Consider the following 230686-nt stretch of genomic DNA (forward strand, 5'->3'; position numbering starts at 1 on the left):
CATTGTCGTAGCCGTCAATTCGCCTTTGATACAGTAAGAAGCGAAAATATTACCCATGGTCGAATCTTCCCATCCAGGAACCACGATCGGTAAATTAGCTTCCGCAGCAGCAATCATCCAGGAATTTTCTCTCGGAATTTCGTAATACTGCTCCAGAACACCTGAAAGAATCATTTTGTACATAAATTCATGCGGAAAATATCTCTCACCTTTAGCCTCAGCATCTTTCCAGATTTCTACAATGTGCTTCTGCAGTCTTCTGAAAGCTTCTTCTTCAGGAATACAGGTATCTGTAACTCTGTTTAAGCCTCTTTCCAAAAGATCCCACTCATCCTGAGCCGTCAGATCTCTGTAGTGAGGCACTCTTTCGTAGTGAGAATGCGCCACAAGGTTCATCAGATCTTCTTCAAGATTCGCACCGGTACAGGAGATAAAATCTACTTTACCCTGACGGATCATTTCAGCTAAAATCTTACCTAATTCAGCAGTAGACATTGCTCCAGCCAAAGTAATCATCATTTTTCCACCGTCTTTAAGGTGTGCCACATATCCTTTTGATGCGTCTACCAAAGCCGCAGCATTGAAATGCAGATAATATTTTTCGATAAACTCAGTAATCGGTTTGCTCATTATTTTTAATTTCTGCAAAGATAATGAAAGATGTTGGAACCCAAAAAGCCCAAATTCCATCTTTATCCCTTTTTGCTGCTACATATTTTCCATTACGACTCACTTCCCATCACTTATTACCCATCATTTATTACCCATTACTTATCACCCATCACTTACAGCATGGGCGTATCCCTCGCCAAAGCTTTTCCCACCGCTCGGGTCGGGCTATCCGCTGCAATTCCTCAAGCCAGGCTTTACCCATCGCTTTCTGCGGGATTTCCGCTGCTATCCCTTACGCAAAAGCCGTTGTTCATTCACTTTCAGAATTTAAAACGACGGTTTTCTTTTTTGTCCGAAAGTTTCTTTTTAGTATCAAGTCTCTTCTGAACCTTTGCCTTTGACGGTTTTGTTTTGAATCGGGTCTTGGGAATAACTACAGAATCATTTACAATTTCCAGAATTTTTTCAACCGCAATTTTCCTGTTCTGAAGCTGCATTCGGCTTTCTGAAACCGTTAATTGTAAAATCCCCTCAGAATTAATCCTGTTCCTGAGCTTATTCTGAATTAAATCTTTCTGAAAATCATTGAAAAATTCAGACTCCTCGACATTCCACATTACGGTAACGGAAGTTTCTACTTTATTCACGTTTTGTCCGCCTGCACCGCTGCTGCGGGAAGTTTTAAAGCTGAGTTCTTTGCTGAAGTCTTTCATGAGATGATGGGTGTTGGATGCTGGATGATGCGAGATGGAGTTTTACATTCCGCTGATCAAATTTAATAATTCTTTCCGATTGACCTTTCCGTTGGGCGTTCTGGGTATCTCCTCCACAAATATAATATCTTTCGGCTTATGAAAAGATTTTTCAAATTTGAGATTTGAGATTTGAGATTTGAGTTTTCGACTGCGCTCAGACTGACCATCTTTTGAACAGTCCACATCTTCTATTAAGAGGATGAGCTTTTGACCCAAAACTTCATCCTTCAAACCTAAAAAAACCACTTCATTTGAGATTTCTTTTTTCACCAAAGCCTCCAGTTCTTCAGGAAATATTTTTGCACCACCAGAATTAATCACGTGATCAATCCGCCCCAAAAATCTGAATCTATTCTCATCTCTAATTTCTACCAAATCATTCGTCTGAAGAATCTGATCATTGAGTTTGGGTGCAGAAATTTTGAGACAACCGCGTTCATCAGCAGAAATTTCAATCCCTTCGAAAGCAGTAAACCATTCCTGAGAATTTGGATAAATTTCTTTCAGGGCAATATGGGAAAGTGTTTCAGACATTCCGTAGGTCTCAAAAATTTGAGATTTGAAGTCTGAAATTTGAGATTGCTGACGGAAAACTTCAAATATTTTAGATTTTAAAGATTCTGAAACGGCAGCTCCACCTATGATAAGTTTTTTAATCAAATGAATTTTATCTGAAGAATTTTCAACCTGCAGAGGCGTCATCGCACAGAAATCAATGTATTCATCTAAATCTTCCAAAGGTTTTGTGGATGGATTTTTTATCATCAGCTGTAATTTTCTTTCAATAGCTCTCACCACCATCATTTTTCCCGAAATATATTCTATTGGCAGGCAGTTCAACGCTTTATCGCCCATTTTCAAACCTAAAAAATCACACGTCATTTCTGCGGAGTTCCGCATTTTTTCCTTTTCAATTTCAAAAACTTTGGGAATACCTGTAGAACCGGAAGTCTGTACTTTCACTTTACCATCATCTGAAAACCAATCTTTCAGAAAATAAATTATATTATTTTCATATTCGTTTTCAGGTTGTAAATTATTAATATTGAGATTATTGAAATCCACCGTCATTTTTCCTTGCACTTTAATAGAACTGTAAATTTAAAAAAAAAATTAAAAATGATTTGCAGATAAAGAAAAAAGCTTTAAATTTGCATCACCAAAATAAAACAGACCCATGGTGTAATGGTAACACTCCGGTTTTTGGTACCGTCATTCGGGGTTCGAGTCCCTGTGGGTCTACAAAACCACTCTTTTTAAGGGTGGTTTTTGGTTTTTTACTTAAACTCATGAAGATTCTGTAAAAACTTTACTTTTTATAAAATCCAAATTATTTTTCATCAGTAAGATTCTTTTTCGAAGTAAACTTTTCCGGCACGTAGATATTATTTCGTTCAATATAATTCAGAAGATCCTGATATTTTTCTTCATAATCTTCAGTCCCGCATTTGTGAGAAATTCCACATATTTCTGATGGTCTGATATTTAGAATTTCGGAGATTTTAGTCAGCATTTCAATATTCATTTTCACTTTAGAATTTTCAATATCCGAATAGGCTTTCTGTGAAATACCCATCTCAAAGGCCATATATTCCTGTGTATAATCTTTTTCTCTACGAATTTTTCTGATGGCTTGTCCGCAAATTTTCATCTGTTTTGTTTTAGTAGTTTTCGGTATATTTTAGAAGAATACCGAATAGCTTTACACAAAGGTACTCAATACCTTTGTCAAAACATTATTACTCAACATGATATTTGTAGCCAAAACTTAAAAATTTATGTAAAGATTTAAGTTTTATCAGATATCAGTCTGGTCAATTTTTATAGATATGGAGACGCAAAAATTTAGTTATGACAACGGCATTGTCAAAGCATTTCTCTATGCGACAATTGCATTTGGTTTAGTAGGATTTTTACTGGGATTAACGGCAGCTTTAATGCTGTTTTACCCCGAACTGCCCGAGTTTCTTTTCGGAACAGATGACACAACGATTAAAAGTCTATCCTCCGGCAACATTCAGGGACTAATTAACTCGCAGGGTGCTTTAGGTTTTGGGAGAATCAGGATGTTGCATACAAGTGCTGTAATTTTTGCTTTCGTTTGTAACTCGTTTTTCTGCGGTGCCTACTACAGTATGCAGAGACTTCTGAAAACAAGAATGTATAGCGACACACTTTCTTGGATTCACTTCTGGACCTGGCAAATTATGATCATTAGTGTTGTAATCACATTTTTAATGGGAATCAATACTTCTAAAGAATACGCTGAACACGAATGGCCGATTGATATTCTGATTACAATCTCATGGGTTATTTTCGGTATTAACATGTTTGGAACGATTGCCAAAAGAAGAGTGAGACACCTTTATGTTGCCATCTGGTTTTACATGGGAACGTGGATTGCCGTGGCAATGCTTCACATCTTCAACAACCTTGAAGTACCGCTGTCATTCACTTCATGGAAATCCTACTCTATTTATGCCGGAGCAAAAGATGCTTTAGTACAATGGTGGTACGGGCACAATGCAGTTGCATTTGTTTTAACGACTCCTGTTCTCGGTCTGATGTACTATTTCTTACCAAAAGCCGCAGACAGACCTGTATTTTCATATAAATTATCCATCATTCACTTCTGGTCACTCATCTTCGTTTACCTCTGGGCTGGGCCGCATCACTTACAATATACCGCTCTGCCAGCATGGGCACAAGCTGTAGGAACAGGTTTTTCAATCATGCTGATAGCACCGTCTTGGGGCGGAATGTTGAACGGACTTCTGACTTTAAGAGGTGCCTGGGACAAAGTGCGTGACAATCCTATTCTGAAATTCTTCGTTGTAGCCGTAACCTGTTATGGAATGGCAACTTTTGAAGGCCCTCTTTTAGCAACAAAATCTTTAAATAAAATTGGTCATTATACCGACTGGGTCATTGGTCACGTACATTTAGGAGCTTTAGGATGGAATGGTTTTATGGCATTCGGAGTGGTTTATTACCTGATACCTGTAATGTGGAGAACCGAACTTTGGTCTAAAAAACTCGCTAACTGGCACTTCTGGCTTGGAACTTTAGGAATTATTTTTTATGCTATACCCATGTATATTGCGGGATTTACCCAAGGATTGATGTGGAAACAGTTTAATCCCGACGGAACACTTTTATGGAAAAACTGGCTGGATACCGTAACCGCAATTATTCCTTATTTCCAGTTGAGATTTTTAGGAGGTATCTTCTATCTTTTAGGAGCTGTTTTAATGGTTGTAAATGTTTTTAAAACCGTAAGAAAAGGTTCCTTCCAGAAAAACGTTCCTGCAGAGGCGCCGGGACTAGCCAGCATCACAGATGCCCGAAAGGAGGGTGAAGGCGTTCACTTATGGCTGGAGCGAACTCCAAGACTGATGGCAATTTTAGCATTTATTACTGTCGCAATCGGAGGAGCTGTAGAAATTATTCCAACATTAACGATGAAGCAAAATGTTCCGACTATTTCCGCAGTAAAACCTTACTCTCCGCTTGAACTGGAAGGAAGAGATTTATACATCAGAGAAGGCTGTAACTCGTGTCACTCACAGATGATCAGACCTTTCCGTGACGAAATTGTAAGATTTGAAGGCAAAAACGGACAATATTCTAAAGCAGGAGAATTTATTTACGACAGACCATTCCTTTGGGGATCGAAGCGTACAGGACCGGATCTTCACAGAGAAGGTGGCAGAAATCCGGATTCATGGCACTTTAAGCACATGTACAACCCAAGACTTACTTCCGCAGGATCAATTATGCCACGTTTTCCATGGTTAATTTCAAATAAACTTGACAAATCTCAAATGGTGAATAAAATGAAACTGATGAAAAACTATTTCGATGTGCCTTACTCAAAAGCAGAAATAGATTCAGCAGACCGATGGGCAGACAATCAGGCTAAAGGAATTGTGAAAAGAATTTATTCTGAAGCTAGCGACATCAAAGAGCAAATGGATAGAACCAAAAAACATAAAGGTGCAGATTATATCCCTCTCGAAGACCGCGAAATTATAGCAATGATTGCCTATCTGCAAAGATTGGGAACAGACATCAAAACAACGCAGATGAAAACTGCAAGTGTAGAATAACGCAAAACTGTATTTAAAATGAAAACAAGAACCCCTATTTTTATACATATTCTCGTGACTGTTGGTTTAGCAGTAACAGCGTTTGAAATGTTCGCACAGGATTCATCCTATTTTTCTTCACCTTTTTTCTGGGGACTGATAATCATCGTGGTTATTCTTCTGCTCATCATGAATTCGATTGGTGATTTAATTGAAGATCAGAATTTTAAAAAATTATCAGACGAAGAAAAAGAGAATTATCTGAAAGAAAAAAACACTTCATATTTCCAAAAACTCTGGAATTCGGCTTTCAAAAAACAGTCTGCAACCGAAGAAAAAGACATCATTATCGACCATGGTTTCGACGGAATTACAGAACTGGACAACTCACTTCCCAAATGGTGGATCGGGCTCTTTTATTTCGGTATGGCGTTCTGCGCAATTTATTTGATTGCTTTTGCCTTCACAGATTATGCACATCCTGAAGCTGAATTAAATTCAGAAACAAAAAGAATGCTCGCCTCCATTGAAGAGTTTGAAAAAACTGCACCTCAGATCAATTTAGAATCGGCAAAATACAATGCAGATTACATAGCAGAAGGTCAGGAACTTTTCAAAACCAACTGTGTTTCCTGCCACGCCGACAACGGTAAAGGCGGAATCGGCCCGAATCTTACAGATAAGTACTGGATCAACATTCAGGAAAAAAGCCTTTTTAAAAATGTATTCTGGATGCTCGAGAATGGCTCGCCCAATAACCCAACAATGCGACCTTTCATCAAAGATGGAACCATCAGCGGACGTGATGCTGAGAAAATTGCTGCATACGTTTACCACATCAATCAGGAAAAAGCTCCTATTACCCAAAAAGACGGCGGTGCTGCACCACAGGGAGAAGTTGCTAACTGGACGGTCTCTAACGATTAAAACTTAATATCTCCATATTATTTCTAGCCCTCTTTCAAGCTAACATTTGAATTTTTCATTTTCAGAACCTTTTCAACATCTAAAATGAAAGAAAGAGGGCTTTTTTAAAAACAAAAATGTCCTGACTTTGGTCATCGTACCCCAAACTATTCACTTGACTTCTATCTAAAACAGATACCACATCGATGACCAGGGCAGGATTTACATTTACAATGGCGTAATCATTGCAGTAGGATTTAACATAACATTTTAAGGACTGTTAACCTCCTAAAACGCCACTTTTGACACTAAAAATAAACTATCGAAAGCTCTTCAAGCGTATCGGAATATTCATTATTTCGATCATTTTACTTATCACAATTCTCCTTCTCAGTCTGCGTCTTCCTGCAGTTCAAAACTACATTAAAGACAAACTTATTGTTTATCTTGAGAAAAAAATCAAAACAAAAGTAAGTCTGGATAAAGTTTATGTTGGTTTTCCCAATAGTTTGGTCATTGAAAATCTTTATCTAAAAGGGCAAAACATCGACACCCTTTTAGCAGTAAGAAAATTTGATGTGGGATTGGATATGTGGAAACTGATAAAATCTAAGGCCGATATAACTTCAGTTGATCTCGAGGGTGTCCGCGCAAATGTAGTGAGAGATCCAAAAGGAAATTTTAATTTTGATTACATTATTGATGCTTTTGCGACTTCTGATAAAGAGCAGGAACAGAAACCTTCAAAACCTTTCATTATTTCTTTAGATAAAATCAGACTGAAAGATATTGGCGTCACTTTCAATGATCAGCAGTCTAAAAATGATATCAAAGTTTACTTCAATTCATTTGATACAAGGGTTAAAACGTTTGATCTTCAAAACAATAATTATGCAGTCAACGATATTAATCTGGATGGATTACAATTAAAACTGAAACAGGATCTGGTAGAGGAAGTAGCCAAAAATGTTGAAGAAAAAGTAGATTCCCTGAATCAGAAAAAGCCTATGAAACTGGGCTTGAACGGAATTAAACTGACCAATTTCGATATCGATTATGGCGATGATAATTCCAGGACTTTTGCTAAAGTTTTATTTAAAGAACTTAGTACAAAAGTTAACAGCATCGATCTTGAAAACAATGATTACAATGTTGGAAATGTTTATTTGAGACAGGTAAATATCAACGCCAATTTATTCCTCCCAACAGAAAATGCCAATCCTAAAAAGGATGGGCAACCTGAAGTTTCTAAAGTTTCTGCAAAGGAAAAAGCAATGAAAGTGATTTTAGGAAAACTGCTTCTGGATGATGTAAAAGTGGCGTACAACAATACGGCAGTAGCTCCTACCCGATCAGGAATGGATTTTAATCACCTGAATTTTGCCAAATTAAATCTTGATGTCCGCAATTTCAAAATGGAAAACAATGGTTTTGCCGGATCTGTAAAATCAGCAGAAATTCAGGAAGCGAGAGGTCTGAATGTTCAGAAATTCAACACTGATTTTGTGTACGGTGAAAAACAGGCTTACCTGAAAAACCTTTACTTACAGACTCCAAAAACGATTTTGAGAGATGAAGTTGTTTTAAATTATAATTCAATTGAACAACTTTCTTCCAATTTGGGAGCAGTACAGATTTCAGCCGATATCCGTGATTCTAAAATTGGATTTTCTGATATTTTAAACATCGTTCCGACTTTAAGAAATACCGCTCCATTTAATAAATACCCAAATGCAATTTTAAACGTAAACGCTTTTGTGAGAGGAACCGTTAATGATTTGGCGATTCAGAATTTAAAAGTTTCAGGTTTGGATCAGTTGAAAGTAATTGCTTCAGGAAAAATCAAAAATGCAATGAATCCAGACCAGTTGTATTACGACTTGAATGTCACCGAACTGGCGTCTTCCTCAAAAACGATTTACAATTTAGTTCCGAAAAATACAATTCCGAATAACATTACTTTGCCATCATTCTTCACGATTCGGGGGACAGCAAAGGGCACAACGCAGGTGGTTGACACCAATTTACGTCTGACTTCTACTTTAGGAAATGCTGCGATCATTGCAAAAGCCGATTTACGAAGAAAGAACAGAGAAACATTTGATGTAAAAGCCAATCTTCAAAGTTTACAGATCGGGAAACTTATTCAAAATAAAGATTTAGGTAGCATCACAGCACAAATCAATGCAAAAGGACAAGGCTTTGATCCTAAAACGATGTCTGCAAACCTTTCCGGCGACGTGAGATCGGCGACTTATAACGGTTACACCTACCAGAACATGAATCTGAAAGGAAAAATCAATCGTGGTGTTTACGATATTGATTTAAATTCAAAAGACCCAAATGCCAATTTGCATCTTGCGGCTTCGGGAGTTTTCAATGACAATCCAACGGTGAAAGTGAATGGGAACATCAATAAATTAGATTTAAACAAACTCGGATTTTACAGCTCGCCAATGATTATTGCAGGAGCGATTGACGGTGATTTTAAAACCTTAGATCCTGATAATCTGAATGGATACTTAAATTTAAAAAACTTTGCCATTTCAGATACGAAAGAAGTTTATCCGCTTCAGGAAATTAATTTAAATGCAGTTTCTACGGCAGATTCCACTTTAATTAAATTTAATTCTCAGATTGCAGATGTTGAACTGAACGGAAAATACAAATTAACTCAGATTTTTGGAGCATTAACGCAGACCATCAACCAATATTATCAGTTTCAAAAACCGTCAACCACCCAAAAAGTTGATGCCGGACAGTTTTTCACTTTTAATGCTAAAATTAAAAATGATGATCTGATCAGAAAATTTGTTCCTGAACTGAAAAGTTTTGAAACCATCAACATCAACGGAAATTATAATGCAGATTCTCAGCAAATCCTTTTGGATGCTCAGATCCCGCAGGTTTTGTATGGAACCAATACTTTAGAAAATACAAGTTTAAAAATCACCAACGAAAATCAGGCTTTACAATATGATTTGAGTGTCGCTTCGTTGGCAAGTGAGAGTTTTGCGCTCAAAAAAGTCAACATCAATGGTGATGTTTCTGAAAATGTGATCAATTATAATATTACAACAAAAGATGATGAGGATGCGACACAATTCCTGATTGCCGGAAATGCCAAGTCGATGAATGATATTACGGAAATTTCGCTAAATCCAAACGGTTTGAAACTGAATTACATGGATTGGACGGTTGCCGAAAACAACAAAATCTCGATTTTCACTCAGGGAATTGTGGCCGATAATTTCACGCTTTCCAATTCAGGCGCTGAAATTTCTTTGCAGTCTGAAAGCACTTCTCCGACCAGTCCGCTGAATGTTTCTTTGAAAAATTTTAAAATTGAAACCATCACGGAGATCATTAAAAAAGATTCTCTTTTAGCTAAAGGAACGATCAACGGTACGGCTCAGTTGAGAGATTTAACCAAAAATATGACCTTCACTTCGGATATTGATGTGACCGATCTGTTTGTTTTTGGAAGTCCGGTCGGGAATTTAGATATTAAAGTCAATAACCAGTCTGCGAACCTTCTGAATGCGGATATTGCGCTTTCGGGGAACAGCAATGATGTGAAAATTTTAGGAAATTACAACACTTCGTCGAGCACATTTGATCTGAATTTAGATATGAATCAGCTTCAGATGAAAACGCTGCAGGGCTTCACGGCAAATGCGATTACAAATACCGAAGGTTATCTTTCCGGAGATTTGAAAATTACGGGAACTACCACTGCGCCAAAGATTTTGGGCGATATTAAAATGAATAACGTCGGAATGATGATTTCCCAGACAGGAAGTGATTTCAGAGGAATTAACGATAAAATAGGATTTACCAACAGAGGAATTGAGTTTGATGATTTCAAAATCAAAGATAAGGACGGAAATGCTTTAAATATCGACGGACAGGTTCTAACGAAAACGTATCGTGATTTTGCCTTCAACCTTGATCTGGATGCGAAAGATTTCAAAGTAGTAAATTCAGAAAAATCAAACGACGCTTTGCTGTACGGGATTCTATCGATTGATGCGGCATTGAAAGTGAGAGGAAATTTAGATTTACCAAAAGTAGACGGAAGATTGGCCGTTTCAAAAACGACAGATTTCACTTTCGTACTTCCGCAATCTTCTCCTTCATTGCAGGAAAGAGACGGAATTGTAGAATTTATTGATCAGGATCAGATTGCTTTAAATAAAACCATTTCAGCAGATTCAGTTAAGGCCGAAAGTCCGATAAAAGGTTTGGATGTCAACGTAAATATTGAGCTGAGCAAAGAAGCAAAAATGTCGATTGTGATTGACAAAGCGGCAGGAGATTTTGTAAAACTTCAGGGAGAAGCTGATCTTACAGGCGGAATTGATCCATCAGGAAAAGTGACTTTGGTCGGTGTTTATTCTGTTGAACAAGGTAGCTACGAAATGTCGGTAAGTGTTTTGAAGAGAAAATTTGACATCCAGAAAGGAAGTACAATCACATGGACGGGCGAACCGACAACGGCAAACCTCGACATCACAGCAATTTATAAAACGCAGACTGCACCGATTGATTTGGTTGAACAACAGGTCAATCAGGATGAACTGAATCAGTACAAACAGAGAATTCCATTCAATACTTTGCTGATTTTGAAAGGAGAACTGCTGAAACCCGTGATTTCTTTTGATATTACGACAGACGAAAAAAACAATGCTGTTTCTTCTCAGGTAACCGAAACAATTGATGGAAAATTGGCTCAGTTAAGACAGGATGAAAATGAAATGAACAAGCAGGTTTTTGCTTTGCTTCTCTTGAACAGATTTATCGGTGAAAATCCTTTCCAGAGTAATTCGGGAGTTTCTGCGGAGACGATGGCGAGACAGAGTGTGAGTAAAATACTTTCTCAGCAGCTGAATAATTTAGCGGGAGATTTAATCAAAGGAGTCGATCTGAATTTTGATCTGGAATCAACCGAAGACTACTCTACAGGAACACAAAATACCAGAACCGACCTGAATGTTGGTTTAAGTAAAAGGTTATTGAACGACAGACTGAAAGTTTCTGTAGGAAGTAATTTCGGAGTGGAAGGTGAAGCAAGACCGGATGAAAATACAACCAATATTGCCGGAGATGTGCAGATAGATTACGCTCTTTCAAGAGACGGAAGATATACGCTGCGAGCTTACCGTAAAAACGAATATCAGGTGGCGTTGCAAGGGCAAATCGTGGAAACAGGACTTGGCTTTGTGATTACTTTAGATTATGATAAATTCAGGGATATTTTCAGAAAATCGAGAAATAACCGTAATCGTGAAGGCGTTCAGAATAAAAGAAATAAGGACAAAGAAGTCGTAGAATTCAAATAATTTTTCACTCTGTTGACTTTGGAATGTATTTAAAAGCATTTCATTCAGGACAGAATTTTTAAAATTGAACTTTGAAAAAGACAAGTATTTAAACATGAAAAACAAACTCAATATATACTGTAAATATTTTTTGGTTTCAGGGATGACTGCGACGATTATTTCCTGCAGCAACACCAAATTTCTAAAAGACGGCCAGCTTCTGTACACCGGAGCAGAAGTAAAAGTAGAAAGTGATTCTTTAACCAAGAAAGAAAAATCCGCACTGCAATCAGCTTTGGAAGAAAATCTTACGCCAAAACCGAACTCTTCATTCTTGGGTTTAAGACCAAAACTGTACGCTTACAATGCGACCAAAGAACCGAAGAAAGAAAAAGGTTTGAGATACTGGCTGAAATATAAATTTGGGGAAGAACCTGTTTTGCTCGGCGATGTTGACAGAGAATTCAATAAAGATATCATCGTCAATTATTCTGAAAACAAAGGTTATTTCAATGCTAAAGCGAAATACGATACCATTTCAAAAAATAAAAAAGCGCAGGTTATTTATACATTGAACCCTGGCGGAAGATACTTAATCAGCAATGTAAAATTTCCTGCAGATTCCAGTTTAATCAATCAGGAAATTCAGATTTTAAAGGAGAAATCATTACTGAAAGCCGGAAATCCTTTTGACCTCGACGTGATTAAAGCGGAAAGACAGAGAATTGATGACGGTTTAAAAGATAAAGGTTTCTATTACTTCAACCCCGATAACATCATCGTTCAGGCAGACAGCACCGTCAGCAAAAATCATAAAGTGGAAATGATTGTCAAATTAAAGGACAACACTCCAAAACTGGCGACAGAGCAGTTTACGATTGATAAAGTCGTGGTTTTCCCAAATTATAATCTTCGTGATGCCAAAAACGGACTGTACAATATTCCGATGACTGAAGATTCACTGAAAGGCTATGAATACAACGATATTTACGTCGTGGATCCCAGGAAGAAATTCAAACCGAGAATGTTTGACCGTGCGTTGTATTTTGACAAAGGCGATATTTACAACAGAAAAGACCACAATTTGTCACTGAACAGACTCATCAGTTTAGGCGTTTTTAAATTTGTTAAAAATGAATTTGTGGTTTCGGATTCTTTAAATCATAAATTCGATGCCTACTATATTTTAACGCCACGAGAACTTCAGTCTTTGCGTCTGGAAGCTTTAGGTAGAACCAACTCTGCCAATTACGCGGGAAGTGAATTAAATTTAAACTGGACTCAAAGAAACTTTTTCCGAGGAGCAGAACAGTTTAAAGCCTCTGTTTATGGTGCTTTTGACGTCCAGATTGGAGGCCCTGCAGATGCAGAAAATATTTTCAGAGCGGGAGCGAATGCTCAGCTTTCCATTCCAAGAATTGTGGCGCCGTTCCGTTTTAATTCTTCAAGCGCTTTCGTGCCAAGAACCAATATTAAACTGGGATATGAGTTTCAGAACAGAACGACTTTATACACATTGAATACTTTCAATGCGACATTCGGTTATCAGTGGAAAGAAAATGTAAGAAAAGAGCACGAGCTTAATGTAATTGATGTTTCATTGATCGACCCTGCGAATGTTACCCCAAAATTTGTTGAAAGAGCTAAAAACAATCCATATCTGCAGAGAATCACAGACCAACAGCTAATTTTCGGACCGACTTATTCTTATACCTACTCCACCACAATGCTTCCTCAGAAAAATACATTCTATTATAAAGGGATGCTCGATTTGGCGGGAAACATTACCGGATTAATCACCGGTGCAAACGAGAAGGAAGGAAAACAGAAAAATATTTTCGGAGTTCCTTTCAGCCAATATGCGAAGATTGAAAACGATGTCCGTTTCTATCATAAATTTACCGAGAAAACTTCATTAGCTACGAGACTAATTGCCGGAGTTGCGCTTCCTTACGGAAATTCAAAATACATTCCTTTCTCAAGACAGTTTTTCGTGGGTGGAAGTAACAGTATCAGGGCTTTCAGAGCGAGAACTTTGGGACCCGGCAGCTATGATCCAAGAACACAGGAAAATGGTTTTGTTTTTGATCAGGCAGGTGATGTGAAGCTGGAATTAAATGCAGAATACAGAGCCAATCTATACAAATTTTTAAACGTTGCAGCATTTGTTGACGCAGGAAATATCTGGTTAATCAATGATGAGTTTAATACAGCTGGAGAAAACACAAGACCTGGCGGAAAATTTTCCAAAGAATTTTTAAGTGAAGTTGCTGTTGGAGCCGGTGTTGGTTTAAGACTAGACTTTTCAATTTTAATTTTAAGACTAGATTTAGCAATGCCTTTGAGAGTGCCTTACTACGAAAAAAGTGACAGATGGGTACTGGACAGAATCAATTTTGGAGATTCCAGCTGGAGAAGAGATAATTTAATTTTAAATATTGCGATTGGATATCCATTTTAGGAAGCTTTTGGCCGATGGCAATTGGCTTTTGGCTTTTGATTGTATCATATTTCAATACATTGCAAAATAAAATATTATAGAAACGGGCTTCAGTCCGTTTTTTTTGTTTAAAAATTCCGGAGGCTCTAGCTAAGACTATTTTCTATGTCTATTCGATTTATTCTTAAACATTAATCGAGATAGTGGAATTGCAGGATATTTAATCCTGATTTGCCGGAAGAAATTAATTCAGAGATTCTGTAAAACGATATTTTGGATTTTGCCTTCTATAATTTCTCACTCCTATAAATTATCAAACGAAATTTGTGAGAATTTCCTTTAAGGAATAGTCTTTGCGGTAATTATAACAATCAATTTTTCCTTTCGAAAATAGAGATTTAAACCAAATCACACTTTTAAATATTTCAATTATGCTAAAAGAATTAAAATTTTTCTGGGAAACCGTCAAAGAAACATTTACTGAATACAACAGTTCATCTGCCTCCAATGATTCGGCGAGTCTGGCTTATTATGCTATTTTTTCCATTCCTGGATTGTTGATTATTATCATTTGGCTTGCAGGATATTTCTTTGGTGAAGAAGCAATTCGCGGACAGATAAGCACTCAGATCAGTGGAATGATGGGTGCAGATGCCGCAAAAAGCGTGGAAGAGATGATTGCCGGTGCACTCATTGATAAAGAAAATATTTTTATGAAAATTGTAGGTATCGGATCGTTGGTTTTTGGTGCAACAACATTATTTTTCCAGTTACAGCGATCATTAAATAATCTTTGGGATGTAGAAGCTGCTCCTAAAAAGGCTCTGGTAAAATTTTTACTGGATAGAGCCAACTCCTTGGGAATGATTCTTATTTTAGGGTTTTTGCTTGTGATCACTATGGTTCTGACCTTAGTAATCAGTATCTTAAATGATTTTATTGCCAGAACAATTGGTTTGGAAACGTACTATATTATTGAAATTATCAACTTTGCAGTAGGTTTTGGAGTTACGACACTGTTGTTTGCATTGATGTATAAAGTTTTACCTGACGTAGAAATCAGTTGGAAATCAGTTTGGAAAGGGGCAATGCTGACTTCCGTTTTGTTTACTTTAGGGAAGTTTCTACTGAGTTTATACTTCAGCGAATTTAAACCAACATCAGCATTTGGTACCGCAGGAACCATCATCTTAGTAATGCTTTGGATCAATTATTCCTGTCTAATGATTTTCTTCGGAGCCGAATTTACAAAGGTGTATACTTACAAAAAAGGCTACAGAATAGCGCCATCAAAACACGCCAAATGGAGCAGCGCAAAATTGTATAAAGACAGTCAGGTCAAAAATGAAACTCCGGCAGTGTAAACATAAAAAAGCCTCTTAGAAAAATCTGAGAGGCTTTTGTTTTACATTCTGTTTACCGTTCCTATACCAAGAAGTGACAAAGATTTTTTTATAGTCAGTGCCGTGAGATTGGATAAATTCAAACGGAATTGTTTTAAATTTTCATCTTCAAGCTTTAAAATAACATTGCTCTGATAAAATGAGTTGTACGTTTTTACCAAGTCGTAAAGATAGTTCGCAACCAAAGCCGGACTTAATAATTCAGCTGCTCTTTCAACTACAGATTTGTAGTTTGCCAACTGCATAATTAATTCTTTTTCATGTTGATTCAATTCCACTTCAGTAACTGGTTTGTTCATGTAGTTCGCCTTAATCAACAGCGAATGAATACGGGCGTAAGTATAAAGAATAAATGGTCCTGTATTTCCGTTAAAATCAATACTTTCTTCAGGATTGAAAAGCATTTTCTTTTTAGGGTCAACTTTCAGCATGAAATATTTTAATGCTCCCATTCCAATATTTTCGTAGTTGCTGTTCTTTTCTTCCTCTGTAAAGTTTTCAAGTTTTCCGAGCTCTTCAGATTTCAGTTTGGCAATATCAAACATGTCCTGCATTAATTCATCTGCATCAACTACAGTTCCTTCACGTGATTTCATTTTTCCGTTCGGAAGCTCTACCATTCCGTAAGATAAATGGAATAACTGATCTGCCCATTCGTATCCCAATTTCTTTAAAACCTTAAACAAAACCTGGAAATGGTAATCTTGTTCGTTTCCTACCGTGTAAATCAACTTCTGAAGATTGTTTTCTTTAAAACGTTCCACAGCTGTTCCCAAATCCTGAGTCATGTACACGGAAGTTCCGTCTGAACGAAGTAAAAGTTTTTGGTCTAAACCTTCATTTGTCAGATCACACCAAACCGAACCGTCTTCTTTCTGATAGAGAATACCTTTGTCCAAACCTTCCTGAATAAGGTCTTTTCCTAAAATATAGGTATTACTTTCATATTGAACCTGATCGAAATCAACCCCAAGTCTTTTATAAGTTTCACCAAAACCTTTATAGACCCATGAATTCATTTCATTCCAGAGATTTCTCACTTTTTCGTCTCCATTTTCCCAATCGAGAAGCATCTGTTGAGCTTCTTTTATTAAAGGAGCATCTTTTTTAGCCTGATCTTCGGAAATGCCTTGTTCAACCAATTCAGCAATCTCTTTTTTATATTCCTGATCAAATTTTACGTAGTAATTTCCTACAAACTTATCACCTTTCACATGATTAGTTTCCGGAGTTTCTCCTTTTCCAAATTTCTCCCAAGCCAACATCGATTTACAGATATGAATTCCTCTGTCGTTGATAATCTGACTTTTAATCACATCATAGCCAGCCTCCTCAAGAATCTGAGCCACAGAAAAACCTAATAAATTATTTCTGACATGCCCTAAGTGAAGCGGTTTGTTGGTATTCGGCGAAGAATATTCCACCATTACGGTTTCATTTTTCTTTTCGATAGTTGAAAACTGTTCAGAAACTGTTGTAAACTGATCAACAAAAAACTGATTTTTAACTTTCACATTTAAAAATCCTTTCACCACATTGAAACTTTCCAGTAATTCGGTTTGCTCAGTCAATGCCTGTCCCAATTCTACCCCAATGCTTTCAGGGTTTTTCTTCAACTGTTTCACCAAAGGAAAAGTAACAATGGTAAAATCGCCTTCAAACTCAGTTTTATTCTCCTGAATTTCAAGTTTTATATCTTTCAACTGATAGACGTTAAGAATAATCTCTTCCAGTTTCTCTTCTATAATATTTTTAATATTCATTATTTATCGTTTGAAATACAAATATACGGAAATAAAAAAACCGCCCGAAGGCGGTTTATAGTATAATTTAAGCTTTGCTAAAAATTAGTTCTGATTCCAGAATGGAGTAAACTGATTTTTAACGAATACCTGAGCCTGACTTACATTTGGTACATTTGATGAATTACCAGTATATTCAGAAACAGGATAAATCAATCTGTACGGCTTGTTAGGAAAAATTGCATTATCTGCATTTGGAATTGCCGGATAACCTGTTTTTAAGAAGTTGATATATGTTTCAACCTGTCTCAAATTTGCTAAAGATACAAATCTCTGGTACTGAATAGCAAGAATTTTATTTGATGCACCATTCCAACCTACTGAGGTATTGTTTAATGCATTTAGATAATTTGTTGCTCTTGCTGGTAATAATTTGTAGAAAGCAAATGAATTTTGAACAGCTGTATTATAAGCACCTTGTGCACTAAACGTAAAGATTCCAGGATACAGAGTTGCAGCTTCGGCAAGCAATAACTGATTCTCTGATGCCAAAGCTAAATAACCATCCATAGCACCGCCAACTTCTGCAATATAAGATCCCGCAGAAGTATCACCTTGGAAAACCATCGCATAAATCGCCTGATTGCTGATGTCAGGATTTACTTGTGGTGGAATTTGCGTAGGAGCAGTTTCGTCAAATGTACTTCCGATAAACTTCCATCCAATATATGAATATTGCCACTCAGTGCTACCCGCTGGTTTAACACCACCCTGACGAATACCAACAACGCTGCTTGGTGGTTGTGGAGCAGCAGAAGTTGAAGTTGTTGCTCTTCTAAATATTTGACTTCCACGATAATCACCTGTAGTAGATCCATACAATGTCCCATTAACAGAGTTAGCATAATACTGAGAAGCTTTGTATAATCTCCAGCCATTTGTATTCAAAGAAGATCCCTGAAAGTTAACAGCTCCGTAGTTACTAAACAATGGATTTGGTGTAGCTGAATTTTTATTGCTATAACCGGGGTTAATTACAACATCTCCAACGTAAAAATCTGCTGTAGAAGAAGTAGCTAATGTCTGAAGTTGTGCATCAACATAACTTCTAACCGATGGGGTGGTAACTTTTGATTGTCTTAAAAGTAATTTTAACTTTACGTTTTTAGCAAACTTCTTCCAGTTAGCCATATTACCTCCAAAAATTACATCTTCCTGTGGAGTAACTACTGTATTACCATTAACAACTGTATTATCTATATCTAAAATTGCTTTGTTAATTTCCTCTACTAAAGCTCTATAGATTGTAACGTCATCGTCATATCTCGGTGTTAGGTTATTCTGCCCTTTAAACGCTTCAGAATAAGGTGCATCACCATAAAAATCAACTACATACTGCAACTGATAAGCTTTTAGAATTCTAGCAATTGCCGAATGTAATGGCAAAGCAGATCCCTTATCTATGATACCTTGCAAATTATTAGCAGCATTATAGCTACTAGACCAAATACCTGTACCAAAAGTATTACTAATATCAAGAGAATACTCTCTAGTCAATGGATTTCCAAAGTAATAATAATTACCTGCCCAAGTATTGGTCCATACATTTGAAAGTGAATTCATTGTTCCAGCCTGCGCGGTCATTACTAAATTCTGAGCGGCAGTTAAAGTTTGTCTTGGAGAAATTTCTGAAGGATCAACATTATTTGGAGATATATTATCATCAATCTCTCTACAAGAAGATACAAAAGCAACAAGTGCCAGTGATGAATATAAAAATATTTTTTTCATTTTTTAATTAATTAAAAATTAACATTTACACTAAATCCGTAAGATTTAATAGATGGGTATTGAGATACTCCTGCGTATCCTTGAGCATTACCTGTACCTGTTGAAGTCTCAGGATCTGCAAAATTTCTGTTAGATTTTGCATATTGTACAAATGGATTTCTTGCATGTACTCCTAATGTAATACCACTTAATCCACTGTTTCTAAGCATATCTGCGGAGAATGTGTAGGATAAAGATACTTCTCGAAGTTTAAAATAAGACCCTGAAAATACATGATTTGATCCTACTGTATTAAACTGATTTTGATAGTAATACTCGACACCGTCATATTTAGGATTACCTGTGACACCAGCAATTGTATAAAATACGTCATTGTTGGCAACATACTGCCCATTTACCAAATACGATGAATTTGGCATAATAAATCCTTCTTCTCTGTTAAAGCTTCCACTTTGAGGTAAATTTCCACTAAACGCCATATTTTGCAGAATTTCGGTGGTCATCTTTCCTCCTATTCTCCAGTCAGCAGTTGCTGTAAGTTTAAAACCTTTATAAGTTAAGTTTGTATTGAAGCCCCAAAGATATCTTGGATTTGTAGTACCTAAATTCTTCAAATCTGAAGTAACCGTTGGTCTACCTGTGGAACGATCTACAATAATTCTACCTTGGTCATCACGAACAAAGTCAGAGCCCATAAGCTGCAGACCCTTCATGCCTTTTACTGCGTATACTCCCACTAATGTAGTACCTCCAATAGCCACTCTATCTGTGTCAGGAGTGACTTCAAGAACTTCCATGCTGTAAGTTGTTAAGTTGGCACCCACATCCCATTTGAAATCTTGGCTTTTTAATGGTGTTACAGTAATATCTGCATCAAGACCTCTATTTCTCAGCTTACCAATATTTGTTCTTAATGTTGAAATACCTGAAGAGATTGAAGTATTTGTATCAGTGATCATATCTGTAGTATCGTCTTGATAAACAGCACCATTTAATAAAACTCTATTATTCCAAAATCCTAATGATAAACCAATTTCTTTTTTAGAAACTTTTTCAGCTCTAATATTAGCAGATGTCTGTCCAGTAGGGTTTACGAAACTTAAACCACCGTTAGCTGTAAAAGGAAAACCACTTCCAAGACCAAAGTAATTTCTAATACTATATGCTCCTACTGATGAAGAGTTTGCGGTTCCACTTATGTTTCCGTATACTTTCATATAGCTTAAAGCGTTTCCTCCAAACTCAAACGCCTTTGTAGGAATAAAACTCACACCTACAGAAGGGAAGAAGTAACTTCTTTCATCTTTTGAAAGAACTGAATTCCACTCATTTCTCGCTGTTGCAGTTAAGTATAAGTAATCTTTGTATCCTAAATCTAAATTTCCGAAAACAGCATGGGAGTTGTAAGAACCTCTTTGATTATCAAGACCATAAGGATTTGAAGGATTTGATAAATTCCAAACCTGGTATAAACCTGGAATAATTATTCCACTACCACCTGCACTTGTGGTATTATAAGCAAAATTTTGGAAGTTATGCCCTACATTAAGTTTCATATTGATATCATCGGTAAGATCATAATTAAAATTAACTAATAAATCACCATAATATCTATTTTGACTTGAATTTGACTGAAAATATGAAGATGTGATAGCAGCAGGTGCGGTATTAATCGCACTAGACCAGCCATCATTCCACTGATTGCTAAATGCACCAACATACTGTAAATTTGATCTGTATAGTAAATCAATATTTTTATTTACCTTATATCCCACACTACCGACTAAATTCAATCTGTCAGTTGTCGTGTTAAATCTTTGATGTTTTATAGCCCAATATGGATTTTGGTAGTAGATATTCCATGCATATCCATTATCGGGATAGTCTCTAAATTTAGTGATGGGAACATCAACAGATGACATCAACAAATCTTCATAAAGACCACTATCAGTGGTATTTGTTGTTTGACGTGTATAGTTCACGATTGCATCAAAACTCCATTTTTTAAATTTAGTTCCCGCTTTCATAAAGGCAGATAATCTTTTCAGCTTGTCATCAGCCACAACGAATTCTCGTTGCAAGTGATCCACTGACATCAATAAATAGCTATTTTCATCACCTATATTAGCAGTTACACCATTTTGCATTACTGTACCTGTCTGAAAGAAATCTTTGACGTTATTTCTTCCATAAGGAGCATAGGTTGACATAATTGATGAAGATTCATCTGGTGTTGGCGTATTATCATCAATATTAACTTCAATTAAACCATCTCCATTAACATCAGCCAAAGGAATACCATAGGGTACAGTTTGTCCACCCAAAGGACCATTAAATGGTGCACCCCACGAACCGTTTTCAACATTCACTTTACCTCCATACCAACCTTGTCCGTATAGTCTCTGTCTTTCTGGAGTATTTAACACCGTCTCAAAGTCCAGAGAACCATTGTAAGTCACTCTCATTCGTCCTTTACTCCCCTTCTTCGTATTAACTAGTACAACACCATTCACACCATCAGATCCATACAATGCAGCTGCTTGAGATCCTTTAAGGATATTCATTGATTCAATTAGTTCTGGTGCCAACTGATTTAGTGCAGCAGCGGAAGAAATTACATTATCAATAACAACCAAAGCATTATTGTTACCTGTAAGAGATCTCATTCCTCTAATTTGAATCTTTGGAGTACCAGTTACACTACTGTTAGTATTTGTAATAGTCACACCAGAAACCTTACCCTGAAGAGCCAACACTGCATTCGGGTTAGATGCAGCAGTAATCTGATCACTACTAACAACCTGTACAGCAGCTGTTTGCGCGTCAGCTTTCTTTGTAATACCTAGGGCTCCAGTAATAACTACCTCACCAATCTGTGTTTCTTTTGGAATTGTATCATTGGTCCCTTGCTGAGCGTTAACTAAAGACACGGATGATGACAAAACTACCAGTAGAACACTTGCTGTTAATTTCTTCATATTTAAATTGATTATTTTTTACTAAATGCAAATATGTGAAACTTTCTTAAATTAAACAAATGTTTTGTTAAAAATATTTAACACGACTTGCATATATTATAATAATTACTAATTTTTTACAAATGTAATCGTAATTGTTAATCATTTTTATGATTTCAGTAATGAGAATTTTGCTCTTATATTTGCAAAATATTTGATAAAAATAAATGAATCAATTAATTAAAAAATATTCTGAGTATATCGAGGCCGGTTGTGATGAAGTGGGGCGAGGCTGTCTTTGTGGTCCCGTAGTGGCTGCGGCTGTGATTATTGACGAAACTTTTGAGCAGCATTTAATCGATGATTCTAAAAAACTTAATTTTAAAACAAGAATTGACCTTGACTCCTACATAAAAGATCATGTGAAATGCTACGCTATTCATGAGCTACCCCCATCTTATATTGATGAGCACAATATTCTAAATGCCAGTATTCATGCAATGCACGGAGCTTTAGACAATCTCAGCATCCGACCTGAATTTATTCTTGTGGACGGAAACAGATTTCATCCTTACAATTTTATTCCGCACCAGTGTATTATAAAAGGTGATTCAAAAATATTAGCAATTGCGGCAGCTTCTGTTTTAGCAAAAAATTACAGAGACAAATTAATGATGGAATTGCACCATGAATTTCCGGAATATGGCTGGAATACCAACTTTGGATATGCCACAAAATACCATCAGCAGGCACTTGTAAAATATGGCCCTACTTTGCATCACAGACGGTCTTTCAGGTTGAAATATGATTAAACTAAAAGTTAATTTAAGATTAACATATTATTAAGCCAAAAATTATTATTTGAAATCGATCTAAATAAAAAAGAGAAGCACTTACTATGCTTCTCTTTGTATTTTTCAATGGTTCTAAAACCTTTATTTTCTGTTTGATTTCTGCTGGCCCTGAGCTTTTTGCTGCTCCTGAGCTTTCTCCATCATTTCACGCATTCTCTTCTGGAATTTGCTTTCAGTTTTAGGCTTTTCTTTGTTGGCCTGAATCTGTGCATGAATTTTCTTTTCATCTAAAATCAAATATTTAATCACTAAAATAATTAAAATGTTAATCGCATTAGACACGAAATAATACCATGACAAACCAGAAGCAGACGTGTTTAAGAAGAACAGGAATGTGATAGGGAAAATATACATTAACACCTTCATATTTGGCATTCCTTCCTGCTGTGGCTGCTGCATATTTCCAGAAGTCATTACGGTATAAATTAAAATCACAACTGTACACGCAATTGCAAATACACTTAAATGCTCTCCTAAAAACGGTACATTAAATGGTAATTTAATTAAATCATCGTAAGCTGTCAGATCTTTTGCAAACCAAAAACCTTTACCTCTCAAATCAATAAAGTTCGGGAAGAAACGGAATAATGCGTAGAAAATCGGGATTTGCACCAGCGCCGGAAGACATCCTGCCATTTGATTCACGCCTGCTTTTCTGTAGATTTCCATAGTTGCCTGCTGCTTCTTCATCGGGTCAGCATCTTTTAATTTGGCAGTTGCTTCATCGATTTCCGGACGGATTACTCTCATCATTGCACTCAGCTTGTGCTGTTTGTACATGATTGGTGAAAGAATTAATTTTACAATAATCGTCATCAGGAAAATTACCCAACCTGCGGACAATCCCCATTCTGCGATGAAATTGTACATAGGCATGAAAAAATAACGGTTCATTGCTCCTATGAAAGACCAACCTAATGGTAAAATTTCGTCAAAATTTTTGTCATAAGATTTTAATAATGGCAAATCCAGTGGCATGAAGTACCAGGTGAAGTCCTGATTCAATTCACCACCGCTCATTCCTACGAAACCTTCAAAATTTAATTTTTTCAGGTATTCTCCTTCTTCGATAGTTTCCTGATTACCTTTACTATTGGTGAAACCTGTTTTAGCTTCAATTACAGAAGAGAAAAACTGCTGTTTTACACCAATCCAGTTCAGGGTTTCTTCATCTTCAGACATATCAGTTCTTCCGTCGTAATCATAATCTTTATAATTATTAAATGCGTACGAAAATTCGGAATGAGACTGCTCCTGTGCTCTACCTTTTTCAAGATTTCTCACATTATAATCCCAGATAAAATCTGCTTTGTTGTCGGAAGATACATTAGCTAAACCTTTAGTTCTAACCTTAAAATCAACAGTGTATTTCGGCATCAGCGTGTAAACAAACTGAATAACAGCACCGTTTAGATTAGCCGTCAACGTTGCTGCATTTCCAGCAACTGAAGGGGTAAAAACTAAATCTTTAGTATTGATAGTTTTCCCTGCTTTATCTTTAAACTGAAAACCATAGTTGGAGTTGTTTTTCGTGATTAAATAAAGCGGAAGATCTGCAACATCAGTCTTTTGGTTATAAGCCTTGAATTTAGCAAGCTCAACTTTAGAAACCTGCCCTCCTAAACTTGAGAATTCAATTTTAAGCTCATCATTTGCAAGATTTACATTTTGAATTGCTCCCGGAGTTACATTAGTGTTGATTTGAGCTGTCTGACTCTGCTTTACAGCGCTTTTTGCCTGTTCTGTTTTCTGTTGTTCAGCTTTCAGTTTTTCTTCTTCAGCACTATTTCTCTGGAAATAAAACATGAATCCGAAAAGAACCAAACATAAAACCGCAAAACTAATCATCTGACTTTTATCGAGTCCTTTGTTCTGTTGCATTTTATTTTTATTAAAATTTTTAAATTTTATGAAGTAATGATTTTATTACTTTTTTAAGTCGACAAAAATACTGTTTTTTTATCAGAACTCTATACTATAATATCTTACTATATAATAAACTCAGGCTGAGAAAGATCAGTCTGAGTTTATCTATGACGTTTGTAATTTCAGAAATACTTTATTTTGCCGAACAAGCCTTAATAAAAGCTCTGAATAAAGGATGCGGACTTGCTACTGTACTCTTGTATTCCGGGTGATACTGTACCCCAACATAGAACGGGTGATCCGGCATTTCCAAAGCTTCGACCAATCCGGTTTCAGGGTTTGTACCGGTTGCATTGAAACCGTTGTCTTCAAATTCCGCGATATAATCACTGTTGAATTCGTATCTGTGACGGTGTCTTTCAGAAATATGTTTGCTTCCGTAGATTTCAGATAATTTAGAACCATTTTTAACGGCACATTTCCAGGCTCCAAGACGCATTGTTCCACCTTTATCCACTACATTTTTCTGCTCTTCCATTAAAGAAATTACAGGATGCTCTGTGGAAGTATCAAACTCCATTGAGTTGGCTTTGGAATAACCTAAAACGTTTCTTGCAAATTCAACAGTCATGATCTGCATTCCTAAACAAATTCCCAACATCGGAACTTTATTTTCCCTTGCGTACTGCGCTGTAAGAATTTTACCTTCAATACCTCTGTCACCAAATCCCGGGGCAACCAAAATCCCGGAAACTCCGTCTAATGATTCTTTGATATTTTCTTTGGTTAAATCTCCACTGTAAACCCATCTGATTTTCACTTCGGTTTCAAGATCAGCACCTGCGTGTTTGAAAGCTTCAGCAATAGAAATATAAGAATCCTGAAGTGAAATATATTTTCCAACCAAAGCAATCTCAACGGTTTTCTTAGGATTCTGGAATTTTTTAAGGAAAGTTTTCCAGTCTTTAAGATCGGCTTCTTTGTCGCTCTTTAAATCTAATTCTTTAAGAACTACATCATCAAAGTTTTGTTTCTGAAGGTACATTGGAACTTCGTAAATCGTTTCCAGATCTTTACACTCAATCACATTATCCAAAGGAACATTACAGAACTGAGCCAGTTTTGCTCTCTGGTCTTTTGGAATTTTATGTTCGGTACGGCAAACCAAAACATCAGCCATAATTCCGCTTTCCATCAACTGACGAACGGAATGCTGAGAAGGTTTTGTTTTTAATTCTCCGCTTGAAGCCAGATAAGGCAGTAAAGTCAAGTGAATCACCATAGAATTTTTCTCACCCAGTTCCCATTTCAGCTGACGAACAGTTTCGATGTAAGGTAAAGATTCGATATCCCCTACAGTTCCACCAATTTCAGTGATGATGATATCGTAATTCTGTTTGGATAGAATTTTAATTCTTCGCTTGATTTCGTTGGTGATATGAGGAATTACCTGAACTGTTTTTCCAAGGAAGTCTCCTTTTCTTTCTTTTTCGATTACAGTCTGGTAGATTTTTCCTGTCGTAACGTTGTTGTTTTGAGAAGTTGGCGAGTCAAGATAACGCTCGTAGTGACCTAAATCCAAATCCGTCTCTGCACCATCTTCGGTAACATAGCATTCACCGTGCTCATAAGGATTCAAAGTACCCGGATCGATATTGATATAAGGATCAAGTTTTTGAATTGTTACATTGAAGCCACGTGATTTTAGCAGTAGACCAAGAGAAGCTGAAACGATTCCCTTTCCCAAAGATGAAGTTACACCTCCTGTCACAAAGATGTACTTTGTATTCTTTTTACTCATTAGATTAGGTTTGTGCAAAGTTAGGACAAAAAGAAAAGCAAAGCAATTTTGTTCAGCTTTAAAATCGTATTTGAAATAAAAAAGGTTTCCAATACTGCTATCGAAAACCTTTACCCAAACCAAATTATATAATATGAAAAACTATTATAAACATTTTAAAATTAAAACAATTATTGATTGTTTTAAAACGAAACAAAGATATGAATTTTTAAACAATTAGATATTGATCTATGTTAAGATTTTCCTTTCGAGGAAATTATTTGGTTACCAAAATAGATCAGAAAAAGTACAATCCCAGAATTAAGATACATTAAGAGACTGACCAGAGAATCGTCATCTCTTCCAAAAGGATAGAAACCGGAAATAATTAGACTTGTTAAATAGATAATCTCAAAAAGAACCGCTATTTTTCCTACTGAATCATAGTTTCTTTTAAAAAATAAAACTGTAATAAATGCAATAACGGTCGTAATGCAGCATTCCGCTAATATCAGAAAGGGAAACATTCCGAAAGTTCCTCCAGGCAAATTTAAAACTGATAATGTAACAATGCACAGTAAAAAATTTAGAATTGACATTGAGACAAAAATCTGAGCACTTCTAAGTAAAACATTTTTCATAGCCGAAAATTAAGAAAATTTAAAAAAAATTCTTCAACTTCGCAGTATGGCAAAACTCAAAACAGCATATTTCTGTCAGAACTGCGGATCACAATACCCACAATGGACCGGGCAATGTAAAAACTGTCTGGAATGGAACACTTTGGTAGAAGAAATTGTAGAAAAAACCTCATCAAAAACACCTCCTTTTTCAAAATCAAAACAGCACGTCATCAACATTATTGAAGTTGAAGCTGTGGAAGAACCGAGAATAAAAACGCCTTCCGACGAGCTCAACAGAGTTTTGGGCGGTGGAATTGTTTTAGGATCTGTCACGTTGATTGGTGGCGAGCCCGGAATTGGAAAATCTACTCTTCTTTTACAGCTTGCCTTGAAGATGAAAAAGAAAATTTTCTACGTTTCCGGTGAAGAAAGTGCGTCTCAAATCAAAATGAGAGCCGACCGTTTGGCTGAAATCAAAAATCCAAACTGTTTTCTGTACACCGAAACTTCATTGGAAAAAATACTTCATGAAGCCAAAAAACTGGAGCCCGATTTTGTGATTATTGATTCCATTCAAACCTTGCAGTCTCAGCTGATTGAAAGTTCGCCCGGCACAGTTTCGCAAATCCGTGAATGTTCGAATGAGATTATAAAATATGCCAAAGAAAACAATGTTCCTGTCTTTTTAGTCGGTCACATCACAAAAGATGGACAAATCGCCGGACCAAAAGTTCTGGAACACATGGTGGACGTTGTTTTAAACTTTGACGGCGACAGAAATCACCTTTTCAGATTGTTGAGAGCCAATAAAAACCGTTTCGGATCGACTGCTGAAATCGGGATTTATGAAATGGTTTCACAAGGTTTAAAGGAAATTAAAAATCCATCAGAAATTTTAATTACCAAAAAATCTGAAGAACTTTCAGGAAACTCTGTTGCAGTAACTCTGGAAGGAAACCGACCAATGCTTCTGGAAATACAGGCTTTGGTAAGCACAGCCGTTTACGGAACACCACAAAGAAGCTGCACTGGTTTTGACTCTAAAAGACTAAATATGCTTCTGGCAGTTTTAGAAAAAAGAGCAGGTTTTCAGTTGGGGGCAAAAGACGTTTTCTTAAATATAACGGGAGGGATAAAAACCGATGATCCCGCACTGGATTTGGCGGTTGTTGCCTCAATTTTGTCATCAAATGAAGATATTGCCATCTCGGAACATTACTGTTTTGCGGGAGAAATTGGTTTAAGTGGAGAAATTCGCCCTATCGCTCAAGCTGAGCAGAGAATTACAGAAGCTGAAAAACTGGGTTATGAAAAGATTTTCATATCAAATTTAAATAAACTTCCAAAGAAAAAATTCGGGATTAAAATTGAGGAAGTGAGCAAGGTCGAGGATTTTCATGAGAGGCTGTTTTAAAATTTTAATCGCAGTTAAGATTTTAGCTCTAATAAACAAACAAAACAAAAAGTATGAACTTCCTCGCCCACTCTTTTCTTTCATTTTCCGACGGGCAGATTGTCGGGCAGTTTCTGGAAGATTATATCCGGAATAAAGATCGTTTTTCTTTCCCGAAAGACATCCAAAACGGAATTACGATGCACCGCGCCATTGATACGTTTACAGATTCTCATCCTGCGATTCATGAGGCAAAGAAAGTTTTCAGTCCGCTTGTAAGATTATATTCCGGTGCTTTTGTGGATGTTTCGATGGATTATTTTTTAGCTAATGATCTAACAGTTAATTCATTAAAAGGCTGGAAATCGCACTCGCAGAATGTTTATAAAGTTTTAAATCAACACCTTTATCTATTTCCTGAAAATTTTAAAATAATGCTGTCACGAATGGAATCTGAAGATTGGCTTTACAACTACCGAAGTGACAAAAACATTGGTTTCAGTATGAAGAATGTTTTGAATAAAGCGAAATATTTAGAAAAAGACATTCCCGTTTTTGAGGCGTTCTCAGAAAATAAAAAATTCCTGAAAGAATGCTATGACAACTTCTTTCAGGAACTGTATTTACATGCAAAACAGACCAATGATCTGATGACGCAGTTTTAGATTTAAATGAATGTTTTTCTTTGCCCCGTCCCTAAAGGGTGGAAAAACATCTCGAAAATTCACTATAATTTAGAATCTGTAACCTATCGACAATCCGCTTCTAAAACCGGCCCACGGACCATCTACTTTTATTCTTGCACCTTCGGTATTGGTTTCTACCGTGTAATCAACAAAAGGGATATCAAGATCTTCAATTTCTTTTTTAAGCTGAGCCTGCATTTCCGGAGTAAGAAAAATATCGCTGGTTAAGGCAAAATCTCCTTTTCCTGTTCCGTAATGTGCTCCGGCAATCCAAAAATCGAGAACTAAACTCTGAGCTTTGTTAAGAAAAAACTGAGCTCCAACCATCAGACCTCCGCTGTGACCGCCTGCTTCCCCTTTTCCCATCAGAGGAATTGGGTAGACGACACCATTTACAGGCTGAAAATTGTAGTAAAAATCAAAATCATTAGATTCTACACTGGAGTAACGGTAATATGGGGCAAAATAAAATCCTTTCCCATAGCCATGACCGATGTAAAATCTTGGCTCTAAGGTAAAATTCGTTGCTCTGATTTCTAAGTTCTGAAACTGTTTTTCGTCTTCATCATTCAAAAAAGAATTGATGAAAGGTACTTTTCCTTCAGGCATGGTTCCAAATCCTATTGCCAATGAAAACCATTGATTCAGTGATCTTTCATAGGTTAAGTTAAAATTTCTGAACGCATACGCCGTTACGTTGGTTTTAACGATATTCATTTTCTCAGGAACTTCTGCAGCCGGAGGAATGGGATTTACGATTGGGTTTTCAATCTGAGCCTGCACGAATGATATCATGCTGATGGCCAAAAGCGAGGTAATTTTTCGGATCATAACTGGTGATTTTGGTGTGAAAAATTTATATCAAAAAGCAGGCAAAAAACATATTATTTCTTGATGAGCTTTTTGGTTTCAGATAAAACTCCGTCTTTTTCGGTAGTGATAAAATAAACTCCCGACGGAAGATCAGATACCTGAACAGCTTCTTTGTTCTTATTGATTTGTTTTAAAATCTTCCCTTCTGCATTGTAAATCACAATATTTGCATTGTCGGCATTTTTGAAATGTACTACATCTATCGCAGGGTTAGGATAAAACTCCAGTTTATTTTTCAGCTGAGCATCTTTTATGGCGAGATACACTTCATTTAACGCCTGAGCAACATTGCTGTTTTGCGGAGCGCCATTTCCAATTGTAATGGCTGCATTGGTAGTTGTGAACAGAGGTGCTTTGTGCGTACTATCATAGTATGCATAAGCTGTATTAACTACAGAACCTAACGGTAAAAATCCAAGACTCATATTAAAATTCTGAATAGATTTTACTCTCACCACATTGTTATAAGTTTTTGGACCAACGATTAATGTACCTGCAGCATCAGCCTTAATATTGATTGTGCCTGCAACACTACCACTTATCCCAGAATAATTGAAAACACCTGCAGCGGTATCTGAATATTCATTGTTATATGCCGTAGGGTAATTTAAAAAAGTTCCGTTGTCTGTATTCAGATTGATTGTTGCCTCAGGTGTAATCAGTGCAGTAATTTCTAATTTTGTTGCAGTCTGCTTATAGAAAACCGTAGTTCCGCTATTCACATACTTCAAAGTAGATCCCGGATAGGATGAAATTTCTGCAGAAGTTGGTGTGGAATATACTCCCGGGCTTGCAGCTCCCTGCGTAAGTGATCCATTACTAAATACAACATTATTACCTGTGGCAGAGTGATCAGGCGTGCCATTCAGGCTTACATAATTGTTTACATCACCGGTCGCCGGGTCGTGAAATGCTTTGGTAATGGTAGTTTGGGCATTAGCCAGTGAAACACAAAGTGTTAAAGACAGTAGAGTTTTTTTCATGATGTAAATTTTATCTAAAATTACACAAAAAAACAGATGCCAATTCAAATTAATTTTAAGAAATTTTTAACACACTAATCAATATAGAATATTATAAGGTTATAAAATCGATTAATCCTTTTGTGGATAAAATCACGAATTGCAAATCCGCGAAATCTGTAGCAATTATATACTGATATTTTCTCAGACGATGAGAAGTTTAATTTACAATTTTATAATTTGAATTAAAACCTGCACTGAGCAAATCTCCAATCTTTAAATCGGCTTTTGTGCCGTGGTAGAAAGGACCTAAGTCTAAAATTTTTTCGCTTTTTTTGTCTTGCATGAGAATAATTTTTGAGATGGAAGTAGCAGTAAACTTAGTAATTAGTTTTAAAATGGAAAAACCACTTTGATGTGAGCGTTGTAAAAGATTGTGGGTACGAAAGAGAAGCACAGCATGGGATATTTTTTAAGTAATTGGGTTATTTTTATATACAGGCCAGACGGAGGGATTCTTACGGTAGCGATGAAAGATTAATGATTAAAAATAAGCAGCGTAGGGGTTTCCACAACTTATTCAACTTCATTTTCCGCTTTTGGTTGGGATTTCGGTTGCTGGATATATTTTATCATTTTATCAAAATTTTTATCATAAACTAATGCGTAATCTGGAGCATTTACCTGTTTCAACAAAATTCCGTTGTATGGTGTGGTCACTTTGGTATCTGTATTCATATAAATTTCTTCAGAATAATCTTCGCCATCCGCACTGTATTTCAAATGATCCATTAAAACTTTGTCATAAAAGACTTCATTATAAACAAGATAATATTGCTGAGCTCTTGGCTGGTCTGGAAGTGCGTAGACAAGCAACATGTACCGATCTTCCAGGTTATTCCCGGTATGATTAAGGAGAATGGCCATTTCTTTTTTATTGAGGCCCGTAAGTTCACCAGACCACATCAAATCTCTGCTTGTCTGATTTCCTTTTGTTCTGTAGCGATAATTTTTCCCTTCATCAGAATTGAAAAACTCAATCAATTTTAATTTGATACCACTTGGAAGTGCGCTTATTCCATAATTATCTGATGTTTCGATAAAATAATCGGCATATTTTGTATGGAACTCTTCAGGATCAATAAGACTTTCAAATCGATTTGCTAAAGATGAAATCTTAGGATAAGTTGCTTTTCCGTTCACAGCCAGTTTTAAGTATTTGATAAGATTTTCCTGTTCCCCAGTTCCTTGAAACTTATCTAAATTTGTCGGTGAATTCTCTTGAATCAGCGAAAAAGTCATATCATTGACATCATCAGTTTTATCCATCGCAAAAATTCGGTCATTGAATTCAAGCTGGTATAAAGTGTCTGGTAATTTTTCGTAAATATCCCGGAATTTTTCATCTGTCAGCTTTCCTTTTATTAGATAAGAATCATCTCCAACAAATACGAATTCGTTTGAATTTTGAGAAATCACAGCAACATCATTGATCTGATTATTAGAAGATTCTTCATTGTTTTTAAAGATATTAGTTTTTTTGAAAAGTAGTAAACCTGCGAATGCAAAAATGAGAAATGCAAAGATTGCGAAGATTATTTTTTTTGATTTCATTTCTTAGTGTTTATATTTATTATTAAAACTAAACATTCTTAACCAAGAATGAAAGATTTATTTATTATTTATCATAGCTATTAGAAACTTTAATAGAAAAATATCCTAACGTGTAAACCAGGAATTTGTTTTGATTGGAAAAACAGCATGGGAAAAGTCACGGATTGTAAATCTGCGACGTCGGGACTTTTTCTTTAAAACCTCACGAACAACTCTTCTACGCTTGTCAGCCAGTATAGACATTCGATTTTCATTCTTAAAGACTCAAAAACGAGTATAAATGACTCAAAAATGAGCTTAACAGATTCGTTTTTCAGTGTTAAACACTCGTTTTCCAGTATCAAAGACTGGTTTTTGAGTGTTGAAGACTCTTTATTGAATCTTTATGTGTGGTTTGTGAGTGTTTTCTCTTAGAAATGTGTCAATAGGTACGGTACGAGCGAGACGCTCGCACCAGCGGGGAGAATCATTTATTCTGTATACCCTTCTCCTGTAATAATTGCTGCTTCAAATGAAGCCACAATTTCAGATACCGGTATCGAAAAGACTCCTGCCTCCCCCTTATCAAATTCTTTTTTCCAGAAATCATAACCTTCAATTTTGTTGGGAAGTCTTACTTTTGCGTTTTTTAATTCAGTAATACTTTTATGTAGAGCTTCCTCAGTAATTGGAATATGAGTTATTTCATTTGAAAGATCTTTCTCTCCTTTAGAGCTATCAACATTTAGTCCTCCAATTGAAATATGAATCACCTTTCCCTGTTCCGGGTATTCTTCTATTTTTAAAATTTTAAGAGTAGAGTTTTCCTCTTCGTTTCGGGTATGGTAATTCCACTCCTGACCGACTTTGTATTGTACAACTTCAGAATTTTTGCACTTGGTAAGGAAAATTGTTAAAAGGAGTGCCGTTAAATATTGGATTTTGTTCATAGTGGAGATTTTGTGGTATGACGCAGCTTGAGGATACTTAGTGGAGCGCGCATCGGGTTTATTTACCAGAAAGCACCTCTTCGCTAATATCCGCAACCTGAATGCTTTTAATCGCTGATTTGGTTGAGGATGCTGTACTTCCGCCCATGATGTATAATTTATTGTTATGTATTTCCGCAGCAGCGTGTCGTCTGGGAATCATATTGGATGATAACTTGTGCAGCTTGTTGGTTTCTGTATCAAAATAGGCAAGGAAATTTTGATTATTATAACCGCATGCAATAAAAATCTTAGTACCGGATACCGCTAAAGAATGACCGGATATCGCAGCAGGCATCGTATATTGCTCAGTCCACTCATTTTTGTTGAGATCAAAAACATTGACCAGGCGGGATGATGTACCGTTAAAACCACCAATAACATAGAGCTTATCATTCACAATTTTGCCTCTTGCTTCTCTGGCTGTTGGCATATTCGGTAAAGTGTGCCATGTATCTGAAGCAATGTCGTAATATTGGAATCTGTCAGAAAACACTGTGGTGGCGGCATTGTTGAGCCCACTTCCTCCGAACGTATATATTTTTCCATTATGGATGGCAGAACCTGCATTTCCTGTGTAGGCACGGTTAACAGCTCCTTTCGTTTTTTGATGCGTTTCAAGGTCTATAATTTCAAGATGGCTGTTCCCCCACCCGTTAAAAATATAAACTTTATTACCGTAAGTCTCCGAATTGGCAAATCTTTTAGGAACCAAAGTAGAATTGATAACACTCCAGCGGTTATCCTTAATACTGTATTTTTCAATAAAAACAGCATTACCATCCGAATCTTTATAACCATTGCTCACATAGATATTGTCTCCTGCAATGGTACTGCTTACCGCTCCTCTTCTCACAGACATATCCGAAAGATTTTTAAAATTTAAGGTTTGTGCACTGGCTAAACATAAACCGAAAAGTGAGAGGAGGAATGATTTTGTTTTCAAGGGTGTGGAGGTTTGGATTTATTGATTTTCTGTGTGGAGAAATATGGATTAAATATAGGGAAAAGTCATGGATTGGGAATATAGCACATCAAGCCCTCAATACCCATTAATTGTATTAAAGTTCACATAATATTTTTTGAATTTGAATGTATCTTGATCTATTACTATGGTTTTGGTATCAACTATCTGACATTCTCTTGTATATTGATATATTTTTCTATTATAAAAAGATGTTAATTTAAAAGTATTGCCATTAAGTATATAGGAGTCAGCATTTTTGTATTCTTCAATTAAATCTGATTTTTTCCAACCCAAACGGCCAAATAACACGTCAAAAACCCAACTGTCCTCGTTGCTTGAGCCAGGTATTTGATACATTTCCGCCCCAATTACCCTATTTATAGCTTTACCCTCACTGCTAAACATATAAGTTGATAATCTTGCTGGGTATAATTCAGGAATATCTACTTTTCGAGGATTTAAAGAATCTATTTCTGATATTCTTTTGTAAGAATAATAATATCCATCAAATCTTAAGAGTGACTGAGATTTTTCGTCCTGTGATAGAGGTTTGTATGACATTACAGAGCAACTGATGATAAGCATTAACGAAAAAATATAAACTAAAAATTTCATATAGTAAACTTTAAATAATGTGAAATCAGCTAGCGCAGATTTTTAATCCGTACATAAAATCACGGAAATTAAAAGGAGTAATAATTTTGCTTTCAATAGTGTTGAGGTTCGGGTTAATTGATTTTCTGGGTTGAAAAATATGTTTTAAAAATAGGGAAAAGTGGCGGATTGGAAATCTGGAACAGCTGTGTGTGACATAATTTTTTCTAAACATAACGATTTCAAATGAAAGCGTCAAAAACGACACTTTATTACTCGATATCCAATATTAAAGACTCTTCAGCGAGTATAAAAGACTAAAAAAACAGTGTAAAGAGTCAATTTTCTATATTAAAGACTCAAAGGCGAGTAAAAAAGAATCAAAAAGTAGTATTAAAGACTGGATTTGGAGTGTTGAATAATCAATTTCCAATGTTGAAGACTCGACGATTAGTATTTAAATACATTTCGCTGGCGCAAGCGTCTCGCTTGTGACCGCACTATGACAAACTAGTAGGTACGAGCGAGACGCTCGCACCAGCGGAGGGGTGGGATGCTTGTACAAGCGGAAGTGTTGGCTTTTACTTTATAGAATTTTGTTTTTCCCATTCACTCGCTACATTTTTATTGCCATTCAACCATTTAATATAATTACTAATTATTGTTCCGGACATAAACTCATTTTGTCCTCTTTTAGTTCCAATATTTCTTTCATTAAAATACTTTAGTAATCTTGACCCTCCATTTATTCCCCAATTATTTCTTATCCACATTCCTAATCCTCCCATGTGTCCGTTAAAATCGCTAAACTGCGATGGGTTTTTCAATTCTGATTTACTTTCGTGATTTAAAATTTTATCTAATTCAGACATACATTCTTGCATATTTTTGGGAATGTAAATACCTTCGATTGTTGAGAGAGTTAATCTTTTTTTAAATTCTACTTCTCTTTTAAGTTTTTGTTCTTGAGTAACTTTTTCTGCTAATTTATCATCAACATTTCGATACCCTCCAAAAAAATATTTAAAATAAAACTTGTCTACTTCTTTTGGTAGAAAGTCGGATTTGAATTTTGTCTTTCGAATATAATTTAGGATTTTTTCTTTATCTAAATTTTCATCCATTTTATAATTTTCAATTTCAAAACTACCATCTTGTTTTAAATAACCAGACAGTTCTATTCTGTAAAGATGGTATTTATGGAATTCTTGGCTGTCAACAGATACAAATTTTAAATTGTGTATTTTTTCTATTGTTTTTGATAAGATTTCGCCGTTTATAATGTTTTCGAAATTATTGATATACTTATTTGGTGTTTGAAAGCTGGTAGTAAAACTACTCGGTCTTTTTCGAGTCATTTTTAACTTATCATAAACTTTATTAAAGTCTTCATGATTTGGATTTAAGGTTAAATTATTAAGATCATAAATGCTAACTTTTTTCCTTGAATCGATTACATAGATAGAATCATTTTTATTGAATATGAAATTGTCTAATAAGTAAGCATCACTGTCACTAATGTTGGATTTTAAAGTGATAATATTATTATTACTTTTTTTATAGTCAATAAGTTCTGCTACAGGAAAAAATAGACCACATTTTTCGTTTTTAGAATTACAACTTGTAAACTCTTCAAAGCTGTATTTTCTATGCAGTTTTCCATTTTTATAAATCATCACAGATTTTTCATTATCCTTATCATCATAATATTTAGATGAGGAAAAATAAGCGACTTTTTTTCCATCATTACTTATAAACAAGTAAAAATTTCTGGAAGCATCTTCCAAATCAAAAGACCTTGGTATTGTATAAAGTAAACTATCTTTATCTAAAGAGATGTCAAATACTTCTGAAAAGCCTCTTTCAGTAGGAAACTCATTATCAAATGAATGTGATACGATTTTGTATTGTTGATTTGCGGAAAAAGTTTTAGAATTCGTAAAAGCACTTGAAGAATATTGCCCTTTCACAAAGAATGTAAATAAAAGGATAATTATAAGACCATAAATAAATTTCATCAGTATTTGTTTTTTTGTAAAAATAAAAAAAACCGCTCAGAAAAATCTGAACGGTTGTAAAAAATATTGTCTCGGCGACACGCTACTACATCATTCCTGGCATTCCACCTCCCATTGGCATAGCTGGTTCTGCGCTCTTAATTTCAGTGATAACACATTCTGTTGTCAATAACATTCCTGAAACTGAAGCTGCGTTTTCAAGGGCAACTCTTGTTACTTTCGTAGGGTCGATGATTCCTGCTTCAAGCATGTTTACATACTCGTCAGTTTTAGCGTTGTATCCGAAGTCTCCGCTGCCTTCAGCAACTTTAGCTACGATTACAGAACCTTCACCTCCTGCGTTGGCAACGATTTGTCTCAATGGCTCTTCGATTGCTCTTTTTACGATTTTAATACCTGTAGTTTCGTCAGCATTGATGCCTGTAAGGTTTGCCAAAGCTTCAATAGCTCTTACCAAAGCGACACCACCACCTGCAACGATACCTTCTTCAACAGCTGCTCTCGTAGCGTTTAATGCATCGTCAACTCTGTCTTTTTTCTCTTTCATTTCAACTTCAGAAGCTGCACCTACGTAAAGCACGGCAACACCACCAGCTAATTTAGCCAGTCTCTCCTGTAGTTTTTCTCTGTCGTAGTCAGAAGTAGTCGTTTCCATCTGAGCTTTGATCTGGTTTACTCTGCCTTTGATCTTGCTTTCTTCACCACCACCATTTACAACTGTTGTATTGTCTTTGTCGATCGTTACTTTTTCAGCAGTTCCCAACATATCAATGGTAATGTTTTCCATTGTGAAACCTTGCTCTTCAGAAATTACCTGTCCGCCAGTTAAGATAGCGATATCTTCCAACATTGCTTTTCTTCTGTCACCAAATCCTGGAGCTTTTACAGCAGCAATTTTAAGAGAACCTCTTAATTTGTTAACTACCAAAGTTGCCAAAGCTTCACCTTCCACTTCTTCAGAGATGATCAATAAAGATTTTCCACCCTGTGCGATAGGCTCAAGAACCGGAAGTAATTCTTTCATTGAAGAGATTTTTTTCTCTACTAAAAGGATGTACGGGTTTTCCAATTCAGCTAACATTTTCTCAGGATTCGTCACGAAGTAAGGCGACTGGTATCCTCTGTCAAACTGCATACCTTCTACAACGTCAACTGTTGTATCGATACCTTTAGCTTCTTCTACGGTGATTACACCTTCTTTACCAACTTTTCCGAAAGCTTCAGCGATTAATGAACCGATCGTTTCGTCATTGTTTGCAGAAACTGAAGCAACCTGCTTCACCATTTCTGTAGAATCACCTACTTCTTTAGATTGCTCTTTAAGGTTGGCAACAACGGCTGTTACCGCTTTGTCGATTCCTCTTTTTAAGTCCATTGGGTTTGCACCTGCAGCTACGTTTTTAAGACCTTCTCTTACGATAGCCTGAGCCAAAACAGTAGCGGTAGTAGTACCGTCTCCTGCGATATCATTGGTTTTGGAAGCAACTTCTTTTACCATTTGCGCTCCCATGTTTTCTACTCTGTCTTCAAGTTCGATTTCTTTTGCTACAGAAACACCATCTTTAGTAACGTGAGGTGCACCGAAAGATTTTTCGATTACCACGTTTCTACCTTTTGGTCCTAAAGTTACTTTTACTGCATTAGCCAATGCATCAACTCCTCTTTTCAGAGCGTCTCTTGACTCGATATCGAATTTTATTTCTTTTGCCATGTTATTTTGCTTTTGGCGAATTGCTTTTGGCCTTTGGCTTTAGCGATTCGCTGTATTAATTTATAATTTGATTTTAATTTCCGTTGAGCCTGTTCCAAAGGGCGACAAGCTTCTTTTTTAGTATTGTTAATTCTTCCGAAAGGTTTTGGAAATCTTCTTCTGAAAGGTACTCCAAATCTTTAGAGAGTATTAATTGGTTTTCGGCTTCGTTAGATGATCCTAATGCGATGTTAATGAAATTTGCAAATTCCTTATCTGAATTCCTGCCACTTCCTTCAGAAATGTTGTATCCTATGGAAGCAAAAGATTTTCTGATTTGAGAAGTTACACCAAAAATTTCTTCTTTAGGAAAGCTTTGGCTTGACTTATAAACTTTTAAAGTTAATTTGTGGCTCAGTTGCCAAACTTCAAATTTTTTAAAATCTCTCATTTTCTATTTTCAACGCTGGAAAGCCATCTGCCATAAGCCAATAGCAATTAGCCAATTACTCCTAATAAATCAGACTCCTTAGCGATAATGAAATCTTTTCCGTCTAATTTTAATTCTGAACCTGAATATTTTCCATAAAGAACTTTGTCTCCTACTTTTACAGTGGTAGGCTCGTCTACTTTACCAGGACCTACTGCTACTACTGTACCTTCCTGAGGTTTTTCTTTTGCAGTGTCTGGGATGATAATACCTGAAGCTGTTTTGGTTTCTGCAGCGATAGGCTCGATAAGCACTCTGTCTGCTAGGGGTTTAAAGTTTACTGACATAATATATTTGATTTTTTTAATTATTTCTGTGTTGAAATTGTCTAATTGTATGCCAAGGGAACGAAGCTGGAGATTTGGCAGACTTTTAAATTTTTATGTGAAATTTTGTCAGTCTTTTTTTATTTTAAATCAGTAAACAAAATCGGCGGAGCCCAGAGACACCGCCGAAATACTTATAATTAAATTTAAATTTCTTAAGACAGAGACTGCATATCAATCACAAAACGGTATCTCACGTCGCTTTTCAGCATTCTTTCATATGCTTCGTTGATGTCCTGCATTTTGATCATTTCAATTTCAGAAACAATGTTATGTTCGCCACAGAAATCAAGCATTTCCTGAGTTTCAGCGATTCCACCGATTACAGAACCGGCAACAGACCTTCTTCCCATAATCATTGGCGGTGTGAATAATGCCTCATCCATTTTACCGATAAATCCTACCAAAACCAAGGTTCCGTTTATATTTAAAGTATTTACATAAGGATTGACATCATGGTCGTAAGGAACGGTATCGATAATTAAATCAAATTTTCTCTGAACAGTCGCCATTTGATCTTCGTCAGTTGATATAATAACGTTGTCTGCACCTAAATTTTTAGCATCTTCAGTTTTTCCAGGAGTTCTTGAAAACAGAGTAACCTCAGCGCCCAAACCTTTAGCCAGTTTGATTGCCATATGACCCAAACCACCTAAACCAATTACAGCAACTTTAGAATCTTTACCAACATTCCAGTGTCTTAAAGGTGACCAGGTCGTGATACCAGCACAGAGAAGCGGTGCAACGGCAGCCAGATCAAGATTGGCAGGAACTTTTAATACGTGACCAGCATCTACAACCACTTTCTGAGAATATCCTCCGAAAGTATGACCTCCCAAATGAGTGTCTTTTCCGTTATATGTTCCGGTAAATCCGTTTTCGCAATATTGCTCAAGATCGTGCTTGCAGCTGTCGCAATGTCCGCAGGAATCTACGATACATCCTACTCCGGCAAGATCACCTACCTTAAATTTAGATACATCAGAACCCACTTTTGTGATTTTTCCTACGATTTCGTGACCTGGAACTGACGGATATTTTGTTCCGCCCCAGTCGTTTCTTGCAGTATGCAAATCGGAGTGACAAACCCCGCAGTAAAGAATTTCAATTTCCACATCGTTGGCGGTAATTTCTCTTCTTTCGATATTCATTTCTTTAAGGTCAGCTTCTTTGGATTCTGCTCCAAAAGCTTTTACAGAAAATGTGCTCATAATTTATTGATAATATTAATGTAATCTTTTGTCTTACAAATTTCCGACCTTTTTTCGAAAACCACTTACCATTTCTACAGATTTATTTACCTGAATTACTGTTTTATTTCTTAATTTTCGGTTTTGAACTGGAAGATGAGTACAAATCAGCAACTACACAATCATACTTATGAAACTTCATTCGGAAAAATTTTAGCTTTTAAGGAAAATGGTGTCATTAAAGCTAAAAGCATTCGCTATGCTCAATCTGAAAGGTTTAAAAAACCAATACCATTAGATTTCGCAGAAGATTTCGTTACAGATAAAACTCCGGTTTGTCCGCAGAAAATCAGTCCGCTTTTAGAAAGATTAATTGGTAAAACAGATTTGGAAAAATTTCTACCGGAAGAATCAACTCAATTCTTAACGATCACCAGACCTGAAAATTTAGTTGAAGAAAAACTTCCCGTTATCGTTTGGATTCATGGTGGTTCTTACGAAATTGGCTGTGGAGATTTGCCCACTTCCGATCCTTCAGTTTGGGTAAAAGAACAGAATATCATTGTCGTTTCAGTTTCATACCGTTTAGGATTGTTTGGATTTTTGGGAGGCAATGACGAAAGACCAGCAAACCTAGGATTATTTGACATTATCGAAGCTTTAAAATGGATTAAAAAATACATTTCCGATTTTGGAGGAAACCCTGACAACATCACACTTTTCGGTCAATCATCAGGTGGCGATGCCATTGCACATCTTTTGATTTCAGAAGGTGTGAATAATTTATTTAAAAGGGTAATTATTCAAAGTGCACCGTTAGGCTTCAGGTTGAAACGGGAAAAAATGTATACCGAACTTTTTAGTCAGACCGATTTTCTTAAAACTGAAACTGATGTTATGAAAATGGTTGATTCTTACCAGAATTTTCTTCCATCCAGTTTTAAATATGGTTTGAAAGCAGCCATGCCTTTCTGTCTTAAATACGGTCATGCTCCACTTCCAGAAGAAAAATTTAGTCTTGATATATGGAAACAAAATGCTCCAAAAATTGATGTTCTGATTGGTTTTAATGAAGATGAAACTTCCTTTTATGTAAAAACCGCTCAAGAAGGCCTCTACACTTATCTTCCGGAAAAAATTCTGGACAGAATCGTCAAAACAACTACAAAATCAATCTACGGAAAACCAGCTGAAATTTTCGCTAAAAATTATGCTTCCGGTGGAGGAAATATTCATTTATATAAAATTAAATCGACTTTAAAAAACCACTTTATCGGAGCGTCGCACTGTTTTGATCTTCCCTTAATCTTCGCTAATGAAGAGGCATGGAAAGAAGCCGGACTTTTAAAAGATGTTCCATGGGATTATATTTTTGAGCAAGGAAAAAAGCTGCGAGCCGTCTGGGCAGAATTTGCCCGAAACGGAAAAATTTCAGATCCGAAAGACAGACCTGAAATTTTAGATATTAAAAAAGTTAAAAATTAGATCGTTTTTACCAAAATTTCGTTGCTTCGCACCTTACCTTTTAGCTATGTAAATTTCTACCAACATTTCGCGACTTCGTCGCTGCTTATTGTAAAATACTATTTTTCTACAAGCCAGACACTCACATTGCCAGCCGGAACAGGGAAATTTCCCCAACCGTTTTCGTCAATCACAATTTTATCTTCAGATCTTCCCAAAACATCATAAAATGTTTTTCCGATGTATCTTTCGCCCATTTCCATAGGTTTCTCGTAAGCATCTTTGTTGCTTAAAACTACAGCGCAACCGTCGTGCTCATCATTTCCTTCACGCACCCAGCCGAGGCAGTTGGCATCTTCAAAATAATCTCTCTGCTCACCGTGAGCGTGATTTTTTCTCGCTTTTAAAAGCTCTTCAATACCGTCGACTTTATTGAGGAAAATTTCATACTCGTTGCCGTCATTGCCATTGTCTTTATAGCTTGCTCCAAATAAATCGGGATAAAAAACGCAAGGATAACCATCAACACGCAATAAAATGAGTGCATAGGCCAAAGGTTTAAACCACTCTTCCACCGGTGCCTCCAAATCCTGAAGCGGCTGCGTATCGTGATTATCAACCAGACTCACAGAATGTAAAGGATCGGCCTGTGTAAGCGTCTGCTCAAAAATCTGTCTTAAATCGTAGGAATCTCCCTCCTGCGAAGCTGTGTGAAAATTGTTGTGAAGCGAACTGTCAAAAAGACTCATGCAGCCTTCCGTAGCATCAATATATTTCTGTAAAAGATTGAGTTGTCCCGGAGCCCAGTATTCTCCAACGGCAAAAATGTTTTTTCCTGAATTGGAACGTAACATCGTCAGCCACTCTTTATAAAAATCAAAGGAAATATGCTTTAAAGCATCCAGCCTTACGCCATCAAAATCAGTCTGTTCGAAGTACCAGTTTGCCCATTTATTAAGCTCTTCACGTACATGAGGATTTCTATGCTCCACGTCATTGTACATCAGGTAATCGTAGTTCCCCTTTTCATCGTCGATCATTTCTTCCCAGTCGTCGCCGTATTCAGATTTGATTTTGTAGATGTGAGATTCTTTTCCTTCCGCATAGTCTACACCACTGAAGCAGGTGAAATTCCATTCGAAATCGGAGTATATTTTTCCGCGGCCTGGAAAGGTGAATTTGGTGTAAGATTCTATTTCAATTTCGCGGGAAATTACTTTATCACGGTTATTTTCATCGACTTTTACTACTTTAAATTTTTCCAGTTCATCACCGCCGGCTTTATGGCCTAAAACGATGTCAACAATCACCTGAATATTTTTTTCTTTTAAAGCTTTAATGGCTTTAATGTAGTCTTCTTTGGTTCCGTATTTTGTGGGAATGGAATTTTTCTGGTCAAATTCTCCCAGATCGAAAAGATCGTAGGCATCGTAACCAACGGAATTTCCACCGTTTGTGCTTTTGTAAGCCGGAGGAAACCACACGGCACTGATTCCTAATTCTGAAAGATATTCTGCGTTTTTATTGGCTTCGTTCCACAGTTTTCCGTTGCCTTCGGAATACCAATGGAAGTATTGTATCATTGTTGGGTTTGTCATCTAAAGTTGATTTTGATCAATAAATAGTTTGTTAATTATGGTTTTAAAAATCTTTGTTCTTTGGCCTTGAAGCAAAAGAACCAAAAATTGCCTCCATAAAGCCGGCGAATTTTATTTCAAGACTGGATCTCTCAGCTAAAATCATTAAAAACTTCCTAAAATTTCCAAAACTCGGGCGGAAAGACAAGTTTTATCTTTTAGAGAAAATATTTGCCGCCACTCAAACAGTGGAAATTTTTAACGGAATTTTTTATTGGTTTCTTAACGCTTCGATCTCCTGAGTCAATAAGATTTTCCAACACTTCGAAAAAGAACTAATTTATTCCATCTTGAAATTCCTCAAATGGGATTTTAAGCTGTACAGAAACCTGCTTTTTTTCTTCGGTGTTGAGTTGTGACACAGACAATCCCAATAATCGTACCGCTTTATCATAAGGACGCAGTTCCCAAAGCTTTTTTCCGGTGTTGAAATATTCTTCAACTGATGAATAATATTCTTCTTTTGTGAAACTTCTTGTAAATAATGAGAAATCTTTATACTTGATTTTTAAAGTAAGCGATCTTCCCATGATGTTGTTTTTCTGAAGTCTGCTGTGTAATTCTTCACTCAGACTCTGCAGTTTTTCGTCGATTTGCTGCTGATCAAAAAGGTCTTCAAAAAATGTACGCTCTACCGCCACACTTTTCTGAATCCGGTGAGGCTTCACTTCAGAATTGTGAATTCCCCGCACGACATCGTAATAGTATTTTCCAGACTTACCGAAAAGTCTCGTTAAATCTTCTACCGTTCTTTTCTTTAAATCTATTCCTTTATAGATCGCCAGACTGTACATTTTGTTGGCGGTCACTTTTCCGACGCCGTAGAATTTTTCAACAGGCAGATCTTCCAGAAATTTTTCAACTTTATCGGGATGAATGGTCTTTTGTCCGTTGGGTTTATTGATATCTGAAGCGACTTTGGCTAAAAATTTATTGATAGAAATTCCTGCAGAAGCCGTAAGACCTGTCTGCTCAAAAATTTTCTGACGGATTTCCTTTGCAATCTGATTGGCAGATTCTATTTCTTTTTTGTTTTCAGTAACGTCGAGGTAGGCTTCATCCAGAGAAAGTGGCTCTACCAAATCGGTATATTCATAAAATATCTCACGGATTTTTTTTGAAATTTCCTTGTAACGTGCAAATCTTGGGGGAACAAATATCAAATGTGGACATTTTTCTTTCGCAGTTTTACTGGGCATTGCTGAACGCACGCCATATTTTCTGGCCTCATAACTCGCCGCGGAAACAACACCACGATGACCGCCTCCCACAGCAACCGGCTGACCTCTGAGTGCAGGATTATCATGTTGCTCCACGGAAGCATAGAATGCATCCATATCGACATGAATAATTTTGCGGTTGGAAAAGCTCATCAGTACAAAATTACTGACAATTTTTTGAATTCTGATTTCATTTTCTGACAGCGAATTGCACGCGCCCCGACCTGAGTGGAGCTCTTTTTGTAAGCGAAGGGCTAAGCAAGGCACAAAAAAGCGGGAACGGAGGGCGGAAATTGGCGCCCAAAAAAAATATCCCGATTGTTATAACCGAGATATTTTGTTTAAGATAGTAAACGGATTTTATTTTGAAAGCCTATCAATCGTTTTCTGAATTTCCGGATCTTCGGGAGAAATCGCATAATATTTTGCAATGGCTGACTTCTGATCAATCACTATATATCTCGGAATCCAGTTTAGTTCGATGTAATTATTGAAATCATTTTTCCAGCCTGTAGAAAACCAGTAGTTTTCTTTATCTTTCATCGCATGTTTTTCAAGACTTTTATCAAATCCTTCTTTTGATCTTTCGAGTGAGAAGAAAACAAAATCAATATCGGGATTGCTTTCTTCAAGCTCTTTTGCCTTTGGCATTGCTTTCAGACAGTCTCTGCACCAGCCAGCCCAGAAATCAATCACCAAAATTTTGCCTTTATGCTGATTTAAAATTTCCTGAACGGTAATTGTTTTACCATTTTCATCCTCCAGTTTCTGTTGTAAAGCTTCCCTGGAAAATTTTGTTTTAGAAACGTCCGGCGCTTTTTGTGAGCAACCCAACGTGAAAATACTCAACATCATAAAAGTCAGTAACTGCTTCATATTTATTTTTTTTACAAATCTAAACATTGAAAAGTAATTTATATAATGATACAGTGTGATTTAACATAATTTGAAAGATTGAGAAACTCTATTTTGAACAAAACAAAATCCGCAACAGCTGCTGCGGATTACGGTTTATTTTTTATTCACGAAATTCATAATCTCCTGATTGAATTCTTCCTTTTTATCGATAACCACATTGATTGGCCAGTAATAAACCAAATCTCTCAGATAATCGAAAGTTTTAAGGCGGACGAAATCTTTTTCTGTTGTTAAAATTAATTTGTACTCGCCCAGTTTTTTATATTCTGCGACAATGTTTTTGATGTCAGCATCCGTAAAATTATGATGGTCTCTGAATTTCAAATGCTTTACACGCTGTGAAAATTTAGCCAAATGATTCAGCAATGGTTTCGGATTGGCAATTCCTGTAATCAGAAGAATATCGTAATAATTCAGATTGTTATCAGGTAGCATTTTTTCTCTTCCGTACACGTTTTCATCATAACCGATGGAGGAGAAAAACACTTTTTGTCCACGCTCAGGCCGTATTCTGGAAATGTAATACTGCTTGGTTTCATCCGTCAGTTCATCCGGACATTTGCTTACCATAATGATGTCTGCACGTTTCACTCCGGCGCGTGATTCTCTCAAATCTCCGGCAGGAAGCAGATAATCTTTAAAATAAGGATCATTAAAATCGGTCATCAGAATATTTAATCCCGCTTTTATCGCTCTGTGCTGAAACGCATCATCGAGAATTAAAACATCCAGATCCATATCTTCAATCACTTTTTTTGCTCCGGGAACACGTTCTTCAGAAACTGCAATGACGAATCTGTTTTTAAATCTTTCAAAAAGCTGCATCGCCTCATCGCCAACCGTTTTGTAGTTGCTTTCGTAGTTTGTAATGCCATAACCTTTGGTCAGTCTTCCGTAACCTCTGGACAAAACGCCGGTTCGGTATTGCTTGGAAAGTCTTTTCGCCAGATACATGACCATCGGCGATTTTCCGCTTCCGCCCACAGAAAGATTACCGACGTTGATCACCGGTGTGCGGAATTTCGTAGATTTAAAAATCCCCAGATCATAGAGTGTATTACGCAAACCCGTTACAGCCTTATAACCCAGAGAAAAAGGATAGAGATACCATCTTTTCATACGTTGGCAAAAATAAGAATTTTAAAACCTATAAAAGGATGTTTTTAATCAGTTTTCAAAATAATCTATAAATTTTTATCATCAAATTAAAGTATTTTTGCAGGATGTTTTAGGAGGAAGGTAAATGCAGATTATTTAGAATAAATGATTCTTAATTTGAATTTATTTCAAAATTAAATTTAAAAATTGCTTTGAGATATTTTATTGAATTTTCATACAACGGAAAAAATTATTTTGGTTACCAGATTCAGCCAAAAGATATTTCTGTGCAGGAAGAACTGGAAAAAGCACTCTCCACGATTTTGAGGGAAGAAATTAAAACTACGGGAGCCGGCCGCACCGATACCGGAGTTCACGCAAAAAAAATGTTTGCCCATTTTGAAACCGGGCAGATTTTAAGTGACCAGCTTTCTCACAAACTCAACAGTTTTCTTCCAGCAGATATTTCAATTAAAAGAATTTTTAAAGTTAAAGATGATTTCCATGCCCGTTTTGATGCGACTTTCAGAACTTATGAATATTATATTTCTTTGGAAAAAAATCCTTTCACACAAAATTCTGCGTGGCAACTTTGGAGAAGAAATATTGATGTCGATAAAATGAATGAAGCCTGCAAAATCCTTTTTGAATACGAAGATTTTACCAGTTTTGCCAAACTCCACACCGACAACAAAACCAATCTCTGCAAAATCTACAAAGCGGAATGGGAACAGAACGGAACGGAACTGAAATTTACTGTTTCCGCCAACCGTTTTCTCAGAAATATGGTGAGAGCCATTGTAGGAACGATGATTGAAGTGGGTGCCGGAAAAATACAGCCTGAAGATGTACGGAAAGTCATCGAAAACAAAAACCGAAATTCTGCCGGAACTTCTGCACCTGCGCACGGACTGTATCTGGTGGATGTGGGGTATGAGTTTGAGTGATGGAGTGGTTTAGTGGTTTAGTGGTTTAGTGGTTTAGAAATTTACTGGATTTCTAAATATTATGGTGAGGTTTTTTTTAAAATTTGCCGCTTTTTTGTGGAGTTAAAGATTTGAACTGTTTTTTAATTTACAGTACAATTAGAAATATTCTATTGAATAATAATGATTGAATAAAGACTGTAAAATTTTAAAGCCGTAAATTTGCAGAGAATTTTTCAAAACAATTCTTTACGTCAATTCTATAAATGAAAAAACAAGATACCTGGGCAATTGTAAAAAGGCTTTTCTTCATCGGTATGAAGTTTCGCACCTGGTTTATTTTTACCCTGATTATTTCTATCATACTGTCTATCGTTTCTACTTACAGGCCTTATCTCACAATGCAGATTGTAGATAATGATATCACGAAACTGAAAGACAAAGCGCTGATGATGAAGCATATTTATGGCCTGGTCGGATTGGTTTTTGCGGAAACGATTTTAAATTTCTTTTTGGTTTATTTTTCCAATTATATTTCGCAGAATGTCATCAGAGACATTCGTGAAAGGCTTTATAACAAACTGATTTATTTCAGAACCGCTTTTTTTGATAAGACACCGATCGGTCAGCTCGTAACGCGTGCTGTGGGCGATGTTGAAACGATTGCTACGGTCTACACAGATGGTTTTTTAATGGTTTTCGGGGATGTTTTAAGAATTATTTTCGTCCTGTTTATGATGTTTCAGGTGGATGTGCATTTGAGCTACATTTCTCTGGCGATTTTACCTTTGATGGTCGTTATCACGCGATTTTTCCAGAAAAAACTTAAAAAAGCTTTTGGGGATGAAAGATCATGGACTTCAAATCAAAACTCATTTGTTCAGGAAAGACTTGCAGGAATGCCAATCATTCAGGTTTTCAACAGACAGCAGGCTGAATTTAAAAAGTTTGACGACATCAATATTACCTTGAAAAGTGCATTACTGAGAACGGTATTCATTTTCTCCCTGTTTTTTCCTGTAGTTGAATTGATTTCTTCACTATTCATCGGATTTGTGCTTTTTTATGGAGGTTACATTACAATTAGTGCCGGTGTAGTAATAGCATTTATACAGTTTATTTCAATGTTGATCCGTCCGTTGAGACAGATTGCGGATCGATTTAATAATATCCAAAGAGGAATTGTAGGTGCCGAGAGAGTTTTGGGAATTATGGACGAAGATTATGCGATGCCCAACGACGGTAAAGTTTCCAAAGATCATTTTGAAGGAAAAATTGAATTTAAAGATGTCCGTTTTGCCTATGACGACAAGCAGGAAGTTTTAAAGGGGATTGATTTTAAGGTAAATCCAGGAGAAACCGTAGCGATTGTAGGAGCAACAGGTGCAGGGAAATCTACGATTATCAGTTTAATTACAAGATTGTATGATATTAATTCAGGTGAAATTTTCATTGATGATGTGGAACTGAAAGATTACGAACTGTACAATCTTAGAAGTCACATAGGTGTTGTTTTGCAGGATGTTTTCCTGTTCCACGGAAGTATTTTTGAGAATCTTTCGTTTGGTGACGAAAACGTGACTTTAGAGAAAATAAAAGCCGGCGCAAAGGAAATTGAGGTTGACGACTTTATCGAAAGTCTTCCTGGAGGATATGAATATGTGGTGAGCGAAAGAGGCTCCTCTATTTCACTTGGACAAAGACAGTTGCTTTCGTTTCTGAGAGCTTATTTATCAGATCCAAAAATTTTAATTTTGGATGAAGCAACCTCATCAATCGATCATGAAAGTGAAAAACTGATTCAGAGAGCGACCGAAAAAATTACCAAAAACCGAACATCGATCATTATTGCCCATCGACTTTCCACGATTGAAAAAGCCGATAAAATCATTGTGATGGAGCACGGAAAAATTGTTGAAGAAGGTAAACATCTTGAGCTACTTGATAAAAATGGCTACTACTCTACTTTGTACAAAGCACAACTCAGACATGAATTAGAAATTGATGAAAAACTGTAATACTTGAAAAATATCTGCATCATTTTTTCATATTTTTTTATTTTTTGCATCCTTCCGCGTATTAATTAGCTTAAATAACGTCAAGATCTTAGGAAAGATCTCCGTTTTACCATAGTTTAAAGGATTTTTAATACCACAAAACTCATAAAGTTTAAATCTTTTAAAATTTTTTTTCTGCTTGATTTTGACAATGCCCAGCTCGCCTTACTTAAATGATTCATTCAGAATCATTTGTGCAAAGTCTCATCAATTCAACACTTGTTAACATTCAGTTAATATTAAATTCACTTTTGATTAATAACTATTCACTTAGGTATAGTTTTTGTAATTGAGTTAAAATTTAAATTTTAGACCCAACCCTATGGTTAATTGAAAACAAATTGCTATATTTATTAAAAATTTAGCAAATCGTTGAATTTACAAGGGGCTAAAACTAAAATTACTGACAAATTTTTAACTTAATACAAAATATAAAGATGAATAATATTCAAGACGAATTTCTAGTCTTAAAAGAAGAATTGAAAAAACTGAACATTGATGTAGAGAAAATTGTAAAAGTAGGGAACGGCAGCATGGATTTTCATGAAGTTTTCTACAAATCTCCAAGATACGAGGAGGTAAAAACCGTGTACGTACAGCGTCACAATCTTGACCATCTGATAGAGAAATTCAAGGAGGTTTATCCTTAAACATAAAAAGCGTCGCATTTCAATTGAACTGCGACGCTTTTGTTTATGTATTCACTATCAGAAATTCCCGAACAGATATCGGTTAGGATAATTTAATTTTTCACTCTTCCGGTTTCCGTTGATAATTAAATGAACGATATTAATTTGGTCATCAAAATAGTTGTACAGAAAACTGACAGCGGCTTCCACTTTTTTTGGTTTTTCAACAGGTTCAGTTTCCAGATAGACATTTACCGACTCATGATCTTCTTCATAGCCAACGTAATTTATCTTTAAAAATTTTCCGTCGGATTTCAGTTTTAAATATTCTGCACTGTAATTTTTTAAAGCTTCATCCAATTGAACTTTAAATTTGGGATCATTAAAATGAAAAGGCTTCCCATATTTTTTTCCTAAAGCATTCTCCAGATCATCCATAAAAAACCTTCCGGTAATCTCAAAGGTCTTTGATGTTTTATTGTGATTGATTTCTACAGAACCTACGTGATAAGGGTGCCTAAAAGAGGTAAGAACCAAGGCAAAAGAGCCAAGAAGCAAGTAAAATGCAACAGACAGCAGCGATTTGAAGAGTTTTTTTTTCATTGAAGAAGTTCTAAAATTTTTTGTGGGTCTTGTCGCATATCAAAAAAGAGAAGGATCGTGATTAGATTATCGTTTTCTTTGCGAAAAAACATTCTAACGTGCTTCTTACCAATCAAAGCACTTTTTGTTTTATAAACAGAATTCTGAAAACGATTGTAATTACCATTTTCAAGATTATTGATAACTCCCCTAACGTCTTTTAAAAAATCAGATACTTCTCGATTTGTCCAAACCCGTTTGAGAAATATAATATTCTCGGAAAGTGTCTGCATGGCTATTTTTGAGAATCTAACTTCCATACTTCTTCATCAAGAAATTGATCAAATTCTTTTTTAGAAATCATATCTTCTTCATTTAAAGTTTCACCATACTTTTCTATAGCTTCAAAAACATGAATCGGCAATCCTTCTATTGTTTCGTATTCATTTTCAACAGACACAGATTTCACGCCTTTTATTTTCTCTAAAAGCTGTTTTATAAATGCAAAATCTTCCTTATTTTCTAATTCTATATTGACAATCATGACGCTGAAATTTAGACAAAGTTAAAATAATTTCCGTATAATCGCTTTTTTAAAAACGAAACTGAAATGCAGGATTTTTTATTCTATCTCAATCTCGGCTGGGAACACATTATTTCATTGGATGCACTTGACCATCAATTATTTGTCTTAGCTTTAATCGCAATCTATTCGTATTCCGACTGGAAAAAAATACTGGTTCTGATAACCGCATTCACCATCGGACATTCGGTTACTTTGGCACTCAGTATTTTAGACATTGTGAGATTGCCATCAGACTGGGTGGAATTTCTGATCCCTTTAACCATTGTTTTGACGGCTTTGGGAAATATTTTAATGAAAAATAAAAAACAGTCAGGAAATAAAACCAACTATTATTTAGCCTTATTTTTTGGTCTGATTCACGGTTTGGGGTTTGCCAACACAGCCCGTGTGATGATTGCCAAAAGCCAGAGCATTGCTGTACCTCTTTTCGGCTTTAATGTTGGACTGGAGTTGGGTCAGATCGTGATTGTCGCAGGAATTTTAGTTCTTCTTTTTATACTTTTAAACCTATTTAAAGTCAACAAAAAAGACTGGATTCTCTTTGTTTCATCAGGTGTTTTTGCACTTTCCCTTAAAATGACTCTGGAAAGACTTCCTTTCTGATCGATTTTATTTAATTTACAATTACTTATCATTATATTTACAATTCTTAAACTGTTGATAATGAAATTCAAAATAACCGCATTTGTCCTATTGGTTTTTTCAGCTGCTCAAGCGCAGAATATCCTCAATAATCCGGGAAGCAACCATGGAAATAAATTTGAGCAACTGGGAGGAATTTTACCTACTCCCAATATTTACAGAGCTGCATCAGGCGCACCGGGACATGAATATTGGCAAAACAGGGCAGATTACGACATTACTGCTTATCTGGATGAAGATAAAAAAAATCTGAAAGGTTCAGAAACGGTAACATATTATAATAATTCACCTGACGATCTTGATTACATCTGGCTTCAGCTCGATGAAAACCAGCAGTCGACCGTTAAAAAGGCAGACTATCAGTCGTCTTCAACTTTACCTAAAGCAACTACCGACCAGCAACTGAAAGCTACAGAACTTCCTGCAAAGGATAACGGTTACGGAGTAAATTTAGAGAAAGTAACAGACGCATCAGGAAATCCTTTGAAATACACGGTCAACAAAACAATGATGCGGATTGATCTTCCAAAAATTTTAAAGAAAGGTGAAAAATTTGTCTTTAAAATTGACTGGAATTACAACATCCCCAACCGTATGCAGATGGGCGGACGTGGCGGTTACGAAAACTTCGCTGAAGATGGAAACGACCTTTATACCATCACACAATGGTACCCTAGAATGTGCGTGTACAGCGATTTTCAGGGATGGCAAAACCATCAGTTTACCGGACGGGGAGAATTTGCTCTGGTTTTTGGAGATTTTAAAGTAAAAATGAATGTTCCGGCTGACCATTTGGTGGGTGGAACCGGAGAATGCAAAAACTATAGCGAAGTACTTACTGCCGCACAGTATTCAAGATATCAAAAAGCTGAAAGCGCTTCCGAACCTGTTGAAATTGCCACTTTGGATGAAGCTAAAAAAGCAGAAAAAAATCATTCAAAGCAAAGAAAAACATGGGTTTTTGAAGCAAAAGATGTAAGAGATTTTGCGTGGACTTCCTCAAGAAAATTTGTCTGGGACGGAATGAGAGTTACGATTCCTGAAAACAACAACAAGGTAATGGCCATGAGCTTTTATCCTAAAGAAGCTTACGGTCTATATAGAAAATTTTCCACCAAAGCCGTTGCGCACACCATTAAAACCTATTCAGAATTCACGATTCCCTATCCTTATCCGGTAGCACAATCTATCGAAGCTTCCAATGGGATGGAATATCCGATGATCTGTTTCAATTACGGACGTACTGAAAAAGACGGAACGTATTCTGAAGCCATAAAAAATGGAATGATTGGCGTAATCATTCATGAAGTAGGACACAATTTTTTCCCGATGATCATCAATTCAGACGAAAGACAGTGGAGCTGGATGGATGAGGGTTTAAATACATTCACAGAATACCTTACAGAAGAAAAATGGGACAACAAATTCCCGTCAAGAAGAGGACCGGCATGGACGATTGTGGATTACATGAAACTTCCGAAAGATCAGCTGGAACCGATTATGAGTAATTCTGAAAACATCATTCAGTTTGGTCCGAATGCTTATGCAAAACCGGCTACAGGACTGAATATTCTTCGTGAAACCATTATGGGCAGAGAACTTTTTGATAAAGCTTTTAAAACCTATGCCAAAAGATGGGCTTTCAAACACCCTGAGCCTGCAGATTTCTTCAGAACAATGGAGGATGCATCCGGAGAAGACCTCGACTGGTTCTGGAGAGGATGGTTTTACGGAACTGATCCTGTAGACATTTCTATTGAAAAAGTAACAGTTGCAACTCCCGATTTCGACACTCCGCCGAAGGAATCATCGGAAACCAACTATAAAGTGGATGCGCCCATTCAGAATAAATATGATGATATCTCCAAAATCCGGAACCGTGAAGATAAAACCATTAATTTTGAAGTGGAAAAAGACAAAGATCTTCAGGATTTTTATTACAGATACGACCGCGGACAGGAAAAAGTGAATACCGACAAGGAATATTCATTTAAATCTGACGCCACTTCACCACTCGAAAAATCTGATAAGGAAAGACTGAAAAACATCACTGCCTACCAGATTGACTTTGCCAATAAAGGAGGTTTGGTAATGCCACTGATTTTGGAATTTACATTTGTAGACGGTTCGAAATTAAAAGATAAAGCTTCGGCTCAGATCTGGAGACAAAACGAACAGAAAGTTTCAAAAACCTATTATTTCAGTAAAAAATTAAAATCTATTCAGCTGGATCCTTTGAGAGAAACAGCAGATATTGATACAGATAATAATTTCTGGAGCGCCGACAACACTACAGCGGAAACTTCAAAATTCCAGTTGTTCAAGCAAAATCAGCAGGGACCAACAAGAGGCGCAAGCAACGGAAAGGTAAATCCGATGCAGGCTGCGGGACAGAAAAATTAAGATTGTTTCAATATATAAAATAATTCCGGCGAGCTCTCAGAGTTCGCCGGAATTGTTTCCAACAAATTTAATTTACCAGATAGATTTGCATCTTAGACTTTTAATGTTGTTCCGTTGTGATTTTTTATTTCTTTTCATATTATCCTTCCATTTCTTTAAATGCCCATTCTGCCATTGAGTGAATGACAGGAACTAAACCTTTTCCAGATTCGCTCAAATGATAAGTTACATGTGGAGGAACAACAGGTTTTGCAGTTCTTATAACTAAACCATCGCTTTCCAGCTGTTTTAAATGTTGAATAAGCATCTTTTCTGTTATTGCAGGAATTGCCCGTTTCAGTTCACTATATCTCTTCTCACTCGTTGAAAGATGATATAAAATAATAGGTTTCCAGTAGCCCCCGATTTTTTCCATCACATAAGTGACCGGACAGAGATCTAATGCATAATTTTTATTCTGCTGAATGGTAGAGCTTTCTTTAATCGCTGTCATGATACATACTTTAGGGTAAGTACTTGTATAAAAGTATGTACAAATATACCTTTGTCTCAGGAAATAAAAAAATATTTTATGAAAATTGTAATCACAGGTTCATTAGGAAATGTAGCAAAGCCACTTGCTCAGCATTTAATTGCAGAAGGAAACACCGTTACTATAATCAGTAGTAATGAAAACAGGAAAAACGAAATAGAAACTTTAGGAGCAAAAGCAGCCATTGGATCTATTACAGATTTAGATTTTTTAATTGAAACTTTTGACAAAGCAGATGCAGCATTTTTGATGACACCCCCAAATATGGGCGGAATTAATATTGTTGAAAACACAATTAATGCAGGAAAAAATTATGCAGAAGCCATTAAAAAAACTGGAATAAAGAGTGTTGTAATGTTAAGCAGTATCGGGGTAGAGTCTCCTGTTGAAAACGGACCCATTAAAGGCTTGCATTTCATTGAGCAATTCTACAGTAAGCTGGAAAATACTTCTGTTACCTTTTTGCGAGCTGGGTATTTTTATTTAAACTTTTTTAATGATATTCCTTTAATTAAAAATGCTGGAATTATTGGAGCAAATTTCTCTGAAGATGCTACAGTTCCATTAGTTCATCCTATCGATATTGCTAAAGCGGCAGCCGAAGAACTGCTTAAAAATTCAGAAGGTAAAAATGTAAGATACATTGTAAGTGATGTGCGTAAAGCGTCTGATTTGGCAAAAATCTTTGGAAATGCTATTGGAAAACCTGAGCTTCCATGGGTTACATTTAAAGATGAAGATTCTTTAAATGGTATGCTTCAGGCTGGAGTTCCACAAGAAATGGCAGAATTATATACAGAAATGGGAAGAGGAATCAGAAATGGTGTTGTGCAAAAAGATTTTATTGAACATGGCTCTCCCGTAAATGGAAATGTGACATTGGAAGAATTTGCAAAAGAGTTTGCAGAAAAATTTAATTCTTAAGGAAATTTTAAATTTAATTTAAACTTAAAATTTTAATAAAGCTTTTGGAATTTTAAAATACAATCGGCGAGTGATGCTCTCGCCGATTTTTTTATTTTAATATTACAATTTAAATAACATTGTAATTGATAGGATTGCATCCTATCCTTTGTTATGTCGTCCCGTTGGGACTTTTATCTCATTTCTTTAAAATCGGCTTTAATACTTTTAATTCTCCATCGATTTTTTCTTCGATTTTTAAACCTAAAATTTCAGCAACCAAAGGGTAGACATTTACATTTTCGAATTCATCTATTTTTAGAGCGTTTTTAAATGCAGAACCCCACGCAAAGAATGTTGCTTTCATTTCAGGAACCTGTTTTGGGTCGTAGCCGTGTTTTCCGAGCGAAGTTTTCTGGTTTTTCTCTAAAAAAACTTTCGGAGCTTTCGGTATGAGAAGAATCTGACCGATTCTGTCATACCGATCATCTCTTGTCGCAAAATGCATATATTTTGGAAGTTTTTTATCTAAATACACTTCGTAGTCATCGGTTTTACTGGACTTTAATTCTTTATAAACTTTTTTTACCTCATCAGAATTTTTCACATAAACCCTTAACAGTGTTTGAGAATTATAAAAGTCAAATCTATTCTTATCCAAAAGCATAGACGGAATTTCCAAAGGGTTTCCACCATCCACCTGAATCATTCCATGGTCTGAAACAAAGATAAAATTGACATTTTTTAAACCTAAATCTTTCACTTTCTGAACTAAATCACCAATCGCTGCGTCTACCAACTTAACTGCAACTTCCGTCTCTCCCGCTTCAGGACCAAAATGATGCCCTGCCCCATCCACTTCAGGGAAATACATTGAGATAAAATGCGGCCTTTTATCTTCAGGCAGTTTCAGCCAATTGATGACTTTGCTTACTTTCTCAGAAGGTGTAAATTTTTCGTGATAAGGATAATAATATGTCGGTCTTTTTCCGCCGGCATTACTTGCAGAACCTACCCACTGTATAGAGGCGCTGATAATTCCCTGTTTTTCCGCCAGTGCCCACAAAGGTGTTCCACCGTACCAGCTTCCGTCTTCCACGATGTCTTTTTTGTTCATAGCGTAGTTTTTCTTCAGCTTATAATCATAGAAAAAATTATCTACCAAGCCATGATGTGAAGGATACATTCCGGTAATAAGACTCCAGTGATTTGGGAACGTAATACTTGGATAACTCGGGATCATCGCTTTTGCCTGAACGCCCTCATTTGAAAATTTCAAAAGATTCTGAGCATTGTATTTTTTAGCATAATCATATCTGAAACCGTCTGCGGAAATCATAATCACGTAAGGTTTTGATTTCCCTTCTTCGCTGTTAATTCTGTTAGGAATAACAACCTGCGCCGTATCAATTTTATTCTGCGAAAATGAAATAGTAAATATCAACAGAGATAAAATTGTAAAATATATTCTCATAGGAACAAAAAATTTCTGCAAAAATAACTGTTTCATTTGAAGTGTGCATGAAGAGCGTATCAAGTTTTCTGCAAATACATTTGAGGTATTTTAAATCAATGGTCTGTAAAAATTTCAATTTAAAATGTAGCAGAATGAACTTTCATTCACACATTTTGATATTAAAAAACTGACGATTCGCCAATTGCTGTGATCTGTGATTTTGTTGAATATGGCTTTGATGGATTAAAATTTCTAAAAGCTAAAAATCTCTTTAAGCACTACTTCATCTTATGTTTTGTTAAAAATTAAAATAAACCACTTAGAATACGGCATCACGTAAAGAACTTTCAAAACTAATTCTTAGTTTAGCGAAAAAACTGGAAATACTTTTTTACCTGGACGTGGTTTGTCTGGGTTGAGGAGTAGATTTGTAAAGTAATTTAAACAACAATCTTTATGACAGACTTTAAAAATAAGTATTATTACGTTGACGATAGTCCCAAATTGGATAAACTGGAGCAAACGATGTATGGCAACATCTCCTTATTTGATGAGAAATCTTTTCTTGATGAAATCATAAACAAAAATACTAATTCAGTTACACAAAACATCATTGAGGAAGCATACAAAATACCTGCATTTATAGATTTTTTAGACAAATTAAAAGTCAACAACCCGAAATTGGTTGCTGATATTTCTGAAAATACTCAAAAATTAATAAATGAAGGAAAGCTCACTTTAAAGATCACCAGTAATGGAAATTACTCCGCGATATTAAGAGATGGTAATAAATTTGCTGAACAAATCACTTTGAAAAAGGAGTACTTTTCTCCCTCAATTGCGGTTTCTCTCAATAATATATCAATGCAAAATCAATTGGGCGAAATAATTAAAAATCTTGAGGATATAAAGCAACAAGTAGATCGAGTTTTAGAAGGTCAACAAGACGATAGAATAGCGTTATGCGAAAGTGCAATCCAACAAATGTTATATTCTACACAGATTGATGATCTCAATTTTAAGCAATTATGTATTTCCAATGCATTGAAAACAGCATCAGATGGAAAAATGCAAATATTATTATCAGTAATAAAAAATATTCAATACATAAAAAGTGCTCAAGTAGGATTTATGGGAGAAAGCCAAAAAGATATAGATCTACGAATGGTAGACCTGTCAAAAAACTTGTCTGTTTATATTAAAGCTTCTTGCATTGAATCAATGTTATTTCTAAGTATTTCAGAGCAGAAATCTGCACTACTTCCCCTTAAAAATTGTTTGTATAGTTTAGAAAAATATCTTGATGAGGAGATATGTTTAAAACTAAACAGCAACATTGGAAATGACATTATCAAAAATCATAATTTTAAACAAAATTATTGGGTTGATATGTTTCCAAAAAATGTTGAAAAAATCGCAGAAAAGTTAGAATATCTAAATACTAAAAGATTAGAATTTAACAAAAAAATAATTGATAATGAATAATAGTTGTAAAAAGTGCGGAAAAAAAATCGCAAATAATTCGCAAAAATGCGACGCGTGCAATCGGGAGTTTTGGAATAGAGCGCAAAAAATTATAGGAACTGCTGGAGGTTTAGTAATTGTTGCAGCTCCAATTTTACTTAAAGCAATTTTCAAAAAAAAATAAAAGTTTTTTCTTAATTGAAATAAAGCTCAATAATAGTTTGTATTCTAAACCTAACGGGTTTAAAAACTCGTTAAGTTTTGCTTTTTAACAAATTCTGAATCATGTCCCACCTCGCCTTCTCCCCCTGGATTGGAATTGACTATACCCAATCATCTTACGGTAAACTTCTAATCATCGGAGATTCCCATTACTTTAATAATGGACTTCCTAGCAATTTGCTGGATTTTACAAAGGCACAGATTGCTGAATTTGATGATATTGCGAGCAGTTTTCACAAAACTATCCTTAAGATTTTTGTCATGACAAACACAAAGACTTTTGGGAGAATGTTGCTTTTGCTAATGCAGTTCAGAGTGCTTTTACATTTTCAGACCAAATTCCAACTAAAGCTGAAAAAGATAAAGCTGAACTGGCTTTTAGAGAATATTTGGATATTTTAAAACCTAAAAAAGTGATTGTTTTTTCGAGCCGCTTGTGGGAGCATTTTTTTAATAAAGCTGGCTGGGGAAATCACGTAGGCAGAATTAATAGCAGATGGAATGTTAGAAATCTAGATTATTTGGGAGGAAACTGTAAAGCTATAGGTCTGCATCATCCTTCGACAAGAGGTTTCAATATTCCGGAATTTCAAAATGTTGTTTCTGAATTTCTCAGAAATTATTAATCAGAAATTCAATTTATAAAGGTGTCGCTCCTACGGTGCTTGCCACTCTGATTTTATCATAATCTACATAGGTTTTGCTCTTACAGAGCAAATGATCGAAATGGGTTGTATGTTTTGGAGCGTTTTATTTAAAGCCTATACACAATAGAAACATTCTGCAATCAGCGAATGGGATTTGTTTGCTAACGCCAATAATATACGTTGATTCGTAGTTATAAACCCAAAAAAGCCACTTTTCAGTGGCTTTTCTCTATTGTTTAATCAATTTCTCGTAAGTCAGGCTTCCGTCTTTTAACGTAATTTCAAAATAGTAGCTGCCGGATTTCAGGTCAGAAACATCTAAGGTTTCACCTTCTAAAGTAACTGTTTTTACTTTTCGGCCTGTAGATTCGAAAATTTCGATAGATTTGATCTGATCTGCATTTTTAAAATTTACGGTTTCCTTCGCAGGATTTGGGTAGAGAGTGACTTTTTTACTTTCAGCTAACAAATCTTTTGTGCTTAAGGTAGCTCCCATCGTTAAAGATGCGTAGCCACGGCTTCCGCCATGATAAGCGATTCCTGTTCCGCCACCCGTTCTTGCGTAGAAAATATTGATTGTTCCCGCAGCATTGGGGATGGCAAAATCGCCCGCTCCGCCTGTCAGTGATCTTGTTGCTACAACGGTTCTTGTGCTTCCAGAAACTGTATTTGAAGTTTGAGTCCAGTCTTGCACCGGGTCTGCCGACGGAGTATTAAATCCTCCAAAAGTAAAGTCGCGATTCGTCGATGAGTTGTAAATGAAACCATCTGATCCGCTTGCCATACCAGAAGATCCAAAGCCAATTCCCATCATAGAATTGCTGTCGCCAATTAGAGTGATCGTGGCTGTAGTTGCATTTGTATCTAATTTGACTGTCATAGCCGCTGCAGTTAAATTAACTGTCCCTGACGAAAACTGAGCCTGTGCAAAACCTGCAAAAGCCAAACTTGAAATGAGTAGAAGTTTTTTCATATATTTTAATTTTTCAGTAGTTTAATAATTTCTTTATTGTCTGCTTTTAAAGCATATTCAAAAGGAGTCATTCCCATTGAATCTTTCTTTGTTCTGTCGGCTTTATATTGAAGTAGAAGCCCGACCAATTCTTTGTTTCCGGATTTTACTGCCCAAAATAAAGGTGTCGTTCCTGTGCTGTCTGCGATATTTGGGTTTGCATTTTTCTTCAGTAAATGCTCGACCAAATTTTTGTTGTAACGTACTGAAAGTCCAGCCAATGCCGTACCATCTTGACTTTTGTAATCGAGATCTTTTACGTTGTCTATTAAAAAATCTGCGACCTCAGTGTTTCCGCGGTAGCACGCTAAGATTAAGGGTGAAAATCCGTTTTCATTGGTTTGATTGATGATATCCGGATTTGTTTTCATTAAATCTTTCAATTCTGCAACGGTTCCACTTCTGGCAATATCAAATACTGATTTTGCTTTTTCCTGAGCTGTGATCAATGATAAACTCAGAAAAAAAACTGCGAAGATCATTAATTTTCTCATTGCTTAACAAGGGTATATTTATATTCCACGTTCACATTTTCAGCAACTTTTTTCATCACCATTTTCGGGATGGTTACTTTGAAATCTGCTGATTTTGCAACAAAATTTCCTTTCAGATAAATCTTTCCGTCTTTTGCTGAAATGGTCGCAGAGGAAGAAACATTTCTGTCAACACCGTGAAAGTTTAATACGCCCTGAACAGTAACTTTCTGAGGGTTTGCAGTCAGTTTTGTTTTATCAAAACCTACCACTTTTCCTTTGAATGTTGCCTTTGGATATTTTGCAGTTTCAGCATAGCTTTCATTAAAATGTTCTTCCATCAGTTTCACTTTAAATTTAAAGTTTTTCACTACTGAAACCGACGCCATTTCTCCGTTATCGGCGTTGAGAACCACGACATTACTGTCATCCTGCGCAAAAACATCTTCAAACATCGGAACGGATGCTTCAATGGTTACTTTTCCCGTCTTTGTAATGTATTTTTGGGCTAAAGCAAGATTGCTCAGCAGTAAAGAAGTCAATATTAAAAGTAGATTTTTCATTTTAAATAATTTTTAGTTTTCAATAAGACCGTCAGCTTTCCATTTGATGAAAAGATTGATCTGAGTGGTTGACAAAGATCCACCCTGAGGCATTTTTAAAGGATCTCCGCTCGGTCTTTGAATCCGGTTAATAATAATATCGATGTTTGCTTTTACCAGATTGTAATTATTCAGAGGTTTAAAACCTGACGCAGAATGACAACTGGTACAATTGCTTTCCATAATAGGCTTTAAATCTGATTCATATTTTACCACACTGGTAATCGGCGTGTTGTCTGAAATTTCTTCATAAGTTCTGCTTTCACAGGATGTAATGAAAAGAATCAGCGCTGCTGTGTACAATATTTTTTTCATTTTAAAATACTCTGTAAAGGTTAAACCCAAAGAAAATCTGTCCTTTTTCCCACTTTCCGGTAGCATTTGTCAGGTAACCGATATCCGAATTCAGTTGTGAATTGCTGAACAAAAGCTGAAAAACGTGACCTCCGGTTTCAATATCCATTCCTAAAGACAATGGATTTTTGTAGAAACTGTTTTTATCAAAATTCACAAAATATTCTGCGTTGATGGAGATTCTTTTGGAAATTTTGTAGCGTCCGCCCAATCCTGTCAGGAATTGATTGTCGTTTTCAATCGTTGGTTCGTAGAGATTTTTGTGAACGTAAGACGGCGATAACTGCAGCGAAAAGTTTTCATTAAATCTTCTGGAAATCAAAGCCTGCGTGAGATAAGAAAGTCTGTCGCCGAACTTCAGATGCGGATAGGTGTCTTTATCCAGATCGGTGTTGAGCGCCATCACATTGTAACCGACAAGATCTACCGGCATGTTTTCGCTTTGTTTTAGAAGCCTGTACTTTGCTCCGAACTCAAAGGTTTTCATGTTGGTTTCTCTGGATAGGCTTAAAGAAATTCCGTCGGTCAAACCATAAATCGCTCCAAGTTTGGTGGAAGCGTCGTCTAATCCGAAAAAGTTTTTGAAACCATCGCTCACATCTCCAAAACGGTGTGCGACTACAAAATACCACTCATTTTTTGCAGTGAGCTTGGTAGATTGTCCGGTAACGATTTGAAGAGCTTTAAAAGCGGGTGGCGAGGTTGTCCTGTTGGTTGAAATGGTGTCGATATCTTTGAGCAGATCTTCCTGCGAAAAAGCAAGAACTGAAGAAAACATCGACAAAAATAAGAGAGTTTTTGTCATATAAATTTAGTTAGAAATTCGTACGACAAACTTAGAGACTTCTCTTTCTAAAAGTTGGTGATAAAAGTCACCGATGATATTGTTTTTATCAATCGCATTTATAAAAGTATTAAAACAAATTTATTAGACTACGCTAACATTTTCAGATTCAGGAATTCTGATACCTTCTCTGCTCTGGGAAATCTCGCCTTCATTTTCAATTTTTTTCATTACCCTGCTCACCACTTCTCTGGATGTACCGAGGTTGATGGCAATTTCACGATGGGTCAGTTTGATGGGATGATTTCCTGTGATGGCAATCTGCTGTTTGATGTAACTGAGAATTCTCTTGTCAAGTTTATGAAACACGGCTTCGTTGACCATATTCATAACGTCTGTAAAGCGTTTGTCATATTCCTGAAAAAAGAGTTTGCTGATGGCAGGAAAACGGAGTAGCCAATCATGCATCACAGAAACGGGAATGAGCAAAACTTCTGAATCTTCTTCTGCTACAGCATAAATCCGGCTGATGTAATCTGAAAAAATAGAGGAAAACGTCATCATACAGCTGTCGTTTTCTCTTACGTAATAATAGATAAGTTCGCGGCCGTCATTCAGTGTGAAAACTCTGACGGAACCTTTGATAAGAAAAGGTACGAATTTATTTTTCTGACCTTCCCTTACGATTTCAGTTTTGGCTTTTACGGTAGAGCTGACAGCATGTTTACTGATTTCTTTTAAAAATTCTGAGCCTAAAAACCCAAATTTCTCAACAATAAACTGATTATCTAACATATTTTTCAAATAATTACGAAATCAAAGGTATAAAATTGAAAATTATGGATGTTAATTATTTTTAATGTGGTGTAATTTTGAGTTATTCTAAATAGTTGATAGTGGGAAGATGGGAGAAGGGAGATGGGTGATGGAAGATGGAAGATGGAAGATGGAAGATTGTTGAACCCTTCGGGTTCTTTTGTAGTGCGTATTATTTTATTACCATAGGTTTCACCTACGGCTATTAAAATTTAACCCTGCGGTTTTTTTGTGATGTGAATAATTTTGCGTCCACAGGTTCACGTACAGCTATTCGAATTTAATCCTGCGGTTTTTTTGTGATGTGAATAATTTTGCGTCCACAGGTTCACGTAAAGCTATTCGAATTTGACTCTGCGGGCTTTTTGTGATGTATATAATTTTGCGTCCACAGATTCGCGTAAAGTTATTCAAATTAATCCTGCGGGTTTTTTGTGATGTGAATAATTTTGCGTCCACAGGTTCACGTAAAGCTATTCGAATTAATCCTGCGGGTTTTTTGTGATGTGAATGATTCTACGAACACAGGTTCACGTACAGCTATTCGAATTTGACTCTGCGGGCTTTTTGTGATGTATATAATTTTGCGTCCACAGATTCGCGTAAAGTTATTCAAATTAATCCTACGGTTTTTTATGAGATGTTGAGAAAAGCGGAATTTTGCGCCCCGACCTGAACGGAGCTCTTTTTGTAAGCGAGGGGAAATGCGGTGGCACAAAAAAGCGGGAGTGGAGGGCGGATAAAGGCGCCCAAATAAAAAATACTAAAGTTGTAAGCATAAAAAAATACCCCAACTTTCGCCGGGGTATTCTTTTATATCTGATAAGAAGAATCTTATGCCTGTACGTTGTTTCCTCCCAATACGAAAGGCTCAACTTCCTTGATTTCTCCGAACTGCTGCTCGTAGTTGGTGATGTTTTGCTGAAGTGCAGCTAAAACTCTCTTCGCGTGAAGAGGAGCCAGGATTACTCTTGATCTTACGTTTGCCTGCTGTACACCTGGCATCATTTGGATGAAGTCTACTACAAACTCAGATGGAGAGTGGTTTACTAAAGCAAGGTTACAGTAAACTCCTGAAGCTACCATTTCGTTTAACTGGATGTTGATGTTTCCGTCCTGTGGATTTTGATTGTTGTCCATTTTTTTATTTAAAATTTAAGGTTTAATGTTCAAGGCTCAAAAATATAAAAAAGTTTCAACCTTGAATATTATATTTCAATTTATTTTTGAGATGCGTGATCCGGGATACGAAACACGCATCCCGAAACACGAAACTCATTTATTAGTTAAGATCTTCGAATTCTTTTCTTGAACCTACGATCACGTTCTGATACTCTTTAAGACCCGTACCTGCAGGAATTCTGTGTCCTACAATTACATTTTCTTTAAGACCATTCAGGCTGTCTACTTTACCTGCAACCGCGGCTTCGTTAAGAACCTTGGTTGTTTCCTGGAACGATGCTGCAGACATGAACGATTTGGTTTGAAGAGCTGCTCTTGTAATCCCCTGCAATACAGGCGTTGCTGTAGCCGGAAGAGCTTCTCTTACTTCTACCAAAGCCTGATCTTCACGCTTCAGTTTAGAGTTTTCGTCTCTCAGTTCTCTTGCAGTAATCATCTGTCCTGGCTGGAAAGTTTTTGAATCACCAGCTTCGGTTACTACCTTAAGACCAAATACTCTGTTGTTCTCCTCAAGGAAGTCGTATTTGTGCTCAAGTGCACCTTCAAGGAACTGAGTGTCACCTCCGTCAACGATAGATACTTTTGTCATCATCTGTCTTACGATGATTTCGAAGTGCTTGTCGTCGATTTTTACCCCCTGAAGACGGTAAACTTCCTGAATTTCGTTTACTAAATATTCCTGAACCGCAGTTGGTCCCTTGATTTTCAGGATGTCGTCCGGAGTAACTGAACCGTCAGAAAGTGGCGAACCAGCTCTCACGAAGTCATTCTCCTGTACCAAAATCTGGTTGGATAATTTAACCAAATAAATTTTTCTTTCACCAGTTTTAGCTTCAACGATCAATTCTCGGTTACCTCTTTTGATTTTTCCGTAAGAAACAACACCGTCAATTTCTGTAACTACAGCCGGGTTAGATGGGTTTCTCGCTTCGAATAATTCGGTAACTCTCGGAAGACCCCCGGTAATATCCCCGGTCTTAGCAGCTTTTCTCGGGATTTTGATTAAGACTTTACCAGCCTTAATTTTTTCACCGTCGTTTACCATTAAGTGGGCTCCTACAGGTAAGTTGTAGCCTTTCTGCTCAACACCTTTGGAATCTACTACCTTCAATGTAGGTACAGCTTTCTTATTTCTTGATTCAGAGATTACTTTCTCTTCGAATCCTGTCTGTTCATCAATCTCCAACTGGAATGAGATACCCTGGATAATATCCTCATACTCTACCTTACCAGCGTTTTCTGCAATGATTACCGCGTTGTAAGGATCCCATTTTGCAATGATATCGCCTTTCTTCACTTTATCACCGGATTTAACGAGTAACTGAGAACCGTAAGGTACGTTGGCAATCATTAACGGTGTTCTGGTTTCGTTATCAGCCACCAATCTGAATTCAGTTGTACGGGATACCACTACTTCTGCAGTGTTTCCGTTTTCGTCTTCGGAAGTAATTGTTCTTACCTCATCCAACTCAACGATACCGTCTCTTCTTGCAGAGATTGAAGGGTTTTCTGATACGTTTGTAGATACACCACCCTGGTGGAAGGTTCTCAACGTAAGCTGAGTTCCAGGTTCCCCGATGGATTGTGCAGCAATTACCCCTACAGCTTCACCCATGTGGATGGTTTTCCCTGTAGCAAGGTTTCTACCGTAACATTTAGCACAGATACCTTTTTTAGCTTCACAAGTTAATGGAGAGCGTACTTCAACAGCTTCCAGACCAATCTCCTCGATTTGCTTGGCTAATGCTTCGTTGATTACTTCGTCTGCATTCACGATGATTTCGTCTGTTTCAGGATCATATACATTGTGTAATGATACTCTACCTAAAATTCTTTCAGAGATTTTTTCAACGATCTCGTCATTTTTCTTGAGTGCAGTAACTTCTGTACCTCTTAATGTTCCGCAATCTGTTTCTGTAACGATAACATCCTGTGCAACGTCTACCAGTCTTCTCGTTAAGTAACCTGCATCGGCAGTCTTAAGAGCGGTATCCGCAAGACCTTTACGGGCACCGTGGGTAGAGATAAAGTACTCAAGGATGGAAAGACCTTCCTTAAAGTTTGCAAGAATCGGGTTTTCGATAATTTCCGCACCGGTAGAACCAGCTTTCTGCGGTTTTGCCATCAAACCTCTCATCCCTGATAACTGACGGATCTGTTCCTTAGAACCCCTCGCACCAGAATCAAGCATCATGTATACAGAGTTGAATCCTCCCTGGTCGGTTTTCATTCTGCTCATGATCATTTCAGTTAATCCGGCGTTGGTGTTTGTCCAAACGTCAATTACCTGGTTATATCTTTCTGTATCTGTAATAAGACCCATGTTGTAATTGGCTCTGATTTCGTCTACAGTTTCAATAGATGTTGCGATCATTTTCTTTTTCTCAACAGGAACTACGATGTCACCCAATGAGAAAGAAAGACCTCCTTTGAATGCGTTTGAATAACCTAAGTCTTTCATTGCATCAAGGAATTTTACGGTAGTAGGGAAATCTGTATCGGCAAGTACTTTACCAATTACATTTCTTAATGATTTCTTCGTTAAAAGTTCATTAATATATCCTGATTCTTTAGGAACGATCTGGTTGAATAAGATTCTACCAACAGAAGTTTCGGTTAGTTTCACAGTGATTTCACCGTTTTCCTTGATAGGAAGTCTACATCTTACTTTAGCGTTCAATGAAACTCTGCCTTCAGCATAAGCGATTTCCGCTTCTTCCGGAGAGTAGAATGCAAGACCTTCACCCAAAACTTTCATATCTTCAGTAGAGCTTAATTCTTTGGTCATGAAATAAAGACCAAGAACCATGTCCTGAGAAGGTACCGTGATTGGAGAACCGTTTGCAGGGTTCAGGATATTTTGAGAACCTAACATCAACAACTGAGCTTCCAAAATCGCCTCAGGGCCTAACGGTAAGTGTACCGCCATCTGGTCACCATCGAAATCGGCGTTGAATGCTGTCGTCACCAACGGGTGAAGCTGAATCGCTTTACCTTCGATCATTTTAGGCTGGAATGCCTGAATACCCAATCTGTGAAGCGTAGGTGCTCTGTTTAATAAAACAGGGTGACCTTTCATCACGTTTTCAAGGATATCATATACTACAGGTTCTTTTCTGTCGATGATTCTCTTTGCAGATTTTACAGTTTTTACAATTCCTCTCTCAATCAGTTTTCTGATGATGAACGGTTTGTAAAGTTCAGCTGCCATATCTTTAGGAATACCACATTCGTGAAGCTGCAAGTTTGGACCTACAACAATTACCGAACGTGCAGAGTAATCTACCCTTTTCCCTAATAAGTTCTGACGGAAACGACCTTGCTTACCTTTCAATGAATCTGAAAGTGATTTCAATGGTCTGTTTGATTCAGATTTTACAGCAGAAGATTTTCTTGTGTTATCGAATAATGAATCTACAGATTCCTGAAGCATACGCTTCTCGTTTCTCAAGATTACTTCAGGAGCTTTGATCTCCAATAATCTCTTCAAACGGTTGTTTCTGATGATCACTCTTCTGTAAAGGTCATTTAAGTCAGAAGTTGCGAAACGTCCTCCATCCAATGGAACCAATGGTCTCAATTCTGGTGGTATTACAGGAAGCACACGCATAATCATCCACTCCGGTCTGTTGATCATTCTTGTATTGGCACCTCTCAACGCTTCTACAACGTTCAATCTTTTCAGAGCTTCAGTTCTTCTTTGTTTTGAACCTTCGTTGTGAGCTTTGTGTCTCAAGTCGAAAGACAATGCATCAAGATCGATTCTTTTTAATAATTCCTCAACAGCTTCAGCACCCATTTTGGCGATGAATTTGTTTGGATCTGAATCGTCAAGATACTGGTTTTCTACAGGAAGAGTTTCCATGATATCAAGGTATTCTTCTTCTGTAAGGAATTCTTTATTATCAAAATCAGAACCATCTAATTTCTTAGCGATACCCTGCTGAATAACAACATATCTCTCGTAATAGATGATCATATCCAATTTCTTGGAAGGAATACCCAAAAGGTAACCGATTTTGTTTGGTAAAGAACGGAAATACCAAATGTGCGCGATAGGAACAACCAAACCGATGTGCCCGATTCTTTCTCTACGTACTTTTTTCTCCGTAACCTCTACACCACAACGGTCACAAACGATCCCTTTGTAACGAATTCTCTTGTATTTACCACAAGCACATTCGTAATCTTTGATAGGACCGAAGATTTTTTCACAGAACAAACCGTCTCTTTCAGGCTTGTGCGTTCTGTAGTTAATGGTTTCCGGCTTTAAAACCTCCCCTCTGGAATCCTGTAAAATGGATTCCGGAGAAGCTAAACCGATGGTTATTTTATTAAATCTACTTGATTTATTTTTATTTGACATTTTTTTTGAATTTGAGATTTGAGATTTGAGATTTGAGATTAATGAATCTCTACAATTTATTTTGAATCTTATTTGAAACCTGCGGACAGAATTTCAAATTTCAAACAAATTAATTTCAAATCGAATTTATTCCTCAAGTCTTACGTCTAATCCAAGACCCTGTAACTCGTGAAGTAATACATTGAAAGATTCAGGAATACCTGGTTCAGGCATTGCTTCTCCTTTCGCAATCGCTTCATAAGTTTTTGCTCTACCAATCACGTCATCCGACTTCACAGTAAGGATTTCTCTCAGGATATTTGATGCACCGAATGCTTCAAGTGCCCAAACCTCCATCTCTCCGAAACGCTGTCCACCGAACTGAGCTTTACCTCCTAAAGGCTGCTGAGTAATCAATGAATAAGGTCCGATAGAACGTGCGTGCATTTTGTCGTCTACCATGTGTCCTAATTTCAACATGTAGATGATACCAACCGTTGCTGCCTGAGTAAATCTCTCTCCGGTACCACCATCGTAAAGGTGAGTGTGACCGAATTTAGGAACTCCTGCTTTCTCTGTGTACTCAGTGATCTGATCAAGAGTAGCACCGTCGAAGATTGGTGTAGCGAACTTCATTCCCAGTTTCTGACCAGCCCATCCAAGAACTGTCTCATAAATCTGTCCGATGTTCATACGTGAAGGCACCCCAAGTGGATTCAATACGATATCAACCGGTGTTCCGTCTTCAAGGAATGGCATATCTTCCTGACGGACGATTCTCGAAACGATACCTTTGTTACCGTGACGACCTGCCATTTTATCTCCAACGTTCAGTTTACGTTTTTTAGCGATATAAACCTTAGCCAACTTCATGATACCTGCCGGAAGCTCATCACCGATAGAAATTGCGAATTTCTCACGGTTTTTAACTCCCTGAATATCGTTGAATTTGATTTTGTAGTTGTGAATCAACTGTTTGATCAATTCATTCTTATCGTTATCAACCGTCCAGTCTGAACCGCTAACGTTTACATAATCTTCAACAGACTGAAGAAGTTTTAAGGTAAATTTGGTTCCTTTACCGATGATTTCTTCGTCTAAATCGTTGGTTACTCCCTGAGAAGTTTTACCTCCAACAAGTGTATTTAATTTTTCAATTAAAGTATTTCTCAACTCGTCAAACTTCGCTTTGTAAGTATTTTCAATCTCTTCAAGCTTCAGTTTTTCTTCAGTTCTCTTCTTTTTGTCTTTGATGTTTCTTGAGAACAGTTTTTTGTTGATTACAACACCTCTCAATGATGAATCTGCTTTCAATGAAGCATCTTTCACATCACCGGCTTTGTCACCAAAGATTGCTCTAAGAAGTTTCTCTTCCGGAGTAGGATCTGATTCTCCTTTTGGAGTAATCTTACCAATCATGATATCACCAGGCTTCACTTCAGCACCGATTCTGATCATACCGTTCTCATCAAGATCTTTTGTAGCTTCTTCAGATACGTTTGGAATATCTGCTGTCAATTCTTCCATACCTAATTTGGTATCACGAACTTCAAGAGAATACTCATCCACGTGGATTGAAGTAAACCAGTCTTCACGCACAACTTTTTCGTTGATTACGATTGCATCCTCGAAGTTGTACCCTTTCCAAGGCATGAAGGCTACCACCAGGTTTCTACCTAAAGCCAATTCTCCGTCTTCAGTTGCATAACCGTCGCAAAGAACCTGGCCTTTTTGTACCACATCACCTACTCTTACGTTTGGTCTCAATGTAATGGTAGTACTTTGGTTGGTTTTTCTAAATTTAGTAAGGTTATATGTTTTAGTAGCAGACTCGAATTGTACCAAATCTTCGTCTTCGCTTCTGTCATATTTAATTACGATTCTGTCAGCATCCACATACTCTACAGTACCTGTACCTTCAGCATTGATCAAAATTCTTGAATCTCTTGCAACCTGCTGCTCAAGCCCTGTACCAACGATTGGAGCCTGTGGCTTCAACAATGGAACTGCCTGACGCATCATGTTTGATCCCATCAATGCACGGTTTGCATCATCATGCTCCAGGAACGGAATCAATGAAGCTGAAATACCGGAAATCTGGTTTGGCGCAACGTCGATCAAATTAACTTCAGAAGGCTCTACTACAGGATAATCACCATCTAATCTGGCAATAATTCTGTCTGTTAAGAACGCTCCGTTATCATCTAACTCAACGTTTGCCTGAGCAATTACTTTGTCTTCTTCGTCCTCTGCATTCAAGTAAACCGGCGCATCGTTTAGTGCAACTTTACCTGATTCTACTTTTCTGTATGGAGTTTCGATGAAACCAAGTCTGTTGATCTTAGCATAGATACCTAGTGAAGATATCAAACCAATGTTTGGTCCTTCAGGAGTTTCGATAGGACAAATTCTACCATAGTGCGTATGGTGAACGTCACGTACCTCGAAACCTGCTCTTTCTCTTGATAAACCACCAGGTCCCAGGGCAGAAAGTCTACGCTTGTGCGTGATTTCTGATAGTGGGTTTGTTTGGTCCATGAACTGAGAAAGCTGGTTGGTACCAAAGAATGAGTTGATTACTGATGTTAAAGTTTTCGCATTAACAAGGTCAAGCGGAGTAAAGATTTCGTTATCTCTAACGTTCATTCTCTCCTTAATTGTTCTTGCAATTCTCGAAAGACCTACACCAAACTGTCCTGCCAACTGCTCACCCACAGTTTTAATTCTTCTGTTTGATAAGTGGTCAATATCATCAACCTCAGCTTTGGAGTTTACCAATTCGATTAAGTGTCTTACAATCGCGATGATATCTTCTTTTGTAAGAACTTCAGTAGTGGTAGGAATATTAAGACCTAACTTTTTGTTTAGTCTGTAACGTCCAACTTCACCTAATGAATATCTCTGCTCAGAGAAGAATAATTTTTCGATAATTCCTCTTGCAGTTTCCTCATCTGGTGGATCTGCATTTCTAAGCTGACGGTAAATATATTCTACTGCTTCTTTTTCAGAGTTGGTAGGGTCTTTCTGTAAAGTATTCTGAATGATAGAGAATTCGTTTGAATTTTCTTTGTGAATCAAAATAGATTTCACACCTGCATCCAAAATAAGATCTAAATGTTCTTTTTCAAGAATCGTTTCTCTGTCTAAGATGATTTCGTTTCTTTCGATAGAAACCACTTCACCGGTGTCTTCGTCTACGAAATCTTCGAACCATGTGTTCAATACTCTGGCAGCCAAAGTTCTGCCTTCCACTTTCTTAAGGGCAGCTTTAGAAACTTTCACTTCTTCTGCAAGGTCAAAAATCTGAAGAATATCTTTATCAGATTCATAGCCGATAGCTCTTAATAACGTAGTTAAAGGTAATTTTTTCTTACGGTCGATATATGCGTACATTACGCTGTTGATATCGGTCGTAAATTCCATCCAGGATCCTTTGAAAGGGATAATTCTTGAATAGTATAATTTTGTTCCGTTTGCGTGGTAAGTCTGCCCGAAGAATACACCAGGTGAACGGTGAAGCTGCGTAACGATAACCCTTTCAGCACCATTGATGATGAAAGAACCACTCGGAGTCATGTAAGGAACCGGACCTAAATAAACATCCTGCACAACAGTCTGGAAATCTTCGTGTTCCGGGTCTGTACAGTACAATTTAAGTCTTGCTTTTAAAGGCACTGAATACGTCAGCCCTCTTTCCACACACTCATCGATTGAGTAACGTGGTGAATCTACCAGATAATCAATAAATTCTAAAACGAACTGATTTCTGGAATCGGTGATAGGAAAATTTTCCTGGAAAGTCTTATACAAACCTTCGTCTGTTCTGTCTTCAGGAAGTGTGTCTAGCTGGAAAAACTCTGTAAACGACTCAATCTGGATATCCAGAAAGTCCGGCGTTACGATTTTTCCTTTCGCTGACGAGAAATTAATTCTTTTCTCCTGAGTTGTAGCTGTTGTTTTACTCATAAAACTTTTAAGAAAGGTTAAAAAATATTTTGATTAAAAAAAATATCAGAAAAAGAAGAAACAAGATAAAAGTAAAAAGGTAAAAGTGTTTTTGGCGCACAGAGAACCTTAATATTAACATATTGATTTCTAATTATTTCTAACTGCAACGCTGGTATATCTTTTCACAGCGTAATGCAAAATACTTTTAAGGTCTTTTGAGGCAGAACTGCCAAATATTTTTAAAATAAACACAGCAAAATCTCTTTCAAAAAATATGAAAGAGCTGATATTGAGTATTTTAGAAATTTTTATACAAATTTTTGCGCCAAAAGAGACTGCAAAAATACAATTTTATTTCCTAATACACAAAAATTCATTAAAAATCAACCACTTAAAAAGTTTCGCTAAACTAAAAAGGACATTACAACCTGATAACTGAAAAAAACCATTAAAAATAATAGTACTCATTATAATATCCAAAAATTAAATACATACCAAACAAATTTTGATATTAAAATTTAAATTATTAAAATATTATTAAAAAACATTATTAATTAATTTTAATAAAAATATTAATATTATTTGGTTTTGTATTACGAAAAGTGTTTATATTTGCATCAAGTTAAAAAAATACACTAATAGTATTTTAAAACTTAAAAACATCATACCAATGAAAAATTTAAAAGAAAAATTAGCTGCTATTAACATCGAGCAGTTAGAAGAGAGAAAAGAGTTCACATTCTACACAATTAAGAATTGCAACCCACAGCCACCTTGCAATCCACAACCACCAGTAACTCCTCCTGTTAATCCAGGAAACGGTGGTGGAACTGGCGGTGGAGGTTGGTAAGAAACTTTCATAAGCTAAAGAAAAAGCGAGCTTTCCAGCTCGTTTTTTCTATTTCTAACCAAATATCTCTGCAATACGATGAAAAAAGAAAACAGTATAGGTTTTTACCTGTTTCAAAATCTCCTCCTCATCATATCTACAGGCTATAAGATAAATGATAAAAATATATTTTCTGCATTCCAGCATGGCGTGAAAGAATACAGAGACTTCGTTTTTCTGCAGGATGGAGTAATTGACAACGATATTGACTGGGTTTCTCAAGTGGAAAACAGCGCAAATATTTTAGCCCAAACCAACCAACATTACAAAAATGCAATCTTTTCTTTACTGAAAGTTTTCCCTGCTGATCATCAGTTTTGGGAATACCTCGCTGTGGAAGAAAAACTCTACTATTCTTACATCACCAAAGAAAAATACAACAACATCAAAAAACCGGTTCTGGAAATTTCTGATTTTGAGGAGATGTCTTACAACAAGCACAATCTTGCGCTGGTTCCCATCAAAGGAATGGACTGGCTTTTCGAAGCTAAAGCCGGCTATGATGACATTCGAAATATTTTCACCTGTGTTTTTAACGGAATGCAGATGATGGATGATATTGATGACTTTGCAAAAGACTTAGCTTCCGGACAGTGGAATCTGCTCCACAGCGACGTAAGAAAAATAATTACGGGCGAAAATTTAATAAATGATGAAAATCTTGATCGTTTTGAAGAACGCATTTTTTATGCTTCGGGATTATGTGAGAAATACAGCCTTTACACTTTGGAGCAATACAACAATGCCTTGATTAATTCTGAAAAATTTGATTTTCCTGAACTTAAAATCTGGCTTACCCAAATTATTGAAGAAGTAAAAGAGAGCATCACACTCGTGCATAAAATTACTCAGTAACGCAACCACAGAAAATTCAAAACTTATTTGATGATGAATCTGCTTGGCGCCCAACCCGTTTTTACCCAAAAGAAAAATGGTAATTATGTAATGGAAATCAACAACAACTTTTTCGATATCGACGAAGAAGTAAAGACAGTAATGCTCGCTCTCTCAAAGGCCGAAAATTATTCTCAGGCCTCTAATCTATACAATGAATACACTCAGGAGATTCATTCTGAGGAAGATTTCACCTTTTACAGTACCGAACTTTTAAAGAAATTTGATTTAGATAATAAAAAGAAGAGCTTTCTTCTATTTGAGCAAATCCTCATTCCTGAAAAAAATGCAGGAAAAATATCCCAACTTATTGGTTTTTTATTTTATCCTCCTTTATTCTGGATTGCATTTACTTCATTGATATTATTTTCGGTTTACACTATTTTTTTTGATGTGAACACACACCGCAACGGAAATTTTTCAGTTTCAATTATTTACACATCTGCACTGTATTTTGTAACCATTATTTTTCACGAGTTTGGTCACGTAGCTGCCTGCAGAAGGTTTACTGGCAAGAACGGAGGTATCGGTTTTGGAATTTACATCCTCTATCCGGTTTTCTACTCAAATATCAGCGCAGTGTGGCACTCTACAAAACAGCAGAAAATAATCGCAAATCTTGCAGGAATCTACATGCAGCTTTGGTTTGTATTGGCATTTTACCTACTTGGCAGTTATACTGGCAATGGTTTCTTTGTAGCTTTTAGCAAAGTAATGGTTTTCATGTGCTTCATCCAGATAATCCCTTTTATAAGATCTGATGGCTACTGGCTTCTGAGCGACTTGACCGGAGTAGCTAACTTACTTGAAAAATCAGGCAAGAAAGTAAATGACTTTATGAAGAATCCAATTGCGTTTTTCACCACTAAAGACTACGTTCATTATTACCTTTTCGCTTATGGTATTTTTAATCTGTTCTTTGTTTTTTCATTTACTTATTATGAAGTCAGATACAACTATGCTGCAATTTTGGATTACCCATTCTACTTTTGGGGATTAATCAGACAATTTATTAATGGTGATTGGCATAAAATACAATTTGATTTAAAATATTTTTCTGTAACGTTATTTTACTATATAATTTACAGTTACGGAAAACAGCTTTTTGAGAAAATTTTTAGGAAATCAGGGGGATAAAAAGCTAAAATTTAGCACAGACGACCGAAAATTTTACAATTTCTACAAATGTTTAGCGCAAAATTACAAATAATTTAAAATATTACTATTATTTAACTATTATATTAATAAAATAAGTTTATTGTTGATTTTTATTAAAAAATATAGTTATATTTGTGTCGCACTATTGAAAAAATTTAAAAAACTAATAACCTTGGCTAATTCCCTTTGCCTTCCGATGGTTTTTACCTCAAAGCGTTTCCCATTCTGGGTAGTGCTGTTTTTCATTTTTTCTCTTTTCAGCAAGCTTAACGCGCAGGTAGGTTTCGGAACAGCAGCACCAGAACATGTAGGAATATTTTTAAAAGGAAGTGCTACTGTTCATTCATCAGACGAATTATTCAATGCCCAGGTTGCATCTCGGAAGATAAAGATTCGCAATGATCCACAGAGTTTACTGAGTATAAAGAAGGTAGGTTCAAAAATTGTCATTAAAAACCAAGCAAGAACGATAACTTTTGTTGAAGAGGCAAAAATTGCTCAGAAAAAGAAGACTGAAGAGGTAAAGAAATCTGTTGACAAAAATATAAACGCAACACTTTCAAAGGTAAGGTATAGTCTGAAAGACAATATAAAAACTCATTCTTCGGAGCAGTTTGCTTATTTGGGAGGGTCTCTGAAGCCGAATTTTATTACTCCTTATCCTACACAAGATTTCCAAAAAGGAATTTCAGAAAAACAATATGCAATCCTGATCAGACCATTCAATTATTTTCAGGAGAAAAAAATACTCGATTACAATAGCCAAAGCAAGAAATTTGGATTTACAAAAGTCTTATCCGTAAGACCCCCACCAGTTTTATGTTAAACATCAATTTTATTTTTTTTAAATAAAAATTTTAACGTAAAAACTTAACTAAAATGAATTTTAAATTTATACTTAAGTGTAGCAAAAAGCTTCACAAAGGACTTTTATTGCCTTTATTGCTTATTCCTACCTTATATTATTCCCAGACATATCCCGATTTGGAAATGGGGAATGTAACACCTAGTATCAATACAGCTACCAGTGTTACAGTAGCATTACAAAAAGACAATACCAATAATACCACCACCACATTAGTCAATTACAGCACTCCTAGTGCATTTACCACCAATTTCACTGTAAACGCTACAGAGTATACTAATGCCGTAAGATTTGGCGCATCCGGCGCCGCACCATACTACACCTTAATGAATATTTTAGGTAATGCCGGAAGCGACAATGGAGAATACACAAGTAATACGGTACCTACAAATGGCACAGGCCTAGATATAGCTGTAAATCACGCAATGCGTGTTGAAGCCTCATTTGCAGGTGCTGGAAGCCAACCCGGAAACGGAAGAATAAAACTAGGTGAGATCACTATCACACTTGGAAGAGGAACCAATAATCCTCATCTTCATTTCAAAGGTTTAGGTGGAACTGCAGTTGACGGTAATGTGTCGACAGGCATAACAGCAGAATTTACAGTAAAGTCTGTTCTTAATTCAGCAGGAGCAGAGATTGCTCCCGGAACGATTTTAAATCTGTTATCAGGAACTAATCTTTCTATAAACCCCACACTAAGACAAATAAACAACGACTACACCAGTGCTGCAAACGCTGCAACGTCCAGCTCTGGGAGAGGCACGGTTCGTTTTGAGAATCGTGACATAAAAACCATTATTCTGGAAGTATTTGGAAATAGAAATGGAGGTTCCGCTACAGCAGTAACATGGAGCGGTTTAGATGCGTTTTATATTGGTCTATCAGCTGCAGAATCTGATTTAGAAGTAACCAAATTTGTAAGTCCAAGCGCTGTAAGTGCAGGTGATCAGGTTGTTTTCACAGTAAATGCAAAAAACAACGGTGCCTCACACAATACCAATGTGATTGTTGACGACATACTTCCGTCAGGATATACTTATATTTCACACAGTGCAAGTCCGGGCACCTATCTTCCTTCTTCGGGAGTCTGGAATATAGGAACTTTAAATGATCAGGTAACTGCAACGCTTACGGTAACTGCGAGAGCAAAATCGTTAGGTATGTATAACAATGAAGCCGCCATTACAACATCAAGTGCTCTTAGCGATCCGGATCTTACAAATAACTCATTCTCAGTAGCCGCATTAGTAGACAGCGACAGAGACGGTGTTGCAGATTCTGAGGATCTTGATGATGATAACGACGGAATACCAGATACTCTTGAAGGTTTCTGTGCATCTACTCCTACCCTTCTGAAAACGGGAACATTTTCTGCCATCGGAGCAGGAGCTGCGGGAAGACCTACAATAAATTTTGAAGTTCCAACAACAGGTTCAGGAAGACGAACAGTTCTTCTATTAGTTACCGTAGAGCGTGATCACACCCCATCTCTGGGAGGCAATTGGGAATCAACTGTTTACACAGCAGCCAACAACACATCTCTGATGCCTGATGTTACTTTTGGTACTTCAGCCATGGAAAAACGAAACTATAACTTTGCATTTGACGCCGCCGCTAACCAACTACCAAACCAAGCGCGTTTAAGCAGAACACAATATGTTTACGCATTATCCGACAGCAATGCCGGTGGAATTCCTAATGGTACGCAAAATATCAACTTAACCAATTTTGTTTCCGGATTAAATGCAGGTGATGAGTTTACTGTACAGATTTTAGTTTATGACCAGGTAAGAAGTATTGAACTTGGCGGTTCTAACGTAGCATTTGCCAATACCAGTGGATTCCCTTCTTCAATAACGGTAAGCAACAATACCAACGCTTCCCAATCCTCTCCGCTTTCAGCAAATGATGTATTGCTGGCATTCGGAGGTAATTCGAACGGAAACGGAATGACATTAAGCTCAGCATGGACACCAATATTCAATTCTAAGATAACAAACGGAGCAGGAACTTATACAACTTTTTCAGGTATCCCTACCGGAAGTTCAGAAAATGATGGTTTATCTACTGCAATAGCAACGATTACCGGTGTTACAGGTACCCAATCTGTTACTTTTAACTTTAATACGAATAATGCATTATTAGGAAATGCAACGATGTACAGATTAAATGGATATGGTTCAAGCTGTACAGTACGAGATACCGACGGAGACGGAATTTCTGATTTTCTGGATTTAGATTCTGATAATGATGGTTGTGTAGATGCTTTAGAAGGTGCAGCCACTATTACAAGTTCGCAACTTGCCGCTGCTCTTGGATCTTTAAGCGTGGGAACAGGTTCTGCAGCAGCAAATCAAAATTTACCTGCGCCAGTAGGAAACACACCGACAACCAAAGGTATTCCGCAGGTGGCAGGAACAGGACAGGCTATAGGAACTGCAATAATAGCAAACCTCAGCCCTTGCTACATCGATGCAAAAAATGACATCAACCAAACGCCATTGAATACCGCTGTTGCAGGTTTCTTACTTACAAATGATGTGAGCGGAGAAGGTGCCGTGACATTATCATCAGCACAGGTTTATAATGCATCGGGAGTTCTAGTAGCGTTACCAGTAATTGCTACAGCACCGGGAACAGGCACTGCAACGTCGGTTTACACAGCCACAGGCACATTGGCAGGTACTATCCGTCTGTACTCTACGGGAGAATACCGTTTCGTTCCAGCTACAGGATTTGTTGGTACAGTGCCTGTAAATTATACGGCTGCCAATGCGGTTGGAGGCAGCGATACTGCTCAGCTTGAAATTCAGGTTATTCCGGTTACAAATCCGGCAGCGAATGACGCTCCTGTAGCCCTTAACGACACAGGAGTTACCAAAACCGGAATTACATTAAACTCTAATGTTTTAGGAAATGACAGTGACCCGGATACTGGAAATACCCTTACTGTAACAGGGGCTACTCAAGGGGCTACTGTTATTGGTAACGGAGGAACTGCTGTAAATGTAACAGGAGTGAATGCAGCAGGCGCAACAGTTACTGCCGGTACTTTTGCCTTAACATCAACAGGAAACTACGCCTTTACACCAGAAACAGGATTTGTAGGAACTGTAAACCCTATTACGTATACAATAAGTGACGGAAACGGAGGAACAGATACTGCAACCGTAAATATCGAAGTAAAACCAGCAAATGCTCCACCAGTAGTTTTTGCTAATGATGATGCAAAAGCAACAGTGAAAGGAGTTTCAGCAAGTGGAAATATGCTTACAAACGACTCATCAACAGCTACCGGAACATTATCGGTGACCAGTGTTACCATTAGCGGAACCGCTGCCGCACCTTCAGGTGCCGGGATACTGATTTCGGGCGTTGGTACGGTGACTATCAGTTCTACAGGAGCTTACACATTCTTACCGCTTCCTACATTTGTCGGAACATACGTGATTCCTTATACTACATGTAATAATGCGACTCCTACACCATTCTGCTCTACAGCATCGTTATACCTTACCTCACTTGATCTTCCAGGATATTGTTACAAAGAACCAATCACTACAGCTACCAGAAATCAGCCAGTGAAACACGGTATCACAGCACTCAACAGAGCGGGATCAGGAAGCACGGAATGGCCTACAGTTAGACAGGGAGCATGGACGGTGCTTGAAGCTAAAACTAAAGGTTTCGTTATCAACAGAACAACTTTTGTTGACGAAGATAGCAACCCTGCTACACCACCTACTCCACCTACATCTGCTATTCCTGCAGCCAACTATGTAGAAGGAATGATCATGTATGACAACGGTGTCCATTGTCTGAAAGTGTATACTGGAGCAGCAAACGGATGGCAGTGCTACAACACACAGGCTTGTCCGGACTTTTAATAATTTAAGTTTAATACTAATTTAAATTCAACAACATGAAAAAATCAATCAGTATATTAATGATCTGTGCAACGCAATTTGCCTTTGCACAGATCGCCATCGGAAAAGCGTCTGTAACGACTCTGCCGGCATCTACAACTCCAAACCCATCTATTTCGTTAGAGTTTGGTGATTATGCCGGCGCGCAACTGGGAAAAGGCATTATACTTCCTTATGTAAACTCTGCGTCTGCCGTAGTGAATGCTGTAGAAGGAACTTTCTTCTATGACGTAAGCGATAAGATTGTGAAGTTGAAAAACGGCACCAACTCTTATTTCAATTTATCAAAAAACGAAACTACAACGGTAGGTCTTAATCCTAATTTTGATACTACAGGTGTTGTTTCTACAGCTTTACAGGACGCTCCAAACATCAATGAATTTCCAGATGCGAAAGTAAACATTGGCCTTTCAACCTCATCTACTCCCCCGGGAATTTTGGTTTTGGAGAATGCCAATCAGGCAATGATTCTTCCGAAAGTTGCCAGCCCGCATCTTAACATTATTAACCCGGAACCCGGAACTATGGCTTACGATACCGTGACCAAACAGCTTGCTGTTTATAATGGTAAAGTGTGGTCTTTCTGGAAACCTTAGGTTTATTTTTTTCACACCAAAGCGAGGGTTGCCGGATTTATTTTCGGCAACCCTTTTTTATAAAGATCATCTGGCTTCATGTGACCAAGATTATTATACTAAACTTCTGTTTAGAGAATAATAAAAATCTCTATTTTAGCATCTAAACTAAACATGGTAATCTACCAGTAATAATTTTAAAATGAAACAAAATATTTTTCTGCTCTTATTTTTAATTTCCATCGGTCTTTCTGCACAGAACGCAACCGTCTGCAATCTTCAGAAATCTGATGCATCCAATGCCTTGAAAGTCGATCAGAATGATTTGATCTGTATCGCAAAAAATTCTGATAGACCTTACACTGTATTTTATACCTTAGCTTCGTGGTGTGCCCCATGCAGAATGCATTTTCCCGACGCTGTAGAACTGGAAAAAACGGGAAAAGTAAATCTCTTTGTTGTACTGGTAGAATCTGAACAGGATAAAAGATTGGGCAATGCCATTAACTTCATTAAATCTACATTTGAAAATGTGAAATTTGGAGTCTTAAAAGATGAAATATATGGTACGAAAACCGGGAAAAGAAATAAAAAGATTGCCAAGGAAATCACACCAACACATAATGAAATGATTGCCGATTACGGAAAATTCATTCTGGTTGACCAAGGAGGAACAGTTCTTTACGTCACCAATTGGAAAGATTACAACAAAGACTGGCAGAATTCTAAGAAAATGCTTGAGAATAAGATTTTGCCTTTAATCAAGTAAATTCATTCAAGTTAAATTACGTATTTATACTGAATGGAATTTTAATTAAACCCTGTACATTTGTAGAGAAGAAAAAAAGAAAAAAAAGTTAGTTCGCTTAATTTTTATGTCCTGCCATTGGCGGGACTTTTTTTTGTCTCTCTTGAATTAATATTTGATTACAATTACAATCTTAGATAAAGTGCATATCTATCGAAGAATTGAAATTTTGGACATCAGTTTTCAACACCCTAAAATTTTTACCTGTAGCGCTTTACTCCAAATTTGGGAGACTTTGCAGAGCGATGTTCTCATAGCCAGTACCTATCAAACTGCATTAAACATTCAAATTTTAACTAAAAAAAACCAATAATTACATTTTCACTAAAATGATATTATTGAATTTCGTCAATATCAGCAAAATCTCTGCTGATACGACTTCAAAACGGAGAATAATTTATATTTAACAAAGTGAAAATTAGAAAACACATAAAAATTCTTAAAAAGATATCTGAAAATTCATTTTGAAATAATACTTTTATCGCACAAAAAACTATGATTATTCTCTATGAAAAGACAATTACTTACACTCGCCTGCATTACCGTAATGTCCGGCATTTCCCATGCACAACATTTCGAGTGCGGAACGGAGCACGTGAGCTACGAGCAGTTCCTTACGCAGCGTGAACTTGCCAATAAGATTTTAGCTAAAAATGGCTACTCAAAAAACACTGCAGCCATCACTTATGTTGCTGTTCAGGCGCATTTGATTGGGATGGATAATGGTACAGGTTACGTTTCTGCCAATAATTTAAATAACGCCTTATCTGAACTCAACAGAAAATTTGCCGAATTTAATGTGCAGTTTTACTTTAAGGGAACAGACTTCCTATATTATCCCAATTCTCTTTATCACAGCGGAAATCAATCAGATTCTGAAACTTTAACTTTCAGCCAGCAAAACAGCTCAAATAATTCTATGAATCTTTTTCTTGCAAACAGCGTAAAGAGAAGCGGCTCAGGAGTTGGAGGATGGTCTTATGTAGCGCCACCCCATCAAATGTACAACATTACATGGGTGGTAAACGGACAGCTGGATGACGATAAAACGACACCACACGAATTCGGGCATTACTTTGGGCTTTCCCATACTTTTAATAATTCTACCAATGCAACTGTAAGCAACCGTGAACTCGTAACAAGAAATTTTAACGAAACTCTGCCAAGACTTTCTGCGAACTGCGAAACAAGAGGCGATTTTATCTGCGACACCCCTTCAGATCCACGTGGTGCTGCAAATGCAACAACCAGCAACTGTGCTTATACAGGAACAGCGGTTGATGCAAACAGTGATCTCTTTGCTCCGCTGATGAATAATATGATGGATTACAATTTCTGTCCACCCTATTTCTTCACTCCCGGACAATACGGCAGAATGCAGAATGTGGGACTTCCGATTGTGACCAATTCCAGCACATTTACCTTAAACGCACCAGAAACACCTCAGCCTGTTCCTACCAACATTACATCTTCTGCGGCAGCTTATACCAATCAGTTTGCTTTGAACTGGGCAGACAATTCTACTGTAGAAACGGGATATCTTATTGAGGCAAAAGCAGAGGGAAGCTCTGTTTATATTCCTGTAAAAGGGGTGATGAGAGATGCAGTAACAGCAAATAATTTTTCAAAACTAACTGCAGGACTTAAATACAATTTCAGAATAAAAGCTTCAAATACCAAAACAAATTATTCTGTAGAATCGCCCCTCATCCAATTTCCGGCACTTTGTGGAAACAACAATATTACTTCCTGCTCGCCCCACAACGGTGTAGATGCGAGTTGGAATATAGAAAATGTGAAGCTTACACAAAACAACGTTACACTCATTCAAAACCTGAACAGTAATTGTTCGGGAAGTTCTATCGGCAATTATTTTGCTACCCACATCGCTAATGTAGCAGCCGGCACCAATGTAACACTGGAAGCTAATGCAAAAGCAGACTCCAATTCAGGAAGCGCCTATTCACCCTACGTAAAAGTGTATGTAGACTGGAATCAAGACAGCATTTTCGATGAGGTTACAGAAAAAGTAATTGAAAACACAGGCTTCAACGGGATTACACAAAATTTCCTAATTCCATCAACTACCCCATCAGGATCTTACCGTATGAGAATAGCCTTCACTGTTTCCACTGCTGGATATTCTGCCGCAACCCCTTGTAGAGTTTCATTTGGGGAAATTGAAGATTATCAATTGGCAGTAACCAACGGAAATTTAAGTATCAAAGAAAACGAACTTGAAAAAACAGGGATTTATCCTAATCCAGTGGATGATATTCTTCACATTAAATCTAATCAGAAATACAGAAAATTCAACCTTTATTCTGCTGAGGGGAGATTGGTACTGAAAGGTGAAGTAGAAAACAGTCAGATCAATGTTTCAAGTCTTGAAAAAGGATATTATATTGTTGAAATTTTTGATAATAAAGCAAATTCAGTAAAACATAAAATTCTGAAAAAGTAATATTTTAAGTTTTAAACTGAAGAATATTCAAATAAAATTCCGCCCCTTTTCAGAGGCGGAATTGTTATTAAAAGCATGTCTTGTTAAGTTACGGTTTGGTCCAAAACGCCCATTCTCTTCCGTTATATACAGCAAGTTGATTGGTAGAAGTTACATAAACCATCATTCCTGCACTTGGAGAAGGAATATCTGCATGTGAGTTTACTCTGGGTAAAACCATTGCTTTCGTAGTATCGCTCAACACGAGAATTCCAGGCGTTGTATCTGTAGGAGGTGTACTTGCTAAGGTTCCGATAACCGCTTTAGCAGCAGTACTTTCCTGATTGGTATCCGGAATGTTTGGAGTCACTGGCGCATAAGCTCCTGCTGAAAGATCTTCCCAGATTGTAGCTACGGCCGGCGTAGTAACCGTTCTGCGGTATTTTACTTTCTGATCTGCAGAATCAAAGACAAATGTTCCCAAAGCTATAGTTGTAGGGTTGGCTGAAACAACAGCCGCGGCAGAAGTTACCCAAGGTAAAACAATGCCTTTATTTCCACCAGTAGCATTACCAAACTCAACCGAAACGGAAGCATTAGCGGGATTTGAGTTTGGTGTATTTTTCCCAATGGTCACCTGAGCAAAACTCAATATGGCAACCAAAGTCAGTGATAGTGTGATATATTTTTTCATTGATTTAATTAATTTTAAATTATTGATCGCAAGTTTGCTTAGTATAACAAGACCAGCCTGCACCATCATAAATCCTCAAGCAATTAAGATCCGTATCATAAGCAGCCATTCCTACTACCGGAACCAACTGACCAATCTGCGCTGAGGTGAGTCTGTTGATTACAAAACCCAAAGTTTTAGCATCTAATACTGTATAGGCACTTTTAATCTTCATTGGCCAGTTTCCATTATTTGCACCTGCTCTGTTCAACGAGGTAAATCCATGAGCTACATCAATCCCCGCAGCAGTATTTGCCGGCTTAAAACATCTCAAACAATCCGGATCTTGAACGCCTGTATTTTGAGAACTTCCAATACCTTGCCCAACATCCGCTGTCCCATCTGTATTGTCCGAAATACCAGCTGTATTGGCAGGTGATGTATTAGGATTGTTGACTGCATTATTGACCAATTGAGGAACACCGTTTGCTGCAGCACCAGTACTTACTATTTGAGCAGGCGTTCCGGGAGTTACCCCATCATGCGTAACTCTGATTTGGCCTCTTAAAGGAACAGTGGTAAAATTAAGCGGATATACTTGAGTGATCCTAACATTTTCGCTACCTTCAAGCGCATCCGGACAGCCGTCGTTGTCTGAATCTACATCAAGGTAATTTGGAGTTCCGTCTCCATCTGTATCTGTGGAGAAACAATATGAGATTGAGTCCAGATGTCCAAAATCACTTACAAACATCCTTATTCTGTAAGTTCCAACAGGTAAAGCTATATTCGAAACAGCACTGCGATACCATCCCTCATCACCCACAGCTAAAGTAAATGATAATTGATTTCCCTGAGCAACCGCTGTATTTGTAGCAGTATTTATTATTTCAATTCTTGTAGTATATGGTACATAGCCTGCAACACCAGTAGCTCTGTTTGCAAACCAAGCAGACGCGGAAACTACAGTGGGTGTAGTAAAAGTAAAATCCTGATATACATAAGCATTCGCACCGTTGATGTCTACATATTGCGAACCTGATTGCGCAAAATCCGGTCCTAAAGCATATCCGGTTCCGTCTACCCTAATAATATTAAATGCTGTAGCCGGGAGTAAAGCTCCTGTAGTAGGATTTGCAGCAGACCATCCATTAAATGGATTTGTTGTCTGGATATTATTTCCATTTATTGTTACAGGGTTATTTGTTAGCGTTGTATCGAAACCATCTCTTGTAACTAAAGAAGTTGTGGCGCATAGCCCTTCTGCACTATCTAAAATACCATCATTATCATCATCAAGATCTAAAAGGTCAGAAATTCCGTCACCATCGGTATCTACGTTATTGGCTATAACTGTTATAGAAATGTTAGCAGAATTCGAAGTGGATGGGTTGCTGATACCATCTAAAGAATAATTATCTTTAATCGTATATGGAATGGTAGCAACTCCTGTAAATGTTGGCACAGGCGTGAAAGTTACAACACCACCTGCAACAGACCACAATCCCTGACTGGTAGTTACTGAAGTATCAATGCCAGGAGTTGAAGGATCTAAATCTATTGAATTTGGATTAACGAGTCCATCAGGATCAGAATCGTTTGCAGCTACGTTAAAAGATACCGGAACTCCCTGCAGTGTCTGCGTATTATCTGCAACAGCTATTGGAACAGTATTAATTGCATTTAACGACAGCGACAAATTCACACTTTCAAAAGCTCCAGTACCTCCCCCATTCTCGCCTGGAAAGAAACGAATTGTACGGCTTGCATTAGTAGCAACAAACCTCAATCTACTTGTCGCCCATGAATTTTGAGTGATTGTAGGTATTGTAACACGTGCCGTTTGCCCCTCCAGTAAATATTGAAATCGATCATTGAAAACCGGACTATAATTACCGCTGGTTCTAAAAGTTGAAGTATAAATCAATAATTCATACTCCCTTCCAACAACCAAATTCGTCATAGTTGTCTCTATAATTTCTTCAGCGCCAGCACCCCCTAGATCACGCATCGTTATCCAACGCTCATGGTTATTTGGTGGCAAAGGTAAGGGACCACCTATCCAAGACTGGCCAGTACCTTGGCTACTTGTAGCTGCTGCAATAGTTGCACTTGAAACATCCGGAGTACCCAGTGGCTTTATCCAACCACTGTTAGGCACACAATCCCAACAATTTGTATTGGGAGTTCGAAGTGAAGAAGGAACATTCTGTGCAAAAGTAAGAGAACTTGCACAGAATAACAAAGCAAGAAAACACCTGCTAAAATATTTAAGATTAAAATTCATAAAAAACGTTTTAGTTATTCTCATTACGACTAATGAAAACTGTATTAATAAAAACTGATCTATTTTATTAACTTAATAATGGTGGCGGGCGTAATGAATAGGTTTTAGAATATCCAAACGTTTTTGAACGTGTGTTGAAATAGAATTTATTATGCTCAAAAAATAAATTCAAAACATCAGCAACTTCTGCCGATTGTGTTAAAAAGCTATTATGGGCAAAATTATGAAAGTCAGGAACAATAAAATTGATGTATGAAGCGCTTCCGCTTCTAAAAAATTCATCAGATGAGTAGCTGTTAATAAAGATTCTGTTTAAAGCCGCTTTTTCTTCAATCTTTTCCAGCGTATCTGAAACAGATTTATCGAGATGTAACTGAGATTTGCCCGTTGCAATCTTTGCCTCTTCAGATAAAGATCTGGGTTTCCCTACCGATCTAATTACAATGGAATTATCTTCAGGATTGTGTTCAACAACCGCAGCGACGTGTACTTTTCGGCTGGCAACAGTCCTGTTGAATGACTGATCTGAAGAATAAATCTGCGCTTTCCCAATTACGGTGATCTGCGTTTCCGATGAAATTTTAGCCAAAAGACTATCCTGTGCAGGAAAGAATGAAAACAGTAAGAAAAACACTAAAATAAAAAGTCCCCGAAGCATCGGCCGATTTTTGAAATCTGCCAAAAATTGATATTTGAAACCCTCGAAAATCCCTTTCAATACTACATTTATTGCTTTTGCAAAAGTAGCAATAAGGAATAACACAACAATAAATCGTTATTTTTTACAACAATTGCTTTTTTTTATATTATTATTTTAAAATCAGAAATCAATTCAATTTAAAATTTAAATTAAATCACACACTTAATAGAAAAATAATTATCTGAAAACACGATGAATAAAGAGTTTTCAATCCTTTTTTACTTTAAATCTTGTTAATATTCGCACTATTTCACAGTAAAAAACATGGTCTTTGCTTAAAAATGAATAAATAATCATTCATCATATATTTCAGACCGAAAATTTGATTTCATGTAACCAAAAAAAGCGACAGTCTCAGACCATCGCTTTGTTTCTAAAATAACATGTTTACAGATTCCAAAGGAAGCAGATTCCATCACCGTAAGATGCAGGCTGATGATTAGTTTATTACAAAAAAATCACTCCTCGCCTGAGGTCTCACAGCAGTCGTTTACAGCCAGATTTTGAAAATCCTTGCAACCGTGCGCAACTGAGCGACAACTCTTCTTTTTTTTCTATTTCCGGATTATTTTTTAATAACCTTCAAAACTCTATTGACAAAAAAGGATAATTGAAAATTTCCACAAAAAAAGCGGTAAACTTTCGTCTACCGCTTTTTTATATTTTAAAACTGAAAATTATTTCAATTCTACTTCAGCACCAGCTTCTTCTAATTGCTTCTTAAGAGCTTCAGCTTCGTCTTTAGAGATACCTTCTTTGATAGCTGAAGGAGCTCCGTCTACGATGTCTTTAGCTTCTTTAAGACCAGCACCAGTTAAATCTTTTACCAATTTAACGATAGCTAATTTAGAAGCACCTGCAGACTTAAGAATTACGTCGAATTCTGTCTTTTCTTCAGCAGCCTCACCAGCACCAGGACCAGCCATTACTACTGCAGCAGCAGCAGGCTCGATTCCGTACTCGTCTTTAAGGATAGTTGCTAATTCGTTTACGTCTTTTACTGTTAAGTTTACTAGCGTTTCAGCTAAATTTTTTAAATCTGACATTGTTGTAATGTTTTTGTTGATTATTGATTGATTTTTTTGAGAGTCTAATTATTCTGCAGCTGGAGCTTCTCCTTCTGCAGCAGCTTCTGGAGTTTCAGTAGCCGGAGTTTCTTCCACTGCCGGAGCAGCAACTTCTTCAGTTGCAGTTTCAGCAGTTTCAGCTTTGTTTTGAAGAGCAGAAACAACTCTTTGGATTGGAGACTGAAGTAATCCGATGATTTCACCGATCATTTCTTCTCTAGACTTGATGTTTACTAAAGCATCAAGGTTGTTGTCACCAACATAGAATGTTTCCTGTACGAAAGCCGATTTCAAAGCTGGCTTTTCGTCTTTCTTTCTGAAATCTTTGATTAATTTTGCCGGAGCGTTAGCCGTTTCAGCAACCATTAATGCAGAGTTTCCTTTGAAAGTTGAGAACATTTCAGAGTAATCTACTCCTTCAATCTGTTCCATTGCTTTTTGTAAAAGGGTATTTTTCACCACTTTTACTTTGATATTCTGCTTGAAAGCCTGTCTTCTGAAGTCAGAAGATTTACCAGCGTTCAAACCGTCAAGATCAGCTACATAAACTACTTTAGCATCCTGAAGCAAATCTTTGATCTCTTGTATTGCTACAACTTTTTGGTCTTTTGTCATTGTCTTAAGGATTATAATTAGTTAACAGCTTTTGTATCAATTGCAATACCCGGGCTCATTGTAGAAGACAAATAAATGCTCTTCACATAAGTACCTTTAGCAGCAGTTGGTTTCATTTTGATCAAAGTAGAGATCAATTCCTGAGCATTCTCCTTGATTTTAGCAGCATCGAAAGATACTTTACCAATACCAGCGTGGATAATACCGTATTTGTCTACTTTAAAGTCAATTTTACCTGCTTTTACTTCAGTTACTGCTTTACCAATTTCCATAGTTACAGTACCTGATTTTGGGTTAGGCATCAAACCTCTTGGTCCTAATACTCTACCCAAAGGTCCTAATTTACCCATAACAGCCGGCATAGTAACGATAACGTCAACATCTGTCCAACCTTCTTTTATTTTCTGTAAATATTCGTCAAGACCTACATAGTCAGCACCAGCTTCTTTAGCTTCAGCTTCTTTATCCGGAGTTACCAAAGCCAAAACTTTAACATCTTTACCGGTACCGTGAGGAAGAGATACTACACCTCTTACCATTTGGTTTGCTTTTCTTGGATCTACACCCAATCTTACAGCGATATCTACAGAAGCATCAAACTTCGTAGTGTTTACTTCTTTCACAAGAGCAGAACCTTCTTCAAGGTTATAGATTCTTCCTTTTTCTACTTTGCTTAAAGCTTCTTTTTGCTTTTTAGTCAATTTTGCCATTTCTCTTAGTTTTAAGCGTTAGTTGGTTTAGTTCCTGTTACTCTTAATCCCATAGATCTGGCAGTACCTGCAACCATAGAAAGAGCAGAATCCAAAGTGAAACAGTTAAGATCTGTCATTTTATCTTCTGCAATCTTTTGAACCTGAGCCCAAGATACAGCACCTACTTTGTTTCTGTTTGGTTCTCCGGAACCACCTTTGATTTTAGCCGCCTCCATTAACTGGATTGCTGCAGGAGGAGTTTTGATTACGAATTCAAAAGATTTGTCTTCGTACACTGTAATTACTACAGGTAAAACTTGTCCTGGCTTATCTTGGGTTCTTCCGTTAAATTGCTTACAAAACTCCATGATGTTCACACCTGCAGAACCTAATGCCGGACCTACTGGTGGAGATGGGTTTGCTGCTCCTCCTTTTACCTGGAGCTTAACCATTTTAAAGACTTTTTTAGCCATTGTTTGTTTTTTAAAAATTGAATAATTAATGAGTTTGGAAGCATTTATTATTCAGCAGGTTACCGCACTCACATAAAGTAAACCTACTTTTCGGACTGCAAAATTATGAAATTATTTTTAATTAACAAATACTTAGCGTATTAAAGTTTGGAAATAAAATTAAATTATTTTAATACAGTCGTTATAATTAAATGTTTACTTTTATCGCAAATCTCCACACCATGAAAAAATTACGACTTCTTGCTCTTCTCGCAAGTCTTTCCCTGTTACAGTCCTGCTGGCTGTTTAATTTTGAGGACGATCCCATCGCTGAACCTCAGACTATTTACGAGCCTGTGTATGCTACCAGAGCAGAGCTCGTAGACATTAAGGTGCAAAACCCCAAACCAACCACCAAAAATGCCAAGATTTATCTGAAAGATCAATTCATTTTTGTGAATGATAGCCGTGACGGTTTTCATATTGTTGATAATTCTGATCCGGCAAATCCTAAAAAATTAAAATATCTGAAAGCGTTAGGTTCCACAGATGTTGCGATAAGAAACAATATTCTTTACCTCAATCAGGCGACAGATTTGGTTGCATTAAAAATTAATACAAGTACGAATGAAGTTCAGGTTTTAAAAAGAATTGAAAACGTATTTCCTGCCATTCAGTCTCCGGATGGTTTTGACGGTGCACCAATGACTGATAAAATAATTGTTGACTGGAAACTTAAATAAAAACACCATGAAAAATTTATCATTTATATTTCTTCTTGTCTTTCTCTTCAGCTGTAATAATGATTCTTCGGACAAACAGAGCAGTGACGGAAAAGAAGGCTCCACAGCTACATTTATTCTTAAAAACAATAATATGTATGTGGTAGATCATTCAAATCTGAACGTTTTCAGCATTACCAATCCCGAAAATCCTGTGAAAGTAAGAACAGTAAACGTTGGTTTTGATATTGAGACACTTTTTTCCAACGGCGATTACCTATTTATAGGATCCAGAAATGGCATGTTTATCTATAACATTACTGCGGAACCGGAAAATCCGAAATTTATATCACAGGCTTTACACCTCAGAGCGTGTGATCCGGTAGTTGCCAACAGTACCCATGCTTTCGTTACTTTACATGCCAATACGGTTTGTGGTGGCGCAAATAATGTTCTGATGGTTTACAACACCACCAATATTCAGCAGCCACAACTCATAGCACAACGTGATCTTTCTGAACCAAAAGGTTTAGCCTTAAATGGAAATTACCTTTACATCTGCGACAAAAATGATATTGTGATTTTCGATATCAGCAATCCTCAAAATCCAAGTGTGGTAAAAACCATTGCCAATGTTCCTGCACGTGATTTGATTATCGACAATAATCATTTGTTTGCTTTTACCAATTCGGACGTAAAGCAATACAGTATTGATCCTGCAAATATTCAGAATATCAGTTTAATCAGTTCTTATACTTTATAATTATTAAAAGAATTTCGGAGTCAGTTTCTTTAATGGAAGCTGCACTCCGATTCTTACCTGCTCGTAAGGAAAATATCTTATTCCATGCTGGAACTAAAGAAATAAGACCGTTTCGTTACCGATAGTGATATTTAGTTTTGATGCTAAAATCACGGGTCTGTCACCATAATCCTCTACTCTTGTTATCCAGCCATTGTATCCGGATAGTGTATTTTCCCAACTGATATTTTTGTGTTTTAAAATCAGTTTAGCTCCGTACATAATGCATCATCCTGAACATTGAGATTGGGCGTCTGAACGTCCCATAAATAAAATCCGAAATCCGTAACCACTCTCACTTCATCAATAAAACTTTCCATTCTGAAAGACTTCGCCATTTCAACATCAAAATAATATCCTGCGGTATTAAAGAAAACGTCGGTTTTTAAAATCATTTCCCGAAGCTGTTTTTAAAGTAGAATTTAAAACTAAATCAGGCTTAAACTTTCCTTCCGACAATAATTTAATTCTTGTCTGAACGTAAAAATCACCGGTTGCAAACCCTTCTCTTTTCTGCATTTGTCTTCGGAGAAAAACTTCATCCGAAACTTTATAATGCTCAATAAGAGTTTTCCAAACCTTTACAGAAACTTTTTCAGCAATTACCGGAACTTCAATTTTAAAAAGATTCGAAAAAGTTTCGTCATCATGACCGAAATAGTAGTCCCCCGTGAGGGTGAACTGCGTAAATGCCGGAATCGTGGCATTGGTAAATTCGGGAACGGTATTGGCATTCGGACCGAAATAATTGGTGGTATGGTGAATGAGATTTTGTGCAAGACAAAACTGGGCTGAAACGAGTATCAGCAATGGAATCTTTTTCACAGTTATTAGTAAGTTTAGTTTCAACAAATGTAGAAAAAGCAAAAGAACAAAAGCGGAAAATACCAAAAATTAATTTTCAAATTATCATTAAATAAAAAGACCAACCCTTGCGGATTGGTCTTTACAATATTTTAAAAAAGAGATTAAACTTTCTCAACCTGCATGAAGCTAAGCTCCATCGGTGTTTTTCTTCCGAAGATCAATACAGAAACTTCAATTTTCTTTTTGTCTTCAAGAATTTTTTCTACTGTACCGTTGAATCCGTTGAAAGGACCATCGATTACTTTTACATTCTCTCCTACGATAAAAGGAATTTCAAGATCAGTAGCGAATTCTGAAAGTTCATCCATTCTTCCGAGCATTCTGTTGATTTCAGATTTTCTCATCGGAACAGGATCACCTCCTTTTGTTAAGCTTAAGAAAGAAATTACTCCCGGAATGTTTTTAATGACATGGGGAATCTCACCCATCAAATCTGCCTCCACCATTAGGTAACCAGGATAATATGGTTTTTCTTTAGGAACTTTTTTACCGTTTCTCATCACGATAACTTTTTCCATAGGAATCACCACTTGAGTAACATACTGCTCAAACCCTAAACGTTTGATTTCTGTCTCAATGTAGTTTTTTACTTTATTTTCCTGTCCGCTGATGGCTTTCAGCACATACCATTTCAATTCACTCATTATGGGAAAATCCTTTTTTAGTTGAACATATTGATTAGCATTCCGATGATGTTGCTGATTGCTTTAGAGAAAAGCTCATCAACTCCAAAGGTAAACAATGCAAGAATCACAGTAGCTATAGTCACTACGATTGTAGAAGACTGAAGATCTGACCATTTCGGCCATTCAACTTTATGTCTGAATTCGTTATAAGAACCTTTTATAAAATCAACAAATGAACTCATAAATTATATTTGCACGGGCACAAGGATTCGAACCCTGATCAACGGTGTTGGAGACCGGTATCCTACCATTGGACGATGCCCGTAGATTAAAAAAGTTCCGTAAGTTTCCTTACGGAACTTTATTTTATTTTAGATGATTAGTCGATAATCTCAGTAACCTGACCTGAACCAACTGTTCTACCTCCCTCTCTGATCGCAAATCTAAGACCTACGTTAAGAGCAATTGGCTGAAGCAATTCTACAGTGATCTCTAAGTTATCACCAGGCATTACCATTTCTACACCTTCTGGCAAGAAGATCTCTCCTGTAACGTCAGTAGTTCTTACGTAGAACTGAGGACGGTACTTGTTGTGGAATGGAGTGTGACGTCCACCTTCTTCCTTAGAAAGGATATAAACAGATGCTTTGAATTTTTTGTGTGGCTTCACAGAGTCTTTCTTAGCGATTACCATACCTCTCTTGATGTCAGTTTTTTCAATACCTCTCAACAATAGACCTACGTTATCACCAGCTTCACCTCTGTCAAGGATTTTTCTGAACATCTCAACTCCTGTAATAGTAGAAGTTAATTTCTCATCACCCATACCTACGATATCAACTGGATCTCCAGTGTTGATAACACCAGCTTCGATTCTACCAGTTGCTACAGTACCTCTACCTGTAATAGAGAATACATCTTCGATTGGCATCAAGAATGGCTTTTCAGTATCTCTTGGTGGTTGCTCGATCCAAGTATCAACAGCGTCCATCAATTCTTCAACTGATTTGAACCATTTGTCTTCAGTATCAGGAGTAGCAGCAGTAGCAGCAGTAAGAGCTCCTAATGCAGAACCTTGAATTACCGGTGAGTTATCTCCGTCAAACTCGTAAGTAGACAATAGATCTCTAAGTTCCATTTCAACTAGCTCTAATAATTCAGCATCGTCTACCATGTCAACTTTGTTCATGAATACAACGATTCTAGGTACGTTTACCTGACGACAAAGAAGGATATGCTCTCTGGTTTGAGGCATTGGTCCGTCTGTAGCAGCACATACAACGATAGCACCGTCCATCTGAGCAGCACCAGTTACCATGTTCTTTACGTAATCCGCGTGACCTGGACAGTCAACGTGAGCGTAGTGTCTTTTTTCAGTTTCGTACTCGATGTGAGCAGTATTGATCGTGATACCTCTTTCTTTTTCTTCAGGAGCAGAGTCAATAGCAGAGAAATCTTTTTTCTCAGCAAGACCTTTGCTCGCTAATACAGCAGAAATTGCTGCAGTAAGTGTAGTTTTACCATGGTCAACGTGACCAATAGTACCAATGTTCAAGTGTGGTTTGTTACGATTAAACGTTTCCTTTGCCATGATTTAAATTATTTATTTATTGTTATTCAAATTTTCGGTGTGCAAATATAACGATTTTTTAAATATCAAAAACTTTTTATTGAAAAAACTTTTCGAAACAAACCAAAATACCCGCGAACCGTATTTTTTTCCGCAATGGAATTGCAAATTTAAACAAAATATTGAATTAAAAAAATCTGTTTGTAAATCCAATTTCAATTTTGTCTCGTATATAGCTGTATTATTAAATCAAATATTAAACATTATGAACAAACTATTCTCTCTGCTCCTGTCTGGAGCTATGGTAGCAACAGTACTATCATGTAACGACGACGACGTAAACGGAATGGATCCCATGGTACAGGGGCCTGACCTTATGGTATATGGCCTTACGGACAATAATGAAATCACTTCATTCAATGCCAAAAATACCGGAACTTTCATTTCTAAAACTGCAATAACCGGTATCACAGGCAGCGAAAAACTGATGAGCATCGATTTCAGACCTGCAACCGGTGAACTCTACGCATTATCCAATGCCAGTAAACTGTATGTTATTAATACTGCGAACGCATCGGCACGAGTGGTAAGCACAACAGCTTTTACTCCGGCAATTTCCGGAACAATTGCTTCAATTGATTTCAATCCTACAGTAGACAGAATCCGCTTGGTAACCAGTACCGGACAAAACTTGAGATTACATCCTGAAACGGGAGCAACTGCCGCAACCGACGGAGCTATTGCAACAACATCATCGATTACAGGAATTGCATATACCAACAGCACGTCAGGAGCTTCAACTACTGCTTTATATGATATTGATGTAACTTCAGGAAAATTATTTAAGCAAGACCCACCAAACAACGGTACTTTGGCAGAAGTAGGAAATTTAGGTTTCACTTTTACAGGTCAGGCTGCTTTTGACATCAGCCCAGATAATAAAAATGCACTGATGGCAGTAACAAGCGGCGGACAAAATGCTTTATACAGTGTAGATCTTGCTACAGGAAAAGCTTCGAGCATTGGTGCTTTACCTTCAAAAATAGTTGATATCGCAATCCCCACCAATCCGGTAGCCTACGCTATTAATAATGCCAATGAGTTACAAATCTTTAATCCTAATGATCCTTCACAAGGAATGGTTTCTAAGACTGTTGGAGGTTTACAAACAGGTGAAGGCATTTTAGGAATTGATTTCAGACCGCTTAACGGGCAACTTTATGCTTTAGGAAGCACAAGCAGAATCTACACAATTAATCTTGGTACCGGTGCTGCAACTCAGGTTGGTACAGGTACACTTACAACTCCTTTAGTTGGAACTGAATTCGGATTTGATTTTAATCCTACAGTTGATAAAATAAGAGTTGTGAGCAATACAGGACAAAACTTAAGACTTGATCCTGTTACCGGTGCTGTTACAGCAGCTGATACTGCATTGAATCCGGGAACACCTACAATTAGTTCTGCAGCGTACACCAACAATTTCGCTGGAGCAACCGCTACAGAGCTTTATGTAATTGATCATAATACAGATAAACTTTATCTTCAAAACCCACCAAACATGGGTACTTTAGTTGAAAAAGGTGCTTTAGGAATTAACATTACATCAGCGAACGGTTTCGATATCGGTGCAATGTCTCAGAAAGCTTATCTTTTGGCATCTGTTGGTACTGAAAATAAAATCTATGTTGTAAATCTTACAACGGGAGCTGCTGCATCATCAGTAACATTCCCGAATCCTGTAAAAGGATTTACAGTTGGTTTAGGATTCTAATTCAATTCAAAAATAATTCAAAAAAAATCTCACGGATTAATTTCCGTGAGATTTTTGATTTTTAGACTAAACTTAAATTAAATTGTTGTCAGTCTTAAAGTATTGGTTTTGCCTCCTTCAAAAGATGGTGTAGCATTGATGTTGATTACAAAATCACCAGACTCGATATAACCGTAATTATGCGTCAGCATATTGACCTGAATAATGGTTTCATCTGTCGGTTTGTTCATATCGTAATAATAAGCCCTTACTCCCCAAAGAAGATTCAGCATATTGATTACTCTTCTGTTTCCGCTGTAAACGATGATGTGAGAATTTGGTCTGTGTGCAGAAAGCTGGAAAGCAGTGTAACCGGAGTTCGTTAAAGTTACAATCGCAGAAACATTTGTTGTTTTAGCAATTCTTACTGCAGCAAGACACACACGGTTGGTGATAAATCTCTCGTCGATACAGTTGTAATCTTTTTCAATCGGCTCGTTTTTGTGTTGGTAGAAATGAGTCATTTCAATATTCTTCACAATTTTAGCCATGTTTTCAACTACCTGAACAGGATATCTTCCTACTGAAGTTTCACCTGAAAGCATTACTGCATCAGCGCCATCCAATACAGAATTGGCAACGTCATTCACCTCTGCTCTTGTTGGTGTAAGGCTGTTGATCATCGTTTCCATCATTTGGGTCGCAATGATTACCGGTTTTGAAAAGAATCTCGCTCTCTCAACAAGATTTTTCTGAATGGCCGGAACTTCTTCCATCGGAACTTCTACACCGAGGTCACCACGGGCAACCATTAATCCGTCACATTCCAATAAAATTTCGTCGATATTTTTTACACCTTCAGGCTTTTCAATCTTAGCAATAATTGGCGTTTTAAACTTACCGTTAGGGTGATTCGCAATCAATTGTTTTAAATCAATAATATCCTGAGCATGACGTACGAATGAAAGTGCGATCCAATCTACTTCCATATCCATCATAAAGTTGGCATCCTGAATATCTTTCTCCGTTAAAGCCGGAAGAGAAACATTGGTATTCGGAAGGTTTACCCCTTTTTTAGAACTTAAAGGTCCACCCTGAATCGTTTTTGCTTTTACAGTATCAATCTGGTTGGTCTCAAGAACTTCCAACATCAGTTTACCGTCATCGATCAGAATTCTTTCCCCGACTTTTACGTCCATCGGAAACTGCTGATACGTCATGTAAACTCTCGTAGAATCTCCTTCAATTTTTTCGTTGGTAAAGGTCAATACATCACCAGGGTTAAGGTAGGAACCTTCTTTTACCACCCCAACTCTCAGTTTCGGACCCTGAAGATCTCCAAGAATCCCAACTGAATATCCATATTCTGCATTAAGTTCTCTGATAATATTGATATTAGTTCGAACCAGGTCGTAATCTGCGTGTGAAAAATTTATTCTGAAAATATCAACACCTGCCTTCATCAATCCCAACATAACTTCTTTTGATGACGAAGCCGGTCCCAGGGTTGCAATAATTTTTGTCTTCTTTAAATACTTATTCATAATACTGTATTATTTGATAAAGTTCTTCTTCAGAACTCAATATATAATCCTGTATTGGAAATACAAGATTTTCAGGGAGCAAAATTACGGAAAAATCAGCATACTGTTCCGAACTGTGCAGAATATATTCCACATCGGGCTGATTATTTAATAAAAATTTAATGTTATCTTCTTCCGCAAAGAGTTCGGTCTGAATTTTTTTTTGCCTACTTTCAGATGATCTGTTTGAGATGAAAGTGTAGCATGTTTTTGTAAATTTGTGATATGCTTCAAAACGGGGAAAGCAGTAATCGTAGTAGGAACCGTGAAATACGAGATCCTTTATTCTGGAGAAACTAAGATGAGAATTCCGGTTGATTTTAAAGAAAAACTCATGATCGTGCATAGACTTTACCAACCTCACCAAACCAATGGTGATATCTTCGGATTCTATTTCATCAAAATCATAAAGTTTTTGTACTTCCAAGAATATTTTCCTTTTTGTTTAAAATATAAAATGCCCGCTGCGCTGCTTTCTCTTCGGCTTTCTTTTTTGAAGTTTCTGTGGCATTGGCAATTTTTTCATCACCAAAGCAAACATGACATCTGAAAACCACCGCCTTATTAGGCTGAATTTCTTCGCAGGTTTCGTATTTTATATTGAGTTTCTTCTTTTGAGCCCATTCTAAAAGAAGACCTTTATAGCTTACAATTTTATTTTCAAGCTTGATAATTTCTGATGGCGTTAAAAGTCTTTCCAATACAATTCTTTTGCAGGTATCATACTGAAAATCAAGATAAACCGCACCCACCAAAGCTTCAAACAAATTTCCGCAGATATTTTCTCCTAAAGCCATTACAACGCTTTGCTTTTGCAGCAAATGCGTAAGTTTCAGGTCTTCTCCCAGCTTGTTAAGGTTCTTACGGTTAACGATTTTAGATTTCATCTGCGTAAGATATCCTTCATTGGCCTGAGGATAGGTTTGAAATAAATGACACGAAATTATGGTTCCCAAAACAGAATCACCTAAAAACTCGAGTCTTTCGTAGTTTCTTTCACCGTTTTTGGAAGAACTTTTCAGCGAAAAAGCCTCACGGTAAAGGTCAACATTATTTACCTCAGCACCTAAAATTTTGTATAATTCTGTACTGAGGAAAAAGTCTCTCTCGGTGAGTTTTCTTTTTCTTTGTTTGAGTAGGAATTTAGAAAAATATTTCTGTAACTCCATCAGTAAATTTAGATTTTCTTAAAAAGAACGCAAGCGTTGTGACCACCGAATCCGAAGGTATTGCTCATGGCAACCTTCACATCTTTCTTCGCAGCTTCGTTAAAAGTAAAGTTCAGTCTGCTGTCAATTCTTTCATCATCTGTAAAATGATTAATCGTAGGTGGAACAATACCGTGAATGATAGTTCCCAAAGCAGCGATCGCTTCAATAACACCCGCTGCACCCAAAAGGTGACCGGTCATAGATTTTGTAGAATTGATCTGAATGTCGTAGGCATGCTCGCCCAGTAATCTTGAAATCGCATTGGATTCTGCAACATCTCCTAATGGAGTAGACGTCCCATGCATATTGATGTGATCTACTTCATCAGCAGTTAATCCTGCATCTTCCAGACAATTTTTCATTACAAGATAAGCTCCCAGACCTTCAGGATGTGGTGCAGTCATGTGATGTGCATCAGCACTCATACCTCCACCCAGTAATTCTGCATAAATTGTTGCTCCACGCTTCACCGCATGCTCATATTCTTCAAGAATAATACATCCCGCGCCCTCACCTAAAACAAAACCATCTCTGTCTTTGTCAAAAGGTCTTGAAGCCGTTGTAGGATCTTCATTTCTTGTAGAAAGTGCCATCATGGCATTAAAGCCTCCCACTCCACTTGCTGTAACTGCAGCTTCAGAACCTCCGCACACGATTACATCTGCTTTTCCTAACTGGATCAGCATTTTAGAATCGATTAATGCATTGGCAGAAGAAGCACAAGCTGAAACCGTAGTATAATTGGGACCGTGGAAACCATATTCAATAGAAATATGTCCCGGTGTGATGTCCGCAATCATTTTAGGAATAAAAAAAGGATTAAATCTTGGAATATCTGTATTTGCCCAGCCCAGAACTTCTGTTTCAAAAGTTTCAAGACCGCCAATACCGGAACCCCAGATTACCCCAACTCTTAGTTTATCTACGTTGTCTTCAATAATTCTTGAATGCGCTACAGCTTCTCTTGCTGCAACCATCCCGAACTGAGTGTTTCTATCCATTTTTTTAGCTTCCTTCTTATCGAAGTGGTCTAAAGGATCGAAGTTTTTTACCTCGCAGGCAAATTTTGTTTTAAAATTTGTGGCATCAAAAAGAGTAATCGGAGCGGCACCGCTCTCACCTTTTACAAGATTTTCCCAGTATTCCTGTGCATTATTCCCGATAGGCGTTAATGCTCCGAACCCTGTTACAACTACTCTTTTTAATTCCATAAATTTTCTTTAAAGTTCTTTGTTGAAGAATATTATTTATTTACTACTTCTTCGATATAAGCGATAGCGTGACCTACAGTAGTAATTTTCTCAGCCTGATCATCAGGGATTTGAATATTAAATTCTTTTTCAAACTCCATGATTAACTCAACTGTATCTAGTGAGTCTGCTCCTAAATCGTTTGTGAAGCTAGCCTCAGGAGTCACTTCTGTTTCTTCAACGTCAAGCTTATCAGCGATGATAGCTTTTACTCTTGATGCAATGTCTGACATAGTAAATATTTTTTTTATTGTTAGATGGTGCAAATATATAAAATTCTTTAGGATAAAACATTTTTTTAGTCTTTTTTGTCGGTAGACTATGGTTATTTTATGACGATGGGTTTTAGTGTTTTCTTAATCAGGGGATTAGAATATTATTATTTTATGGCAATATAAAATTGAGGTATAGTTTTAAAGCAACAAAATATTACACCTTCTTTTCATTTCCATTTTTTGTTAAGTAAAGAATTCGAGCTTTTCTTATTAAAATGATTAATACCAAAATAATTTCAAATTAATTCATTAAATATGGATTCCCGTATTTTTTATTGAAAATTCAATAGTAGCTTTACACATTGTATTGATTATGTTTTTTTCATTGTATTTAAGATTGTAATTTTGCACACGAAATATTTGTATTTTCTAAAAAATAGTTATATTAAAAACTTTTTTTGTTTGAAAGGAAAACAACAAAAATTATTTGGCTAGTGTTATGAATAGTGATGCAAAATTGAAAGCAATAGATTTCTTTTGTTCTGGCGGAGGAATGAGTTATGGAATGCAAGATGCAGGAATACAAATACTTGCAGGGATTGATTTTGATGAAAATTGTAAGGAGACATACGAAGCAAATATAAATGGTGCAGAATTTATTCACGCTGATGTATTTGATTTGAAAGAAAAGGAATTACAAAAGAAATTATCTTTAAAAAAAAATGATGATGAACTTATTATGATAGGATGTAGTCCTTGTCAGTTTTGGAGTATTATTAATACAAATAAAACAAAGTCGTCAAAATCAAAAAATCTTTTAGTAGAGTTTTCTCGGTTTGTTAAATATTTTCGACCAGGTTATGTAGTAGTTGAAAATGTACCAGGTGTTTTGAGAAGAAAAGATGAAAGTGGTTTAAATGAATTTATAGAATGGCTTAAAAATAACGGTTATGCAAATCCCCATTTTAAAATTCATAATGTAAATGACTTTGGAGTTCCTCAGAGTCGAAAGAGATTTACTCTGATAGCTACTCGTATTTCGGATGAAGAAATAAAGCCTTTAGAATTAGAAGGAAAAAAAACAGTTGTAAAAGATGTTTTAGGTATCGATAAAGGTTTTCCTAAAATTGAACCTGGACATAGGGATAAATCAGAATTCCTTCATACGACTTCTAATCTTAGTAACATTAATAAAACAAGACTTACAAAAGTAGAAAAAGACGGTGGGAACAGACTTGGATTTGCAAACGATCCAGAATTACAGCTAAAATGTTTTGAAGGAAAAGACGACTCTTTCAAAGACACATTTGGGAGATTATGGTGGAATAAACCTGCACCAACAATTACAACAAAATTTTTTAGTATTTCTAATGGTAGATTTGTGCATCCAGAAGAAGATCGTGCATTGTCAATTAGAGAAGGTGCGACATTGCAATCTTTTCCATTAGCATATAAATTTAAAGGAACAAGCATTGCAAATATTGCTAGAATGATTGGCAATGCAGTGCCTCCAAAATATGCAACCTCAATAGCAAAAGCTATAATTAAAAATCACACAAATGGCTAATTTTAGAGCAAAAGCGAGAGCAATTGAACTTCTCGGTAAAGGTCAAATTGCCGATTTACCGACAGCAATTTCTGAATTATGGAAAAATGGTTATGATGCTTATGCTAAAAATTTAGAGTGTAAATTATACCTTGATTCCTATAAAGATAATCATAAACCAATTTTTGTTTTAAGTGATAATGGATTTGGTATGTCTGAAGAAGACATATTAAATAAATGGTTTGTTTTAGGAACCGATTCAAAAGCAAGAAACCAAAAAATTCAACCAGAATTTGATTTAAAAAGAAGAACTCCCATGGGTGAAAAAGGAATAGGTCGTTTGTCTGTTTCTTATCTCGGTTCACAAATGCTAATGATTTCTAAAAAAGCAGATGAAAAAGCAAATGCTTTATTAATGGATTGGAGAGTTTTAGATAATTATGATTTTTTTCTTGAAGATCTAAATGTACCAATGCTTTCATTCGAAACCCAACAAGAATTTAAGACAAATATTGCCAAGGCAAATGTAGAATTCGAATTGAATCTGGATGAAACTAAATGGGAAGAACAAAAAAATTATAGAAATACAATTCTACAAGATTGGGAATCATTTAATATTCCAGGGTTTATTTATGAAGAAATAATTGCTAAATTTTGCGAAAACAAATTTCACGGAACATTCTTTATAATATTAACCCCTCACGAACAATTATTAGAACTTTCGGAAAAAGATAGAGTCTCTTTAAAAAAAGATAATTCTTTTACATATTTGAGAGCTTCTTTAAGTGGATTGCACAATGATTTAAAAAATAAAAGTAAAGATTTTACAACAAGTTTTTTAATCTATGATGCATCTGGAAAATATGATGTCATTGATGACTTTTTCACAACGGAAGAAATGCAAAACTCAGATCACTGGCTGAGTGGTGAATTTGATGAGAGTGGCTTTTTTTCAGGAGAAATTAAAGTATTCAATAAGAGAGAAAAATATTTTTTTAAACCAAATAGACCTCCAGGAAAAACCCCATATGGTCCTTTCTCTATTCAATGGGGCTCATTTGAAGGCGAACTAAAAAGTTCCTTGCTGAATCCAGAAGAATTTGTTAATATCAATAAAAAACTTGATGCGTTCGGTGGTTTATATGTATACCGGGATGATTTTAGAGTTTTGCCATATGGTAGAACCGAACACGATTTTTTAGAATTTGAAAAAAGAAGAAGTTTAAGTGCTGGAACCTATTTTTTTAGTCATAGAAGGTTTATTGGTTATATTGATTTGACCAGAGAGAAAAATCCTAGTCTTACGGACAAGGCAGGAAGAGAAGGCTTCATTCAGAACAAAGCATATAGAGAATTTAAGGATGATTTGATTGAGTTTTTTGTTGATATTGCTAAAAGATATCTGCGTGCTGGAAAAGACGATAAATTCGACACATATAGGGAAAATCAGCTTACTGAAATAAACGCAAAACATCAACAACAACTTGATGCTGCAAAAAAGAAAAATTCAAAAACAAAAAAATCTTTTTTAGAAGATTTAAAAGAATATAATACTAAAATTGATAGTTTAGAAAAAGAGATAGATGATATTGGTGATGAACTTTCTAGAGAAGTTAATCAATTGGAAATTAATTATAATAATTATAATAATATACTTGAAAAACTCGAGAGTAAGAAAAATGAATTAAGATCAATAAAGATTCAAAAACCACCAGGTATAAAAATTACAACAAGACAGGAGCAAGAATATGTGAATTATCAAAGTAAGTATTATACTGCTAATAATAGCGTTCGAAACTGTCAAGCTATAGTTGATAAAACTCGAGAAAGAATTAATGTTGAAAACCTAAAACTGGAATACAACGAAAAATTTCGCTCACATATTAGATACTTAGATCGACAATTTTCTGCTTTCAATGATATTTCGAAAGAGTCATTTAATCGAATAGAAAAACAGTTAACTGAAGAAAAAAACTTTCAAGTGGAATCTTTCATAAAGCAATGTGAATCCTATAATCTTTTAGATTCTGACGAAAAGGATAAAATTTCGTCGAAAATTATTGCTCTGGAAAATTTAACGGAAGAACATAAAAAAGAAATTGAAAATTCATTCAAAGGTTTTACCAAACATATTTCTAATTTACAAATTGATGTTGATGATGACTTTTTAAGAGGTTGGTATCAAGAACAAAATGAAAAGCTCGCAGAAAAAGTTGAGGACTATGAAGAATTAGCGCAATTAGGAATGGCGATTGAAATTATTGATCATCAATTTAATGTTATGTATTCTCAAATGCAAGATTCTGTTAACGAAATTGAGAGTTATTCAAAGAAAAATACAGAAATAGCATATAGTTTTAATCAGTTAAAAAATGCTTTCCAACACTTAGAAGGAAATTATAAACTGTTAAAACCATTGTATAGAACATCTAGAAGAACAAGAGAAATTATTTCTGGAAGTCAAATTGAAAAATATATCAAAGATTTTTTTGAAAATGAATTTAAAAAATATCGAATAGATTTTGATGTAAATGATTCTTTTAGAGAATATGAGTTTTTTTCTTATGACTCCATAATAAAACCCACATTTCTTAATATTATAAACAATGCTAACTACTGGTTAATTCCTTCAAGTGAAAGGAAAATTAAAATTGAATTAATCGACGATGAAATTAGAATAATGAATTCTGGAGAAAGAATTGATGATTCACAAATTAAAGATATTTTTAATCTTTTTTATACTAGAAAAAGAGATGGTAGAGGCATTGGATTATATTTAGCAAAGAAAAATTTAAATGCCGTCGGCTATGACATTTATGCAACAAATAAAACAGATTATAATAAGCTTAAAGGAGCGTGTTTCGTCATACATAAAACCAAAAAAAACTAATACTATAATAATGGATGAGCAAAAAATGTCTGTAGAAATATCTAAACCGCTTCAAGAGATAAAAAGCTTTCAAGATGTTGCAAAAGCAATAATAAGAGATTCTATACGAAATGCAATATGTATCGACGACAATTATTTAGCACCATATTCTGATTCTACAGAGGGCTTAAATACTAATGATCCTAAAAAGTTATATTATTCTTTTCGTAAACAAGGTCATTGTGATTTAGATATTTATCAATTTAAAACATTTGATGAATGGCTAGAAAATAATTATATGATTCACAATAAGGATTTGATGGTTTTAGATTGGGAATTAGATGATGGCGAAGAAAAATTTAAAAATACACTTTTAATACTTAATGATATAATTTTTGAGAAGAGAATTCCTTTTGTAGTAATCTATACTAATACGGAGGATTTAGATTCAGTATCTCAAGTCTTATGTGAAAATTATAATTTATACAATTCAACAACTTTTGATGAGTTCGTAAATTTTCTAAAAGAAAAAATTTCGAGATTATCTGATAAAAGTGAAGATGTTGAACTTTTTTTTGAAGAAAATAGAAAGTTATTTTTTGAACTTATCAAATTTTTTGATAAACGAGAAGAATTATCACAAGAGATAATTCAAAAATTTGGAACATTTCTCGATTATAATGATTTGGTAAAATTGTCAAAAAAAATTGTAAGCACAACTAAAGAAAAATTTTTATCTAAAGAAAACATTGTTGAATCTCTTCTAGTTATAGCTAATCTTATCTTTAGTGTAAATTTGCAAGATGATGCAAAAAAAACAATCAACAAAAGAATTGAAATTGTTAAAGATTGCTACTTAATTAACGGCATAATAGTTCTTATTTTGCACAAAAGCGGAAACGAAGATGGTGTTGAGCCAGAAAATCTTTTTAACGTCTTTAGTGAAGCAATTTATACAAATCCTCATAGTATAATTAATTTAGTTTCTTTAGAATTGAAAGACAAGTTAAGAGAAGATTTTTCAAAAATTGGTACAAAATTTAATTTGATTGATGAACGGGCATTTCTATATCACGCAAATAATTATTCTATCCAAAATGGTGAAAATAAAGAATTTGACAAAACCTCCTTCGTTAATTTTATAATTCAATATTGGATGAATGAGCTAGCGCAATATAATTTAGACTTAGATTTAAAATCTATTCTCATTCTAGAAGAGAGATTACAAGATATATATGTCGATAATGATTTACATGATAAGCTTAGTCAGTATGCTCATATGGTGTCAAGTGTAAATATTGAAAACAGGAGAAATAAAAAACTAACTTTTGGTGATATTTTTAAGTCTGATGATAAATATTTTTTATGTATAACACCACTTTGTGATTGTTTAAATCCTAGTAAAATTGATTTTCAGTTTTATTTTATTACAGGAAAAAAAATAAATAATAAATCAGCTTTAGAAAATGCGGAACAAGGATTTTATTCTTTTGTTAATTTTAATGATGAATTTATTGCAATAGAATGGAAATGTAAACCCTTTACATCATACATATCAGAGTCTGATAATAATGTTAAATCTCTAAATTTAACGTATGCAAACGTACCATTAGAATTAAAGCATGTAACTATTTTAAAGGAAAACTATGCACAAAGAATCGCAAACAATTCTTTTGGATATGGTTATAGGGTTGGTGTCGATTTTCCTCATATAAAATCTTAAAATAAAAGGGAAGTCAAATAAATTGAATTCCCTTTAGTTTTAAATGTGGAGTTGGAGGGATTCGAACCCTCGTCCAAACAAGCAATACATAAGATTTCTACATGCTTATTTTACTATTGGTTTTCGACTGGAGGCAGAGAGCAAACACCCAACTTCCAGCTTATCTTCTGAGGTTTTCGAGTCTCGGCCGAAGCTTCCGAAACCTTATTTCTGCATTACTATATCTCAGAATCAAACGCCGCAGAACAGAGCATTTGTGAGACATCTTGCTTCCTTACTGTCTTCGGGAAAGCGCTTGAAATCTTACTTTATTCGGATTAAGCTGCAAGAGCGAACTCTTCGTTGCCAGTTAAAATTGTGTAGCAAGGGATTTAAGAGATCGCGCTACGGTTCTCTGCATGCTTACTTACCCATTGACCTTGCTGTCGAAACCAGTCAACCCCATGTTTAAGTGAAGACAAAGATACAATTTTTTGTTTACATTTTATTCATATTAAATAAAGCTTGGAGAATTGCTAAAAAGAATTGATTTGTAGAGAACTTTTTAAGCCTTATTATTCCTACCCTAAACCTAAGGGCCTGTTTAAATTTTTATCAAATCAATAATAATGGTGTAATAACTCTTCGACAGGCTCAGAGTGACACCGTTAAATTGAGCGGTTAGCATTAGATTTGTCAGTCTGAGCCTATCGAAGACTCAATTAATCAAAACAGTAAAAATCAATATAATCTAACTTTTTTAATAATATATAAATAGGCTCTAATGTTGAAAATGTCTTGAAAACTTTATCAGATTATACCGATTAAGGGCTAATGGAAAGGTAAATTAATCTACATCTGAAACGAATTTAAAATAAAATCAATTTTTAATTAGAAATTCTTTGGTAATCAATAATAAATTTCTATTTTTGCAATCCAAAATGAGATGTAATTTATGTTAATAATTCCAGTAAAAGACGGAGAGTCTATCGACAGAGCACTTAAAAAATATAAGAGAAAATTTGACAAAACAGGTACTGTTCGTCAATTGAGATCAAGACAGGCTTTTATTAAGCCGTCTGTAACTTTAAGACAGGCAAGACTTAAAGCTGCTCACAAGCAAGTAAATCTTAGCAAAGAAGAGCAGGCTTAAGAAATTTTCTTAACTCGCATACTAAATTCACTCTTTAAATAGTTATATTTATTGAGTGAATTTTTTGTTTTCACACTTTTTTATGATTGACAAATTCCTTCAATACATATCGTTCGAAAAACGTTATTCTCCACACACCGTAACGAGCTACAAAAAAGATTTGGAAGATTTTTATGAATTCTACCTTCGTACTGAAGGTTCAGAAAATCTTTTAAAAGCAGACAAAAAAATTATCCGCAACTTCATCGTAGAACTCAGCGAAAAAAATATCGCCAAAAGAAGCATCAACAGGAAAGTTTCTACCCTACGCAGTTTCTATAAATTTTTACTGAAGATTCAGGAGATTAAAGTTTCACCTGTGGAAAATATCAGTTCAATTAAGTTTTACGCCGAAAAGCAAATTCCAATTTCCAGTGATGAAATGAAAAATCTTGATGAGAAAATTTCTTTGGAAACAGACAACCTGCTGGAACACTGTATCATTGAAACACTTTACCAGACCGGCATCCGGAAAGCCGAACTTTGTGGCTTGATATTTGAAAATGTAAACCTAGGAGCACAGGAGCTGAAGATCATAGGAAAAGGAAACAAGGAACGCTACATCCCCATTTCGGAGAAACTTACCCAACTTTTATCTGACTATTTAAATATCAGAAAACCAAAGGAAAACTTTGGTGCTTATTTTTTCGTCAATAAAAACGGTAAAAAACTCACCGAAAAATTTGTTTACCTAACCGTTAATAAGTATCTTAGTCTTGTAACTTCTAAGGAAAAAAAGAGCCCGCATATTTTAAGACACAGCTTTGCTACACATGTTTTAGATAACGGGGCAGAAATTTCCAAAGTAAAAAAGATATTAGGACATTCAAGTCTTGCCAGTACTCAAGTCTATACGAATGCCAATATAGAGCAATTGAAAAAAGTGTTTAATCTGGCTCATCCACGAGCCGCAAAAAAAGAAGAATTATGAAGATCACAGTACAGTCAATTGGTTTAACGCCACACGCACCATTAGAAGATCACATTGAAAAAAAAGTAAACAAACTTGCTACGTTTTACGACAAAATTCAGGATTGTAAAGTTTTCCTGAAAGTAGAAAACACTTCAGACAGAGAAAACAAAACAACCGAGCTTATTTTAGCCGTTCCGGGTGACGATATCGTTGTAAAAAAGACCTGCACAAGCTTTGAAGAAAGCCTTGATCAGTGTGTGGATACAGCTAAGAAGCTATTAATCAAGAAAAAAGAATTAGCTTAGTAAAAAAGTTAAAAAAAACATACTAAAAATTTGAGAATTCAAAAAATCCGTTCTATATTTGCACACGCAAAAAAGGAACAGCGATCTTTTGAATTCTTTTTTATTATGCTTCCATAGCTCAGCTGGCCAGAGCACGTGATTTGTAATCTCGGGGTCGTGGGTTCGAATCCCTCTGGAAGCTCATTTTAATATAAACTCGGGGAGATTCCAGAGTGGCTAAATGGGACTGACTGTAACTCAGTTGCTTCGGCTTCGTAGGTTCGAATCCTGCTCTCCCCACTGTTTATATTGATAAAAAAACTTGCAGGTTTAGAATGAAATTCCTAAGTTTGCAGACCGTTACCAATGATTTTGGAAACAAAATTGCGGAAGTAGCTCAGTTGGTAGAGCGTCAGCCTTCCAAGCTGAATGTCGCGAGTTCGACCCTCGTCTTCCGCTCAAAGATCACACCTCATCAGGGTGATTTTTTTTTCACTGCTGAATTGTTGCAGAGTAGCTTTTCTCTCAGCCTTCAGTTTAGAATTATTAAAACGCTTCCATAGCTCAGCTGGCCAGAGCACGTGATTTGTAATCTCGGGGTCGTGGGTTCGAATCCCTCTGGAAGCTCATTTTAATATAAACTCGGGGAGATTCCAGAGTGGCTAAATGGGACTGACTGTAACTCAGTTGCTTCGGCTTCGTAGGTTCGAATCCTGCTCTCCCCACGGTTTATATTACAAATAAAACTTGCAGATTCAAAGGGTTTTCCTTAAGTTTGCAAAGCGTTTACCAATAATTTTGGAAACAAAATTGCGGAAGTAGCTCAGTTGGTAGAGCGTCAGCCTTCCAAGCTGAATGTCGCGAGTTCGACCCTCGTCTTCCGCTCAACAAAAATCACGCTTCTGGTGTGATTTTTTGTTTAAGGCCGACTTAGCTCAGCGGTAGAGTGCTTCCTTGGTAAGGAAGAGGTCACGGGTTCAAGTCCCGTAGTTGGCTCACAGCAAATCCCGATTCTGTCGGGATTTTTTTTTGTTTCTTGTAGTTTATATGCAACATTATACTTTTGATAAAGCCGATTTAACAAAAAATAACACTGAGATTTTCACAAAGAGCACAATGATTGTGAACCTCGTGAAAAACTTTGTGCTCCTTGTGCTTAAATTAAACAGAGGATTTTTAAATTATCTTAGATTGTGGACAGTCAAATTAAAATTTAATTAAACCTTCCTCTCAAATCCCATTTTCAATCCACATCAAAAATTTTTTTTCTACTTTAGTAAAAAATTAGTTCCTGATGAATATTCTTTTACTGGAAGATGACCTTATTCTTTCCGCAGAGTTGTGCAAATTTTTAGAGTCCAATCAAATTAGCTGTTCGAAGGTTTTTGATGGGGAGACTTTTCTGAGAGAAATTAAAAATAATTCCTACGACCTTTATCTTCTGGACATCAACGTCCCGAAAATGAATGGCCTAGATGTGTGCCAGACTTTAAGAACGTTTGATAAAACCACGCCTATCATTATTCTGTCGGCTTACGGTGATCTTTCAGATAAAAAAGATGCGTTCACGAGACTTGCTGATGATTATCTGGTAAAACCTTTTCAGTTTGAAGAGCTATTATTAAGAATCAACTCGCTTCTCCGCAGAAAAACACAGTCTGAAAACATCGAGTCTGATGTAATAAAAGTAGATGACCTCATCATCAATAAAACCGAACAGAAGGTTTTCAGAGGCGGAAACGAAATCGCGCTGACTTTGAAAGAGTTTCAATTGCTGGTTTACCTTGCCGAAGCTCAGGGCAGAACGGTTTCAAAACAACAGATTACAGAGCATGTCTGGGAACATAATTTTAATACCAATACCAATACCGTCGAGGTTTACATCAATTTCTTAAGGAAGAAACTTGATAAGGATTTTCCTGTAAAACTCATTCATACAAGATCCGGTTTTGGGTATTATTTAAGTCCATTATAAAATGTCTTTAAAACGGAAAATTGCCCTTACGCTGTCAATCTCGTTTTCGATTCTTCTTGGGATCGTGATGGTGATTATTTACATCCTATTTAATGATTTCCGAAGAGAAGAGTTTAAGGCAAGATTTGTTCAGAGACTGGAATTTACTTCACATTTTATTTTAAAATCAAAGGATTTTGAGGAAGAGGCACCTGTTTTTTTTAATGAAAATTCAGACAACGTACTGTTGAACGAAAAAATTCTCATCTTCAATGCCAGTAAAGAATTGATTTATTCAACCATAAAAGATCAGAAAGTAACATGGGACGCCAAACTTCTCAGCGAACTCGACAGGAAAAAAGCGGTCTACACCGAAAAAACCTTCCCGGAAATCTATGCCGCCAAAAGAAATATTAATGGTGAAAACTATTATATCATCACCAGCGCTTACGACACCAACGGAAAGTCAAAACTTGCCTATCTGAAATATCTTCTCATCACGGCCTATATCGCAAGTACGCTGCTGATTGGTTTTTTCAGTTATTACTTTATGGGGAAATTTCTTCACCCTCTGGAGCAGCTCAATCAGGAAGTTTCTGAGATTACAGCACACAAGCTCACCACCCAAATTCCGGTGAACAATTCTAAAGATGAAATCAGCATTCTGGCGCAGTCTTTCAACACGATGATTGTTCGGCTGAACGATGTTTTCCAGTCACAGAAAGACTTTACGGCAAGTGCTTCCCACGAAATCCGTACTCCTATTACGCGAATCGCTTTTCAGATTGAAAACCTGATCAAGCTTGAAGAGCACTCTCCCACTACCCTTATGGGACTTCAGCAGATGTTGAGGGATGTGTTTCTGCTTTCAGATCTCACCAATTCACTCCTGCTGCTGACGAAATTTGATAAAGAAAATATTCAGACCATTTACGAAGAAGTGCGCATCGATGAAGTGATTTTTGAATCTTTCGACCGTTTAAAAAAGAGTTTCCCCAATCTGAAAATGGATTTTAACATTTCTGAAAAATCCACTGAAGACGCATTGCTGACTATCGGCGGTGTACAGTCTCTGCTGGTGATCGTATTTGTAAACCTCCTGAAAAATGCAGCAATTTATTCAGATAACGAAGAAGTGGATATTCTGCTCGATGAAGACAACAGTAATATCACCATAGACGTGATCTCATTTGGAAATACCATTCCCGAAAAAGAACAGTCCCGTCTATTTGATGCTTTTACGAGGGGCAATAATTCACAAAACATCTCCGGTTCCGGCTTGGGTTTACGCATCGTAAAAAGAATTCTGGAATACCACGGAGCGGATATTCTATATTCCTCACCCTCCGAAAAATCAAATAAATTCACCGTTATTTTCGCCAAATAAAGTATCCAGTATCCATGGGGCTTTTGAAGTACCTGAAAATTCATGCGCATGAATTGATAAACTCATGCGCATGAATTGACAAACTCATGCGCATGAATTGACAAACTCATGCGGATGAATTGATAAACTGATGCGGGTGAATTTAAGGACAACTAAAAAATAAGATTGGAAAATTTAAGAGCCTGTATAAATTTCATCAAAATTAATTTCCCCGACCCTAAAGGAAGTTAATTCTGATGAAATTTTCAAGGCATTTTTCCACCCTTTAGGGTTGGGGAAAAGAAAAATGACTTGAAAATTTATTTTTAATCATTTTGAAACAGGCTCTAAATATTAACCATTCAAATTAAATCAATTTTAGTTGAAACATAAAAATCCAAACCCTTCAGAGATTTCATTTTCTTTCAAACAAATTCACAATTTAATTTTTTTTTAAGCCTCCTTTAAGTTCCTTTTAATCGGGTAGCCGCACTTTTGTCATCAAAATAATGATAATGAACAAATTTGCAGGGCTGTTGATTGTTGTCTCGTCTTTCCTGACCGCACAGCAGCAAATGTCGCTTCAGGATTGCGAAAATGCCTTTCAGCAGAATAATCTTCAGCTGCTAGCTGAGCAGTACAGCATCAGCATGGCAGATGCCGATATTCTGCAGGCGAAAATCTGGGAGCTTCCGCAAATGAGCGGCTACATCAATGCCTATAACCCCGAGGATAAAAGATTTCTGGATGCCGGCAGAGCCAAAGGTTTCGAAGTGACCCAGCTGATCTACATGGGCGGAAAAAAGAAAAATGAAATCGCATTTGCAAAATCCAATAAAGAACTGGCACAACTGCAGTTTTCACAGCTTTTGGTGGAACTGAGAACGCAGCTTCACACCAATTACTACAATCTGTATTACGAAAAACTCAAGCTTGAAAACATAGACAAGCAGCTGGGTTACATGAATGATCTTCTGAAAGCCTACAAGGTGCAGTCTGCCAAAGGAAATGTATCCCTGAAAGATGAAGTGAGACTTCAGAGCATCGTTATTCAGCTGAAAAATGACAAAGTAGGCATCAACAAAAATCTTCTGGAATTTGAGCAGAATCTGAAAGTGCTCACAGGAATTACAGAAAATATCGAACCCGAAATCTCCGCAGACGAGGCAAAACAGCTTCTGAAAGAGCAACCTTTCGGTGACAGCGAAGATTTAAAAAGAAAAGCTTTGGAAAACAATGCAGATTATCTCTTCATCCTGAAGATGATTGACAATTCCAAACTTTATGCGCAGTGGCAGAAATCCCTGAATGTTCCCGATCTGAACATCGGTGCCGAGTACGATCAGGCATCAGGAACTTTTAACAACGAAATAAACCTGAAGGTCGGCATTCCGATTCCTTTGTGGAAAAGCAACCGCGGGAACGTGGCCAGAGCAAAATTTGCCATCAGCCAGAATGAGAAAAACGCCGAATTTCAGAAACTGAATCTGGAAACAAAGGTGGAATCTGCTTTTCAGATCTGGAAAACGCAGTTTGAACAGTTATCGGAAATCAGAACTGCCGATCTTAACAATCTTGATCTGGTATACGAAGGAATGCTGAAGAATTTCAGAAACGGAAACGTCAGCCTCATCGAATTCACCGATTTTATGGAAAGCTACCGCCAGACCGCCTTACAGATCTACGACATGAAAAATGAGCTGATGGAATCTGCCATCAGACTCAATCAATTGGTACAAACTAAAATCTTCTATTAAACAATACAATGAAAAAATTAATCATACCCCTGTTTTCAGCCTTGCTTTTATGGTCTTGCTCCAAGCCTGAAGCTCCAAAAAACACCGAGCCTAAAGGTTTTGAACTGAGCAATACCATGCTTGAATCTATTTCTACAGCAAAAGTGGAAAGCAGAAACATAGAGGATTTTTACAGTTTTTACGGCAAAATTTCCGCCGACAGAAACTCATACATCGACGTTTTCCCATTGGTAGGCGGAAATGTAATGAGCGTAAATGTGGAACTGGGAGATTACGTGAGAAAAGGTCAGGTTTTGGCGACCATCAGAAGTACCGAGCTTGCTGAAGTGCAGCGTGATGTAAGTGATGCAAGAACAGATTTGCAGGTAGCAAAAAACAATCTCCGTGTTGCCAGAGAAATGTACGAAGGCAAACTGAATACAGAACGTGATGTTCTGGAAGCGAAGAGCCAGCTTCAGAAAGCAGAAGACCAGATGCAGAGAGCCTCGGCGGTGAGCACCGTGTATAATGTTAAGAACGGCAATATCTACAGCGTTCTCGCACCCATCAGTGGTTATATTGTTCACAAGGACATCAACAAAGACATGCAACTGCGAAGCGACAGAAGCGAGAATATATTTGATGTTGCCAATACCACCAACGTCTGGGCGATTATGAACATCAACGAAGCTGATATCGATAAAATAAGCCTCGGGATGCCGGCTCAGGTTTCTACCCTTTCTTATCCCGACAAGATTTTCAACGGAAAGATTGATAAGATATTTAAAATTATCGACCCTGAAACCAATGCAATGCAGGCAAGAGTGGTTCTCGACAATGCCAACGGGTTGCTGATTCCTGACAGTAAAGCGACGATAAAAGTTTCGAAATCTGAAAATAAAAATGCACTGTCTATACCTTCGAAAGCAGTCATTTTTGATGATGACAAAAGCTATGTTGTGGTTTTCAAATCAAGAAATGATGTGAAGATAAAAGAAATTCAGGTCTTAAAACAGGTGGGTGAATTCACCTACATTTCTGAAGGTTTAAAGGAAGGTGAAAACGTGATTACCAACAATCAGCTGCTCATCTACCGTTCTCTGAACAATTGATTTCAACAGACCATTGAGGCATTTTACAGTAATTGAGTTTTATAGGTATTTCTCTTTTCATTTAATCATTCTCATAGTTTCGATGCTGCTTATTTAATTTAAATACACCTGTTCTCAATGGTTTGAAATCATTCAGATTTTATCAAACATTTAGTTATTCATTCAATATCTAAAGTCTAACCTTTAATTTCCATCATGAATAAATTCATAAAAAATATAATCTCATTTTCACTTAAAAACAAGGCGTTCACCTTCATCTGGGTCGCTGTTTTGGCAGTGGCGGGATTTATCAGTTTTAAAAATATGCCGATTGAGGCTTTCCCTGATGTCACCAATACCCAAATCGTTATCATTACACAGTGGGATGGCCGAAGCGCTGAAGAAGTTGAGCGTTTTGTAACTACACCGATTGAGCTGTCGATGAGTCCGGTGCAGAAGAAAACGAGTGTGAGAAGTACCACGATGTTTGGTCTTTCCATTGTAAAAATTCTTTTTGATGACGGTGTAGACGATATGTTTGCCCGAAATATGGTCAACAATCAGCTTAGAAACATTAGCCTTCCCGAAGGCATCGACCCTGAAGTACAGCCTCCGTACGGACCAACCGGAGAAATTTTCAGATATACGTTAGAAAGTAAAAAGAAAGATTCCCGTGAACTTCTCACACTGCAGAACTGGGTGATCGACAGAGCACTTCGCGGTGTTCCCGGAGTGGCAGATATCAATGTCTTCGGTGGTCAGGACAAGGTTTTTGAGCTTAGTATCGACCCGAGAGCTTTGGATAAATACAATCTGACGCCGCTGCAGGTTTATGAAGCAGTGACCAAAAGTAATTTAAATGTCGGTGGAGACGTGATCGAAAAAAACGGACAGGCCTACGTCGTCCGCGGAATCGGCTTGGTGCAGTCGACGGATGATATCGCCAATATCACAATTCATAATGACAACGGAAACCCGATTCTCGTAAAAAATGTTGCTGAAGTTCACGAAAGTTCGAGACCAAGAGTTGGACAGGCTGGATTGAATAATCACGACGACACTGTTGAAGGAATTGTAGTGATGCGTAAAGGCGAGAATCCCCGAGAAGTTTTGGTTGGGGTAAAAGCTAAAATTGCCGAACTGAACGAAAAAATTCTTCCGAAAGATGTAAAAATGGTGACGTTCTACGACCGTGACCACCTGATGGATTTTACCACAGAAACCGTAATGCACAATTTGCTCGAAGGAATCATCCTTGTGACGGTAATTGTTTTAATATTCATGGCCGACTGGCGAACGACGCTTACCGTTTCCATCATTATTCCGCTTTCATTGCTGTTTGCTTTCCTTTGTTTAAAGCTTTGCGGAATGAGCGCCAATTTACTGTCACTCGGAGCAGTGGATTTCGGGATTATCATTGACGGAGCCGTGGTAATGGTGGAAGGAATTTTCGTAATGCTCGACCATAAAGCCAAAAAATACGGTCCCGAAAAGTTTAATAAAATGGCAAAAGCAGGCTGGATTAAACAGACAGGAACCGGTTTGGGAAAAGCAATTTTCTTCTCCAAATTAATCATCATCACTTCACTGATCCCGATTTTTGCGTTTCAGAAAGTGGAAGGTAAAATGTTCTCACCATTGGCATTCACCCTTGGTTTTGCGTTGATGGGAGCTTTGATTTTCACCCTTACTTTGGTTCCGGTGCTGACGCATTTGCTTTTAAATAAAAATGTACGAGAGAAAAATAATCCGTTTGTGAATTTCTGGGACAGAATTGTTTTGAGAGGCTTCAGATTTACATTTAAAAACAAGAAAATCAGTTTAATTGTTTCGATTTCGATTGTAGCTGTTACTTTATTTTCAGGAAAATTTTTAGGCACAGAATTTTTACCTCAACTCAATGAAGGTTCCCTTTGGATTACCGCCGAAATGCCGATGAGTTCGTCTTTGAAAGAATCTCTGAAGACAGCCGATATTTTGAAGAAAGACATTATGAGCGTACCGGAAGTGACAGATGTTTTGGCTCAAACCGGCCGGAGCAACGACGGAACTGACCCGAATGGATTTGGATTTGTGCAGTTTGCCGTCAACCTCAAACCCAAAGATGAATGGACGCGAAAAATCACCTACGACGAATTGATTGAAGACATCGACAAAAAACTGAGCAATTATCAGGGTATTACTTTCAATTATTCCCAGCCGATTTCTGATAACGTTGCTGAGGCTGTTGCCGGATTTAAAGCTGAAAACGGGATTAAAATCTACGGTGACAACCTTCAGACTCTGGATGAACTGGCAGATAAAGTTTTGAAATCGATAAAAGATGTGAATGGCGTTCGTGATGCCGGAATTATTAAAAATATCGGTCAGCCGGAAGTCAATGTGGTTTGGGACAGAAATAAAATGGCTGCTTACGGCGTGATGCCCGAAGACGCGCAAACCGTTCTGGAAATGGCTTTCGGTGGGAAAACTGCTTCGGAAATGTATGACGGTGAAAGAAAATTCCCGATCCGTTTGAGATACTCTCACGAATACAGAAAAGATGAAAACGATATGGCTTCCCTAATGATTCCTACGCAGGACGGAACGATGATTCCCCTGAAAGAAGTGGCAACCATCGAAAAAAATAACGGTGCAGCATTTATTTACAGGGACGATATCAAGCGGTATATCGGGATTAAATTCTCGATTCGTGACCGTGATTTGGGAGGAACAATTGCCGATGCACAGAAAGAAGTAGCAAAAATCGATCTTCCGGAAGGCTACAAAGTGGGCTGGACCGGCCAGTTTGAAAACCAGCAGCGGGCAACGGCGAGATTAACGCAGGTGGTTCCGATCAGTATTTTGGGAATTTTCTTCCTTCTGTTTATTCTTTTCGGAAATATGAAAGATTCATTTTTGGTCTTAGCTAATGTACCTTTTGCCCTGATCGGCGGTATTATCGCACTGCATCTTACGGGAATGAATTTCGGAATTTCCGCCGGTGTCGGAATGATTGCCCTGCTCGGAATTTGTATTCAAAACGGTGTAATTCTGATCACCGAATTTCATCAGAACATAAAAGACGGACTGGGATTGGATGACGCCGTTCTGAGCGGTGTAAAATCCCGAACAAGACCCGTAATTATGACCGCTTTGATGGCATCCATCGGATTGTTGCCTGCAGCATTATCCACAGGAATTGGTTCGGAATCTCAAAAACCGTTAGCCATCGTCATCATCGGAGGTTTGATTACGGCGACCGTTCTTACTTTACTTATCTTTCCGATTATATTCTGGATTTTTAACCGCAGTAAAAAATCACAGGAAATTATATAATTGTTTTTTAACCTAAAGAAATCTCCCGAAATTTTCGGGAGATTTTGATTTTATGATTAGACTCTGAACTATTATTTGAACCATTAAGAGTATTAATTTGTTAAGGAATTTATGATGTAGATTTATTAAGTTTTACCTAGGTAAATCATTAAGCTGTGTGCTTAAATCAATTCATTGATTCTTAACCAATCTTATTCACTTAAAAATCTTAATGGTTTAAAATTCAATTGAATAAGTTTATTTCCCTATAATCGTTTTAATATTGACAAATTCTTTCAAAGCGTGTAAAGAAAGTTCGGTTCCGTAGCCTGAAGTTTTCGTTCCGCCGAATGGAAAACGGGGATCTGAACTCGTCATTCTGTTGATGTTGACCGTTCCGGATTCTAAACCTTCGATGAAAAACTGCTGTCTCTTTTTATCATTTGTCCAGACTGAATTTGACAAACCAAACGGAATATTATTAGCCATTTCAAGGGCTTCATCATCATTTTCAGCAATCATAATCATTCCCAAAGGACCGAATAATTCTTCCTGCAAAATCGGATTGCCTTCCTCCACTCTGATAAGCCCAGGATTAAATTCGTTTTCAGAAATTCTTTCTAACGGAATAATTGCTTCAGCTCCGTTATCCAAAGCTTTTTGATATTGTTTTTCCAAATCATCAGCCAAATCAGGTCTTGCCATTCCGCCTAATTTTGTTTCCTTTAATTTCGGATCTGCGGGAACATATTTCTTATACTCTTCGATGAATTTTGGTAGAAAATCAAATTCAACAGCTCTCTGGATAATAAATCTTTTGGCTGCGACACAGGTTTGTCCACAATTTTGAAGTCTTGCCAATGCGCCCACTTTCGCTGCTTCGTCGAGATCAGCATCATCCAAGACTATGAAAGCATCACTTCCTCCTAATTCCAATAAAGATTTTTTAATATTTTTTCCGGCGATGGCGGCAACTTCTGCTCCTGCTTTTTCGCTTCCGGTAAGACTTACACCCTGAATGGTTTTATGTTCCAAAACTTCCTCAACTTCTTTATGACCAATCTCAAGATTCTGGAAAACTCCTTCCGGAAATCCGGCTTCAACAAAAACTTTTTCAATTGCATTTCCGCTACCGAAACAAATTGAGGCATGTTTTAAAACTACTGTATTTCCCGCCAGAATTGCCGGAGTTGCAAATCGTAAAACCTGCCAGAATGGAAAATTCCACGGCATCACACCCAGAATTACACCTTTCGGAACGTAGTGAATTTCTGAAATACTGTATTCGGACTCAATTTTTTCCGTACTTAAAATATTTTCTGCTTCCGCATAATAATTCATCATTAATGCACACTTTTCAACCTCTGCAACAGATTGTGAAATGGGTTTATTCATTTCACTAGTAATGATTTCGCCAAAAGTTTCAGAGTTTGATTTAAAAATATCTGCAGCTTTTGCAATGAGTTTCTGCTTTTCTTCAAACGGAACTTTTTTCCATTCCTGAAAGGCTTTGTCAGCTTTTAGAAGCTTGTTTTCTATTAAATTTTCCATGTTAGATTTCCATTTTTAAAGATTCGCTTCAGAATCTTCTGCTTTTGGATAAAGCATTTTTAAGGCAACAAATTTTGTTCCTTATAACTTTTATTATTACTGATAAATTCTATGAATTGTATTTATTAAGGCTAAAACTTTTTATATATTAAATGAAATTAATCCATAAGATTTAGTTCAAAAAATTCTCACGCAGATTACGGTAATTTAGCAGATTTCCTATGACTGGAAATCTTCTCAATCAGCAATCGAAAATTTCATCAAATCATAAACCATTCATTAGCCAAACTAGCTGCCAGTCTTGCCGTTCTCTCCTGAATATCAAAATGTGGATTCACTTCTGCGATATCGAGCGCAACCAGCTTTTTATCTTTCAGAATGTGTCTGTATACATTCATAAAAGCAGCATCAGCAAAGATGCCGTTGTATGCTGCTGCAGAAACTCCAGGCGCAATTGAAGCATTGAAAACATCCATGCAAATTGTTACATACAAAACGTCTACAGAATCCGTCAGTTCATTAATTCTCTCAAGTACCGACGGAATATTTTCAAAAAATATTTCATCTGCAAGAATGTATTTCATTCCAAACTGATGTGCGGTATCGAAAAGTTTTAATGTATTTGAATTTCTCTGTATGCCGATATGAAGAGAATTGATTTCTCCTTCCTGTGCAATTTGCCAAAATCCTGTGCCGGAGCTTGCTCCCACTCCATTTTCGGGCTGTCTGTTATCAAAATGGGCATCAAAATTAATGATTCCGATTTTCTGTTCCTGATAAGCCGTTTTTACCCCGCGGTAATGGGCAAAAGTTACTTCATGACCGCCACCGATAACCAAAGATTTGCCGCCTTTCAATAACACTTTTGAAACACCTTTTGCCAGCTCGTTCTGTGTATTTTCGAGATTTCCGTTTTCACAGGTAATATTTCCAAAATTCAGCAGTGAAAAATCCGGACGGATCACCGGAAAATTACACATGTTTTTTCGGATGACATCCGGCGCATCTTTCGCACCCTGTCTTCCTTTATTTCTGCGAACGCCCTCATCAACGGCGAATCCGTGTAAAACGAAATCATTAGCTGAAACAGAATCGTAATTATGTTCCTCTCTTACTCTCTGAAATATTCTGTGATGCAATAATTCATCACCGTCATTCCTTCCCTGCCAAATCATTTTATTTAATTTTGATTTACATTATAGCGTTCAAAACTCTGCCAGTATTTATCCTTATATATTTCGAGTGACATTTTGTATTCAGGATGGTTTTTTATGATGTTTTGCAAAACCTTTGATACTTTTCTGAAATCTTTGCTTGCAAAATAAATCTCTCTTACATTATTGGCACTTTCTCTCCCGATGTAAACGCTTCCACCTTCATTTTTCAGACTTTGATAAGCAGTTTCCTCGATACTGTCCAGCTTCTCATAATCGCTGCTTTCGGGAAGACCGTTGTTTTCATTTCCGTTATATTTAATTTTCAGGGCAGAAATCCAGGGATAGGATGCTTTGGATTCGTAGTTCAGTGCAGTGGTATTTACAGTGGCAATCAACGGTAATCCGTTATTCAGCACAGCTTCCAAAACCGAATAAGCGTCTTCGTCACCCATATCTTTGAGGTTTTTATATTTTTCAATAAATTCTCTCTCCCTCCACGATAAAAAGTCTTTTAATTTGGAAACAGGCACAAGCTCAGCTTCAGCCTCATCTTTACCGATGACATTAAATGTGTCGATTTGCGTTGCAAAATTGAGTTCCCCCAGAAAATTATCCAGAAAAATACAGACTCCGGTTACGCAGTCGTTTTTGTTTTCTTCAGTTAAGCCATCGTAAACAAAAGTTACATCAATCTCGTCGGGATATCCTTCGATTTCATTGGAGTAGAAAAAAATATTATCCTGTGAAAAATCTTTTCCATCCATTTTAATTCCGTGGTCGAGATTCATTTCGGGCTTCAGTGCTGTGAATTTCCAGTGTTCCAGCTTTGGTGCTTCGGCGATAATTTCCTCTGCAAAAACAATGTTTTTGATATCTCCATCTGCTGTAATTATTAATTCTGCGACTGCATCATCACTCATTCCGCACAGAAAATAATAACCTTCACTAAGCTGTTTCAGTTTAGGTGAAATTTCATCAAAAAAATCTTTCTCTATGTTTTTATGATTTTTAATAACTTCATAAAAATGTTTTTCTTTCGTTAAAAACCAATCCCAGAAATCTTTATAATTCCTGATCTCGACACCCCCGTTTTTCTCTTTCTTTCCGAAAACTTTATTAAAAATTCCCATTTTATTTTATTTTTTCACCGTCAATAAAAACATTTTCTGTCTTCAGACTCCCCTGATTGTACAGTACATTCTGGAAATTATCTGTTTTAAAGGTAACAAAATCAGCTTTCATTTCTTCTTTCAATATTCCTCTGTCTTCCAAACTCAATGCAAAAGCTGAGCGGAAAGTCATTCCGCCCAAAACTTCAGCTGTCGTCAGTTTTTCAAATGTGGCTAAGATGGAAGCCTGTGTAATCAGATTTCCCATCGGCGCTGAACCGGGATTCCAGTCGCTTGCAATGGCGACGATTGCTCCGGCATCCAGTAATTTTCTGGCAGGAGTAAATTTTTCTCCTAAACCTAAACTTGCGCCAGGTAAAGCTGTTGCAACTGTATCTGAGTTTGCCAAAAACTCAATATCCTCATCGATTGTAGCCTCCAAATGATCTGCAGATTTTGCTCCAACTTCCACAGCGATTCTCGAACTTCCCGGTGTAAATTGGTCGGCATGAACGGTAATTTCAAAACCTAAATCTTTAGTTTTAAGTAAAAACTCTTTACTCTCTTCAGGCTGAAATGCTGATTTTTCGATAAAAATATCGACGCGGTCTGCGAGTTTTTCTTCTTTTACTTTTGGCAAAATTTCGGTTAAAATATAATTTAAATATTCTTCGTTCGTTCCCTCAAAATCTCTCGGTTTTAAATGAGCTGAAAGACAGGTTGGAACTAAAGTCGCTTTTGTCTGCTGCTGTGCTTTTTTAATGATCCGAAGCATTTTTAGTTCATTTTCTACATCTAAACCGTAACCGCTTTTTACTTCAATCGTTGTAATTCCAAGAGAAATTAAAAAATCAATTCTCTCCAAAAGCGTTCTGAGTAATTCTTCTTCAGAAGCCTGTCTTGTATGTTGAACAGAGCTCCAGATTCCTCCTCCACTTTCGGCGATTTCGAGATATGTTTTACCGGCATTTCTCATGGCAAAATCATTGGCGCGGTTTCCGCCGAAGCAGATGTGCGTGTGCGAATCAACGAAAGCGGGAAGCGCGATTTGTACGCCTTCGACAGCTTCAATTTCTATATTTTGATTTTCAGATTTTAATGTTTCAAAATTTCCTACCTGCCGGATCTTATTGTTTTGAATTAAAATTCCGCCATCAGCAATAATTTCGAGCTGCTCGTCTGAAAGTTTTCCTCTTAACGGAAGATTGGCAAGTGTAACAACCTGCCTGAAAGGGCCAATTAGTTTCATTAAAAATTAGGTTAAGGTTGACGTTGAGGCTGAAAAGCACAACTCATCAATTTTCATTTCAAAAATACTTAAAATATATCAATTGTTTTAATGTAAAACATTCCGGATTCCAAACTTTGAATTTGACGAAAATTTATACCATCTCAACCTTTGCCTAAACCTAAAATTGTTATCTTTACGGTAAATGAAACTGAATTAATGCCCGATTTTTTACATCCAGACAAAGACAATTACTCCAATGAGGAGCTGATGCAGGAAGAACAGATTCGCCCGCAGAGCTTTAAAGATTTTGCAGGACAGCGGAAAACACTGGAGAATCTTGAAGTTTTCGTTAGTGCTGCCAAGAGACGTGGCGGTGCACTCGACCATGTATTGTTGCACGGCCCGCCCGGTTTGGGGAAAACCACTTTGGCGAATATTATTGCCAATGAACTGGGAGTTGGCTGCAAAATTACTTCAGGTCCTGTTTTGGATAAGCCCGGAAGTTTAGCCGGCTTGCTGACGAATCTTGAGGAAAACGATGTACTCTTCATCGATGAAATTCACAGACTTTCACCTGTTGTAGAAGAATATCTCTATTCTGCGATGGAAGATTATAAAATCGACATCATGCTGGAAAGCGGCCCGAATGCGAGAAGTGTTCAGATTGGTCTGAATCCTTTTACCTTAGTGGGAGCAACCACCAGAAGCGGAATGCTGACCAAGCCGATGCTGGCAAGATTCGGTATTCAAAGCAGACTGGAATATTATACGATTGAACTGTTGTCAATGATTATCATCAGAAGTGCACGAGTTTTAGGTGTGAAAATTTATGAAGATGCTGCAATTGAAATTGCCAGAAGAAGCCGCGGAACACCGAGAATTGCCAACGCTTTACTGCGGAGAGTTCGTGATTTCGCCGAAATCAAAGGTGACGGTGAAATTGAAATTGAAATCACAAAATATGCCTTGAATTCTCTGAATGTCGATGAATTTGGTTTGGATGAAATGGATAATAAAATCATGCGTGTGATGATTGAAAACTTCAGAGGGAAGCCTGTGGGAATTTCAGCTTTGGCAACATCCATCGCAGAAAATCCAGAAACGCTGGAAGAAGTGTATGAACCGTTTTTGATTCAGGAAGGTTTTATCATCAGAACTCCACGGGGAAGAGAGGTGACGGAGAAAGCTTATAAACATTTGAATATTGCTGTGCCGAGAAATCCGGGGGAACTTTTTTAAAGGAAAAAGATTTTGATGTGCTCATTCTTTTAACTTAAAAAATTGGAAATTCATTCTATATTACTTCTGCCCAATAATTTAAAATCAATAACATAAAATAATAAACTTATATGAAACTATATCCAATTCAATGCGGGAAATTTAAGCTCGACGGCGGAGCGATGTTTGGGGTCGTCCCAAAAAGTCTGTGGGAGAAAAGCAATCCTGCAGACGAAAGAAATTTAATTGAACTCGGAACAAGATCTCTGCTTGTGGAAGACGGCAAAAAATTAATTTTAATTGATTGCGGTCTGGGAAATAAGCAGGACGATAAATTCTTTGGTCACTATTCTCTTTGGGGCGACGACACTTTAGATAAAAATTTGAAGAAGTACGGTTTCGTGAAGGAAGACATTACTGATGTTTTTCTTACCCATCTTCACTTCGATCACTGCGGTGGTGCCATTGAATGGAATGACGACCGATCAGGCTATAGACCGGCCTTTAAAAATGCACAGTTCTGGACGAATGAAAATCACTGGCAATGGGCTACTGAACCCAACCCAAGAGAGAAAGCCAGTTTTTTAAAGGAAAATATTTTACCTATTCAGGAAAGTGGACAGTTGAATTTTCTACCACTTCCAACCAACGGAAATTATGGTTTCGCACCGGATTTGAAAATGGATGTTATTTTTGTGGATGGTCACACCGAAAAACAGATGCTTCCTGTCATTCAATATCAGGAAAAAACAATTGTTTTTGCAGCTGATTTAATTCCGACGACAGGACACATTCCACAAGTTTATGTGATGGGATATGATACAAGACCACTTTTGACAGTGGAAGAAAAAGCTAAATTTCTAAAGCAATGCGTAGACAATGACTATTTATTGTTTTTTGAACATGATGCACACCACGAACTGGCAAGTTTAAAAATGACTGAAAAAGGAGTTCGCCTGGATGAGACTTTCAGTTTTAATGATGTTTTTGGATATTAATTTGAGCTATGGAAGAAGTAAATTCAGAAAATCAGAAAAGCGAACCCGATCCCTTATCTGCGCCGAAAATAATTGGCTTGACAGGAGGCATTGGTTCAGGAAAAACCACGGTGGCAAAATTCATTGAAGAGTGTGGATTTCCTGTCTATTATTCAGATGACCGTGCTAAAGAGATTGTGAACGATAATGAAGAATTAAAATTAAAAATCAAAGCACTTCTGGGTCCGCAAGCCTATAATGAAAAAGGACTGTACGACCGCAAGTTTGTATCAGAAATGGTTTTTAATGACAGTGAGCTGCTTCAGGCTCTTAATGAAATTATTCATCCTGCAGTACGCATCGATTTTGAAGATTGGGTAAAGAAGCAGGAAAAATATCTGGTATTCAAAGAGACGGCTTTGCTGTTTGAGTTGAAATTAAATAAGCAATGTTACCGCTCGATTTTAGTAACTGCCGAAGACAACATCCGAATCAAAAGGGTAATGGATAGGGACGGAAAAACGTATCGTGAAGTACAATCGGTTATGGAAAAACAAATGCCTGAAAAAGAAAAAATAAAACTCGCTAATTGTGTCATTTATAACAATACCAATTTGGATGACCTAAAAGATCAAACTGAAAAAGTTATTTTTGAAATTGAATAAAGAGAAATCCCGCTGAAAATTTTCGGCGGGATTTCTCTTATATTGATTCAAATTACAGATACAATTTTCAATGTTTGTATTATAAGGATTGCATCCTATCCTTTATTAAGGCGTCTCGCTGGGACTCTAAATTATAATCTTACATTTTACAAAAAAAATAAGCTCTCATTTCTGAGAGCTTATTCTATGTAAATCTAATTTATTATTCTTTAATAAATTTCTTCTGAACTGTTTTGTCGCCGTCCACCAGTTCAATCACGTACAATCCGTTGATTAATCTGCTTACGTCGATCTTGTTGTTCAGGATCAATCCGTCTGATACCAGCTGACCAGCTGCACTGTAAATTTTGTAATTGGCTTTTTTGCTGATATTTTTTACATTCAGTACAGTAGCTACCGGGTTAGGGTAAATCATGATGTCGGTTTGGTTAAGAGGGTTTACAACAGCCTGCTTAACGATTCTTACAAGATAATCTTCAACCTCACCATTGGCAAAACTCGTACAGTTTACAGGAATACCATCTTTCTGCATCGCTACTCTCATCATTACATATTTGTAATCTGTAAGGCTCACGAAAGCGTCATCAGGAACTGTAAATGAAGCACTTGCATTGTCTGCGGTGTTCGGTCCGTTTGAAAGGATTTTTTCGTTGATATCGAAGTATCCGTTTCTGTTGAAGTCAATCCATACTGCCACTCCGGTATTGGAACCGGTAGATGAAGTTTTATCAACTCTGATCACGTTACCCTGACTTCCCTGAACCAAAACAATCTGCTTACCGTCTGTATTGGTTTCATAATAATGATATCCCGGAGCACCTCCTGTAGTCTCATTAACATAGGCCTGACCCTGATAAGGTGTAACAGTAACCTTGTTGATGTACTCACTTCCTGCATTGCTTCCTCCCATCTGACAGTAGGTTACAGTTGGAGTTGTGAAATAGTACAGTGGCGTAAAGTTACCCGGAGTACCGGTACATACGTTCGCAATCTGCATTTCGTATTTGGTAAGCTCAAGCAAACCTGTGATTAAGTGAGTATTGGTATTGTTCACCGTAACCGTAGTCCAGCTCGGAATTCCCACTTTTCTGTATCTTAAGATATAGCTGTTTGTAGCACCGGTTCCTGTATAAGGTTCCCATGTAACTTCAGCACTTGTAGGATTCAGTTGAGTAATCGTCAATCCCGGAGGCGGAATAGAACAGACTCTGATTGTAGTAAACACTACCGGGTTTGACCATGGGTTTGGAGTGGTTTCTCCCACACAGATATTGGCAATCTGAACCTCATAAGTCACATAAGAACTTAACCCCTGAAGAATATAAGTATTCGTTGGAGGAACAGGTAATGTAATTGTAGGCTCCCAGTTGGTCGCACCAACAACTCTGTATCTCAGGATATAAGTTGCACTAGGTACAATCGGGTTCCATGTAACGGTTGCAGAACCTGAAGTTACACTTGAGATCGTAACGTTTGGAGGCGTAGGATCACATCGTGTAGTGAATGTTCTGATCGCTCCCGGAGTTCCGGCGATACCGTTACAAACCGCAGAGATCTGAACTTCATACGTTGTAGCCGGGGTCAAACCGTTTAACGTCAATGGTGGGTTATTAGTGATGGTAGAAGCGTTCACGTTAGTCCACGGAGAAGCTGGTGTAGTTACCGGTCTGTACTGCACGATAAAGTTTAGGTTACCGGATGTATTCACCCAGTTTACTACAGCAGAATTATGAGTAACCGTAGTAAATGTAGGTGGTGTCGGAGCAACATTGTTACAAGGTCTCAGTTTTACATAATAATCTTCAACTTCACCGTTTGCAGGGCTCGTACACATCGTTGGAGCAGCACCACGATTTAATACAACTCTCATGGTAGTATTAAATGGTCCTGTATAAACAGTTTGCGGAACATCGAAAGTTGCAGTTACCGGTGTTGTAGTACTTGATGCAGAGATCAATATTCTCTCATCATTAGCAAAAGTACCGTCTCTGTTATAATCAATCCAGGCTGTCACTGCATCAGCAGATGTAGAACCTGTCCATCCCTTGGCAACCGAAATTTGGTTATTGGTAGAACCAATTTCCAGATTGATTAAAGTTGCAGGAGTATTATATAAAGTATAACCGTTCTGAGTTGAGGTATTGCTCATCACAGCCTGACCTGTAGGGCTCACTGTAACGTTGGCAATATGATCGTTTGTTCCACCTCCAGTCATAGGACAGTAAGTAAGCGGCGGAGTAGTGAAAGGCACTGAAGCACCAAACGCTCCCCATGTAGTTCCACATTTAGCTTGGATCTGTACCTGATAAGCAGTCTGCTCAGTTAATCCTGTAATTGTATGCCAGCTTTGCCCGGCAGGTAACTCAAGATAACCTAATGGTGTAGGCAACCATGCACCAGTTGTTCCCTGTCTCCATCTGATTCTATAGGTAGCGTTTGCTGTCGGTAACCATGAAACATATGCTGTCGTAGCTGTAAGATTCGTTACAGTAGGTACCGGAGCAGTTGTACTGCATGGCTGAAGATCGATCAGTCTTACATTATAATCCTCAACCTCACCCCATGTGAATGTTCCACAAGGATTAGGTGTGGCACCTTCTACAAGCACTACTCTCATTCGTACCGGAAGTGTACCTGCATAAGCACCTTGCGCAACTGTAGGAACAGTAAAGTTTGTATTATTTACAACAGATACAGTGTTAGACGGAGAGTCTAAAACAAGTTCATTGGCAACATCACCAAAAATGCCGTTTCTGTTAAAATCGATCCAGGCTCTGGTTCCAGAAGCATAGGTTGAGTTGGGCCAGATTTTAGTTGCTGAAATAGCATTATTCGAAGTTCCTCTGATAAGAGTAATCTGACGTGTAGTATCAGCAGTATAATCTGAATAGAATGGCGGGGGTGTCGCAGAATTACTTACCATTGCTGCAAACCCAGTGGGAGTTACAGTAACATTAGAAAGATATTCGTACACAGTTGTACTTGTAGGGTTTGAAGTACAATATGTTAATGCTGGTGTACTGAATGGAACACTTGCAGAAAATGCACCGGTAACACCACCACAGATTGTTGCCACCTGTACTTCGTATGCCGTAGATTCTGCTAGACCAGGAATATTATAAACACTTGTTGGGGGTGTGGTTGTAGGTAATGTAACCGTAGTCCATGCACCTGTTGTTCCAACTCTGTATCTGATAATATATGTAGCATTTGCTGTGGCAACCCAAGAAACTGTGGCTGAAGAAACGGTAATGTTAGCTACCGAAATATTTGTTGGCGGAGCTGTAGTACAAGGCTGTAGATCAACAAATCTGACATTATAATCTTCTACCTCACCCCATGTAAAACTTCCACATGCAGTCGCTGAGGCTGATTCTGTCATTACTACCCTCATACGGGTTGGAAGTGTACCGTTGTATGCTGTTGCCGGTATCGTAAATCCTGCACTTACCACAGGTGTAGTTGTATTACTAGGAGAGTTTAAAACCTGCTCATTAGTCTCAAAGATACCATTTCTGTTAAAATCAATCCAAACACCTGTTCCGAAAGAATACTGAAAACTTCCTACGAATGTTTTGCTTACGGAAACTGTGTTGTTTGTAGAATTTCTTACAAATGTAATCAGTTTGGAAGGATCAGTTCCATAATTGGTATAGAATGCTGCACCTGAATTATTACTCATCACATAAGAATTCGTTGCGTTTGCTGTTACATTAGATATATAACCGTCGGCATTACTGGTTGATGTTGCTGTACAATAAGAAATGCCTGGTGTGGTGAAAGGAACAGCTGTTCCAAATGCGCCAGTGACACCTCCACAAACTGTAGCGATCTCAACTTCATATTGTGTAACTTCGGTAAGACCATTTATAGTATAATTCGTTGTAAGCGGAGTATTAAGATTCACAGTTGTCCACGTTCCACCCGGAAGCGTTCGGTATCTTAAAATATAAGTTGCACCTGCTGTCGGAGACCAGGAAACAGTAGCTGATGTAGCAGTTAAATTACCTACCGTATAAGTAGGGGCTGCCGTTGTACAAGGAGGTACGGGAGCATACACAAACTGCACTCTCGGTATATCCGCATATCTGTTACTGGCAGTAGGGGGAGATGCAGGATTAGGATTTGCAGTATCCTCATAATAAAGAATTCCTCTGTTTGTTCCTGCATTATACGTTCCCCAAGCCTGGCCTGGATATCCTGAGTATTGAGGTGCATTTTCGTTAACAGCGATAACGACATTGCTCGTACCATCCCATATAAAAGGTGTTGAAAGAGGAAGTTCTACCCAGGAACCATTGGTCATATTGGGTAACGTCGCAGAATATACTTCCTGTAAATTCGCAATAGGAACCCAGCTGGTGGTCGTGGCAAAGTTAGCCTGCGTAGAATTTCCCATAAAGACTTTCCAGCTGTTAAAGCTAGTCTGAGGTGACGACGTCGTATCGACATAAAATCTTACAGCAGTAATCAGGTTATTGGCACCAACTGCCGCAGTCATTTCTGCTGCAGTATAAATCTGCTGAGAATAATTATAGCCATAATAGCTATATATTGGCAGATAAACGGATGTTCCCGTACCTGTACCAATCTGACCTGTCTGCCCCGATACACGAGGTAGAAAAGCAAAGAGAAAGGCAAAAAAAAGTAATATTTTTTTCATATTTTAAATATTATATCCAAATGGATCACAAGAATTGTACATAGTTTTGATGATAAAATTGTTTTGAATGTCTTAAAACAGAGAACCTGCTTTAAAAATTTTAATTGGTTGAAAAGAATAAATTGTAAAGAATTTCTTCATATGCTATAAAATTGTATATTAAATACAAATCTAAACATTTTAAATGATTATCATTAAGACTGCATATATTTTTTTACGGAAATTTTAGCAAAAGCAAGAAATACCATTTGAATAATAAACAATAATTTTATTCAATTAAAAATACTCAAGTATTTCAAGCGGTTTGATCAAAATATTTCAAAATAAAAAACCTCAGAAATTTCTGAGGTTTTGATTGAATTTAGACAAATATTACTTTTTAATGAACTTAACCGTCTCTTTAAGATCTTTATCTCTAATTGTAATCAAATATGTACCTTTTACCAATTCGGCCACTCTTACCTGATTATCATTAATTGATCCTGATTTCACCAATTGTCCCACTGCACTGTGAATCTCATATTTTGCATTTGAAGAAACTTTTGTGATATTTAGAACATCAGTTGCAGGGTTAGGATAAATCTGAATATTGTTTTTAACCAGAGAAGTTTCGCTGGTACTTAAAGATGGAATTAATAAATTATAGTCCTCTACTTCACCATAGCCAAATGTGCCGCAGCCCGCAAAGGTGCCGCCTAAAGACAATCCAGCGTTTGCGGCTCCTGCGTAATACAGGATGACTCTCATTCTAAGTGGAACACCTATTACAGCAGAGGCCGGAACTGTAAATGATCCAGTAATAGGCGCAGTAGGAACTGCGGTTGGATAATTTAACACTCTTTCCGTACTTTCAAAAATACCGTTCGCATTAAAATCAACAAAGACTGCCGAGGTATCCCAATCCGGAGTTCCTACAGTGATTGACAACCCGTAGGTATTTCCTGCTGCTACCGTAGTCTGAAGCGCAGTATTGGTTGTGTAATTTGTGTAATTTGAAGGTCCTGAAGTATTATTCAACAAAGGCGTGCCATTGTATGACAATGTAACATTTGAAATGTATTCAAACTGCGTAGCATTAGTTGCCGTGATTGTACAATACGAAATTGTAGCAGTGGTAAAGTTTGTGCTTGCAGAGAAAGGCCCTTGTGTTCCACATACTGCAGCGACCTGAACTTCATAGGCAGTATTATCAGAAAGACCTGAAATATTAACCGTGCTTGTTGTAGAAGTTGTTTGTTGCCATGTAGTTACCGACGTTTTCTTGTATTGGATAACATACGAAGTGGCACCAGAAACTGCAGGCCAGCTTACAGTAGCACCTGATGGGCCTATATTTGACACAACAACACCTGTAATTGCTGTGCCACAAGCAACCTGTGCCGCAACCGTCATTTTCTTTAAAGCGTAAAATACATTTCCTATAGAAGAAATTCTCAGAGCAACAGTCTGTCCATTTAGTGCCGCAGGCAAAGCAGCGATGGATTCTGTCCCGTCATTAGATGTTGATGCCAAAACAACTGTCCATGTAACACCATTATCTGTAGAATAATCAATCTTTACATTTGGAGAGTTATAAGCTCCGGCTGCTGTGTTAACAACGTCCCATGTAATTACATTGGCAGCATTGCTGAATAAAAATCCACCGGTTGTTAATTTAAAAGGTCCGTCAGCTCCTACATTGATGGTCTGTATCGCAGATTGTGTCTGCTGCTGCGTAGGTATAGGATGATTATCTCTTACCGTAATAGCAAAATTGGATTCTCTTGCTACATTAGAGACAGACTCCCATCCGCTGTTTGAATTGTTTAGAACACCGTTTAATACTGAAGAAAGTTTTGGAAAATAACGTGTAGGACTTGTAACAGGAGCAAATGATCTGAAAGAAGCACCGAATGTGGTTGTTCCTAAATTACTTGCAGTAATCGGATCGTCATTTACATTCGCTAACACATCTGCTGCATCAAACTGCTCCCATGTATAGGTAAGTGGATCATTTTCCGAATCTGTAACCGGGGCTGTAAGTACATAAGCAGTTCCTTTAGGTATAGTGTAAGTAGGCAACGTTCCAATGACCGGTGCATTATTGGCAATTGTAGTTTCTATATCACAAGTTTTAGCGATAAGATTGTTCTGAATCTGTACAATACTTGCTACATGAAAGTAAGGATCAGAATTCATCTGAACATCGGTATTCGGGCCGCCGGTAATACCTGCATACCCCATAATAGTTGACCCGGAACCCGGCTCCATGTTTACTCCTGCCCCTTCTAGAGAATGAGCAAAAGTATGATTCGCTCCAAGCTGATGCCCCATTTCGTGAGCAACAAAATCAATATCAAAAGTATCTCCTACCGGACTTGTGCTTTGCGTAAAGGCAGAACCTTTCCCTCTTGGAACAGCAGTTGTAGGTGCGATACATACACAGCCAATACATCCTGCATTGCCATTGTTACCAGCGGCATTAAAGACGTGTCCTATGTCATAATTTGCGTTACCCACATTTGCTGTCAAAACAGACTGCAACTGAAGATTAAGATTTCCTGTATACGGATCAGATGCAGCATCTGTATAAATAATTCCAGGATAATTCTGGATATTTAAATGCAATGCAAGATCTTTTTCAAAAACGAAGTTCACCCTCGTCATTGTAGCATTAATTGCAGCCAGTGCACTTGCCACAGTACCGCCATGGAAGGCAGTATATTCTCCCGTAGCAGAGATTGCAAGTCTCATTGTTCTGTATTTCTTATCAGACATCTTGGAAAAATCACCAGGCTGATGAGAGAAAGACTGACCAGGAAGTTTAAGTTTTTCAAGTTGTGCAACAGCTACCGGGCTTTCTGATGTACTACACTGGAACACCTTATCTGAGCCAGCAGATTTAGGATGAACTAAATAAACCGTCTTTGCAGTATCCTGTGGATCGATAAATTCATAACTGCCATTGTGACTTATCATCGACTGGAAATCATTGGGAGAAAGAGAGAATCTCACCAATTTGGTTGGATCATCCAAACCTACACCAGAATAAGATCCCAACTGATATTGGTCTGCAAGCTCCTTCACCATTACAGGAAAGCTGTAAACAGCAAATCTTTCCATCTTTCCGTGCAAGGTAGGGATTAAAATTTCTACAGGCTTAGCATTGGGGCCAGAGTCCTGTGCGTTTTTTAATTTTGATCTTAGTAAGTTCAGATCCAGTTTGTAGTATTCACCTATTGTTGCAGCTTCTACAGTAGACGATCTTTTGCCAGCCACTGACGCTGCAGAGGTCTTCGTCCATTGCGCAGAAGCTGTAACTCCCAGCACGCTACAAAACAAAACAGTAATCAATTTTTTCATAGAATGAACTATTTTTGAATTATTTGTAAATTTTTTTTGAATCTCAAATGTAAGCATTATCTCACAATTGATAATACGATTTGTTTGATTTAACATAATAATTAAATTATAACTATCAATAACACAAAAAAACCTCCGAAATTCGGAGGTTAATTAACTATAATAAATTAAAATTTATTAATTATTTTTTGATAAACTTCAATGTTTCTGAAATTCCTTTATCTCTCACGGTAATAATGTAGGTTCCTTTTACCAATTCGGCTACTCTTACCTGATTGTTACTGATATTACCAGCTCTGACCAACTGACCTGCTGCATTGTGAATTTCATACTTGGCTTTATCTGAAACTTTAGTTACATTTAAAACTTCTGTAGCAGGATTAGGATATATTTGGATTTTACTATTTACCACACCATTTGCCTCTTTGGTATCCAAAACCAGCACTTTAAATGATTTAGATTGTGTAAATCCAAAATCTGTTGCACCTTCTGAAATCAATATATTATTTGCTGCATCTTTCACATAATAATAACCGTAAACTACAATGCCATCTCCTTCTGTATCATTAATTGTAAAGACGTAGCAATCTGGAACTAAATTCCACGTTTGCGTTACTAAAGCTGGCATAGAAACTATCTGATTTCCATTAGCAACACCATCTGAATAATTACCACCAGAGTACAAAGTTGCTCCAGCACTGTTTTTTAATGTCCACGAAGTTTCAGAACCGTAAAAATCTGGCTGGAAAGTAAAAGTAACAGCAGTAGAAGCAGCAATTGGTGTAGTTGTATAACCACCAGCTACAGCAAATGCATTATTATTACCAGCTCTCGCATCTGTGGTCCCATTAACAGAAATTATTTGTGCAGTTACAGTTGAACCTTGTGTAGCTGGCAGAGAAACAATAGCATATCTGTTTTGAGCAAGATTTCCTGTCCAGTTAAAAGTCTGAGCAGCACCACCATTTACGCTGTAAGAAATTACAGCCGATGTAAGTGCTGATGTACCTCTATTATATAAACTGAATGGAATAGAGACAGCAGCCGAAGCTCCGCAAGATGTAGCAGTGCTGCAAAATTTCTCTGCTTTTAACTCCGCATCATTAGCAAATAGTGGTATCGCAACATCTTTTGTGGATGTTTTAAGCGTTGATCTTCGCGGCGAATTATTCATCACTGTAATCATTCTAGCGGTTTGATCCACTGTAAAAATATTCATACAAAGATCATATGTATAGTTCATATAATTTCTCACCATATCTAACCCTGGCTGTGTTGGACATGAGTCCTGATTTGGATTGCAGATATAATGAGCATTTCCTGCATTGGATGAGAACGGTGTATCATTACAGTAATCTGTTGCACATGGCCCATCACCCCATAAATGTCTTAATCCTAAGAAGTGACCTACCTCGTGCGTCATTGTACGGCCTAAATCAACGTCGTCTGCCAATGAAAATGTTCCATCATCGTAATCTGCACTACCAAAACACCAGTAACCTGCCACTACTCCATCAGTTGTAGCCACACCACCATTTGGATCCAAACCTGCCAAAGTTGAATTTGAAGGAAACTGTGCATAGCCCAGCAACTGAGTGTTGGAGAAATTCACACTCCACATATTCATATACTGTGTAGGATCCCAAATTGTGCTTGGCTTCACTATATTATTAATATCATCCATTGACCAAGACGCCCGGCACATGTTGATTCTTTCAATACCATGAGTAGGATTTCCATTCGGATCCACTTTTGCTAAAGCAAACTGGATTTTTGTATCAGCACCTACCGCCACAGTATTAAATCCACGGGTACCAGACATTCTTCTGAAGTCTTCATTCATTACGGTAATTTGTGAAGTCACCTGACCGTCAGGAATATTGGGAGCTGTACCATAAGCCTGACCAGAGTGAATTACGTGCACTACCACCGGAATAGTAATGATATCTCCATTTTGTGATTTTGCAGCAGAATTTTTAATCAATGGTGCAAGCCATGCTTCGAATTCAGTATCGGACATTCTTTCAGGATATTTAGCCTGAAGGTCTTTCTCATACTCGGTGGAAGAACAGCGTATAAGACCATTCATGTCTCTCAGCTGATCTACTGTATACACTTTTCCAAGCTCTAATTTATTATTCTTACTATCCTTTTGTCCATAAACTGTGGCAAAAACGATAAATGAGAATAAAAAAACTACTCTTGAAATTGTAGAATTATTCATCATAACAAATATTATTTTACTTTCGCAAATATAATTTATTTTCCATTTAGATTAAAATTTTTAATACTTTATTTAAAAAAAATGAGAAAACCATCCTATATTTACAATAATTTTCACAAAATAAAATATTATGAAGAATTACGTCGCTTTAGCTTTTAGCTTATTATTAACAGTAAGTTGTAATACGAGCAAAGAAGTTGGAGGAAAAACGAATAACGATAAAACTGTGGCAGGCAAAGCTTTAATTCAAAGTATTTCGCTGTCTGAAAGTACCAGAGGAACACAGCGCCTTTTTACTATTACTCCTGGCAAAGTGGAAACAAATAAGAATGGTGCTGTTGAAAGCAAAATCTTATCCGATTTGGAATGGAAGTCTGTTTCTGAGCAAACTGCTGAATTAAATCTTGCAGAAATCAGCACTTACCCTTCACCTACAACCAAAAGATACAGCGATGCTGCTATGGCTTCAGTGATCACAATTGAGAAAGACGGTAAAACCTACAGCTCTGCAGAATTTGACTCAGGGAATCCTCCGCAGCAGCTGAGAGATTTATATATGAGCATCCAAAATGCTGTGGGAATGAAAAAGGGCGGAAAATAATTCCACCCTTTTTTTATTTTAAAATTTGTAAGCCAGACTCCAGGAAAATCCCATATTAAAACTGTTAGAACTCTTTCCGAAACCGGGAACAATCATAGGTTCTACGTCATCCTGCTTTGACGTGGCAATCAAATATTTTGGCTGCATCGTGACATCAATAAAGAAATTGGTTTCAAAAAGCTGCACTCTTCCGCCCAAAACACCTTCCAGCCAAAATGAAGACTGTGATGATGCAGGCATAGAAACACTTGCGCTGCTTCCACCGAAACCTCTCACCGGAATTGCTTTGTATTCCTGATTATAAAATGATCCCGCTACTTTTCCACCGGCATAAAATCCGTTGAATTCATTTTCACGGTCTTTTGCAAGCATATAAAAAGCACCAATTTTCGCAAACGGTCCGTTGGCAGTTGCATCATAACCATTCTTCTGATACACGTTTTTCTCAAAACCTGCTTCAATCAGGGCATGCGTATTTCCCTTCACTTTTGATGAAATAAAACCCTGAAAAAGCTGACGGTCTGAGAAAAACGAAACCGTAATATTCAGAACGTCTACCCCAACCATAAAGTTGGGTTCATATTTCCATTTTTCTTTTACTACTTCTTCCTTTTTATTCTGAGCAGAAAACTGCAGTGCGAACGCACTAAAAAGTAAGGAAAAGATTAGTCTTGTCTTCATTTTCAATAAAGTTTTGTCCGTTTGCTACTGAAAGCACCTTCCCGGGAGTTACCAACTGTGAATTTACATTCTGATACGTTTTTTTTACGCCACATCCGGGAGAAACGTAGGTCGCAGTCGTGGTATAATTTACTCTGACCTTTGATTCAGTTTCGGCTCTTCTGGTCTTGAAATACATATCCGTGTATGCTGCATCGTCTACTCTTAAAGGAATTAAAAGCGAATCTGCGTTTGTTGTTCTGCCGAAATCCACCACGCGCGTTCCGTAGTCTACTCTCAGATAAAGAGAGTCAACTGTTCTGAGCTGCCCTCCAGCGTTTCTGAACCGCACTTTCATTCTGGGAGTACCTTCACCGCTTTCACAGATATCGTCGTCACCACCGCAACTTACAGCAGTTCCGAGACAAAAAATTAAGAAAGTATATTTAAAAAACTGCTTCATTTTATTTTGGGTCTAAAGCTTTTTCTATTCTGAAAACCAAATCTTCGTAATGGTATTTATTTACCGTATTTGAATCTGTTTTTGCTGCCAATTCTTTTTTAATTGAATTTAAATTTCCTCTTGCAATCGCCGAAACATCAGTTTTATCGAAAGATTTTGAATCTGCCAGTTTAATCTGCTGATCTATGTAGCTTCTCTGGAGATTTCTCACGTAAACATCAGGATTATCTTTTCTGATAATTGAAGTATTTAAATCTGAAAACAATTCGATCAAAGTATAGGTTTTTGGATCAACTGTTTCCATCTGAGCCATTTTCTGTAAAACCATCGGGCTTAAAATTCTCGAAAGCACCCCGTTTTGTACATCAGAAACTGTTCCTGCAGGGGTTTTTCCTGTTTTCTCGAAAATTTCTTTTTTAATCAACCAGTTTGGCGTCGTGAAAATGTTTTCATCTAAAAACTTCATCGCTTCCTTTTGGTCTTTTTTAGTAACCGGCTCGTAAACAGCTCCCGACTGCTCTACATTTTTAGGAGTTTCCATTTCACCGCCAATGTATTTTGAAACGTGACCGGAATATCTCTTCAGCTGAGTCACCACCTGATCATACATCATTCCGAGGTTATCGTAATCTTCGTTTGGTTTTTCAGTCCATTTTTCAAGATTGTCTACAATTCTTTTCAGGTTTTTAATTCCATAAGTGCTTGCAATCATGGCGTTGTCACCCACCTGCTCGCTCTGAGATCTCGGGTCGAAAGGATTAGTTTCCGTTCCGAACCAAAGTCTATCATTTTTAAGGTTTTTAATGACCCATTTATTTAAAAATTCCTTTTCAGCTTCAGGACTTTTGTATTCATTAAATCTTCTGTAACCCCATTCAATAGCCCAGTCGTCGTAGTCACCAATTCTCGGCATGATTCCAGCATCGCTGATGTTGTCTTCCGGTTGTGCAACATAATTAAATCTTGCATAATCCATGATTGATGGTGTGTGACCGTTTTTTTCAACCCATTTTTTATCTCTCAGTTTTTCAACTGGAACAGTCGAACTTGAACCATAATTATGTCTCAAACCTAAAGTGTGACCAACTTCGTGAGAAGAAACAAATCGAATCAGTTCTCCCATCAGTTTATCATCGAAATCCACCATTCTCGCTCTTGGATCGTTCGGAGAAGCCTGTACGAAATACCAGTTTCTCAACAACAGCATGACGTTGTGATACCAGTTGATATGACTTTCCAGAATTTCACCGGTTCTCGGATCTGAAATTGAAGGTCCGGAAGCATTGGGAACATCTGACGGTTTGTAAACGATCGCAGAGAATCTTGCATCTTCCAAGCTCCAGTCCGGATTTGTTTTTAAATCAGGAACTTTTGCGATGATGGCATTTTTGAAACCTGCTTTTTCGAACGCTTTCTGCCAGTCATTCACACCCTGAATTAAATAAGGAACCCATTTTTTCGGAGTTGCCGGATCGATGTAGAAAACAATTGGTTTTGCGGGTTCTACCAGTTCACCTTTCTTATATTTTTCCAAATCCTGAGGCTTAGGCTCAAGTCTCCATCTTTTAACTAAAGAAACTTTCTTTACACCTTGAGGATCCAAATCGAAATCTGTGTATCCGACAGCAAAATATCCAACTCTAGGGTCGAAGTATCTTGCCTGCATTTTGTTTTCAGGAAGTAAAACGAATGAAGAATTTACTTCAACAGTATAATTTCCACTGATTTTAGGAGCATCTTTTGCCATTTCAGGAGAAAGTTTACCTAAAGTTCTGGCGAAAGTTTTAGTTGTATTAATTTCAATATTGGTCGGATAAGATTTCACAAAATTGACGAAAGACATATCTTTCTGGAAAGCTCCAACACGGAAAGCATCTTTTGCCCAAACGGAAAATGAAGTAAGTTCGGTGTCAGCATTCAAAACATCCGTCACCTCAATGACAGTGGTCTTTTTGTTGACTCCATACGTTTTTACATCAAAAGATTTGATGATACTCTGAACATTGTTTCTCGTGACCGAATTGTACATATCTGAAGTAGAATCTTTCGCATAATCTACGAACGAAATTGATCTTAAAAGAATTTTGTCTTTCGGACCTTTTTCGAAAGCGACAACCTGCTGCCCGATTTGGTCACCTGCATAACCCGACATTCCGGAACGCATTCCTGCAGCGGCTTTGGTTAGTCTTGTTACGAGAAGAAACTCTTTTTTCAATACAGAATCCGGAATTTCGAAGTAATATTTATCATCCACTTTATGAACCGTGAAAACGCCGTCGTCTGAAACCGCTTTATCTGTAATGATTTCTTTATAAGGCTTTATAGGAGATTTCTTTTTATCATCTTCCTTTTTCGCACCAGCAGCAGCCGGTTCTTTCTTTGTAGTGGCAGAATCTTTTTCCTGAGCAAATAAAGTCTGCGTTGACAACATCATGGCAGCGGCAGCCATTGCTAAGCTTATGTTTTTCACATTTTTCATTCAGTTCTATGATTTAAATTATTTTCCGTTTTTACAAATTAAATAATTATCCGAATTCGTTAACCTCTTTTAGAGTCTGTTTAAAAATAATTAAAAAACAAATTTTCAAGTCCATTTTCTTTTCTCCAACCCTAAAGGGTGGAAAAATGCCCTGAAAATTTCATCAAAATTAACTCCCTTTAGGGTCGGGGAAATTAATTTTGATGAAATTTAAACATGCTTTTAAATTAAAGAAAATCATTTACTTAATTTAAAACGGATATTATCTGTTTAAAATTCAAATTTAGCTTTTATTTTTTGATAAGTAATGCAATATTCTCTACGTGATGGGTCTGGGGGAACATGTCGACAGGAAGAATTTTTACTACGTCATAATCATCTTTCATCAAAGCTAAATCTCTTGCCTGAGTGGCAGAATTACAGCTTACGTACACCACTTTCTTAGGAGCTAATTTCAGGATCTGCTCAACAACTTTCTGGTGCATTCCGTCTCTTGGCGGATCGGTAATCAAAACATCTGCCGGTGGATGATTTTCTAAAAACTCGTCGTTGAAAACGTTTTTCATATCACCACAGTAGAACGTTGTGTTGGTTAAACCATTCAGTTCAGCGTGCTCGATGGCTGCATCGATTGCTTCCTGTACAGATTCAATTCCGATAACGTGTTTTGCATTTCTGGCAACATACTGAGCGATGGTTCCGGTTCCGGTGTATAAATCGTAAACGACTTCATCACCTTTTAAATCAGCAAATTCGAGTGTCTTTCTATATAATTCTAAGGCTTGCTTATAATTCGTCTGGAAGAATGATTTGGGTCCGATTTTAAACTTCAGTCCATCCATTTCTTCCATTAAGAAACCTTCCCCGAAATAGGTTTTAACATCTAAATCATAAATGGAATCGTTCTGTTTTGGATTGATGGCGTAAACCAAAGTTTTGATCTGTGGAAACTGCTCCAAAAGAAAATCAAAGAGTTCGGTGCGGTTTTCTTTTTCTTCTCTGTGAAGCTGGAATAAAACCATCCATTCTCCTTTAGAGTTTTGTCTCATCATCAAAGTTCTCAGGAAACCTTTCTGAATTTTAACATCGAAAAAATCCAGTCCTTTGTTCTCAGCAAATTTCTTTACCGCCAAACGAATTGCATTGGACGGATCTTCCTGCAGCCAGCATTCCTTTAAATCCAAAATCTTGCTCCACATGCCCGGAATATGAAATCCCAAAGCATCTCTGCTTCCAAAGTTTTCTTCAGAACTGATCTCGTACTGCGTCAGCCATCGTGCGTTTGAAAATGAGAATTCCATTTTGTTTCTGTAGAAATACTGCTCTTCAGCACCTAAAATAGGAACGGTTTCAAAATTTTCTATGCCGCCGATTCTTTTAATATTGTTGTAAACCTCTTCCTGTTTAATTTCAAGCTGCTTTTCGTAGCTCATGTTCTGCCATTTGCAACCGCCACACACACCGAAGTGAATGCATTTTGGCTCAACTCTGAACGGAGATTTCTCAACGAGTTCCTTCACTTCAGCCTCATAATATTTTGACTTTGATTTTTTAACTCTGGCATTCACCACATCGCCCGGAATCGCTCCTGAAACCAAAACGGTTTTGCCTTCTTCCGTTTTCCCTATGGCAACCCCTTTTGCGCCTGCAGCAAATAATTTTATATTTTCAAGAATGACGTCTTTCTTCTTTCTCATAACTAACTCTATCGCTACGGATCTAACTTTCTATTTTTATCTCCGTAAAATTTCTATTTTTTCTAATAAACTTTCAGAAACTTTTCAGTTTCAGTCTGCAAAAGTACAAATAAAAAAAACCTTATCCGAAGACAAGGTTTTGATCTGTTTTTAAATTTACATTATTTTGTCTGAGCAGGTTGTTGCTGTTGTTGCTCCTGTTGTGCTGCCACTTCCTGCATCTGCTGCATTTGCTCTGGTGTCAACATTTGCTGTTGCTGAGGATTTGGTGCAGTCATTGGTGCAGACAATCCGGTCTGCTTATCAAGAATTGAAACCAACTCCTGCTCGCCTAAGTTCATGTAAGGTCTGCTTGCCACTTTTCCTGCTTTGTCTATTACGATGTAGCAAGGTAATTTGAACCCGTAGATTCCGAATTTTTTTGCTGCATCAGAATTAAGACCGCCATCTCCGTAAACATTGGTACCAGCTACTCCGCTGAACATTGCTTTGCTTGTTTTTGTGAACTGATCTTTTGTATCATCAAGATTTACGAATACGAAATTCATTTTAGACTTGTAGAAATTTACCACTTCTTTCACTACAGGAACGGTTCCTTCAGCAATATAAGGATTCCATGAAGCGTAGAACATTACCACTGTTGGTTTTCCTGCATTATCTGAAAGTTTGAAAGTGCTTCCGTCCTGCTTAGTTAATTTAACATCAGGAGCAACTTCACCGATTTTAACACCATTTACTGCAAACTGCATTTTCTTAAGATCTTCTTTTACTGAAGAATCTTTAATATCTTTTTCAATAATTTCTGAGATTTTAGCTGATGCTTTTGCAGGAGTTCCCAAATGCATATCAGACTGAGCAATCACAAAAGCCAAAAGATAATCTTTGGTAGTTTGAGAAAGATCTTTCTTTGTTTTAAGGAAATCACTGAAAAGTTCTGAAGTGGTAACATCAGTTTTTCCTTTCGCTTTAGCCTCAGCAAACTTTTGGAAATCTATGCTCACTTTTTGTAGAAGATACTGTCTGAAATACGGACTTGAAGCCACCATTTTTTCTTTATCTTCCTGAAGTTTGTTTTCATAATCTGTAAACGCCTTAGAAACTTTGAATGAAGGATTTGCCATATTCTGCTGTTTCTTAGACATTTCGTAACCTGCCATTACATTAAGAATTGCAGTATTTACATCATTCTTTTTCCATTCAATAACCTCTTTTCCAGGATTGAATTTCTTTACATTTTCTTCAACGTTTTTATTTAAATCTGATGCGATTTTTTGAATTCCTTTTAAGAAATTAGCTTCAGTTCCGCTGCTAAGCGTCTGAATATCTATCGTCTGGCTGTAAGTCATTAAGAATTTCTGACAAGCCTGATAAAATTCGTTATCAGCTTTACCATCTCCGGTAAGCGTGAATTCGTTTGGAAAAGTAGCCGAATTTCCTGAAAGATTAATATTCTGGCCACCTTTTAAGAAAATAAGGTTAGACTTTCCTGCATAATTCATCAGGTACATTCCGTCTTTAGGAGCTTCAAAAGTTCCTGTAAAATTTCCGTCTTTATCTAACCCGATGTTGGTTAACGGTAAAGTAGCTACACCGGAAGCTTCTACAAACTCAATTCTTTCAAGAGGCGAACTTCCTGCGATCTTTCCTTTGATCTCAACTTTTTTTGAACAAGACATCACAAATATTGCAATGACAAATAACAAAAGATATTTCTTCATTTTTGATTTTAAATAATTAGGCAAAAATAAGTTTTTCAAATCAACTGAGAATACTGTTTAAACTTATTTTATGAAAGATTTAACTAAAAAATCGTCTTCGAAAGAGAAGACGATTTTATAAAATTTATTTCAAAACAGATTATCCTCTGTCTGCATAAGCAGCCATGTACTCTCTGTTCATTCTTGCGATATTTTCAAGAGAAATTCCTTTAGGACATTCCACTTCACAAGCTCCTGTATTTGAACAGTTTCCGAATCCTTCTTCGTCCATTGCTTTCACCATGTTCAGAACTCTTCTCTTCGCTTCTACTCTACCTTGAGGTAAAAGAGCGTACTGAGAAACTTTAGCTCCAACGAACAACATTGCAGAACCGTTTTTACAGGAAGCTACGCAAGCACCACAAGCGATACATGCCGCTGCATCCATTGCTTTGTCTGCATCTTCTTTAGGAACAGGAATTGCGTTGGCATCCAAAGTATTTCCTGAAGTGTTTACCGAGATAAATCCACCTGCAGCCATTACTCTGTCGAATGCGCTTCTGTCTACCATCAAATCCTTGATCACAGGGAACGCTGCACTTCTCCAAGGCTCAATAACGATGGTTTCACCGTCTTTGAACATTCTCATGTGAAGCTGACATGTTGTAATTCCTGTATCCGGACCGTGAGCTCTACCATTGATGTAAAGTGAACACATTCCGCAGATTCCTTCACGACAGTCGTGGTCGAAAGCGATAGGTTCTCTTCCTTCGTTGATCAACTGTTCGTTCAGGATGTCCAACATTTCTAAAAATGAAGAATCTGTAGAAACATCCGATATTTTATAGGTCTCAAACTGACCTTTGGTTTTAGTATTTTTTTGTCTCCAAATTTTCAGCGTAAGATGAAGGCCTTTTTTTGCACTCATAATTTTATATTTATAGGTTGGAGATTATTTGTAACTTCTTGCTTTAACTTCGATGTTTTCGTAAACAAGATCTTCCTTGTGCAGAACTTCCTGTTTGATATCATCTCCCTGATATTCCCAGGCTGCTACATATTTGAAGTTGTCGTCATCTCTTTCTGCCTCACCTTCCGGAGTTGCATGATCTTCTCTGAAATGTCCGCCACAAGATTCGTTTCTGTGCAACGCGTCGATAGCCATCAGCTGTCCTAATTCGATGAAATCTGCAACTCTGAACGCTTTTTCAAGCTCTGTGTTCATCCCTTCAGTTTCACCCATTACTTTTACATTTTGCCAGAAATCCTTTTTTACCTGATCGATTTCAGCAATTGCCTCTCTCAAGCCTTCCGGAGTTCTTCCCATTCCAACCTTATTCCACATGATGTGTCCTAACTGTTTGTGGAAATGATCTACAGAATGTGTTCCTTTATTGTTTACGAAGAAGTTTACTTTGTCTTTAATTTCTTTTTCGGCTGCATCAAACTCAGCAGTATTCGTAGGAATTGCCCCTGTTCTGATGTCTGCAGAAAGATAATCTGCAATTGTGTACGGAAGAACGAAATATCCGTCTGCCAAACCTTGCATCAACGCTGAAGCTCCCAATCTGTTGGCTCCGTGGTCTGAGAAGTTAGCTTCACCAACAACGAAACATCCAGGGATTGTAGACTGTAAGTTATAATCAACCCAAACACCACCCATTGTGTAGTGAACAGCAGGATAAATCTTCATTGGAGTTTTGTAAGGATCATCCGCAGTAATCTTTTCATACATTACGAATAAGTTACCGTATTTCTCCTCGATCCAGGCCTTTCCAAGATCATAAATCTGCTGATCTGTAGGATTGTGAATATGCTTTTCAATAGCGGCTTCTTTACCTTTTTTGATAATTTCTGTAGAGAAATCCAGGTAAACACCTTCTTTAGTATCGTTATTTTCAATTCCGAAACCGGCATCACATCTTTCCTTACCCGCTCTTGACGCAACGTCACGAGGTACAAGGTTTCCGAATGCAGGATATCTTCTTTCCAAATAATAATCTCTGTCTTCTTCTTTGATATTTTCAGGTCTCAGTTTACCTTCTCTGATGGCTACTGAATCTTCAATTTTCTTAGGAACCCAGATTCTTCCGGAGTTTCTCAATGATTCAGACATCAAAGTCAGTTTAGACTGCTGCGTTCCGTGAACCGGAATACATGTCGGGTGAATCTGAACATAACAAGGATTTGCGAAGTACGCTCCTTTTTTATGTATTTTCCACGCCGCAGAAACGTTTGAACCCATTGCATTGGTAGATAGGAAATATACGTTTCCGTAACCTCCAGAAGCTATAACAACAGCATGAGCAGAATGTCTTTCGATTTCACCAGTCACAAGGTTTCTTGCGATAATTCCTCTTGCTTTTCCGTCTACGATTACCAATTCAAGCATTTCGTGACGGTTGTACATTTTCACTCTTCCTTTTCCGATCTGACGGCTTAATGAAGAATATGCACCTAATAATAACTGCTGACCAGTCTGTCCTTTTGCGTAAAAAGTTCTTTTAACCTGAACCCCACCAAATGAACGGTTATCTAACTGTCCGCCGTAATCTCTACCAAACGGTACACCTTGTGCTACACACTGGTCGATAATATTTGCAGAAACTTCAGCTAATCTGTAAACGTTTGCTTCTCTCGCTCTGTAATCACCACCTTTAATGGTATCGTAGAACAGTCTGTATGTTGAGTCACCATCACCCTGATAATTTTTAGCAGCGTTGATACCACCCTGAGCTGCAATCGAGTGCGCTCTTCTCGGTGAATCCTGATAACAAAATGCCTTTACATTATATCCCTGCTCAGCTAAAGTAGCTGCTGCAGAGCCTCCTGCCAAACCTGTGCCTACAACAATAATATCAATTTTATCACGGTTGTTAGGCGCAACAAGGTTCATATGGTCTTTATGATTTTTCCATTTATCCTTAAGTGGACCAGCTGGAATTTTTGAATCTAATTTACTCATATTAGTATATTGAAATTATTGAGTTACGTAATGAAAAACTGCGATGATAATGAATCCTAGCGGAACAATTACCGAAAACCAAAAACCAACAGCTTTGATTACCGGCGTGTACTTTGGATGTCTTGCACCAACAGACTGAAATGAAGACTGGAAACCGTGAGCTAAGTGCATTCCTAAAAGAACGAATGAAATCACATAAAGCACCACTCTCCAGATGTCGTGAAATTTATGGTGAAGCTCGTCCCAATATCTTGTTTCGTCAGGTGTATTGGCCTGAATAAATTTATAATCCAGTTCCGGAAACCAGAAATCGTAAAAGTGTAAAGCAAAAAATGCCAGAATCACAGCACCTGAAATAATCATATTTCTGGAAACCCATGTAGAATTTGCCGAACCGTTGTTGTTGGCATATTTTATCGGACGCGCTTTGTTGTTTTTGATTTCAAGGATGAATCCCATAATGAAATGGAAAAGAATCCCGATGGTAAGCACAGGCTGCAAAGCATACTGAACCAAAGGATTGTAACCCATAAAATGAGCTACTTCATTATAAACATCAACACTGAAAATCGATGTGATGTTTGACGACACGTGTATCACCAAGAAACTCAGCAGAAACATTGCCGAAAGTGCCATTGCATACTTCCTACCTATAGTAGAACTTGTTAAACCTGCCATAATTAGCTTTTAATTTGAATTTCCACAAAATTAAGAAATGTTAACAAGACTAAAAACTGATGAATCTCACTATTAGACAGTTTGTAATCTTTCTAAATAAGATTGATCACAGCCTTTCCACAATAAGATTTCAGGATTTCACAGTTTATTTTAACGGATATGTTTTTCCCTTGAAAACAACCATTTTGGAAGAACGAGGAATTGTCTTGATTTCAAATTCTTCGATTCTGCGGTTTGACAGGTAGGGATTGATAAGATACTGTTGGATTTTATCTTTTTCATTTTCAGAATTCAGCCAAAATTGAACACGGTTTCCCGTTTTTACCGAGACGATTATTTCTTTTTTGTAATGATGCACCAGCAGTTCATCTCTATGATTTTCAATAATATTGAATGAAATTCGGATTATAAAAAATAAGGATACAGCGAGAATCAGATTTGAAATATTTTTCAGGTTAAATTTATCGAGTGTAAATTTCAGCAGATAGACAATTCCGAACAAAACAAAAACCTCAGCCAGATTCATCGGGATGTTTTCAAAAAAGACAGAATCGAAACCGGCAAACCAGTGAATGATTTTAAGTAAAATCTGAATAACAAAATCGTAAATCAGATTTATAAAGTCGAAATCTAAGTTTAAACCAATCAACGCAGTCATCAGAAAAGAAAAAACAATAATCACTTCTGAAAAAGGAACGATGAAAAAATTTGCCAGAATTGAAATCAAAGAAAACTGGTGAAAATAATATAAAACCAAGGGCAAAGTTGCTAACTGCGCCGAGATGGAAATTGAAATGGTATTAAAAATGAGCTTTTTAAAGTAATGATCCTGCCGTGGAAGATATTTTAAAATCGGCTGATTCAACCAATAAATTCCTAAAACTGCGAGAAAACTCAGCTGAAATCCTACATCAAAAATCTGCTGCGTATCGATGATTAAAATAATAAACGCAGAAAGTGCCAAAGAATGAAGTAAATCCGGTTTTCTCTGGAGCAAAACATAAATAAAATATACCGAAATCATAATGCAGGAGCGCACTACGGAATTTCCGAATCCGATGAAGACAGCAAAAATCCAGATAAACAGTAAACTGATGACTATCGCGTATTTTTTAAATTGAACAGACGAAAACCTCATCATCAGAAAGTAAAACATTCCGAAAATAACAACGATATGCGTTCCGGAAATTGCCAGAAAATGCACCAAACCCGAACGGTTAAAATCCTGAACAGTTTCGGAATCAATTTCTGTGCGGTCTGCGAGAATAATTCCCTTTAAAAATTCACGGCTGCGGAAATTCATTTCAGAACGATCAATTTCCTGTAAAGTTTCAAGCCTTTTCTGACGGATTTTTTCTGTTAAGTTCAAATCATTTCTTGGAGCAAAAGAAATTTCATCATTAACAAAACACTGATAATGAATATTTTTCCGTTTTAAATATTTCGAATAATCAAACTGAAAATCGTGCTCGGGAGATTTTGGCTTAACAATGTATGCTTTTGCCCTATAATAATGATTAAAATCCAATTCTTTCTGATCTTTTCCAATACTTACAATTGCGTCAAACGACCTTTCTCCTACCCGAGCCGAAACTTCATATTTTTTATACTTTTCGTTTGAATTTAATTTTTTGGAAACTTTAAAAACAATGGTTTCGTTTGTCTTTAAATTTAAATTTCCAGCATGCAAACTATTGTAAAAGTGAAACGAAATCCCTATTCCGAAAAACAAAGTGGTGAGAAAAACATTCCTGGACTTAAATACAAAATGGTTTTTCAGGAAAAATAATGCTGAAGTTATTAATGAGAAAATTAAAATGAGATAAACAGAATTCTGTTCAAAAGAAAAATAATCCTGAAAGAAAATCCCGAGGATAAAAGAAAGAACCAGAATCAAAAGAGGCTGTCTGTTCAAAATCATTTGTGTTTGAACAAACTAAGTTAAAAAATTTTAGAATATGAAGGTGAAAATACTTCTACTTTTTAAGATTTAAAATAATGTCCGCTGCATTTTCACTTGCTCCTTTTCCTCCTAATTTTTCTCTCAAAAGCTTAAAGTTAATGAGCATCTCACTTCTTTTTTCTCCTTCAGTAACAGAATTCAGTTCACTGACAAGATTTTTTGTTGTAAGTTCACTTTGAATCAATTCCTTCACCACTTCCCTGTCCATAATTAAATTCACAAGCGAAATATATTTGATGTTTTTGACTAATCTTTTGGCGATGGCATAAGAAATTTTGCTTCCACGGTAGCAAACCACTTCGGGAATATTCAGCAAGGCAGTTTCCAAAGTTGCGGTTCCGGAAGTGACCAAAGCGGCTTTCGAACACCTCAGCAAATCGTAGGTTTTATTCGAAACGAAATGCACATTTTCATCCACATATTTCTGGTAAAAAGATTTATCCAAACTGGGTGCACCGGCAATTACAAACTGATAATTCTGAAAATGCGGACGAACAGATAGCATGATTTCCAGCATTTTTTCCACTTCCTGCTTTCGGGAGCCGGGCAAGAGAGCGATGATTTCCTTTTCATTTAAACCATTTTCAGATTTAAAATCATCAACATTAATTTCATCTAAATTTGAAATGGCATCCAAAAGCGGATGGCCAACAAAATGAGATTTTACGTTATGCTTTTGGTAAAATTCTTCTTCAAAAGGCAATATAACCATCATTTCATCCACATATTTTCTGATGATTTCCACGCGGCCTTCTTTCCACGCCCAAAGTTGGGGAGAAATGTAATAAACCACTTTAATTCCCAGTTCCTTGGCAAATTTTGCAATTCTAAGATTGAAGCCTGGATAATCTACCAAAATTAAAACATCTGGTTTATTCTTTTTGATATCTTCTTTGCAAATTTTAATATTATTCAAAATCGTTCTCAGATTCATCGCAACTTCAAGAAAACCCATGAATGCGAGGTCGCGGTAGTGTTTCACCAAAGTTCCGCCCTGTTTCTGCATCAGATCTCCACCCCAAAATCTGAATTCTGCGTTGGCGTCTTTTTCCTTTAAAGCTTTCATTAAATTGCTTCCGTGCAAATCTCCGGAAGCTTCACCTGCGATGATGTAATATTTCATAAATAATGAGTACTGAGCGATGATTGATTTTCTAAATTTCAAATATCAAACCTCAAATTTCAAATTATAATTGAGTAAATTTGCTTCAAAGATAATGATTAAAAATGTCAGAAGAATTTGAAATAAAAAATAAAGTAGCCGCCAGCGGACTAATCAATTTTGACCTTACCGATCTGGTTCCGAAAGGCGCAAGAAAAGGGATTGACCTGAAAGATTTTCTTTTCATGGAAATGGTTTTAAAGGAAAAAGATTTTCGCGAAAAAGTGGCTGCCATCAACGTTGAAGATTACAGAGATTCATTTGTTTATGTTTACAATTCTGCCGATGCGATCGTTCCCCTTTGGGCGTACTTTTTAATTACAGCCAAACTGACTGATGTTACCAGAAAAATCGTTTTCGGAAACCTTGAAAATTTAGAAATAATTTTAATGCACGACGCCATCACCAATCATGATTTTTCTGAAATGGAAGGAAAACGAGTTTTGGTGAAAGGCTGTTCAGATAAATTAATTCCTGAAAATGCGTATGTAGAACTGGTGGAAAAAATTCAACCCATCGTGAAATCGCTGATGTTTGGAGAGGCATGCTCAAATGTTCCTATATTGAAGAATTGATTGATGAATAAGTATTTTACGGGTCTTTTATTATTCTTAATTTTTCTTGGGATTTACACGTGGGGCAGCTTCGCCCGAATTCCCTTTGCCGACTGCGTTGGTTTTGTACTGACAGCTGAGCAGGGTGAATTTACGACTACGGCAACCGCTACATCGCATTTTCTGTACGTAAACACCGCAATTGTAATTAAAGATATTTTTGGTCTTAACGGGATTGATGCTAACAGAGTTCTCGTGAATGTGTCAGCAGCTTTATCTGTGGTTTTTGTGTATTTCAGTGTTCTTTCTTTGAAGGCAAACCATTTAACAAGTGCTGCAGCAGCCGTTATTTTTGGTTTCAGTTTCAGCTTCTGGAGAAATGCTGAAATTCCGGAAGTGTACACGTACAACTGCCTCTGGATTTCTCTTTTTTTTCTATGCACAATCAGAAGTTTTTATACGGATAAAAGATACTACATCGTCCTCAGTGGTTTGTTTTTAGGCATTTCTTTATGGGTTCACATTCAAAATGTTCTTTTAATACCCGGATTTCTGGTTTTCATCTTTTTCTTCAGAAAGTACAGAAAACAAGCTATATTGTCTTTATTGCTTTTCTTGGTTTTGTTTGCTTCTCTTTTTGTTTTGAATTACTTTCAGGGATTATCATTAAATTCTCCCTACTCATCAGAACAAGGGAGATGGGTGGAAGACTCCTTCAAAAAAACACTCAGTCAATATCTTACAGATTTTATAAAATCTATTTTTTATCTTCTTTATAATTATACAGTTTTTATTTTTTTCGGGATTATTGGCATTATTACGCTGTATAAAAATAACAGAGAAATGTTTTTTGTTTTCCTTACCTCGTCGTTTTTCGTGTACGGATTTTCAACATTCTATGCAGTTACCGATAACTATGTGTTTTTTCTGCCTTTCAACATTATTTTCGCAATTGCCATTGGCTATGGGCTGATGCACAGACAGAATTTATTCCCAAAAATTTCTTTTGCCGTACTTGTGATCCCAGCATTTTACATTTTATCTTATTGGATTGCAGCACAAACGGATAAGGGAAAAGAGTTTGATGATTTTAAAAGCTATAAAGGCGGTTTAGCTTATTATTTATTACCATGGATGAATGATAATGCAGGAATTATGGAATTTGTTATCGATAAAAAAACCGCGCCTGAAGCAGTGAACTGGATGACGGCCTCAGCAGAAGAATACGCAGAACTTTTGAGATCTAAAGGGTACACTGATAAGGAAATCAGGAAATTGTAGATTCTTCAAAGAATAATACCACAAATCATTATTTTTACTAAATTTGACATCTAACAATAAAATTTAAACACAATATGAGTTTATTAGACCTTTTAACAGGAAACACAGGAAATCAGGTTGCCGAGCAGGCAGAAAACAAATTCGGAGTAAGCAAAACTCAGATTTTAGCACTTCTTGCAGTGGCTGCGCCATTAGTAATTTCTTATCTCAGAAACAAATCTCAGGATGCGAAGGAAGCAGAATCTCTAAACAACGCTTTAGATAAAGATCACGACGGAAGTATCTTGGATGACGTTTCGCAGGCAGATGCAAGACAGGGTGAAGGCGGTTCTATTCTTTCGCACATTTTCGGAAACGATAAAAATACCGTAGAAAATAATCTCTCGCAAAATACAGGGATTTCTATGGATAAAATAGGACCAATTTTAGCAATGCTTGCTCCGGTAATCATGGGCTATATTGGTAAAGAAAAACAACAAAACAATGTTGGAGCCGGCGGTCTTGGTGATCTTTTGGGAGGAATTTTGGGTAATGCTCAGAACCAGTCGCAGGCATCAAGCGATCCTTTAAGTAATATCTTAGGAAGCGTTCTTGGTGGCGGTGGCGCACAATCTTCAGGAGGCGGACTTGGCGATATCCTTGGAAGCGTTCTTGGCGGAGGCGGAAATAATAACAAGCAAGGAGGCGGATTGGGAGATATCTTAGGAGGTTTCCTTGGTGGAAAGTAAGAACGATTAAAACCAAATACAGAATACCGGAGATTTTTTCTTCGGTATTTTTTTTGTTCTAAATATTTTAAATTTTAATAAATAATTATTTTTTTACGATAATTAATTATATATTTGCAATAATAAAATATTAAAACAATGAAATTAATCGGACCAAAATCTATCTCCACAGGATTATCCTATCTTTTTTTATCAGTATTTATATTTCTTTTATTATATACCATTTACAAGAGTTTTTTGTTAAGCATAGGTTGGTATAATTACACTTACTCTGAAAATCTACTACCAAATTTGGTTAAGACGGGAAAAGCTCCGGCGGACAACCCCACTGATCTTCAAACCTATTTAAAATTTAGATTTCCATTTTTTAAAGAATTTGTGCATACGTATCTCAATGGCAAAATTTCTTTTGTCTCTGTGTTTACAAATGTGTTCTCCACTTTGTTTTTTTTCTTTGCCTATAAAATATTTAGAGAACTAAACAAACCAACACTTTTTAATAAGAAAATTATTAAAAAGCTAAAGGCTTTTTCAATAATCAATTTCATTTATGCGCCAGTTTATATTCTATCTATAAAAATATTGTTCAAAACAGGTCTTGAAAGTTCAATGATAATCTCTTGTTTTGCTTTTACATTTTTAGGGCTAATCTCCTATTTCATAATGGTATTTTTTCAAAACGCATATCAATTACAATCTGAAAATGATTTAACCATTTAAAATTATTTACCAATATTTCATAAAATTAAAATCATGAAACTTTTAGGAAAAAACTCCCTGCTCTATTGGCTGAAATATCCATTTGGAATCTATACACTAGGATTTACACTCATTTCAATCTGGATTTTAGGTTTAATGTCAGTCTACGCTTTTACCTACTCTACCAACCAATTCATATCACTTGACAGTTGGACTAATGGAAACCACAATAAGCAAATCAAATCTGAAATAGTGCAGTTTCATTATCCGTTTACAAAAATGGTTCTGGCAACAGAAAATTCAGTTGAAGGAGTTTCTTTAGCATTTTTAGGATTGGCGTCTCTCTGCTTTATTTTAATTGTTGTTTTTAAAATTTTAAATGAACTTTCCAAAGACAATTTTTTCACAGAAAGCGCGGTGAAGAATTTTAAAATCCTGGGATTCGGGCTCATTGCTTTTGGAAGCATTCATCTTGCTATCGATTTACTGACCTCATCACAAAGATTTGATTATACGCCACCATTTCTATTCATCATCACCGGATTGATTTTTATTTTCCTGAAAGAAATTTTTGCAAAAGGGAGAAAAATTCAGGAAGAAAACGACTTAACCATTTAAATTATGCCAATCATCATCAATGTAGACGTCATGTTGGCGAAAAGAAAAATGCAGTCTCAGGAACTCGCAGAAAAAATAGGAATCACACAGGCAAATCTTTCCATTTTAAAAACAGGAAAAGCAAAAGCCGTAAAACTGTCAACTCTGGAAGCCATCTGCAAAGCACTCGACTGCCAACCCGGAGATATTTTAGAATTTAAACCTTAAAATAATTTTATATAATGAAAAAACTATTATTTACGCTTGTTGCTATAGCAGCATTCAGCATTATATCAGCTCAGGAATTATCTGATGAGCATAAAAAAATGATCAGCTATGATGATACCGAAGACTTCGCCAAACTTGTTAATAAAGAAAACATCAACCTTTGCTATAAAACCAAAGATGCATCGTATTCACTTTTAGCATTGGCGATAAAAGCTGACCGTCCAAAAATGTTCCAAAAACTACTCGACAATAATGCCGATCTTGAAAAAGTATGTGACGGAAAAACGCCGCTAATGTTTGCGGCAAAATATGGAAATACAGAATTTGCTAAAAAATTAATTGAAAAAGGCGCCAACAAATCTGCTAAGACGGAAAGAGGTTACACCGCTCTGGACTATGCAAAAAAGTATGAAAAACCGCAGATCATCAAACTTTTGGAATAAAAAATTCCTGAGAAAATTACATTTATGCTTTGTCTCTTTGTAAGTTGCATCAAATTTTATCAAAAAAAATCTTTAGATTTGTAAATAATAAAGAAAATAAATGATTTATGAAAAATATAGTCTTTACCCTTTTTGCTGTTGCAGTATTTTTTGTTTCAAATCTTGCTCATGCACAACAACTTACCGATAACCAAAAGCAAATTTTCAATAATGATAATGTTGAAGAATTTATAAAAGTATTTTCTTCAGATTACAACAAATGCATTACCGTCAAAGACGAATCTTTTACACCACTTGCATACAGTACCAGACATCATAAAACTAAAATTTTCAATTTTCTTGTTAAAAACGGCGCGAATGTAAGTTTAGCATGTAATGGCAATACCCCTTTGATGGAAGCTGTGAAATTTAACGCTCCAGACCTTGCAAAAACACTTTTGGAAAAGGGCGCTGACAAAAGCATTAAAGACAGCAGAGGCAAGACTGCTAAAGATTACGCTGCAGAATATAAAAGAACTGAAATTTTTGATCTTTTAAAATAAAACTCATCAATAATCTATATTTAAAAACTTCCTTCGGGGAGTTTTTTTTTGTTTAAAAAGCCCTCGAAAATCTTATCTTTGCACACGAAAATTCAAAGTTCAAAGTTCAATCATTCAAAGTTGATATACTGAACTTTAAGCCCTGTAATTTGAACCTTGAATTTTAAATATTGAATTTTAAATCAAATAAAGCATGTTTCGATCGCACACAAACGGAGAATTGTCTCTGAAAAATCTTAATGAAGAAGTTACACTTTCGGGATGGGTACAGACCATTCGTGATAAAGGATTTATGATTTGGATAGATCTTCGGGACCGTTACGGAATTACGCAGTTGGTTTTCGATCAGGGCCGTTCTACAGCAGAGCTGATGGAAAATGCAAAGAAACTGGGACGTGAATTTGTCATTCAGGTTTCAGGAAAAGTGATTGAAAGAGTCAGCAAAAACCCAAATATTCCAACAGGAGAAATTGAAATTTTAGTTGAAAAATTATCTGTTCTGAATGAATCTCAACTTCCGCCTTTTACCATTGAAGATGAAACGGATGGTGGTGAAGAATTAAGAATGAAATACAGATATCTCGACATCAGAAGAGCTCCGGTAAGAGATAAACTGATCTTCCGTCACAAAATGGCGCAGAAAGTGAGAAATTATCTTTCAGACGAAGGTTTTATCGAGGTTGAAACGCCCGTTTTAATTAAATCTACTCCGGAAGGAGCGAGAGATTTCGTTGTACCAAGCAGGATGAATCCGGGACAGTTTTATGCATTACCACAGTCACCACAAACTTTTAAACAATTGTTGATGGTCGGTGGAATGGACAGATATTTCCAAATCGTGAAATGTTTCCGTGATGAGGATTTGAGAGCTGACAGACAGCCGGAATTCACCCAAATCGATTGCGAAATGGCATTTGTAGAGCAGGAAGATATTATGAATGTTTTTGAAGGAATGACGAAAGTTCTTTTGAAAGACATCACCGGAAACGAATTCGGAGATTTTCCGAGAATGACTTTCGCCGATGCGATGCAGAAATACGGAAACGACAAACCGGATATCCGTTTCGGAATGGAATTCCACGAGCTGAACGATTTAACAAAAGGAAAAGATTTTAAAATATTTGATGATGCAGAATTGGTTGTCGGAATCAATGTTGAAGGTATTGCAGATTACACCAGAAAACAAATCGACGAATTGGTGGATTGGGTAAAACGCCCACAAATCGGTGCAACAGGATTGGTTTGGATTAAATTCCAAAATGATGGTGTTGTGACTTCTTCGGTAAATAAATTTTATAACGAGGAAGACTTAAAGAAAATCACAGAAGAATTCGGAGCAAAAGCGGGAGATCTAATGTTCGTAATGAGCGGAAACGCAGACAAGGTAAGAACGCAACTTTCCGCTTTGAGAATGGAACTTGGAAACCGTCTTGGTTTAAGAAAAGGAAACGAATTCGCCCCACTTTGGGTGGTAGATTTCCCATTATTGGAATTTGATGAAGAATCCGGAAGATACCACGCAATGCACCACCCTTTTACCTCACCTAAAACCGAAGATTTCCACCTTTTGGAAACCGACCCAGGAAAAGCAAGAGCCAACGCTTACGATTTGGTCTTGAACGGAAACGAAATTGGTGGCGGTTCTATCAGAATTTTTGATAAAGATTTACAGTCAAAAATGTTTGACTTGTTAGGATTCTCAAAAGAAGAAGCAGAAGCGCAGTTCGGATTCTTAATGAACGCCTTCAAATATGGCGCTCCGCCTCACGGAGGTTTGGCTTTTGGATTCGATAGGTTGGTCGCGATTCTGGATGGAAATGAAGTGATTCGAGATTACATAGCTTTCCCGAAAAATAATTCCGGACGTGATGTGATGATTGATGCACCGGCTTCGATTGCTGTTGAACAGCTCGATGAACTTGAACTGAAATTAAATTTAAAAGCATAAATTAGAAGCGGAGATTATTCTTCGCTTTTTTAATAATTCCAAATGAAAAAACTACTACTCAAACTAAATTTCATATTCTTTCTCATAGGATATTTCAGTTCCGCTCAGGATTATATCGTTGAAAATGATAAATTAAAAGGAAAAATAAAGTCGATAAATTTATTTATTATTGAATATGGTAATAAAGAAAAACCTGTAGAGCAACAGACTTTTGACGCAAAAGGAAGACCACTTATCACAAAAAAATACAGTGAAGGATATTTGCGCAGCGAAGAAAGAAATCAGTATAATCCCAACCAAATTATTACCACACTCTGCGAATCTTGTGGAGAAAATCTAGACCGTTACTTTTCTGAATTTTCTATTAAAGGAAATGACAAAGATCCTTACGCGGGCTATGGTACAAACGATCCCAGTGCAAGAACAAAAACTTTCAAAACTCCGGATAAGAAAGGAAATATCGTTTTAGAGAAGTTCTACAATTCTGAAGGATATCTTATTTCTACTTCAAAGTCTGTTTTTAATCTTGCTTCAAAGAAACTTTCAACAGAAAATTACAGTTCTGAAAACGAATTGCGTTCAAGCGAAAAAAATGTGTACAATAAAAGTAATTTAATTACGGAAACAATCAGTAAGAGTGAAAACAAATCTGAGTTGAAAATGAATTATTCATACGACAACCAAGGTAGAATAATACTTGAAAAACAAAATTACAACAACAGTATCTCTGAAACTTCCTATCGATATCTGAAAGAAAAAGATACCACTAAAATTTTGAAATATTCTTCAAATTCATCAGGAGAGAAAAGGCTGCATCATATTGAGAAAAGCTATCCTCAGCTTCAAGGTAAAATAGTAGAAAAGCAGAATGTATTCGATAATAAATTGGGTAACAAAAGGGTGTACGAATATGACGAAACCAAAAAGTTGACTGCACTGAAATATTTTAATGAACAAAATGAGGCGATTAAGGAATTGCATTACACGTATGATAAAACCGGAAATTGGAATGAAATCAATATTTCGGAAACAATCAACGTAACTTATGATAAGGAAGAACCCAGAAAAGAAATTCAGAAAACCAAATATATCAGAAGGATTGAATATTATTAAGTAAAAATCTTAATCATAAATTTTTCAATGATATTTTAAAAGATTTTACGCAATGTCGATGGATGATATTTATAAAAGTTCCAATATACTTATGCTTTATAAATCTAACTTTTCAAATATCAGATTTAAAGGGGTTCATGGAAAAAAGGTAACAAAGTAAAAATAGCCGCTTCTGTAGTGCAAGAAATTTAAAATCACCTTTTTCGATTTCAAAAAAATAATAAACCTCATATTTTAAAAAATTATGAGGTTTTTAAACTTTTAAATTTAACCAAATTTGATTAATTTTACTCAAACACAAAATTTTAATTGATGAAAACTCCCCTCCAAATCTTACAGCAATATTTCGGCTACGAAAACTTCCGCCTCGAACAGTCCAACGCAGTTGAAAATGTAATTGCGAAAAAAGACACTTTTGTTTTAATGCCAACCGGCGGTGGAAAATCACTTTGCTATCAGGTTCCGGCTTTGGTTTTGGAAGGAGCCGCCATCGTGATTTCTCCGTTGATTGCGTTGATGAAAGATCAGGTTGATGCCCTGCGCGTGAACGGAATTTCTGCGTCGTACATCAATTCTTCGATGTCTTCTTTTGAGCAAAATGAAACTATAAATCAATTAAAAAACGGCCAGCTCAAACTTTTGTATGTCGCACCCGAAAAACTGAGTGCAGATAATGGTGCGTTTCTAAAATTGTTGAATGATGTCGACATTTCCCTGTTCGCGGTAGATGAAGCGCACTGTGTTTCGCATTGGGGTCACGATTTCCGTCCGGATTATTTGTTTTTAAATGGTTTAAAAAAACAGTTTCCAGAAATTCCAATCATCGCTTTGACGGCAAGTGCAGACGAAATCACGAGGAAAGACATCATCAAACAACTGAATTTACAACAGCCTTTGGTTTTGATTTCTTCCTTTGACAGAGCCAATATCAAATATTTTGTCCAGCCGAAAAAGTCTGTTCTTCAAAATATCATTCAGTACCTCAATGAACATCCGGACGACTCGGGAATTATCTACTGTTTATCAAGAAAAGGAACTGAAGAAATGTCGAATAATCTGAGAGAAAACGGTATCAACTCGGCTTTTTATCACGCCGGACTTTCTTCTTTAGAAAGAGCAAAAGTGCAGGAAGATTTTTTGAAGGACAAAACCCGTGTAATGGTGGCTACAATTGCTTTTGGGATGGGAATCGATAAGAGTAATGTCCGTTTTGTGATGCACGCAGATTTGCCTAAAAATATAGAAAGTTACTATCAGGAAACGGGAAGAGCCGGAAGAGATGGCTTGCCGAGTGAAGCGATTTTATTTTATTCGAATGCCGACGTGATAAAATTGAAACGATTTGCAATGATAGAAGGCAATGAGGAGCAATCTGAACTGATGCTGCGAAAGCTGAAACAGATGTCCGACTTTGCCGAAATGCAAAAATGCAGACGACAGTATCTTATGGAATATTTCGGCGAAAAACACGATGGAAACTGCAATTCCTGCGATTATTGTCTGAGTGATTTTGATACCTTTGATGCAACGGTTGATGCTCAGAAATTATTGAGTGCAGTCTACAGATTGAAAGAACGTTATGGCAAAACAATGATTATTGACTTTCTGCGGGGTTCCCAAAGTGCGAAAATCACAGATTACATGCGCAATTTACCGACCTACGGCGTTGGAAATAATCAGGATAAAAACTACTGGCAAAACTTAATAACTCAGTTGCTCATCAAAGGTTTTCTGTATGAATCGAATGAGGAATTTTCTGTTTTAAAACTGAATGAAGAAAGCAAATCAGTTTTATTTAGAGATAAAAAAGTAATCTTCCAGAAAGTAAAAGAACGGGCAAAAGCTGTCACCGTTGCAGAAATAGAAACGGATTATTCCGCGCCCGACATCGATGCAAATGAAGAACTTTTTGCAGAACTGAAAACTTTAAGAAGGGAAATTGCCGAGCGTGAAAATGTTCCGCCTTACGTCATCTTTTCTGATGCGACTTTGCTGGAATTATCATCTTATCTCCCCAATTCAAAAGCAGAACTGAATCAGATCAGTGGGTTCGGAGCTTTTAAAATTGAGAAGTACGGCGAAATATTTCTTCCTACAATCATTGAGTTTTGTATTAAGAATAATTTGAGCAGCAAAATTACGGAGAAGAGGCCTAAAAAAGCACGTGAGCCAAAGAAAGCAGCTAAAAGTACATCAGGAACTTTCGCCACCACTTTTGAACTGTATAAACAAAATCACAGTGTTGAGGAGATCGCCAAACTGAGAAGTCTGTCGGTAACTACAATTCAAAATCATCTGTCGAAATTTGTTGAATCCGGAGAAATCGAAGCCAGTACTTTAATAGACGTCAACAAAATTGCACCGATTATTGAAATCGCAAAAGGCCAAACCGTTCAATCTCTGAAAGTGATTAAAGAACAGTTAGGCGATGACTTTTCATACTTTGAAATTCATGTTGCAATTGCTTACCATAAATTGCTGCAGAAAGATGTTACTTAATTGTCTGATGCATTAGATTATTTAAAATATATTTTAAAAACCTGCCAGAACGGAGTGATCCCATCCTTAAAATAACAAATTAGATCAGAAATATGAATCCCACAATTCTAAAATATAACACACCCACTTCCGGGGAAATCACCAAGACCATTTATCAATATGAATTCAAAAGGCTTTGGAAAAAAAATCTGGATGGAAATAATAAAAATTTATTCTTTGCAGTTGCCTGTTTAATTCTTGGTTCATACACTTTTATTTCTGATGATTTCGTTTTAACAAGTTTCTTTGCAGGAGCAGGACTGATTGTATTTTCAAATTATTTAACCCATGCCCTTTCCTACAGAAAATCCAAAAAAAAATTAAAGGAAATAATTGATAAGGACATTTCGGATTTGAAATTAAATTCTAACGACGTGATCTGGGAGTTTACACCTGATCATTTTATGTTTAAAAATTATAAATCTGAGTTAAAATTTATTTGGAGTGAAATGACCTATTGTGTTGTAGATGATCAGTTTCTCTACATTACAGCATCTTCACGACTCAATTTTATTTTAGACAAAGCCAACGTAGACGAAGAAAACTTAAATAAAACCATTCAGTATCTGGAAGAAAAAGCTCAGTTTAAAGAAATATAATAAACTTCTTCCTAAAAATGTACTAAATCACACGGCACAATCATTGTAAGTTTTACAGAAAAGAAAGACAATGAAAGCAATTTGGAACGGTGCCATTGGTTTTGGCTTAGTCAATATTCCTGTGAAGATTTATTCTGCTACAGAAACCAGCAAACTGGATCTCGATATGCTGGATAAATCTGATTTTTCTAATATTAAATTTAAAAGAGTTAATGAAAAAACGGGCAAGGAAGTCAAGTGGGCAAACATTGTAAAAGGTTTTCTGATCGACGATAAATATGTTGTTCTCGAAGATGAAGATTATGAAGCCGCCAGTCCGGAAAAAACAAAAATTCTGGGCATCGAACATTTCGTTAAAGAGGCGGAGGTTGATTCTGTCTACTTTGAAACTCCTTATTTTCTCGAGCCACAAAAGAATGGTGAAAACGCCTACAGACTCTTAATTAAAGCATTGCAGCAAACTAAAATGGTCGGTATCGGAACTTTCGTTTTGCGTGATACTGAGGCAATCGGGTTGATTCGTCCATACAATGATGATGTTTTGGTTTTAAACCGTTTGAGATTTGATCAGGAAATAAGGGATTACAAACAGCTGAAAATTCCCGCCAAGAAAGCGCCGAAACCAGCCGAACTGAAAATGGCAAAAAATCTGATCGAGCAACTTTCTGAGCCTTTTGATCCGACTTTTTATAAAAATACCTATTCCGAATCACTGCTTAAAATCATTAAGAAAAAAGCGAAAGGAAAATCAGTTAAAGTGAAAAAATCTGAACCTGCAAAACAGGGTAAAGTAATTGATTTAATGGCACAGCTGAAAGCCAGTTTACAAACTCCAAAATCTAAAAACGCTTCCTGACCATGGCTCTTAAAGACTACAACGATAAACGGAAATTCGATAAAACCACCGAACCCAAAGGAAAGACAAAAAAGAGTGATGACAAACTTATTTTTGTAATTCAACGTCATGCTGCGTCACGGCTTCATTACGATTTCCGTCTGGAGATGGAAGGTGTTCTGAAAAGCTGGGCTGTTCCGAAAGGACCATCACTGAATCCTGAAGACAAGCGTCTGGCGATGATGGTGGAAGATCATCCGTACGATTACAAAGATTTTGAAGGAAATATTCCCGAAGGAAATTATGGTGCCGGACAGGTAGAAATCTGGGACAGCGGGACATACGAGCCTTTGGACGATACGAGCAGACTTTCAGATGAAAAAGAACTTTTGAAAGAATTAAAAGGCGGTTCGCTTAAATTTATTCTTCACGGTAAAAAACTGAAAGGAGAATTTGCTTTGGTTAAAATGAAAAATGCCGAAAACAATTCATGGCTTTTAATTAAACATAAAGACAAATTTGCCAAAGATGAATATGATGCTGAAGAAAACGTATCACCTAAATCGTTAGTTTCAAAATTCATCGAGGAAAAAAAAAACCTAAAAAGCAGCAAAAAAGAGAAGTAATCACTTCGGAGACAAAACCAAAATTCCAGCGCTTCAATTCTTTGGTGGATGAGAAAAAACTGGAAAAATTCATTAAACCAATGCTTGCAAAATCTTCTGATGATGCGTTTGACGATGAGGACTGGATTTTTGAAATTAAATGGGACGGATACCGTGCCGTAGCCGATCTCAGTAAAAAACAGCCGTTATTTTATTCCCGAAACGGAATATCATTTATATCTAAATTCAATTCTATCACCGAAGATTTTAGTCAGCAGAAACATCACATGATTTTGGATGGTGAGATTATAGCTTATGACGAAAACGGAAAACCCAGCTTTCAGCTTTTACAGCAGATTGGCGACAATCCGGATTTGGCTTTAACCTATCAGGTTTTTGATCTTTTGTGGCTGAATGGTCATTCTACCGAAGAACTTCCTTTAATTCAACGAAAAGAGCTTCTGAAAGACGCGTTAATTGAAACGAATCTGATTAAATTCTGCGATCACGTTCCTGAAAAAGGAATTGAGTTTTTTAATCAAATGAAAAAAATGGAGCTTGAAGGCATGATTGCCAAAAGAGCCGACAGCGTTTACACCGAAAATTCCCGAAGCACAGACTGGCTCAAAATAAAATTCACAAACACCGAAGAAGCGATCATTTGCGGTTTTACCGAGCCCAAGGGTTCAAGGCAAGGCTTTGGTGCTTTGATTTTAGGGAAATATATAAACGGAAAACTGATCTATTCCGGACATACGGGAACAGGCTTTAATAATGAATTGTTGAAGTCTCTTTATGCGCGGTTGAAAAAATTAGTGGTAAAAACTTCCCCGTTTGACACGATTCCCAAAACCAATATGCCCGTGACATGGACAAAACCTGAATTGGTCTGTGAAATTAAATTTTCGGAAATCACCAAAGACGGAATGTTCCGCCATCCTGTTTTCGTGGCACTTCGTGAAGATAAGGAAGCGAAGGAAATCAGCAATTCAGTTAAAAAACCTGCTCAGAAAACTTCAAAATCCAAAACTATGACGACAAAGAAAGCATCCGAAAAGTCAGAAGATGAAAACGAAAAAGACAGTGAAATTACACTGAACCGACATAAAATAAAACTCACCAATCAGGATAAAATCTATTTTCCGAAAGATAAAATAAGCAAAGGAGATGTCGTGGATTATTACCAATCGGTAGCGGATTATATTTTACCGCATCTGAAGAACCGACCGCTTTCCCTCAACCGTTTTCCCAGCGGAATCGATCATTCCGGATTTTACCAGAAAGACGCGGGAGATTCTTTTCCGGACTGGATTAAAACGACCAAAGTTCACTCTGAATCCACCGATAAATACATTGATTACGCCATCTGCAATGACAAAGCAACGTTGGCTTATCTGAACAATTTGGGCTGCATCGATTTTAATCCGTGGAACTCATCACTTCCCGATCTGGATCATCCCGATTATCTGGTTTTAGATCTCGATCCGTCAAAGAAAAATACTTTTGACCATGTGATCGAAACAGCACAGCAAGTGAAGGAAATTTTAGATTTAATTAAAATAAAAGGCTACTGCAAAACTTCCGGAAGCACGGGAATTCACATCTATATTCCGATGGGCGGCGGTTACGATTACGATCAGGTGAAAGATTTTGCACTAATTCTGATGCAACAGGTTCATGAAAAACTTCCAAAAATTACAACGCTGGAACGCAGTCTGCAAAAAAGAGACAACAAAAAAATCTATCTCGACTACCTTCAAAACCGACAGGGACAAACTCTAGCCAGCGTCTACAGCCTAAGACCGAAAGAAGGCGCAGCTGTTTCAATGCCGATTGAGTGGGATGAACTGAAAAAAGGTTTGAAACCCACAGACTTTAATATTGAAAATGCTTTGGAAAGAATTAAGGCAAAAGGTGATTTGTTTAAACCCGTATTAGGGAAGGGAATTGATATGATGAAGGCGTTGGAGTTGTTGCAGGATGTTGAGTAAATTATTCCTCTAATTCAGCAATAATTTTCAAACAATAATTAATAGATGATTCATCCCTGAGACTATTCATTAATAGATATAGATTATTAACAATACCATCAATCGACAAAACTAAACCATTTTTAAAAAATTTTCTTTGCATTACCTGTATTGCTAAATCATGATATAAATATTCCAAATATTCCGCATTATCAATTTTGGCAAAGCATTCACAGAAGACATACGATGATTCGTATTTCCCCTGCAATTCATATTCTGTAAAATTTAAACAATCTGCTACGAAATGTAATTCGTGATCATCCCATGTAAAAACTTCTTCTACAAAATCATCTTGTTGTTTTGGCGTTAAAGTATCTAAAAACTTCACAATAAATGGGAAATGATCATACTCATAGTATTCTTGAGGTTGATCCAGACTGATTGCGTTGATGTAGTTTTTGATTTCTAAATAGTGATTATCCATAATTTAAGGCAATTTCGCCACCAAGCCTTCCGGCAGAATTTTTAAAATAAAATAAATCATTTTCCACTTAAAATTGGGAACGATGGTGAAAGAATTTCCGGCATCAACGACATGTCTTGCCACATAATCAGGTTCCATCAGAAGATTTTTATTCAATTCTAAACCCGCATTGATTTTAGTATTGATGTATCCGCTGACCAAAACGTTCACTGTAATATCTCGTTGAGCCAACTCCTGTCTTAAACCTGCCAGATAAGTCGTGAACGCAGCCTTTGTACTTCCGTAAACAAAATTACTTTTCCTTCCACGAACACCCGAAAGTGAAGATAGCCCGATGATTCTTTCTAAATTTTTATTAGACAAATCCATTGCAACAATATTCAGAATAGAAACACCGCCAATGTAATTGACCTGCATCATTTGTTGAGTTCCTTTAAAATCTTTTAAAGCATCAGTGTTTTCAACTAAAAATCCTGCAGCGTAAACCACAATGTGAGGTTTGACCAAAAGTTCATTATAAAATTTTTGGTGTGAATCAAAATCTGCTGCGTCAAAATATAAAACCGTGACCTTTTCTGATAAATTATTTTTCGCAACAAAATCTTTCAGAGAATCTGTACTTCTGGAAGCGGCGGCAATCGCAAAACCTTTTTCAGCATATTGCAAAATACACTGCTTTGCCACATCGGAATTGGCACCAAGAATGAGAACGGTTTTGGTTGTGTTTTGATTCATTGGGCAAAGATATTTTTTAAAATATGGTTTTACAAATAGTTGTTTGCATTAAACACAAATTTCAGAAATAAGCGCAAATCTAATTCATCATTTGAACAATCTGCATTTGAAAAATTTTAAGCAAAATTCAAATTATTTATACTTATTAAAACGATTGAAATATCTAAAAAACAGTGATCATCACTTAGAAACCGACAGGAAATCTTCCGAAGACCTGTTTTATTTGTCCGAAGCTTAAAAGCAGCGTTCCGTAGCATTAAAGTAGCATTCCGTAGACTCAAAGCAGCGTTCCGTAGCATTGAAGTAGCATTCCGTAGACTCAAAGTAGCGTTCCGTAGACTCCGGGAAGGCTACTTTCAGGCTTCGGAAGAGGGATTTTTCTTTACGGACTATTTTTCAGGTTTTTATGATAATGCAACTGAAAATAATTACGGATACAGCTGATTTGCAGTGACGAATCCGATGATTTATAAAGATACTTTCAGGAGTTGTTTTTTCGTTCCTTTTCTTCCGATGAAGAACGTAGAATTTCCTGACAGAGCGCCATTGGAGACCATAAATGGAACTTCATTTTCTTTGTCATCCAAAATTTCCTGATAATCAAAATCGCCGTTTTCGCTGATTTTGATTACATTAAGATTGGATCTTTTAACGCCCGTCTGCCCAAACTGAATTCTGTCGTTGCTTAATTTTTTCACTTTTTCACCTGTATTGATAAAAAAGTAGGCATCGTTTCCGACAGCGGTGGATGTGTAGGAAATATAAGCTTCATCATCGCCGGTTTTCTGTCTTTTATTAATATTCCTTGCCCACACAATTTCGCCGTTTGAATTGATTCTTGCGCTTACAATATCATCATAATGATAAATCATCTGCGTAGAACCGCCACCGTAGGGCGATGCGTAATAATACGAAGTGATATAAAATTCTTCTGCATTAAAAATGATATCTCCATTTGGAGTCGTAATTATTTTTCTGAAGAAAAGATTTTTCAGTTCTTTATCTTTGTCTGTACCGTATTTATCGATCATAAACTGCTCGGTAAAAGGATTGAATTTTACTTTTTTCACCTCTAAATCTGTTGGGTTCAGTTCATAATAACAGATTCCTTTGAACCTCGTATCTTTTCTGTCTGAATAGAAACCAAGACAAATCAGGCGGTTATCCAGAACAATGGTTTTTAGAGAGGCGGCAAAATGTTCGTTGGAATCAAAAACCTGTGTTTTCACATTTTCTCCGGTGATGCTGGTCAGTTCGTACTGGTATTTTCCTCCTTCTTTTTTCTTCTTCTGTTCATCGGTGTATACTTTTCCGAGAACGTAGATTGTTTTTCCGTCTTTGGAAACATCGATATTTTCGTAAACGAATTTCCGGTCTTTAATATCTCTTTTAAAGGTATGATCAATATTTTTGTTAAGAGACTGATCAAAAACAAACATCTTGTGTGTTTCCACATTTCTGTCTTTAATATCGACAGTTACAGCAAACGCAGTTCTGTCTTCATTTACAATCATTCTTGCGCCCGAATCTCGGTCAAAAACTCCGAAACCGAGAAAAGCAAACTGCTTAATCTCATCACTGTTCACACGGAACAGTTCATTTTTTTTGAAATTAAAGTCGTTGATGTTGGCAGTCATCGAGGAGCAGATATAGGCTTTCTGATCTTTCTCGTACATAAAATCGATGATATTTACATTTTCGCCATCCATAATAATTCCTAGAACAGAGCTTTGTCTCACAGCTTTTGAGTATTTTAATTCATATTCAAATTCCTTGATCAGTTTTAGATTGGCGTCGTAATGTTCGAAATAATAACCCAAACCTGTTGAGAATGCACCGCCAACATACGAGCGGACAACAACTACTCCACCTTTTCCGTCATCTTCCACCAAGGCGATTGACGAATGTTTGTATTCATCTTTAAAAACAGAACTTTTTTTAATATCAAACGGAATTTTCTGTGCAAAAGAAATGAAGCTTACGAAAGCCAAAACAAAGCAGAGGAGATTTTTTTTCATGGAAAAATAGTTTATCAGCAGCAAAGATATTTTTTTAACCTATATATCCATCATATTTTAATTAAAATTGCAATATTTATCAGTATTAATTAAATATTGTTCAAAAGATTAGTCATCTTACTTTACGAATCGGTAATTCTAATAAAACAAAAACGGCGATGAAACACTTGGTTCCATCGCCGTTTTGATTTTATTTTAAATCTGAAAATTATTTCTTTTCAGTATCTATCGCCTCTTTTTTATCAGCTTCTTTCGTTGCTTTTTCACCGAAACGGGCATCTGTAAACTCTCTTGAGATCGCTGCCTTTTCGAATTTCAATTTTCCTGAAAGGGTTTCGATTACGATTCCGTCATCATGGATTTGAGCAATTCTTCCGTGAAGACCAGATGTAAGCACTACTCTGCTTCCTACTTTCAGCTCTTCCTGAAATTTTTTCTCCTGCTTCTGCTTTTTCATCTGAGGTCTGATCATCAGGAAATAAAACCCTACGAACATTACGCCCATCATAATCAGCATCATTGAAGAATTACCTCCCTGTGGTGCCTGTAAAAATACTGTTAACATAATTAGTTCTGGATATTAGCTGTGAATGTAAGTTTGATAGGTGCTTTCTCAACGTTGGCAAAAACATCAGCATATTTATTCACCATTCCTGCATCGAAGGAAGAAGAATCAAAACTTAAAGTAATCTGTCCTTTTTTACCAGGCAAGATTGGGTCTTTCGTAAACTCAGGAGCTGTACATCCGCATCCAGGCTTTACTTCAGAAATAACCAAAGGATTTTTCCCTGTGTTGGTGATTTCGTAAACGTGGTTTACTTTATCTCCCTTTTTAATTTTTCCAAAATCAAAATTGCTTTCAGAAAGGGCAACTGATGTGGTTGGCTGATTAGAAACCGGTGCTCCCGCAGTGGCAGAATCTCCTGAAACAGCCGGAGCCGTAAGAGAATCCTGAGTTGGTGCTGCAGTGGAATCTGCGCTTATACCTGATGAATTTGTAGTTTCTGTAGTTTCTTTTTTACACGAAACCAAACCAAAACCTATAACCGACAATGCGATGATTGATAATGTCTTTTTCATATTAGATTTATTATTTATATTCTGTTCAAATCTTTGCAATATTTATCTAAAATTCCGTTGATGAAAATGTTTGAACGGTCTGTAGCAAACACTTTGGCAATCTCGATATATTCGTTGATGATTACTCTTGAAGGTGTAAGAGGAAATTTATCGATTTCAGAAATTGCGCATGATAAAATCACTTTATCCATTACAGCAACTCTTTCCAAATCCCAGTTTTCAAGCCTTTCGGTAAGCACTTTTTCGGTGTTTTCCCATGCATTAAGTGTTTCGCGGAGCAATTTTCCGGCAAAAGCTTTGTCATCCTGATCTTTGATCATTTTTATCAGCGTTTTGCTTTCCTGATCTTCCTTTAAAAAACCGATTGTTTTCTGCACCATAGAATTGGCGATGTGTACATCATCAGACCATGACAGTTCCTTGTCTGAAATATAGTCCTGAAAATCTTCATTTTCTGCCATATATCTTAGGAAAAGCTTACCGATAAATTTCTGATCAGCTTCGAAAGAATATCCTTCCTCTTTCATAAAATCCTGATATCTTTTTCCGGCAGTCATTCTCTGGAATGTTTTCTTTAAAAGATCGTCATGCAAATCCCATTTGAGTTCTTTGTGCTGACCTGTGAAAAACAGTCTCTCCGGATTTTCTTCCAGCTTTTTAAGAACCTGATTGTTGATGAATTTCTGATTAGGATTGGTGTCTGAATCAGTCTTCAGATATTTGTTTTTACTGATTTCGATCTGGTTTTCTGCCAAATCTTTCAGGGCTACCAAAAAATTCAGTTCATAGATATACAGATGGTAGATCTTTTCGATTGAGGAGAACATATTTTTCTCCAAAACATCAAATTTGATCGGGTTTTGACAGTACGAGTACACCGATTCTACAACTTTCTCACGGATTTGTCTTCTTCCTAACATTCAAAGAGCTTTTTATGGGTGCAAAGATATGAAATTTAAAATTATTGAAATTCGTAGTCTGAACCTATTTTCGTAATTTTGTAAAACTTTATGAAAGCGCTTAAAACCTTAAATCCATATTTCTGGAAACACAAAATACTCTTATTTTGGGGATTACTTTTCATCATTGCAAGTAATTTTTTCAACATTTACAAAGTACAGTTTATCGGAAAATCTGTGGATGAGCTTACCAAAAGCGGGCATCTGGGATTCAACAGACAGGTATTGATTTATGTTGCAATTATTGTCGGTTGTTCACTTCTCACAGGTATTTTCACTTTTATGATGAGACAGACGATTATTGTCGCATCCCGAAGAATTGAATACGAACTGAAAAATAAAATCTACAGTCATTATCAGGAACTTTCTCTGACGGATTATAAACAGACAACGATTGGTGATTTGATGAACAGACTCAGTGAGGACGTTGTGGCTGTAAGAATGTATCTCGGCCCAGGTGTGATGTATGTGGTGAATCTTTTGATTTTGCTCATTATCACGAGTATTTATATGCTGACCACTGATGTTTCGATGACGTTGTGGACCTTGCTGCCATTGCCCGTTTTGTCGTATGTGATTTTTAAGGTGAGCTCAATTATCAATCAGAAATCGAAGATTATGCAGAAAAGCCAGTCGGGGATTTCTACATTTGTTCAGGACAGTTTTTCAGGAATCAGGGTGGTGAAATTTTTTGCCAAGGAAAATTATATTAAGAAAAATTATGGTGCAAAGGTTTCCGATTATCAGGATAAGGCACTGGATTTAGCTAAAACCGAGGCGTATTTTTTCACTATTATTCTTTTCGTCATCGGACTTCTGAATGTTTTGGTAATCCTTGTTGGTGGACAGAAATACATCAACGGAGAATTGAGTATCGGAAAGATTGCAGATTTCTTTATGTACATCAATATTCTGATCTGGCCATTTTCGATGGTGGGATGGGTAACTTCTATCAACCAACGTGCAGAAGCATCGATGCAAAGAATTAATGAATTTTTAGATAAAAAATCAGATATCGTTAATACTAATTTTGAAGATTATCCGATAAAAGGTGATATTGAATTCAGGAATGTGTCTTACGTTTATCCAAACACAGGAATTCGGGCTTTAGATAAATTAAATTTTAAAATAAATGCCGGCGAATCGCTCGCTATCATGGGGAAAACCGGAAGCGGAAAATCTACGATCGCATTGCTTTTATGCCGACTCATCGATCCTACAGAAGGTGAAATTCTGATTGACGGGAAAAATCTCAAAGAGCACAATTTAGAAAACTACAGAAAATTCATCGGATATATTCCGCAGGAAAGTTATCTTTTTTCGGATACTATTGAACATAACATCGGTTTCTCTATCGAAAATCCTACCCATGAAAAAGTGGTTGAATATGCCAAAATCGCTGATGTTCATAAAAATATTGTTGGCTTTAAAGATCAGTATGAAACAACAGTCGGCGAGCGCGGCGTAATGCTGTCTGGTGGACAGAAACAGAGGATTTGTATTGCCCGTGCTTTAATTAAAAATCCGAACATTATCATTTTTGATGACTCATTATCTGCTTTGGATACAGAGACAGAACAGAATATTCTTGAGAATATCGAGCGAAAAATCAAAAATGCAACTTCAATTATCATTACTCACCGAGAATCGAGTGCACAACGCGCAAATATGATAATCAACCTCTCGGAAATTAACAATTCTGTAACTCCTTAACAGTTTCTTTCACAATTGTTAAATAAATCATAAAAAAAATTTCGTGGTTAAAAGAAAACTTTTATATTTGTTCTAAACAAGATTTAAAATTTATCTAACAATGAGTGATTATAAGGAACGCCATGAAAATGAAATTTTCACCAAGGTGTTAAAGGCAGGAAGAAGGACGTATTTCTTTGATGTGCGCGAGACAAAAGCAGGAGATTATTATCTTACAATTACCGAAAGCAAAAAGAATTTCGGAGACAATGGAGAGGCTACTTTTGAGAAGCACAAAATCTATCTTTACAAAGAAGATTTCAAAAATTTTCAGGATATGTTTAATGAATCTACAGATTTTATCATCAACGAAAAAGGTGAAGATGTAATCTCTGAAAAGCATGATAAAGATTTTAAAAGCAGAACTTTCACGATCGATTCTGACGACGAAGTTTAATATTTGAAAAATAAAAAAATATACAGCATCTTTTTGAGATGCTTTTTTTGTGTGCAAAACTATGGTTTTGGAAATCCCTGAGAATACAAAATAAAAAAAGTACACTGTAAAAGTGTACTTTTCTGGGGTGAATGAGGGGTCTCGAACCCCCGACCTTCGGAACCACAATCCGACGCTCTAACCAACTGAGCTACAATCACCGTTTTTGGTGGTGCAAATATAGGAAAGATTTTTTAATTACAAAATTATTCCGTCAAAATTTTGCAAAGCCATCAACTTTTCTGTTGTAAAGCCCTCTGCATAGGTTACTCCGGATAATCTTCCCAAATCCTGTGCACGGTAAGTTAAACTTTCATAGAAATCTTTTGAGGTAATCGGAGTTTCCGGTTCTGTAGATTTTGGATCGTAAAACTGAGTTTTAAATGCCATACATGCTTCAATCTTCTTATCAAGGTGTTCTGAGATATCAATCACAAAATCCGGCTTTACATCTTTCCATTGAATATAATGGTAAATTTGCTTTGGTCTCCATACTTCCTGAGCTTCTCCATCCAAAACTGTCTCTATCTTTCTTAAACCCGCTAAAAAGCAAGCATCAGATTCTAATTTTGCCGCTTTCGCATGATCTGGATGTCTGTCATCAATTGCATTGGCTAAAACGATTTCCGGTTTGTATTTGCGGATCATTTTCACCAATTCTATTTGATATTCTTCAGAATTCACTAAAAACCCGTCTTTCAGACCTAAATTTTCTCTTGCTGCTACTCCTAAAATCTTTGCAGCTTCAGTAGCTTCTTCTTTTCTGGTTTGATCTGTCCCTCGTGTGCCCAACTCTCCTTTAGTTAAATCAACTATAACACAGGTTTTCCCTTCTGAAATTAATTTAGCTATCGTTCCGCCACAGCCCAATTCCACATCATCGGGATGGGCTCCAAAAGCGAGTATATCTGTTTTCATAAATCAAAGATAATCAGTTTCAATTAATTTAAAAAAATAGAGACTGCTAAAAAACAGTCTCTACATTTACGTGTTGTGAAAATTATTTAGACATACTTTCTTTCAATGATACAGCCTCCGGAGTAGAGAAAGTTTCGATTGATTTGTTGATATATTCTAAACTTTTAACTTTATCACCTTTGGTAAGATTCGCAAGATTGTAATATACTGTTGCTAATGTTTCCTTACCTTTTTCCTTTTCAGCCGGAGTTTTTGTAGCCAATGTAGAAACAAATCTCTCGTATGAAGCTATTGCATTTTCAGCATCACCCGCTTTTTGGAATGCGTAACCTAAACCATAATACCCTGATTCCCAAGTAGGAAGAACATCAGTAAGTCTCTGCCATGCGTACGCAGCACCTTTCCAGTTTTCTACGTTCTGATATTCGGTTGCGAGTTTGTAAAGTGCATCAGAATCTTTAGGATCAGCTGCTAACTGTTTGTTCAAAGCATCAATTGCTGCACTTGTTGGTCCATCTCCAGGGCCGGCAACAGTAGTGATTGATTTTTTGCTTCCACTTGCAACTTCGAATTCTTCGTCCCAGTTGAACGTTTCATCTTTAGCCGCTTTTGCAACTGCTATTTTTGCCTTTGCGTCTGCGATTGCTGCCTGATCATTATTTGCCTTTCCTAAACCTGCCTGAATAAGTCCCTGCAATCCTGTATCACTTGGCTGAATTCTTGATTTTTCAGCTTGTGCAATAAATGTTTCAATATTTGTTTTTGCAGAAGCATAATCTTTTTTCTGATAATCAAGATATGCTTTGATTCTATATTTAATAGGATCCTGAACTTTATCAAAAACAGAATTCAGCGATGTGCCGGCACCTTCAAAATCTTTAGAAAGGAAAGCCAGTTTTGCATAATCCAAAACAGTGTTTGGATCATTATCTGCTAATGAAAGGTATTTCTTGTAGTTTGCCGAAGCCTGTGCCCAGTCCTGATACATACTGAAGAAAGTACCCAAATACTTGTATGCCGGAGCATAGCTAGGATCCGCTTTCACAGCCTGATCAAGATTTGTCTTAGCTTTATCCCAAGCTTTAGCATTCATCCAAAGAGCTCCCATTCTTGTATAAACTACAGCTTTTGATTTTGCTGATGGCAACGCTTTTTCAAACGCCGTCATTGCATTTCCGTAATCTACCCCACTCTTGGTCTGAACACCTAAAGCACTGTAAGCATCACCTAATGAATAAAGATACCATGCAGGAGTGCCGTTCTTCTCAGATTTTGCTATTGCAAGATTAAGAAGTTCAATTGCATATCTCGGATCATTGTTTTTCTCGTATTTTACTAAAGTTTTTCCGGCTTCCGCCAAAAGATCTGTGTCTTTCTCACGGGAATCTTTCACAATAGTTTTGATATCTGCAACTGCACCAGCCTTATCACCTTTACCTAATTTTACTGAGGCAAGACCAAGTCTGCTGTAGAACGATTTTTTAGCGTCAAGAGCTACTCCTTTATTAAATGCTTCAGTCGCTTTTGCGAAATCCGGTTCCGGCTGCGACAGATAGGTGTTTCCTAAATAGAAAAAGTTTTTATCTGTAGCTTCTTTTGCAACTAATTGTGAAAATACCTCTTTAGCCTGACCAAATTTATAGCTTTCAACAAGATTCATTCCCTGCTCAGCAGTCTGTGCATAAGCAACACCCGCAAATGAGAATGCTGCAACTCCTACCATTGCTAATTTTTTTGATATTCCAACTCTTACTTCCATTGACATATTTTTGAAATTATAATTGTTTTTTTTTAATTTTTTGACCGTTTATATTTATCAATTATCAGACCAATAATCTATTATTCAGTGATTTTGACTTCTCTCGGAATAATATAGAAAGGCTGTAATCCCTGTTTTTTCACGATAATCTGACCCGGCTGCGAACATGAAAATCTGATGAATCCATTTCCCAAACCGAAGTATGCCTCGTTTGTAATGAAATACAAAACCCTTGTAAAAGGATACGTATTATTTTTCATAGTCTGTGGTGAGATAGAAATGCTTTTACCTTTAGCATCTACTACCGGCAAAATCTTTACAGATTCACGAAACATTTTAGATTCCGTGTTATGTGGTCTGCTTAAAGCATTAAAACCGACGACACCGATACTGTTTGGATATTTATTGATCTGAGTAATAATATCTTCATTGGATGCCAGCGTAGAATATTTTAAATCATTTGGTGCAATTCCGAGTCTTTTTGCAATAAAACTTGTATTTGCAGAATTGGATCCGTCAAAAATCAATGAATTTTTACCGTCAAGCAATCTTCTTTTGATCTCATCAACAGATACATTCTCAACTGCTGAACCTTTAGAAACAATGAATACAAGTCCATCAGCCGCGAATCTTGCTGGTTCAACATCAGAGTTAAATTTCTGTTTAAATGCTGTTTTTTCATTTGCCGTAAGATCCCTCGACATTACAATCACCCTAGCTTTACCTTTAAGCAGATCCTGCAAAGCTTCATTTTCTTTCTTAATCTTTAAATTGATCTTCGTCTTAGGATAAAAGAGCATATACCGATCTTTAAGTACTCTCGTTACATTCTCGAAAGATTCATCGGCTACCACTGTGATATCACCAGTCTGTGGTGAATCTGTTGTATCTTTAGAACATGACAGAAAAACTGTCAAAATAAAAAAGACGTTAAGAATACTCTTACTCATCCTGATCAGATTTTTTTATTTGATAAAAGCCGCGCGTAATTCTGAAAACTCCATATCCTATAAGAACAGCACCTAAGGCATACGCAATTAACTGTTCCAGAGGAAAAACGATAAAAGCTTTGTAAATAATGGTAAAAACACCTACAAGAATGTAGCATAAACCTACCAGGATTGATAAATATTTAAAGACCATATAGCAAAAATACTAAAATAATATCAGTCTGAAAGTTAAAAAAAGTTAATAAAAAAGAGCAACAATATAAATTGCTGCTCTTTTAGTATTTAATTATAAATCAGATTATTCGAATGCCATTTTTAATGGAAGTCTGAATCTGGATCTTACTGATTCTCCCTGCATTTTACCTGGAGACCATTTTCCTCTGATTCCTCTGATCGTTCTTTCTGCCTCTTTATTGAAAGCCGAATTAGGACCAGTTGCTTTTACATCTGAAATAGTACCATCTCTTTCAACTACGAAACTGATGCTTGTACTTACAGTCTCACCAAGACCTTCAAAATCAGACTGATCGAAGTTTTCACCTACCAATCTTCTGAATTTCTCGATACCTCCGATGAAATCAGCCTGTTGCTCAAGACCTCCTTCAACGATCTTATTAGGATCTACTTTTGGAGTTTCCATCACTTTACCCTGACCTGTTTCTTTCGGCATTTCAGGAGCTTTCCAAACTACTTTTTTCTCACCTTCCTGATCTTTGGTACCAATGTTTGTATCTTTGGTTTCCTCCATTTTCTTAGGCGGCTCCTCGATTTTCGGGTTTGGTTTAGGCTCAGGAATCATATCCTTCACGATTTCCACTTTAGGCGGTTCAACCGGTGGTGGTGGAGGTGGTGGAGGCGGTGCCTTTTCTTCTATAGGTGGCGGAGGTATATCTTTTATTTCATCTAAATTTACTTCCACAATTTTCTCCTCTTTCACTTCTTCCTGAGTCATTTTTAAATATAAAAACGGCCCTACAACCAAAAGAACAAAAATAAGAGTTCCTAAAAGAAATGCCCTTGTTAACAATGGTCTGTACGCCTGTCTCAGATCATACGCACCATATTCTTTATTTCTGCGTTCAAATACCACCTCATCAAGAGTAGGACTTGTAGCATTATAATTATCTGTTGACATACTTTTTTAATTTAATTATTAATCAACTTATTTATTACCAACTTTTTGGTCATAAACAGCTTTTTCCCAAGGCTTTACTTCACCGATACCGTAGTGATCAGTCTTTGTAATCGCCATTTCATCAAGAATATCTACAAAATTCTCATAATTTGAGTCATCAGTAGGTTTAATGATTACCGTGAAGATATCCGGTCTCTTTGCTCTTGCTTTCGCAGTAGCAATTACTTTTGCAATATCTTCTGAATCAAGTGTAGATTCTGTAAGTTTGCTAGGATCTGTAAGACCATTCTGATCCAACTGATGGTAATACATTTTATCATCCTTACCTAAAAGAAATGTAACTGCATTAGATAGGTCAATCTCAGGTATATCCGTAATTAGCTGATCCTCTGGTGGTTTAGCCGGCAACTTCATATCCATAATATTGGGTTTACTGAAAGTTGTGGTAAACATAAAGAATGTGATCAAAAGGAAACCTAAATCCACCATCGGAGTCATGTCTACTCTGGCGTTATGTTTTTTTGAGCGGACCTTTCCGCCTTTCCCGCCTTTTTCCTGTACTTGTACTTCTGCCATTGTTCTCTATTTAAATCCGATTACTCAGACGATGTAATCAGTACAAATTTATAAAACTCAATCTCTTTCAATCCATCAAACAATGCCTTGAACTGCGGATACTGTGCTTTAGCATCACCTTTAATTGCCAGTCTGGCTTCAGGATTTGCCTGCAAAGAATATTTTACCCAACTGGTCAATTCTTTATTCACAGAATCCATAGGAATTGAAACTCCTTTGATCTGTTGTCTTACATCTTCCGGCTTATCAAGATAAGAAGGAAGCTGCTTCATTGGAACTCCGATGGCGCTTGCATTTCTGAAAGCTTTTTTCTGAGCTTCTGTAAAACCGATTCTGTACTCACCAGCCATATTATCAAGAATTTCATCTCTCTCGGTTGGTGTAACAGTAGGTGTAAAGAAGAATCTTCCGTCCGGAGTTACACTTATCGTCATCAAGTTGGTATCATCCAACTTTTGTGTTGAAACTGAAGATGGCGTAGTAATCTGCTCTGCATCCGGCTTTTTAAACTGCGTTGTAAGGATGAAGAACGTAAGGAGCAGGAAAGCAACGTCGCACATTGCCGTCATATCCGTAACTACCCCGTGTCTTTTTGGTTTGACTCTCGCCATATTAAATATTTATAAAATTTAACAAAATAAGATTATGTCTGTTTGCAGACCCTATTCAACTCTTAGTTGAATTCTGCAAAAGATTGCTGAATGCTTAATCCGATTTCGTCTATTTTATAAGTTAATCCATCAATTTTAGATGTAAAATAGTTGTAAAGGATAATTGCAATCGCAGAAGTACCAATACCTAACGCCGTGTTGATCAAGGCTTCAGAGATACCTGTTGATAATGCAGCAGCATCCGGAGATCCTCCACCTGCACCTAGAGCAGCAAATGCTTTAATCATACCAAGTACTGTTCCTAAAAGCGCGATTAACGTTGCTACAGTACCTAAAGTAGAAAGAATCATCATGTTTTTTTCAAGCATAGGCATTTCCAAAGTAGTAGCTTCTTCCAAAGACTTGCTTAATGCAACCAATTTCTGCTCTTTGTTTAGTGTAGCATCTTTCTCAAGAATTTTGTAAGTCGTAAGACCTTCTTTTACAACGTTCCCTACAGAACCCTGCTGTCTGTCGCACTCTTCCAAAGCTTCGTTGATTTGGTTTTTGTTAAGATGCGTTCTGATTGTGGTAACGAAGTTATCCAGATTGTTTTTACCGCTTGCTCTACCTAATACCAAAGCTCTCTCGATTGAGAACACCAATACCGTGATCATAAATGTAAGCAAGATTGGAACTACAGGACCTCCTTTGTAAACGATACCCATCATTGATCCTTCAGCAGGTTCAATTTTCTTTCCTTCAACGTCAGATAAAGCAACAGAAGCTGCACCTTTAAACTGATCAGGATGTTGGAAGTTTGAAGGATTACCCAATACAAACATATAAATTGCAACCCCGATAAGGAATAATACTGGAATTACAATTGCAGGGTTAAGACCACCCTTCTTTTTAGCAACTACTTGCTCATCATTTTTTGAAACATTCATTTCCATATTTAACTAAATTATATTGTTTAAAAATTTCAGATTGTAAAATAAAGATAAAATAAATTAACATGCAAGAGACATAAATAAACATTTTGTATTTTTAGAATAACAATTTATTAATCTGTTCCACTTTCACCAAAAATAAAAATTTATATTATCAATCTCATACTAATAATTAAAAAAACATTGAATATTCAAAAAAATTGATTGTGTATTTTTTTGAATATTCCAATGTTAACTTTTTTTTAAATTACGATGTTCACGATTCTTTTCGGTACAACTATGATTTTTTTAGGAGTTTTACCCTCCAAAATTTGTTCCATTTTGTCATTTTGAAGCACTAAATCTTCCACTTCTTTTGCAGAAAGCTGTGCGGACAGTGAAATTTTGAATTTCGTCTTGCCGTTTACGCTGACCGGATATTCAATCTCATCTTCCTCAAGGTACGTTTCTTCCAGTTTTGGAAACTCTACATATTCAATTGAATCTTGTTTACCCATCAAGCTCCAAAGTTCTTCGCAGATATGTGGTGCATACGGAGAGATTACAACGGCTAAAGGTTCTAAAATATTGCGTTTGTTACATTTTAATTTCTGCAGTTCGTTCACAGCAATCATAAATGACGAAACTGAAGTATTGAAAGAGAAATTTTCGATGTCATACACGACCTTTTTTATTAAGGTGTGCAAAACCTTGTATTCTGCTTTCGTTGGCTCTTCGTCTGATACTTCAAAAACCTCTCCATTAAAATATAAATTCCAGAATTTCTTGAGAAAACCGTAAACTCCGCTTAAACCCTGTGTATTCCACGGCTTCGATTGCTCCAATGGACCCAAGAACATTTCATACAATCTCAAACCGTCTGCTCCGTATTCTTCACAGATATCGTCAGGATTTACAACATTATATTTTGATTTGGACATTTTTTCTACCTCACGGCCTGTGATGTATTTTCCATCTTCCAAAATAAATTCTGCGTCTGCATAATCCGGTCTCCAGGTTTTGAAAGCTTCTGTATCCAATTCGTCGGTTGTTCCCTTTAATAATGATACATCAACGTGAATTGCCTGAGTTTGATAATCTTTAGACAAATTTTTAGAAACGTATTGATTTGTTCCTTCAACTCTGTAGACAAAAGCACTCATCCCCAAAATCATCCCCTGATTGATCAACTTTTGGAAAGGCTCATCATTATTAATATATCCTCTGTCTTTTAAGAACATATTCCAGAAACGGGAATACAATAAGTGACCGGTTGCATGCTCGCTTCCACCGATGTATAAATCTACCTGTCCCCAATAATCTGAAGCCTCTGATGAGGCAAACATTTTATCATTTTCAGTATCCATATATCTCAGGAAATACCATGAACTACCTGCCCAACCCGGCATTGTGGATAATTCTAAAGGAAAAACAGTTTCTTCGTCGATTAAATCTGTATCAACAATTTTTTGATTCGCTTCATCCCATGCAAAAGTTTTGGCATTTCCTAATGGCGGATCTCCGTCTTCTGTCGGTAAATATTTTTCTACTTCAGGAAGTTCCAAAGGCAAAGCGGAAGTTGGCAAAGTGTATGGCATTCCATCTTTATAATAGATTGGCACCGGCTCGCCCCAGTATCTCTGTCTTGAGAAAATCGCATCACGCTGCCTGTAGTTTGTAGTGCCGTGACCAATTCCTTTGTTTTCGATTTCAGCAAGTATTTTTGATTTTGCATCATTATAATTTAAACCATCTAAAAAATCAGAGTTTACACAGACAGAATCTTTAGAATCAAAAGATTTTTCCTGAATATCTCCATCGGTTTCTACAACCTTTATAATTTCTAAATTAAATTTCTTCGCAAATCTGTGGTCACGCTCATCGTGTGCGGGAACAGCCATTACAGCTCCCGTTCCGTAACCCATCAACACATAATCTGAAATATAAACCGGCATCTTTTTTCCGCTGAACGGATTGATTGCATAACTTCCCGTGAAAGCACCTGAAACATTCTTCACATCTGCCATTCTATCACGTTCGGTTTTCTTTGAAGTTTCTTCGATATAGTTTTCAATTTCAGATTTCTGTTCTGCTGTGGTAATATTTTCTACTAAAGGATTTTCAGGAGCTAAAACCATAAAAGTCGCTCCGAAAATGGTGTCAGGACGGGTGGTGAAGACGCTGATCCCCCTTTCCCCCGAAGGGGGGAACATCTCTAATGCATTCTGTTGAGATTCGCCTTCTGAAATGTTATTTTGGGAAGCTAATTTTTCTGAAATAGTATTTAATACCTGATCAATATTTCCGATGACCTCTTCGTTTTTAAATCTTAGGACTTCAAAACCTTGGCTTTCTAAGATATCGGTTCTTTCAGCATCAGAAATGATCTGTTCTTCGGCATTGTGGTAACCACCGTCAACTTCAATGATTAATCTTTTGGAAAGACAAACGAAATCTACAATAAAATCACTGATCAAATGTTGCTGTCTGAATTTATGATCCAGTTTTTTTGATTTCAAATTTTCCCAAAGTACAGCTTCAGCTTCCGTAGGATTATCGCGATTTTCCTGCGCTTTTTTAACCAGCAAAGCAGAATTATTTCCCCCTGTTAAATAATTAAACTTTTCCTTTTTGTTTTCACCAGCATCACTTTTTAGCTCTCCATTATTAGAGACGCTCTCCCCTTCGGGGGAAAGGGGGAACCACACCTGCGCACCCTGAGACTTTCCGATCCAGTACTCCTGAGAATCTTTCAACGGCTGAGGCCAGTCTAAAGTTTTTAAACCTTGTAAAAGTCTTTCAGAATAAGCAGAAATTCTCATGCTCCACTGCATCATTTTCTTTTGGAAAACAGGGAAACCTCCTCTTTCCGATTTTCCATCTTTCACTTCGTCGTTCGCCAAAACAGTTCCCAATGCAGGGCACCAGTTTACTGTAGTTTCAGCTCTGTACGCTAAACGATAATTTAATAAAATATCTTCTTTATCAATTTCAGAAGCAGCTTTCCATTCTTCTGACGTGAAATTTAATTCTTCGTTTTGATTGGCATTTATACCTTCCGTTCCTTTTTCTTCAAAATGTTGAATTAGTGTCTGAATAGATTCAGCCTTATCTGTGTTTTTATTATACCATGAATGAAACAATTCGATGAAAATCCACTGGGTCCATTTATAATAAGATGCGTCTGAAGTTCTTACTTCTCTGCTCCAGTCGAAAGAGAAACCAATTTTTCTTAACTGCTCTTCGTATCTCGTAATATTTTGCTCAGTAGTTACCGCTGGATGTTGTCCTGTTTGAATAGCATATTGCTCAGCCGGAAGTCCGAAAGAATCGTATCCCACGGGATGGAGAACATTGAAACCCTGATGTCTTTTGTATCTCGCATAAATATCAGACGCAATATAACCCAGCGGATGCCCCACGTGAAGCCCTGCTCCCGATGGATACGGAAACATATCGAGTACATAAAATTTCGGTTTGTCTTTTTTATCGGAAGTTTTATAAGTCTGATTGTCTTCCCAGTATTTCTGCCACTTTTTTTCTATCTGCTGATGATCGTAAAACACGTTTCGTAATTGTTATATGTTAAAAGATGGATGTAAAATCGATGTAATTTTTAATCCTGATTCACAAAAATAATGATTTTAAAAGAAATAATACTTATAATAAACAATGCTTAAAACAAAAAATCTCATCCTAAGATGAGACTTTATATGGTAATTGAATATATTCAAAAAATTATTGCGGAATTCTTTTGAAAGAATAAGTCACTGTTTTAAAAACTGTAGGATCTGTTTTATCTTCAATCATCAGGTTCATAGCATCAGCATCCAGCCTTGTAATTTTACCTTTATCTGAAACAACAGTTCCCTGGTATTTAATTTCTATGGTTTTGGCACCTTTATCATAAATATACGAAAAAGTACGGTTTGACGTCTGTGTACACGTTACAGGAAGTCCTGATTCTTCAAATGTAGTACGGGTTCCAGACGAATTTTCTTTAAAAACCCATCTGCCTTGCTGCTGACAAGTGCTGTAAACAATCTGATCACTTACACCGTCGCCATTTGTATCAACCTCCGTTCTCACTTCGGTTAACGGTTGCCAGGTTCCTACTAAGGGAACTTCAGGAGCTGTATTTTCGTCGTCTTTACAAGCTGTTGTAGTAGTTGCAAACAGAGCTAATCCCGCAAATAATAATGCTAATTTCTTCATAGATCATTTTTTCAAGGCCTAAAATTATGATTTTTTTTAAATACTTTGTTATTTTTTTTCATACTTGGAATCATATTTTACATTTTCTTATCATTTTGGTTTAATTAAACACATTTTAAAAAGTTTATATTTGCAAAAAGTCGCAAATGCCCGAAATTTCCATCATTACTCCGTGTTATAATTCTTCAAAATTTTTGAGAGAAACGATAGACTCGGTACTTAACCAAACCTTTACAGATTGGGAATGGTTGATTACAGATGACTGTTCCAAAGACAATTCGGTAGAAATTATTCAAAGTATTTCTGATCCCAGGATTAAACTTACTGTTGCTGAAAAAAACGGTGGCGCAGGGCATGCAAGAAATATTTCTTTAAAAAATGCTTCGGGAAGATTTATTACGTTTTTAGACGCTGATGATTGCTGGAATCCTGAATTTTTAGAAGAGATGGTGACTTTTATGAAAAATGAAAATGCTGAGCTCGCCTACTCTAATTATGCAAGATGTGACGAAAATTTAAATCCACAAATTGAAGATTTTAAAGCAGACAAAACGGTAACTTTTCAAAACTTACTTAAAACCTGCAGACTTTCGCTTCTTTCATCAATGTATGATTCTGAAAGGGTTGGAAAGGAATATTTTCCGGAAGGAAGTAAACGGGAAGATCATGTGATGTGGCTCAATTTATTAAAGAAAATCCCTGAGGGAAAAGCTTTGCCGAAAACGATGGCAAAGTACCGCATGCACGCTACAAGCATTTCCAGAAAAAAACAGAATATTATAAAGGATCAATATTTGGTGTACAAGGATTTTATGAATTTTTCGACCGCTAAATCTCTGTATTATACTTTGAATTGGGCATTTAACGGATTTAAGAAATATTCAAAATTATTTAACTGATGGAATATTCTAAAGAATTTAAAGCTGCACTGAGCGAACTGAAACCAATAGAAAAAGACCGCTTAATTTTCAGATTACTGAAAAAAGATAAAATCTTATCGAAAAAATTATATTTTGAACTGATTGATACTGAAAATGCAGATCAGAAGCGTGATGCGATGGAAGAGCACATCAAAGAAAAAGTAGAATTTGCTTCTAAATACATCAGCAATCAAAAGTATTTTGTGGTTCTCATCAGAAAAATCAGTGCTGAGATTACGGAGCATGTGAAAGTTACTACCGATAAATTTGGTGATGTTTCTTTAAATCTTTTTCTCATCAATCAGATTTTAGAATCCAATGATAAATTGAGCCGACAAAGGTTCAATGACATTTATAAACTTTACCTGTATCTTATTAATAAAGTGGTAAAATCTCTTCTTCTCATCAAAAAACTGGACGAAGATTACTGGATGGAACTGGATGAAATTTTAAATGAACTTCACGATAAAATCACCTCAAATGTTTATCTTGAAAAACTTTTCATCAACAACGGAATAGATTTTAACTGGCTTACCATCGAAAAAATTCCCGATCATTTTGATTTAATTATTAAAGATATCAAGAATCACGGATTTTTAAAGTGAGAGAATTTTCTGAATAATCAATTCTGAAGAGTGTGGTTTTTCACTGACGAATTTTGATGCATTTCCTGACATTTCGCTCAACAAATTTTCATTCTTAACGAGTTTTAAAATAAAATCTGCCGCTTCTTTTTCTGTTTCAAAAGATTTTCCGCCATTTGCTTTGATCAAATCATCAGCTTCAGGATTTTTCCGATACTGATTTCCGAAAATTACAGGAACACCGAAAGTTGCTGCTTCAAGAATATTGTGAAGTCCGGAATCATGAAAACCACCGCCAACAACGGCGAAGTCGGCATACGAATATAATTTTGAAAGCAGGCCGATGCTGTCAATGATTAAAATGCTGGGTGATGGATGCTGGATGAAGGGTGTTTGCAATTCGATTGATGAAATGTTGGATGAGGAATTCTGGATGCGGGATGTCTGCAATTTGCTGTATAGAATTGCGGTTGGAAAAATTTCTTTTAAATTTTGAACCCTTTTTAAATCGTGTGGAGCGATAATGAGTTTTAAATTTTTATTTTTTTCTGAAATGATTCTCGCTATTTTCTCTTCTGCCTGCCACGAACTTCCGAAAACAATTGTCTTTCCGCCTGAAATAAACTCTGCTATAAAATCAACGTGGTTATCCTTGTTTTTAATCTGTTTTACACGGTCAAATCTTGTATCTCCGGTCACAGAAGATTTTTCGAGGCCGATACTTTTTGCCAAAACATAAGAATGTCTGGTCTGATGAAAAAACCAATCAACATTTTCTTTCAGTTGTTTCACAAACCATTTTCCGTAAGATTTAAAAAAACTCTGTCTTTCATAAAAGAGTGCCGAAACTACAAATATTTTCGCATCGTTTTCTTTTAACTGTCGCAGTAAATTATACCAGAAATCATATTTTACCGTAAAAAAAAGTCTGGGTTTAAAAGCTTTCAAAAATTCTTTTATATCTGAATTTCTGTCAAACGGAAGATAGCAAATAGCATCTGCAACCGTGTTTTTTTTAATTACATTTTCATAACCCGACGGTGAAAAAAATGTGACTAATATTTTATAATCCGGAAACTTTTCTTTGAGCTTTTCCAGAACCGGAAGACCCTGTTCGCATTCTCCAAGACTTGCGGCGTGCATCCACAACACCTCATCATCAGGAGAAAATTTAGATTTTATGATATCCAAAGACTGTTTTCTTCCTTCAACGCCTTTTTTAGTTTTAGCATTGAAAAGAGCGAAAATCTTCATTCCGAAGATCATCAGACCGACAAAAATGGTATATAAAAAACTCAATTTTTCAGATTTAAAGTTTCTCTCCGTGCTTCTTTTATCATTTTAAAAATATGAAATCCTATGGTAAAAAAAAGCAATACCAACAGGAAAAATACTGCGTTGGACATTTCAGTTAACTTGCTTTGTGCGATAAGGATGCTTTCCACAACCGTATCAGCAAGCAAAAGAAGGATGACGAAAAGTAAACTGTAAGCAAAAACCTTTAGCTTTTCTTTATTTCTGAAGCTTTGCGGAACATTCAGCATCGGTGATTCCGGATTTCTTGGGATTCCTGCCAAAAGCAAAAAAAGGAATGATCCGATTACAGGAAGAAACCAAATGGTATTTTTGTGATTTTCCCCGTTAACCGTCCCATTGACTGCAAAGTGTGTAGGCACAATTTCCGGCAGATTTGAATAGGAAAAAATGGTGAAGCCCCAAATAAAGCTCAACAAAAGGATGCTCGCAATAAAAAAGACTGTGGACAATTTCATTTTTAGATCAGTTTCTTGATGACACGAAGTTTGTGCGTATGCTGATTGAGTTCTTTATTAAAAATCCCTGAAGAATCCAAAGTATCAATTCGCACTTTTCCTGATGCGTGGATGATTTTCTGGTTGTCAAGCATAATTCCGACGTGAATAATTTTTCCTTCGGCATTCTCAAAAAATGCCAGATCGCCCATCTCACTTTCTTCCACAAAAGTAAGCGACTCGCCCACTTCCACCTGTTGTGAAGCATCACGGGGAAGTTTTATATCATGAATTTTAAACACCAACTGCGTAAAACCTGAACAGTCGACTGCAAAAAAGCTTTTTCCACCCCACAAATAGGGAACATTAATGAATTCTTTCGCCGTGAGAGCAATACTTTCCCTCAAATTATGACTTCGCTTGGAGGCTACCACAGGAAATTCAACCTCAGAGCCCATTGAAAGTAGTGTTTTGCCGTCTTTCATCAGTACAGAAGAAAAATCTTCGGTAACTACTGTAACTTTTCTGTTGGCTAAATATTCATCAGAAACCGTTTTGATTTGCTTGGTATCCATCCAGCCTTCATAGCCGTCGTAGTGCATTTTTATTTTGGTCCAGTTTTTATTGACCTCCAAAATATCGGCACTTTCACCGAAGAGAATCTCGGTTACAATCTCTGCTCTATCTGAATTTTCTGCCCGCACCGGCGCCACAGTTACTGTACAAACTCCTTTGTTCATCATTGAAAGGTTAAAATTTTAAGGTCGGGATTTCTCTTTCTGAAATTATTTTCTTCTCAGAAAATTTACTCCGTCACGCAAAGGTAAAATAAGATTATCAAAATCTTCGTCCTCCGCTACCAAATCATTCAGTTCTTTGATGATTTGGGTAGATTTCTGCTTAGGATTTTCATCTAAAACTTTTCCGTACCACAAGACATTATCAAAAAGAACTACAGATCCTGATTTTGTTTTTGGTTTTATCAGCCTGAAATATTCTGCGTAATTTTCTTTATCGGCATCAATAAAAACAAGGTCAAACACCTCATCAGTTTCTTTTAAAAATTCTTTGGCATCCTGAATTCTAAAATCGATTTGAGACGAAAATTCACTTTCAGCAAAATACTTTTTCGGGAGATAGGCCAAATCTTCGTTCACGTCTAAAGTTGTAATTTTTCCACCTTCTGAAAGTCCGTCTGCTAAGCACAACGTTGCGTAGCCTGTGAAAGTTCCTATTTCCAGAACATTTTTCGGATTGATCATTTTTGAGATAATGCTTAAAAGCCTTCCCTGCTGATAGCCGGAAATCATGTGAGGCTGTGTGGTCTTCTGATATGTTTCTCTTCTCAGTTTTTTCAGAATTTCAGGCTCCAGAGATGCGTGATCTTCCAGATACCTGTCCATTTCAGGGTGTTTTTCTTCGAAATAACTCATGTTAAAATTTTAATAATCTAAGTTCTTAAAATCTCTTTACGAAATTTTTTTTATTTAAAATACCGTAAAAATACGGATTGTATATGTAAAATAAGGCTTGTACTTTTGACACATCAATGATATAGGTAAAAATACTGTATTAAAGGTGATGAAAAAAAATAGACAAGGGTTCACAAACCTGCAAAATTTCCTCGATTACATTTTCAGCTTGATTGAAAGAGAAAATGTGGTTTAACTAAATTAAAAAAAGATCCCGACAAAATCGAGATCTTTTATTTTTTTTAAGCTGTAAGCAGTTATTTTTTTGGAGTAATATCCATCAGTTTCATAAACTCATCCAGCTTCGGCATGATGATAATTTCCGTTCTTCTGTTTTCAGCTCTTCCGGAAACGCTCATATTGGTCGCTTTAGGATTGTACTCAGAACGTCCACCAGCCGTGATTCTTGCAGGATCAACACCAAATTGTGTCTGCAGAACTTTAGCAATTGAAGTACCTCTCAATGCAGAAAGATCCCAGTTGTCTCTCGGTAAGCTTGAAGAATTCAGAGCCACATTATCTGTGTTACCTTCGATCAGTACAGAATATTTGTCGTAGTCGTTGATTACTTTAGCCACTTTACCCAAAACTTCCTGAGCTGCAGGCAACACGTTGTAATCCCCTGTTTTGTACAACATTTTGTCTGATAATGAAATCATTACCACGCCTTTAAGAACTTTCACCTGAACATCCTGATCAGTTACGTTATCCAAAGATCTTTTCAGTTTGTTTGATAAAGCTAAATTTAAACTGTCGTTTTTAGCATTTGAAGCGATCAGCTGCTTGATGTAAGCATTTGAAGAATTGATTTCTCCCACCAATTTGTCAATATTTGCAGAACTTTTACCTGAATTTGAAAGACAAGCATCCAAAGAAGACTTCAAAGCATCATGCTGACTTTTCAATAAATTGTTTTCGCTAGACAGGCTTGCATTTTGAGATTTCAGATCCTGAATTTCTCTTTGTCTCTCTCCGATGTTTTCGATACACTGCTTGTAATTTGAACTTAAAGCTTCGTACTGTTTTTTACTCACACACGAAGTCATTCCCAAAACTACAGCAGAAGCTGCTAAGATTTTAAAAATTTTCATAACCAATTTTTTTTAATTTTTAAGATAGCTCCAAAGGTAGAAAAATTCAATTAAATGGTAAATGCTATCTTTGTTAAGCCAAAACTTTCTGCAAATGCTGAGCCTAAAATCGGTGCAATCTAAAATTTTAAACCTCATTCCGGAATTTAAAACTAAAAAATATCTCTTAGCAGTGAGCGGAGGTTCCGATTCTATGGTTCTGGCGCATATTTTCAGAGATTTGCAGCTTTCATTTGAAGTTGCACACATCAATTATAAACTTCGGGGAAACGATTCAGATTTGGATCAGAAAACTGTAGAAGACTTCTGTAAAAATTTTAATATTAAATTTCATTTATACAAAGTTTCAGAGGAAAATCAGAAGCCAGAAAACTCTGTTCAGCTTTGGGCAAGGGATTTGAGGTATAATTATTTAAGAAAAATCCAGAAAGAAGAAAACATTGACTTTCTGGTAACAGCGCATCATCTGAATGACCAGCTTGAAACATTTATTATCAATCTTTCAAAAGCTTCAGGTGTAAAAGGTTTGAGTGGAATTCCATCGAATGAAAATCAAATTCTGAGACCACTTTTAGACTTTAGCAAACAGGAAATCTATGATTTTGCGAAAAAAAACAAAATTGAATTTCGTGAAGACCTTTCCAATCAGAAAAATGATTATTTACGGAACAGAATCCGAAATGAAATCACTCCGAAATTGCTGGAAACGAACGAACATTTTCTTCATAATTTCGGTAAAAGTTTAGATTATTTAAATCAAACCAAAAATTTTGTCGAGGAAAAAATCACTGAAATTGAATCTAAAATCATTATTTCAAATCCAAATCATCAAATTTTATCCAAAGAAAAACTGGCGAAAGAATCTGATTTTGTGAAATTTGAGATTTTGAAAAAGTATGGTTTCAATAAACCTGAAGAAATTGCTAAAATGTTCTCAGCTGAAAACGGAAGCTCTTTTTTCTCCAAAACCCATCAGATTACTATTCACAGAAACGATTTAATTCTCCAAAAAACAGTTGAAAATCAAAACAAGAATAAAGAGGAATTGATTTTAATTGAAAATTTTGACTTTACTGAAAACCATTTCACTTTAAATCTCGAAGATAAAATTGAAAACAAAAATGACTTGTCAAATAGATTCAGTTGGAGCTTCGATGCTGAAAAATTAAAATTTCCTCTGAAACTCAGAAAGCAAAAAGATGGCGACGAATTTTTCCCTGTGGGATTTTCGGGCAAAAAGAAGATTTCTAAGTTTCTCAGGGACGAAAAATTGTCTAATTTAGCGAGGCAAAAAATCTGGCTGCTCTGCGATGCCGAAAATTCGGTTTTGGGAGTGATTCCAATTCGACAGGACAGAAGATTTGCCACAAATGAGGATACGAAAAATATTCTCACAATCGATAATAAGTAAAAAGAAGAGAAAGATTTGAAACAGTAAGTTGCTTCAGTGTTCAGGATTTTAAGATTAATGTATATCGAATAGAATTTTAACAAATTTAAATTTCAGACATCTTAAAAAGCATTGAAACACGAAACGCAACTTATCAGTTTTAATTGTTTCAAAATATTTTCTCTCAAAAAATCAGAAGTAAAAATGAAATTCAGAAGTTGGTTTTTATTCACGCTGTTATTCCTTGCAACAGCGATCAACGCACAGATTAAAGATCCTGTAAAATTTAAATTTTCCATCAACGAACTTGGCAACAACGAGTACGAAGCTGTACTGAACGGAACCATTGAAAAAGGCTGGCATATTTACTCAAGAGACATTCCTGAAGACACGGGAATTCCGACAGAGTACAAAGTTTCAGGGAAAAACATTGAGCTGATCGGTAAATTTATTGAAACCGGAAAGAAACATTCAGAATTTTCTGAAGCTTTCGGCGGAACGATCGTGTATTACTCTGATGCTGCCGGATTTAAACAAAAATTCAAACTTAAAGACGGTACGAAACCGGCTGATGTGGTCGCTGAAATTATGTATCAGACTTGTGATGACAGGGTTTGTCTGGCTCCGAATACATTAGAATTTACCAAAAAAGTTACACCAAAAGGAGCGACGGAAGTAGTTACTGATGAAAAAACTGTTGCAAAAGACTCTTTAAGTCCAGTCGTAGACACTTTAGAAGAAAACGCGACTGCAACAAAAACTACTGTTGCCGCTGCTTCAAAACTTGATCCTAAACAGCTGAAAATTCCATCAATCGATATCGCAAAACCTTTAACAGACTGCGGAATCGGCACCAAACTGGAAACAAATTACTGGAAAATTTTAATTTTAGGTTTCATCGGTGGATTGATCGCTTTATTGACACCATGCGTGTTCCCAATGATTCCGTTAACGGTATCTTTCTTTACAAAAGGAAATAAAAATCCTGCAAAAGGGAAAAGAGACGCTTTTGTTTATGGATTTTTTATCTTACTGATATTTGTTTTATTAAGCGTTCCATTTCATTTAATTGATGGAATTGCAGGAAATATTTTCAATGAAATTTCTACCAACGTCTGGCTGAATATTTTATTCTTTGTCGTATTCATATTTTTTGCAGGAAGCTTTTTCGGGTACTACGATATCACTTTGCCAAGTTCCATCGCCAACAAATCTTCGAAAGCTGAGGAAGTAGGCGGAATGATTGGTATTTTCTTTATGGCTCTTACCTTGGTGATCGTTTCTTTCTCCTGTACAGGACCTATTTTGGGAAGTATTTTGGGAAGTATTTTAAGCGACAATTCGGTAGATATTCCTACGGTTCTTACCTTTGCTTTGGCAGGTTTCGGTTTGGCTTGGGCGATTGTGTTTGGTCTTTTGGCATTGTTTCCTCAGGCTTTACAAAGTCTTCCAAAATCCGGTGGATGGATGAATACGGTAAAAGTTGTCTTAGGATTTATTGAACTGGCATTAGCCTTAAAATTCCTTTCAAAAGCAGATTTGGTTTCAAAAACATTCTTTATCAAAAGAGAATTGTTCATTGCTATCTGGATCATCATCGCAATCGGTTTGGTAATCTATTTATTTGGTTTAATAAGATTTCCACATGATGATAAAAAACCGAAAATTTCACTTGGAAGAAAAATTCTTGGGGTTTTAGGAATTGGGTTTGTAGTTTATTTAATTCAGGGATTAATTCCTGCCGAGCGACCAAAACTTCAGCTTTTAAGCGGAATTTTGCCTCCTCTGAATGTAAGTTATTTCCACGACGAAAAAGACGGAATTTTAGGAATGCATCCTGAACACGATTTCTTTAACGCAATCGAACTGGCAAAAAAAGAAAACAAACCAATTTTAATTGACTTCACAGGTTATGGTTGTGAAAACTGCCGTAAAATGGAAGAATTCGTATGGAGCGAACCGGATATTTTACCGATTCTTCAGAACGATATTGTGCTTGCTTCTCTTTATGTGGACGACAAGGAAGAACTTCCTGAAGATCAAAAAACCAAGATTGAAATGGGAGACGGACAGGTGAAAAAAGTAAAAACCATCGGAGACAGATGGAGTTTATTTCAATCCGTGAATTTCAATAACAATTCTCAACCTCATTATGTTTTGATTACACCTGAAGGAAAGGTCATTAACACACCGGTTTCAGGATATATGGATAAAAAAGATTTTAAAAAATTCCTTGAATGCGGAGTGAATTTTTATAAGAATAATAAGTAATATTTTCTAAATATTTTATTGAAACTCATGTCGAAAGGCGTGAGTTTTTTGTTTTCTAATCTGAAAATATAAGGCGAATTTCATATTAATAAAAATTTACTAAATTTGGTAATCAACACAAATTCAAGCGTATGAAATTTAAAATCTCTACTTTTTTATTCATTTTATTTTTCTTAACAGCCAAAAGTCAGGCTCCGAATATTCAGTGGCAAAAGGCTTTCGGAGGTTCTCTTAACGATGCTGCCTACTCTGTAGCCCAAACTCCCGACGGAGGCTACATTATAGCAGGCACAACAAATTCTACTCAGGGAAATATAACTGTAAGTCATGGAAATGATGATTTTTGGGTAGTAAAAACTGATGGGTCGGGAAATTTACAGTGGCAAAAATCATTCGGCGGAACAGGTAGCGAACAGGCAAGATCTGTAATAACAACTGCAGACGGTGGATACATTGTTGCCGGGTTTACCAGCTCAAATAATGGGCATATTACATACAACCGGGGATCAAATGATTACTGGGTGATAAAACTGGATTCCACAGGAAATTTACAATGGCAAAAAACCTACGGCGGAGGTGGTAATGATATGGCAAACTCTATCTGCCAGACCTCTGACGGAGGCTATATTATTGCAGGGGCTTCTAATTCAGTTTCGGGAGACATTACCAATCCTAAAGGTGATAATGACTATTGGATTGTAAAAACAGACGCACTGGGAAATCTTTTATGGCAGAAATCTTTAGGCGGAGACAATAATGATAAAGCAACAGAAATAAAGCAAACCAAAGATGGCGGTTATATCGTAGCAGGAGACAGCAGTTCATCAATTGGAGACTATTCTACACCAACTTTTGGCTTTAGTGACTTTTGGATTGTAAAAATCTCGTCAACAGGAAACATTATTTGGGAAAAAAGATATGGTGGCTCCCAAAATGATTTCGCACACTCAGTAAAACCTACTTCAGATGATGGTTTTATTGTGGCGGGAAATACATTTTCTGTAAACGGGCATATTTCAGGGAGCATTGGGCCAAGTGATGCCTGGCTGATCAAGTTGGATCAATCAGGAAATTTGCAATGGGAAAAATCTTTGGGAGGACAGACTTATGATGCTGCAAAATCAGTTATTCAAACTTCAGACGGAGGTTATCTCATCGCAGGAGACTCTGCAGCAACAAACGGAATCCCATCGGGTAATAATGGTACAATAGATTTTTATGTTGTAAAACTTAACAGTACAGGAAATGTTATGTGGCATAAGTGTCTTGGTGGTGACAATACAGATTTTGGAATGCAGATTATTCAAACCAGCGACGGCGGAGCTGTAATTGTGGGGGAAGCCCACACTTTCAACAACGGGCAGGTAACCGGAAGTTTTGGCGGGAAGGACTTTTGGATGGTAAAATTAACAACAGTTCTCAGTACAGCCGAGGTTTCAGATAAAAGCAAAATTTCAGTTTATCCAAATCCCGTGAAAGACTTTTTACATCTTGAAAACCTGCCAAAAAAATCACTAATCACAATCTCAGATATTTCCGGAAGAAAAACAATGTCTGAAAAAAGTGCTGATTCAAAAACTGTTATTGATGTTTCAGATTACAGTTCTGGAATTTATATGTTACAAATTGAGAATGGTGGAAAACCTCTTTTCAGCGAGAAAATTTTCATCACAAAATAAAGATAATAAGACAAAAATTTAATTTCACTAATAAATCTACAAAAATTACAATATTTAGGTATAAACTTTGCATTCAGCTCTACTATATTCCACATTTTTATTAACATTAAATATCTGAAATTATGGCTGAAGTGATTACACCTGAAAAACACGGAAAACGCAGACCCAGACAAACTTCTATCAGAGTTGATATGACACCAATGGTTGATTTGGGTTTTCTTTTAATTACATTTTTTATGTTTACCACCAATTTTACCAAACCCAATACGATGGATGTAAAATTGCCGGCAAAAAGTACTGACGGAAAGACAACGGAAATCAATGAGAAGAACCAGATTACTTTTATTTTAGGTAAAAACAACCGCGTTTTCTACCATCAGAGCAGTGACGGAAAATTGAATTCAGGCAACCTGAAAGAAGCTGAGATCAGCGACACCAGCATCGGAAACCTTATTGACACAGCACACAAAAATGCGCCGGCTAAGGAGAATTTCACTGTGATCATCGAGCCTACAGACGATGCTAATTATAAAAACTTCGTAGATATTCTGGATAATGTATCTTCAACTCAAAAGTACCGTTACGGAATTTCAAACATGAAATCCTGGGAAAAGAAAGTCTATGATGAGATTCATAATTAAAAAATTCTAAATATTATTCTGCCGTAATGCCCTTTGCATTGCGGTTTTTTTATTTAATTTTGAGAAACTGATCAATGAAAGCACCGACTGCGTAAACACATAAACGGTTTAAGTTTTGATGCTAAAATGAGATAAATTAAACACTATGCTGCACTTCGAAAAAACAGGGAACGGAAAAGAAACTTTGGTTCTTCTCCACGGTTTCATGGAAAACACAACCATTTGGAATGAAATGGAAACATCGTTATCAGACCAATTTTCTCTTTTAAAAATCGATCTTCCGGGTCATGGAAAATCTGAGATTCTTGATGAAGTTCAGACCATGGAAATGATGGCAGAAGAAGTGAATAAGGTATTGGAAGATCAAAATTTAGGTAAGATCCATTTGCTTGGTCATTCGATGGGAGGCTACATTTCTCTTGCTTTTGCTGAAAAATTTGCTGAAAAATTAAAAACTTTGACCTTGTTTTTCTCAACATTTCTGGAGGACGATGCAGAAAAAAAAGAACAGCGTATTAAAAGCTACAGAATCATCAAAGATGCCTTTCCACATTACGCAAGAGCCGGAATCCCCAATCTTTTCAACCCAAATGAACGAGATGTTTTAGAAGGCAAAATAGAAACCGCTTTAGAGATTGCACTTTCCACCAACAACCTCGGAGCTCTGGCTTCTGTGAAAGGTATGGTGGCAAGAACCGATAAAAAACATATTCTTGAAAATTCAGATATCAAAATCCTAATTCTCGCCGGAAAACACGACAACGCCGTAAAAACAGAAGCATTACTTAAAAATCTTCCGGACCGAACCAATATAAAATCATACATCCTTGACTGCGGACACAACGGCCATTGGGAAAAACCATCAATATGTGCCGAAATTATCAATACAGAACTGCTTCATCATTTGCCTAAAAATTTAGTTTTATGAGATTAACTGTTTTGACTATTGCAGTTGCACTGTTTTTTACTGCCTGCAAAAAAGAGGTTTCATCAACACAGAATTCTTCAGCAAGCAAGACTGCACAGAAGGATTCAACTGTCATGGCTTCCAAAGAACATGATTCAGCAAGCAGTAATGAAGCAAAAATTGAGACATTTGATTTTGTGACAGAACTCTGTACCAACAAAGGATATTTTGATTCCAATACATATTCACGAAAAGAAATTGAAGGCACTTACCAACTGTGGTTTAACAGCACCGCTTTTGATGTCAGCACACCTTCGGTATTCAAACCGGATGATCTTTATAAAGTAAGACGTGAAAAAGATCTGATTTTGGCGAAATTAGATTCAGATTATTCTAAAAATAAGATCGCACTTGAAAATTTAATTGTTGTCAATACACCTTACTGGCAAAACATCAAAAAAGCACATCTCGCAGAGCTGAAACAGGATTACGAAAAAAACAAACTTCAGATTACAGCATACAGCAACCCTTCAGTTCTTTTGAATAATTTTTTCACAAAAAACTGTCAGAACTTTGCCAAAGCCCTAAATGGTTCCAACGAAGAAATCATGGCGGAATGGCGGAAACTTCGTGAAACGATGAGTAAAAGAAATGGAAATCCGCAGAAGGTCATGGCTGACTTTGAAAGAAATTCGCAATCTATAGACTGGAAAGATTTTGCCATTGCAGATCTAATCACTTTCGGCTGGGGAAACTGCGCAAATGATGATGTAAAAAGACCTTCGCACGATGAAAAGATGAATAAAGAATTTGATGCTTTATTTACAAAAATTGATTCCGAATGTGATGAACCGTAAAAATCTGTATCTTAGTTACTCTTAAATTTATTCATGGGATTTTTTTCTATCAAAAAAAAGAAACCGGTTATCGGTCTTACTTTATCCGGCGGAGGAATGCGCGGAATTGCCCACATCGCCGTCCTGAAAGCACTTGAAGAATACAATCTGAAACCGGATATTATTTCAGGAACCAGCGCCGGCTCTATCATCGCAGCGTTTTACTCCTACGGCAAAACTCCGGACGAAATGATGGAAATTGTAAGAAAAACCACTTTTTTTTCACGGTCATTCTTAAGACTTTCCAAAAACGGAATTTTCAGTTCAAATTTTATCCTTAAACTTTTCACCGATTATTTTCCTGAAGATGATTTTAAAATTTTAAAAATCCCTGTCTATGTTGCCACCACAGAACTTACGCACGGCATTGTAGACTTTTTTTCTGAAGGTGAACTTTTCGGACCTTTGCTGGCCTCCTCAAGCGTTCCCTTTGTACTTCCTCCCGTGAAAATGAACGACAGAATCTACGTGGATGGAGGTGTTTTGGATAATTTACCGATTGAACCCATCGTTGATAAATGTGATTTTCTAATAGCCTCCCACGTCAATTCTATCAGCTACGACAGTCTTGAAAACATGAGTTTAATGAAAGAATTCGACAGAATTTTACACCTCGCCATCGCCAAATCGGTGTATGCTAAAGTGAATTCATGCGACATATTTTTAGACCCTCCGAAGATGACGAAGTTTAGTCTTTTCAATAAAAAATCTCTTGATATCATGTTTGAAGAGGTGTATGAATATACATGTAAAGAGCTGGAAGAAAAGGGGTATAGGAAGATTTAGGTTGAGGTTAAGGTTGAGGTTAAAAACCCACCTTTCTCCGGAGAACGAAAAAACTTGTAGCTAAATAAAATCAATTCCAGCGAAGCTCTGTAGGAGCGACACCTTCTTTTATTTCAACAAATTTTTAATTGATTTAAATAATTAGGTTTTGTATTAAAAACCTTCCTCTCCCACTCTTTCTTTGAAAGTTTCAATCGTATCCTGCAAGGTTTGAAGAGATTTACCTCCGGCTGCATTGATGTGCCCGCCACCATTGAAATATTTTCTCGAAAACTGATTCACATCAATTGCATCTTTACTTCGGAAAGAAATTTTAATGAAATCTTCATACAGATCTTCCATGAAAAATGCTGCCATTTTTACACCGAGAATACTGAGTCCGTAATTTACAAAACCTTCGGTATCACCTTTCTGGAAGCCATATTCTTTCAACTCATTTCTTGTGAGATACAAAACGGCAACGGTATCATTTACCACTTCAATTCTTCCTAAAATTAAAGCCAAAAGCTGCAGACGTGTAATCGTATTCGTATCCCACGTATTTGAAGTGATCAACGCAGGATCTGCTCCTTTTTCAATTAAATTCGCAACAATTCTATGCGTCGTCGCACTTGTAGAGCGAAATCTGAAACCTCCTGTATCAGTCATTATTCCAGTATAAAGACAATCGGCAACTTCTTTATTCACCAGATTTTCATCACCCATCGCCTCAATAAAATGATAAATCATCTGGCAGGTTGCAGGAATAATGGTATCTGAATATACAAAATCAAAATTTTCCGGTTGCTGATGATGATCAATCAGAATCTTTTTAGCCGTCGCTTTCGTCAGCCAATCGCCCAAAATACCGATTCTTGAAGGAGAATTGAAATCAAGACAAAAAATTACATCAGCCTCAAAAACCAAATCTGCCGCTGCTTTCCTTTTATACTCGGCGATAACATTTTTCTTAGCATCGGGCATCCACTTTAGAAATTTAGGAAAATCGTTTGGTACCACAACCTCAGCAGAAATTCCTTTCGCAGCAAGGTAATGCTTCAGCCCTAAACTTGAACCGATTGCGTCACCATCCGGATTGTAATGGGTAAGAATAACGATTTTGTTTTCAGGGGTTAAAAGATTTTTGATTTCTAAAAGCTCTGCAGGTGTAAACATTTTCTAAAAATTTGAGTTTCCAAAGATATGTTTAATTTGTCAATTAACTTCCGGTGGTTTTGTGTTTTGGTTCATAAATCAACCTGAGAAATGAGCTGAATCTCTGATCTTCGCGGTTAAGCGGAATGCCCGTAACGATTCCCACCATCGTGTTGTCTGTAATACCTACCCGCATCTGCGGTCTGATGGTCATATCAAAATCACCGTTATGTATAGATTTATTGAATTCCACACCAATAAAATTTCGGGTACCGGCAATCATGTAATGAAAATTTGAATTAATTTCCCACGATGTATGTGACGGCGAACTTTCAAAACTCTGATGCACAACGGGACCCGTGTATAGAAGCGTATGGAAATTATTCCCCCAGCGTTTTGCAGCAACGAAAAACGGATTAAAAATATTTCCAGTGAAAAACTTTCCTTTTCCGTAATTTTTAAATTCAGTCATCTCGAATTCATGAATATAACCCACCGCCATACTTGTACTGGAAGCTTCTGAAACAAGAAAAGTATACTGTGCGGCCAGTTTGAGACCATTAAGTTTTGTGCCTGGGCTGTCTGCCGAAGAATAGATACTGAACGGCAATTCCACCTCAAGACCCAGACGGTTGATGGGTGCCCACTCATACTCTACCAAAGCTTCGTATTTATCAAATTTATTGTTGTCGATAAGACCGAATCCCAAATTCCACTCCCGCTCCCCTTTTCTTGCCCCTAAATCACGAATAAGGTCGATGTAGAGCGGCTCCGCGTGTAACACTTTAAACGGTTTATGGCTGTCTTCCACCTCATTGATATAAATACTGTCTTTGTACTCATTCTCATTTTCTGTCTGAGCTGAAAAACAGACAGAGTGAAAAGCCAAAATTAAAAAAGCAATTCTTCTGATCATTGTGTTGAAATTTTTAAAAAAGTTTATAATCTGTGGCAAATATAATAAAATGCAGATTTTTGGGTTTGTCTGATCTTAAAAACGAGGAATTTTTCATATTAAATATTTCAAAAAAAAAAGCACATTAGTTTGTTAGATATAAAAATTTATATATCTTTGCAACCTGAAAAATAATAGATAATTACGCTTTAAACATATAGTAATGAGTAAAAGAACATTCCAGCCATCAGAAAGAAAGAAAAGAAACAAACACGGTTTCAGAGAAAGAATGTCTACGCCAAACGGTAGAAGAGTTTTGGCTGCGAGAAGAGCTAAGGGCAGAAAGAGTTTAACTGTAAGTGCTGCACGCGCTAAGAGATAATTCTTTATTATCATATACAAAACATGCTTGAAAATTATCTTTTCAGGCATTTTTTGTTGTTAAATTTTACTAAAATTCTGCAAAGTAAAATTTCTTTTTATTATTTTTAAAATCTCAAAACTGAAACATGCCACATAGCAACATAACGGGAGAAGACATCATCAATCTGCAGCACGCAAAGATTGCGCAGAAGAACTTTACGGTTTTATCTGATGTAAATTTAAATATTAAAAAAGGAAGATTCTGCTACCTTATCGGAAAAACAGGTTCGGGAAAAAGCTCTTTGCTGAAGACGCTTTATGGGCACATCCCTTTGGTAGGCGGCCATGGTGCCGTTGTAGGATTTGATCTTGCAAAACTCAGAGCTTCAGAAATTCCCAATCTGAGAAGAAAACTGGGAATTGTATTTCAGGATTTCCAGCTGCTGTCTGACAGAACAGTTGAAAAAAACCTGAAATTCGTACTCGAAGCTACCGGCTGGAGTGATAAAGCAAAAATGGACGAACGCATCAACGAAGTATTGAACAGCGTAAATATGAAGAGTAAAAAGCACAAAATGCCTCACGAGCTTTCCGGTGGAGAACAACAGCGTGTTGCGATTGCCAGAGCTCTTTTGAATCACCCTGACCTGATTTTAGCAGATGAGCCAACAGGAAATTTAGATCCTGAAACATCGAACGAAATCATGACGCTCCTGAAAAAGGTAGCTGAAGACAATCACGCTGCTGTTGTAATGGCAACACATGACTATCACATGATTCAGAACTTCCCTGGAGAAGCAATCAGATGTGAAGACGGAAAAGTTTCTGTGCTGGATACCGCAGAATTATTCGAATAAGAAATTATTTATTCTTAAAAACATGAAACTCTTTTGTGAGTTCAAGATATTGGTCCGAGTATTTTCTCGGACTTTTTTCTATCACAAAATCTGATTCCACAAATTCAGTTTGATTTAAAGAAAATTCAAGAATCAATCTTTTTGTTTTAGAATTTTCTATTCCCTTGATGTTGATTTTTCGGTTTAGGAATAGATTATTTTCTTGAGAAATTTCAACAAAATAATCTCCAGTTTCAGCCGGAATTATGACTGAAAAAATACCATTTTCCGAAAGCAGTTCTCGTGATTTTGAAATTAACTGATCGAAATTTAGTTCTACAGTCTGTCGTGCAATTTTGTCTTTTTGAGAATCAGATTCTTCAAAATAAGGAGGATTTGAGACAATTAAATCAAATTTATCTTCGCTTTCAAAACTTTTTAAATCCTGATGAATATTTTTTAATCTTGAATGAAAGGGAGAGTTTTTAAAATTAACCTGAGTGAGATGAACAGCTTCTGCATTAATGTCAATACCTAGAAATTCTGCCCGTGAATTTCGTTGAGCCAACATTAACGAAACCAAGCCCGTTCCTGTCCCAACTTCCAATACTTTTGAAGCACACTCTACATCGGCCAAAGCGCCCAGCAAAACACCGTCTGTCCCCACACGGAATACGTCTTCTGACTGTTGAATTTTAAAAAGTTTAAAACGAAAGGGTTTCACTAAAGATTGGTAGGTAAAGTAATAATGAATGTTGCGCCTTTTCCGACTTCAGATTTTACGGTGATTTCTCCTTTATAATCTTCAATCATTTTTCTCACCATCGCTAGTCCAAGACCCATACCGCTGTTTTTTGAAGTAAAATTTGGCTCAAATATTTTTTCAAACATTGCAGGACTAATTCCTACCCCGTTATCCTGTACCGAAATAACCACACGGCGCTGGTATTGCTCAATATCAATATTAATCATCATTTCCCGCTCATCACTTCTTGCCTGCGTGGCATTCGTAACGAGATTGGTAATGATTCTGGAAAGGTAAACCCTGTCCATATTAATCATAATATTATTTTTATTGGCGTGCAGATAAATAAGATCATCATTGAAGACGCCTAGTATATCGTTGATTTCAGAGTTAAGGTTGATGACCTCATTATTTTTCTCCGGAAGCTTGGCAAATTCCGAAAATGCTGAAGCGACAGTTGCGATTACGTCGATCTGATCGACCATTGTTTTGCTGAGCTGCTTTACTTTTTCTGTAATATTTGGATCTTGTGGGTCAAATTTCCTTTCAAAATTCTGAATAGTCAGCTTCATTGGTGTTAAAGGATTTTTAACCTCATGTGCCACCTGTTTTGCCATCTCCCTCCACGCTTCTTCAGATGCCTTAAATCTAAGCCGCTCTTTCTGATCCTGAATCTGTAGAATCATCCGATTGTAAGCTTTTGCCAAGGCATTAAGCTCATCATTTTTGTAGTATTTGATTGGACGCATTTCGTTCTCAAACAAGGTGATGCGCGTAATCATATCTGTAAATTTGGTGATGTTTTTCGCAAGATTATTAGACATCACCCAGCTGAACCAGATGCTGAAAACAATCAGGATTAAATCTACGATTACCATGTACAGTAAAAACTGATGCAGAACATCAAGATAAGCAGATTCATTGTGATACAAAGGAATATACATGATCCCGACCGGCTGCAGATTATTGTTGTTTAACAGCAGATAAGAAGAGGTGTAGACAGCATCTTTTCCTGCATCATAACCCCGAACATCATATCTTGTTTTATCAGCCAGCATCTTATTGACGATAGCCAAAGGAATTTTTTTCTGCTCCACAAGACTTGAATCACGGCTGGAAAGAAGATAATTTCCTTTTAAATCGTAAATAATTACATCATGTTTATTGATATCCGCAATTTCAAAAGTTCTGTTACCTAAAACCCGTTTTAGATCATCGGTATTTACATTTTCCAGACTCAGTGCATAGTCAAAATAAGCCATTACGGTATTGGTCTTATTCTGCATATCTGTACGGCTTTGCTTCAAAGCATTATTCCGCAAAACAAAGTAAGGCACCAGAGACGATGCTGCAACGCTGAGAAGACAGACAAAAAGAAATCCGAAGAAAAACCGGTTCCTGAGGCTGTATCCTTTGTACTTATTTAATGGCATTCTTTTGTAGAAGTTTAGCTATATATTTACCTATAATATCAAATTCCAGATTGACTTTATCACCTGTTTTTAAAGAATTCATATTGGTAAATTCCCATGTGTATGGGATAATAGCCACCGAAAATTCGAGATCATCGCTTTTTGCAACCGTTAAACTGATTCCGTTTAAAGTGATTGATCCCTGAGGCACAGTAACAAAGTTACCTTCTGAATTATATCTTACTGTAACAAAATAACTGCCATCCTTGTTTTCAATTCCGGTAATTTCGCCCGTTTTATCCACATGTCCCTGCACAATATGCCCGTCTAGACGGCCATTCATCACCGTACAGCGCTCCAGATTAACCACAGAGCCCACTTCCCACATTCCTAAATTTGTTTTTTCTAAAGTTTCATTAATAGCAGTAACCACATATTTTTCACCTTCTGTTTTCACTACCGTGAGACAACATCCGTTATGCGCAAGGCTTTGGTCGATTTTCAATTCGTGAGTAAAAGGACAAGATAATGTAAAATCAATATTGCCGCCGTTCCTTTCTATTTTCTCTACAACGCCTACTGCTTCAATAATTCCTGTGAACATATTATTTTTTGCTAAATTTGTAAAATTATAATCTTCAAAGATAATCAAAATGACCCCACAAAACCATAAAGTGCGAGTAGGAATTTCAATAGGTGATTTTAACGGTATCGGGCCGGAAATCATCATGAAATCTCTGAAAGACAAAACCATCACAGACTTTTTTACGCCAATTATTTTTGGTTCGGGGAAGCTTTTCACTTATCAGAAGAATATTTTTAAATTAAATTTAAATTTCAACTACATCACAGAAGCCTCTCAGGCTCAGGCCGGAAAGCTGAATATGGTGAATCTTGTGAAAGACAATTCCAATGTAGAACTCGGAAAACCTACGGAAGAATCTACGAAAATGGCAATAGATTCTCTTGAAGCAGCTACAGAAGCGTTAATGAAGGGCGAAATTGACGTTTTGGTAACTGCACCGATCAACAAAGACGAGATGGTGAAGATGGGATTCAAACATGCAGGTCATACAGGTTATTTTGAAGAAAAATTCAATAAAAAAGGGCTGATGTTTCTGGTAACTGAAGATTTGAAAGTAGCAGTTTCCACACACCACATTCCTATTTCTCAGGTTGCTGAAAATATTTCAAAGGAAAAAATAAAAAAACAAATCAAAGCACTGAACCAAACCCTTATCGAAGATTTTGCGGTTACAAGACCGAAAATTGCAGTTTTAGGTTTAAATCCACATTCCGGTGACGGAGGCGTGATCGGTACCGAAGAAATTGAAATTATTTCCCCAGCCATAAAAGAACTTTCAGACAACGGAATTCTGGCATTTGGCCCTTATCCCGCCGACAGCTTTTTCCAGCCTGAAAAATACAGAAGTTTTGATGCCGTTTTGGCGATGTACCACGATCAGGGGCTTGCTCCGTTTAAAACAATTGCATACGAGGAAGGTGTAAATTATACCGCAGGATTGCCTTTCATCAGAACTTCTCCCGATCATGGAACGGCATACGATATCGCGGGGAAAAATGTGGCTGATGAGCATAGTTTCAGCGAAGCGATTTTCACAGCTATCAAAATTTTCAATCACCGTGCAGACCATAAAGATTTAATGGAAAACCGTCTTAAACCTAAAAGAATGCCGTCTGATAACGGAATTGATGAAGATTTGCCTGTAGGAAACGATTTATAGATTCTGCAAAAGAATAAAAATTAATTTGTTATGAAAATTATTTGTAATATTAAAAAAATTGCATATTTTTGCACACTCATTTTATGGACAAGTTAAGAAACTATGATGTAAGCTTTTCCGGACTGAAAACCGGCAAGCACGAGTTTAAATTTGATATAGATAAGGAGTTCTTTCAATTATTTGACACTGAACAGGAGTTTACAAATCCCAAGATTGAAGTGGATGTTTTGCTTGATAAACACACTACTTTTTTAGAATTTGAAATTAAAACTGAAGGTACAGTAGAATTGGTTTGTGACATTACAAACGAAAATTTTACACATCCTGTAGAAAATCAGATCGGTATTCTGGTGAAATTTGGAGAAGAATATGATGACAGCGAAGAAGATGTAATCACGATTCCTGCAAATGATCACGCTTTTAATATTTCGCAATTGATCTATGAAAACGTAGCACTCGCAATACCAATGAAAAAAGTATCACCCAATGTAAGTGATGAAGATCTGGAAATTCTGGAGAAGTTCAGCCCGAAAGACAGTGTAGAAGACAAAGAACACGAGAGTGACCCGAGATGGGATGCTCTGAAAAATTTAAAAAATAAAAATTAAATAATTTAATGATGAGATGATGAATCTCATCGCTCATCACTAAAAAAAGTTATTACAAAATGGCACATCCAAAGAGAAGACAGTCGTCTACAAGAAGAGATAAGAGAAGAACTCATTACAAAGCTGTAGTTCCTCAGTTGGCTAAAGATGCAACATCTGGTGAGATGCACCTTTACCACAGAGCTCACTGGCACGAAGGAAAACTTTACTACAGAGGTAAAGTAGTAATGGAAAAAGAAGTAGCATCTACTGAAGAAAACTAAGAGCCGTTTTCACCCGAAAACACTCGTTTTAATACAAAAACCGCCCGATTTTGATAAAATTTGGCGGTTTTTTGTTGTTTTTTATGTTTTTTTGGTATCTTTGACCCAAATCAAATATCAATTTTTATGGACATTAAAGACATACAGAATCTTATCAAGTTTGTATCTAAAGCTGAAGTTTCAGAAGTAAAATATAAAACCAAAGATTTCGAAATCACCATTAAAACACCACTTGGAGGTAATGAGGTAAGCTATGTTGCTCAACCGCAAATGTATCAGCAGGCTCCACAGCAACAAGTTCCGGGACACGCTCCTGCTGCGGTTTCTGCAACTCCTGAAAAAACTGAAGCTGCTTCTGACGACAGCAAATTTATCACTATCAAATCTCCAATGATCGGAACTTTCTACAGAAAACCATCTCCGGATAAGGATGTTTTTGCTAATGTAGGCGACGAAGTTTCTGTTGGAAAAGTAGTTTGCGTAATTGAAGCAATGAAGTTATTCAACCAAATTGAGTCTGAAGTAAGCGGTAAAATCGTTAAAATTTTAGTTGACGATGCTACTCCTGTAGAATACGACCAACCTTTATTCTTAGTAGATCCATCTTAATTATAATTGATTAATGATGATTGATAATTGAAGAAAAAATCAATTTCAAATTTCAAACTTTCAAATTTCAAATTAAATTAAGATGTTCAAAAAAATATTAATTGCCAATCGTGGCGAAATTGCAATGCGTATTTTACGTACTTGTAAAGAAATGGGAATCAAAACTGTTGCGGTATATTCTACTGCCGACAAAGACAGTCTTCATGTAAGATTTGCTGACGAGGCTGTTTGTATCGGCCCTGCAATGAGCAAAGATTCTTACCTGAAAATCCCAAACATTATTGCTGCTGCAGAGATTACCAATGCAGACGCCATTCACCCGGGTTACGGTTTCTTATCTGAAAATGCTAACTTCTCAAGAATCTGCGCTAAAAACGGTATCAAATTTATTGGTGCAAGTCCTGAGCAGATCGAGAGAATGGGAGACAAAGCCAATGCCAAAGCGACCATGAAAGCGGCAAACGTACCTTGCGTACCGGGTTCTGAAGGTTTGATAGAATCTTACGAACACGCTGTGAAAATCGCCAAGGAAACAGGCTATCCCGTAATGATCAAAGCTACTGCCGGTGGTGGTGGTAAAGGGATGAGGGCTGTATGGAAAGAAGAAGACCTTAAAGAACACTGGGAATCTGCCATTCAGGAAGCTGTGGCTGCCTTCGGGAACGGAGGAATGTATATGGAAAAACTGATTGAAGAGCCAAGACATATCGAAATTCAGGTTGCAGGTGACCAGTTTGGTAAAGCCTGTCACCTTTCTGAAAGAGACTGTTCTGTACAGAGAAGAAACCAGAAATTAACCGAAGAAACGCCTTCTCCATTCATGACTGACGAGCTTCGTGAGAAAATGGGTGAAGCAGCAGTGAAAGCAGCAGAATTTATAGGTTACGAAGGTGTGGGAACAATTGAATTCCTTGTGGACAAGCACAGAAATTTCTATTTCATGGAAATGAATACGAGAATTCAGGTAGAGCACCCGATCACGGAGCAGGTTATTGATTACGATTTGATCAGAGAACAGATTCTTTTGGCAGCAGGAACTCCTATTTCAGGAATCAACCACTATCCGAAGCTGCACTCTATCGAATGCAGAATCAACGCTGAAGATCCTTACGCAGATTTCAGACCTTCACCGGGAAAAATCACTGGATTAAATATTCCGGGAGGACACGGTATCAGAGTGGATACTCACGTTTATTCAGGTTATACCATTCCATCTAACTACGATTCAATGATTGCAAAACTGATTACTACGGCGCAAACCCGTGAAGAGGCGATTGCTAAAATGAAACGTGCTTTGGAAGAGTTCTACGTGGAAGGTGTAAAAACCACAATTCCTTTCCACAGACAGTTGATGGAAGATGAACGATATCTGTCCGGAAACTACACCACAAAATTCATGGAAGATTTTGTAATGGACAGAAAATATGATAATCATTAAGATTATTTTATTATAAATATAAACCGCCTCTTTTGGGGCGGTTTTTTTTCATAATTACTTCAAGCCTTTCTTCATCCTAATTCAAACAGTTTGTTATTCTCCGTTTTAAGTCTGATAATTTATGTAAAGTTTCAGTTACAGCCGTGAATCCATTTTTGAACTTTAGATATTGATCCCGTGATTTAATTATTTTAGCTACTTTTGAATCTCTTGTTATCTCAAATTTTTCAGTATACAGTTACGTTCCCCCGCTTCCGTGGCTTTTTCTTTTAAAAAATCAATTTCTAAAATTGTAATATTTTTTATCTTTATAAAAACATACAACGATGCGTAGACGACAAATTTTCTATTGAGATGGATCAGAGTGAATTTGTTTTCAGCAAAGACAAAAAATCTTTCAACATCGCACATGGCGGTAACGATGTGAAGTTTACTAAAGAATGAGCTCAATTATCAGATAACATAAAAGTCCGTTTCAATTAATGTGAAACGGACTTTTTTATTGTTTTTATGCCATTGCGAGGAGGAAAGGCTGCCTTTTTCCGAAGGTCTGGACAGGCTGTACTTCACAATAACCTTTCAAAGCTATCACAATGAAATATAAAAATCATCGAGACCTTTTATCCAAATCGTCAGGAAGTTTTGCTGAAGTCCCCGAGAGCATTTACCAAACTCCCCGTTATCTTTTTTAAAATCGTTACTGAGCATTTTTAAACTCCCCGTTATCTTTTTAAAAATGCTCACTGTCTATTTTTAAAACTGCAGGAAGTATTTCTTGATTATATTAAAATAAGCTTATTAAATTTTGCTAAGGCTCATTCGCACATCTTTGTTTTAGGGGTTGAAATTTCAGAGTTTGTCAGAAAAATTAATGTTTAAATAATTATTTTAAAACTTAAAATTGCTTCTGAAATTATATTTTTGTTTTAAATTTAAGATATGAAGAAATTAATAATACTGTTCTCTGTTCTGAGCTTTTCAATATCATTTTCTCAGGATTTAAAAGTAATGTCATTCAACATCAGACTTAATGTAGAATCTGATCAGGACAATGCCTGGCCGAAAAGAAAAGAGGAAGCACTTGCACTTTTAGAATATTATCATCCTGATGTTTTGGGCGTGCAGGAAGCTTTGCCGGAGCAGATGAAAGATATGAAGTCAGGACTGAAAAACTACGATTTTGTAGGCGTAGGACGTGACGATGGAAAAGAAAAAGGTGAGTTTTCAGCGATTTTTTTTGATACCCAAAAACTTCAGATTATCAAATCCGGTACATTCTGGCTTTCTGAAACACCGGAGAAACCTTCGAAAGGATGGGATGCTGCGCTCAACAGAATCTGTACTTATGCCATCTTTAAAGATTTAAAATCAAAAAAAGAATTTCTGGCAATGAACATTCATTTTGATCATGTAGGAAATGTGGCGAGAGTAAAATCTTCAGAATTAATACTTAAAAAGGCTAAAGAATTAAATCCTAAAAATCTTCCTTTGGTTCTGACCGGAGATTTTAATTTAACCGAAGACACAGAACCTGTGAAAATACTGTCTCAAAATCTGAAAGACACTTTTTATCATTCAGAAAAGAAACATTACGGTCCGAAAGGAACGTTTACCGGTTTTAATGTAAACGAAGTTCCGAAAGACAGAATTGATTATATTTTTGTGAAAGGTTTTAAAATTAAATCTCAAAGACACATCAATGACAGACGTGAAAATCTGCTTTATCCGTCAGATCATTTTCCGGTTTTTTCTGAACTGAGTTTTTAAAATAAAAAAGTTGCTCTCTGGAAGCAACTTTTTTTATGTTTCTGCAAAACCGTTTTTTATAGCGAATATTGCGAGTCCTACGCGGGTTTTCAGATCAAATTTGGCACAAAGTGAATCGCGGTAGCTTTCTACAGTTCGCGGACTACAGCCCATCTCCAGCGCAATTTCCTTATAGCTAAGTTCCGTGGCGGTGAAGCTCAGAAATTCTTTTTCGCGGTCTGAAATTTTTGTCCCTTCGATAACTTTTGGTTTGCTTTTAATATTTGAAAAGATAATTTTTGAAGCCCAATCCGGATAGTAAAAACCTTCAGCTGTAAGCTGGGAAAGTGCATTTTCAAGATCTTTCGGATGGGAATTTTTCAGAAGATAGCCTTTGGCTCCATTTTTTATCATTTTAATAACGCTGTTGTCGTCATCCTGCATGCTGAGCGCCATTACTTTTATTTCCGGATGGTTTTCTGTAAGCCAGAGAACGGTCTCAAAGCCATCCATCACAGGCATACTGATATCAAGCAGAATGATTTCGGGAATTCTGCGGTTGACTGCAAATTTATCGATAAGATCCTGCCCGTTTTCTGCACAGTAAATGACTTCAAAATCTGTGAAATTATCGATAATTCCTTCCAGCGCTTTTGCGATCAGAATATGATCGTCTACAAGAACAATTGTTTTTTTCATGGTTATTTGTTTAAAACAATTTTAAGCGAAGTTCCAATATTTTTTTCACTTGTCAAAGTAAAATGAGCACCAATGATCTTTGCGCGGTTCTTCATGTTGGTAAGCCCTATTCCGTTTGATTTAATCTCGTTGGCATCAAAACCTTTTCCGTCATCGTTTATTGAAAGTTTCCATTCTGTCTCAGCGTCAGATTTTAGATTGATAAAAACATTTTTGCATTCAGAATGCTTCATGCTGTTTTGGATAAACTCCTGAATAATTCTCAGTACAACACTTTTATGTTCAAAATTCAAATCTGAATCCTCAAAATTATGTTCAAATGAAACCTCACATTTTTTCAAAGCATTGGCTACGTTTACCTCATCCTGAATCAACTCTGTAATTGGGATTCTGCTGATTTTATTGTCGGTAAGTGATTTGGAAAGGCTGCGGAGCTCATCAATTGAATGGTTGATAATTTCTGAAACCTGTTCGATTTTTTCATTGATATCCGGAAATTTATTTTCGTGAAGAAGCTGTTGTGTGTAAAGACTTACAAGAGTAAGTTTCTGCCCGATGTTGTCATGAAGTTCTCTCCCGATTTGCTTCATCGTAGATTCCTGTATTTCAAGCTGTGTGGCGAGAAGTTCTTTCTGATGAATTTCGTTTTTAATCTGAATTTCGGATAGATATTCTTTCTTTCTCTGCTTGTACTTTCTGATGTAAATCGTTATGGCTACAATAAATCCCAAGAAGAAAATATTGAAGAGTATAACGGTAATTAAGAGCTCTGTTTTTTCCATACCTCAGCATTTTCTTTTCCTAAAATAAACGAAATCGCAAACAAAGTGTACATTACGATCCCTGAAATCTGAAAGTAAATATAGTAAATACTGAATAAATCTTTAAGCTGAGCAAAGACGCTCCAGAAAGAAAAAAGAGGTAATGTTCCGATATAAAAGACCGTAACTCCCCAGTTGATATAAAAGAACCGGTTATCACTGAAATTCAGAATGTTTGACGAATTCACCTGTCTGTAATATTCGAGAACGACGAGATATAGCAAAAACAGTGAGCCTAAAGTATAATTTAGCGAAAAGACAATTTTCTTTGAATTGAAAAGCATTTCATGTGGTATAAATGACAGAAGATATACCACTGAAAATATGTAAAAAAGTTTCGGCCTGTTAAATGATTTTGCAGCATAAAGCCAGTAGAAAAATATAAATTGCGCAGGAATCACAAGATAATTGTAAAAGTAAACTTTGCCATCTCTGGAAAATATATTTTGTCCGGCTAGCGTTTCGCTTAGGAAGATAAAAACAAGGTAAATTGCAAAATATTTCCAATAAGTACTTTTCACCTGTGGCAGATACAGCAATGCTACCAAAGCTGCCAAGCCCTCGCTTCCGTAGAAAACGTAATCTAAGATATGCCGAAATAACTCCATTTACTATTTAATTTTAATATGATTCTCCATCACAGTTATCTGGTGGTGCAAGCGTACCGTGATTTTGAGCCATTGCATTTACTGTAGCCAAAGCTAGTCTTCTGTCGTCAGTGCTTTCCAATGGATTAAAATCTCTGTGGATTGTCTGCCCGGATGAACTGTCTTTTTTTGTAGGAATCATGATGAGGGTATGACATTTGTGATATTCTTTTTTCACATTCGAATTTTCGAAATTCTCCGGATAGGCCGCGTAATACATTCTTATTCCCAAATCTTCATCCGTTACCGATGAATCTGAACTTCCTGCCAGATTTTCTATATCAGCTATAAATTTTTTAAGCTTTGGCAAATCAAACCAAATCGAGTGAGCATCTTTTACTCCCAGATTATCTGCCGTGCATTGCAGCTGATTGGTTCTGTACTGCTCTACTGCGGCTTTAATAAATTCTACACTCAGGCTGTTTGCGCCTTCTCTTTCTCTTGAATCAAATTCTTGTCCCATGATGTTAATTAGTTTTCTACAAAAATGAAGAAAATTCAGTTACCAAAAAACAGTATTTTCCCTATTTCGCTACCGTATTTTTACGGATACTTTTTTTGAGACTAAAATCAGACAAAGAAAAACCCCGAAAAGATAAATTTTCGGGGTTTGAAATATTTTAATTTACGATTTAAGCTTTAGTATCCGGCACAAATTTTCTTGTTGCCAGCTCCTGATCAAAAAGATATAAAGCCGAAGGGTTATCACAAACCATTTTGATTTTAGTTACATATTGCGAAGCACTTGCCTCCTCTTCTACCTGCTCGTTGATAAACCACTGCAGGAAAGAAGTTGTTGCAAAATCTCCTTCATCGTTTGCATTTTTCACAATGTTGAAAATACTTCTTGTTACTTTCTTTTCGTGCTCAAGTGCTTTTTCAAAGATATCTGTGGCATTCAGAAATTCATGAGGTGGTTTTGCTATTTCTCCGATGATGATTTCTCCGCCTACGTCATTTAAGTAATCAAACATTTTGTCGGCGTGCATCAGTTCTTCTTTGCTCTGAACTCTGAAGTAATTGGCAATTCCGTCCAGATCTCTTGCAGAAAACCAAGCCGACATTGAAAGATAATATTGAGCAGCATATTGCTCGTGCGCTATTTGTTCGTTTATAAGTGTTGCAATTTTTTCGCTTACCATAATTTTTAATTTATGATCAAATTTACGGAATATAAGGCGGTTGGTAAAACGATGAAAGAAATTTAATTTTAGATTAGATAAAAATTAAGACTTAATTTCACATCTAAAATAACCGTTAAATCAAATGAAAAAGAGCGGAAAACAAATTTTCCGCTCCTAACCACACATTAAAAAATCTAAACTATGAACTCACTATTTGGTAGGCTCCACAGCCGTTCTCATTGGCTTGTGGTGAGGTCTGTCGCCTTTGTGTTTTCTGTCTTTCATCGCCATTTTTCGCTGTTCCATTTTTGCGTTTCTGTCGGCTTCCCATTTTTTGTACTGTTCAGGATTCAGAATGCTTTTCATTTCATTATCCATTTGTACTCTTTTGTCTTTCATCTCCTTCATTTTGGCCATTCTTACATCTTTATTTCTGTCGAATTCTGCTTTTCTTTCTGCTCTTTTTCTGTCTTGAAGTGCCTGTACTTTGGCTACCTGATCTTTTGATAAATTTAAGTCTTTCTGCATTTTATCTAAATGATCCTTTTGCTTCTGCTGCATTTTTTGCTGCATTTCAGCTCTTTTAGCTTCTCTCTGTTCAGGCGTATGATTTTGTTGAGCCATTGCTAAACTTCCGAATCCTACTAATGCGATTGATAATATTAATTTTTTCATTTTATTAAAGGTTTAATTAATTGTTTTCTATTGGTTTGATGTAGAATTAATTCAAAAGTTAAAAATTAAATTCATAAAAAATGTTAAATTTTATTGACGATAATTCATGAAAATTTGAAAATAAAAAGAGAGTAGATAAAAAATCTACTCTCTACACCACTCAAATATAATATATGAAAACTAATTTCCTGCTAATCGGGTTCTGAACCCTCCGCTTCTTTCTCCACCACCGGAATTTCCCCTTCCAGACGGACTTTCACTGCGTTGTGGTTTAGATTCTCCTCCATTTCTGAAGCCTCCACCCGATCTTGGTGTACTACTCTCGTTTCTCGGAGCACGTGTTTCATTTCTGAATCCTCCACCTCTTGGCGCACTGCTTTCAGTTCTCGGCTGACTGCTTTCATTTCTGAAACCGCCACTTCTCGGCTGACTGTTCTCTGATCTCGGCTGACTGCTTTCGTTTCTAAAACCGCCATTGCTGCGAGGTTGAGAATTGCTGTTGTCTCTAAAACCTCCATTTGAAGGTCTTGTTCCCGAGTTATTATTATCTCTGAAACCACCGTTCGGATTTCTAGTTCCACTGTTTCCTGCATTTCCTCTGAAACCTGATTCGGAATTATTTCTGAAGCCTGAACCTCTCACCACATTTAAAGTTGGGTTTTCTGTTCTTCTGAAATCTACCCGGTTTACTTTATAAACATTAATGTTCACATTTCGGTATCTCGGAGTAACTCTGAATCTTGGTGTGTAATAACTTCTTCTGTAATTCTGGAAGTAGACAATCGGAGCGTTTCCTCTGTAATAGTTATTCTGAAAAACCACAAATACTCTTGGTCCCATAATTCTTTCCAAAGCATAGAATCTGTCATAATACCATCTGTCCGGATTGTAGCTGTAGAAATTATTCCACGTTGCAAAATTACTGTAGAGGCTGTTCAGATATAAAATCTGATCGATCTGCCATCTCGTTAACCTGTTTTGTCTGAAAAACACATTCCAGTTGATATTGGTAACTGAGTTTCTGTAATCATTGTAGTAGCTCTGATAATAATCCTGCGGATAATAATCCTGTGGATAATTGTAGTAATAGTCGTCAGGGAAATAATTCTGATCATCTTCATCACTGTAATATCCGTCGGAGTAGCCATTATCTCCGTATCCGTAATTTGGATATTGCTGAGCAAACGACAAAGTCGACAAAGTCAAAGCAAATCCCAAAAGTATTTTTTTCATTTCTATAATCATTAATTGGTTAAATGTTTGGAATCTCTCAATTCTATCTTTTGGATATAGATAAAAAAAAGAAGTTAAATCTTTCGATAAAACTTCTTTTAAATTTAAACTAACTAATTGATAATCAATTGTTAAATTTATAATCTTCCGCTGTCTTCAATCCAGTTTCTGATCTTTCCGTTAAAGTTTTCAGCTTTATTCAGTTCTTCAAGCCCCAAATGCATTCTGTATCTCCAGTAGTGTGGGAAAACGGCAGGATTATTAATTCTCTCATTATCAATATTCGGATTTGAAAGTTTCTCATCCGTCGCTAAAAATTCCTGAATCGGGAATATTGACAGCATCGCATCATTGTACAAATGCTGCTTCATAATCATCTCAGCAAAATAGGGCTCAAGATTTTCGGGAGCTTTGCCATGTTGATGAAGCTGTTGATTAAAATATTTCTGAGTAAGATTCGAATCTTCTTTCCACCATTGTCTCAGGGTCGAACTGTCGTGAGAAGAAGCCGTCACAACATTTAAGTATTCGGCTTTTTTTGGATTGTAAAAAGGAATATTATCTGAAGGCATTCTCTGGACTTTCAAAGCTATAATTGCCAATTCATCCATCACTACAGGAACACAATCCGGTACAAGACCAAGGTCTTCCCCACAAATCAACATTTCTGTAGCATTGAGGATCACCGGAAGTTTTTCCATTGCTTTTTCGTACCATAAACCATCCTGTCTTTTGAAGAAATAGTCATGATATAAATTGTAAATCGTGCGTCTCTCCCAGTCTGAAAGAAACTGATAAGATTCCGTTTTGTAAACATTAAATCTTGGATGATAAACGGTTTCGCCATCTTTTTCTTCCGTTAAAAACAAAACATTAGCTGCCAAAGAAATCAATTGTTCAGCCAATTCTTCTTCGTTCTTGTTTTTCTTAAAATGATCTGAAAGTTTTCTCTGAGTATCAAATTCAGGCTTAAAAGAATAAGTTTCATTCTGATTCTTATTTAAATACGCTAAAGCTTTTTCCTGATTTTCGCCAAAGTATTTATTTAAAATCTGATCGTTGATAAACGGTTTGCAGTAACGGTCAAAATCAAATGGAAGATGAAGTTTTCTGAATTCCTCATCCGTAACAGGAACGGCAGGATAAAAATATCCCAAAATCCCTTGTGTAGCCGAGATCGGCATTCGCCAGATCCTGAAAAATCCAAGAATATGGTCAATTCGCATCGCATCAAAATACTGTTCCAAAGCTTTGAATCTGTTTTTCCACCATTGGTAGCCGTCATTTTTCATCGCTTCCCAATTGTAAGTGGGAAATTCCCAGTTTTGCCCTAAATCAGTAAACTGATCTGGTGGTGCACCGGCTTGAAAATCCATCCCGAACAGTTCAGGTTCCGTCCATGCTTCTACAGAATAACGGTAAATTCCGATAGGCAAATCTCCTTTGATTGAAATTCCTAAACCATGCATGTAATCAACCGCATCCTTTAACTGCTTATGAAGCTGAAACTGCACCCAAGAATGCAGCATTACCGCCTCATAATCTTTATTTTTAACTGTAAAAAGCTGAGAAATTTTTCCGGCAATGTATTTTTTATGGGTTTTCCATTCGCCGAAATTTGGAGTTTTGTATTTGTCTCTTAAAACACAAAAGGCAGCATAAGGTGTAAGCCAGCTTTCATTATCTTTTAAAAACTTTTTAAAGTTTCTGTCTTTAAAAATCTTTTCCTTTTGTTCCTCAAAAACGGCTTTTATAAACTTCCATTTTCCGGAGATCATTTTTTCGTAATCGATGAGTTCCAGAGAATTCAATTCTTCTTTCTGAGCATTGTATTCTTTAACTAAATCCTTCGGCAAAGCATAATCTAACTTTGTCAGAGAAAGATATTGTGGATGCAGAGCGTAAACGGAAACCGCTGCATAAGGATAAGAATCTGTCCATGTATAATTGGCAGTCGTGTCGTTGATCGGCAAAATCTGAATTATTCCCAGGCCAGTTTCCCTGTTCCAGTCTGCCATTTTTTTCAGATCAGGAAATTCACCTACACCGAAACCATCTTCCGTTCTTAAAGAAAATACAGGCACCGCGACTCCGGCATCGTGATATATCTGATAAGCTTTAAACTTAAAATAATGATCAGCAACAATATGAAGAACGTCTTTATTAGAATTCGGATAAGCCAGCCTGTTGGCTCCGGATTCTACGTCAATCACCTTCTTTTGAACCGTATCGTAAATGCAGTATTTATATTCTACCGGATAATGCTCAGGAATTTCAACTGAAGCTTCCCAAATACCAAAATCAGTCTGAGAGAAAACAATTGCTCTGTTATAATCCCAATTCCCAAGCGATTCCGAACTTCCGAAAAGCGCAATTTTCCACTCGGGATGATAAACCGGTGCAGAAATTTTGAAAAGGTGGGTATGTTTTTTCAGGATGATGTTTTTTTCAGGTTTAAAACCTGTCAGCTTATTTTTTAAAATCTTGTTGGTAAGATAATTTTCAGGAAAATTTTTCTTGTTCCAGACATCTGTAATGGCAAATTCCTTGTACGTGTGCGGGAAAGACAACTGGTGATTTACACCTTCTTCAGAGACAGTTTTGCCCTGCTCATCTTTTACACAGTATTTGTACGAAATTTCTTTGGAAAAATAATCAACTTCTGTTTTCCACACGCCAAAGTCAGCTGCCTGCATCTGGTGATCCTGCTTTTCCTGCTCGTCAGAATTAATTGTAATAAATAAATTTTCTCCCTGTTTTGCAATATATCTTATACTAAAATATAATTTCATCTATATATTTTTGGATAAAAATAGTGTTTTATAAGTTAAAATAAATGCTTTCTGCATCAATTATTCATTAAAAAAGCCTTCCAAAAAGAATTCGGAAGGCTAACACATAAATGGCAAAATTTAACTTATTTTGTTTTTAGAACTTTTTTCGTGGCAATTACCTTTCCTGAGGCATCAAAAATACTTACTAAATAAGCACCCTGAGAAAGATTTGACAATTCAATTCTTTCATTAAGATTTCCGTCTTTTACTGATATTTTTTTGCTTAAAACATTCTTACCGGAAAGATCAAAAATTTCAACTTTTATATTTCCTTTTATTTTAGTCTGATTTAAATTTACATAAATGAAGTTTTCATCCACTCTGGTCGGATAGATTTCTGCGTTGATTACCGGAGTCGTTTCCACCGCTTTTCTGTCGTTCAGAAAATATTTACTCGCCAAATCATAAATATGAAGATTTGTTTCTCCCGCCAGTTGTTTAGCTTCAAGACTTTCGAAATTCACTTCAAATAGAGCGTTTCCTTTTGCACTTCCCACAACAATTTTACCTTTAGAATTCACCGCTGCACCGTTCACAGAATAATTTTCCGGAAGACCAGAGATTTTACCTAAAAAGTATGCTTCCAGATTTTTAGGAGATACTTTAAACACATTTCCTGAAGCAGCAAAAACATAGAAATTACCTTCTGCATCAGAAATCATATCACCTCCAAAGCCTGTTTCCATCGCAGTAAATGAGTTTTTACCGTTGGAAGCAGCGTCTTTCACAATCCCAAGATCCGCAACAGAATACTGTCCGTTTTTCTTTGAGATCTTCAGAAGCTGAGTTCCTGCGTTATTTAGAGCATAGATTGCTCCGTCATGACCCAAAGTCATTCTCGTAATGTGAGAATTGATGTCGCAGGAAGTTACCTTTGCCACATTATTTTCAACCAAGGTTATCTGCTTTGTTTTTTGATTTAAAACATAGATATTGGAAGAAAACATCGGCATATAAACCAAATTTTCCTGTGACAAATCTGTTGCCAGCGCCGCCAGATTCATCGCCTGAGAATTTCCGTAAGATGCTTTATCTTCAGCAACTTTTGCTCTTGAATTTTGCGAAAATACTTCAGATTGCGAAACTGAAGTAAAAATCTGTGTTACAGAACTACCATCCGCATTCATCGAGCGGATATCACTGAACTCAATTCTTGGAGTATCTTTACCTGCCAGTGCGAAAATATCCTGCTGTGCATTGACTGTATTTCCAAGTACCAGTAAGACAATAGGGAATAAAAGTTTTTTCATATTATAAAATTTTAAGTGTAATTGTTTTAGTCTTACTAAGTTAAACATTTTTTGAATTGGAAAGAATTTTTTTTTCGAGGTTGAGGTTAAGGCTAAGGCAAAGGTTAAGGTTAAGGTTGAGACCATGATTGAGAATATTTCATTTGTTCATGGCACAAAAAATCCCGCAGGTTTTGAGGATTGAGAAGATGATTTAGTAAAATCTGCTTAATCTTTAAAATCTGCGAGAGATATATTAAAATGAATCTCTTAATTTAAAACATAGGAAGTTCCGTCTCTTCCGTCTTTCAGTTCAATACCTTCAGCCAAAAGTTTGTCTCTAATTTGGTCTGAAAGTTCGAAATTCTTTGATTTTCTTGCCTGATTTCTCAGTTCAATTAAAACCTGTAAAGTTTGGTCGAGTTTTTCATTATTATTTTCTTCAATATTCTGAAGTCCCAAAACATCAAATATCAGAGCATTTAAAGTTGATTTTAAATCTGCTAAATCTTCAGTGGAAACTGTTTCTTTTTCGTCTTTTAGAGCAAAAATAAATTTTACGGCTTCAAATAAATGTGCAATCAAAACCGGTGAATTGAAATCATCTGTTAAAGCATCATAAGCCTTGGTTTTCCATTCTTTAAGATTAAAACCAGATTCTTTTTGATCATTTGGTGTGATGGAATTCAAAACTTTTACAGCTTCCATCAATCTTGTAAAACCTTTTTCACTTGCCAACATCGCATCATTGGAAATATCCAAAACACTTCTGTAATGTGCCTGTAAAAAGCAGAAACGAACGATCGTGGGATGAAATGGCTTTTCAAAGAAGTCATTTTCTCCGGAAACCAATTGTTTGGGTAAAATATAATTTCCGGTCGACTTGCTCATACGCTGGGAATTCATCGTCAGCATGTTGGCGTGCATCCAGTAGTTTACAGGTTCCACTTCATTACAGGCTTTTCCCTGTGCAATTTCACATTCGTGGTGCGGGAATTTAAGATCCATTCCACCTCCGTGGATGTCGAATTTGTCGCCCAGATATTTTGTACTCATTGCAGTACATTCAAGGTGCCATCCCGGGAAACCTTCTCCCCAAGGGGAATTCCAACGCATAATGTGAGCCTGAGAAGCTTTTTTCCAAAGCGCAAAATCCTGTGGGTTTTTCTTTTCGCCCTGTCCGTCAAGATCTCTGGTGTTGGCAAAAAGTTCTTCGACATTACGTTTTGAAAGCTCGCCGTAATTTAATCCTCTTTTATTGTATTCAAGAACATCAAAATAAACCGAACCGTTGCTTTCATAGGCAAAACCTTTCTCAATTAATTTTTGAGTCAGTTCAATTTGTTCAACGATATGCCCTGTTGCTGTAGGCTCAATATTCGGAGGCAGAAGATTGAACATTTCAAGGACTTTATGAAAATCAACTGTATATTTTTGAACGATTTCCATTGGCTCGAGCTTCTCAAGACGGGTTTGCTTCACGAAACGGTCGTTGTTCACGTCTCCATCGTCGGTAAGGTGCCCTGCATCAGTAATATTTCTTACGTATCTTACTTTATAACCCAAATGCATTAAGCTTCTGTAGATAAAATCGAAAGAAAGGAAAGTTCGCACATTTCCCAGGTGCACATTGCTGTAAACCGTCGGTCCACAAACGTACATCCCGACGTTATTTTCGTGGATTGGTGTGAATATTTCTTTTTCCGCTGTGAGCGAATTGTATATTTTTAGTTGCATTATTTGATTTGAAATTTGACGTTTGAAATTTAAAATTGATTCACGAAAATGTGCCACAACAAATAATGGTTGCGATAAAAATTTGGTTTGAAACTTTTTTAAACTTTATCATTGTTTATATTTATTACATTAGATTTTGAAGCGCCAATGTCGTCTCTTAAAATTAAAATATCTTGATAAAGTTCTGTTAAAACTCTATTTCCACCAATATCAGAATAATTAACTTCTGAATTTATAAGGGATATAAGTTTTTCTTCGAATTTACTTAAACATCCAAATTCTTCTTCAAGATCATTTAGATTTAAAGGATCCATTGGATTTAAACTTATTTTTTCTAATTCTTTTCTTCGGAAAATTTTGATTAACAATTCATAAATTTCAAAATCCTGAATTTCAATCTCTAAAGTTCCCTTTTCAAAATTATATTTTACTTCAATATAATCTTTGACTTGAGAGAAAATTTCAATGAAATTCTTTTCATTTTTTATCACAATTACATTTTTGAAATAAGATATTTCATGTCCATATCTTTCGGAAAGTAATCTAATATTTCTTTTTATAATCTGACTAATCATCACATTTAATAATCCAGTTTCGCATGGCTTCCTACGTAATGAAGGAATTCCTGTCTTGTAATAGGATTGGTTCTGAAAATTCCGCTTAATTCTGCTGTGATTGTTGAACTTGCAGTATCTTTTATTCCTCTGCAGTTTACACAAAGGTGTTTTGCATCGATAATGCAGGCAACATTCTGAGTTCCTAAAGCATCTTTCAAAGCATCAACAATCTGCATCGTCAATCTTTCCTGCACCTGTGGTCTTTTTGCGTAATAATCAACAATTCTGTTGATTTTTGAGAGTCCGATCACGTCGCCGTTTGAAATGTAGGCAACGTGTGCTCTTCCGATGATGGGCAAAAAGTGATGTTCGCAGAATGAGTAAACTGTGATGTCTTTTTCCACCAACATCTGGCGGTATTTGTATTTGTTTGAAAATGTAGAAATTCCCGGTTTGTTTTCCGGAAGAAGTCCGCCAAAAATTTCGTTGACATACATTTTTGCAACCCTTTTAGGAGAATCTTTTAATGAATCATCAGTCATATCAAGACCTAAAGTTTCCATGATTTCTCCGAAGAGTTGGGTAATTTTTTCTATTTTTTCCTGTGGCGATTTCTCAAAGGCATCTTCACGAATCGGCGTATGCTCTTTCCCTGTGAAAATATCATCATCGTTATCGGTAAAATCAACCATTTTTATTTATTTTGCAACAAAAATACGGATAAAATTAATTCTATATTTTAATTTGCCCCAAATTTGAATTACCTTTCACCTCATATTAGCCTGAAAAATTATGATCATTGCAGAAGAAGTACTGAGTAGCGCACAAAAAAAGGAATTTCTGGAGTTTCCAGCGAGACTTTATAAAGATGACAAAGCGTATATCCGGCCTTTAGACAAAGACATTGAAAGCGTTTTTGACAACAGCAAGAACAAGTGTTTTACAACTGGTGAAAGCAAAAGATTTTTGTTTAAAAAAGATCATAAAACAGTTGGAAAAGTTGCCGTTTTTATCAATAAACAATACATCGAAAAACAGCCAACCGGCGGGATCGGATTTTTCGACTGCATCAAAGATCAGGAGACTGCCAATTTCATATTTGACCACTGCAAAAACTGGCTTCAGGAAAGGGGGATGGAAGCGATGGACGGCTCAATAAATTTCGGGGAACGCGACAGATTCTGGGGTGTTTTGATTGAAGGTTTTTCTGAACCTCTGTACGGGATGAATTATAATTTCCCTTACTACAAAGATCTTTTTGAAAATTACGGTTTTCAGATTTACTACAATCAATTGTGTTTCAGCAGAAAAGCTCATGCTCCTACCTCACGGATTTTTAATATTATGCACGCCAAACATTCTAAAAACGAAAATTTTTCTTCAAAGCGCGTAACGAAAGGCAATATTGATAAGTTTGCAAAAGATTTTTATACAATTTACAATAAATCATGGGAGAGCCACGGTGGTGGAAAGCAGATGTCTCTGGACGATGTGAAGAAGCTTTTCAACACCATGAAGCCTGTGATGAATGAACATATTGCATGGTTCGCTTATGAAAATGAAAATCCGATTGCGATGTGGATCAATATTCCTGATCTGAATCAATGGTTTAAATATTTAAATGGAAAATTTGGATTTTTTGATAAACTGAAGTTTCTTTATTATAAAACATTTAAACATAATTCAAAGTTTGTTGGTTTAATTTTTGGTGTTCTTCCGGAATGGCAAAATAAAGGTGTTGAAGGCTACCTGATTGTGGAAGCTGCCAATCATTTCCGTGTCGCAACAAAATTTGAAGATTTTGAGATGCAGTGGATTGGTGATTTTAATCCAAAAATGCTCGGTTTAGCTAAACATTTAGAGACTGAAGTAACAAGAAAGCTGGCAACCTACCGATATTTGTTTGACCGAACAAAGGAGTTTGAGAAACATCCTGCAGTTTAATTTTAAATGACAGATCATGGATTCACTAATTTTTTTCTTTATCGCAATTATATTTTTCATCCTGTTAATTCCGGTAATTATTCTTTTGATAGCCTATTTTGCGGCACAGAGCAGAAAAAAGAAACAAAAAATTCTTCTTGACGAGGTTGGAACAACTGAATTTCACGCTTTTGTAAGGTATAATCTGGGGAACGCGCAAAGTGAGTTTTTTAAACTGAAAGCATTTCAGGGAAGTGGGATTATTTATATTGAAGACCGAAAAATAGTTTTCAGGGATACATTAAATCAACATCCGCACACGTTCAATTTAGATGAAGCTTCAATAAAATGGGAAGACATCAATCTTTTAAATGGTCTGTTGAAATGGTTTTCAGTAAGCGATGAAACCAAGAAATATTATTTTAATATCGACAGTGGAATGTTTATTTTTAATACCAATTCTTCCAAACCAACGACGAAAAGTGTTTTTGATAAACTGATTCAATACCAAACAGATTACAAACAATAAGGCTTCGGAAAAATTCCCGAAGCCTTATCTTTTCACTTTTACTGACTATTTAGAATAGCTCTCCGGCTACTTTTTTAATATTATCACTCTTACCCATCGAGTAAAAATGCAGTACAGGAACGCCGAAATCGAGCAATTCCCTGCATTGGCTGATGGCCCATTCCACGCCGATCTGTTTCACAGCTTCATTGTTTTTTGCGCTTTCTACAGCGTTGATTAAGTCTTCAGGCAGATCAATTTTGAAAACCTGCGGCAGTAATTTTAAATGTTTTTTAGTGGCAATCGGTTTTATACCTGGAATGATTGGAACGGTGATTCCCATTTCACGGGCTTTTGTTACAAATTCGATGTATTTTTTATTGTCAAAAAACATTTGGGTTACGATGTAATCTGCTCCTGCATCTACTTTCTGCTTGAGCCATTTCAAATCGTAATTCATTGACGGAGCTTCCATGTGTTTTTCGGGATAACCGGCAACTCCGATGCAGAATTTGTTGTTATCATCGCAAGCCTGATCATCGTGAAGATATTTTCCTCTTCCCAAATTATTGATTTGATTCACCAAATCCATTGCACTGGCGTGACCGCCGGGAGTGGCTTCAAAATACTGATGCCCTTTCATCGCATCGCCTCGCAATGCCATAATATTATCAATCCCCAAATACATACAGTCTACCAAAAGATATTCTGTTTCTTCTTTGGTGAAACCTCCGCAAAGCAGGTGAGGAACGGTATCTACTCCATATTTATGTTGAATTGCCGCACAAATTCCCAAAGTTCCGGGACGCATCCTTGTAATTCGGCGTTCCATTAAACCGTTTCCTTTGTCGATGTAGATGTATTCTTCTCTTGAAGTCGTCACGTCGATGAATGGAGGTTTAAATTCCATCAAAGGATCGATGTTGGTATATAAATCTTCAATTCCGATTCCTTTTTGAGGGGGAACAACTTCGAGGGAGAAAAGCGTTTTGCCGTTGGCGTTTTTTATATGGTCTGTAATTTTCATTTATAAGTTATTCTTCTGTATTTATAATACCATGAATCTTAATGATATTAATTAAGTAGTAAATCACTGATGGTGTTATTTCTTCATAAACAATTTTGGCATTTTCACTATAAAAAAAATCTCGTTCAAAAATTAAAACATCTTCATTATCAACTAATTGATATCTTATTGATTTCTTATTTAATAGTATTTTCAAATCAAAGTTTATTTCAAGTTCTTTTTTAACCAAACCATTTAAAATAAAATAAAATCTATATAAAATATTTCCATATTCAATTTGGTTATTATACATCAAATCTAAATTCATATCACTAAGTGAATGATATTTCGGATCTTGTAAGGGGATTTTTTCAATTAATATAATTTTATATTCTTGAAAAAGCTCCCCAATCTTACTGACTTTAGGTATCAGATATTGCAAAAAATCTTTTACATAGTTGGTTAGTAAGAAATCTTTATCTTTTTCAAAGTCTACAGTTTTAATATTTTGAACCTGCATTTGTTTGGTGAACAACTCAATCTCCTTATCTAAATCATCTGCTTCATTGATATTTTCTCCGTTAATTGCTTTTTGCATAATATCCAGACTGAAGCCAATATTTTCTGCAAATAGCCTTATCAAATCGTCGTAGATTCCATTATCAGCAATATTTAACGCTGAGTAATATTGAATTTTATCCTTATTTTTAATTACAATAACTGGATATTGATGTTTAAGCAAGATAAAATTGCTCAGAATTCTGGCTAATCTTCCGTTTCCATCATCAAATGGATGAATTGAAGTAAACTTATGATGGAAAATAGCAGAAATAATAATTGGATGCAGATTTTCTTCCTCAGTATTCCTGTACCATTCCAAAAGATTGTTCATCTCAAAAGGAACTTCTTCGGGATTGGTGTAATAATGAATGTCCCCGGAAACTGTTTTCACATGATTGGGCGAAATTTTATATTGTCCGATTTTAATTTCTTTTTGAAACTCAATCCCTTCAGGTGAAATCGTTTGTGAAAAATAAGGTTCAACTAAAATTATTTTATGTAAATCCTTAATGTCACTTTCTGAAAGCGGACGATCTTCTTTAATTAATTGCAGCATGAAACCTATTGCTTCGTTATGCCCTTTAATATCTAAATGATCTTTGAAAGGTTTTCCTTTAGCGGTCAAGCCAAAGTTTAAAAAAGCGATTGTTTCGCCGTAACTCAACTGATTACCTTCGATTGCATTTGAATTATAATTCCAGTCTAATTTTAGTTTCTGAAAAATTTTAGTTTCCAATTCTTTAGAAAACGGACGGTAAGAATCGATTGACTTTTTTTGCTCATCAATCGTTCTTATTTCATCTAAATTTTCTAATATTTTGATATTTTTCATAATTGTTTTTATTTACAAAAATAGAATTTAATCCCTCAAATTCATATAATTCCAAATCTGTCTTCTCATCTAAAATCCATCTGCTAAATTCGGATTCAGCCATTTTCTCGCTTCCTTTAAAGAAATTCCTTTCCTTACTGAATATTCTTTCAACTGGTCTTCTGAAATTTTTCCTAAACCGAAATATTTGGCGTGCGGACTTCCAAAATAATATCCGGAAACAGCTGCTGTCGGGAACATCGCTAAACTTTCAGTAAGATAAACGCCGATTTCTTCTTCCACATTTAAAAGATCCCAAATTGCGTGTTTTTCCAAATGGTCAGGACACGCGGGATAGCCGGGAGCAGGACGAATTCCTTTGTATTTTTCGGCAATTAACTCTTCGTTGCTTAAATTTTCCTGATTGGCATAGCCCCAATATTCTGTACGGACTTTTTTGTGTAAAAATTCGGCGTAAGCTTCTGCAAAACGGTCGGCAATCGCTTTTACCATGATGGCGTTGTAGTCGTCATTGTCTTTTTCATACTGATCTGAGAGTTCATCAGTTCCGAAACCTGTGCAAACACAGAAAGCGCCCATGTAATCGGTCTTTCCTGAACTTTTTGGTGCGATAAAATCACTTAATGCGATATAATCTTTCCCTTTTGATTTCTGAACCTGCTGTCTTAAAGTCAAAAACTTAACTTTTTCCTGATCATTTTCATCATAAATTAAAATGTCATCGGTTTCGTTTGAATTGGCTTTAAAAATTCCGAAGACTGCTTTGGCAACCAACAGTTTTTCGTCAACTATTTTCTTTAAAATTTTCTGTCCGTCTGCAAACAGCTCTTTTGCCTGTTCACCGACAACTTTATCATCAAAAATATTCGGATATTTCCCATGCAGATCCCAGCTTCTGAAAAACGGCGACCAATCGATAAACGGAATCAGTTCTTCCAAATCCTGATTTTCAAAAACCTGAATTCCTAAATTATTTGGAGTGAAAATTTCTTCGTTTTCCCAATCGATTTTGAACTTATCTTTTCTTGCGTCTTCCAGTGAAACATAGTTTTTATCAACCTGTCTGTTCAAAAACTTTTCACGGAAATCTGAATAGTCATTTTTCAGATCGTCAACATATTCTTTATTACGATCTCCCAACAATGAACTTACCACATTAACCGCTCTGGATGCATCATTTACGTGAACGACGGCGTTTTTATATTTTAAATCAATCTTTACAGCTGTGTGAGCCTTTGAAGTTGTTGCACCACCGATCAGCAAAGGGAAATTTAAATTCTGCCTCTCTAGTTCTGAAGCGATGTACACCATTTCATCCAAACTTGGTGTAATTAATCCGCTCAGACCGATGACATCGACGTTATGATCAATCGCTGCCTGAATAATTTTCTCGGCAGGAACCATCACGCCCAAATCCACAATATCATAATTATTACAACCCAAAACCACACTCACAATATTTTTTCCGATATCGTGAACGTCACCTTTTACGGTTGCCATTAGAATTTTTCCGTTGGGTTTCTGAGCGACGTCTTTTTCAGCTTCAATAAATGGCTGCAGATAAGCAACCGCTTTTTTCATCACACGGGCAGATTTCACTACCTGCGGAAGGAACATTTTTCCTGCACCGAAAAGATCTCCTACAACACCCATTCCGGTCATCAGATTGACTTCGATGACGTGAAGAGGGCGGTCAGCAAGCAATCTGGCCTCTTCCACATCTTCTTCTATGAAACGGTCAATTCCTTTTACGAGAGAATGCGTGATTCTTTCCTGCAAAGAATGAGTACGCCATTCGAGCTCCTCAACTTTTTCTTTTTTAACCGATTTATTTCGTTCAGAATAATCCAAAAGCCTTTCAGTAGCATCTTCTCTTTTGTCGAGAATAACATCTTCAACGAGCTCGAGAAGTTCTTTATTAATTTCATCATAAACCTCAAGCAACGCAGGATTTACGATTCCCATGTTCATGCCCGCCTGAATCGCGTGG

General features: G+C 36.7%; 196 protein-coding genes, 10 tRNA genes and 1 other RNA gene (2 of these 207 running past the window's edge). 88 read left to right on the top strand and 119 right to left on the bottom strand.

Going from position 1 to position 230686, the window contains the following annotated elements:
• The 3 genes from NG809_RS06525 to NG809_RS06535 form a co-directional block, all read right to left on the bottom strand.
• Positions 1-630, bottom strand: partial view of a deoxyhypusine synthase family protein gene (locus NG809_RS06525; RefSeq protein ID WP_236853006.1) — the 5' portion only. 342 nt of this gene lie to the left of the window's left edge; 630 of the gene's 972 nt are visible here — the first part of the coding sequence; its start codon is at positions 628-630; its stop codon lies off the left edge, out of view.
• 302 nt (positions 631-932) lie between these two features.
• Entirely contained in the window at positions 933-1325 is a 393-nt protein-coding gene (gene arfB, locus NG809_RS06530) for an alternative ribosome rescue aminoacyl-tRNA hydrolase ArfB (protein WP_262149139.1), read from the bottom strand.
• Positions 1326-1367: 42 nt separating this feature from the next.
• On the bottom strand, positions 1368-2438 hold the full coding sequence (locus NG809_RS06535; RefSeq protein ID WP_262149141.1) for an AMP-binding protein: 1071 nt from the start codon (positions 2436-2438) through the stop codon (positions 1368-1370).
• 100 nt (positions 2439-2538) lie between these two features.
• On the opposite strand from NG809_RS06535, the gene NG809_RS06540 reads away from it, so the two are divergent.
• A tRNA-Gln gene (locus NG809_RS06540) sits at positions 2539-2609 on the top strand.
• Positions 2610-2697: 88 nt separating this feature from the next.
• Here the strand turns inward: NG809_RS06540 and NG809_RS06545 are convergent.
• Positions 2698-3018 (bottom strand): helix-turn-helix domain-containing protein, encoded by a 321-nt coding sequence (locus NG809_RS06545; RefSeq protein ID WP_262149143.1) that lies wholly within the window; start codon positions 3016-3018, stop codon positions 2698-2700.
• Positions 3019-3196: 178 nt separating this feature from the next.
• Here NG809_RS06545 and ccoN point away from each other — a divergent pair, with 178 nt between their 5' ends.
• The 5 genes from ccoN (at position 3197) to NG809_RS06570 (ending at position 15486) form a co-directional block, all read left to right on the top strand.
• On the top strand, positions 3197-5476 hold the full coding sequence (ccoN, locus tag NG809_RS06550) for a cytochrome-c oxidase, cbb3-type subunit I (protein WP_262149144.1): 2280 nt from the start codon (positions 3197-3199) through the stop codon (positions 5474-5476).
• Positions 5477-5494: 18 nt separating this feature from the next.
• The gene (locus NG809_RS06555; protein WP_262149146.1) at positions 5495-6382 is read left to right on the top strand and encodes a cbb3-type cytochrome c oxidase N-terminal domain-containing protein; all 888 of its coding nucleotides are present in this window, start codon (positions 5495-5497) and stop codon (positions 6380-6382) included.
• A gap of 281 nt (positions 6383-6663) precedes the next feature.
• Positions 6664-11703 carry a translocation/assembly module TamB domain-containing protein gene (locus NG809_RS06560; protein ID WP_262149148.1) on the top strand — a complete coding sequence of 1680 codons (5040 nt, stop codon included), beginning with the start codon at positions 6664-6666 and terminating at the stop codon, positions 11701-11703.
• Positions 11704-11797: 94 nt separating this feature from the next.
• Positions 11798-14143, top strand: a complete 2346-nt coding sequence (tamL, locus tag NG809_RS06565; protein ID WP_262149150.1) for a translocation and assembly module lipoprotein TamL — start codon at positions 11798-11800, stop codon at positions 14141-14143.
• A gap of 410 nt (positions 14144-14553) precedes the next feature.
• The gene (locus NG809_RS06570; RefSeq protein ID WP_262149151.1) at positions 14554-15486 is read left to right on the top strand and encodes a YihY/virulence factor BrkB family protein; all 933 of its coding nucleotides are present in this window, start codon (positions 14554-14556) and stop codon (positions 15484-15486) included.
• Positions 15487-15527: 41 nt separating this feature from the next.
• Here the strand turns inward: NG809_RS06570 and argS are convergent, their stop codons facing one another.
• The 3 genes from argS to NG809_RS06585 form a co-directional block, all read right to left on the bottom strand.
• Positions 15528-17288, bottom strand: a complete 1761-nt coding sequence (argS, locus tag NG809_RS06575) for an arginine--tRNA ligase (protein WP_262149153.1) — start codon at positions 17286-17288, stop codon at positions 15528-15530.
• 84 nt (positions 17289-17372) lie between these two features.
• Entirely contained in the window at positions 17373-19058 is a 1686-nt protein-coding gene (locus NG809_RS06580; RefSeq protein ID WP_262149155.1) for a SusD/RagB family nutrient-binding outer membrane lipoprotein, read from the bottom strand.
• A gap of 11 nt (positions 19059-19069) precedes the next feature.
• Positions 19070-22036, bottom strand: a complete 2967-nt coding sequence (locus NG809_RS06585; RefSeq protein ID WP_262149157.1) for a SusC/RagA family TonB-linked outer membrane protein — start codon at positions 22034-22036, stop codon at positions 19070-19072.
• 206 nt (positions 22037-22242) lie between these two features.
• On the opposite strand from NG809_RS06585, the gene NG809_RS06590 reads away from it, so the two are divergent.
• Entirely contained in the window at positions 22243-22827 is a 585-nt protein-coding gene (locus tag NG809_RS06590) for a ribonuclease HII (protein ID WP_262149159.1), read from the top strand.
• A gap of 123 nt (positions 22828-22950) precedes the next feature.
• Here NG809_RS06590 and yidC read toward each other — a convergent pair whose 3' ends face one another.
• The 3 genes from yidC to NG809_RS06605 form a co-directional block, all read right to left on the bottom strand.
• Positions 22951-24750 (bottom strand): membrane protein insertase YidC, encoded by a 1800-nt coding sequence (gene yidC, locus NG809_RS06595; protein ID WP_262149161.1) that lies wholly within the window; start codon positions 24748-24750, stop codon positions 22951-22953.
• Between the two features lie 178 nt (positions 24751-24928).
• A complete protein-coding gene (locus tag NG809_RS06600) occupies positions 24929-26536 on the bottom strand; it encodes a CTP synthase (protein WP_262149163.1) in 1608 nt (535 codons plus the stop codon).
• A 233-nt stretch (positions 26537-26769) separates the two neighbouring features.
• Positions 26770-27114, bottom strand: coding sequence for a hypothetical protein (locus NG809_RS06605; RefSeq protein ID WP_262149165.1), 345 nt, complete (start codon positions 27112-27114; stop codon positions 26770-26772).
• Positions 27115-27202: 88 nt separating this feature from the next.
• Between NG809_RS06605 and radA the strand changes: the two genes are divergently transcribed.
• Together radA and NG809_RS06615 are read left to right on the top strand one after the other, a co-directional pair.
• Entirely contained in the window at positions 27203-28552 is a 1350-nt protein-coding gene (radA, locus tag NG809_RS06610; protein ID WP_191737756.1) for a DNA repair protein RadA, read from the top strand.
• Positions 28553-28605: 53 nt separating this feature from the next.
• The gene (locus NG809_RS06615; RefSeq protein WP_262149167.1) at positions 28606-29196 is read left to right on the top strand and encodes an acyl carrier protein phosphodiesterase; all 591 of its coding nucleotides are present in this window, start codon (positions 28606-28608) and stop codon (positions 29194-29196) included.
• Between the two features lie 69 nt (positions 29197-29265).
• Here the strand turns inward: NG809_RS06615 and NG809_RS06620 are convergent, their stop codons facing one another.
• The 12 genes from NG809_RS06620 to NG809_RS06675 form a co-directional block, all read right to left on the bottom strand.
• Positions 29266-30048 (bottom strand): DUF3575 domain-containing protein, encoded by a 783-nt coding sequence (locus NG809_RS06620; protein WP_262149169.1) that lies wholly within the window; start codon positions 30046-30048, stop codon positions 29266-29268.
• A gap of 53 nt (positions 30049-30101) precedes the next feature.
• Positions 30102-31073 (bottom strand): T9SS type A sorting domain-containing protein, encoded by a 972-nt coding sequence (locus tag NG809_RS06625; protein WP_262149170.1) that lies wholly within the window; start codon positions 31071-31073, stop codon positions 30102-30104.
• A 199-nt stretch (positions 31074-31272) separates the two neighbouring features.
• A complete protein-coding gene (locus NG809_RS06630; protein ID WP_262149171.1) occupies positions 31273-31398 on the bottom strand; it encodes an NAD(+)--rifampin ADP-ribosyltransferase in 126 nt (41 codons plus the stop codon).
• Positions 31399-31628: 230 nt separating this feature from the next.
• Positions 31629-32666: a hypothetical protein gene (locus NG809_RS06635; protein WP_262149172.1), complete on the bottom strand. Its 1038-nt coding sequence runs from the start codon at positions 32664-32666 to the stop codon at positions 31629-31631.
• Positions 32667-33136: 470 nt separating this feature from the next.
• A complete protein-coding gene (locus NG809_RS06640) occupies positions 33137-33595 on the bottom strand; it encodes a hypothetical protein (protein WP_262149174.1) in 459 nt (152 codons plus the stop codon).
• Positions 33596-33653: 58 nt separating this feature from the next.
• Entirely contained in the window at positions 33654-34496 is an 843-nt protein-coding gene (locus NG809_RS06645; RefSeq protein WP_262149176.1) for a Kelch repeat-containing protein, read from the bottom strand.
• A 180-nt stretch (positions 34497-34676) separates the two neighbouring features.
• On the bottom strand, positions 34677-35216 hold the full coding sequence (locus tag NG809_RS06650) for a hypothetical protein (RefSeq protein ID WP_262149177.1): 540 nt from the start codon (positions 35214-35216) through the stop codon (positions 34677-34679).
• A gap of 560 nt (positions 35217-35776) precedes the next feature.
• On the bottom strand, positions 35777-37213 hold the full coding sequence (locus tag NG809_RS06655; protein WP_262149179.1) for a DUF6794 domain-containing protein: 1437 nt from the start codon (positions 37211-37213) through the stop codon (positions 35777-35779).
• An 85-nt stretch (positions 37214-37298) separates the two neighbouring features.
• Positions 37299-38924 (bottom strand): chaperonin GroEL, encoded by a 1626-nt coding sequence (groL, locus tag NG809_RS06660; protein WP_262149180.1) that lies wholly within the window; start codon positions 38922-38924, stop codon positions 37299-37301.
• Between the two features lie 73 nt (positions 38925-38997).
• Positions 38998-39354: a four helix bundle protein gene (locus NG809_RS06665; protein WP_262149182.1), complete on the bottom strand. Its 357-nt coding sequence runs from the start codon at positions 39352-39354 to the stop codon at positions 38998-39000.
• A gap of 47 nt (positions 39355-39401) precedes the next feature.
• Positions 39402-39680, bottom strand: coding sequence for a co-chaperone GroES (locus NG809_RS06670; protein WP_056034561.1), 279 nt, complete (start codon positions 39678-39680; stop codon positions 39402-39404).
• A gap of 194 nt (positions 39681-39874) precedes the next feature.
• Positions 39875-40930 (bottom strand): NAD(P)-dependent alcohol dehydrogenase, encoded by a 1056-nt coding sequence (locus NG809_RS06675; RefSeq protein ID WP_262149184.1) that lies wholly within the window; start codon positions 40928-40930, stop codon positions 39875-39877.
• Between the two features lie 135 nt (positions 40931-41065).
• Between NG809_RS06675 and NG809_RS06680 the strand changes: the two genes are divergently transcribed.
• A complete protein-coding gene (locus NG809_RS06680; RefSeq protein ID WP_262149185.1) occupies positions 41066-42394 on the top strand; it encodes a carboxylesterase family protein in 1329 nt (442 codons plus the stop codon).
• Between the two features lie 98 nt (positions 42395-42492).
• Here NG809_RS06680 and NG809_RS06685 read toward each other — a convergent pair whose 3' ends face one another.
• The 4 genes from NG809_RS06685 to lpxK form a co-directional block, all read right to left on the bottom strand.
• Positions 42493-43971, bottom strand: a complete 1479-nt coding sequence (locus tag NG809_RS06685) for an alpha-amylase (RefSeq protein WP_262149186.1) — start codon at positions 43969-43971, stop codon at positions 42493-42495.
• Between the two features lie 314 nt (positions 43972-44285).
• Positions 44286-45383 carry a DNA polymerase IV gene (gene dinB, locus NG809_RS06690; protein WP_262149187.1) on the bottom strand — a complete coding sequence of 366 codons (1098 nt, stop codon included), beginning with the start codon at positions 45381-45383 and terminating at the stop codon, positions 44286-44288.
• Between the two features lie 207 nt (positions 45384-45590).
• Positions 45591-46106, bottom strand: a complete 516-nt coding sequence (locus NG809_RS06695; protein ID WP_262149188.1) for a TlpA family protein disulfide reductase — start codon at positions 46104-46106, stop codon at positions 45591-45593.
• 135 nt (positions 46107-46241) lie between these two features.
• Complete coding sequence (gene lpxK, locus NG809_RS06700) at positions 46242-47267, bottom strand: tetraacyldisaccharide 4'-kinase (protein ID WP_262149189.1); 1026 nt, start codon at positions 47265-47267, stop codon at positions 46242-46244.
• Positions 47268-47458: 191 nt separating this feature from the next.
• On the opposite strand from lpxK, the gene truA reads away from it, so the two are divergent.
• From truA to NG809_RS06715, 3 genes are all read left to right on the top strand, one after another.
• Positions 47459-48193 (top strand): tRNA pseudouridine(38-40) synthase TruA, encoded by a 735-nt coding sequence (truA, locus tag NG809_RS06705; protein ID WP_262149190.1) that lies wholly within the window; start codon positions 47459-47461, stop codon positions 48191-48193.
• Between the two features lie 245 nt (positions 48194-48438).
• Positions 48439-50190 carry an ABC transporter ATP-binding protein gene (locus tag NG809_RS06710; RefSeq protein ID WP_262149191.1) on the top strand — a complete coding sequence of 584 codons (1752 nt, stop codon included), beginning with the start codon at positions 48439-48441 and terminating at the stop codon, positions 50188-50190.
• Between the two features lie 476 nt (positions 50191-50666).
• Positions 50667-50879 carry a hypothetical protein gene (locus NG809_RS06715; RefSeq protein WP_262149192.1) on the top strand — a complete coding sequence of 71 codons (213 nt, stop codon included), beginning with the start codon at positions 50667-50669 and terminating at the stop codon, positions 50877-50879.
• Positions 50880-50936: 57 nt separating this feature from the next.
• On the opposite strand, the gene NG809_RS06720 is transcribed toward NG809_RS06715, so the two are convergent.
• The 3 genes from NG809_RS06720 to NG809_RS06730 are packed head-to-tail and all read right to left on the bottom strand — an operon-like array spanning position 50937 to position 51984.
• Positions 50937-51461: a DUF6702 family protein gene (locus NG809_RS06720; protein WP_262149193.1), complete on the bottom strand. Its 525-nt coding sequence runs from the start codon at positions 51459-51461 to the stop codon at positions 50937-50939.
• Positions 51458-51733, bottom strand: coding sequence for a hypothetical protein (locus NG809_RS06725; RefSeq protein ID WP_262149195.1), 276 nt, complete (start codon positions 51731-51733; stop codon positions 51458-51460). The genes NG809_RS06720 and NG809_RS06725 overlap by 4 nt, the downstream gene beginning before the upstream one ends.
• Positions 51734-51735: 2 nt before the next feature.
• Positions 51736-51984: a hypothetical protein gene (locus NG809_RS06730; protein ID WP_262149196.1), complete on the bottom strand. Its 249-nt coding sequence runs from the start codon at positions 51982-51984 to the stop codon at positions 51736-51738.
• 66 nt (positions 51985-52050) lie between these two features.
• Between NG809_RS06730 and NG809_RS06735 the strand changes: the two genes are divergently transcribed.
• Both NG809_RS06735 and NG809_RS06740 read left to right on the top strand, forming a co-directional pair.
• Positions 52051-52629 carry a HupE/UreJ family protein gene (locus tag NG809_RS06735; protein WP_262149197.1) on the top strand — a complete coding sequence of 193 codons (579 nt, stop codon included), beginning with the start codon at positions 52051-52053 and terminating at the stop codon, positions 52627-52629.
• Between the two features lie 60 nt (positions 52630-52689).
• The gene (locus NG809_RS06740) at positions 52690-55071 is read left to right on the top strand and encodes a M1 family metallopeptidase (RefSeq protein WP_262149199.1); all 2382 of its coding nucleotides are present in this window, start codon (positions 52690-52692) and stop codon (positions 55069-55071) included.
• Between the two features lie 139 nt (positions 55072-55210).
• Here NG809_RS06740 and NG809_RS06745 read toward each other — a convergent pair whose 3' ends face one another.
• Positions 55211-55564, bottom strand: coding sequence for a winged helix-turn-helix transcriptional regulator (locus tag NG809_RS06745; RefSeq protein ID WP_262149200.1), 354 nt, complete (start codon positions 55562-55564; stop codon positions 55211-55213).
• 78 nt (positions 55565-55642) lie between these two features.
• On the opposite strand from NG809_RS06745, the gene NG809_RS06750 reads away from it, so the two are divergent.
• Positions 55643-56527 (top strand): NmrA family NAD(P)-binding protein, encoded by an 885-nt coding sequence (locus NG809_RS06750; RefSeq protein WP_262149201.1) that lies wholly within the window; start codon positions 55643-55645, stop codon positions 56525-56527.
• 178 nt (positions 56528-56705) lie between these two features.
• On the opposite strand, the gene NG809_RS06755 is transcribed toward NG809_RS06750, so the two are convergent.
• Positions 56706-57980, bottom strand: a complete 1275-nt coding sequence (locus NG809_RS06755; RefSeq protein ID WP_262149203.1) for an alkaline phosphatase family protein — start codon at positions 57978-57980, stop codon at positions 56706-56708.
• Positions 57981-58418: 438 nt separating this feature from the next.
• Between NG809_RS06755 and NG809_RS06760 the strand changes: the two genes are divergently transcribed.
• The 3 genes from NG809_RS06760 (at position 58419) to NG809_RS06770 (ending at position 60274) form a co-directional block, all read left to right on the top strand.
• Positions 58419-59447, top strand: coding sequence for a hypothetical protein (locus NG809_RS06760; RefSeq protein ID WP_262149205.1), 1029 nt, complete (start codon positions 58419-58421; stop codon positions 59445-59447).
• Between the two features lie 264 nt (positions 59448-59711).
• The gene (locus tag NG809_RS06765; protein ID WP_262149206.1) at positions 59712-60050 is read left to right on the top strand and encodes a hypothetical protein; all 339 of its coding nucleotides are present in this window, start codon (positions 59712-59714) and stop codon (positions 60048-60050) included.
• Between the two features lie 11 nt (positions 60051-60061).
• The gene (locus NG809_RS06770; RefSeq protein WP_262149208.1) at positions 60062-60274 is read left to right on the top strand and encodes a hypothetical protein; all 213 of its coding nucleotides are present in this window, start codon (positions 60062-60064) and stop codon (positions 60272-60274) included.
• Positions 60275-60524: 250 nt separating this feature from the next.
• Here the strand turns inward: NG809_RS06770 and NG809_RS06775 are convergent, their stop codons facing one another.
• From NG809_RS06775 to rpoB, 9 genes are all read right to left on the bottom strand, one after another.
• The gene (locus NG809_RS06775) at positions 60525-61268 is read right to left on the bottom strand and encodes a T9SS type A sorting domain-containing protein (protein WP_262149209.1); all 744 of its coding nucleotides are present in this window, start codon (positions 61266-61268) and stop codon (positions 60525-60527) included.
• A gap of 5 nt (positions 61269-61273) precedes the next feature.
• Entirely contained in the window at positions 61274-61789 is a 516-nt protein-coding gene (locus tag NG809_RS06780) for an ankyrin repeat domain-containing protein (protein WP_262149211.1), read from the bottom strand.
• An 8-nt stretch (positions 61790-61797) separates the two neighbouring features.
• On the bottom strand, positions 61798-62343 hold the full coding sequence (locus NG809_RS06785; protein WP_262149213.1) for a YceI family protein: 546 nt from the start codon (positions 62341-62343) through the stop codon (positions 61798-61800).
• Between the two features lie 12 nt (positions 62344-62355).
• On the bottom strand, positions 62356-62697 hold the full coding sequence (locus NG809_RS06790) for a hypothetical protein (protein ID WP_262149215.1): 342 nt from the start codon (positions 62695-62697) through the stop codon (positions 62356-62358).
• Between the two features lies 1 nt (position 62698).
• On the bottom strand, positions 62699-63541 hold the full coding sequence (locus NG809_RS06795; RefSeq protein WP_262149217.1) for a DUF5777 family beta-barrel protein: 843 nt from the start codon (positions 63539-63541) through the stop codon (positions 62699-62701).
• Positions 63542-63664: 123 nt separating this feature from the next.
• On the bottom strand, positions 63665-64315 hold the full coding sequence (locus tag NG809_RS06800; RefSeq protein WP_262149219.1) for a Crp/Fnr family transcriptional regulator: 651 nt from the start codon (positions 64313-64315) through the stop codon (positions 63665-63667).
• A gap of 855 nt (positions 64316-65170) precedes the next feature.
• Positions 65171-65476 (bottom strand): DUF3467 domain-containing protein, encoded by a 306-nt coding sequence (locus NG809_RS06805; RefSeq protein ID WP_056084768.1) that lies wholly within the window; start codon positions 65474-65476, stop codon positions 65171-65173.
• 142 nt (positions 65477-65618) lie between these two features.
• Positions 65619-69884, bottom strand: coding sequence for a DNA-directed RNA polymerase subunit beta' (gene rpoC / locus NG809_RS06810; RefSeq protein WP_262149222.1), 4266 nt, complete (start codon positions 69882-69884; stop codon positions 65619-65621).
• A 126-nt stretch (positions 69885-70010) separates the two neighbouring features.
• On the bottom strand, positions 70011-73829 hold the full coding sequence (gene rpoB, locus NG809_RS06815) for a DNA-directed RNA polymerase subunit beta (protein ID WP_262149224.1): 3819 nt from the start codon (positions 73827-73829) through the stop codon (positions 70011-70013).
• Positions 73830-74481: 652 nt separating this feature from the next.
• On the opposite strand from rpoB, the gene NG809_RS06820 reads away from it, so the two are divergent.
• From NG809_RS06820 to NG809_RS06855, 8 genes are all read left to right on the top strand, one after another.
• Positions 74482-74661 (top strand): hypothetical protein, encoded by a 180-nt coding sequence (locus tag NG809_RS06820; protein ID WP_262149226.1) that lies wholly within the window; start codon positions 74482-74484, stop codon positions 74659-74661.
• Between the two features lie 78 nt (positions 74662-74739).
• Positions 74740-75555, top strand: a complete 816-nt coding sequence (locus NG809_RS06825) for a hypothetical protein (protein WP_262149228.1) — start codon at positions 74740-74742, stop codon at positions 75553-75555.
• A gap of 30 nt (positions 75556-75585) precedes the next feature.
• Positions 75586-76731 (top strand): hypothetical protein, encoded by a 1146-nt coding sequence (locus tag NG809_RS06830; RefSeq protein WP_262149230.1) that lies wholly within the window; start codon positions 75586-75588, stop codon positions 76729-76731.
• Positions 76732-76924: 193 nt separating this feature from the next.
• Entirely contained in the window at positions 76925-77578 is a 654-nt protein-coding gene (locus NG809_RS06835; RefSeq protein ID WP_262149231.1) for a hypothetical protein, read from the top strand.
• Between the two features lie 53 nt (positions 77579-77631).
• Positions 77632-81507: an Ig-like domain-containing protein gene (locus tag NG809_RS06840; RefSeq protein ID WP_262149233.1), complete on the top strand. Its 3876-nt coding sequence runs from the start codon at positions 77632-77634 to the stop codon at positions 81505-81507.
• A 35-nt stretch (positions 81508-81542) separates the two neighbouring features.
• Complete coding sequence (locus NG809_RS06845; protein ID WP_262149234.1) at positions 81543-82142, top strand: hypothetical protein; 600 nt, start codon at positions 81543-81545, stop codon at positions 82140-82142.
• Positions 82143-82323: 181 nt separating this feature from the next.
• On the top strand, positions 82324-82890 hold the full coding sequence (locus NG809_RS06850) for a TlpA family protein disulfide reductase (RefSeq protein WP_262149236.1): 567 nt from the start codon (positions 82324-82326) through the stop codon (positions 82888-82890).
• Positions 82891-83437: 547 nt separating this feature from the next.
• Complete coding sequence (locus NG809_RS06855) at positions 83438-85393, top strand: zinc-dependent metalloprotease (RefSeq protein ID WP_262149238.1); 1956 nt, start codon at positions 83438-83440, stop codon at positions 85391-85393.
• A gap of 88 nt (positions 85394-85481) precedes the next feature.
• On the opposite strand, the gene NG809_RS06860 is transcribed toward NG809_RS06855, so the two are convergent.
• The 7 genes from NG809_RS06860 to rplK form a co-directional block, all read right to left on the bottom strand.
• Complete coding sequence (locus NG809_RS06860; protein WP_262149240.1) at positions 85482-86066, bottom strand: hypothetical protein; 585 nt, start codon at positions 86064-86066, stop codon at positions 85482-85484.
• A gap of 19 nt (positions 86067-86085) precedes the next feature.
• Positions 86086-88206 carry an Ig-like domain-containing protein gene (locus NG809_RS06865; RefSeq protein WP_262149242.1) on the bottom strand — a complete coding sequence of 707 codons (2121 nt, stop codon included), beginning with the start codon at positions 88204-88206 and terminating at the stop codon, positions 86086-86088.
• 193 nt (positions 88207-88399) lie between these two features.
• A complete protein-coding gene (locus NG809_RS06870) occupies positions 88400-89014 on the bottom strand; it encodes a hypothetical protein (RefSeq protein WP_262149243.1) in 615 nt (204 codons plus the stop codon).
• A 695-nt stretch (positions 89015-89709) separates the two neighbouring features.
• A complete protein-coding gene (rplL, locus tag NG809_RS06875) occupies positions 89710-90078 on the bottom strand; it encodes a 50S ribosomal protein L7/L12 (protein ID WP_055983830.1) in 369 nt (122 codons plus the stop codon).
• Positions 90079-90126: 48 nt separating this feature from the next.
• Entirely contained in the window at positions 90127-90714 is a 588-nt protein-coding gene (gene rplJ / locus NG809_RS06880; protein ID WP_262149245.1) for a 50S ribosomal protein L10, read from the bottom strand.
• A gap of 17 nt (positions 90715-90731) precedes the next feature.
• A complete protein-coding gene (gene rplA / locus NG809_RS06885) occupies positions 90732-91424 on the bottom strand; it encodes a 50S ribosomal protein L1 (RefSeq protein ID WP_262149247.1) in 693 nt (230 codons plus the stop codon).
• Positions 91425-91435: 11 nt separating this feature from the next.
• Entirely contained in the window at positions 91436-91879 is a 444-nt protein-coding gene (rplK, locus tag NG809_RS06890; protein ID WP_262149248.1) for a 50S ribosomal protein L11, read from the bottom strand.
• Positions 91880-92100: 221 nt separating this feature from the next.
• Here rplK and NG809_RS06895 point away from each other — a divergent pair, with 221 nt between their 5' ends.
• Positions 92101-92601, top strand: a complete 501-nt coding sequence (locus tag NG809_RS06895) for a hypothetical protein (protein WP_262149250.1) — start codon at positions 92101-92103, stop codon at positions 92599-92601.
• A gap of 7 nt (positions 92602-92608) precedes the next feature.
• Complete coding sequence (locus NG809_RS06900; RefSeq protein WP_262149251.1) at positions 92609-93343, top strand: LVIVD repeat-containing protein; 735 nt, start codon at positions 92609-92611, stop codon at positions 93341-93343.
• A gap of 93 nt (positions 93344-93436) precedes the next feature.
• On the opposite strand, the gene NG809_RS06905 is transcribed toward NG809_RS06900, so the two are convergent.
• From NG809_RS06905 to tuf, 7 genes are all read right to left on the bottom strand, one after another.
• On the bottom strand, positions 93437-93604 hold the full coding sequence (locus tag NG809_RS06905) for a hypothetical protein (RefSeq protein WP_262149253.1): 168 nt from the start codon (positions 93602-93604) through the stop codon (positions 93437-93439).
• Complete coding sequence (locus tag NG809_RS06910; RefSeq protein ID WP_262149255.1) at positions 93586-93777, bottom strand: hypothetical protein; 192 nt, start codon at positions 93775-93777, stop codon at positions 93586-93588. The genes NG809_RS06905 and NG809_RS06910 overlap by 19 nt, the downstream gene beginning before the upstream one ends.
• Complete coding sequence (locus NG809_RS06915; protein WP_262149256.1) at positions 93749-94207, bottom strand: hypothetical protein; 459 nt, start codon at positions 94205-94207, stop codon at positions 93749-93751. The genes NG809_RS06910 and NG809_RS06915 overlap by 29 nt, the downstream gene beginning before the upstream one ends.
• A 143-nt stretch (positions 94208-94350) precedes the next feature.
• On the bottom strand, positions 94351-94893 hold the full coding sequence (gene nusG / locus NG809_RS06920) for a transcription termination/antitermination protein NusG (protein WP_056074830.1): 543 nt from the start codon (positions 94891-94893) through the stop codon (positions 94351-94353).
• 17 nt (positions 94894-94910) lie between these two features.
• Positions 94911-95117 carry a preprotein translocase subunit SecE gene (gene secE, locus NG809_RS06925; protein WP_056074831.1) on the bottom strand — a complete coding sequence of 69 codons (207 nt, stop codon included), beginning with the start codon at positions 95115-95117 and terminating at the stop codon, positions 94911-94913.
• Positions 95118-95129: 12 nt separating this feature from the next.
• Positions 95130-95200 (bottom strand) — tRNA-Trp (locus tag NG809_RS06930).
• Positions 95201-95254: 54 nt separating this feature from the next.
• A complete protein-coding gene (gene tuf, locus NG809_RS06935) occupies positions 95255-96466 on the bottom strand; it encodes an elongation factor Tu (protein WP_048508468.1) in 1212 nt (403 codons plus the stop codon).
• Positions 96467-96710: 244 nt separating this feature from the next.
• Here tuf and NG809_RS06940 point away from each other — a divergent pair, with 244 nt between their 5' ends.
• On the top strand, positions 96711-98219 hold the full coding sequence (locus tag NG809_RS06940) for a DUF4394 domain-containing protein (protein ID WP_262149261.1): 1509 nt from the start codon (positions 96711-96713) through the stop codon (positions 98217-98219).
• A gap of 77 nt (positions 98220-98296) precedes the next feature.
• Here NG809_RS06940 and pyk read toward each other — a convergent pair whose 3' ends face one another.
• The 5 genes from pyk to NG809_RS06965 are packed head-to-tail and all read right to left on the bottom strand — an operon-like array spanning position 98297 to position 102475.
• Positions 98297-99742 carry a pyruvate kinase gene (gene pyk, locus NG809_RS06945; protein WP_262149263.1) on the bottom strand — a complete coding sequence of 482 codons (1446 nt, stop codon included), beginning with the start codon at positions 99740-99742 and terminating at the stop codon, positions 98297-98299.
• Positions 99735-100208 carry an IPExxxVDY family protein gene (locus NG809_RS06950; protein ID WP_262149265.1) on the bottom strand — a complete coding sequence of 158 codons (474 nt, stop codon included), beginning with the start codon at positions 100206-100208 and terminating at the stop codon, positions 99735-99737. Before NG809_RS06950 ends, pyk begins: the two co-directional genes overlap by 8 nt.
• Positions 100186-100950, bottom strand: coding sequence for a ribonuclease III (gene rnc, locus NG809_RS06955; RefSeq protein WP_262149267.1), 765 nt, complete (start codon positions 100948-100950; stop codon positions 100186-100188). Before rnc ends, NG809_RS06950 begins: the two co-directional genes overlap by 23 nt.
• A gap of 8 nt (positions 100951-100958) precedes the next feature.
• On the bottom strand, positions 100959-102203 hold the full coding sequence (gene fabF, locus NG809_RS06960) for a beta-ketoacyl-ACP synthase II (protein WP_262149269.1): 1245 nt from the start codon (positions 102201-102203) through the stop codon (positions 100959-100961).
• A gap of 32 nt (positions 102204-102235) precedes the next feature.
• Positions 102236-102475, bottom strand: a complete 240-nt coding sequence (locus tag NG809_RS06965; RefSeq protein ID WP_002976354.1) for an acyl carrier protein — start codon at positions 102473-102475, stop codon at positions 102236-102238.
• A 499-nt stretch (positions 102476-102974) separates the two neighbouring features.
• Here NG809_RS06965 and NG809_RS06970 point away from each other — a divergent pair, with 499 nt between their 5' ends.
• From NG809_RS06970 to NG809_RS06980, 3 genes are read left to right on the top strand one after another with little or no spacing between them, the layout of a single operon-like run.
• Positions 102975-104024: a DNA cytosine methyltransferase gene (locus tag NG809_RS06970; protein ID WP_262149272.1), complete on the top strand. Its 1050-nt coding sequence runs from the start codon at positions 102975-102977 to the stop codon at positions 104022-104024.
• Positions 104017-106893 (top strand): ATP-binding protein, encoded by a 2877-nt coding sequence (locus NG809_RS06975; protein WP_262149273.1) that lies wholly within the window; start codon positions 104017-104019, stop codon positions 106891-106893. The genes NG809_RS06970 and NG809_RS06975 overlap by 8 nt, the downstream gene beginning before the upstream one ends.
• 10 nt (positions 106894-106903) lie before the next feature.
• Positions 106904-108595 carry a response regulator receiver domain gene (locus NG809_RS06980; protein ID WP_262149275.1) on the top strand — a complete coding sequence of 564 codons (1692 nt, stop codon included), beginning with the start codon at positions 106904-106906 and terminating at the stop codon, positions 108593-108595.
• Between the two features lie 43 nt (positions 108596-108638).
• Here the strand turns inward: NG809_RS06980 and ssrA are convergent.
• Positions 108639-109038: a transfer-messenger RNA gene (gene ssrA, locus NG809_RS06985) on the bottom strand.
• Between the two features lie 491 nt (positions 109039-109529).
• Here ssrA and rpsU point away from each other — a divergent pair.
• The 15 genes from rpsU (at position 109530) to NG809_RS07060 (ending at position 120428) form a co-directional block, all read left to right on the top strand.
• Positions 109530-109727 (top strand): 30S ribosomal protein S21, encoded by a 198-nt coding sequence (gene rpsU, locus NG809_RS06990; protein WP_262149278.1) that lies wholly within the window; start codon positions 109530-109532, stop codon positions 109725-109727.
• Between the two features lie 82 nt (positions 109728-109809).
• Complete coding sequence (locus tag NG809_RS06995; protein ID WP_262149279.1) at positions 109810-110697, top strand: tyrosine-type recombinase/integrase; 888 nt, start codon at positions 109810-109812, stop codon at positions 110695-110697.
• A complete protein-coding gene (locus NG809_RS07000; RefSeq protein ID WP_262149280.1) occupies positions 110694-110984 on the top strand; it encodes an HPF/RaiA family ribosome-associated protein in 291 nt (96 codons plus the stop codon). Before NG809_RS06995 ends, NG809_RS07000 begins: the two co-directional genes overlap by 4 nt.
• 107 nt (positions 110985-111091) lie before the next feature.
• Positions 111092-111165: transfer RNA gene (locus tag NG809_RS07005), tRNA-Thr, on the top strand.
• 17 nt (positions 111166-111182) lie between these two features.
• Positions 111183-111263: transfer RNA gene (locus NG809_RS07010), tRNA-Tyr, on the top strand.
• A gap of 86 nt (positions 111264-111349) precedes the next feature.
• A tRNA-Gly gene (locus NG809_RS07015) sits at positions 111350-111422 on the top strand.
• Between the two features lie 94 nt (positions 111423-111516).
• A tRNA-Thr gene (locus tag NG809_RS07020) sits at positions 111517-111590 on the top strand.
• Positions 111591-111607: 17 nt separating this feature from the next.
• Positions 111608-111688 (top strand) — tRNA-Tyr (locus tag NG809_RS07025).
• Between the two features lie 87 nt (positions 111689-111775).
• A tRNA-Gly gene (locus NG809_RS07030) sits at positions 111776-111848 on the top strand.
• A gap of 39 nt (positions 111849-111887) precedes the next feature.
• A tRNA-Thr gene (locus NG809_RS07035) sits at positions 111888-111959 on the top strand.
• Between the two features lie 298 nt (positions 111960-112257).
• On the top strand, positions 112258-112938 hold the full coding sequence (locus NG809_RS07040; protein ID WP_262149282.1) for a response regulator transcription factor: 681 nt from the start codon (positions 112258-112260) through the stop codon (positions 112936-112938).
• A gap of 1 nt (position 112939) precedes the next feature.
• Positions 112940-114304: a sensor histidine kinase gene (locus NG809_RS07045; protein ID WP_262149284.1), complete on the top strand. Its 1365-nt coding sequence runs from the start codon at positions 112940-112942 to the stop codon at positions 114302-114304.
• A 494-nt stretch (positions 114305-114798) separates the two neighbouring features.
• On the top strand, positions 114799-116040 hold the full coding sequence (locus NG809_RS07050; protein WP_262149286.1) for a TolC family protein: 1242 nt from the start codon (positions 114799-114801) through the stop codon (positions 116038-116040).
• Between the two features lie 8 nt (positions 116041-116048).
• Positions 116049-117131 carry an efflux RND transporter periplasmic adaptor subunit gene (locus NG809_RS07055; RefSeq protein WP_262149288.1) on the top strand — a complete coding sequence of 361 codons (1083 nt, stop codon included), beginning with the start codon at positions 116049-116051 and terminating at the stop codon, positions 117129-117131.
• A gap of 195 nt (positions 117132-117326) precedes the next feature.
• Positions 117327-120428 carry an efflux RND transporter permease subunit gene (locus tag NG809_RS07060; RefSeq protein WP_262149289.1) on the top strand — a complete coding sequence of 1034 codons (3102 nt, stop codon included), beginning with the start codon at positions 117327-117329 and terminating at the stop codon, positions 120426-120428.
• A gap of 237 nt (positions 120429-120665) precedes the next feature.
• Here NG809_RS07060 and NG809_RS07065 read toward each other — a convergent pair whose 3' ends face one another.
• The 4 genes from NG809_RS07065 to hutI form a co-directional block, all read right to left on the bottom strand.
• Complete coding sequence (locus tag NG809_RS07065) at positions 120666-121958, bottom strand: NAD-dependent succinate-semialdehyde dehydrogenase (RefSeq protein ID WP_262149290.1); 1293 nt, start codon at positions 121956-121958, stop codon at positions 120666-120668.
• 260 nt (positions 121959-122218) lie between these two features.
• Positions 122219-123133, bottom strand: coding sequence for a formimidoylglutamase (gene hutG, locus NG809_RS07070; RefSeq protein WP_262149291.1), 915 nt, complete (start codon positions 123131-123133; stop codon positions 122219-122221).
• 5 nt (positions 123134-123138) lie between these two features.
• The gene (locus tag NG809_RS07075; RefSeq protein ID WP_262149292.1) at positions 123139-124245 is read right to left on the bottom strand and encodes a DUF695 domain-containing protein; all 1107 of its coding nucleotides are present in this window, start codon (positions 124243-124245) and stop codon (positions 123139-123141) included.
• A gap of 1 nt (position 124246) precedes the next feature.
• Positions 124247-125473: an imidazolonepropionase gene (hutI, locus tag NG809_RS07080; RefSeq protein ID WP_262149293.1), complete on the bottom strand. Its 1227-nt coding sequence runs from the start codon at positions 125471-125473 to the stop codon at positions 124247-124249.
• Positions 125474-125671: 198 nt separating this feature from the next.
• Here hutI and ruvB point away from each other — a divergent pair, with 198 nt between their 5' ends.
• The 3 genes from ruvB to coaE all read left to right on the top strand — a co-directional run bounded on the left by ruvB (position 125672) and on the right by coaE (position 128315).
• Positions 125672-126694 (top strand): Holliday junction branch migration DNA helicase RuvB, encoded by a 1023-nt coding sequence (gene ruvB, locus NG809_RS07085; RefSeq protein WP_056035892.1) that lies wholly within the window; start codon positions 125672-125674, stop codon positions 126692-126694.
• Positions 126695-126804: 110 nt separating this feature from the next.
• Positions 126805-127671, top strand: a complete 867-nt coding sequence (locus NG809_RS07090) for an MBL fold metallo-hydrolase (RefSeq protein ID WP_262149295.1) — start codon at positions 126805-126807, stop codon at positions 127669-127671.
• An 8-nt stretch (positions 127672-127679) separates the two neighbouring features.
• Complete coding sequence (gene coaE, locus NG809_RS07095) at positions 127680-128315, top strand: dephospho-CoA kinase (RefSeq protein WP_262149297.1); 636 nt, start codon at positions 127680-127682, stop codon at positions 128313-128315.
• Between the two features lie 202 nt (positions 128316-128517).
• Here coaE and NG809_RS07100 read toward each other — a convergent pair whose 3' ends face one another.
• From NG809_RS07100 to NG809_RS07110, 3 genes are all read right to left on the bottom strand, one after another.
• Positions 128518-132978, bottom strand: a complete 4461-nt coding sequence (locus NG809_RS07100; protein WP_262149299.1) for a GEVED domain-containing protein — start codon at positions 132976-132978, stop codon at positions 128518-128520.
• 372 nt (positions 132979-133350) lie between these two features.
• Positions 133351-136320 (bottom strand): reprolysin-like metallopeptidase, encoded by a 2970-nt coding sequence (locus NG809_RS07105; protein ID WP_262149301.1) that lies wholly within the window; start codon positions 136318-136320, stop codon positions 133351-133353.
• Between the two features lie 181 nt (positions 136321-136501).
• A complete protein-coding gene (locus NG809_RS07110; protein ID WP_262149303.1) occupies positions 136502-138547 on the bottom strand; it encodes a M43 family zinc metalloprotease in 2046 nt (681 codons plus the stop codon).
• 127 nt (positions 138548-138674) lie between these two features.
• Between NG809_RS07110 and NG809_RS07115 the strand changes: the two genes are divergently transcribed.
• A complete protein-coding gene (locus NG809_RS07115; protein WP_262149305.1) occupies positions 138675-139145 on the top strand; it encodes a hypothetical protein in 471 nt (156 codons plus the stop codon).
• A gap of 18 nt (positions 139146-139163) precedes the next feature.
• On the opposite strand, the gene NG809_RS07120 is transcribed toward NG809_RS07115, so the two are convergent.
• The 10 genes from NG809_RS07120 to lpxB form a co-directional block, all read right to left on the bottom strand.
• Entirely contained in the window at positions 139164-139826 is a 663-nt protein-coding gene (locus NG809_RS07120; protein ID WP_262149307.1) for a DUF6048 family protein, read from the bottom strand.
• Entirely contained in the window at positions 139792-140268 is a 477-nt protein-coding gene (locus tag NG809_RS07125) for a DUF6452 family protein (RefSeq protein ID WP_262149308.1), read from the bottom strand. The genes NG809_RS07120 and NG809_RS07125 overlap by 35 nt, the downstream gene beginning before the upstream one ends.
• Position 140269: 1 nt before the next feature.
• Positions 140270-142738: a zinc-dependent metalloprotease gene (locus NG809_RS07130; protein ID WP_262149309.1), complete on the bottom strand. Its 2469-nt coding sequence runs from the start codon at positions 142736-142738 to the stop codon at positions 140270-140272.
• Between the two features lie 299 nt (positions 142739-143037).
• Positions 143038-144444 carry a 23S rRNA (uracil(1939)-C(5))-methyltransferase RlmD gene (gene rlmD / locus NG809_RS07135; RefSeq protein ID WP_262149310.1) on the bottom strand — a complete coding sequence of 469 codons (1407 nt, stop codon included), beginning with the start codon at positions 144442-144444 and terminating at the stop codon, positions 143038-143040.
• Between the two features lie 161 nt (positions 144445-144605).
• Complete coding sequence (locus tag NG809_RS07140) at positions 144606-146162, bottom strand: TlpA family protein disulfide reductase (RefSeq protein WP_262149312.1); 1557 nt, start codon at positions 146160-146162, stop codon at positions 144606-144608.
• 139 nt (positions 146163-146301) lie between these two features.
• Positions 146302-147069 carry a succinate dehydrogenase/fumarate reductase iron-sulfur subunit gene (locus tag NG809_RS07145; protein WP_262149313.1) on the bottom strand — a complete coding sequence of 256 codons (768 nt, stop codon included), beginning with the start codon at positions 147067-147069 and terminating at the stop codon, positions 146302-146304.
• A 24-nt stretch (positions 147070-147093) separates the two neighbouring features.
• Positions 147094-149106: a fumarate reductase/succinate dehydrogenase flavoprotein subunit gene (locus NG809_RS07150; RefSeq protein ID WP_262149314.1), complete on the bottom strand. Its 2013-nt coding sequence runs from the start codon at positions 149104-149106 to the stop codon at positions 147094-147096.
• A gap of 15 nt (positions 149107-149121) precedes the next feature.
• Positions 149122-149784, bottom strand: a complete 663-nt coding sequence (locus NG809_RS07155; RefSeq protein ID WP_262149316.1) for a succinate dehydrogenase cytochrome b subunit — start codon at positions 149782-149784, stop codon at positions 149122-149124.
• A gap of 145 nt (positions 149785-149929) precedes the next feature.
• Positions 149930-151705, bottom strand: coding sequence for a ComEC/Rec2 family competence protein (locus NG809_RS07160; protein WP_262149317.1), 1776 nt, complete (start codon positions 151703-151705; stop codon positions 149930-149932).
• 55 nt (positions 151706-151760) lie between these two features.
• Complete coding sequence (gene lpxB / locus NG809_RS07165; RefSeq protein ID WP_262152562.1) at positions 151761-152870, bottom strand: lipid-A-disaccharide synthase; 1110 nt, start codon at positions 152868-152870, stop codon at positions 151761-151763.
• Positions 152871-152974: 104 nt separating this feature from the next.
• Here lpxB and NG809_RS07170 point away from each other — a divergent pair, with 104 nt between their 5' ends.
• From NG809_RS07170 to ligD, 15 genes are all read left to right on the top strand, one after another.
• Entirely contained in the window at positions 152975-153484 is a 510-nt protein-coding gene (locus NG809_RS07170) for a DUF2480 family protein (protein ID WP_262149318.1), read from the top strand.
• A gap of 3 nt (positions 153485-153487) precedes the next feature.
• Positions 153488-154744, top strand: coding sequence for a DUF2723 domain-containing protein (locus NG809_RS07175; protein ID WP_262149319.1), 1257 nt, complete (start codon positions 153488-153490; stop codon positions 154742-154744).
• A gap of 74 nt (positions 154745-154818) precedes the next feature.
• Positions 154819-155472, top strand: coding sequence for a DUF937 domain-containing protein (locus NG809_RS07180; protein ID WP_262149320.1), 654 nt, complete (start codon positions 154819-154821; stop codon positions 155470-155472).
• A 138-nt stretch (positions 155473-155610) separates the two neighbouring features.
• On the top strand, positions 155611-156192 hold the full coding sequence (locus NG809_RS07185) for a DUF2975 domain-containing protein (protein ID WP_262149322.1): 582 nt from the start codon (positions 155611-155613) through the stop codon (positions 156190-156192).
• 33 nt (positions 156193-156225) lie between these two features.
• Positions 156226-156789, top strand: coding sequence for a DUF2975 domain-containing protein (locus NG809_RS07190; RefSeq protein WP_262149324.1), 564 nt, complete (start codon positions 156226-156228; stop codon positions 156787-156789).
• A 3-nt stretch (positions 156790-156792) separates the two neighbouring features.
• Positions 156793-156996: a helix-turn-helix domain-containing protein gene (locus NG809_RS07195; protein ID WP_056035798.1), complete on the top strand. Its 204-nt coding sequence runs from the start codon at positions 156793-156795 to the stop codon at positions 156994-156996.
• A gap of 14 nt (positions 156997-157010) precedes the next feature.
• Positions 157011-157439, top strand: coding sequence for an ankyrin repeat domain-containing protein (locus tag NG809_RS07200; RefSeq protein ID WP_262149326.1), 429 nt, complete (start codon positions 157011-157013; stop codon positions 157437-157439).
• Positions 157440-157546: 107 nt separating this feature from the next.
• On the top strand, positions 157547-157981 hold the full coding sequence (locus tag NG809_RS07205; RefSeq protein ID WP_262149327.1) for an ankyrin repeat domain-containing protein: 435 nt from the start codon (positions 157547-157549) through the stop codon (positions 157979-157981).
• 193 nt (positions 157982-158174) lie between these two features.
• The gene (gene aspS / locus NG809_RS07210; protein ID WP_262149328.1) at positions 158175-159929 is read left to right on the top strand and encodes an aspartate--tRNA ligase; all 1755 of its coding nucleotides are present in this window, start codon (positions 158175-158177) and stop codon (positions 159927-159929) included.
• Positions 159930-159971: 42 nt separating this feature from the next.
• Positions 159972-161042, top strand: coding sequence for a hypothetical protein (locus NG809_RS07215; protein WP_262149329.1), 1071 nt, complete (start codon positions 159972-159974; stop codon positions 161040-161042).
• 312 nt (positions 161043-161354) lie between these two features.
• Positions 161355-163541 (top strand): DNA helicase RecQ, encoded by a 2187-nt coding sequence (gene recQ, locus NG809_RS07220; RefSeq protein WP_262149331.1) that lies wholly within the window; start codon positions 161355-161357, stop codon positions 163539-163541.
• A 92-nt stretch (positions 163542-163633) separates the two neighbouring features.
• Positions 163634-164179, top strand: coding sequence for a hypothetical protein (locus tag NG809_RS07225; protein ID WP_262149333.1), 546 nt, complete (start codon positions 163634-163636; stop codon positions 164177-164179).
• Positions 164180-164249: 70 nt separating this feature from the next.
• Positions 164250-165035, top strand: a complete 786-nt coding sequence (ku, locus tag NG809_RS07230) for a non-homologous end joining protein Ku (RefSeq protein WP_262149335.1) — start codon at positions 164250-164252, stop codon at positions 165033-165035.
• A 2-nt stretch (positions 165036-165037) separates the two neighbouring features.
• Positions 165038-165640, top strand: a complete 603-nt coding sequence (locus tag NG809_RS07235; protein WP_262149337.1) for a DNA polymerase ligase N-terminal domain-containing protein — start codon at positions 165038-165040, stop codon at positions 165638-165640.
• A 44-nt stretch (positions 165641-165684) separates the two neighbouring features.
• The gene (gene ligD / locus NG809_RS07240; RefSeq protein ID WP_262149338.1) at positions 165685-167610 is read left to right on the top strand and encodes a DNA ligase D; all 1926 of its coding nucleotides are present in this window, start codon (positions 165685-165687) and stop codon (positions 167608-167610) included.
• 1 nt (position 167611) lies between these two features.
• Here ligD and NG809_RS07245 read toward each other — a convergent pair whose 3' ends face one another.
• The 6 genes from NG809_RS07245 to NG809_RS07270 form a co-directional block, all read right to left on the bottom strand.
• Positions 167612-168073, bottom strand: a complete 462-nt coding sequence (locus NG809_RS07245; protein WP_262149339.1) for a hypothetical protein — start codon at positions 168071-168073, stop codon at positions 167612-167614.
• Between the two features lie 3 nt (positions 168074-168076).
• Positions 168077-168808, bottom strand: a complete 732-nt coding sequence (locus NG809_RS07250) for an SDR family NAD(P)-dependent oxidoreductase (protein ID WP_262149341.1) — start codon at positions 168806-168808, stop codon at positions 168077-168079.
• Positions 168809-169275: 467 nt separating this feature from the next.
• Positions 169276-170826, bottom strand: a complete 1551-nt coding sequence (locus tag NG809_RS07255; protein ID WP_262149343.1) for a hypothetical protein — start codon at positions 170824-170826, stop codon at positions 169276-169278.
• A 208-nt stretch (positions 170827-171034) separates the two neighbouring features.
• Complete coding sequence (gene yajC, locus NG809_RS07260) at positions 171035-171391, bottom strand: preprotein translocase subunit YajC (protein ID WP_262149345.1); 357 nt, start codon at positions 171389-171391, stop codon at positions 171035-171037.
• A 2-nt stretch (positions 171392-171393) separates the two neighbouring features.
• Positions 171394-171906: a DUF1573 domain-containing protein gene (locus NG809_RS07265; RefSeq protein WP_262149348.1), complete on the bottom strand. Its 513-nt coding sequence runs from the start codon at positions 171904-171906 to the stop codon at positions 171394-171396.
• Between the two features lie 14 nt (positions 171907-171920).
• Positions 171921-172826, bottom strand: coding sequence for a transcription antitermination protein NusB (locus NG809_RS07270; RefSeq protein ID WP_262149350.1), 906 nt, complete (start codon positions 172824-172826; stop codon positions 171921-171923).
• Between the two features lie 90 nt (positions 172827-172916).
• Between NG809_RS07270 and NG809_RS07275 the strand changes: the two genes are divergently transcribed.
• Complete coding sequence (locus tag NG809_RS07275; protein WP_262149352.1) at positions 172917-174578, top strand: ABC transporter ATP-binding protein; 1662 nt, start codon at positions 172917-172919, stop codon at positions 174576-174578.
• Positions 174579-174678: 100 nt separating this feature from the next.
• Positions 174679-175014, top strand: a complete 336-nt coding sequence (locus NG809_RS07280; protein ID WP_262149354.1) for a PUR family DNA/RNA-binding protein — start codon at positions 174679-174681, stop codon at positions 175012-175014.
• A gap of 123 nt (positions 175015-175137) precedes the next feature.
• On the opposite strand, the gene NG809_RS07285 is transcribed toward NG809_RS07280, so the two are convergent.
• The 11 genes from NG809_RS07285 to NG809_RS07335 all read right to left on the bottom strand — a co-directional run bounded on the left by NG809_RS07285 (position 175138) and on the right by NG809_RS07335 (position 186128).
• A tRNA-His gene (locus NG809_RS07285) sits at positions 175138-175214 on the bottom strand.
• Positions 175215-175251: 37 nt separating this feature from the next.
• Positions 175252-175971: a bacillithiol biosynthesis deacetylase BshB1 gene (gene bshB1, locus NG809_RS07290; RefSeq protein ID WP_262149356.1), complete on the bottom strand. Its 720-nt coding sequence runs from the start codon at positions 175969-175971 to the stop codon at positions 175252-175254.
• Between the two features lie 82 nt (positions 175972-176053).
• Positions 176054-177730 (bottom strand): tetratricopeptide repeat protein, encoded by a 1677-nt coding sequence (locus NG809_RS07295; RefSeq protein ID WP_262149358.1) that lies wholly within the window; start codon positions 177728-177730, stop codon positions 176054-176056.
• 80 nt (positions 177731-177810) lie between these two features.
• On the bottom strand, positions 177811-178680 hold the full coding sequence (locus NG809_RS07300; RefSeq protein ID WP_262149360.1) for a PstS family phosphate ABC transporter substrate-binding protein: 870 nt from the start codon (positions 178678-178680) through the stop codon (positions 177811-177813).
• On the bottom strand, positions 178673-178873 hold the full coding sequence (locus NG809_RS07305) for a C4-dicarboxylate ABC transporter (protein WP_262149363.1): 201 nt from the start codon (positions 178871-178873) through the stop codon (positions 178673-178675). Before NG809_RS07305 ends, NG809_RS07300 begins: the two co-directional genes overlap by 8 nt.
• A 105-nt stretch (positions 178874-178978) precedes the next feature.
• A complete protein-coding gene (locus NG809_RS07310) occupies positions 178979-179815 on the bottom strand; it encodes an energy transducer TonB (RefSeq protein ID WP_262149365.1) in 837 nt (278 codons plus the stop codon).
• Positions 179816-179842: 27 nt separating this feature from the next.
• A complete protein-coding gene (locus NG809_RS07315; RefSeq protein ID WP_262149366.1) occupies positions 179843-180391 on the bottom strand; it encodes an ExbD/TolR family protein in 549 nt (182 codons plus the stop codon).
• A 20-nt stretch (positions 180392-180411) separates the two neighbouring features.
• The gene (locus NG809_RS07320; RefSeq protein WP_056074958.1) at positions 180412-181002 is read right to left on the bottom strand and encodes an ExbD/TolR family protein; all 591 of its coding nucleotides are present in this window, start codon (positions 181000-181002) and stop codon (positions 180412-180414) included.
• A gap of 62 nt (positions 181003-181064) precedes the next feature.
• Positions 181065-181937 (bottom strand): MotA/TolQ/ExbB proton channel family protein, encoded by an 873-nt coding sequence (locus NG809_RS07325; protein WP_262149368.1) that lies wholly within the window; start codon positions 181935-181937, stop codon positions 181065-181067.
• Between the two features lie 239 nt (positions 181938-182176).
• Positions 182177-185479 carry a leucine--tRNA ligase gene (gene leuS, locus NG809_RS07330; RefSeq protein WP_262149370.1) on the bottom strand — a complete coding sequence of 1101 codons (3303 nt, stop codon included), beginning with the start codon at positions 185477-185479 and terminating at the stop codon, positions 182177-182179.
• A gap of 172 nt (positions 185480-185651) precedes the next feature.
• Positions 185652-186128: a lipocalin family protein gene (locus NG809_RS07335; protein WP_262149372.1), complete on the bottom strand. Its 477-nt coding sequence runs from the start codon at positions 186126-186128 to the stop codon at positions 185652-185654.
• Between the two features lie 146 nt (positions 186129-186274).
• Here NG809_RS07335 and NG809_RS07340 point away from each other — a divergent pair, with 146 nt between their 5' ends.
• On the top strand, positions 186275-187027 hold the full coding sequence (locus NG809_RS07340) for a glycosyltransferase family 2 protein (protein WP_262149374.1): 753 nt from the start codon (positions 186275-186277) through the stop codon (positions 187025-187027).
• The gene (locus tag NG809_RS07345; protein WP_262149376.1) at positions 187027-187653 is read left to right on the top strand and encodes a deoxyuridine 5'-triphosphate nucleotidohydrolase; all 627 of its coding nucleotides are present in this window, start codon (positions 187027-187029) and stop codon (positions 187651-187653) included. Before NG809_RS07340 ends, NG809_RS07345 begins: the two co-directional genes overlap by 1 nt.
• Here NG809_RS07345 and NG809_RS07350 read toward each other — a convergent pair.
• The 5 genes from NG809_RS07350 to NG809_RS07370 form a co-directional block, all read right to left on the bottom strand.
• Positions 187645-188931, bottom strand: coding sequence for a 3-deoxy-D-manno-octulosonic acid transferase (locus NG809_RS07350; RefSeq protein ID WP_262149378.1), 1287 nt, complete (start codon positions 188929-188931; stop codon positions 187645-187647). The genes NG809_RS07345 and NG809_RS07350 overlap by 9 nt on opposite strands.
• Positions 188928-189404 carry a DUF1648 domain-containing protein gene (locus NG809_RS07355; RefSeq protein WP_262149380.1) on the bottom strand — a complete coding sequence of 159 codons (477 nt, stop codon included), beginning with the start codon at positions 189402-189404 and terminating at the stop codon, positions 188928-188930. Before NG809_RS07355 ends, NG809_RS07350 begins: the two co-directional genes overlap by 4 nt.
• 2 nt (positions 189405-189406) lie before the next feature.
• Positions 189407-190123 (bottom strand): C40 family peptidase, encoded by a 717-nt coding sequence (locus NG809_RS07360; protein ID WP_262152563.1) that lies wholly within the window; start codon positions 190121-190123, stop codon positions 189407-189409.
• A 45-nt stretch (positions 190124-190168) separates the two neighbouring features.
• Positions 190169-190816 (bottom strand): O-methyltransferase, encoded by a 648-nt coding sequence (locus NG809_RS07365; protein ID WP_262149382.1) that lies wholly within the window; start codon positions 190814-190816, stop codon positions 190169-190171.
• A gap of 296 nt (positions 190817-191112) precedes the next feature.
• Positions 191113-191946 carry an OmpA family protein gene (locus tag NG809_RS07370; RefSeq protein WP_056035709.1) on the bottom strand — a complete coding sequence of 278 codons (834 nt, stop codon included), beginning with the start codon at positions 191944-191946 and terminating at the stop codon, positions 191113-191115.
• Positions 191947-192040: 94 nt separating this feature from the next.
• Between NG809_RS07370 and tilS the strand changes: the two genes are divergently transcribed.
• The 7 genes from tilS (at position 192041) to NG809_RS07405 (ending at position 200516) form a co-directional block, all read left to right on the top strand.
• Entirely contained in the window at positions 192041-193357 is a 1317-nt protein-coding gene (gene tilS, locus NG809_RS07375; protein WP_262149385.1) for a tRNA lysidine(34) synthetase TilS, read from the top strand.
• A 183-nt stretch (positions 193358-193540) separates the two neighbouring features.
• Positions 193541-195607 carry a protein-disulfide reductase DsbD family protein gene (locus tag NG809_RS07380; RefSeq protein WP_262149387.1) on the top strand — a complete coding sequence of 689 codons (2067 nt, stop codon included), beginning with the start codon at positions 193541-193543 and terminating at the stop codon, positions 195605-195607.
• Positions 195608-195738: 131 nt separating this feature from the next.
• The gene (locus tag NG809_RS07385) at positions 195739-197286 is read left to right on the top strand and encodes a T9SS type A sorting domain-containing protein (protein ID WP_262149388.1); all 1548 of its coding nucleotides are present in this window, start codon (positions 195739-195741) and stop codon (positions 197284-197286) included.
• A 122-nt stretch (positions 197287-197408) separates the two neighbouring features.
• Positions 197409-197927, top strand: coding sequence for an ExbD/TolR family protein (locus tag NG809_RS07390; RefSeq protein ID WP_262149390.1), 519 nt, complete (start codon positions 197409-197411; stop codon positions 197925-197927).
• Between the two features lie 145 nt (positions 197928-198072).
• Positions 198073-198855 (top strand): alpha/beta fold hydrolase, encoded by a 783-nt coding sequence (locus tag NG809_RS07395; RefSeq protein ID WP_262149392.1) that lies wholly within the window; start codon positions 198073-198075, stop codon positions 198853-198855.
• Complete coding sequence (locus NG809_RS07400; protein WP_262149394.1) at positions 198852-199691, top strand: hypothetical protein; 840 nt, start codon at positions 198852-198854, stop codon at positions 199689-199691. The genes NG809_RS07395 and NG809_RS07400 overlap by 4 nt, the downstream gene beginning before the upstream one ends.
• 33 nt (positions 199692-199724) lie before the next feature.
• The gene (locus NG809_RS07405) at positions 199725-200516 is read left to right on the top strand and encodes a patatin-like phospholipase family protein (protein WP_262149396.1); all 792 of its coding nucleotides are present in this window, start codon (positions 199725-199727) and stop codon (positions 200514-200516) included.
• Between the two features lie 153 nt (positions 200517-200669).
• Here the strand turns inward: NG809_RS07405 and NG809_RS07410 are convergent, their stop codons facing one another.
• On the bottom strand, positions 200670-201671 hold the full coding sequence (locus NG809_RS07410) for a DHH family phosphoesterase (protein ID WP_262149398.1): 1002 nt from the start codon (positions 201669-201671) through the stop codon (positions 200670-200672).
• Between the two features lie 43 nt (positions 201672-201714).
• Complete coding sequence (locus tag NG809_RS07415) at positions 201715-202566, bottom strand: HAEPLYID family protein (RefSeq protein ID WP_262149400.1); 852 nt, start codon at positions 202564-202566, stop codon at positions 201715-201717.
• Between the two features lie 202 nt (positions 202567-202768).
• Between NG809_RS07415 and rpmH the strand changes: the two genes are divergently transcribed.
• Both rpmH and NG809_RS07425 read left to right on the top strand, forming a co-directional pair.
• Positions 202769-202927, top strand: a complete 159-nt coding sequence (gene rpmH, locus NG809_RS07420; protein ID WP_034701860.1) for a 50S ribosomal protein L34 — start codon at positions 202769-202771, stop codon at positions 202925-202927.
• 127 nt (positions 202928-203054) lie between these two features.
• The gene (locus NG809_RS07425; RefSeq protein WP_056035682.1) at positions 203055-203765 is read left to right on the top strand and encodes a cell division ATP-binding protein FtsE; all 711 of its coding nucleotides are present in this window, start codon (positions 203055-203057) and stop codon (positions 203763-203765) included.
• Positions 203766-203769: 4 nt separating this feature from the next.
• On the opposite strand, the gene NG809_RS07430 is transcribed toward NG809_RS07425, so the two are convergent.
• From NG809_RS07430 to NG809_RS07440, 3 genes are read right to left on the bottom strand one after another with little or no spacing between them, the layout of a single operon-like run.
• Positions 203770-204468 carry a tRNA1(Val) (adenine(37)-N6)-methyltransferase gene (locus NG809_RS07430; protein ID WP_262149405.1) on the bottom strand — a complete coding sequence of 233 codons (699 nt, stop codon included), beginning with the start codon at positions 204466-204468 and terminating at the stop codon, positions 203770-203772.
• Complete coding sequence (locus NG809_RS07435; RefSeq protein WP_262149406.1) at positions 204468-205922, bottom strand: sensor histidine kinase; 1455 nt, start codon at positions 205920-205922, stop codon at positions 204468-204470. Before NG809_RS07435 ends, NG809_RS07430 begins: the two co-directional genes overlap by 1 nt.
• On the bottom strand, positions 205909-206505 hold the full coding sequence (locus NG809_RS07440; RefSeq protein ID WP_262149408.1) for a riboflavin synthase: 597 nt from the start codon (positions 206503-206505) through the stop codon (positions 205909-205911). The genes NG809_RS07435 and NG809_RS07440 overlap by 14 nt, the downstream gene beginning before the upstream one ends.
• A gap of 49 nt (positions 206506-206554) precedes the next feature.
• On the opposite strand from NG809_RS07440, the gene pdxA reads away from it, so the two are divergent.
• From pdxA to NG809_RS07470, 6 genes are all read left to right on the top strand, one after another.
• Positions 206555-207646, top strand: a complete 1092-nt coding sequence (gene pdxA, locus NG809_RS07445; RefSeq protein WP_262149410.1) for a 4-hydroxythreonine-4-phosphate dehydrogenase PdxA — start codon at positions 206555-206557, stop codon at positions 207644-207646.
• An 83-nt stretch (positions 207647-207729) separates the two neighbouring features.
• Positions 207730-208254, top strand: a complete 525-nt coding sequence (locus tag NG809_RS07450; RefSeq protein ID WP_262149412.1) for a YceD family protein — start codon at positions 207730-207732, stop codon at positions 208252-208254.
• 59 nt (positions 208255-208313) lie between these two features.
• Positions 208314-208517, top strand: a complete 204-nt coding sequence (rpmF, locus tag NG809_RS07455) for a 50S ribosomal protein L32 (RefSeq protein WP_262149414.1) — start codon at positions 208314-208316, stop codon at positions 208515-208517.
• A gap of 126 nt (positions 208518-208643) precedes the next feature.
• Positions 208644-209126, top strand: a complete 483-nt coding sequence (accB, locus tag NG809_RS07460; protein ID WP_262149415.1) for an acetyl-CoA carboxylase biotin carboxyl carrier protein — start codon at positions 208644-208646, stop codon at positions 209124-209126.
• An 82-nt stretch (positions 209127-209208) separates the two neighbouring features.
• Entirely contained in the window at positions 209209-210564 is a 1356-nt protein-coding gene (gene accC, locus NG809_RS07465) for an acetyl-CoA carboxylase biotin carboxylase subunit (RefSeq protein WP_262149417.1), read from the top strand.
• 939 nt (positions 210565-211503) lie between these two features.
• Positions 211504-212331 (top strand): endonuclease/exonuclease/phosphatase family protein, encoded by an 828-nt coding sequence (locus NG809_RS07470; RefSeq protein WP_262149419.1) that lies wholly within the window; start codon positions 211504-211506, stop codon positions 212329-212331.
• A gap of 33 nt (positions 212332-212364) precedes the next feature.
• On the opposite strand, the gene NG809_RS07475 is transcribed toward NG809_RS07470, so the two are convergent.
• From NG809_RS07475 to folE, 12 genes are all read right to left on the bottom strand, one after another.
• The gene (locus tag NG809_RS07475; RefSeq protein WP_262149421.1) at positions 212365-213009 is read right to left on the bottom strand and encodes a response regulator transcription factor; all 645 of its coding nucleotides are present in this window, start codon (positions 213007-213009) and stop codon (positions 212365-212367) included.
• Positions 213010-213011: 2 nt separating this feature from the next.
• Positions 213012-213791, bottom strand: coding sequence for a sensor histidine kinase (locus NG809_RS07480; RefSeq protein WP_262149423.1), 780 nt, complete (start codon positions 213789-213791; stop codon positions 213012-213014).
• A complete protein-coding gene (locus NG809_RS07485; RefSeq protein ID WP_262149424.1) occupies positions 213770-214438 on the bottom strand; it encodes a hypothetical protein in 669 nt (222 codons plus the stop codon). Before NG809_RS07485 ends, NG809_RS07480 begins: the two co-directional genes overlap by 22 nt.
• 13 nt (positions 214439-214451) lie before the next feature.
• Positions 214452-214940, bottom strand: coding sequence for a hypothetical protein (locus NG809_RS07490; RefSeq protein WP_262149425.1), 489 nt, complete (start codon positions 214938-214940; stop codon positions 214452-214454).
• A gap of 169 nt (positions 214941-215109) precedes the next feature.
• Entirely contained in the window at positions 215110-215619 is a 510-nt protein-coding gene (locus NG809_RS07495; protein WP_262149426.1) for a ferritin, read from the bottom strand.
• Positions 215620-215811: 192 nt separating this feature from the next.
• The gene (locus tag NG809_RS07500) at positions 215812-216276 is read right to left on the bottom strand and encodes a hypothetical protein (RefSeq protein WP_262149427.1); all 465 of its coding nucleotides are present in this window, start codon (positions 216274-216276) and stop codon (positions 215812-215814) included.
• A gap of 180 nt (positions 216277-216456) precedes the next feature.
• On the bottom strand, positions 216457-217509 hold the full coding sequence (locus NG809_RS07505; protein WP_262149428.1) for a hypothetical protein: 1053 nt from the start codon (positions 217507-217509) through the stop codon (positions 216457-216459).
• Positions 217510-217646: 137 nt separating this feature from the next.
• Positions 217647-220301 (bottom strand): 4-alpha-glucanotransferase, encoded by a 2655-nt coding sequence (locus tag NG809_RS07510; protein WP_262149429.1) that lies wholly within the window; start codon positions 220299-220301, stop codon positions 217647-217649.
• A 125-nt stretch (positions 220302-220426) separates the two neighbouring features.
• On the bottom strand, positions 220427-221593 hold the full coding sequence (locus NG809_RS07515; protein WP_262149430.1) for a T9SS type A sorting domain-containing protein: 1167 nt from the start codon (positions 221591-221593) through the stop codon (positions 220427-220429).
• Positions 221594-221842: 249 nt separating this feature from the next.
• Positions 221843-223309, bottom strand: a complete 1467-nt coding sequence (gene cysS / locus NG809_RS07520; protein ID WP_262149431.1) for a cysteine--tRNA ligase — start codon at positions 223307-223309, stop codon at positions 221843-221845.
• 98 nt (positions 223310-223407) lie between these two features.
• The gene (locus tag NG809_RS07525) at positions 223408-223884 is read right to left on the bottom strand and encodes a hypothetical protein (protein WP_262149432.1); all 477 of its coding nucleotides are present in this window, start codon (positions 223882-223884) and stop codon (positions 223408-223410) included.
• A gap of 5 nt (positions 223885-223889) precedes the next feature.
• Positions 223890-224558, bottom strand: coding sequence for a GTP cyclohydrolase I FolE (folE, locus tag NG809_RS07530; protein WP_262149433.1), 669 nt, complete (start codon positions 224556-224558; stop codon positions 223890-223892).
• A gap of 100 nt (positions 224559-224658) precedes the next feature.
• On the opposite strand from folE, the gene NG809_RS07535 reads away from it, so the two are divergent.
• Both NG809_RS07535 and NG809_RS07540 read left to right on the top strand, forming a co-directional pair.
• Entirely contained in the window at positions 224659-225810 is a 1152-nt protein-coding gene (locus NG809_RS07535) for a hypothetical protein (protein ID WP_262149434.1), read from the top strand.
• A gap of 16 nt (positions 225811-225826) precedes the next feature.
• Positions 225827-226318: a hypothetical protein gene (locus NG809_RS07540; RefSeq protein ID WP_262149435.1), complete on the top strand. Its 492-nt coding sequence runs from the start codon at positions 225827-225829 to the stop codon at positions 226316-226318.
• Between the two features lie 49 nt (positions 226319-226367).
• Here the strand turns inward: NG809_RS07540 and metF are convergent, their stop codons facing one another.
• From metF to metH, 3 genes are all read right to left on the bottom strand, one after another.
• A complete protein-coding gene (gene metF, locus NG809_RS07545; protein WP_262149436.1) occupies positions 226368-227324 on the bottom strand; it encodes a methylenetetrahydrofolate reductase [NAD(P)H] in 957 nt (318 codons plus the stop codon).
• 7 nt (positions 227325-227331) lie between these two features.
• The gene (locus tag NG809_RS07550) at positions 227332-228696 is read right to left on the bottom strand and encodes a Fic family protein (protein ID WP_262149437.1); all 1365 of its coding nucleotides are present in this window, start codon (positions 228694-228696) and stop codon (positions 227332-227334) included.
• A 69-nt stretch (positions 228697-228765) separates the two neighbouring features.
• Positions 228766-230686, bottom strand: the 3' portion of a protein-coding gene (metH, locus tag NG809_RS07555) for a methionine synthase (protein WP_262149438.1). It continues 746 nt past the right edge of the window; the window shows 1921 of its 2667 coding nt (coding positions 747-2667); its start codon lies off the right edge, out of view; its stop codon occupies positions 228766-228768.

It is taken from the genome of Chryseobacterium foetidum (assembly GCF_025457425.1).
In the GTDB taxonomy this organism is placed as follows: Bacteria; Bacteroidota; Bacteroidia; order Flavobacteriales; family Weeksellaceae; genus Chryseobacterium; species Chryseobacterium foetidum.

Coding starts and splice junctions, on each gene's coding strand:
- arfB (WP_262149139.1), bottom strand. CDS start 1,325: ATGAAAGACTTCAGCAAAGAACTCAGCTTTAAAACTTCCCGCAGCAGC.
- NG809_RS06535 (WP_262149141.1), bottom strand. CDS start 2,438: ATGACGGTGGATTTCAATAATCTCAATATTAATAATTTACAACCTGAA.
- NG809_RS06545 (WP_262149143.1), bottom strand. CDS start 3,018: ATGAAAATTTGCGGACAAGCCATCAGAAAAATTCGTAGAGAAAAAGAT.
- ccoN (WP_262149144.1), top strand. CDS start 3,197: ATGGAGACGCAAAAATTTAGTTATGACAACGGCATTGTCAAAGCATTT.
- NG809_RS06555 (WP_262149146.1), top strand. CDS start 5,495: ATGAAAACAAGAACCCCTATTTTTATACATATTCTCGTGACTGTTGGT.
- tamL (WP_262149150.1), top strand. CDS start 11,798: ATGAAAAACAAACTCAATATATACTGTAAATATTTTTTGGTTTCAGGG.
- NG809_RS06570 (WP_262149151.1), top strand. CDS start 14,554: ATGCTAAAAGAATTAAAATTTTTCTGGGAAACCGTCAAAGAAACATTT.
- argS (WP_262149153.1), bottom strand. CDS start 17,288: ATGAATATTAAAAATATTATAGAAGAGAAACTGGAAGAGATTATTCTT.
- NG809_RS06580 (WP_262149155.1), bottom strand. CDS start 19,058: ATGAAAAAAATATTTTTATATTCATCACTGGCACTTGTTGCTTTTGTA.
- NG809_RS06585 (WP_262149157.1), bottom strand. CDS start 22,036: ATGAAGAAATTAACAGCAAGTGTTCTACTGGTAGTTTTGTCATCATCC.
- NG809_RS06590 (WP_262149159.1), top strand. CDS start 22,243: ATGAATCAATTAATTAAAAAATATTCTGAGTATATCGAGGCCGGTTGT.
- yidC (WP_262149161.1), bottom strand. CDS start 24,750: ATGCAACAGAACAAAGGACTCGATAAAAGTCAGATGATTAGTTTTGCG.
- NG809_RS06600 (WP_262149163.1), bottom strand. CDS start 26,536: ATGAGTAAAAAGAATACAAAGTACATCTTTGTGACAGGAGGTGTAACT.
- NG809_RS06605 (WP_262149165.1), bottom strand. CDS start 27,114: ATGTCAATTCTAAATTTTTTACTGTGCATTGTTACATTATCAGTTTTA.
- radA (WP_191737756.1), top strand. CDS start 27,203: ATGGCAAAACTCAAAACAGCATATTTCTGTCAGAACTGCGGATCACAA.
- NG809_RS06615 (WP_262149167.1), top strand. CDS start 28,606: ATGAACTTCCTCGCCCACTCTTTTCTTTCATTTTCCGACGGGCAGATT.
- NG809_RS06620 (WP_262149169.1), bottom strand. CDS start 30,048: ATGATCCGAAAAATTACCTCGCTTTTGGCCATCAGCATGATATCATTC.
- NG809_RS06625 (WP_262149170.1), bottom strand. CDS start 31,073: ATGAAAAAAACTCTACTGTCTTTAACACTTTGTGTTTCACTGGCTAAT.
- NG809_RS06630 (WP_262149171.1), bottom strand. CDS start 31,398: ATGCAAGACAAAAAAAGCGAAAAAATTTTAGACTTAGGTCCTTTCTAC.
- NG809_RS06635 (WP_262149172.1), bottom strand. CDS start 32,666: ATGAAATCAAAAAAAATAATCTTCGCAATCTTTGCATTTCTCATTTTT.
- NG809_RS06640 (WP_262149174.1), bottom strand. CDS start 33,595: ATGAACAAAATCCAATATTTAACGGCACTCCTTTTAACAATTTTCCTT.
- NG809_RS06645 (WP_262149176.1), bottom strand. CDS start 34,496: ATGTCTGTGAGAAGAGGAGCGGTAAGCAGTACCATTGCAGGAGACAAT.
- NG809_RS06650 (WP_262149177.1), bottom strand. CDS start 35,216: ATGAAATTTTTAGTTTATATTTTTTCGTTAATGCTTATCATCAGTTGC.
- NG809_RS06655 (WP_262149179.1), bottom strand. CDS start 37,213: ATGAAATTTATTTATGGTCTTATAATTATCCTTTTATTTACATTCTTT.
- groL (WP_262149180.1), bottom strand. CDS start 38,924: ATGGCAAAAGAAATAAAATTCGATATCGAGTCAAGAGACGCTCTGAAA.
- NG809_RS06665 (WP_262149182.1), bottom strand. CDS start 39,354: ATGAGAGATTTTAAAAAATTTGAAGTTTGGCAACTGAGCCACAAATTA.
- NG809_RS06670 (WP_056034561.1), bottom strand. CDS start 39,680: ATGTCAGTAAACTTTAAACCCCTAGCAGACAGAGTGCTTATCGAGCCT.
- NG809_RS06675 (WP_262149184.1), bottom strand. CDS start 40,930: ATGAGCACATTTTCTGTAAAAGCTTTTGGAGCAGAATCCAAAGAAGCT.
- NG809_RS06680 (WP_262149185.1), top strand. CDS start 41,066: ATGAGTACAAATCAGCAACTACACAATCATACTTATGAAACTTCATTC.
- NG809_RS06685 (WP_262149186.1), bottom strand. CDS start 43,971: ATGACAAACCCAACAATGATACAATACTTCCATTGGTATTCCGAAGGC.
- dinB (WP_262149187.1), bottom strand. CDS start 45,383: ATGAGCTTTTCCAACCGCAAAATTATTCATGTCGATATGGATGCATTC.
- NG809_RS06695 (WP_262149188.1), bottom strand. CDS start 46,106: ATGAAGCAGTTACTGACTTTTATGATGTTGAGTATTTTCACGTTGGGT.
- lpxK (WP_262149189.1), bottom strand. CDS start 47,267: ATGAAAAGATGGTATCTCTATCCTTTTTCTCTGGGTTATAAGGCTGTA.
- NG809_RS06710 (WP_262149191.1), top strand. CDS start 48,439: ATGAAAAAACAAGATACCTGGGCAATTGTAAAAAGGCTTTTCTTCATC.
- NG809_RS06715 (WP_262149192.1), top strand. CDS start 50,667: ATGAATAATATTCAAGACGAATTTCTAGTCTTAAAAGAAGAATTGAAA.
- NG809_RS06720 (WP_262149193.1), bottom strand. CDS start 51,461: ATGAAAAAAAAACTCTTCAAATCGCTGCTGTCTGTTGCATTTTACTTG.
- NG809_RS06725 (WP_262149195.1), bottom strand. CDS start 51,733: ATGCAGACACTTTCCGAGAATATTATATTTCTCAAACGGGTTTGGACA.
- NG809_RS06730 (WP_262149196.1), bottom strand. CDS start 51,984: ATGATTGTCAATATAGAATTAGAAAATAAGGAAGATTTTGCATTTATA.
- NG809_RS06735 (WP_262149197.1), top strand. CDS start 52,051: ATGCAGGATTTTTTATTCTATCTCAATCTCGGCTGGGAACACATTATT.
- NG809_RS06740 (WP_262149199.1), top strand. CDS start 52,690: ATGAAATTCAAAATAACCGCATTTGTCCTATTGGTTTTTTCAGCTGCT.
- NG809_RS06745 (WP_262149200.1), bottom strand. CDS start 55,564: ATGACAGCGATTAAAGAAAGCTCTACCATTCAGCAGAATAAAAATTAT.
- NG809_RS06750 (WP_262149201.1), top strand. CDS start 55,643: ATGAAAATTGTAATCACAGGTTCATTAGGAAATGTAGCAAAGCCACTT.
- NG809_RS06755 (WP_262149203.1), bottom strand. CDS start 57,980: ATGAGAATATATTTTACAATTTTATCTCTGTTGATATTTACTATTTCA.
- NG809_RS06760 (WP_262149205.1), top strand. CDS start 58,419: ATGACAGACTTTAAAAATAAGTATTATTACGTTGACGATAGTCCCAAA.
- NG809_RS06765 (WP_262149206.1), top strand. CDS start 59,712: ATGTCCCACCTCGCCTTCTCCCCCTGGATTGGAATTGACTATACCCAA.
- NG809_RS06775 (WP_262149209.1), bottom strand. CDS start 61,268: ATGAAAAAACTTCTACTCATTTCAAGTTTGGCTTTTGCAGGTTTTGCA.
- NG809_RS06780 (WP_262149211.1), bottom strand. CDS start 61,789: ATGATCTTCGCAGTTTTTTTTCTGAGTTTATCATTGATCACAGCTCAG.
- NG809_RS06785 (WP_262149213.1), bottom strand. CDS start 62,343: ATGAAAAATCTACTTTTAATATTGACTTCTTTACTGCTGAGCAATCTT.
- NG809_RS06790 (WP_262149215.1), bottom strand. CDS start 62,697: ATGAAAAAAATATTGTACACAGCAGCGCTGATTCTTTTCATTACATCC.
- NG809_RS06795 (WP_262149217.1), bottom strand. CDS start 63,541: ATGACAAAAACTCTCTTATTTTTGTCGATGTTTTCTTCAGTTCTTGCT.
- NG809_RS06800 (WP_262149219.1), bottom strand. CDS start 64,315: ATGTTAGATAATCAGTTTATTGTTGAGAAATTTGGGTTTTTAGGCTCA.
- NG809_RS06805 (WP_056084768.1), bottom strand. CDS start 65,476: ATGGACAACAATCAAAATCCACAGGACGGAAACATCAACATCCAGTTA.
- rpoC (WP_262149222.1), bottom strand. CDS start 69,884: ATGTCAAATAAAAATAAATCAAGTAGATTTAATAAAATAACCATCGGT.
- rpoB (WP_262149224.1), bottom strand. CDS start 73,829: ATGAGTAAAACAACAGCTACAACTCAGGAGAAAAGAATTAATTTCTCG.
- NG809_RS06820 (WP_262149226.1), top strand. CDS start 74,482: ATGAAAAATTTAAAAGAAAAATTAGCTGCTATTAACATCGAGCAGTTA.
- NG809_RS06825 (WP_262149228.1), top strand. CDS start 74,740: ATGAAAAAAGAAAACAGTATAGGTTTTTACCTGTTTCAAAATCTCCTC.
- NG809_RS06830 (WP_262149230.1), top strand. CDS start 75,586: ATGATGAATCTGCTTGGCGCCCAACCCGTTTTTACCCAAAAGAAAAAT.
- NG809_RS06840 (WP_262149233.1), top strand. CDS start 77,632: ATGAATTTTAAATTTATACTTAAGTGTAGCAAAAAGCTTCACAAAGGA.
- NG809_RS06845 (WP_262149234.1), top strand. CDS start 81,543: ATGAAAAAATCAATCAGTATATTAATGATCTGTGCAACGCAATTTGCC.
- NG809_RS06850 (WP_262149236.1), top strand. CDS start 82,324: ATGAAACAAAATATTTTTCTGCTCTTATTTTTAATTTCCATCGGTCTT.
- NG809_RS06855 (WP_262149238.1), top strand. CDS start 83,438: ATGAAAAGACAATTACTTACACTCGCCTGCATTACCGTAATGTCCGGC.
- NG809_RS06860 (WP_262149240.1), bottom strand. CDS start 86,066: ATGAAAAAATATATCACACTATCACTGACTTTGGTTGCCATATTGAGT.
- rplL (WP_055983830.1), bottom strand. CDS start 90,078: ATGTCAGATTTAAAAAATTTAGCTGAAACGCTAGTAAACTTAACAGTA.
- rplJ (WP_262149245.1), bottom strand. CDS start 90,714: ATGACAAAAGACCAAAAAGTTGTAGCAATACAAGAGATCAAAGATTTG.
- rplA (WP_262149247.1), bottom strand. CDS start 91,424: ATGGCAAAATTGACTAAAAAGCAAAAAGAAGCTTTAAGCAAAGTAGAA.
- rplK (WP_262149248.1), bottom strand. CDS start 91,879: ATGGCTAAAAAAGTCTTTAAAATGGTTAAGCTCCAGGTAAAAGGAGGA.
- NG809_RS06895 (WP_262149250.1), top strand. CDS start 92,101: ATGAAAAAATTACGACTTCTTGCTCTTCTCGCAAGTCTTTCCCTGTTA.
- NG809_RS06900 (WP_262149251.1), top strand. CDS start 92,609: ATGAAAAATTTATCATTTATATTTCTTCTTGTCTTTCTCTTCAGCTGT.
- NG809_RS06905 (WP_262149253.1), bottom strand. CDS start 93,604: ATGTACGGAGCTAAACTGATTTTAAAACACAAAAATATCAGTTGGGAA.
- NG809_RS06910 (WP_262149255.1), bottom strand. CDS start 93,777: ATGATTTTAAAAACCGACGTTTTCTTTAATACCGCAGGATATTATTTT.
- nusG (WP_056074830.1), bottom strand. CDS start 94,893: ATGAGTGAATTGAAATGGTATGTGCTGAAAGCCATCAGCGGACAGGAA.
- secE (WP_056074831.1), bottom strand. CDS start 95,117: ATGAGTTCATTTGTTGATTTTATAAAAGGTTCTTATAACGAATTCAGA.
- tuf (WP_048508468.1), bottom strand. CDS start 96,466: ATGGCAAAGGAAACGTTTAATCGTAACAAACCACACTTGAACATTGGT.
- NG809_RS06940 (WP_262149261.1), top strand. CDS start 96,711: ATGAACAAACTATTCTCTCTGCTCCTGTCTGGAGCTATGGTAGCAACA.
- pyk (WP_262149263.1), bottom strand. CDS start 99,742: ATGAATAAGTATTTAAAGAAGACAAAAATTATTGCAACCCTGGGACCG.
- rnc (WP_262149267.1), bottom strand. CDS start 100,950: ATGGAGTTACAGAAATATTTTTCTAAATTCCTACTCAAACAAAGAAAA.
- fabF (WP_262149269.1), bottom strand. CDS start 102,203: ATGGAATTAAAAAGAGTAGTTGTAACAGGGTTCGGAGCATTAACGCCT.
- NG809_RS06965 (WP_002976354.1), bottom strand. CDS start 102,475: ATGTCAGACATTGCATCAAGAGTAAAAGCTATCATCGCTGATAAGCTT.
- NG809_RS06975 (WP_262149273.1), top strand. CDS start 104,017: ATGGCTAATTTTAGAGCAAAAGCGAGAGCAATTGAACTTCTCGGTAAA.
- NG809_RS06980 (WP_262149275.1), top strand. CDS start 106,904: ATGGATGAGCAAAAAATGTCTGTAGAAATATCTAAACCGCTTCAAGAG.
- rpsU (WP_262149278.1), top strand. CDS start 109,530: ATGTTAATAATTCCAGTAAAAGACGGAGAGTCTATCGACAGAGCACTT.
- NG809_RS06995 (WP_262149279.1), top strand. CDS start 109,810: ATGATTGACAAATTCCTTCAATACATATCGTTCGAAAAACGTTATTCT.
- NG809_RS07000 (WP_262149280.1), top strand. CDS start 110,694: ATGAAGATCACAGTACAGTCAATTGGTTTAACGCCACACGCACCATTA.
- NG809_RS07040 (WP_262149282.1), top strand. CDS start 112,258: ATGAATATTCTTTTACTGGAAGATGACCTTATTCTTTCCGCAGAGTTG.
- NG809_RS07045 (WP_262149284.1), top strand. CDS start 112,940: ATGTCTTTAAAACGGAAAATTGCCCTTACGCTGTCAATCTCGTTTTCG.
- NG809_RS07050 (WP_262149286.1), top strand. CDS start 114,799: ATGAACAAATTTGCAGGGCTGTTGATTGTTGTCTCGTCTTTCCTGACC.
- NG809_RS07055 (WP_262149288.1), top strand. CDS start 116,049: ATGAAAAAATTAATCATACCCCTGTTTTCAGCCTTGCTTTTATGGTCT.
- NG809_RS07060 (WP_262149289.1), top strand. CDS start 117,327: ATGAATAAATTCATAAAAAATATAATCTCATTTTCACTTAAAAACAAG.
- NG809_RS07065 (WP_262149290.1), bottom strand. CDS start 121,958: ATGGAAAATTTAATAGAAAACAAGCTTCTAAAAGCTGACAAAGCCTTT.
- hutG (WP_262149291.1), bottom strand. CDS start 123,133: ATGATTTGGCAGGGAAGGAATGACGGTGATGAATTATTGCATCACAGA.
- NG809_RS07075 (WP_262149292.1), bottom strand. CDS start 124,245: ATGGGAATTTTTAATAAAGTTTTCGGAAAGAAAGAGAAAAACGGGGGT.
- hutI (WP_262149293.1), bottom strand. CDS start 125,473: ATGAAACTAATTGGCCCTTTCAGGCAGGTTGTTACACTTGCCAATCTT.
- ruvB (WP_056035892.1), top strand. CDS start 125,672: ATGCCCGATTTTTTACATCCAGACAAAGACAATTACTCCAATGAGGAG.
- NG809_RS07090 (WP_262149295.1), top strand. CDS start 126,805: ATGAAACTATATCCAATTCAATGCGGGAAATTTAAGCTCGACGGCGGA.
- coaE (WP_262149297.1), top strand. CDS start 127,680: ATGGAAGAAGTAAATTCAGAAAATCAGAAAAGCGAACCCGATCCCTTA.
- NG809_RS07100 (WP_262149299.1), bottom strand. CDS start 132,978: ATGAAAAAAATATTACTTTTTTTTGCCTTTCTCTTTGCTTTTCTACCT.
- NG809_RS07105 (WP_262149301.1), bottom strand. CDS start 136,320: ATGAAAAAATTGATTACTGTTTTGTTTTGTAGCGTGCTGGGAGTTACA.
- NG809_RS07110 (WP_262149303.1), bottom strand. CDS start 138,547: ATGATGAATAATTCTACAATTTCAAGAGTAGTTTTTTTATTCTCATTT.
- NG809_RS07115 (WP_262149305.1), top strand. CDS start 138,675: ATGAAGAATTACGTCGCTTTAGCTTTTAGCTTATTATTAACAGTAAGT.
- NG809_RS07120 (WP_262149307.1), bottom strand. CDS start 139,826: ATGAAGACAAGACTAATCTTTTCCTTACTTTTTAGTGCGTTCGCACTG.
- NG809_RS07125 (WP_262149308.1), bottom strand. CDS start 140,268: ATGAAGCAGTTTTTTAAATATACTTTCTTAATTTTTTGTCTCGGAACT.
- rlmD (WP_262149310.1), bottom strand. CDS start 144,444: ATGAGAAAGAAGAAAGACGTCATTCTTGAAAATATAAAATTATTTGCT.
- NG809_RS07140 (WP_262149312.1), bottom strand. CDS start 146,162: ATGAAGAAATATCTTTTGTTATTTGTCATTGCAATATTTGTGATGTCT.
- NG809_RS07145 (WP_262149313.1), bottom strand. CDS start 147,069: ATGAGTGCAAAAAAAGGCCTTCATCTTACGCTGAAAATTTGGAGACAA.
- NG809_RS07150 (WP_262149314.1), bottom strand. CDS start 149,106: ATGAGTAAATTAGATTCAAAAATTCCAGCTGGTCCACTTAAGGATAAA.
- NG809_RS07155 (WP_262149316.1), bottom strand. CDS start 149,784: ATGGCAGGTTTAACAAGTTCTACTATAGGTAGGAAGTATGCAATGGCA.
- NG809_RS07160 (WP_262149317.1), bottom strand. CDS start 151,705: ATGATTTTGAACAGACAGCCTCTTTTGATTCTGGTTCTTTCTTTTATC.
- lpxB (WP_262152562.1), bottom strand. CDS start 152,870: ATGAAATATTACATCATCGCAGGTGAAGCTTCCGGAGATTTGCACGGA.
- NG809_RS07170 (WP_262149318.1), top strand. CDS start 152,975: ATGTCAGAAGAATTTGAAATAAAAAATAAAGTAGCCGCCAGCGGACTA.
- NG809_RS07175 (WP_262149319.1), top strand. CDS start 153,488: ATGAATAAGTATTTTACGGGTCTTTTATTATTCTTAATTTTTCTTGGG.
- NG809_RS07180 (WP_262149320.1), top strand. CDS start 154,819: ATGAGTTTATTAGACCTTTTAACAGGAAACACAGGAAATCAGGTTGCC.
- NG809_RS07185 (WP_262149322.1), top strand. CDS start 155,611: ATGAAATTAATCGGACCAAAATCTATCTCCACAGGATTATCCTATCTT.
- NG809_RS07190 (WP_262149324.1), top strand. CDS start 156,226: ATGAAACTTTTAGGAAAAAACTCCCTGCTCTATTGGCTGAAATATCCA.
- NG809_RS07195 (WP_056035798.1), top strand. CDS start 156,793: ATGCCAATCATCATCAATGTAGACGTCATGTTGGCGAAAAGAAAAATG.
- NG809_RS07200 (WP_262149326.1), top strand. CDS start 157,011: ATGAAAAAACTATTATTTACGCTTGTTGCTATAGCAGCATTCAGCATT.
- NG809_RS07205 (WP_262149327.1), top strand. CDS start 157,547: ATGAAAAATATAGTCTTTACCCTTTTTGCTGTTGCAGTATTTTTTGTT.
- aspS (WP_262149328.1), top strand. CDS start 158,175: ATGTTTCGATCGCACACAAACGGAGAATTGTCTCTGAAAAATCTTAAT.
- NG809_RS07215 (WP_262149329.1), top strand. CDS start 159,972: ATGAAAAAACTACTACTCAAACTAAATTTCATATTCTTTCTCATAGGA.
- recQ (WP_262149331.1), top strand. CDS start 161,355: ATGAAAACTCCCCTCCAAATCTTACAGCAATATTTCGGCTACGAAAAC.
- NG809_RS07225 (WP_262149333.1), top strand. CDS start 163,634: ATGAATCCCACAATTCTAAAATATAACACACCCACTTCCGGGGAAATC.
- ku (WP_262149335.1), top strand. CDS start 164,250: ATGAAAGCAATTTGGAACGGTGCCATTGGTTTTGGCTTAGTCAATATT.
- NG809_RS07235 (WP_262149337.1), top strand. CDS start 165,038: ATGGCTCTTAAAGACTACAACGATAAACGGAAATTCGATAAAACCACC.
- NG809_RS07245 (WP_262149339.1), bottom strand. CDS start 168,073: ATGGATAATCACTATTTAGAAATCAAAAACTACATCAACGCAATCAGT.
- NG809_RS07250 (WP_262149341.1), bottom strand. CDS start 168,808: ATGAATCAAAACACAACCAAAACCGTTCTCATTCTTGGTGCCAATTCC.
- NG809_RS07255 (WP_262149343.1), bottom strand. CDS start 170,826: ATGAAAAAAAATCTCCTCTGCTTTGTTTTGGCTTTCGTAAGCTTCATT.
- yajC (WP_262149345.1), bottom strand. CDS start 171,391: ATGTTAACAGTATTTTTACAGGCACCACAGGGAGGTAATTCTTCAATG.
- NG809_RS07265 (WP_262149348.1), bottom strand. CDS start 171,906: ATGAAAAAGACATTATCAATCATCGCATTGTCGGTTATAGGTTTTGGT.
- NG809_RS07270 (WP_262149350.1), bottom strand. CDS start 172,826: ATGTTAGGAAGAAGACAAATCCGTGAGAAAGTTGTAGAATCGGTGTAC.
- NG809_RS07275 (WP_262149352.1), top strand. CDS start 172,917: ATGAAAGCGCTTAAAACCTTAAATCCATATTTCTGGAAACACAAAATA.
- NG809_RS07280 (WP_262149354.1), top strand. CDS start 174,679: ATGAGTGATTATAAGGAACGCCATGAAAATGAAATTTTCACCAAGGTG.
- bshB1 (WP_262149356.1), bottom strand. CDS start 175,971: ATGAAAACAGATATACTCGCTTTTGGAGCCCATCCCGATGATGTGGAA.
- NG809_RS07295 (WP_262149358.1), bottom strand. CDS start 177,730: ATGGAAGTAAGAGTTGGAATATCAAAAAAATTAGCAATGGTAGGAGTT.
- NG809_RS07300 (WP_262149360.1), bottom strand. CDS start 178,680: ATGAGTAAGAGTATTCTTAACGTCTTTTTTATTTTGACAGTTTTTCTG.
- NG809_RS07305 (WP_262149363.1), bottom strand. CDS start 178,873: ATGGTCTTTAAATATTTATCAATCCTGGTAGGTTTATGCTACATTCTT.
- NG809_RS07310 (WP_262149365.1), bottom strand. CDS start 179,815: ATGTCAACAGATAATTATAATGCTACAAGTCCTACTCTTGATGAGGTG.
- NG809_RS07315 (WP_262149366.1), bottom strand. CDS start 180,391: ATGGCAGAAGTACAAGTACAGGAAAAAGGCGGGAAAGGCGGAAAGGTC.
- NG809_RS07320 (WP_056074958.1), bottom strand. CDS start 181,002: ATGGCGAGAGTCAAACCAAAAAGACACGGGGTAGTTACGGATATGACG.
- NG809_RS07325 (WP_262149368.1), bottom strand. CDS start 181,937: ATGGAAATGAATGTTTCAAAAAATGATGAGCAAGTAGTTGCTAAAAAG.
- NG809_RS07335 (WP_262149372.1), bottom strand. CDS start 186,128: ATGAAGAAATTAGCATTATTATTTGCGGGATTAGCTCTGTTTGCAACT.
- NG809_RS07340 (WP_262149374.1), top strand. CDS start 186,275: ATGCCCGAAATTTCCATCATTACTCCGTGTTATAATTCTTCAAAATTT.
- NG809_RS07345 (WP_262149376.1), top strand. CDS start 187,027: ATGGAATATTCTAAAGAATTTAAAGCTGCACTGAGCGAACTGAAACCA.
- NG809_RS07355 (WP_262149380.1), bottom strand. CDS start 189,404: ATGAAATTGTCCACAGTCTTTTTTATTGCGAGCATCCTTTTGTTGAGC.
- NG809_RS07360 (WP_262152563.1), bottom strand. CDS start 190,123: ATGAACAAAGGAGTTTGTACAGTAACTGTGGCGCCGGTGCGGGCAGAA.
- NG809_RS07365 (WP_262149382.1), bottom strand. CDS start 190,816: ATGAGTTATTTCGAAGAAAAACACCCTGAAATGGACAGGTATCTGGAA.
- NG809_RS07370 (WP_056035709.1), bottom strand. CDS start 191,946: ATGAAAATTTTTAAAATCTTAGCAGCTTCTGCTGTAGTTTTGGGAATG.
- tilS (WP_262149385.1), top strand. CDS start 192,041: ATGCTGAGCCTAAAATCGGTGCAATCTAAAATTTTAAACCTCATTCCG.
- NG809_RS07380 (WP_262149387.1), top strand. CDS start 193,541: ATGAAATTCAGAAGTTGGTTTTTATTCACGCTGTTATTCCTTGCAACA.
- NG809_RS07385 (WP_262149388.1), top strand. CDS start 195,739: ATGAAATTTAAAATCTCTACTTTTTTATTCATTTTATTTTTCTTAACA.
- NG809_RS07390 (WP_262149390.1), top strand. CDS start 197,409: ATGGCTGAAGTGATTACACCTGAAAAACACGGAAAACGCAGACCCAGA.
- NG809_RS07395 (WP_262149392.1), top strand. CDS start 198,073: ATGCTGCACTTCGAAAAAACAGGGAACGGAAAAGAAACTTTGGTTCTT.
- NG809_RS07400 (WP_262149394.1), top strand. CDS start 198,852: ATGAGATTAACTGTTTTGACTATTGCAGTTGCACTGTTTTTTACTGCC.
- NG809_RS07405 (WP_262149396.1), top strand. CDS start 199,725: ATGGGATTTTTTTCTATCAAAAAAAAGAAACCGGTTATCGGTCTTACT.
- NG809_RS07410 (WP_262149398.1), bottom strand. CDS start 201,671: ATGTTTACACCTGCAGAGCTTTTAGAAATCAAAAATCTTTTAACCCCT.
- NG809_RS07415 (WP_262149400.1), bottom strand. CDS start 202,566: ATGATCAGAAGAATTGCTTTTTTAATTTTGGCTTTTCACTCTGTCTGT.
- rpmH (WP_034701860.1), top strand. CDS start 202,769: ATGAGTAAAAGAACATTCCAGCCATCAGAAAGAAAGAAAAGAAACAAA.
- NG809_RS07425 (WP_056035682.1), top strand. CDS start 203,055: ATGCCACATAGCAACATAACGGGAGAAGACATCATCAATCTGCAGCAC.
- NG809_RS07435 (WP_262149406.1), bottom strand. CDS start 205,922: ATGCCATTAAATAAGTACAAAGGATACAGCCTCAGGAACCGGTTTTTC.
- NG809_RS07440 (WP_262149408.1), bottom strand. CDS start 206,505: ATGTTCACAGGAATTATTGAAGCAGTAGGCGTTGTAGAGAAAATAGAA.
- pdxA (WP_262149410.1), top strand. CDS start 206,555: ATGACCCCACAAAACCATAAAGTGCGAGTAGGAATTTCAATAGGTGAT.
- NG809_RS07450 (WP_262149412.1), top strand. CDS start 207,730: ATGGACAAGTTAAGAAACTATGATGTAAGCTTTTCCGGACTGAAAACC.
- rpmF (WP_262149414.1), top strand. CDS start 208,314: ATGGCACATCCAAAGAGAAGACAGTCGTCTACAAGAAGAGATAAGAGA.
- accB (WP_262149415.1), top strand. CDS start 208,644: ATGGACATTAAAGACATACAGAATCTTATCAAGTTTGTATCTAAAGCT.
- accC (WP_262149417.1), top strand. CDS start 209,209: ATGTTCAAAAAAATATTAATTGCCAATCGTGGCGAAATTGCAATGCGT.
- NG809_RS07470 (WP_262149419.1), top strand. CDS start 211,504: ATGAAGAAATTAATAATACTGTTCTCTGTTCTGAGCTTTTCAATATCA.
- NG809_RS07475 (WP_262149421.1), bottom strand. CDS start 213,009: ATGAAAAAAACAATTGTTCTTGTAGACGATCATATTCTGATCGCAAAA.
- NG809_RS07480 (WP_262149423.1), bottom strand. CDS start 213,791: ATGGAAAAAACAGAGCTCTTAATTACCGTTATACTCTTCAATATTTTC.
- NG809_RS07485 (WP_262149424.1), bottom strand. CDS start 214,438: ATGGAGTTATTTCGGCATATCTTAGATTACGTTTTCTACGGAAGCGAG.
- NG809_RS07490 (WP_262149425.1), bottom strand. CDS start 214,940: ATGGGACAAGAATTTGATTCAAGAGAAAGAGAAGGCGCAAACAGCCTG.
- NG809_RS07495 (WP_262149426.1), bottom strand. CDS start 215,619: ATGGTAAGCGAAAAAATTGCAACACTTATAAACGAACAAATAGCGCAC.
- NG809_RS07500 (WP_262149427.1), bottom strand. CDS start 216,276: ATGAAAAAATTAATATTATCAATCGCATTAGTAGGATTCGGAAGTTTA.
- NG809_RS07505 (WP_262149428.1), bottom strand. CDS start 217,509: ATGAAAAAAATACTTTTGGGATTTGCTTTGACTTTGTCGACTTTGTCG.
- NG809_RS07510 (WP_262149429.1), bottom strand. CDS start 220,301: ATGAAATTATATTTTAGTATAAGATATATTGCAAAACAGGGAGAAAAT.
- NG809_RS07515 (WP_262149430.1), bottom strand. CDS start 221,593: ATGAAAAAACTTTTATTCCCTATTGTCTTACTGGTACTTGGAAATACA.
- cysS (WP_262149431.1), bottom strand. CDS start 223,309: ATGCAACTAAAAATATACAATTCGCTCACAGCGGAAAAAGAAATATTC.
- NG809_RS07525 (WP_262149432.1), bottom strand. CDS start 223,884: ATGATTAGTCAGATTATAAAAAGAAATATTAGATTACTTTCCGAAAGA.
- folE (WP_262149433.1), bottom strand. CDS start 224,558: ATGGTTGATTTTACCGATAACGATGATGATATTTTCACAGGGAAAGAG.
- NG809_RS07535 (WP_262149434.1), top strand. CDS start 224,659: ATGATCATTGCAGAAGAAGTACTGAGTAGCGCACAAAAAAAGGAATTT.
- NG809_RS07540 (WP_262149435.1), top strand. CDS start 225,827: ATGGATTCACTAATTTTTTTCTTTATCGCAATTATATTTTTCATCCTG.
- metF (WP_262149436.1), bottom strand. CDS start 227,324: ATGAAAATTACAGACCATATAAAAAACGCCAACGGCAAAACGCTTTTC.
- NG809_RS07550 (WP_262149437.1), bottom strand. CDS start 228,696: ATGAAAAATATCAAAATATTAGAAAATTTAGATGAAATAAGAACGATT.